The sequence below is a fragment of the Sphingobium sp. FG11 genome (assembly GCF_057809915.1).
On the sequence record NZ_JBMDKW010000004.1, the window covers coordinates 1 to 218,544 of the forward strand.

Annotated in this window: 236 protein-coding genes and 3 tRNA genes (1 of these 239 only partly in view); 94 read left to right on the forward strand and 145 right to left on the reverse strand. The window is 64.4% G+C overall.

The window, feature by feature from the left end; genetic code table 11:
- Positions 1–183: 183 nt before the first annotated feature.
- From sdhA to sdhC, 3 genes are read right to left on the reverse strand one after another with little or no spacing between them, the layout of a single operon-like run.
- Positions 184–1,989, reverse strand: a complete 1,806-nt coding sequence (sdhA, locus tag ACODSN_RS04275) for a succinate dehydrogenase flavoprotein subunit (protein WP_489053418.1) — start codon at positions 1,987–1,989, stop codon at positions 184–186.
- Positions 1,989–2,378, reverse strand: a complete 390-nt coding sequence (sdhD, locus tag ACODSN_RS04280) for a succinate dehydrogenase, hydrophobic membrane anchor protein (protein WP_489053419.1) — start codon at positions 2,376–2,378, stop codon at positions 1,989–1,991. The genes sdhA and sdhD overlap by 1 nt, the downstream gene beginning before the upstream one ends.
- A complete protein-coding gene (sdhC, locus tag ACODSN_RS04285; RefSeq protein WP_489053420.1) occupies positions 2,378–2,773 on the reverse strand; it encodes a succinate dehydrogenase, cytochrome b556 subunit in 396 nt (131 codons plus the stop codon). Before sdhC ends, sdhD begins: the two co-directional genes overlap by 1 nt.
- A gap of 172 nt (positions 2,774–2,945) precedes the next feature.
- Here sdhC and ACODSN_RS04290 point away from each other — a divergent pair, with 172 nt between their 5' ends.
- The 3 genes from ACODSN_RS04290 to ACODSN_RS04300 all read left to right on the forward strand — a co-directional run bounded on the left by ACODSN_RS04290 (position 2,946) and on the right by ACODSN_RS04300 (position 6,114).
- Positions 2,946–4,280: a methyl-accepting chemotaxis protein gene (locus ACODSN_RS04290; RefSeq protein WP_489053421.1), complete on the forward strand. Its 1,335-nt coding sequence runs from the start codon at positions 2,946–2,948 to the stop codon at positions 4,278–4,280.
- A 61-nt stretch (positions 4,281–4,341) separates the two neighbouring features.
- Positions 4,342–5,376 (forward strand): 50S ribosomal protein L11 methyltransferase, encoded by a 1,035-nt coding sequence (locus tag ACODSN_RS04295; protein ID WP_489053422.1) that lies wholly within the window; start codon positions 4,342–4,344, stop codon positions 5,374–5,376.
- 18 nt (positions 5,377–5,394) lie between these two features.
- Positions 5,395–6,114: a dienelactone hydrolase family protein gene (locus ACODSN_RS04300; protein ID WP_489053753.1), complete on the forward strand. Its 720-nt coding sequence runs from the start codon at positions 5,395–5,397 to the stop codon at positions 6,112–6,114.
- 11 nt (positions 6,115–6,125) lie between these two features.
- Here the strand turns inward: ACODSN_RS04300 and ACODSN_RS04305 are convergent, their stop codons facing one another.
- Both ACODSN_RS04305 and ACODSN_RS04310 read right to left on the reverse strand, forming a co-directional pair.
- A complete protein-coding gene (locus tag ACODSN_RS04305; RefSeq protein ID WP_489053423.1) occupies positions 6,126–7,256 on the reverse strand; it encodes a M14 family metallopeptidase in 1,131 nt (376 codons plus the stop codon).
- A complete protein-coding gene (locus ACODSN_RS04310; RefSeq protein WP_489053425.1) occupies positions 7,253–7,846 on the reverse strand; it encodes a hypothetical protein in 594 nt (197 codons plus the stop codon). The genes ACODSN_RS04305 and ACODSN_RS04310 overlap by 4 nt, the downstream gene beginning before the upstream one ends.
- 202 nt (positions 7,847–8,048) lie before the next feature.
- Here ACODSN_RS04310 and ykgO point away from each other — a divergent pair, with 202 nt between their 5' ends.
- The gene (ykgO, locus tag ACODSN_RS04315) at positions 8,049–8,174 is read left to right on the forward strand and encodes a type B 50S ribosomal protein L36 (RefSeq protein ID WP_003046794.1); all 126 of its coding nucleotides are present in this window, start codon (positions 8,049–8,051) and stop codon (positions 8,172–8,174) included.
- A 233-nt stretch (positions 8,175–8,407) separates the two neighbouring features.
- Here ykgO and pyk read toward each other — a convergent pair whose 3' ends face one another.
- Positions 8,408–9,859, reverse strand: coding sequence for a pyruvate kinase (pyk, locus tag ACODSN_RS04320; RefSeq protein ID WP_489053427.1), 1,452 nt, complete (start codon positions 9,857–9,859; stop codon positions 8,408–8,410).
- A gap of 82 nt (positions 9,860–9,941) precedes the next feature.
- Between pyk and ACODSN_RS04325 the strand changes: the two genes are divergently transcribed.
- The 6 genes from ACODSN_RS04325 (at position 9,942) to ruvC (ending at position 12,630) form a co-directional block, all read left to right on the forward strand.
- Positions 9,942–10,259, forward strand: coding sequence for a DUF1244 domain-containing protein (locus ACODSN_RS04325; RefSeq protein ID WP_489053754.1), 318 nt, complete (start codon positions 9,942–9,944; stop codon positions 10,257–10,259).
- Positions 10,260–10,299: 40 nt separating this feature from the next.
- Positions 10,300–10,542, forward strand: coding sequence for a DUF2312 domain-containing protein (locus ACODSN_RS04330; RefSeq protein WP_340232637.1), 243 nt, complete (start codon positions 10,300–10,302; stop codon positions 10,540–10,542).
- Positions 10,543–10,564: 22 nt separating this feature from the next.
- Positions 10,565–10,891 carry a heavy metal-binding domain-containing protein gene (locus tag ACODSN_RS04335; RefSeq protein ID WP_489053429.1) on the forward strand — a complete coding sequence of 109 codons (327 nt, stop codon included), beginning with the start codon at positions 10,565–10,567 and terminating at the stop codon, positions 10,889–10,891.
- Positions 10,892–10,961: 70 nt separating this feature from the next.
- The gene (locus ACODSN_RS04340) at positions 10,962–11,705 is read left to right on the forward strand and encodes a YebC/PmpR family DNA-binding transcriptional regulator (protein ID WP_489053430.1); all 744 of its coding nucleotides are present in this window, start codon (positions 10,962–10,964) and stop codon (positions 11,703–11,705) included.
- Positions 11,706–11,794: 89 nt separating this feature from the next.
- Positions 11,795–12,130: a TM2 domain-containing protein gene (locus ACODSN_RS04345; protein ID WP_489053431.1), complete on the forward strand. Its 336-nt coding sequence runs from the start codon at positions 11,795–11,797 to the stop codon at positions 12,128–12,130.
- 8 nt (positions 12,131–12,138) lie between these two features.
- Positions 12,139–12,630 (forward strand): crossover junction endodeoxyribonuclease RuvC, encoded by a 492-nt coding sequence (gene ruvC / locus ACODSN_RS04350; RefSeq protein WP_489053432.1) that lies wholly within the window; start codon positions 12,139–12,141, stop codon positions 12,628–12,630.
- A gap of 45 nt (positions 12,631–12,675) precedes the next feature.
- Here the strand turns inward: ruvC and grpE are convergent, their stop codons facing one another.
- From grpE to ACODSN_RS04370, 4 genes are read right to left on the reverse strand one after another with little or no spacing between them, the layout of a single operon-like run.
- Complete coding sequence (grpE, locus tag ACODSN_RS04355; RefSeq protein ID WP_489053434.1) at positions 12,676–13,227, reverse strand: nucleotide exchange factor GrpE; 552 nt, start codon at positions 13,225–13,227, stop codon at positions 12,676–12,678.
- Positions 13,224–14,279 carry a heat-inducible transcriptional repressor HrcA gene (gene hrcA, locus ACODSN_RS04360; RefSeq protein WP_489053756.1) on the reverse strand — a complete coding sequence of 352 codons (1,056 nt, stop codon included), beginning with the start codon at positions 14,277–14,279 and terminating at the stop codon, positions 13,224–13,226. The genes grpE and hrcA overlap by 4 nt, the downstream gene beginning before the upstream one ends.
- Before the next feature lie 34 nt (positions 14,280–14,313).
- Positions 14,314–14,508 carry a hypothetical protein gene (locus ACODSN_RS04365; protein WP_489053436.1) on the reverse strand — a complete coding sequence of 65 codons (195 nt, stop codon included), beginning with the start codon at positions 14,506–14,508 and terminating at the stop codon, positions 14,314–14,316.
- A 16-nt stretch (positions 14,509–14,524) separates the two neighbouring features.
- Positions 14,525–15,031, reverse strand: a complete 507-nt coding sequence (locus ACODSN_RS04370; protein ID WP_489053437.1) for a DUF6438 domain-containing protein — start codon at positions 15,029–15,031, stop codon at positions 14,525–14,527.
- Between the two features lie 108 nt (positions 15,032–15,139).
- Here ACODSN_RS04370 and rph point away from each other — a divergent pair, with 108 nt between their 5' ends.
- From rph to hemW, 3 genes are all read left to right on the forward strand, one after another.
- Complete coding sequence (gene rph / locus ACODSN_RS04375; RefSeq protein WP_489053439.1) at positions 15,140–15,856, forward strand: ribonuclease PH; 717 nt, start codon at positions 15,140–15,142, stop codon at positions 15,854–15,856.
- 90 nt (positions 15,857–15,946) lie between these two features.
- A complete protein-coding gene (gene rdgB / locus ACODSN_RS04380; protein WP_489053440.1) occupies positions 15,947–16,576 on the forward strand; it encodes an RdgB/HAM1 family non-canonical purine NTP pyrophosphatase in 630 nt (209 codons plus the stop codon).
- A gap of 7 nt (positions 16,577–16,583) precedes the next feature.
- A complete protein-coding gene (gene hemW / locus ACODSN_RS04385) occupies positions 16,584–17,732 on the forward strand; it encodes a radical SAM family heme chaperone HemW (RefSeq protein WP_489053441.1) in 1,149 nt (382 codons plus the stop codon).
- A 254-nt stretch (positions 17,733–17,986) separates the two neighbouring features.
- Here the strand turns inward: hemW and grxD are convergent, their stop codons facing one another.
- The 9 genes from grxD to ACODSN_RS04430 form a co-directional block, all read right to left on the reverse strand.
- On the reverse strand, positions 17,987–18,316 hold the full coding sequence (gene grxD / locus ACODSN_RS04390) for a Grx4 family monothiol glutaredoxin (RefSeq protein ID WP_489053443.1): 330 nt from the start codon (positions 18,314–18,316) through the stop codon (positions 17,987–17,989).
- A gap of 47 nt (positions 18,317–18,363) precedes the next feature.
- Entirely contained in the window at positions 18,364–18,597 is a 234-nt protein-coding gene (locus ACODSN_RS04395) for a BolA/IbaG family iron-sulfur metabolism protein (RefSeq protein ID WP_489053444.1), read from the reverse strand.
- 19 nt (positions 18,598–18,616) lie between these two features.
- Positions 18,617–18,940, reverse strand: a complete 324-nt coding sequence (locus tag ACODSN_RS04400; RefSeq protein WP_489053446.1) for a DUF1476 domain-containing protein — start codon at positions 18,938–18,940, stop codon at positions 18,617–18,619.
- Between the two features lie 57 nt (positions 18,941–18,997).
- On the reverse strand, positions 18,998–19,591 hold the full coding sequence (leuD, locus tag ACODSN_RS04405; protein ID WP_489053448.1) for a 3-isopropylmalate dehydratase small subunit: 594 nt from the start codon (positions 19,589–19,591) through the stop codon (positions 18,998–19,000).
- Positions 19,591–19,719 carry a hypothetical protein gene (locus tag ACODSN_RS04410; protein WP_489053449.1) on the reverse strand — a complete coding sequence of 43 codons (129 nt, stop codon included), beginning with the start codon at positions 19,717–19,719 and terminating at the stop codon, positions 19,591–19,593. The genes leuD and ACODSN_RS04410 overlap by 1 nt, the downstream gene beginning before the upstream one ends.
- Entirely contained in the window at positions 19,716–21,167 is a 1,452-nt protein-coding gene (gene leuC / locus ACODSN_RS04415) for a 3-isopropylmalate dehydratase large subunit (protein ID WP_489053451.1), read from the reverse strand. The genes ACODSN_RS04410 and leuC overlap by 4 nt, the downstream gene beginning before the upstream one ends.
- 74 nt (positions 21,168–21,241) lie before the next feature.
- Complete coding sequence (locus ACODSN_RS04420; protein WP_489053453.1) at positions 21,242–21,928, reverse strand: glutathione S-transferase family protein; 687 nt, start codon at positions 21,926–21,928, stop codon at positions 21,242–21,244.
- Positions 21,929–22,081: 153 nt separating this feature from the next.
- Entirely contained in the window at positions 22,082–22,234 is a 153-nt protein-coding gene (locus ACODSN_RS04425) for a hypothetical protein (protein ID WP_489053455.1), read from the reverse strand.
- A 26-nt stretch (positions 22,235–22,260) separates the two neighbouring features.
- A complete protein-coding gene (locus tag ACODSN_RS04430; RefSeq protein WP_489053457.1) occupies positions 22,261–23,853 on the reverse strand; it encodes an isocitrate lyase in 1,593 nt (530 codons plus the stop codon).
- A gap of 134 nt (positions 23,854–23,987) precedes the next feature.
- Between ACODSN_RS04430 and ACODSN_RS04435 the strand changes: the two genes are divergently transcribed.
- Positions 23,988–25,385, forward strand: a complete 1,398-nt coding sequence (locus tag ACODSN_RS04435; RefSeq protein WP_489053459.1) for a helix-turn-helix domain-containing protein — start codon at positions 23,988–23,990, stop codon at positions 25,383–25,385.
- Here ACODSN_RS04435 and ACODSN_RS04440 read toward each other — a convergent pair.
- The 7 genes from ACODSN_RS04440 to ACODSN_RS04470 all read right to left on the reverse strand — a co-directional run bounded on the left by ACODSN_RS04440 (position 25,382) and on the right by ACODSN_RS04470 (position 33,586).
- Complete coding sequence (locus tag ACODSN_RS04440; RefSeq protein ID WP_489053758.1) at positions 25,382–25,585, reverse strand: hypothetical protein; 204 nt, start codon at positions 25,583–25,585, stop codon at positions 25,382–25,384. The genes ACODSN_RS04435 and ACODSN_RS04440 overlap by 4 nt on opposite strands.
- 40 nt (positions 25,586–25,625) lie before the next feature.
- A complete protein-coding gene (locus ACODSN_RS04445) occupies positions 25,626–26,564 on the reverse strand; it encodes a right-handed parallel beta-helix repeat-containing protein (RefSeq protein ID WP_489053460.1) in 939 nt (312 codons plus the stop codon).
- A 245-nt stretch (positions 26,565–26,809) separates the two neighbouring features.
- Positions 26,810–27,787 carry a hypothetical protein gene (locus ACODSN_RS04450; protein ID WP_489053462.1) on the reverse strand — a complete coding sequence of 326 codons (978 nt, stop codon included), beginning with the start codon at positions 27,785–27,787 and terminating at the stop codon, positions 26,810–26,812.
- A 100-nt stretch (positions 27,788–27,887) separates the two neighbouring features.
- Positions 27,888–30,488 carry a methionine synthase gene (gene metH / locus ACODSN_RS04455; RefSeq protein ID WP_489053464.1) on the reverse strand — a complete coding sequence of 867 codons (2,601 nt, stop codon included), beginning with the start codon at positions 30,486–30,488 and terminating at the stop codon, positions 27,888–27,890.
- 139 nt (positions 30,489–30,627) lie between these two features.
- Positions 30,628–31,674, reverse strand: coding sequence for a homocysteine S-methyltransferase family protein (locus ACODSN_RS04460; RefSeq protein WP_489053466.1), 1,047 nt, complete (start codon positions 31,672–31,674; stop codon positions 30,628–30,630).
- On the reverse strand, positions 31,671–32,618 hold the full coding sequence (gene metF, locus ACODSN_RS04465; protein ID WP_489053467.1) for a methylenetetrahydrofolate reductase: 948 nt from the start codon (positions 32,616–32,618) through the stop codon (positions 31,671–31,673). Before metF ends, ACODSN_RS04460 begins: the two co-directional genes overlap by 4 nt.
- Positions 32,615–33,586, reverse strand: coding sequence for an ArsR/SmtB family transcription factor (locus tag ACODSN_RS04470; protein WP_489053469.1), 972 nt, complete (start codon positions 33,584–33,586; stop codon positions 32,615–32,617). Before ACODSN_RS04470 ends, metF begins: the two co-directional genes overlap by 4 nt.
- 215 nt (positions 33,587–33,801) lie before the next feature.
- Here ACODSN_RS04470 and ACODSN_RS04475 point away from each other — a divergent pair, with 215 nt between their 5' ends.
- Positions 33,802–34,017: a circumsporozoite protein gene (locus tag ACODSN_RS04475; protein ID WP_489053470.1), complete on the forward strand. Its 216-nt coding sequence runs from the start codon at positions 33,802–33,804 to the stop codon at positions 34,015–34,017.
- A gap of 78 nt (positions 34,018–34,095) precedes the next feature.
- On the forward strand, positions 34,096–34,353 hold the full coding sequence (locus ACODSN_RS04480) for a hypothetical protein (RefSeq protein WP_489053472.1): 258 nt from the start codon (positions 34,096–34,098) through the stop codon (positions 34,351–34,353).
- A gap of 56 nt (positions 34,354–34,409) precedes the next feature.
- Here the strand turns inward: ACODSN_RS04480 and ACODSN_RS04485 are convergent, their stop codons facing one another.
- Positions 34,410–34,832, reverse strand: coding sequence for a hypothetical protein (locus tag ACODSN_RS04485; protein WP_489053473.1), 423 nt, complete (start codon positions 34,830–34,832; stop codon positions 34,410–34,412).
- Between the two features lie 187 nt (positions 34,833–35,019).
- On the opposite strand from ACODSN_RS04485, the gene ACODSN_RS04490 reads away from it, so the two are divergent.
- A complete protein-coding gene (locus tag ACODSN_RS04490) occupies positions 35,020–36,027 on the forward strand; it encodes an esterase-like activity of phytase family protein (protein ID WP_489053474.1) in 1,008 nt (335 codons plus the stop codon).
- Positions 36,028–36,228: 201 nt separating this feature from the next.
- Here ACODSN_RS04490 and rpmB read toward each other — a convergent pair whose 3' ends face one another.
- Positions 36,229–36,522 (reverse strand): 50S ribosomal protein L28, encoded by a 294-nt coding sequence (rpmB, locus tag ACODSN_RS04495; RefSeq protein WP_489053475.1) that lies wholly within the window; start codon positions 36,520–36,522, stop codon positions 36,229–36,231.
- Positions 36,523–36,678: 156 nt separating this feature from the next.
- Here rpmB and ACODSN_RS04500 point away from each other — a divergent pair, with 156 nt between their 5' ends.
- On the forward strand, positions 36,679–36,900 hold the full coding sequence (locus ACODSN_RS04500; RefSeq protein WP_489053476.1) for a hypothetical protein: 222 nt from the start codon (positions 36,679–36,681) through the stop codon (positions 36,898–36,900).
- A 37-nt stretch (positions 36,901–36,937) separates the two neighbouring features.
- Positions 36,938–37,396, forward strand: a complete 459-nt coding sequence (locus ACODSN_RS04505; protein ID WP_489053478.1) for a nucleoside deaminase — start codon at positions 36,938–36,940, stop codon at positions 37,394–37,396.
- Here ACODSN_RS04505 and ACODSN_RS04510 read toward each other — a convergent pair.
- Entirely contained in the window at positions 37,358–39,286 is a 1,929-nt protein-coding gene (locus ACODSN_RS04510) for a hypothetical protein (protein ID WP_489053480.1), read from the reverse strand. The genes ACODSN_RS04505 and ACODSN_RS04510 overlap by 39 nt on opposite strands.
- 47 nt (positions 39,287–39,333) lie before the next feature.
- Here ACODSN_RS04510 and ACODSN_RS04515 point away from each other — a divergent pair, with 47 nt between their 5' ends.
- Positions 39,334–39,750: a GtrA family protein gene (locus ACODSN_RS04515; RefSeq protein ID WP_489053481.1), complete on the forward strand. Its 417-nt coding sequence runs from the start codon at positions 39,334–39,336 to the stop codon at positions 39,748–39,750.
- Positions 39,751–39,753: 3 nt separating this feature from the next.
- On the opposite strand, the gene ACODSN_RS04520 is transcribed toward ACODSN_RS04515, so the two are convergent.
- The 3 genes from ACODSN_RS04520 to ACODSN_RS04530 form a co-directional block, all read right to left on the reverse strand.
- The gene (locus ACODSN_RS04520; RefSeq protein ID WP_489053482.1) at positions 39,754–40,557 is read right to left on the reverse strand and encodes a LytR/AlgR family response regulator transcription factor; all 804 of its coding nucleotides are present in this window, start codon (positions 40,555–40,557) and stop codon (positions 39,754–39,756) included.
- Positions 40,554–41,657, reverse strand: coding sequence for a sensor histidine kinase (locus tag ACODSN_RS04525; protein WP_489053760.1), 1,104 nt, complete (start codon positions 41,655–41,657; stop codon positions 40,554–40,556). The genes ACODSN_RS04520 and ACODSN_RS04525 overlap by 4 nt, the downstream gene beginning before the upstream one ends.
- Before the next feature lie 79 nt (positions 41,658–41,736).
- Positions 41,737–42,216 carry a winged helix-turn-helix transcriptional regulator gene (locus ACODSN_RS04530; RefSeq protein ID WP_489053484.1) on the reverse strand — a complete coding sequence of 160 codons (480 nt, stop codon included), beginning with the start codon at positions 42,214–42,216 and terminating at the stop codon, positions 41,737–41,739.
- Positions 42,217–42,351: 135 nt separating this feature from the next.
- Here ACODSN_RS04530 and ACODSN_RS04535 point away from each other — a divergent pair, with 135 nt between their 5' ends.
- The 4 genes from ACODSN_RS04535 (at position 42,352) to rplL (ending at position 46,978) form a co-directional block, all read left to right on the forward strand.
- A complete protein-coding gene (locus ACODSN_RS04535; RefSeq protein ID WP_489053485.1) occupies positions 42,352–44,457 on the forward strand; it encodes a RelA/SpoT family protein in 2,106 nt (701 codons plus the stop codon).
- 118 nt (positions 44,458–44,575) lie between these two features.
- Positions 44,576–45,370 (forward strand): hypothetical protein, encoded by a 795-nt coding sequence (locus ACODSN_RS04540; protein ID WP_489053487.1) that lies wholly within the window; start codon positions 44,576–44,578, stop codon positions 45,368–45,370.
- 646 nt (positions 45,371–46,016) lie between these two features.
- Positions 46,017–46,532, forward strand: a complete 516-nt coding sequence (gene rplJ / locus ACODSN_RS04545) for a 50S ribosomal protein L10 (RefSeq protein WP_489053489.1) — start codon at positions 46,017–46,019, stop codon at positions 46,530–46,532.
- 71 nt (positions 46,533–46,603) lie between these two features.
- Positions 46,604–46,978: a 50S ribosomal protein L7/L12 gene (gene rplL, locus ACODSN_RS04550; RefSeq protein WP_340232597.1), complete on the forward strand. Its 375-nt coding sequence runs from the start codon at positions 46,604–46,606 to the stop codon at positions 46,976–46,978.
- Between the two features lie 90 nt (positions 46,979–47,068).
- Here rplL and ACODSN_RS04555 read toward each other — a convergent pair whose 3' ends face one another.
- On the reverse strand, positions 47,069–47,542 hold the full coding sequence (locus ACODSN_RS04555) for a hypothetical protein (protein ID WP_489053490.1): 474 nt from the start codon (positions 47,540–47,542) through the stop codon (positions 47,069–47,071).
- A gap of 132 nt (positions 47,543–47,674) precedes the next feature.
- Between ACODSN_RS04555 and ACODSN_RS04560 the strand changes: the two genes are divergently transcribed.
- Positions 47,675–49,162 (forward strand): ABC transporter substrate-binding protein, encoded by a 1,488-nt coding sequence (locus ACODSN_RS04560; protein WP_489053491.1) that lies wholly within the window; start codon positions 47,675–47,677, stop codon positions 49,160–49,162.
- Between the two features lie 68 nt (positions 49,163–49,230).
- Positions 49,231–49,653 carry a DUF4112 domain-containing protein gene (locus ACODSN_RS04565; RefSeq protein ID WP_489053493.1) on the forward strand — a complete coding sequence of 141 codons (423 nt, stop codon included), beginning with the start codon at positions 49,231–49,233 and terminating at the stop codon, positions 49,651–49,653.
- On the opposite strand, the gene ACODSN_RS04570 is transcribed toward ACODSN_RS04565, so the two are convergent.
- From ACODSN_RS04570 to ppc, 6 genes are read right to left on the reverse strand one after another with little or no spacing between them, the layout of a single operon-like run.
- The gene (locus ACODSN_RS04570; RefSeq protein ID WP_489053494.1) at positions 49,654–50,559 is read right to left on the reverse strand and encodes a ribonuclease T2 family protein; all 906 of its coding nucleotides are present in this window, start codon (positions 50,557–50,559) and stop codon (positions 49,654–49,656) included.
- A complete protein-coding gene (nadC, locus tag ACODSN_RS04575) occupies positions 50,552–51,400 on the reverse strand; it encodes a carboxylating nicotinate-nucleotide diphosphorylase (protein WP_489053495.1) in 849 nt (282 codons plus the stop codon). Before nadC ends, ACODSN_RS04570 begins: the two co-directional genes overlap by 8 nt.
- 4 nt (positions 51,401–51,404) lie before the next feature.
- Positions 51,405–52,391, reverse strand: a complete 987-nt coding sequence (gene nadA / locus ACODSN_RS04580) for a quinolinate synthase NadA (RefSeq protein WP_489053497.1) — start codon at positions 52,389–52,391, stop codon at positions 51,405–51,407.
- Between the two features lie 26 nt (positions 52,392–52,417).
- Positions 52,418–53,137, reverse strand: coding sequence for a DUF4230 domain-containing protein (locus ACODSN_RS04585; RefSeq protein WP_489053498.1), 720 nt, complete (start codon positions 53,135–53,137; stop codon positions 52,418–52,420).
- Positions 53,122–54,000, reverse strand: coding sequence for an MBL fold metallo-hydrolase (locus tag ACODSN_RS04590; protein WP_489053499.1), 879 nt, complete (start codon positions 53,998–54,000; stop codon positions 53,122–53,124). The genes ACODSN_RS04585 and ACODSN_RS04590 overlap by 16 nt, the downstream gene beginning before the upstream one ends.
- 54 nt (positions 54,001–54,054) lie before the next feature.
- A complete protein-coding gene (ppc, locus tag ACODSN_RS04595) occupies positions 54,055–56,748 on the reverse strand; it encodes a phosphoenolpyruvate carboxylase (protein ID WP_489053501.1) in 2,694 nt (897 codons plus the stop codon).
- Between the two features lie 111 nt (positions 56,749–56,859).
- Here ppc and ACODSN_RS04600 point away from each other — a divergent pair, with 111 nt between their 5' ends.
- On the forward strand, positions 56,860–57,750 hold the full coding sequence (locus ACODSN_RS04600; RefSeq protein ID WP_489053503.1) for a tyrosine recombinase XerC: 891 nt from the start codon (positions 56,860–56,862) through the stop codon (positions 57,748–57,750).
- A 13-nt stretch (positions 57,751–57,763) separates the two neighbouring features.
- Here the strand turns inward: ACODSN_RS04600 and ACODSN_RS04605 are convergent, their stop codons facing one another.
- Genes ACODSN_RS04605 through rsmI form a run of 4 tightly spaced genes read right to left on the reverse strand, consistent with a single transcriptional unit; the run spans position 57,764 to position 60,606 of the window.
- The gene (locus tag ACODSN_RS04605; protein WP_489053504.1) at positions 57,764–58,369 is read right to left on the reverse strand and encodes a DedA family protein; all 606 of its coding nucleotides are present in this window, start codon (positions 58,367–58,369) and stop codon (positions 57,764–57,766) included.
- A gap of 15 nt (positions 58,370–58,384) precedes the next feature.
- Positions 58,385–59,359, reverse strand: coding sequence for a glutathione synthase (gene gshB / locus ACODSN_RS04610; protein ID WP_489053506.1), 975 nt, complete (start codon positions 59,357–59,359; stop codon positions 58,385–58,387).
- A gap of 42 nt (positions 59,360–59,401) precedes the next feature.
- On the reverse strand, positions 59,402–59,770 hold the full coding sequence (locus tag ACODSN_RS04615) for a YraN family protein (RefSeq protein WP_489053508.1): 369 nt from the start codon (positions 59,768–59,770) through the stop codon (positions 59,402–59,404).
- Positions 59,767–60,606, reverse strand: coding sequence for a 16S rRNA (cytidine(1402)-2'-O)-methyltransferase (gene rsmI, locus ACODSN_RS04620; protein ID WP_489053509.1), 840 nt, complete (start codon positions 60,604–60,606; stop codon positions 59,767–59,769). The genes ACODSN_RS04615 and rsmI overlap by 4 nt, the downstream gene beginning before the upstream one ends.
- An 11-nt stretch (positions 60,607–60,617) precedes the next feature.
- Between rsmI and ACODSN_RS04625 the strand changes: the two genes are divergently transcribed.
- Positions 60,618–61,823 carry a penicillin-binding protein activator gene (locus tag ACODSN_RS04625; RefSeq protein WP_489053511.1) on the forward strand — a complete coding sequence of 402 codons (1,206 nt, stop codon included), beginning with the start codon at positions 60,618–60,620 and terminating at the stop codon, positions 61,821–61,823.
- Between the two features lie 8 nt (positions 61,824–61,831).
- Positions 61,832–62,368 (forward strand): molybdenum cofactor guanylyltransferase, encoded by a 537-nt coding sequence (mobA, locus tag ACODSN_RS04630; protein WP_489053513.1) that lies wholly within the window; start codon positions 61,832–61,834, stop codon positions 62,366–62,368.
- Between the two features lie 23 nt (positions 62,369–62,391).
- On the opposite strand, the gene ACODSN_RS04635 is transcribed toward mobA, so the two are convergent.
- The 3 genes from ACODSN_RS04635 to ACODSN_RS04645 are packed head-to-tail and all read right to left on the reverse strand — an operon-like array spanning position 62,392 to position 66,552.
- Entirely contained in the window at positions 62,392–63,924 is a 1,533-nt protein-coding gene (locus ACODSN_RS04635; protein WP_489053514.1) for a DHA2 family efflux MFS transporter permease subunit, read from the reverse strand.
- A gap of 2 nt (positions 63,925–63,926) precedes the next feature.
- A complete protein-coding gene (locus tag ACODSN_RS04640) occupies positions 63,927–65,087 on the reverse strand; it encodes an EmrA/EmrK family multidrug efflux transporter periplasmic adaptor subunit (protein ID WP_489053516.1) in 1,161 nt (386 codons plus the stop codon).
- On the reverse strand, positions 65,080–66,552 hold the full coding sequence (locus ACODSN_RS04645; RefSeq protein ID WP_489053518.1) for an efflux transporter outer membrane subunit: 1,473 nt from the start codon (positions 66,550–66,552) through the stop codon (positions 65,080–65,082). The genes ACODSN_RS04640 and ACODSN_RS04645 overlap by 8 nt, the downstream gene beginning before the upstream one ends.
- A gap of 89 nt (positions 66,553–66,641) precedes the next feature.
- On the opposite strand from ACODSN_RS04645, the gene ACODSN_RS04650 reads away from it, so the two are divergent.
- Positions 66,642–67,277: a TetR/AcrR family transcriptional regulator gene (locus ACODSN_RS04650; protein ID WP_489053520.1), complete on the forward strand. Its 636-nt coding sequence runs from the start codon at positions 66,642–66,644 to the stop codon at positions 67,275–67,277.
- Positions 67,278–67,348: 71 nt separating this feature from the next.
- A complete protein-coding gene (locus ACODSN_RS04655) occupies positions 67,349–67,960 on the forward strand; it encodes a response regulator (protein ID WP_489053522.1) in 612 nt (203 codons plus the stop codon).
- 21 nt (positions 67,961–67,981) lie between these two features.
- Here the strand turns inward: ACODSN_RS04655 and ACODSN_RS04660 are convergent, their stop codons facing one another.
- From ACODSN_RS04660 to argH, 5 genes are read right to left on the reverse strand one after another with little or no spacing between them, the layout of a single operon-like run.
- On the reverse strand, positions 67,982–68,938 hold the full coding sequence (locus tag ACODSN_RS04660; protein ID WP_489053523.1) for a zinc transporter ZntB: 957 nt from the start codon (positions 68,936–68,938) through the stop codon (positions 67,982–67,984).
- Positions 68,935–69,690: a precorrin-2 dehydrogenase/sirohydrochlorin ferrochelatase family protein gene (locus ACODSN_RS04665; protein WP_489053524.1), complete on the reverse strand. Its 756-nt coding sequence runs from the start codon at positions 69,688–69,690 to the stop codon at positions 68,935–68,937. The genes ACODSN_RS04660 and ACODSN_RS04665 overlap by 4 nt, the downstream gene beginning before the upstream one ends.
- Complete coding sequence (gene lysA, locus ACODSN_RS04670) at positions 69,690–70,958, reverse strand: diaminopimelate decarboxylase (protein ID WP_489053525.1); 1,269 nt, start codon at positions 70,956–70,958, stop codon at positions 69,690–69,692. Before lysA ends, ACODSN_RS04665 begins: the two co-directional genes overlap by 1 nt.
- Before the next feature lie 22 nt (positions 70,959–70,980).
- Positions 70,981–71,235 carry a hypothetical protein gene (locus tag ACODSN_RS04675; protein WP_489053526.1) on the reverse strand — a complete coding sequence of 85 codons (255 nt, stop codon included), beginning with the start codon at positions 71,233–71,235 and terminating at the stop codon, positions 70,981–70,983.
- A complete protein-coding gene (gene argH, locus ACODSN_RS04680) occupies positions 71,232–72,608 on the reverse strand; it encodes an argininosuccinate lyase (protein WP_489053527.1) in 1,377 nt (458 codons plus the stop codon). The genes ACODSN_RS04675 and argH overlap by 4 nt, the downstream gene beginning before the upstream one ends.
- A 43-nt stretch (positions 72,609–72,651) precedes the next feature.
- Here argH and ACODSN_RS04685 point away from each other — a divergent pair, with 43 nt between their 5' ends.
- From ACODSN_RS04685 to ACODSN_RS04695, 3 genes are all read left to right on the forward strand, one after another.
- On the forward strand, positions 72,652–73,248 hold the full coding sequence (locus ACODSN_RS04685) for a TlpA family protein disulfide reductase (protein WP_489053529.1): 597 nt from the start codon (positions 72,652–72,654) through the stop codon (positions 73,246–73,248).
- 132 nt (positions 73,249–73,380) lie between these two features.
- Positions 73,381–75,948, forward strand: a complete 2,568-nt coding sequence (locus ACODSN_RS04690; RefSeq protein WP_489053530.1) for a TonB-dependent receptor plug domain-containing protein — start codon at positions 73,381–73,383, stop codon at positions 75,946–75,948.
- Between the two features lie 91 nt (positions 75,949–76,039).
- On the forward strand, positions 76,040–76,471 hold the full coding sequence (locus ACODSN_RS04695; protein WP_489053532.1) for a RidA family protein: 432 nt from the start codon (positions 76,040–76,042) through the stop codon (positions 76,469–76,471).
- On the opposite strand, the gene ACODSN_RS04700 is transcribed toward ACODSN_RS04695, so the two are convergent.
- The 7 genes from ACODSN_RS04700 to ACODSN_RS04730 form a co-directional block, all read right to left on the reverse strand.
- On the reverse strand, positions 76,464–76,637 hold the full coding sequence (locus tag ACODSN_RS04700; RefSeq protein WP_489053533.1) for a Trm112 family protein: 174 nt from the start codon (positions 76,635–76,637) through the stop codon (positions 76,464–76,466). The two genes, ACODSN_RS04695 and ACODSN_RS04700, sit on opposite strands and share 8 nt — an antisense overlap.
- The gene (locus ACODSN_RS04705; RefSeq protein ID WP_489053535.1) at positions 76,634–77,245 is read right to left on the reverse strand and encodes an LON peptidase substrate-binding domain-containing protein; all 612 of its coding nucleotides are present in this window, start codon (positions 77,243–77,245) and stop codon (positions 76,634–76,636) included. The genes ACODSN_RS04700 and ACODSN_RS04705 overlap by 4 nt, the downstream gene beginning before the upstream one ends.
- Before the next feature lie 10 nt (positions 77,246–77,255).
- The gene (locus ACODSN_RS04710; protein WP_489053537.1) at positions 77,256–78,167 is read right to left on the reverse strand and encodes a tetratricopeptide repeat protein; all 912 of its coding nucleotides are present in this window, start codon (positions 78,165–78,167) and stop codon (positions 77,256–77,258) included.
- Between the two features lie 94 nt (positions 78,168–78,261).
- Positions 78,262–79,110 (reverse strand): MipA/OmpV family protein, encoded by an 849-nt coding sequence (locus ACODSN_RS04715; RefSeq protein WP_489053539.1) that lies wholly within the window; start codon positions 79,108–79,110, stop codon positions 78,262–78,264.
- A 75-nt stretch (positions 79,111–79,185) separates the two neighbouring features.
- Positions 79,186–79,623: a DUF2141 domain-containing protein gene (locus tag ACODSN_RS04720; protein WP_489053541.1), complete on the reverse strand. Its 438-nt coding sequence runs from the start codon at positions 79,621–79,623 to the stop codon at positions 79,186–79,188.
- The gene (locus tag ACODSN_RS04725; protein ID WP_489053543.1) at positions 79,620–80,348 is read right to left on the reverse strand and encodes a sterol desaturase family protein; all 729 of its coding nucleotides are present in this window, start codon (positions 80,346–80,348) and stop codon (positions 79,620–79,622) included. The genes ACODSN_RS04720 and ACODSN_RS04725 overlap by 4 nt, the downstream gene beginning before the upstream one ends.
- A gap of 49 nt (positions 80,349–80,397) precedes the next feature.
- Positions 80,398–81,288 (reverse strand): prephenate dehydratase, encoded by an 891-nt coding sequence (locus tag ACODSN_RS04730; protein ID WP_489053545.1) that lies wholly within the window; start codon positions 81,286–81,288, stop codon positions 80,398–80,400.
- 195 nt (positions 81,289–81,483) lie between these two features.
- Between ACODSN_RS04730 and ACODSN_RS04735 the strand changes: the two genes are divergently transcribed.
- A complete protein-coding gene (locus ACODSN_RS04735; RefSeq protein WP_489053546.1) occupies positions 81,484–82,110 on the forward strand; it encodes a c-type cytochrome in 627 nt (208 codons plus the stop codon).
- Positions 82,111–82,212: 102 nt separating this feature from the next.
- Here ACODSN_RS04735 and ACODSN_RS04740 read toward each other — a convergent pair whose 3' ends face one another.
- Both ACODSN_RS04740 and ACODSN_RS04745 read right to left on the reverse strand, forming a co-directional pair.
- Positions 82,213–83,007, reverse strand: coding sequence for a COG4705 family protein (locus ACODSN_RS04740; RefSeq protein ID WP_489053547.1), 795 nt, complete (start codon positions 83,005–83,007; stop codon positions 82,213–82,215).
- Positions 83,008–83,085: 78 nt separating this feature from the next.
- Positions 83,086–84,402 (reverse strand): hemolysin family protein, encoded by a 1,317-nt coding sequence (locus ACODSN_RS04745; RefSeq protein ID WP_489053548.1) that lies wholly within the window; start codon positions 84,400–84,402, stop codon positions 83,086–83,088.
- Positions 84,403–84,551: 149 nt separating this feature from the next.
- Here ACODSN_RS04745 and ACODSN_RS04750 point away from each other — a divergent pair, with 149 nt between their 5' ends.
- Positions 84,552–85,229: a YiaD family glycine zipper/OmpA-like lipoprotein gene (locus ACODSN_RS04750; RefSeq protein ID WP_489053550.1), complete on the forward strand. Its 678-nt coding sequence runs from the start codon at positions 84,552–84,554 to the stop codon at positions 85,227–85,229.
- Positions 85,230–85,277: 48 nt separating this feature from the next.
- Here ACODSN_RS04750 and ACODSN_RS04755 read toward each other — a convergent pair whose 3' ends face one another.
- The 10 genes from ACODSN_RS04755 to ACODSN_RS04800 form a co-directional block, all read right to left on the reverse strand.
- Positions 85,278–85,895, reverse strand: a complete 618-nt coding sequence (locus tag ACODSN_RS04755; protein WP_489053551.1) for a MarC family protein — start codon at positions 85,893–85,895, stop codon at positions 85,278–85,280.
- Positions 85,892–86,467 carry a Cif family virulence factor gene (locus ACODSN_RS04760; protein ID WP_489053762.1) on the reverse strand — a complete coding sequence of 192 codons (576 nt, stop codon included), beginning with the start codon at positions 86,465–86,467 and terminating at the stop codon, positions 85,892–85,894. The genes ACODSN_RS04755 and ACODSN_RS04760 overlap by 4 nt, the downstream gene beginning before the upstream one ends.
- A 26-nt stretch (positions 86,468–86,493) precedes the next feature.
- Positions 86,494–87,387 (reverse strand): bifunctional methylenetetrahydrofolate dehydrogenase/methenyltetrahydrofolate cyclohydrolase FolD, encoded by an 894-nt coding sequence (folD, locus tag ACODSN_RS04765; protein WP_489053552.1) that lies wholly within the window; start codon positions 87,385–87,387, stop codon positions 86,494–86,496.
- A 3-nt stretch (positions 87,388–87,390) separates the two neighbouring features.
- A complete protein-coding gene (locus tag ACODSN_RS04770) occupies positions 87,391–87,717 on the reverse strand; it encodes a DUF167 domain-containing protein (protein ID WP_489053553.1) in 327 nt (108 codons plus the stop codon).
- Entirely contained in the window at positions 87,714–88,004 is a 291-nt protein-coding gene (locus ACODSN_RS04775) for a YggT family protein (protein ID WP_489053555.1), read from the reverse strand. Before ACODSN_RS04775 ends, ACODSN_RS04770 begins: the two co-directional genes overlap by 4 nt.
- A gap of 86 nt (positions 88,005–88,090) precedes the next feature.
- Positions 88,091–89,008, reverse strand: a complete 918-nt coding sequence (gene argB / locus ACODSN_RS04780; protein ID WP_489053556.1) for an acetylglutamate kinase — start codon at positions 89,006–89,008, stop codon at positions 88,091–88,093.
- Between the two features lie 123 nt (positions 89,009–89,131).
- Positions 89,132–90,643, reverse strand: a complete 1,512-nt coding sequence (locus tag ACODSN_RS04785) for a Ppx/GppA phosphatase family protein (RefSeq protein WP_489053557.1) — start codon at positions 90,641–90,643, stop codon at positions 89,132–89,134.
- 7 nt (positions 90,644–90,650) lie between these two features.
- On the reverse strand, positions 90,651–92,792 hold the full coding sequence (locus tag ACODSN_RS04790) for an RNA degradosome polyphosphate kinase (protein WP_489053559.1): 2,142 nt from the start codon (positions 92,790–92,792) through the stop codon (positions 90,651–90,653).
- A gap of 16 nt (positions 92,793–92,808) precedes the next feature.
- Positions 92,809–93,432 (reverse strand): HdaA/DnaA family protein, encoded by a 624-nt coding sequence (locus ACODSN_RS04795; protein WP_489053560.1) that lies wholly within the window; start codon positions 93,430–93,432, stop codon positions 92,809–92,811.
- Complete coding sequence (locus tag ACODSN_RS04800; protein ID WP_489053764.1) at positions 93,429–94,631, reverse strand: heavy-metal-associated domain-containing protein; 1,203 nt, start codon at positions 94,629–94,631, stop codon at positions 93,429–93,431. Before ACODSN_RS04800 ends, ACODSN_RS04795 begins: the two co-directional genes overlap by 4 nt.
- A gap of 255 nt (positions 94,632–94,886) precedes the next feature.
- Here ACODSN_RS04800 and purM point away from each other — a divergent pair, with 255 nt between their 5' ends.
- The 4 genes from purM (at position 94,887) to nadB (ending at position 99,721) form a co-directional block, all read left to right on the forward strand.
- Positions 94,887–95,981 carry a phosphoribosylformylglycinamidine cyclo-ligase gene (gene purM / locus ACODSN_RS04805; protein WP_489053561.1) on the forward strand — a complete coding sequence of 365 codons (1,095 nt, stop codon included), beginning with the start codon at positions 94,887–94,889 and terminating at the stop codon, positions 95,979–95,981.
- A 19-nt stretch (positions 95,982–96,000) separates the two neighbouring features.
- A complete protein-coding gene (purN, locus tag ACODSN_RS04810; RefSeq protein ID WP_489053562.1) occupies positions 96,001–96,951 on the forward strand; it encodes a phosphoribosylglycinamide formyltransferase in 951 nt (316 codons plus the stop codon).
- A 67-nt stretch (positions 96,952–97,018) separates the two neighbouring features.
- Complete coding sequence (locus ACODSN_RS04815) at positions 97,019–97,951, forward strand: ABC transporter ATP-binding protein (RefSeq protein ID WP_489053563.1); 933 nt, start codon at positions 97,019–97,021, stop codon at positions 97,949–97,951.
- A gap of 153 nt (positions 97,952–98,104) precedes the next feature.
- Positions 98,105–99,721, forward strand: a complete 1,617-nt coding sequence (nadB, locus tag ACODSN_RS04820; RefSeq protein WP_489053564.1) for an L-aspartate oxidase — start codon at positions 98,105–98,107, stop codon at positions 99,719–99,721.
- Positions 99,722–99,820: 99 nt separating this feature from the next.
- Here the strand turns inward: nadB and ACODSN_RS04825 are convergent, their stop codons facing one another.
- Positions 99,821–101,110 carry a GGDEF domain-containing protein gene (locus ACODSN_RS04825; RefSeq protein WP_489053566.1) on the reverse strand — a complete coding sequence of 430 codons (1,290 nt, stop codon included), beginning with the start codon at positions 101,108–101,110 and terminating at the stop codon, positions 99,821–99,823.
- Between the two features lie 64 nt (positions 101,111–101,174).
- Positions 101,175–102,023: an alpha/beta fold hydrolase gene (locus tag ACODSN_RS04830; protein ID WP_489053567.1), complete on the reverse strand. Its 849-nt coding sequence runs from the start codon at positions 102,021–102,023 to the stop codon at positions 101,175–101,177.
- A 158-nt stretch (positions 102,024–102,181) separates the two neighbouring features.
- Here ACODSN_RS04830 and ACODSN_RS04835 point away from each other — a divergent pair, with 158 nt between their 5' ends.
- Entirely contained in the window at positions 102,182–103,330 is a 1,149-nt protein-coding gene (locus ACODSN_RS04835; RefSeq protein ID WP_489053568.1) for a serine hydrolase, read from the forward strand.
- Positions 103,331–103,353: 23 nt separating this feature from the next.
- Here ACODSN_RS04835 and ACODSN_RS04840 read toward each other — a convergent pair whose 3' ends face one another.
- From ACODSN_RS04840 to ACODSN_RS04850, 3 genes are all read right to left on the reverse strand, one after another.
- On the reverse strand, positions 103,354–104,163 hold the full coding sequence (locus ACODSN_RS04840) for a transporter (RefSeq protein ID WP_489053569.1): 810 nt from the start codon (positions 104,161–104,163) through the stop codon (positions 103,354–103,356).
- Positions 104,164–104,228: 65 nt separating this feature from the next.
- Positions 104,229–104,699, reverse strand: coding sequence for an SRPBCC domain-containing protein (locus tag ACODSN_RS04845; protein WP_489053570.1), 471 nt, complete (start codon positions 104,697–104,699; stop codon positions 104,229–104,231).
- Positions 104,696–105,031 (reverse strand): ArsR/SmtB family transcription factor, encoded by a 336-nt coding sequence (locus ACODSN_RS04850; protein ID WP_489053571.1) that lies wholly within the window; start codon positions 105,029–105,031, stop codon positions 104,696–104,698. Before ACODSN_RS04850 ends, ACODSN_RS04845 begins: the two co-directional genes overlap by 4 nt.
- A gap of 83 nt (positions 105,032–105,114) precedes the next feature.
- Between ACODSN_RS04850 and polA the strand changes: the two genes are divergently transcribed.
- Positions 105,115–107,916, forward strand: coding sequence for a DNA polymerase I (polA, locus tag ACODSN_RS04855; protein WP_489053572.1), 2,802 nt, complete (start codon positions 105,115–105,117; stop codon positions 107,914–107,916).
- Between the two features lie 31 nt (positions 107,917–107,947).
- On the opposite strand, the gene ACODSN_RS04860 is transcribed toward polA, so the two are convergent.
- Positions 107,948–108,256: a TFIIB-type zinc ribbon-containing protein gene (locus ACODSN_RS04860; RefSeq protein ID WP_489053573.1), complete on the reverse strand. Its 309-nt coding sequence runs from the start codon at positions 108,254–108,256 to the stop codon at positions 107,948–107,950.
- 4 nt (positions 108,257–108,260) lie between these two features.
- Complete coding sequence (locus ACODSN_RS04865) at positions 108,261–108,953, reverse strand: Bax inhibitor-1/YccA family protein (RefSeq protein ID WP_489053766.1); 693 nt, start codon at positions 108,951–108,953, stop codon at positions 108,261–108,263.
- A 303-nt stretch (positions 108,954–109,256) separates the two neighbouring features.
- On the opposite strand from ACODSN_RS04865, the gene cysS reads away from it, so the two are divergent.
- Positions 109,257–110,759 (forward strand): cysteine--tRNA ligase, encoded by a 1,503-nt coding sequence (gene cysS / locus ACODSN_RS04870; protein ID WP_489053768.1) that lies wholly within the window; start codon positions 109,257–109,259, stop codon positions 110,757–110,759.
- An 81-nt stretch (positions 110,760–110,840) separates the two neighbouring features.
- A complete protein-coding gene (locus ACODSN_RS04875; protein WP_489053574.1) occupies positions 110,841–112,211 on the forward strand; it encodes a class II 3-deoxy-7-phosphoheptulonate synthase in 1,371 nt (456 codons plus the stop codon).
- 54 nt (positions 112,212–112,265) lie between these two features.
- On the opposite strand, the gene ACODSN_RS04880 is transcribed toward ACODSN_RS04875, so the two are convergent.
- From ACODSN_RS04880 to ACODSN_RS04895, 4 genes are all read right to left on the reverse strand, one after another.
- Positions 112,266–112,592: a DUF6481 family protein gene (locus tag ACODSN_RS04880; protein WP_489053575.1), complete on the reverse strand. Its 327-nt coding sequence runs from the start codon at positions 112,590–112,592 to the stop codon at positions 112,266–112,268.
- A 104-nt stretch (positions 112,593–112,696) separates the two neighbouring features.
- Positions 112,697–114,337, reverse strand: a complete 1,641-nt coding sequence (locus tag ACODSN_RS04885; RefSeq protein ID WP_489053576.1) for an FMN-binding glutamate synthase family protein — start codon at positions 114,335–114,337, stop codon at positions 112,697–112,699.
- A 71-nt stretch (positions 114,338–114,408) separates the two neighbouring features.
- Positions 114,409–116,454, reverse strand: coding sequence for a hybrid sensor histidine kinase/response regulator (locus ACODSN_RS04890; protein ID WP_489053577.1), 2,046 nt, complete (start codon positions 116,452–116,454; stop codon positions 114,409–114,411).
- Positions 116,451–117,929, reverse strand: a complete 1,479-nt coding sequence (locus ACODSN_RS04895) for an ATPase domain-containing protein (RefSeq protein WP_489053578.1) — start codon at positions 117,927–117,929, stop codon at positions 116,451–116,453. The genes ACODSN_RS04890 and ACODSN_RS04895 overlap by 4 nt, the downstream gene beginning before the upstream one ends.
- Before the next feature lie 158 nt (positions 117,930–118,087).
- Here ACODSN_RS04895 and ACODSN_RS04900 point away from each other — a divergent pair, with 158 nt between their 5' ends.
- Complete coding sequence (locus ACODSN_RS04900) at positions 118,088–119,995, forward strand: acyltransferase family protein (RefSeq protein ID WP_489053579.1); 1,908 nt, start codon at positions 118,088–118,090, stop codon at positions 119,993–119,995.
- A gap of 4 nt (positions 119,996–119,999) precedes the next feature.
- Here ACODSN_RS04900 and ACODSN_RS04905 read toward each other — a convergent pair whose 3' ends face one another.
- Positions 120,000–120,893 (reverse strand): N-formylglutamate amidohydrolase, encoded by an 894-nt coding sequence (locus ACODSN_RS04905; RefSeq protein ID WP_489053580.1) that lies wholly within the window; start codon positions 120,891–120,893, stop codon positions 120,000–120,002.
- A gap of 172 nt (positions 120,894–121,065) precedes the next feature.
- Here ACODSN_RS04905 and cpdR point away from each other — a divergent pair, with 172 nt between their 5' ends.
- A complete protein-coding gene (cpdR, locus tag ACODSN_RS04910; RefSeq protein WP_489053581.1) occupies positions 121,066–121,437 on the forward strand; it encodes a cell cycle two-component system response regulator CpdR in 372 nt (123 codons plus the stop codon).
- Positions 121,438–121,449: 12 nt separating this feature from the next.
- Here cpdR and ACODSN_RS04915 read toward each other — a convergent pair whose 3' ends face one another.
- Positions 121,450–122,778 carry a dicarboxylate/amino acid:cation symporter gene (locus tag ACODSN_RS04915; protein ID WP_489053582.1) on the reverse strand — a complete coding sequence of 443 codons (1,329 nt, stop codon included), beginning with the start codon at positions 122,776–122,778 and terminating at the stop codon, positions 121,450–121,452.
- Positions 122,779–122,907: 129 nt separating this feature from the next.
- Between ACODSN_RS04915 and ACODSN_RS04920 the strand changes: the two genes are divergently transcribed.
- The 3 genes from ACODSN_RS04920 (at position 122,908) to ACODSN_RS04930 (ending at position 124,813) form a co-directional block, all read left to right on the forward strand.
- Positions 122,908–122,982 (forward strand) — tRNA-Val (locus tag ACODSN_RS04920).
- Positions 122,983–123,130: 148 nt separating this feature from the next.
- Positions 123,131–124,105 (forward strand): NADPH:quinone oxidoreductase family protein, encoded by a 975-nt coding sequence (locus tag ACODSN_RS04925; protein ID WP_489053584.1) that lies wholly within the window; start codon positions 123,131–123,133, stop codon positions 124,103–124,105.
- Positions 124,106–124,180: 75 nt separating this feature from the next.
- The gene (locus ACODSN_RS04930; protein ID WP_489053585.1) at positions 124,181–124,813 is read left to right on the forward strand and encodes a 5'-methylthioadenosine/S-adenosylhomocysteine nucleosidase; all 633 of its coding nucleotides are present in this window, start codon (positions 124,181–124,183) and stop codon (positions 124,811–124,813) included.
- 56 nt (positions 124,814–124,869) lie between these two features.
- On the opposite strand, the gene ACODSN_RS04935 is transcribed toward ACODSN_RS04930, so the two are convergent.
- The 4 genes from ACODSN_RS04935 to petA all read right to left on the reverse strand — a co-directional run bounded on the left by ACODSN_RS04935 (position 124,870) and on the right by petA (position 128,281).
- Complete coding sequence (locus tag ACODSN_RS04935) at positions 124,870–125,406, reverse strand: adenine phosphoribosyltransferase (RefSeq protein WP_489053587.1); 537 nt, start codon at positions 125,404–125,406, stop codon at positions 124,870–124,872.
- A gap of 76 nt (positions 125,407–125,482) precedes the next feature.
- A complete protein-coding gene (locus tag ACODSN_RS04940; protein ID WP_489053589.1) occupies positions 125,483–126,355 on the reverse strand; it encodes a cytochrome c1 in 873 nt (290 codons plus the stop codon).
- Between the two features lie 16 nt (positions 126,356–126,371).
- On the reverse strand, positions 126,372–127,691 hold the full coding sequence (locus ACODSN_RS04945; protein ID WP_489053591.1) for a cytochrome b: 1,320 nt from the start codon (positions 127,689–127,691) through the stop codon (positions 126,372–126,374).
- An 11-nt stretch (positions 127,692–127,702) separates the two neighbouring features.
- Entirely contained in the window at positions 127,703–128,281 is a 579-nt protein-coding gene (gene petA / locus ACODSN_RS04950; protein ID WP_489053592.1) for a ubiquinol-cytochrome c reductase iron-sulfur subunit, read from the reverse strand.
- Between the two features lie 211 nt (positions 128,282–128,492).
- Between petA and ACODSN_RS04955 the strand changes: the two genes are divergently transcribed.
- Genes ACODSN_RS04955 through ACODSN_RS04965 form a run of 3 tightly spaced genes read left to right on the forward strand, consistent with a single transcriptional unit; the run spans position 128,493 to position 130,398 of the window.
- The gene (locus ACODSN_RS04955) at positions 128,493–128,951 is read left to right on the forward strand and encodes a tRNA (cytidine(34)-2'-O)-methyltransferase (protein ID WP_489053593.1); all 459 of its coding nucleotides are present in this window, start codon (positions 128,493–128,495) and stop codon (positions 128,949–128,951) included.
- Positions 128,948–129,799, forward strand: a complete 852-nt coding sequence (gene hemF / locus ACODSN_RS04960; protein ID WP_489053594.1) for an oxygen-dependent coproporphyrinogen oxidase — start codon at positions 128,948–128,950, stop codon at positions 129,797–129,799. Before ACODSN_RS04955 ends, hemF begins: the two co-directional genes overlap by 4 nt.
- Positions 129,799–130,398, forward strand: a complete 600-nt coding sequence (locus ACODSN_RS04965; protein ID WP_489053596.1) for a GNAT family N-acetyltransferase — start codon at positions 129,799–129,801, stop codon at positions 130,396–130,398. The genes hemF and ACODSN_RS04965 overlap by 1 nt, the downstream gene beginning before the upstream one ends.
- On the opposite strand, the gene ACODSN_RS04970 is transcribed toward ACODSN_RS04965, so the two are convergent.
- Positions 130,380–131,147 (reverse strand): hypothetical protein, encoded by a 768-nt coding sequence (locus ACODSN_RS04970; protein ID WP_489053597.1) that lies wholly within the window; start codon positions 131,145–131,147, stop codon positions 130,380–130,382. The two genes, ACODSN_RS04965 and ACODSN_RS04970, sit on opposite strands and share 19 nt — an antisense overlap.
- Before the next feature lie 74 nt (positions 131,148–131,221).
- Here ACODSN_RS04970 and lipB point away from each other — a divergent pair, with 74 nt between their 5' ends.
- The 3 genes from lipB (at position 131,222) to ACODSN_RS04985 (ending at position 133,070) form a co-directional block, all read left to right on the forward strand.
- Positions 131,222–131,935, forward strand: a complete 714-nt coding sequence (lipB, locus tag ACODSN_RS04975; RefSeq protein WP_489053598.1) for a lipoyl(octanoyl) transferase LipB — start codon at positions 131,222–131,224, stop codon at positions 131,933–131,935.
- Positions 131,936–131,992: 57 nt separating this feature from the next.
- Positions 131,993–132,289: a hypothetical protein gene (locus ACODSN_RS04980; protein WP_489053600.1), complete on the forward strand. Its 297-nt coding sequence runs from the start codon at positions 131,993–131,995 to the stop codon at positions 132,287–132,289.
- An 88-nt stretch (positions 132,290–132,377) separates the two neighbouring features.
- The gene (locus tag ACODSN_RS04985; protein ID WP_489053602.1) at positions 132,378–133,070 is read left to right on the forward strand and encodes a hypothetical protein; all 693 of its coding nucleotides are present in this window, start codon (positions 132,378–132,380) and stop codon (positions 133,068–133,070) included.
- 51 nt (positions 133,071–133,121) lie between these two features.
- On the opposite strand, the gene queE is transcribed toward ACODSN_RS04985, so the two are convergent.
- The 25 genes from queE to ACODSN_RS05110 form a co-directional block, all read right to left on the reverse strand.
- Complete coding sequence (queE, locus tag ACODSN_RS04990) at positions 133,122–133,769, reverse strand: 7-carboxy-7-deazaguanine synthase (protein ID WP_489053603.1); 648 nt, start codon at positions 133,767–133,769, stop codon at positions 133,122–133,124.
- Positions 133,770–133,779: 10 nt separating this feature from the next.
- A complete protein-coding gene (gene queC, locus ACODSN_RS04995; RefSeq protein ID WP_489053604.1) occupies positions 133,780–134,472 on the reverse strand; it encodes a 7-cyano-7-deazaguanine synthase QueC in 693 nt (230 codons plus the stop codon).
- Positions 134,473–134,562: 90 nt separating this feature from the next.
- Positions 134,563–134,979 (reverse strand): DUF3617 domain-containing protein, encoded by a 417-nt coding sequence (locus ACODSN_RS05000; protein ID WP_489053606.1) that lies wholly within the window; start codon positions 134,977–134,979, stop codon positions 134,563–134,565.
- Between the two features lie 154 nt (positions 134,980–135,133).
- Positions 135,134–136,042 carry an Hsp33 family molecular chaperone HslO gene (gene hslO / locus ACODSN_RS05005; RefSeq protein ID WP_489053607.1) on the reverse strand — a complete coding sequence of 303 codons (909 nt, stop codon included), beginning with the start codon at positions 136,040–136,042 and terminating at the stop codon, positions 135,134–135,136.
- Positions 136,043–136,106: 64 nt separating this feature from the next.
- Entirely contained in the window at positions 136,107–137,033 is a 927-nt protein-coding gene (argF, locus tag ACODSN_RS05010; RefSeq protein ID WP_489053608.1) for an ornithine carbamoyltransferase, read from the reverse strand.
- Between the two features lie 114 nt (positions 137,034–137,147).
- The gene (locus ACODSN_RS05015; RefSeq protein ID WP_489053609.1) at positions 137,148–138,344 is read right to left on the reverse strand and encodes an aspartate aminotransferase family protein; all 1,197 of its coding nucleotides are present in this window, start codon (positions 138,342–138,344) and stop codon (positions 137,148–137,150) included.
- A gap of 132 nt (positions 138,345–138,476) precedes the next feature.
- Positions 138,477–138,872 carry a flagellar export chaperone FliS gene (locus ACODSN_RS05020; protein WP_489053610.1) on the reverse strand — a complete coding sequence of 132 codons (396 nt, stop codon included), beginning with the start codon at positions 138,870–138,872 and terminating at the stop codon, positions 138,477–138,479.
- Positions 138,873–138,884: 12 nt separating this feature from the next.
- Complete coding sequence (fliD, locus tag ACODSN_RS05025) at positions 138,885–140,303, reverse strand: flagellar filament capping protein FliD (RefSeq protein ID WP_489053611.1); 1,419 nt, start codon at positions 140,301–140,303, stop codon at positions 138,885–138,887.
- An 86-nt stretch (positions 140,304–140,389) separates the two neighbouring features.
- Positions 140,390–140,842 carry a hypothetical protein gene (locus tag ACODSN_RS05030; protein WP_489053613.1) on the reverse strand — a complete coding sequence of 151 codons (453 nt, stop codon included), beginning with the start codon at positions 140,840–140,842 and terminating at the stop codon, positions 140,390–140,392.
- A 67-nt stretch (positions 140,843–140,909) separates the two neighbouring features.
- Positions 140,910–142,049 (reverse strand): EscU/YscU/HrcU family type III secretion system export apparatus switch protein, encoded by a 1,140-nt coding sequence (locus ACODSN_RS05035; protein WP_489053615.1) that lies wholly within the window; start codon positions 142,047–142,049, stop codon positions 140,910–140,912.
- A gap of 3 nt (positions 142,050–142,052) precedes the next feature.
- Positions 142,053–142,835, reverse strand: a complete 783-nt coding sequence (gene fliR, locus ACODSN_RS05040) for a flagellar biosynthetic protein FliR (RefSeq protein WP_489053616.1) — start codon at positions 142,833–142,835, stop codon at positions 142,053–142,055.
- A 10-nt stretch (positions 142,836–142,845) separates the two neighbouring features.
- Positions 142,846–143,118, reverse strand: coding sequence for a flagellar biosynthesis protein FliQ (fliQ, locus tag ACODSN_RS05045; protein ID WP_489053617.1), 273 nt, complete (start codon positions 143,116–143,118; stop codon positions 142,846–142,848).
- A gap of 10 nt (positions 143,119–143,128) precedes the next feature.
- Positions 143,129–143,893 carry a flagellar type III secretion system pore protein FliP gene (fliP, locus tag ACODSN_RS05050; protein ID WP_489053770.1) on the reverse strand — a complete coding sequence of 255 codons (765 nt, stop codon included), beginning with the start codon at positions 143,891–143,893 and terminating at the stop codon, positions 143,129–143,131.
- Between the two features lie 73 nt (positions 143,894–143,966).
- Positions 143,967–144,236, reverse strand: a complete 270-nt coding sequence (locus ACODSN_RS05055) for a FliO/MopB family protein (RefSeq protein ID WP_489053619.1) — start codon at positions 144,234–144,236, stop codon at positions 143,967–143,969.
- An 89-nt stretch (positions 144,237–144,325) separates the two neighbouring features.
- Positions 144,326–144,664, reverse strand: coding sequence for a flagellar motor switch protein FliN (fliN, locus tag ACODSN_RS05060; RefSeq protein ID WP_340231230.1), 339 nt, complete (start codon positions 144,662–144,664; stop codon positions 144,326–144,328).
- 12 nt (positions 144,665–144,676) lie between these two features.
- Positions 144,677–145,561, reverse strand: a complete 885-nt coding sequence (locus ACODSN_RS05065) for a flagellar motor switch protein FliM (protein WP_489053621.1) — start codon at positions 145,559–145,561, stop codon at positions 144,677–144,679.
- Between the two features lie 148 nt (positions 145,562–145,709).
- The gene (locus ACODSN_RS05070) at positions 145,710–146,339 is read right to left on the reverse strand and encodes a flagellar basal body-associated FliL family protein (RefSeq protein WP_489053623.1); all 630 of its coding nucleotides are present in this window, start codon (positions 146,337–146,339) and stop codon (positions 145,710–145,712) included.
- Positions 146,340–146,366: 27 nt separating this feature from the next.
- Positions 146,367–148,874, reverse strand: coding sequence for a hypothetical protein (locus ACODSN_RS05075; RefSeq protein WP_489053624.1), 2,508 nt, complete (start codon positions 148,872–148,874; stop codon positions 146,367–146,369).
- On the reverse strand, positions 148,792–149,217 hold the full coding sequence (locus tag ACODSN_RS05080; RefSeq protein WP_489053625.1) for a hypothetical protein: 426 nt from the start codon (positions 149,215–149,217) through the stop codon (positions 148,792–148,794). The genes ACODSN_RS05075 and ACODSN_RS05080 overlap by 83 nt, the downstream gene beginning before the upstream one ends.
- Complete coding sequence (locus tag ACODSN_RS05085; protein ID WP_489053626.1) at positions 149,214–150,542, reverse strand: FliI/YscN family ATPase; 1,329 nt, start codon at positions 150,540–150,542, stop codon at positions 149,214–149,216. The genes ACODSN_RS05080 and ACODSN_RS05085 overlap by 4 nt, the downstream gene beginning before the upstream one ends.
- A complete protein-coding gene (locus ACODSN_RS05090; protein WP_489053627.1) occupies positions 150,539–151,189 on the reverse strand; it encodes a FliH/SctL family protein in 651 nt (216 codons plus the stop codon). Before ACODSN_RS05090 ends, ACODSN_RS05085 begins: the two co-directional genes overlap by 4 nt.
- Positions 151,176–152,192: a flagellar motor switch protein FliG gene (gene fliG, locus ACODSN_RS05095; protein WP_489053630.1), complete on the reverse strand. Its 1,017-nt coding sequence runs from the start codon at positions 152,190–152,192 to the stop codon at positions 151,176–151,178. The genes ACODSN_RS05090 and fliG overlap by 14 nt, the downstream gene beginning before the upstream one ends.
- Positions 152,185–153,936: a flagellar basal-body MS-ring/collar protein FliF gene (gene fliF / locus ACODSN_RS05100; protein WP_489053633.1), complete on the reverse strand. Its 1,752-nt coding sequence runs from the start codon at positions 153,934–153,936 to the stop codon at positions 152,185–152,187. The genes fliG and fliF overlap by 8 nt, the downstream gene beginning before the upstream one ends.
- Before the next feature lie 3 nt (positions 153,937–153,939).
- Positions 153,940–154,293, reverse strand: coding sequence for a flagellar hook-basal body complex protein FliE (gene fliE / locus ACODSN_RS05105; RefSeq protein ID WP_489053634.1), 354 nt, complete (start codon positions 154,291–154,293; stop codon positions 153,940–153,942).
- 13 nt (positions 154,294–154,306) lie between these two features.
- The gene (locus tag ACODSN_RS05110; RefSeq protein ID WP_489053635.1) at positions 154,307–155,563 is read right to left on the reverse strand and encodes a sigma-54 interaction domain-containing protein; all 1,257 of its coding nucleotides are present in this window, start codon (positions 155,561–155,563) and stop codon (positions 154,307–154,309) included.
- A gap of 316 nt (positions 155,564–155,879) precedes the next feature.
- On the opposite strand from ACODSN_RS05110, the gene ACODSN_RS05115 reads away from it, so the two are divergent.
- The 3 genes from ACODSN_RS05115 to mdoH all read left to right on the forward strand — a co-directional run bounded on the left by ACODSN_RS05115 (position 155,880) and on the right by mdoH (position 160,502).
- Complete coding sequence (locus ACODSN_RS05115) at positions 155,880–156,698, forward strand: flagellin N-terminal helical domain-containing protein (protein ID WP_489053636.1); 819 nt, start codon at positions 155,880–155,882, stop codon at positions 156,696–156,698.
- Positions 156,699–157,034: 336 nt separating this feature from the next.
- On the forward strand, positions 157,035–158,528 hold the full coding sequence (locus tag ACODSN_RS05120; RefSeq protein WP_489053638.1) for a glucan biosynthesis protein: 1,494 nt from the start codon (positions 157,035–157,037) through the stop codon (positions 158,526–158,528).
- A 72-nt stretch (positions 158,529–158,600) separates the two neighbouring features.
- A complete protein-coding gene (mdoH, locus tag ACODSN_RS05125) occupies positions 158,601–160,502 on the forward strand; it encodes a glucans biosynthesis glucosyltransferase MdoH (protein WP_489053639.1) in 1,902 nt (633 codons plus the stop codon).
- 13 nt (positions 160,503–160,515) lie between these two features.
- Here mdoH and ACODSN_RS05130 read toward each other — a convergent pair whose 3' ends face one another.
- From ACODSN_RS05130 to ACODSN_RS05170, 9 genes are all read right to left on the reverse strand, one after another.
- A complete protein-coding gene (locus ACODSN_RS05130) occupies positions 160,516–161,439 on the reverse strand; it encodes an LLM class flavin-dependent oxidoreductase (RefSeq protein ID WP_489053640.1) in 924 nt (307 codons plus the stop codon).
- 118 nt (positions 161,440–161,557) lie between these two features.
- Positions 161,558–162,286: a FliA/WhiG family RNA polymerase sigma factor gene (locus tag ACODSN_RS05135; protein ID WP_489053642.1), complete on the reverse strand. Its 729-nt coding sequence runs from the start codon at positions 162,284–162,286 to the stop codon at positions 161,558–161,560.
- A 14-nt stretch (positions 162,287–162,300) separates the two neighbouring features.
- Positions 162,301–164,421, reverse strand: coding sequence for a flagellar biosynthesis protein FlhA (gene flhA / locus ACODSN_RS05140; protein ID WP_489053643.1), 2,121 nt, complete (start codon positions 164,419–164,421; stop codon positions 162,301–162,303).
- Positions 164,422–164,430: 9 nt separating this feature from the next.
- Entirely contained in the window at positions 164,431–165,252 is an 822-nt protein-coding gene (locus tag ACODSN_RS05145; protein WP_489053644.1) for a lytic transglycosylase domain-containing protein, read from the reverse strand.
- Positions 165,253–165,548: 296 nt separating this feature from the next.
- On the reverse strand, positions 165,549–165,857 hold the full coding sequence (locus ACODSN_RS05150; RefSeq protein ID WP_489053645.1) for a hypothetical protein: 309 nt from the start codon (positions 165,855–165,857) through the stop codon (positions 165,549–165,551).
- Positions 165,858–165,861: 4 nt separating this feature from the next.
- Positions 165,862–166,140, reverse strand: a complete 279-nt coding sequence (gene flgM, locus ACODSN_RS05155) for a flagellar biosynthesis anti-sigma factor FlgM (RefSeq protein ID WP_489053646.1) — start codon at positions 166,138–166,140, stop codon at positions 165,862–165,864.
- A 45-nt stretch (positions 166,141–166,185) separates the two neighbouring features.
- Complete coding sequence (locus ACODSN_RS05160) at positions 166,186–166,674, reverse strand: flagella basal body P-ring formation protein FlgA (RefSeq protein ID WP_489053772.1); 489 nt, start codon at positions 166,672–166,674, stop codon at positions 166,186–166,188.
- A gap of 119 nt (positions 166,675–166,793) precedes the next feature.
- Entirely contained in the window at positions 166,794–167,285 is a 492-nt protein-coding gene (locus tag ACODSN_RS05165) for a flagellar motor protein MotB (protein WP_489053648.1), read from the reverse strand.
- Positions 167,282–167,950 (reverse strand): motility protein A, encoded by a 669-nt coding sequence (locus ACODSN_RS05170; RefSeq protein ID WP_489053774.1) that lies wholly within the window; start codon positions 167,948–167,950, stop codon positions 167,282–167,284. Before ACODSN_RS05170 ends, ACODSN_RS05165 begins: the two co-directional genes overlap by 4 nt.
- 263 nt (positions 167,951–168,213) lie before the next feature.
- On the opposite strand from ACODSN_RS05170, the gene flgB reads away from it, so the two are divergent.
- The 14 genes from flgB to ACODSN_RS05240 all read left to right on the forward strand — a co-directional run bounded on the left by flgB (position 168,214) and on the right by ACODSN_RS05240 (position 179,092).
- Complete coding sequence (gene flgB, locus ACODSN_RS05175; RefSeq protein ID WP_489053649.1) at positions 168,214–168,582, forward strand: flagellar basal body rod protein FlgB; 369 nt, start codon at positions 168,214–168,216, stop codon at positions 168,580–168,582.
- A gap of 20 nt (positions 168,583–168,602) precedes the next feature.
- The gene (gene flgC, locus ACODSN_RS05180) at positions 168,603–168,995 is read left to right on the forward strand and encodes a flagellar basal body rod protein FlgC (protein ID WP_489053650.1); all 393 of its coding nucleotides are present in this window, start codon (positions 168,603–168,605) and stop codon (positions 168,993–168,995) included.
- Complete coding sequence (locus ACODSN_RS05185; RefSeq protein ID WP_489053652.1) at positions 168,992–169,651, forward strand: flagellar hook assembly protein FlgD; 660 nt, start codon at positions 168,992–168,994, stop codon at positions 169,649–169,651. The genes flgC and ACODSN_RS05185 overlap by 4 nt, the downstream gene beginning before the upstream one ends.
- A gap of 30 nt (positions 169,652–169,681) precedes the next feature.
- On the forward strand, positions 169,682–170,524 hold the full coding sequence (locus ACODSN_RS05190) for a flagellar hook-basal body complex protein (RefSeq protein WP_489053653.1): 843 nt from the start codon (positions 169,682–169,684) through the stop codon (positions 170,522–170,524).
- A 25-nt stretch (positions 170,525–170,549) separates the two neighbouring features.
- On the forward strand, positions 170,550–171,293 hold the full coding sequence (locus tag ACODSN_RS05195) for a flagellar basal body rod protein FlgF (protein ID WP_489053655.1): 744 nt from the start codon (positions 170,550–170,552) through the stop codon (positions 171,291–171,293).
- 12 nt (positions 171,294–171,305) lie between these two features.
- Positions 171,306–172,094 carry a flagellar basal-body rod protein FlgG gene (gene flgG / locus ACODSN_RS05200; RefSeq protein ID WP_489053656.1) on the forward strand — a complete coding sequence of 263 codons (789 nt, stop codon included), beginning with the start codon at positions 171,306–171,308 and terminating at the stop codon, positions 172,092–172,094.
- Positions 172,091–172,783: a flagellar basal body L-ring protein FlgH gene (locus ACODSN_RS05205; protein ID WP_489053658.1), complete on the forward strand. Its 693-nt coding sequence runs from the start codon at positions 172,091–172,093 to the stop codon at positions 172,781–172,783. The genes flgG and ACODSN_RS05205 overlap by 4 nt, the downstream gene beginning before the upstream one ends.
- A 146-nt stretch (positions 172,784–172,929) precedes the next feature.
- Positions 172,930–174,018 carry a flagellar basal body P-ring protein FlgI gene (locus tag ACODSN_RS05210; RefSeq protein WP_489053776.1) on the forward strand — a complete coding sequence of 363 codons (1,089 nt, stop codon included), beginning with the start codon at positions 172,930–172,932 and terminating at the stop codon, positions 174,016–174,018.
- The gene (locus tag ACODSN_RS05215; RefSeq protein WP_489053660.1) at positions 174,018–174,326 is read left to right on the forward strand and encodes a rod-binding protein; all 309 of its coding nucleotides are present in this window, start codon (positions 174,018–174,020) and stop codon (positions 174,324–174,326) included. The genes ACODSN_RS05210 and ACODSN_RS05215 overlap by 1 nt, the downstream gene beginning before the upstream one ends.
- On the forward strand, positions 174,323–175,663 hold the full coding sequence (flgK, locus tag ACODSN_RS05220) for a flagellar hook-associated protein FlgK (RefSeq protein WP_489053661.1): 1,341 nt from the start codon (positions 174,323–174,325) through the stop codon (positions 175,661–175,663). The genes ACODSN_RS05215 and flgK overlap by 4 nt, the downstream gene beginning before the upstream one ends.
- 13 nt (positions 175,664–175,676) lie before the next feature.
- Positions 175,677–176,522, forward strand: a complete 846-nt coding sequence (locus ACODSN_RS05225) for a flagellin (protein ID WP_489053663.1) — start codon at positions 175,677–175,679, stop codon at positions 176,520–176,522.
- Between the two features lie 120 nt (positions 176,523–176,642).
- Complete coding sequence (gene motA / locus ACODSN_RS05230) at positions 176,643–177,506, forward strand: flagellar motor stator protein MotA (protein ID WP_489053665.1); 864 nt, start codon at positions 176,643–176,645, stop codon at positions 177,504–177,506.
- A 3-nt stretch (positions 177,507–177,509) separates the two neighbouring features.
- Positions 177,510–178,568, forward strand: a complete 1,059-nt coding sequence (locus ACODSN_RS05235) for a flagellar motor protein MotB (RefSeq protein ID WP_489053666.1) — start codon at positions 177,510–177,512, stop codon at positions 178,566–178,568.
- Between the two features lie 155 nt (positions 178,569–178,723).
- A complete protein-coding gene (locus tag ACODSN_RS05240) occupies positions 178,724–179,092 on the forward strand; it encodes an energy transducer TonB (protein WP_489053668.1) in 369 nt (122 codons plus the stop codon).
- Between the two features lie 329 nt (positions 179,093–179,421).
- On the opposite strand, the gene ACODSN_RS05245 is transcribed toward ACODSN_RS05240, so the two are convergent.
- From ACODSN_RS05245 to ACODSN_RS05275, 7 genes are all read right to left on the reverse strand, one after another.
- Entirely contained in the window at positions 179,422–180,774 is a 1,353-nt protein-coding gene (locus tag ACODSN_RS05245; RefSeq protein ID WP_489053669.1) for a sensor histidine kinase, read from the reverse strand.
- Positions 180,771–181,490, reverse strand: a complete 720-nt coding sequence (locus ACODSN_RS05250; RefSeq protein WP_489053670.1) for a response regulator — start codon at positions 181,488–181,490, stop codon at positions 180,771–180,773. Before ACODSN_RS05250 ends, ACODSN_RS05245 begins: the two co-directional genes overlap by 4 nt.
- A 133-nt stretch (positions 181,491–181,623) precedes the next feature.
- Entirely contained in the window at positions 181,624–182,289 is a 666-nt protein-coding gene (locus ACODSN_RS05255; protein WP_489053672.1) for an EF-hand domain-containing protein, read from the reverse strand.
- Between the two features lie 133 nt (positions 182,290–182,422).
- Positions 182,423–183,640 carry an argininosuccinate synthase gene (locus tag ACODSN_RS05260; RefSeq protein ID WP_489053674.1) on the reverse strand — a complete coding sequence of 406 codons (1,218 nt, stop codon included), beginning with the start codon at positions 183,638–183,640 and terminating at the stop codon, positions 182,423–182,425.
- Between the two features lie 145 nt (positions 183,641–183,785).
- Entirely contained in the window at positions 183,786–184,706 is a 921-nt protein-coding gene (locus ACODSN_RS05265; protein WP_489053675.1) for a hypothetical protein, read from the reverse strand.
- A 218-nt stretch (positions 184,707–184,924) separates the two neighbouring features.
- Positions 184,925–185,119 (reverse strand): DUF4169 family protein, encoded by a 195-nt coding sequence (locus ACODSN_RS05270; protein WP_489053677.1) that lies wholly within the window; start codon positions 185,117–185,119, stop codon positions 184,925–184,927.
- A gap of 26 nt (positions 185,120–185,145) precedes the next feature.
- Positions 185,146–185,219: transfer RNA gene (locus ACODSN_RS05275), tRNA-Gly, on the reverse strand.
- A 113-nt stretch (positions 185,220–185,332) separates the two neighbouring features.
- Between ACODSN_RS05275 and ACODSN_RS05280 the strand changes: the two genes are divergently transcribed.
- The 3 genes from ACODSN_RS05280 (at position 185,333) to ACODSN_RS05290 (ending at position 188,492) form a co-directional block, all read left to right on the forward strand.
- Complete coding sequence (locus ACODSN_RS05280) at positions 185,333–186,259, forward strand: LysR substrate-binding domain-containing protein (protein WP_489053678.1); 927 nt, start codon at positions 185,333–185,335, stop codon at positions 186,257–186,259.
- Positions 186,260–186,362: 103 nt separating this feature from the next.
- Positions 186,363–187,478 carry a DUF47 family protein gene (locus ACODSN_RS05285; RefSeq protein ID WP_489053680.1) on the forward strand — a complete coding sequence of 372 codons (1,116 nt, stop codon included), beginning with the start codon at positions 186,363–186,365 and terminating at the stop codon, positions 187,476–187,478.
- 12 nt (positions 187,479–187,490) lie between these two features.
- Positions 187,491–188,492 carry an inorganic phosphate transporter gene (locus tag ACODSN_RS05290; RefSeq protein WP_489053682.1) on the forward strand — a complete coding sequence of 334 codons (1,002 nt, stop codon included), beginning with the start codon at positions 187,491–187,493 and terminating at the stop codon, positions 188,490–188,492.
- A gap of 317 nt (positions 188,493–188,809) precedes the next feature.
- Here the strand turns inward: ACODSN_RS05290 and ACODSN_RS05295 are convergent, their stop codons facing one another.
- Positions 188,810–189,631 carry a cold-shock protein gene (locus ACODSN_RS05295; protein WP_489053684.1) on the reverse strand — a complete coding sequence of 274 codons (822 nt, stop codon included), beginning with the start codon at positions 189,629–189,631 and terminating at the stop codon, positions 188,810–188,812.
- A 228-nt stretch (positions 189,632–189,859) separates the two neighbouring features.
- Here ACODSN_RS05295 and ACODSN_RS05300 point away from each other — a divergent pair, with 228 nt between their 5' ends.
- The 3 genes from ACODSN_RS05300 to ACODSN_RS05310 all read left to right on the forward strand — a co-directional run bounded on the left by ACODSN_RS05300 (position 189,860) and on the right by ACODSN_RS05310 (position 191,742).
- A complete protein-coding gene (locus tag ACODSN_RS05300) occupies positions 189,860–190,477 on the forward strand; it encodes a ribonuclease D (RefSeq protein WP_489053685.1) in 618 nt (205 codons plus the stop codon).
- 18 nt (positions 190,478–190,495) lie between these two features.
- Positions 190,496–191,146, forward strand: coding sequence for an LPS export ABC transporter periplasmic protein LptC (locus ACODSN_RS05305; RefSeq protein ID WP_489053686.1), 651 nt, complete (start codon positions 190,496–190,498; stop codon positions 191,144–191,146).
- Between the two features lie 77 nt (positions 191,147–191,223).
- Positions 191,224–191,742, forward strand: a complete 519-nt coding sequence (locus ACODSN_RS05310; RefSeq protein ID WP_489053778.1) for an LptA/OstA family protein — start codon at positions 191,224–191,226, stop codon at positions 191,740–191,742.
- Here the strand turns inward: ACODSN_RS05310 and ACODSN_RS05315 are convergent.
- The 4 genes from ACODSN_RS05315 to ACODSN_RS05330 form a co-directional block, all read right to left on the reverse strand.
- Positions 191,739–192,338, reverse strand: a complete 600-nt coding sequence (locus ACODSN_RS05315) for a histidine phosphatase family protein (protein ID WP_489053687.1) — start codon at positions 192,336–192,338, stop codon at positions 191,739–191,741. The genes ACODSN_RS05310 and ACODSN_RS05315 overlap by 4 nt on opposite strands.
- A complete protein-coding gene (gene kdsB / locus ACODSN_RS05320; RefSeq protein ID WP_489053780.1) occupies positions 192,335–193,138 on the reverse strand; it encodes a 3-deoxy-manno-octulosonate cytidylyltransferase in 804 nt (267 codons plus the stop codon). Before kdsB ends, ACODSN_RS05315 begins: the two co-directional genes overlap by 4 nt.
- Before the next feature lie 5 nt (positions 193,139–193,143).
- Positions 193,144–194,151, reverse strand: a complete 1,008-nt coding sequence (locus ACODSN_RS05325) for a KpsF/GutQ family sugar-phosphate isomerase (RefSeq protein WP_489053688.1) — start codon at positions 194,149–194,151, stop codon at positions 193,144–193,146.
- 295 nt (positions 194,152–194,446) lie between these two features.
- Entirely contained in the window at positions 194,447–195,445 is a 999-nt protein-coding gene (locus ACODSN_RS05330) for an NAD-dependent epimerase/dehydratase family protein (RefSeq protein ID WP_489053689.1), read from the reverse strand.
- A gap of 198 nt (positions 195,446–195,643) precedes the next feature.
- On the opposite strand from ACODSN_RS05330, the gene ACODSN_RS05335 reads away from it, so the two are divergent.
- A complete protein-coding gene (locus tag ACODSN_RS05335; RefSeq protein ID WP_489053690.1) occupies positions 195,644–196,771 on the forward strand; it encodes a GNAT family N-acetyltransferase in 1,128 nt (375 codons plus the stop codon).
- Positions 196,768–197,637: a cupin-like domain-containing protein gene (locus ACODSN_RS05340; protein ID WP_489053691.1), complete on the forward strand. Its 870-nt coding sequence runs from the start codon at positions 196,768–196,770 to the stop codon at positions 197,635–197,637. The genes ACODSN_RS05335 and ACODSN_RS05340 overlap by 4 nt, the downstream gene beginning before the upstream one ends.
- On the opposite strand, the gene ACODSN_RS05345 is transcribed toward ACODSN_RS05340, so the two are convergent.
- Together ACODSN_RS05345 and ACODSN_RS05350 are read right to left on the reverse strand one after the other, a co-directional pair.
- On the reverse strand, positions 197,615–198,688 hold the full coding sequence (locus ACODSN_RS05345) for a GNAT family N-acetyltransferase (protein ID WP_489053692.1): 1,074 nt from the start codon (positions 198,686–198,688) through the stop codon (positions 197,615–197,617). The two genes, ACODSN_RS05340 and ACODSN_RS05345, sit on opposite strands and share 23 nt — an antisense overlap.
- Before the next feature lie 55 nt (positions 198,689–198,743).
- Positions 198,744–199,193: an acyl-CoA thioesterase gene (locus tag ACODSN_RS05350; protein ID WP_489053782.1), complete on the reverse strand. Its 450-nt coding sequence runs from the start codon at positions 199,191–199,193 to the stop codon at positions 198,744–198,746.
- Between the two features lie 207 nt (positions 199,194–199,400).
- Here ACODSN_RS05350 and ACODSN_RS05355 point away from each other — a divergent pair, with 207 nt between their 5' ends.
- Entirely contained in the window at positions 199,401–200,636 is a 1,236-nt protein-coding gene (locus tag ACODSN_RS05355) for a YceI family protein (protein ID WP_489053693.1), read from the forward strand.
- Between the two features lie 18 nt (positions 200,637–200,654).
- The gene (locus ACODSN_RS05360; RefSeq protein ID WP_489053784.1) at positions 200,655–200,936 is read left to right on the forward strand and encodes a DUF427 domain-containing protein; all 282 of its coding nucleotides are present in this window, start codon (positions 200,655–200,657) and stop codon (positions 200,934–200,936) included.
- A gap of 3 nt (positions 200,937–200,939) precedes the next feature.
- Here the strand turns inward: ACODSN_RS05360 and ACODSN_RS05365 are convergent, their stop codons facing one another.
- The 4 genes from ACODSN_RS05365 to ACODSN_RS05380 form a co-directional block, all read right to left on the reverse strand.
- Positions 200,940–202,811: an ABC-F family ATP-binding cassette domain-containing protein gene (locus ACODSN_RS05365; RefSeq protein ID WP_489053694.1), complete on the reverse strand. Its 1,872-nt coding sequence runs from the start codon at positions 202,809–202,811 to the stop codon at positions 200,940–200,942.
- 273 nt (positions 202,812–203,084) lie between these two features.
- Entirely contained in the window at positions 203,085–204,230 is a 1,146-nt protein-coding gene (locus ACODSN_RS05370) for a Fic family protein (RefSeq protein ID WP_489053695.1), read from the reverse strand.
- Positions 204,231–204,356: 126 nt separating this feature from the next.
- Entirely contained in the window at positions 204,357–204,998 is a 642-nt protein-coding gene (locus tag ACODSN_RS05375; RefSeq protein ID WP_489053786.1) for a fibronectin type III-like domain-contianing protein, read from the reverse strand.
- Positions 204,999–205,112: 114 nt separating this feature from the next.
- A tRNA-Tyr gene (locus tag ACODSN_RS05380) sits at positions 205,113–205,199 on the reverse strand.
- A gap of 101 nt (positions 205,200–205,300) precedes the next feature.
- Here ACODSN_RS05380 and ACODSN_RS05385 point away from each other — a divergent pair.
- A complete protein-coding gene (locus ACODSN_RS05385) occupies positions 205,301–206,041 on the forward strand; it encodes a TrmH family RNA methyltransferase (RefSeq protein WP_489053696.1) in 741 nt (246 codons plus the stop codon).
- Positions 206,042–206,079: 38 nt separating this feature from the next.
- On the forward strand, positions 206,080–206,859 hold the full coding sequence (locus ACODSN_RS05390) for a hypothetical protein (protein ID WP_489053697.1): 780 nt from the start codon (positions 206,080–206,082) through the stop codon (positions 206,857–206,859).
- 14 nt (positions 206,860–206,873) lie between these two features.
- Here ACODSN_RS05390 and ACODSN_RS05395 read toward each other — a convergent pair whose 3' ends face one another.
- Complete coding sequence (locus ACODSN_RS05395) at positions 206,874–207,191, reverse strand: 2Fe-2S iron-sulfur cluster-binding protein (protein ID WP_489053698.1); 318 nt, start codon at positions 207,189–207,191, stop codon at positions 206,874–206,876.
- A gap of 76 nt (positions 207,192–207,267) precedes the next feature.
- On the opposite strand from ACODSN_RS05395, the gene ACODSN_RS05400 reads away from it, so the two are divergent.
- From ACODSN_RS05400 to ACODSN_RS05410, 3 genes are all read left to right on the forward strand, one after another.
- Positions 207,268–207,885 (forward strand): DNA-3-methyladenine glycosylase family protein, encoded by a 618-nt coding sequence (locus tag ACODSN_RS05400; protein WP_489053699.1) that lies wholly within the window; start codon positions 207,268–207,270, stop codon positions 207,883–207,885.
- Positions 207,886–207,890: 5 nt separating this feature from the next.
- Positions 207,891–208,133 (forward strand): DUF2188 domain-containing protein, encoded by a 243-nt coding sequence (locus tag ACODSN_RS05405; RefSeq protein WP_489053700.1) that lies wholly within the window; start codon positions 207,891–207,893, stop codon positions 208,131–208,133.
- 69 nt (positions 208,134–208,202) lie between these two features.
- Positions 208,203–208,640, forward strand: a complete 438-nt coding sequence (locus tag ACODSN_RS05410) for a response regulator (protein ID WP_489053701.1) — start codon at positions 208,203–208,205, stop codon at positions 208,638–208,640.
- On the opposite strand, the gene ACODSN_RS05415 is transcribed toward ACODSN_RS05410, so the two are convergent.
- Positions 208,585–210,108 (reverse strand): sensor histidine kinase, encoded by a 1,524-nt coding sequence (locus ACODSN_RS05415; RefSeq protein ID WP_489053702.1) that lies wholly within the window; start codon positions 210,106–210,108, stop codon positions 208,585–208,587. The genes ACODSN_RS05410 and ACODSN_RS05415 overlap by 56 nt on opposite strands.
- Positions 210,101–211,384, reverse strand: coding sequence for a UDP-N-acetylglucosamine 1-carboxyvinyltransferase (gene murA, locus ACODSN_RS05420; protein WP_489053703.1), 1,284 nt, complete (start codon positions 211,382–211,384; stop codon positions 210,101–210,103). The genes ACODSN_RS05415 and murA overlap by 8 nt, the downstream gene beginning before the upstream one ends.
- Before the next feature lie 360 nt (positions 211,385–211,744).
- Between murA and ACODSN_RS05425 the strand changes: the two genes are divergently transcribed.
- On the forward strand, positions 211,745–212,479 hold the full coding sequence (locus ACODSN_RS05425; RefSeq protein WP_489053704.1) for a Crp/Fnr family transcriptional regulator: 735 nt from the start codon (positions 211,745–211,747) through the stop codon (positions 212,477–212,479).
- A 44-nt stretch (positions 212,480–212,523) separates the two neighbouring features.
- Here ACODSN_RS05425 and ACODSN_RS05430 read toward each other — a convergent pair whose 3' ends face one another.
- Complete coding sequence (locus ACODSN_RS05430) at positions 212,524–213,090, reverse strand: HNH endonuclease (protein WP_489053788.1); 567 nt, start codon at positions 213,088–213,090, stop codon at positions 212,524–212,526.
- Positions 213,091–213,182: 92 nt separating this feature from the next.
- Between ACODSN_RS05430 and gluQRS the strand changes: the two genes are divergently transcribed.
- The 6 genes from gluQRS to egtD all read left to right on the forward strand — a co-directional run bounded on the left by gluQRS (position 213,183) and on the right by egtD (position 218,189).
- Positions 213,183–214,079: a tRNA glutamyl-Q(34) synthetase GluQRS gene (gene gluQRS / locus ACODSN_RS05435; protein ID WP_489053705.1), complete on the forward strand. Its 897-nt coding sequence runs from the start codon at positions 213,183–213,185 to the stop codon at positions 214,077–214,079.
- 9 nt (positions 214,080–214,088) lie between these two features.
- Complete coding sequence (locus ACODSN_RS05440) at positions 214,089–214,325, forward strand: twin transmembrane helix small protein (protein ID WP_489053707.1); 237 nt, start codon at positions 214,089–214,091, stop codon at positions 214,323–214,325.
- Between the two features lies 1 nt (position 214,326).
- Complete coding sequence (locus ACODSN_RS05445) at positions 214,327–214,896, forward strand: cob(I)yrinic acid a,c-diamide adenosyltransferase (RefSeq protein WP_489053708.1); 570 nt, start codon at positions 214,327–214,329, stop codon at positions 214,894–214,896.
- A 130-nt stretch (positions 214,897–215,026) separates the two neighbouring features.
- Positions 215,027–215,899 (forward strand): GGDEF domain-containing protein, encoded by an 873-nt coding sequence (locus ACODSN_RS05450; protein ID WP_489053710.1) that lies wholly within the window; start codon positions 215,027–215,029, stop codon positions 215,897–215,899.
- Positions 215,900–215,958: 59 nt separating this feature from the next.
- A complete protein-coding gene (gene egtB / locus ACODSN_RS05455; protein ID WP_489053711.1) occupies positions 215,959–217,227 on the forward strand; it encodes an ergothioneine biosynthesis protein EgtB in 1,269 nt (422 codons plus the stop codon).
- 2 nt (positions 217,228–217,229) lie between these two features.
- A complete protein-coding gene (gene egtD / locus ACODSN_RS05460) occupies positions 217,230–218,189 on the forward strand; it encodes an L-histidine N(alpha)-methyltransferase (protein ID WP_489053713.1) in 960 nt (319 codons plus the stop codon).
- A 131-nt stretch (positions 218,190–218,320) separates the two neighbouring features.
- Here the strand turns inward: egtD and ACODSN_RS05465 are convergent, their stop codons facing one another.
- Positions 218,321–218,544: the end of a DUF1176 domain-containing protein gene (locus tag ACODSN_RS05465; protein WP_489053714.1), read on the reverse strand. It continues 835 nt past the right edge of the window; 224 of the gene's 1,059 nt are visible here — the last part of the coding sequence; its start codon lies beyond the right edge, outside the window; the stop codon is at positions 218,321–218,323.

The following is a 218,544-nucleotide window of genomic DNA, read 5'->3' on the forward strand; positions in this document are numbered from 1 at the left end:
AAGGTGGGTCACTTCTCGATGAAAACCCCGGGTCACTTCTCAGCAGCAATCAACAGGCCTATAATAAATCGACCTCAATGCCTGCCTCTTGTCGTTCCCAGTCACAGTCCAAAACCCGCCCCAACAAAAAAAGGGCGGACCTTTCGGCCCGCCCCCTTCTAATCTCAACCAGTCAGCGACGGATCAATACACCCGTGCCTTCGGCTTGATATATTCGGCCTCGTCGGTCATCGTGTAATCATGCACCGGCCGGTAATCGAGTGTCACCTTGCCGCCCGATCCGCCCCAGCCTTCGAACCAGCTGATTGTGTGCTTCATCCAGTTTTCGTCGTCGCGGTTCGGGAAATCCTCATGCGCATGCGCCCCGCGCGATTCCTTGCGGGCATCGGCGCCTTCCATCGTGCAGACGGCCTGGCTCATGAGATTGTCGAGTTCCAGCGTCTCGATCAGGTCGGTGTTCCAGATCAGCGAACGGTCGCTGACCTTGACATCCTGCAACCGCTTGTTGACCGCCTGCATCTGCGTGACACCTTCGGCCAGCAGCGCGCTGTCGCGGAACACGGCGGCGTGCTTCTGCATCGTGCGCTGCATGTCCATGCGGATATCCGCCGTCGACGTGCCGCCTTTCGCATTGCGATAATGGTCGAGCCGGCCGAGCGCCAGATCGGCCGAGTCCGTGGGCAGCGCCTTGTGCGGGCTGTTGGGCTTGATATTGTCCTTGAGGAACAGGCCCGTGGCCCGGCCGAACACGACAAGGTCGATCAGCGAGTTGGAGCCGAGGCGGTTCGCGCCATGCACCGACACGCACGCCGCTTCGCCGACCGCGAACAGGCCCGGCACGATGACTTCGGGATCGTCGCCGACCTTCGTCACGACCTGGCCGTGATAGTTGCAGGGGATGCCGCCCATATTATAATGGACCGTCGGCGTCACCGGCAGCGGCTGGCGCGTCAGGTCGACGCCCGCGAAAATCTTGCCGCTTTCGGTAATGCCCGGCAGCCGCTCCGCCAGTACCTTGGGATCGATATGATCGAGGTGGAGGAAGATATGATCCTTATGCTCGCCGACACCGCGCCCTTCGCGCATTTCCATCGCCATCGACCGGGACACGACGTCACGCGACGCCAGATCCTTCGCCGACGGGGCATAGCGCTCCATGAAGCGCTCGCCTTCGGAGTTGGTGAGATAGCCGCCCTCGCCACGCGCGCCTTCGGTGATGAGCACGCCCGCGCCGTAAATGCCGGTCGGGTGGAACTGCACGAACTCCAGATCCTGGAGCGGCAGGCCAGCGCGCAGCACCATGCCGCCGCCGTCGCCGGTGCAGCTATGCGCCGAGGTGGCGGAGAAATAGGCGCGGCCATAACCGCCCGTCGCCAGCACGACCGCATGACTGCGGAAGCGGTGGATCGACCCGTCCTCCATGCAGATGGCGATCACGCCCCGGCACTCGCCATTTTCCATGATGAGGTCGATGGCGAAATATTCGATATAGAAGTCCGCGTCATATTTCAGCGACTGCTGATACAGCGCATGCAGCATCGCATGGCCGGTGCGATCGGCGGCGGCGCAGGTGCGCTGCACCGGCGGGCCGGCGCCCATATTCTGCATGTGGCCGCCGAAGGGCCGCTGGTAGATCGTGCCTTCCGCATTGCGGCTGAACGGCACACCCGCATGCTCCAGCTCGTAGACGGCGGCAGGCGCTTCACGCACCATATATTCGATCGCGTCCTGATCGCCCAGCCAGTCGGACCCCTTGACGGTGTCGTACATGTGCCAGGTCCAGTGATCGGGCGAATTGTTGCCCAGGCTCGCCGCGATACCGCCCTGCGCCGCAACCGTGTGGCTGCGGGTCGGGAACAGCTTGGTGATGCACGCGGTCTTGAGGCCCGCCTCGGCGCTGCCCATGGTGGCGCGCAGGCCCGACCCACCAGCACCCACGACCACCGTGTCATAGGTGTGGTCGATGATCTTGTAGCTTTCGTTCGACATCAGGAAGCGGCCCCCGTGAATGCGATCTTCGCGATGGCGAAGAGTCCGGCGGCCGCGCCGCCAATGGCGTAGAAGTTCAGAAGCAGGATCGACAGGAAAGCCAGACCCTTGTCGTGGACATAATCCTCCAGCATCACCTGCATGCCCAAGCGCAGATGCCAGAAGATGCTGACGATCATCAGCATCAGCGGCACGGCGACCAGCGGACGGCCGATCCAGCTCACGACGCTCTGATAATCAAGCCCCGGCAGTGTCAGCAGGCTGACAATCAGCCACAGGACGAGCAGCAAATTGCCGACGGCGGTGTAGCGCTGCGCCAGCCAGTGATGCGCGCCATGCTTTGCCGAACCCAGGCCACGGACGCGGCCGATACCAGTACCGTTGCCCATCAGAAACCCTTTCCAAGGATATAAAGCCAGACGAAGCCGGTCACGATGATCGCAGCGGCCGGAACCGCCAGCGACCAGCTCTTGTTGCTCTTCAGTTCATAGCCCGCGCCGATATCCAGCACGAAATGGCGCAGCCCCGAAAACATATGCTGGAAAAACACCCAGGTCAGGCCAACCATGACCAGATAGCCGATCGGCGACGTCGCGCAGGCGATGAAGTTCGCATAAGCGTCAGGCCCGATCGCGGCGGCGGTCAGCCACCACACCAGACCCATCGCCCCTACCGTTGCCAATCCATTGCCGGTGACGCGATGCAGGATGGAGATGGCCATGGCCGGACCCCATTTCCAGATCGTCAGATGCGGCGAGAGCGGCCGGCTGTTGGTTCGCGCCATATTTACTCCGTCCCTGAAGCTATTTCCTGATTCCGCTCCCCTTAAGTGCGAACGCGGCCAAGGGCAAGCTGCCCGCGCATCGACGGGGCGGGTTGCGGGGCTAAGGATCGCTTAACCAAATTCAACTATGCCGCAAGATACGCTTTGCATTATATCGAGAGGCCGCAAGAGCATGTCATCCGCCGACGCAAGCAAGACCGTCGAGGCCGATTTCCTCCGGAAAATCGACCCCATGAACAGCATCGCGCAGGGCGCGCTGGAAATTCATGGCCTCGTTCAGGATTCGATCGCGGAAGTGGCGGACGCTTTCTTCCAGCGATACACGCAGAGCAGCGATCTGCGCAGTCTGGTCGGCACCGAGGCGCTGGCGCGCATTGAAGCGCGAACGCATGATTATATCCGCGAGAAACTTGCGCATTACGACGCCGGACGCTGGATCGACATGCAGACGGCCTGCATCCGACATGCCCGTGAAAAGGGCATCCCGGTGGACAGCGTGATGGCGGCCATTGCGCGGTCCAACGAAAAGCTTTCCGAACTGATCTGGGACCGCACCGAAAATGATCGGGCGCGATGCCAGCGGATGCTGATCACCATCAATCGAATTTCCATGATGGACACGGGCGTGATGGGCAAGGTTCTGGCCCGCGATACAACGGAGACGCAGCGTGCCGAGCGGCAACGCTACAGCGCGCTGTTCGAACAGCGGATCGTCACGGAAATCGGCGGCGCTTCCCAGCTTGGCGAATCACTGCGCGAACAGGCCAGGGATGCGTCCGCCGCGACGCGCGGCATGCTGGGCAAGGCGTCCGAAGTCGCCGCCGCCGCCGAGCAGTCGGCACTCGCCATGCGCGAGGCCGCGCGCACCTCCGCCGGCCTGATCCGCGCGATCGAGGACGCCCGCACCGAAGTTGAGGCCGCGGCCGAGATCGCGCAGCGCGCGGCGTCTCAATCGGGCGATGCCGTATCCATGTCGGCCACCCTGTCGGACCATGCCAAGTCGATCGAATCGATCCTGGGCCTGATTCGTGACATTGCGGGGCAGACCAATCTGCTCGCACTCAACGCGACGATCGAGGCCGCCCGTGCTGGCGATGCCGGACGCGGCTTTGCCGTGGTGGCGCAGGAGGTCAAGAGCCTCGCCAACCAGACCGCGCGGGCGACGGACGAGATTGCGGGCAAGATCGCCGATATTCAGGCATCGACCCGGCAATCGGTAGACACCAACCAGCGCATTCGCGAAACGGTGGGCGAGGTGCAGTCGAGCGCCGAACGCATCCGTCACGCCATGGACGCGCAGGCGCAGACCGTCACCATGATTACCGCCGCCGTCGATGAAACCGCGCTGGCCGCCGATTCCATGTCGACCACCATTTCCGCCATCCGCCAGGATACCGAAGTCGTCGCATCGGAAATCGACCAGCTTGAACGCGGCTTTGTGAGCGTGGAAGGAAAGCTCAGCAGCCTGCGCAACGCCGCATCGGATTTCGGTCGACAGGTCGCCTGACCCCTTCCCACGCATCGCCCCGGCCCTTCCCCCTCGCGGCGGGCTGGGCTATGGGCGGCCGATGAACGATATCGCTGCATCGGCCCCGCAAAGCCTGCCTCAAAGCTTGGCCCAAAGTTTGGCCCAAAGCTGGAAAGTCACCCTGCCCTGTACCCGCGCCGAAGCCGAAGCGCTGGACGGCGAGATCGCGGCGTTTGCGGCGATGGAGCAGCCCCCGGTGCTGATGACCAGCGAAGCCGAACCCGACAATGAGGACGCCTGGCGGCTCGACGCCTATTTCGAAGGCAAGCCCGCTCCCGCCGCGATCAAGTTGCTGCGCTCGCTCGTACCGAGCGCCAGGGCGATAAAGCCGGTGATCGAAGCCTTGCCCGACGAGGATTGGGTGACGCTCAGCCAGCAGGGGCTGGAGCCGGTCAGCGCGGGCCGCTTCCATGTCCGCAATATCGCCACCGACCCCGAACAGCCGGGCCAGATCAACTTTCTGATCGAGGCGGGCCGCGCCTTCGGCACCGGGCAGCATGAAACGACGGCGGGATGCCTTGCCATGCTCGACCGGATGCGCCGGGTCGGCATGCGCTTTGGCAATATCGCCGATATCGGCACCGGCACCGGCCTGCTCGCCTTCGCCGCGCTGCATCTGTGGCCGCGCGCCTATGCGACGGCATCGGATATCGATCCGGTCGCAGTCGAGATCAGCGAACAAAATGCCCGCGCGAACGGTGTGCTGACTGGTGCTGGCCGGGGCCAATTGGCGCTTTTCACTGCGGCGGGGGCGGATCATGCCACCATCGGCGGACGCGCGCCCTATGATCTGTTGATCGCCAATATCCTCGCCGGGCCGCTGATCGAACTCGCGCCCTCGCTCTGCGCGCTGGTGGAGGATGGCGGCTCGATCATCCTCGCCGGGTTGCTGAACGGTCAGGCGCCCGCCGTGCTGGCGGCCTATCGCGCGCAGGGCATGCGGCTGGCCGAACGCGCCGACAATGGCGACTGGCCGACGCTGCGCCTGCGCAAGCGCCCGCGCATCGGATGGAAGCGCCCTTCGCGCATCGATCGCGCGGCGCGCGGCGAAGCGCCCGGCCATGGCAGCATCTGAAAAAGGCGACCGATCATGATGACCCGCGAACCCATCCTGCATGAAGGTCCCGACCGGCCGCTGGAAAGCATGGCGGTGTTCGCGGACGCCGCCGGTCCCCAGCGCCCCGGTATATTGTTGTTCCCCAATGTGCTCGGCACCCAGGAGAGCGATTTCGCCTATGCCGAAAAGGTCGCGGCACTGGGCTATGCGGTGCTCGTCGCCGACATCTTTGGTCAGGGTCGGCGGTCGGCTCGCACCGATGCCGATCCTGGCCGCTATATGAACGAACTGAACGCCGACCGCGCCCTGATGCTGGCGCGGCTTCGGGCCTGCCACGCGACGCTCAAGGCCATGCCGCAGGTGGATGCGGCGCGCACGGCGGCGATCGGATTCTGCTTCGGCGGCAAATGCGTGCTCGATCTGGTGCGCGGCGGCGCGGACATTGCCGGCGGCGTCAGCTTTCATGGCGTCTATGACGCCCCGCCCTTCCCCAACGCCGCGATCACCGCGAAGCTGCTCATCTGCCATGGCTGGGACGATCCGCTGGCCCCGCCCGCAGCCGTCACCGCGCTGGCGACGGAGTTGAGCGCGGCGCGGTGCGACTGGCAGATTCACGCCTATGGCGGCACCGGCCACGCTTTCACCGACGAAAGCGTCCATATGCCCGAAAAGGGCATGGCCTATCAGCCAGACGCCGACCGGCGCAGCTTCAAGGCGATGACCGACTTTCTGGGCGAACTGTTTCCGGCGGCATAAGCGCGCGCGTCTCAGATTTCGTCGATCATCTCCGTCAGCACGGCCAGACAATCCTTGCCAAGCTGCATCGACCGCGCCGGCGACCAGCCGAAATCGGCGTCCGGCAAATCGTCATTATCCTTGAACGGCATTTCCAGCGTCATCGCTACCGCGCCGAAACGCTCCGCGATCTGGTTGGTGGACATGGTGAGATTGGCTTTCCCCTCGCCCGCCACCGGATAGCCGCGCTTCGTCTGGAAATCGGGCGTGCGCGTCGCCAGCGTGTCGCGATAGCGACGATAGAGGCCAAGCTGGCGCTCGGTGATCGACGGGATGCCCTCGAACCCTGCCAGAAACACCGCCGGGATCGCCTCGTCGCCATGCACGTCGATCGCGAAATCGACGCCGGTCTCGTCCATGGCGGCGCGCACGGCGAACACTTCCGGGCTATGTTCGGGCGACGGCGAATGCCATTCGCGGTTCAGGTTCACGCCCGCCGCATTGGTGCGCAGATGGCCACGCCGGCTGCCGTCCGGGTTCATATTGGGCACGATATGGAAGGTCGCCCGCGCGCGCAGCAGCCGGGCAACCGCATCCTCTTCATCGCATAGCCGCTCCAGCGCGCCTTCCATCCACCATTCCGCCATGGTCTCGCCGGGGTGCTGGCGGGCATAGAGCCACACCTGCTTCGCGCCTTCGCCGATGGTCAGCAGGTCGAGCGGCTGGCCATCCAGCGTCACCCCCAGTTCACGCTGCACCACGCCCGGCTGGCACGCCGCCCAGGCGATCAGATCATGATGCCGCTCCATCGAATAGGGCGCGAAATAGGCGATCCACAGCGCGCCATTGTCGGGCGTGACGCGGATGGTCAGCACGCCATCGGCATAGCTGGTGTCGGCGAGCAACCAGGTCTCGCGATCCTCGCTCATCCGCGCCTTGTAGCCCTGCCAGCCGTCGGGATAGGCCGAATCGCCGCAATTGACGATCTTCAGTTCGACCTCGCGCCCCGCCGCCCCCGCGACGCGGAAGTGGAACCATTGATAAAAATCGCTCTGATGATCGCGCACGATTTCCAGCTCGGCGCGGACGCCGTCCGGGTGGTCATGGATGGAAAGAACGCGAATATTGCCGCTGTCGAAAGCGCTGGTGATGGAGATCGTCATTTGACGCTTATAGTGCGCCCGGATTCCCCCGGATAGCCCCCGATCAGCGCGGCGGCGAGCTTGGCCGCCGCGATGCCGGGCTGCGCGGCGGGCGTGCCCTCGCGCGCCTGTGTCATGGCGCGCCCTTCCCAGATCGCGTCCACATCACCCCGGCGGCGAATCTGCACCTGAAGCTCGGTGGTCACGATATCCTTGGGCTTGCCCGACAGATTGATGCCGATCCCGACCCCCAGCCCCGAATAGCCGCCGCTACCCACCGCGCCGCCCACGCCCACGCTCACCGGCTTTTCCGTGCCGTAGCCGGTTGGGCGGAAGGCGCGGCGCAACGCCACGCGCGCGACATAGGCGCTGGGCGCGCCCGGCTGCACCGCGGTAAATCCGACGCCCTGCAACTCCCGCTCCACCGCGGTCGCATAGGTGCGGAATTCCAGGCTGACGTCGGGATTGCCGGGCATTTCCTCGACTGCGATCGTGCCGGATCGCGCCGGATCACCCACATGAAAGCGCGTGACCTCGACCGGCGGGACAGCGGTGGCGCACCCCGTCAGCGAAGCGACGAGGCAGGCGGATGCGAGAATAGGCTTCAACATGGACCCAACTCCAAAAGGGGTGCGTGACCCATACACGACGCCAGCGCTCCATTTCCATCCCAACGCGCCTGCCTCCGCTTCGCTGCGCTCGGGACGATCATCAGGCAAAAGAGCGTGCCCCACCCTTGACTTTGCCCCGCCCCGCCCATAGGGGCAGCGCTTCGATTTTCGGCACCATCGCAATACTCAAGGGCAGACTTCCATGAAGATCCGCAATTCACTCAAGTCGCTCAAGGACCGGCACCGGGACAACCGCGTGATCCGCCGCCGTGGCCGCACCTATGTGATCAACAAGACCAACCGCCGTTTCAAAGCCCGCCAGGGCTGATCCGGGTCGCCGCCGCTTCGTCGGCGGAACCCTGGTGAAACTGCCATATTCCGCGAGCGCCCGATCCTGATGGACCGGGCGCTCGCTGCGTTTGAGTGCCTGTTTGGAAATGCGCCTCAGGTGCAACCGCACCGGCCTTCATCCCCACCCGGCTGCCCAGACATGATATTCTGGTGGGCGGCCGGGTGGGGATGAAGGCCGGTGCGGTCTACAAATACTGCGCCCCGCCCGCGCTATTCCCGCCCCTTCAGCTCATCACCGCGAATCGTCGCGACATGCAGGACGTTGGTCGATCCCGGCGTGCCGAAGGGCACCCCCGCAAGCACGACGATCTTCTGCCCCTTGGCGGTCATATGATGGCGCAGGCTCATGCGCCGCGCCTTGCCGATCATTTCCTCGAACGTGCCGATATCCTTGGTCCGCACCGCATGAACGCCCCAGGTCAGGCCGAGTTTGCGCGCGGTGTCCTGGCGCGGCGTCAGCGCGAGGATCGGCGCGGACGGACGCTCGCGCGCGAGCCGGCGCACCGTGCTGCCCGATGAGGTGAAGCAGGCGATAGCGCTCGCCCCCACCACCGGCACGATCCCCGCCGCCGCTTCCGCCAATGCGTCCGCCGTGGTCGAATCGGGCTGGGTCTCGGTGAAATGCAGCCGCGCGAAATAGCCCGGATCGCGCTCTACGCTGTGGGCGATGCTGTCCATCATCCGCACAGCCTCGACCGGCCAGGCCCCCGCCGCCGTCTCGGCCGAAAGCATGATGGCGTCGGCCCCGTCATAAACGGCGGTGGCGACATCGGACACTTCGGCGCGCGTCGGCGTCGGCGCGGTAATCATCGATTCGAGCATCTGCGTCGCCACGACCACCGGACGGCCCATCCGGCGCGCGGTGGCGACGATCTGCTTCTGAAGCGGCGGCACGGCCTGCGGCGGCAGTTCGACGCCCAGATCGCCGCGCGCGACCATGACGCCATCGGCGACCTCCAATATCTCCTCCAGCCGCTGCACGGCGGAGGGCTTTTCGATCTTGGCCATCAACGCGCCATAGCCACCCATCAGCTTGCGCGCTTCCGCCAGATCCTCTGGCCGCTGGACGAAGCTCAGCGCGATCCAGTCCAGCCCCTGCTGCATGGCGAAGCTCAGGTCCCGCCGGTCCTTGTCCGTCAGCGCGGGCACCGGCACCACCACATCGGGCACGTTCACACCCTTGCGATCGGACAGCATCCCGCCGACCTCGACAATCGTCTCGATCCGGTCCTCGTCCACGGACTTGACCCGCAGCACCAGCTTGCCATCGTCCAGCAGCAGCCGGGTCTCCGGGACCAGCGCGGCATAGATTTCGGGATGGGGCAGATTGACGCGCCGTACGTCGCCCGGCGTCAGGTCGCGGTCGAGCACGAACGCCGCGCCGGTCTGCAACATCACCGGCCCCGCCGCGAAGGTGCCGACCCGCAGCTTTGGCCCTTGCAGATCGCCCAGGATCGTCGTGGGTCGCCCATATTCCTTTTCCAGCGCGCGGATGGTCGCGATGCGCGCGGCGTGATCTTCCTGCGCGCCATGGCTCATATTGATGCGGAAGGCGTCCGCCCCGGCGACGAACAGCGCGCGGATCATCTCCGCCGAATCGCTCGATGGCCCCAAAGTGACAAGGATGCGGACCTTGCGCGTCCGGGGCTGCAATCTCGTCATAGGCATTCGCTCCTGCTCGTCATGGCGCCCCGGCTTGCCAGGACGCTCTTTTCATTTATCCGTGCTGCACGACAGGATGATGATGGAAAGGATAGTGTCGGTGCCCGACAGCATAATCAACGACAGCGTCGCCGCAACCGCCTTCCGCAGGCTGGTCGCGCATCTTCAACATCGCAGCGACGTCCAGAATATCGATCTGATGGGCGCGGCCGGCTTCTGCCGCAACTGCCTTGCCGACTGGATCGCGGAAGCCGATGGCGGCCTGAGCCGCGACGAGGCGCGCGAACTCATCCACGGCATGCCCTTTGCGGAATGGAAGGATCGCTATCAGGGCGAGGCCACGCCCGATCAGATCGCCCGGATGAAAGAGAGTGTGGCGAAGAACGCCGACAACCACTAGGACCCCGGCAACCGATTCACATCCATTGGAGATAAGACCCATGAGCGAAGGCAATGTCGCCGCCGACCAGCTACGCCTTTTGATCGAGCGCATCGAGCGTCTCGAAGAAGAGAAGAAGGGCATCGGCGACGATATCAAGGATGTGTATCTGGAAGCCAAGGCGACCGGCTATGACCCCAAGATCATCCGCCAGATCGTGCGCCTGCGCAAAATGCCGCCGCATGACCGGCAGGAAATGGAAGCCATCCTCCAGACCTATCTCGCCGCGCTGGGTATGGAATAACCCGATCGAAGGAGAAGAAACGATGTCCGAGATGATCGTCAGCACCACCAACACGCTGGAAGGCCGCCCGGCCAAGGAATATCTCGGCATCGTCACCGGCGAGGTGATCGTGGGCGCCAACCTGTTCCGCGACCTTTTCGCCAGCGTGCGCGACATCGTCGGCGGCCGGTCGGGCGCTTATGAGGATGTGCTGCAACGCGCGCGGGAACAGGCGATCGGCGAAATGCGGATGCGCGCCGGTACGCTCGGCGCCAATGCGGTCGTCGGCGTCGATCTCGACTATGAAGTGCTGGGGTCGAACGGGTCGATGCTGATGGTCTCCGCCTCGGGCACCGCGATCATCATCTGAGATTGCCGGATTGGCCCGCGCTCGCTAGAGAGCGCGCTTCGGTTTCACAGATATTATCGGGAGAAAGGCCTTGGCCGGCCATTCCAAATTCAAGAATATCATGCATCGCAAGGGCGCGCAGGACAAGAAGCGCTCCTCGATGTTCTCCAAGCTCAGCCGCGAAATCACCGTCGCGGCAAAGATGGGCATGCCCGATCCGGACATGAACCCGCGTCTGCGCCTCGCCGTCAACGCCGCCAAGGCGCAGTCGATGCCTAAGGACAATATCCAGCGCGCGATCGACAAGGCCAATGCGGCCGGCGGGGAGAATTACGAGGAAGTGCGCTACGAGGGCTATGGCCCCGCCGGCATCGCCATCATCGTCGAGGCGCTGACCGACAATCGCAATCGCACCGCGACCAACATCCGCACCGCCTTTTCCAAAAATGGCGGCAATCTCGGCGCGTCCGGCGCGGTGAGTCACGGTTTCGACCGCGTGGGCCTCATCACCTATCCCGCCAGCGCGGGCGATGCCGATGCGATCTTCGAAGCCGCGCTGGAAGCGGGCGCGGAGGATGTGTCGTCCAACGAGGACGAACATGAAATCTGGACCGCGATGGACGCGCTCCACGAAGTCGCCAAGGCGCTTGAAGCCAAGCTCGGTCCGGCGGAAGGCGCAAAGCTCGCCTGGAAGCCGCAAACCACGACCGAAGTCGACGAAGCCAACGCCGCGACCCTGCTCAAGCTGGTCGACACGCTGGAAGATGATGACGATGTCCAGACCGTCTGGGGCAATTATGAAGTGTCAGACGCGGTGCTGGAGAAGCTCGGATAAGAATTGGACGTGACGGATCTCGATTTGTCATAAATTCGTTCGCAAAAAGCCATGCCTGTCTTATAAACCCGACTCTAGCGGGGGAATTTATGACAGATATGGCTTTGAGGGGCGCGGCTGCTACAGGGCAAAAATATTGCTCCGGCTGTGGGATCCTAATACATAAAGAAGCATTTGCTTGCCCCAAATGTGGATCACCTCAGGCCGATGTGCGCAATCGCGAGCATAAAAGCAGAGGTGTCGCGATCATCTTAGCACTTTTGCTGGGCGGATTAGGAATTCACAAATTCTATCTTGGCCGCGCTGGTTGGGGCTTTCTTTATCTCATATTTTTCTGGACGTTCATACCAGCCTTCGCTGCTTTGGTTGAAGCGATTATTTATGCCGTTATGGGCGAGGATGCGTTCCACCAAAAATATGGCTGACGCCTACCATGATCCTGCTCGGCCTTGATCCGGGTCTCGGCACGACGGGCTGGGGCCTGATCGCCGTCGATGGCAACCGGCTGACCCATGTCGGCAATGGCCAGATCAAGACCGACAGCGCACTGCCGCTCGCGACGCGGCTGCTGGCGCTCGATCTGGCGCTCACCGACCTCATCCTTGAACATCGGCCCGATGGCGCGGCGGTCGAGGAGGTGTTCGTCAACGTGAATCCGCAATCGACGCTCAAGCTCGGGCAAGCGCGCGGCGTCATCCTGCTGGGCGCGGCGCGATCGGGGATGGAAGTCGGCGAATATGCCGCCCGCCTCGTCAAGAAATCGGTCGTGGGCGTAGGCAACGCATCAAAGGATCAGGTGCACGCGATGGTCTCGCGGCTGCTGCCCGGCGCGAAGATAGCCGGGCCGGACGCGGCGGACGCGCTGGCTGTCGCCATCACCCACGCGCACCATCTGGCGAGCGCCCGGCGAATACCGACGAAATAGGCTCGCCCCGACCGCTACCAACGGCCGGGGAAGACACAGCCTTGCTTATTCCGGCGCCTTCGCCACGCTGACCATCGCGGGCCGCAACAGCCGGTCCTTGATCATATAGCCCGCCTGCATCTCCACCAGGATCGTGCCCGGCTGGGCATCGGCGGAGGGCACTTCCATCATCGCCTGATGCTTGTTGGGATCGAGCGGCTGGCCGACCGATTCGATTTTCTGAATGCCGTTGCGCCCGAACACGCTGTCCAGTTCGCGGCCGGTCGCTTCGAGGCCGACGACCAGCCCCTTGAACTTGTCGTCCTCCCGCAACTCGGCGGGGATGGCCGCCAGCGCGCGGGACAGATTGTCCGCGATCGACAGCATGTCGCGGGCGAAGCTCGTCGCGGCATAGGCACGGGCGTCGGCCAGTTCCTTTTCCAGCCGGCGGCGCACATTCTGCGTATCGGCATGGGCGTAGAGAATGTCCTGCTTCGCCGTCGCCAGCTCGGCTTCCAGCGCCGTGATCCGCTCGCCGGGGCCATCGGCCGCAGGCGCCGTATCCTCCGGCAATTCATCCACGATTTCGGTGTTTTCGATATTCTTGTCTTCGCTCATCTCATCAATCTCGATAGCGTCTGGGCGGTGAAATCCACCATGGGGATCACGCGGGCATAGTTCAAGCGGGTCGGGCCGATCACGCCGACGACGCCGACCACCTGCCCGTCCCCGCCACGGTAGGGCGCGGCTATGACCGAAGAACCCGACAGGGAAAAGAGCTTGTTTTCCGAGCCGATGAAGATTTTGGTCGCACTGCCCGCCAGCGCGCTTTCCAGCAGCCGGGCGATTTCCTGCTTGCCCTCCAGTTGTTCCAGCAATTGCCGCACCCGCTCCAGATCGGCGACAGTGCCATCATCGATCAGATTGGCCTGCCCCCGCACGATCAGGACGGCGCGGTCGTCGGCGTCGCGCGACCAGATCGCGATGCCCCGCTCCACCAGTTCGCGCGCCGCGCCCTGCAATGCGCTCTGCTCCGCCTCAAGTTCGCGCCGCAAAAACTCGCCCGCCTGCCCCAGCGTCAGCCCGGCAAAGCGCGCCGACATGAAGTTGGCCGCTTCGGTCAGCATCGACATCGTGACGCCCTGCGGCAGATCGATCACCCGATTTTCGACCGAGCCATCCTGCCCAACCAGCACCGCCAGCGCCTGCGCCCCGTTCAGCGGCACGAAGCCGAATTGCCGCAACAACGGCTCGCGCTTGGGCACCATGACGATCCCGGCGCAGGCCGACAAACCCGATAGCGCGGCGGTCGCGGCTGACAGCGCTTCCTCGATCGGCCCGCCGCCCTCGCCCGCCGTGCCGATACCCGCCTCGATCGCGCGGCGTTCTTCGGCGGAGGGCTGCGCCGCCTGCATCATGCCGTCCACGAACAGGCGCAGCCCCGTTTCGGTCGGCATCCGCCCGGCCGATGTATGCGGCGCGGCGAGCAGGCCCAGCTCCTCCAGATCCTGCATCACATTGCGGATCGACGCGGGCGACAGGCTGAGCGCCGCGATCTTGCTGATCGTGCGCGACCCCACCGGCTGCCCGGTGCCGAGATAATTCTCCACGACGACGCGAAAAACGTCCCGCGCGCGATCGTTGAGTTCGGATATCGGTGTGGTCGGCATCATCGCTGGAATGTAGGCAGCTTCACGCGCCCGCTCAACGCCTTGCGCGCCTTGCGACGAAGACCATCGCCAAGCCCAGACCGCAAAGCAGCGCTCCGCGCCAGGTCCACGGGCGCTGATCGATCATGAAGCTCGATTGCGGCCAGTGGATCACGCCGGCCCCCTGACCGACCCACAGCAATCCCATAAGAACCGAAAGCACCCCGACCGCCTGCATGGTGAACCGCATCGATCCCTCCCCTGATTCAGCTTGCCGCCTTGGGCTTGAGCATCGCCTCGATGCCAAGCATGGCGGGCAACGCTCGAATCGTCGAGCGCAATCGCGCGTGGCGCGTATCCATGCAGCCCGACTGATAATCGAGCCGCGCCGGTTTTTGCGCGCCCCGGCTCCATTCGATCGAATAGCCCGGCATATCGGTCGCGAAACGCTGGCAATCCGCTTGCCCCTGCGTGATCGTTTTCGTGACCCCGGCGGCTGGCCGATAGGGTGCCAGTGCCGCGCGCAGCCGCTGATATTGCGCGCGCGTGATGGTGAAGCGCGTCGGCCCCGGCACGGCGGTAAAACGCTCCGGCTCCAGCAGGCCGGACCCGTCGGGCGTCACCCGCAGCGTATAGGCGGGACAGGCGCCGAAACAGCGCCCGGCGGTGAAGCGGATTACATCGCCTGCCGCGCGCGGCGCTTCCAGTTCGGTCTCCCCGGTCGCGCATCCCGCGAGCAGCACGGCCATGCCAAGACTGATTATTGCTTTCATTCGTCCCCCTTAGCGGAACTTTTCGCCGCTGGCACTGGCAAGACGGCGCACCCGGCGCTAAGCCCCACCGCCATATCGCTTTTTTCATTCGCTTCGGAGTAACAATTTATGCGTCCTTCCGGCCGCGCGCCCGACCAGATGCGCGACATCACCATGGAGCCTGGCTTCACCATCCATGCCGAAGGCAGCTGCCTCGTCAGCTTCGGCGATACCCGTGTGCTGTGCACCGCTTCGGTCGAGGAAAAAGTGCCGCCTTTCCTGCGCGGCAAGGGTTCGGGCTGGGTCACGGCCGAATATGGCATGCTGCCCCGCGCCACCCACACGCGCGGATCGCGCGAAGCGGCGAAGGGCAAACAATCCGGCCGCACGCAGGAAATCCAGCGTCTGATCGGCCGCTCGCTGCGCACCGTGGTCGACATGAAGAAGCTCGGCGAGCGCCAGATCGTCGTCGATTGCGACGTGATTCAGGCCGATGGCGGCACCCGCACCGCGGCGATTTCGGGTAGCTGGGTCGCGCTGCGCATCGCGATCGACAAGCTGCTGGCGTCCGGCGCGCTCAAGGAAGACCCGATCATTCAGAAGGTCGCGGCGATCAGCTGCGGCATTTATGAAGACACGCCGGTCCTCGACCTCGACTATGCCGAGGACAGCAATGCGCAAACCGACGCGAACCTGATCCTGACCGGCGACGGCAAATTCGCCGAAGTTCAGGCGACCGCCGAAGGCGCCGCCTATGACGAGGAAGAACTGCTCCGCCTGCTGCGGCTCGCCCGCATCGGCTGCGCGAAGATCTTCGCCGCGCAGGACAAGGCGACAGGCCGGTAACAACTTTTTCGTTCGGTTCGAGCCTGTCGAGAAACTTTTCCTTGAAACCGCGTCTCGACAAGCTCGAAGTGAACGGAGATAGTTGCCAATATGAGCGACGATTTTGGACAGGAACAGGCGATCCGCAAGCTCGCCCCCGGCAAGCTGGTGATTGCGAGCCATAATCCGGGCAAGGTGCGCGAAATCGCCGCCTTGCTCGGCCCTTATGGCATCGAGCCGATCTCTGCCGCCGCGCTCGACCTGCCCGAGCCGGAGGAAACCGGCACGACCTTCATCGCCAATGCCGAATTAAAGGCGTTGCAGGCGGCCGATCTGTCCGGTCTCCCCGCGCTCGCCGACGATAGCGGCCTCAGCGTCGAGGCGCTGCGCGGCGACCCCGGCCTGTTTTCCGCGCGCTGGGCTGGCCCGACCAAGGATTTCGGCCTCGCCATGCAGCTGGTGCATGACCGGATGCAGGAACAAGGCCCTGATGCGGGCCACGACGCGCATTTCGTCTGCGCCCTCGCCCTCGCCTGGCCCGATGGCCATGTCGAGGCGTTCGAGGGCCGGGTCGACGGCATCATCACCTGGCCGCCACGCGGCACCCAGGGCTTTGGCTATGATCCGATCTTCCAGCCGCTCGGTCACGCCATCAGCTTCGGCGAGATGGACCCGGATGCCAAGCACGCGATGAGCCATCGCGCCGACGCCTTCGCCAAGCTGGTCGCGGCGGTTTTCTAAAGGATCGATGGCGCTGGCCGATCCTGTCGCCCTCTATGTGCACTGGCCGTTCTGCGTCAGCAAATGCCCCTATTGCGATTTCAACAGCCATGTCCGGGCCGAAATCGACATGGCGGCATGGCGCGACGCGCTGCTGGCCGACCTCGCCCATGAAGCCGCGCTGACGGGCGGACGGCCGCTCGGCTCAATCTTCTTTGGCGGCGGCACCCCTTCGCTGATGCCGCCCGCCATCGTCGCCGCGCTGATAGAGGCAGCCACCCGCTACTGGCTACCCGTCGCCGACATGGAAATCACGCTGGAGGCCAATCCCAGCTCGGTCGAGGCGGCGCGCTTCGCCGATCTTGCCGCAGCCGGGGTGAATCGCGTGTCACTCGGGCTACAAGCTCTGGACGATCAGGCCTTGCACTTCCTTGGCCGCGCCCATGACGTGCGCGAAGGACTGGCCGCACTCGATATCGCCCAGTCGGTGTTCGCGCGGGTCAATTTCGATTTGATCTACGCCCTGCCAGGGCAGAACGAAGCCGACTGGGAAGCGGAACTAACGCGCGGCCTGTCGTTCGGCACCGATCATCTCTCCCTCTATCAACTGACGATCGAGCCGGGCACCCGCTTCGCAACGCTGGCGGCGCAGGGCCAGTTCGTTCCCGCCGATCCCGATCATGGCGCGACGCTCTATGAACTGACGCAGGCGATGACCGACGCGGCGGGCATCCCGGCCTATGAGATCAGCAATCACGCCCGGCCGGGGCAGCAAAGCCGCCATAACCTCACCTATTGGCGCTATGGCGACTATATGGGCGTGGGTCCGGGCGCGCATGGCAGGCGTCATGGCGTGGCGACGCTGCGCCACAAAAAGCCGGAAAACTGGATGGGCGCGGTCGCCCGCAATGGCCATGGCCTCCAGAGCGAGGACGTCCTGCCGGGTGCAGATCGGGCGCGGGAGGCCCTGCTGATGGGACTGCGGCTAGCCGAGGGCGTGGACCTCGACCGGATTGCCGCCCTGTCCGCTTTGCCTGTGGCCACGCTGGTCGACGCGGCGGAGATCGACAAGCTGGCCGCACATGGCCTGCTGGCAAAACAGGACCAGCACCTGACCATCTCGCCAGCGGGCATGCTGCTCCTCGACGCGATCCTGCCCCGGATCGTAGTGGTCTAACCGGCCCGCACCGTCGGAATTTCTTACAATTAACTCCCGCCGACGCGACGCATTAACCACCAGACCCGCGCAATCCCGTCACCTCTAACAACTGGCACGCTGATTGCATCCTGTCTTTTATTCCCGACGCTTAACTATCGGGGGATGCAGACAGTCTCCGTCACGCATCCCCCACCCGGGATTTCTCCGATCCGACGCAAGAAAAAAGCGGCCCGAAACCGGACCGCTTTCATTCATGGCAACCGAAACGGGGTTCAGTTCGCCGCGACGCCCTGATCCGTCATCAGTTGGTGCAGTTCGCCCGCTTCATACATTTCCATCATGATGTCGCTGCCGCCGACGAATTCGCCCTTCACATAGAGCTGCGGGATCGTCGGCCAGTCGGAATAGGCCTTGATCCCCTGCCGCACGCCCTGATCCTGCAAGACATCGACCGTCTCATAGGCAACGCCCAGATGCTCCAGGATCGCAATGGCGCGGCTGGAAAAGCCGCATTGCGGAAAGAGCGGCGTGCCCTTCATGAACAGCACGACATCATGGCCGTTGACGATTTCGGCGATCCGCTGCTGCACGGCGTCGGTCATGGTCTTTCATCCTCGAACGGGCGCCGGCATGGCGCGAAATTATCTGCTTAGTTGGGAACGGCCGTGGTCAGTTGCAAGGCATGGAGCACCCCGCCCATCCGCCCGCCCAGCGCCGCGTATACCGCGCGCTGCTGCGCGACCCGGCTCTGCCCGCGAAAGCTTTCGGCGGTCACGCGCGCGGCATAATGATCGCCGTCACCGGCCAGATCGGTAATCTCGACCACCGCATCGGGGATGGCGGCGCGGATCATGTCAGCGATATCATCGGCGGCCATCGGCATGGTGACTGGCTCCCCGCCCTTATTGGGCTTCGATGAACATGCGGCGGGCGATCACCGCCTGCTCGTCCAGCGCCACGCGCACGCCCGCTTCGTCGATGTCGAGACCGGCCGAGGTCATGTCGCCCACCAGCTTGCGGATGACGTCCTCGTCGCCCGATTCCTCGAAATCGGCCTGCACGACTGCCTTGGCATAGGCGTCGGTTTCCTCGGGCGTCAGACCCATCTTGCCCGCGGCCCATTCGCCCAGCAGGCGGTTGCGCCGCGCCTGGATGCGGAACTGCATTTCCTGATCGTGCGCGAACATATTCTCGAAAGCGCGCTCGCGGTCGTCAAATGTCGTCATGCGTCTAACCCTGTTGGAAGCCGAACTTCATGTTCGAAGATAAGAGAATCGGTGCGCTTACGCAACGGCCGGGACAAGCCACGGCTGTTCCCGCCCCGCACGCGCCTCATAGACGTCGATGTCGCCCGCCTGATCCAGCGTCAGGCCGATTTCGTCCAGTCCGCCCAACAGGCAATGTTTGCGAAAAGGGTCGATCTCGAAGCTGAAACGATCCTGAAACTGCGTCGTCACCGTCTGCTGTTCCAGATCGATATGGAGCGGATCGCTCTTCGCGACCTCCATCAGCCGGTCGATCGCCTCCTGCGGCAGCACGACCGTCAATATGCCGTTCTTGAACGCGTTACCGGAGAAAATATCCGAAAAGCTCGGCGCGATCACCACCTTGATGCCAAGGTCGAGCAGCGCCCAGGCGGCATGTTCCCGGCTCGACCCGCAGCCGAAATTATCGCCCGCGATCAGGATCGGGCTACCGGCATAGGCGGGATCGTCAAAGACGTTGCCCGGCTCCTTGCGCAGCACCTCGAACGCGCCCTTGCCAAGGCCGGAACGCGAAATGGTCTTGAGCCAGTGCGACGGGATGACGATGTCGGTGTCGACATTCTTCATCCCGAACGGATAGGCCGGGCCGTCGATTGTTGTCAGTCTGTCCATCAATGAGTCCGCTTCGTCTCCGGGCGGGTGGAATCGGCGCGGGCCGTGTCGGCCGCACGGCCCAGCCCCGCCGCCATCGCCGCGCTCGCCAGCGCGCCCAGCGCCAGCACCCAGAACACCTTCTTCATGCGAGCAGTCCCTCTTGCCGGCTCATCAGTTCACGCACATCGGTCAGTCGTCCGGTCAGCGCCGCTGCCGCAGCCATCGCGGGCGACACCAGATGGGTGCGCGATCCGGGGCCTTGCCGCCCCATGAAATTGCGGTTGCTGGTCGATGCGCAGCGCTCGCCCGCCGGCACCTTGTCCGGGTTCATGCCAAGACAGGCCGAACAGCCCGGCTCGCGCCATTCGAAACCGGCGTCGGTAAAGACCCGGTCCAGTCCCTCGGCTTCGGCCTGTCGCTTGACGAGGCCCGATCCCGGCACGACCATCGCCTGCTTGATCCCGGCCGCGACATGGTGGCCGCGCAGCACGGCGGCGGCGGCGCGCAAATCCTCGATCCGGCTGTTGGTGCAACTGCCGATGAAAATATGTTCGACCGCCACATCCTGCATCCGCTGTCCGGCGGTCAGGCCCATATAGTCGAGCGACTTGGCCGCGGCGGCGCGCTTGGACGCGTCGGCGAAACTGTCGGGATCGGGAACGATGCCGGTCACGGGCACGACATCCTCGGGGCTGGTGCCCCAGGTGACGTTGGGCACGATGGTGGCGGCGTCGATGAACACGCTCTTGTCGAACGCCGCGCCCTCGTCGGTCGTCAGCGTCCGCCAATAGGCGACCGCCGCGTCCCATTCCGCACCCTTGGGCGCCATCGGCCGGCCCTTGAGATAGGCGAAGGTCGTCTCGTCGGGGGCGAACAGGCCGGAACGCGCGCCCGCTTCGATCGACATGTTGGCGACGGTCAGCCGCCCCTCGATCGACATCGCCTCGAAAGTCGATCCCCGATATTCCATGACATAGCCGGTGCCGCCCGCCGTGCCGATCAGGCCGCAGATCGCCAGCGCCACATCCTTGGCCGTCACGCCGAAGCCGAGTTCGCCCTCGACCCGCACTTCCATCGTTTTGGATTGTTTGAGCAGCAGCGTCTGCGTCGCCAGCACATGCTCGACCTCGCTGGTGCCGATGCCGAACGCCAGCGACCCCAGCGCGCCGTGCGAGCTGGTATGACTATCGCCGCACACCAAAGTCGTGCCCGGCAGGGTGAAGCCCTGTTCCGGCCCGACGACATGGACGATGCCCTGTTCCGGGTCGGCATCACCGATCAGGCGCACGCCGAATTCGGGCGCGTTGCGCTCCAGCGCGGCAAGCTGCTGCGCGCTTTCCCTGTCGGCGATGGGGATGCGCTGGCCCGCACTGTCGCGGCGCGGCGTCGTCGGCAGATTATGATCCGGCACCGCCAGCGTCAGGTCGGGCCGGCGCACCTTGCGCCCCGCAAGCCTAAGCCCCTCGAACGCTTGCGGACTCGTCACCTCATGCACGAGATGGCGGTCGATATAGATGAGGCAGGTGCCGTCCGGGCGGCGCTCGACGATGTGCGCGTCCCAGATTTTTTCGTAAAGGGTGCGGGGCTTGGTCATGATCCTTTCCCCCTAGCCCCAGTCAGCCCGGCGCGAAAGGGGCAATGACCCCAAATTTTGCGCTGCCCCGCCTGTCAGACGGCGCGATGATCCGCGACGATCCGCCCGGCCGCGCCGACATCCGCCTCGTGGCTTTCCTCGCGCCAGGTCTCGGCGAGCGCGGCGGCCTCCCACTCCAGCATCGCGGGCAGCGCCAGCATGTGATCCACCCATTGCCGCGCCACCGGCCCGACATCGAGACCATAGGTCCGCACGCGGAACGCCACCGGCGCGAAAAAGGCATCAACGGCAGTGAAGGCATCCCCGGCGAGAAACGCCCCGCCGAACCGGCTCAACCCCTCGCCCCACAGTTCGGCAAGCCGCGCAATGTCACGCCCCAGCGCCGCCGATGGCAGATGCGTTTCTACCCGCACGCCCACATTCATCGGGCAATCGTTGCGCAACGTCGCAAAGCCGCTGTGCATTTCCGCCGCCGCGCACTGGGCAAAGGCGCGAGCGGTCTCGTCCCTGGGCCAGACGCCGTCATGCCGATCGGCGAGATACAGGACGATCCCCAGCGAATCCCACAGCGTCCGCTCGCCGTCGATCAGCACCGGCACCTGCCCGGTCGGCGAAAAAGCGCGGAAGGCGGCATAGTTGGTCGCCCGCGCAAACGGCTCGATCCGGTCGGTAAAGGGAATACCGAGCGCCTTCATCAGCACCCATGGGCGCAACGACCAGCTCGAATAATTGCGGTTCGCGGTGACGAGCGTGTAGGCCATGGCGTTTCCCCTGATCGGTCGCTCGCCTTTAACCGTCAACGCCGCGCGGCCAAAGGCGAAACCCGCACCGCATCATAAGTCCAGCTTATGAAAATGACGAAGCCCGCCGCATCGAGATCGAGCGACGGGCTTCTTATCAACGGATCGGACGAATTAGCGCAGGCGTCCAAGCCGGTGATAAAGGTTGGCGTACTTCACCGATTCCGGCGAGTCCTTCACCTTTTGCAGATAGTCGCCGACCGCGGTGCGGATCAGGGTGAAATCCTCGGTCGAAAAGACCGCGCGACTGCGAGTAGGTTCGGTCATCTTGTCTTCCTTTCTCGATCGAAGGTTCAGGCCGCGAACTGGTTCATCGTGTTGTGCGCGCCGCCAGCCTTGAGCGCGGCTTCCTTGGCGAAATATTCCTTATGGTCATCGCCAATGTCGCTTCCGCTCATGTTCTGATGCTTGACGCAAGCGATACCCTGGCGGATTTCCTTGCGCTGCACGCCCTCGACATAGCCCAGCATACCGGCGTCGCCGAAATATTCTTTGGCGAGATTGTCGGTGCTCAGCGCCGCCGTGTGATAGGTCGGCAGCGTGATGAGGTGATGGAAGATGCCCGCCCGCGCAGCGGCGTCGCGCTGGAAGGTGCGGATCTTTTCATCGGCCTCTGCGCCAAGGTCGGTCGCGTCATAATCGGCGCTCATCAGCTTCGCCCGGTCATAGGCGCTGACATCCTTGCCCGCGGCGGCCCAGGCGTCGAACACCTGCTGACGGAAGTTCAGCGTCCAGTTGAAGCTCGGCGAATTATTATAGACGAGCTTGGCGTTTGGCACGACTTCGCGGATGCGATCGACCATCGACGCGATCTGTTCGATATGCGGCTTCTCGGTCTCGATCCACAGCAGGTCCGCGCCGTTCTGGAGCGAGGTGATGCAGTCGAGGACGCAGCGGTCCGCGCCGGTTTCCGGGCGGAACTGGAACAGGTTGCTGGGCAGGCGCTTGGGACGCAGCAGCTTGCCCTCACGGCTGATGACGACGTCGCCATTGCCGATCTGGGTGAGGTCGATCTCGTCGCAATCGAGAAAGCTGTTATACTGGTCGCCGATGTCGCCCGCTTCCTTGGAGAAAGCGATCTGCTTGGTCAGGCCAGCGCCCAGCGAGTCGGTGCGGCTGACGATGATGCCGTCATCGACGCCCATTTCGAGGAAGGCGTAACGGCAGGCGCGGATCTTCGCGAGGAAGTCCTCATGCGGCACCGTGACCTTGCCGTCCTGATGGCCGCACTGCTTTTCGTCCGAAACCTGATTTTCGATCTGGAGCGCGCAGGCGCCAGCCTCGATCATCTTCTTGGCGAGCAGATAGGTCGCTTCGGCATTGCCGAAACCGGCGTCGATGTCGGCGATGATCGGAACGACATGCGTCTCATAATTGTCGATCGCATGCGTCAGCCGCGCGATTTCCATCTCGTTGCCGGTTTCGCGCGCATGGTCCAGATCGCGGAACATCATGCCCAGTTCGCGGGCGTCAGCCTGCTTGAGGAAGGTGTAGAGTTCCTCGATCAGCGCGGGAACGCTGGTCTTTTCGTGCATCGACTGGTCGGGCAGCGGGCCGAAGTCGCTGCGCAGCGCCGCAACCATCCAGCCCGACAGGTACAGATATTTGCCCTTGGTCGTGCCGAAATGCTTCTTGATGCTGATCAGCTTCTGCTGACCGATGAAGCCGTGCCAGCAGCCGAGCGACTGCGTGTAATCGGCGGGGTTCGCGTCATAAGCGGCCATGTCGCGGCGCATGATGCCAGCGGTGTAGCGGGCAATGTCTAGGCCGGTGTGGAAACGGTTCTGCAAGCGCATACGCGCGACCGCTTCGGCTTCGATCCCGCCCCAGCTGGTCTGGCCACCGATCAGGCTGCCGGCTTTCGCGATTTCATTCTGGTACGTCATGGTGATTCCCCGGAAAGGATGGATGCCCCGTCCTAAGCGGCCTTTGTGCGGTGCGGCAGGCCCGATGAAGTTCAGTTGTCGATCTTTACAAAATTCTGCTGTAAAGTTGTAAAGTCTGCACAGGAGTCGCGTTGATGGCCAAGGATCGCCCGGTTTATATGGGGCCGCGCTTGCGGCGGCTGCGGCGCGAGCTGGGCCTCACTCAATCGGACATGGCGGTCGATCTCGAAATCTCCGCCTCCTATGTCGCGCTACTCGAACGGAACCAGCGGCCGCTGACCGCCGACATGCTGCTGCGGCTCGCGCGCACCTACAAGCTCGACATGGCGGAGGTCGCGGGCGATGGCGGCGCGGAACAGACCGCGCGGTTGCAGGCGGTGCTGAAGGACCCGATGTTCGCGGATATCGACCTCCCCACGCTCGCCACCGGCGACGTGGCGGTCAATTATCCCGGCATCACCGAGGCGCTGTTGCGGCTGTACACCAGCTATCATGAGGAGCATCTGGCCCTCGCCGACAAAGGCGTCGGGCGGGAGGTCGAAGCGCAGGACGTCGCCGATCCGGTCGCCGAATCGCGCCGCTTTCTCGCCGCCCGGCGCAACAGCTTTCCGATGCTGGATGATGAGGCGGAAAAGCTCGCGGCGGAAGCCGACCAGCTTGGCGGCCTCGCCGCGTGGCTCAAGGCCCGGCATAATCTGCGCGTCCGCCGCTTGCCCACCGACGTCATGGGCGGGTCGATGCGGCGGCTCGACCGCCATCGCGACGCGGTGCTGCTGGACGACACGCTCGACAGCGCCAGCGCGCAATTCCAGCTCGCGCTCCAGATCGCCTATCTCGACATGCGCAAGAGCGTCGATGCGATCCTGAAGGACGGGCAATTCAGCGAAAGCGGCCGCCGCCTAGCCCGACGCGCGCTCGCCAGCTACGCCGCCGCCGCGATCCTGATGCCCTACACCGCCTTCGCCAAGGCCGTGGAAGCACGCCGCTACGATGTCGAAGCGCTCGCCCGCCAGTTCGGCACCAGTTTCGAACAGACCGCCCATCGCCTCACCACCCTTCAAAAGCCGGGGCAGGAACGGGTGCCCTTCTTCTTCCTGCGCGTCGATCCCGCCGGCAATGTCAGCAAACGGCTGGACGGCGCGGGCTTCCCGTTCGCCCGTCATGGCGGATCCTGCCCGCTCTGGTCGGTGCATCGCGTGTTCGAAACCCCGCGTGAGGTCGTGACCCAGTGGCTCGAACTGCCCGATGGCGAGCGCTTCTTCTCGATCGCGCGCACCGTCACGGCGGGCGGGGGCGGCTGGGGGGCGCCGAGAGTGGATCGCGCCGTCGCGCTATGCTGTGCGGCCGAGCATGCCCATCGCCTCGTCTATGCGCAGGACGCCGCGCCCTCGACCCCCACGCCGATCGGCGTCACCTGCCGCCTGTGCCACCGCAGCGCCTGTCTCGCCCGCTCCGCCCCCCCGATCGGCCGCGAAATGCTGCCCGACGACAACCGCCGCACCCGCGCGCCGTTCGGCTTTACCGACAGTTAGCTTTCGAGCAGATCGATATAGGCCACGACGTCATTGTCGGTCGCGAGGAACAGCCCGTCCTGCACATCCTCCGGCTGCTGCGCGGCAATCCGCATCGCTTCGTCCAGCGATCCGTAAAAGATCGTCGTCGCCGCCCCGCCGCCATCGGCATCGCTCAGATGATACAGGCGGACGGTCGCGTCATGATAGGTCGTGCGCATCGCGCGTTTATCGGCCAATCCGCCCGATCGGGCAAGGCTGTCAGCGCCGGTCCGTAACCTTGATCCCCGACGCCAGCCTGTTCTGGCCGATCCGCACCGCATCGTCGGTGAAATTCGCGACGAAGCTGCTGTTGCGCTCCAGCCCCGGCACGAAGCCCGCGCTATTGCCATCGATCGCGAGGCCGGCGCTGTCATTCTCGCGGCCTTCCGGCGCGACGGTGATGAAGGCGCTCCAATTATCTTTGTTCTTGCCCTGCACCATCTCGTTGCCGCGAATGACGCCGCTCGCGCCGTTGGACAGGTCGATCATATAGTTGGTGAGCGTCCCGGCGCTGTCATCGAAACTATTGTCGGCGATGGTCACGCGGGGCGTGCGGGTCTTGAGATAATGGCCGCCATCGCCCTGGTCGAAGCGCGACCGCGTCACCGTCAGGCTGCCATAACGGCCGATATAGACGCCATGGGCGCAATCCAGATCACGGTCGCAGCGCCCCAGATGCCGGAAGGTCGATTTGTCGATCGTCACCGCGCCGCCCGGATTGTCGCCGCTCAATATCCCTTCCTCGCTGTTGCGGAACAGGCTGTTGACTACGGCCAGATTGCCGCCCTCCAGCCGGATGCCCGCGCCATTGCCGTCGGGCACGCGCAGATTCTGGAAGATGATCCCGTCGATCCTGCTCCACCGGCCACGCAGCACCAGCGCCGCCTTGCCCTCGCATACCACGCCGTCGAGGATCACGGTGCCGGGCGTGGCCGCCTTCACAGTCACGTCGCCCTCGCCCTGCACCGCGCATTGGCGATAGGTGCCGGGCGCGATGACGACCGTGCCCTTCCCGCCGCCGATCGCGCCGATGGCGTCGCTCAGCGAACCATAGGCCTTATCCGTTTCCGCGACCGTAAATGGCGCGGGACGGCTCTGCGCCAGCGCCGTGGCGGTGACGGCGGCGGACAGCAGGAGAAGGGTGGATAATAAGCGCATGGCGGTAAACTAGGCGCTTTGAATGCAAGCGCCAATGACAGGAAATGGTTAACGACAGCATGCCCCAGCATGGGACATAATGGAGACCAAAGTTAACGCGGCCAGCCCTCGCATCCGGGCCGAATATTGTCCCAATATTGTCGGCTAGAGCATGATCCGATCGGATTGAGTCGGATCATGCTCTGTTTGTCTTTTGTTTTCCGCATTTCCGAGCCAGCAGATGATCCATCTGCTTCGAAAATGCCCTAGGGTATCATATTAGGGGCGGCCGGTGCGGCCGGCATGGAAAATCCCCCGAAACGACGGGCCGGCTGGAATTTAAGGGAAAGGCACAGATTGCGCCTGTTCGTCAGTATCGTCGTGCCGTCTGCCTTGTTCGTGCCATCGAGCGTCAGGTCCATCGGCAACAAGCCGCAGGATATGCGCATCATGCCGAACAGGGCGTCGAACGCGTTCGCGGGAACGCTCTTGGGCCAATTCGTGACCTCGCCGGGATTCTTGAAAATATTGGTCGGCGAAAGACCCAGACAGGATACCGCGTCTTCCACGGTATTGATCGAATCGGGCCTGGCGTTGTTTTTGCACTTGCTGTTGCCCGCGGCGTCCTGGTCGTTGGCAAGGACAAGCGCGAGGATTTCCTGCGTCGAGCGATAGGCTGCCGCGCCGCGATGCGCGCCGTCGAGCGACGCGCTGACAAGACGGAGAAATTTCCAGGCCGCGCTTAACATGTCACCGCTGCTGGCGGCTTTGAGGAAGTCGGCCGCCTGCCGTTGGGGCAGTGCCGCAACGACCAGCCGGACGATCTTATATTCCATCTGAGGGACATCGGCCTCAAATAGCGCGGCATGGGCATTGCATGTCTGCGCCGCAGTGGGAATGGTCGTGCAGCGATCCGTCAGCACCTGTCCATTGCTGTCTTTGACATCATATATGTGGGCGGCGAGATAATTGACCTCGCGCGTCGCGCTGACGATATAATCCAGGAAAGCATCCGCTTCTTTGCCATCTTTGACCGTTGCCAGTCCGACGCGTGAAGCCAATGCGATAATTATGGTGCTTCGCAGCAACTGCAACTGCTTCGATCCCGACGCATCGAACAGCCGCTTGTCCATGAGCTTGCCCGGATAACCGCCGCTATGGCGCAATTCATTCAACGGAACGGCACAGCCTGACAAAAGCGCCAGCATCGCCAAGCAACCCGCCAACTTGTTCAATCCGGACATGCAAATTCCCCCTTATTTCAGGGGGTCATATTGAAGATGATTGTTTTTTACATCCGTTATTTCTTATCCGGAATGAATATATATCCAGATATCGTATCGCTTAATCCAAATTCGGCCGCAAATAGCGCTCCGCCGTGTCGAGATCGATGCCGCGCCGCTGCGCATAATCTGCAAGCTGGTCACGCCCGACCCGCGCCACGCCGAAATATTCGGCCTGGGGATGGCCGAAATAGAAACCGCTGACCGCCGCCGTCGGCAGCATGGCGAAGCTTTCGGTCAGCGTCGCGCCGGTGGCGTGATGCGCGTCGAGCATGTCGAACAGGATCGGCTTGAGGCTATGCTCCGGGCAGGCCGGATAGCCCGGCGCCGGGCGGATGCCGCGATATTGTTCCTTGATGAGCGCCTCGTTGGTCAGCTGCTCCCCTTCGGCATAGCCCCACAGCGCGGTGCGGACATAATGGTGCAGCCGCTCGGCAAAGGCCTCCGCGAGACGATCGGCGAGCGCTTTGAGAAGTATGTCCGAATAGTCATCGATCGCCGCCTTGAACTTCGCCAGATGCGGTTCGATGCCGTGGATCGACACGGCGAACCCGCCCATCCAGTCGCCATCATGGCTGATGAAGTCGGCGAGGCACATATTGGCCCGTCCCTCCCGCTTGGCGATCTGCTGGCGCAGCATCGGCAGGCGGACATGCTTTTCATCCTCGACATGGACGATGATGTCATCATCCTCGCGACGACACGGCCACAGCCCTGCCACGCCGCGCGCGGTCAGCCATTTTTCGTCAATGATACGGTCCAGCATCGCCTGCGCATCGCCGAACAGGCTGCGCGCGCTTTCGCCGACGACCGGGTCCTCCAGGATCGCGGGATAATTGCCCGCCAGCTCCCATGCGCGGAAGAAGGGCGTCCAGTCGATATACTCCCGCAGGTCCTTCAGATCCCAGTCGGGAAAACGATGCACGCCGGGCAAGCGCGGCCTTGGCGCCTTCAGGCTCTCGTCGATCTCGAACGCATTGGCGCGCGCATCCTCGATGCTGACCAGCGCGCTCTGTCCCTTGTTGGCGCGGGCGACGCGGACATGCTCATAATCATCCTTCGTTTTTTGCACGAAGTCGGTTTTCTGCGTCTCGGAGACCAGCGCCGTCGCCACGCCCACGGCGCGGCTGGCGTCGAGCACATGCACGACCGGCCCGGTAAAGGCCGGGTCGATGCGCAATGCCGTATGCACGCGCGATGTCGTCGCCCCGCCGATCAGCAGCGGCATCGTCATATTGGCCCGCTGCATTTCGACCGCGACCGTCACCATCTCGTCCAGCGAGGGGGTGATGAGGCCGCTCAGGCCGATCATGTCCGCGTCATTCTCGTTCGCGACCTTGATGATGTCCTGCCAGGGCACCATCACGCCCATGTCGATCACTTCGAAGCCGTTGCACTGGAGCACGACGCCGACGATATTCTTGCCGATATCATGGACATCGCCCTTGACCGTCGCCATGACGATCCGGCCCTTGCCCTTCGCGCCCGGTTCCTTTGCCGCCTCGATATAGGGCAGCAGATGCGCGACCGCCTTCTTCATGACCCGCGCGGATTTGACGACTTGGGGCAGGAACATCTTGCCTGCGCCGAACAGGTCGCCGACCACGTTCATGCCATCCATCAGCGGCCCTTCGATCACCTCGATCGGCTTGACGGCGGCGAGGCGCGCTTCCTCGGTATCGTCGACCACATACATGTCGATGCCCTTGACCAGCGCATGTTCCAGCCGCTTGGCGACCGGCCAGCTACGCCATTCCTGCGCCGCCTTTTCCGTCGCCGCATCGGTGCCCTTGAAGCTTTCGGCCAGCGCGACGAGCCGGTCGCCGGCTTCCGGATCGCTGTTCAGCAGCACATCCTCGCACGCCTTGCGCAGCGCCGGATCGATCGCGTCATAGACGTCGAGTTGCCCCGCATTGACGATCGCCATGTCCAGCCCCGCCGGGATGGCATGATAGAGAAAGACGCTGTGCATCGCCCGGCGCACCGGCTCGTTGCCCCGGAACGAGAAGCTGAAATTGGAAAGGCCGCCCGAAATATGGACATGCGGGCAGCGCGCCTTGATCTCGCGGCATGCCTCGATGAAGTCCATGCCGTAATTATTATGCTCTTCGATCCCGGTGGCGACGGCAAAGATATTGGGGTCGAAGATGATGTCCTCGGGCGGAAAGCCGATCGTCATCAGCAGCTTGTAGGCGCGCTCGCAAATCTCGACCTTGCGCTCTTTCGTATCGGCCTGGCCGGTCTCATCGAACGCCATGATGACCGCCGCCGCGCCATAGGCCATGCATTTGCGGGCATGGAACAGAAAGGCTTCCTCGCCTTCCTTCATGCTGATCGAATTGACGATCGGCTTGCCCGACACGCATTTGAGGCCCGCCTCGATCACCTCCCATTTCGAGGAGTCGATCATTACCGGCACGCGGCTGATGTCCGGTTCGGCGGTCATCAGCTTGAGGAAGGTCGTCATCGCCTCGACCGCGTCGAGCAGCCCTTCGTCCATGTTGACGTCGACGATCTGCGCGCCATTTTCGACCTGTTCGCGCGCGATGTCGATCGCGGTGGCATAGTCGCCCGCCATGATGAGCTTCTTGAACTTGGCGGAGCCGGTGACGTTGGTGCGCTCGCCGATATTGACGAAGGTGGCGGTCGAGGTCTTGGTCATTCCCTATTTCTCTTCTTTTCGTCATCCCCGCGCAGGCGGGGATCCATCTCCCAACATAGCACCGGGGGGAGAAGGCCGGGGATGGATTGGCTTCGCCGTACTGCGTTTCCCGCCTTCGCGGGAATGACGGATGTATGATTCACGCCGCGATGTGCATCGGCTCCAGCCCCGCCAGCCGCGTCACCACAGGCAGTTCCGGCACAATGCGCGGCTTATGCCCCGCCAGCGCCTTCGCCACCGCGCCGATATGCGCAGGGGTCGTGCCGCAACAGCCGCCGACCATATTGACCAGCCCCTCGTCCACCCACTGCCGGATCAGGCTCGCGGTGGTTTCGGGCAGCTCGTCATATTGGCCCAGTTCGTTGGGCAGCCCGGCATTGGGATAGGCCAGGATCAGCGTATCGGCATTTTTCGACAATTCGCTGAGATAGGGCCGCAGCAAATCCGCCCCGAACGCGCAGTTCACGCCGATCGTCAGCGGCTTCAAATGCCGCAGCGAATACCAAAAGGCGTTGATCGTGTGACCCGACAGGTTGCGACCCGACATATCGGTGATGGTAAAGCTCAGCATCAGCGGCACGGGTCGTCCCGCCGCCGCCTCGGCCTCGCGCGCGGCCATGCCTGCCGCCTTGGCGTTCAGCGTGTCGAAGCAGGTTTCGACCAGCAGGAAATCCACCCCGCCCTCGATCAGCGCGTCGCATTGCTCGCGATAATCGGCCTTGAGCGCATCATAATCGACCTCGCGAAAGGCCGGATCGTTGACGTCGGGCGAAATGCTGAGCGTCTTGTTCGTCGGCCCGATCGACCCGGCGACGAAGCGCGGCTGGCCGTCTTTCGCGGTGGCCGCATCACAGCATTTGCGCGCGATATGCGCGGCGGCGATGTTCAGCTCACGCACCAGATGCTCCGCGCCATAATCGGCCATCGCGATTTTGGTCGAGGAGAAGCTGTTGGTCTCGATCATGTCCGCGCCCGCATCCAGATAGGCGGTGTGGATCGCCTCCACGATATCCGGGCGGGTCAGGCACAGCAGGTCGTTATTGCCCTTCTGATCCTTCGCCAGATCGAGCGAGCCGCGATAATCGGCCTCGGTCAGCCCATATTTCTGGATCGACGTGCCATAGCCGCCGTCGAACACCATGATCTTTTCGGCGGCGATTTTGCGGAACTGTTCTTCGGCGGTCATGCGATTATCTCCAGTTCGGGCGCGCTCACCGGCGGCCGCAGCCCCAGCAGATGGCATATCGCATAGCTCAGCTCGGCCCGGTTGAGCGTGTAGAAATGAAAGTCGCGCACACCGCCCGCATAGAGCCTGCGGCACAGTTCGGCCGCCAGCGTCGCCGACACGAGCTGGCGCGCGGCGGGCTTTTCGTCCAGCCCTTCGAACAGCCGGCCCATCCAGCTTGGCACCTGCGTATTGCACATCGCCGACATGCGCTGGACCGCGGCGAAATTGCTGACCGGCATGATGCCGGGGATGATGTCCGCATCGATCCCCGCCGCCGCGACCGTATCGCGGAAGCGGAAAAAGGCGTCGGGCGTGAAGAAGAATTGCGTGATCGCCCGCGTCGCGCCCGCATCGATCTTGCGCTTGAGATTATCGATGTCGCTCTGCGCACTCAGCGCGTCGGGATGGGTTTCGGGATAGGCCGCGACCGAAATCTCGAACGGGTGCCGCTTGAGCAACCCGCCCACCAGTTCGGCCGCGCCCTGATAGCCTTGCGGATGCGGCTCGAACTTCGCGCCCGCCACCGGCGGGTCGCCGCGCAGGGCGACGATATGGCGTACGCCCGCCTCCCAATAGGCGTCGGCCACCTCATCGATCTCCGCCTTGCTCGCCGCGACGCAGGTCAGGTGCGCGGCCGCCGCCAGCGGCGTTTCCTTGGCGATCCGCGCCACCGTATTATGCGTGCGCTCGCGCGTCGTCCCGCCCGCGCCATAGGTGACGGACACGAATTTGGGGGCCAGCGGGCTGAGCGTCTCGATCGCGGACCACAGCTGCTCCTCCATCTTCTCCGTCTTGGGCGGGAAAAATTCAAAGCTGACGTTCAGGTCACCGGCCAGATCGGCATAGAGCGGCGCATCGAGGGCGCACCGCGCTTCATCGGCGGAAAAACTGGTCGAAGTCATGCTGAAATCCGTTCTTCATGTCGCAATATCCGCGCGCCGCGCCGACGCCCGAGCCATAATTGCACCGTCAATTCCTGTCCGGGCAGGGATTCCACCCGTTCCAGATCCAGCCCCGCCCGCGCGAACCAGCCCTGTATCTGATCGTCGGAAAAGCCAAGCCGCGAATGCTGGTCGCGCACCCGCAATTCCTCCCGCTCATGCGGTGCGAAGTCGGCGATCAGCACGCGACCGCCGATCCGCGCCACGCGCGCAGCCTCCGCGATCACCAGCTCGGGCGCCTGCGCATAATGGAGCACCTGATGCAGCAGGATCGTGTCGCTGCTCTCCGTCTCCAGTGGCAGATCGCTGAAATCGCCGAGCGTCAGCGCATATTTGCCGGTCGCATCCTCGGGCAGCTTTGCACGCGCCAGCCGCAGCATGTCGGGGCTGCGATCGAGCGCCGTCACATGATCGGCGGCCGGGCCGAACAATTCGATCATCCGCCCGGTGCCGGTGCCGATATCCAGCATCTGGCCGATCGGTTCACTGGTCAGCAGCGCGGTCATGGCCGCTTCGACATCGGCTTCGGCAACGTGCAGCGAGCGGATCGCGTCCCATTCCTCCGCATGTTCGGCGAAATAGCTTTCGGCCGCCCGCGCGCGATCGGCGCGCACCGCCGCCAGTCGCGCCAGATCGGCCTCCTGCCATAATCTTTCGCTGGGACTGGGGCGCAACTGGTCGAGCAGCGCGAGGAACGGCGCAACCCCGGCGGTGCGCGCCAGACGCAGGAACACCCAGTTCCCTTCCTTGCGGCGCTCCACCAGTCCCGCTTCGGCCAGAATGCGCACATGGCGCGACACGCGCGGCTGACTTTGCCCCGCCACCTGCGCGATTTCGCCCACGGCCAGCTCCATCGCCCGCAAAAGATGGACGATGCGCAGCCGGGTCGGGTCGGCCAATGCCCTGAAAATATCGATCGCCGCGTTCATGCCCAATCATATAAAGAAATCTTTATATGCGTCAATGGCCCAGGCGATCGGGTCCCTAAATCCCGCCTCGTGGGGGTTTGCATCCGGCTTGCGCATGAATGGGATTGCCTTGCCGAGTCCAAAGCATTAGGAATCATACCGCAGGCGCAATGGGGGGTGAACTTTTTCTCCGAGAGTTGTCTGCACCATTTTATTCTCAGAGAGGGGTTTTGCCCATGACCAAATCGATTGCTCTTTCGCTCGTTCTCGCCGCTTCGCTCGGCCTCGCCGCTTGCTCGGGTGGCCATGAAAATGCTGCGAACAACGCTGCCAACGCCGCTGAAAATGCGTCGAACGCTGCCGACAACGCCATGAACGCTGCGGTCAACGCCGCTTCGAACGCCGGCAATGCGGCCGCCAACGCGACGAACAACGCCGCGAACGCGATGTAATTTCCGGCAGCGGAAATGAATTTAGGAAAAGGGTCGCGCCGGTCACGGAGCGGCCCTTTTTTATTGGACGGAACATCCATGGCCTTCACGCGCCGCTCAGCCGCAATCGCCGCCCTGATGAGCCTTGCCGCCTGCGGTTCGGCCCCCGATGATGGCGTCGGCGGAGTCAGCGCCAGCGAGGCGAGCGCGCTGAACGACGCCGCCGCCATGCTCGATGCGCGCTCCGGCGAGGCGCGCAGCACCGACGCGGGGAGCCTCAATCCGGCCGCCGCTGCCGCCGCGCGCGCCGACCGCCGCCGCACTGCCGCGCCGTCAGAGCCGACATCGCACCCTTAAGCCACAAAAAAGGCCGCCCCTCGCGGAGCGGCCTCCCTTGTTTGCAACCTGTCTCTTCAGCAGTCGCGATCGATCGCCCGCCCGGCCAGGGCGCCCACGCCAGCGCCGACGATCGCGCCTGTGGTGCCGTCACCGCGACGGCCATAGCGTCCGCTGCCCTTGCCGATCTCGTTACCCAGCAGGCCACCGGCGATCGCGCCGATGATGGTGCCGCCCGTGCCATTATCGCGGCAGCGATAACCGCCCCGATAATTGTTGCGATAGCCGCGATAGCCGTCGCCACGATAATAATCGCCGCGATAGCCGCGATACCCACGGTCGCCCCGATAATCGCCACGGTCATAGCCGCGATAATAATCGCCACGGTCATAACCGCGATAATAGCCGTCGCGCGCCATGGCGGGGGTCGCCGTCGCGGCCAGCGATGCAACGCCCATGGCCAGCGCCGCGCCCATATTGATCAGAAACTTGGTCTTCATGGCGATGCTCCTCCTTGCCATTTCACGGGCGTATCCAGACAGGGATTCGCCGTCGATGGTCCCGTTATGCGGCACGGGCCTTGAGCGGAGCCTGAATGGCCATGACAGCGCGCGTTCAGCTTTGCGGGCCTGATATCTGCCTGATATCAGGCTGTGCCGGGGCACCATTTGCCCTATGGCGGATCGAATGCGCCGAATCCTGACCGTCCTCGCGCTTGCGATCCTGCTGCTGCCGGCACCTCCGATGGGCAAGCCCCTGATCGTTCGCATGGGCACGCTGCTGGTGTCGGCGCGCGCGCTGCCGCTCAGCAATAGCGACCCGCATCTACGCCGGGCCGGCCTGCTGCCCTATCTGGGAGGCTGGGAACTGACGAGCGCCAATCCCGGCTTTGGCGGCATTTCGGCCATGTTGATCGATCCGGCGGGCGACATATTGGGCCTGAGCGACAGCGGCACGCTGATGGGCTTTCATGTGGGGGCGGGAGCGGCCCAGCGACGACCTTTTGTCGCGCCGCTGCCGGTCCGGCCGCAGGACCGGGACGAGCCATGGTGGGTCTGGGATTCCGAAGCGCTCACCCATGATCCGGCGACCGACCGCTATTGGGTGGGGTTCGAACTGCGCCAGCAGATCTGCCGTTACGCCCCCGGATTCGCGCGGGTCGAGGCATGCCGGACCTGGCCCGACATCATGGCCTGGCCCAAGACCGGATCGATCGAATCGCTCGCCCGGCTGCCCGACGGGCGCTTCCTCGCCATATCGGAAATGGGGATGACGGCGGATGGCCGGCACGACGCGCTGCTGTTCGCGGGCGACCCCGCCGACGACCGCACCGCAGCGCCCATCCATCTGCGTTATGCCCCGCCGCGCGGCTATCGCCCCACCGATGCGGTGGCGCTCGACGCGCGGCACATCCTCGTCCTCAACCGGCGAGTCACGCTCCAGGAGCTGTTCACGGCCACCATCGCGATCGTCGAACTGCCCGATCGTATCGAACCCGGCGCGCTGTTGCAGGCGCGCGCCCTCGCCCGGCTCGCGCCGCCGCTACAGGCCGATAATTTCGAAGGGATCGCCGTGACGCACGAGCGCGGCCAGACGGCGATCTGGATCATCTCGGACGACAATCACGAATTTTTCCAGCGCAGCCTGCTGCTGAAATTCGCGCTGCCGCCGTCGCTCTTGCGCCAAGATCGCTAAGAGCCTGTTCGAGAATGCGCTAACGGCACATCGGCACCAGCCCTCACCCCCACCCGACCGCCCAGACATGGTATCCTGATGGGCGGTCGGGTGGGGTGAGGGCTGGTGCGGCCTATGAAATGCGCTCTTTCGCGCATTTCCAAACGCAGAAAAGCGGCCCGTCGCCGGACCGCCCTTTACCTCTGCACCCAACCGGGCGAATCAGGCGGCGACAGCCGCCTGCTTCTTGACGATGTCGCGCTTGAGGCGACGCGCCTTGAGCGACAGTTTGTCGTCGCTGGTCTTGACCAGCCAGTTGTCGAGACCGCCATTATGTTCGACCGAACGCAGCCCGTGGGTCGACACGCGCAGCTTGACGCTGGTTTCCAGCGTCTCGGAAATCAGCGAGACATTCTGGAGGTTGGGCAGGAACACCCGCTTCGTCTTGTTGTTGGCGTGGGACACATTGTGACCCACCTGGCGGCCCTTGCCGGTCAGTTCGCAGATGCGCGACATAGTCAATCAACCTTGTATTCGGGTTCGTTCGGAAAGCGGCGCGGATAGCGGCATATCCCGCCCCCGTCAACCCGCCCGCAGCGCGAGATCATGTCGCTTTCGCAACCTTTCCCTCGCTCCGGGCGTTGCCGCTCCTGTATCCCAAAGGAGGTGACGATGCGAGTCTTGGGTGGATTATTGCTGATCGCGCTGCTGCTGGTCGGCGCGGGTATCGCGCTTGGCTTCATCGACGTGCAAAAGACGCGCGACGGGCAATTGCCGCAGGTCGCCGTCAAACAGGGCGCTCTGCCGAAATACGAGGCGAGCGTCGCCAGGGTGGAGGTCGGCACCCGCAACGAAACGGTCGAGGTGCCGACGGTCGCGGTCAGGAAACCATAATATTCCCAATCGGGCCAATCGTGTATGGTCTCGCTTCATGCCTTCGCCCTTTCCCTTGCCCGATCCGATGCATCGCGCGCTCGATCTTGCCCGTGCTGCGGGGAAAGCGGGCGAAGTGCCGATCGGCGCGGTGGTGACGCGGGACGGCCGAATCATCGGCGAGGGGGAAAATCGCAACCGGCGCGACAATGATCCCACCGCCCATGCCGAAATCGTCGCCCTGCGCGCCGCCGCCGCCCAACTCGGGGACTTCCGCCTCACCGGCTGCGATCTGTGGGTCACGCTGGAACCATGCCCGATGTGCGCCGGGGCCATTTCCCACGCGCGAATCGCGCGACTCTACTATGCGGTGTCCGATCCCAAGGGCGGGGCGATCGAACAGGGACCGCGGCTTTTTTCCCAGCCACAATGCCTGCACCGTCCCGAAGTCTATGGCGGCCTCGCCGAAGCAGAGGGATCAGCGCTGCTGCGCGACTTCTTCGCCGCCCGCCGCTAAGTCCGGCGCGGCATAATCGATCCGGTAGAGCGTATAAGGCAGCGTCAGCCCGGTGCGCAGTGACACCGGATGCAGCCAGCCCGGCACCTGTCCGCGCATCAACCCGGCATAAAAGCCGCCAGGGCTGCGCGCGGCATAGATCGTGCCTTCGGGGAAATTGGGGCAGATCAGCAGATAGGTCGCATGATGCTGCGCCGCGATTCGCCGGAAGCCTGCCGCTGGCCCGTCAAAACTGTGGTGGATGGCCAGTATCGCTGCCCCATTACGATGATAAGGCCCGGCGATCGCGCTATGATGCGTCGTCGCGATCAGGCGCGGCCCCAGATCGACCATGGTGAAGATCGTCGCGGGCGGCAGCTGGTTCAGCACCTCCAGCGCGGGCAGCGTGCGGCACCGCCCGTTCGCCTTGTCGATCGCCTTGGTCCGCGCGATCGCCGATGGCCGCCACGGCTTCGTCTTTGTCCCGGTCACCTGCGCCCAGAGCGCATTGGCCTGCGGATAGAGCGGATAGGCGAATATCACCGCCACCAGCAGCGTTACCCCCGCCACGCCGAGCCACCGCACCAGCGGCCGTCCGGTCACGATGCCGCGCACCAGCCGATGTCCCGCCCAGGCCGCCGGGGGAATCGCCAGCAACTGCGCCGCTGGCCCCGCTCGCAACGCCCAGAACAGCAAGGCGGTGGAAAAGACCATCATCAGCCCCACCGTCGCCCACGCCCACAGCCGATCCGCGTCGCGCCGCGCCGACCACAGGGCAAAACCAAGCCCGACCAGCCCCGCCACCGGGATCGCCATCAACGGCACGACCACGCTGCGCGCCTGCGCCGTCAGCGGCTTGGCCTCACGGATATTGGCGAGCCACAGCCGCTGCAATTCGGGCGATATCTGATACGCGCCGCTCAGGCATTGCGGCCAGTTCATCCACGCGAACGCGGCGACGCACCCGCCCACGACCATCCCCGCCCCCAGCCGCGCGGGCCAGTGGCGCAGCGGCAGCAGCGCGAGCAGCGTCATGCCGGCGCCGACCGCCGCGAAGATCGCGACCCAGATCGGCGACAGGGCGTCGCACACCATCTGCCGGTTGGCATAGCTCGCGGTTGTCACGAACAGCAGCGATACCGATCCCGTCAGGCTGAGCGCATAGGGCAGCATCCGCCGCCCGGCCCCCTCCCTGAACACCCAGCGCAGCGCGATCAGCGCGCCGCCCGCCGCGAGATAGACGGTCATCTCCATGCCGATCGCCAGCGACAGCGCACTGCTGATCCCCGCGACGATCCCCCCGCGCAGCCAGTCGCGATCGACCAGCCCGGCCAGCATGGTGAGGGCCAGCGCCAGTTGCCAGCCATGATGATCGATGCGCATCGGCGCATACATGCCCATGCTCATCTGCGCCGCCAGCGGGGCGAGGACGGCGAAGAACCACGCCCCCGTCCGGTCCGCGCCATCGCCCGCCAGCCGCCGTGCGATGAACCCCAGGCTCAGCATCAGCGGCAGCAACGGCAGCAGCGGCGCGATCCCGCAGGCAAGCCGGTCGGCCAGCCCCTGATCCACGAACGCGCGGAAGAACAGCATCAGCGCTGCAATCGGCAGGTCCACCAGCCGCGACCAGTGGATGTTGGCGCCACCCGGCGGATCGAGCCGATATTGCCGCAGGTCGAACCAGCCCTGCCCCGCCAGCCAGTCCTTCACCTGCACATAGCGGATATTATCGTCGGTATCGCCGAGCGTCAGCCAGTGGATGGCGGCCCAGCGATTGACCAGAAAACCGGCGACGATGGCGATCCAGATCAGGAAGGTCAGCCATTTCCAGTGGCGTTCGCCCCAGACGGCGATCTGCCGTCCCCGATATCCAACGCGTTCGCGAAGGCTTTGCCCGCTTTGCAAGATCATGGCATTCGCTTAGACGCTCCGCACCAAAGCGCAACGGGGCTTGAGCCATGAAAATCATCGACCGGCTCTCGCCGCAGCATCAGGCCCTCTTCTGGCAGGTGTTCCGCTATGGCGTCACCGGACTGTTCATCACCGCCTGTCAGGCGGCGGTATACTGGACCCTCGCGGCGCTGGCGGGATGGCACCCGCAACTGGCCAACGGCATCGGCTATGTCACCGCGGTCGTGATCGGCTATGTCCTGCACAACGCCTTCACCTTTCGCGGCCATGGCGCGGAGGGGAGCCACGCCGCGCGCAGCGTCCGTTTCGTCGCGGTATCGCTCGTCAGCTACGCACTGAACGCTTTCTGGGTCTGGATCGGCGTCACGCTCATGCGATGGCCGGAATGGTCGCCCATCCCGGCCATGATTTTCGTGACCCCGGCCGTCGTGTTCGGCCTCAACCGGCAATGGGTGTTCAAATGACCCTTAGTGAACGAACCGCGCCACCACGTCGCGATAGGATCGGCTGACCTTCACCTGCGCGCCCGATTCCAGCACCAGGAAACATTCGCCATTGGTATGCGGCTTGACCTGTTTCACCTGGCTCAGATTGACGATGGTCGAACGATGCACCCGCTGGAAATTGCGCGGGTCGAGCCGCTTTTCCAAATCCTTCATCGTCTCGCGCAGGATCAGGCTGTTGTCGGCGGTATAGATGCACATATAGTCGCCCGCCGCGTCGATCCGTTCGATCGAATCGACATCCACCCGGAAAATCTGGCCGCGATCCTTGATGTTGATGAGCTTTTCGAAGCGGTTCGACGCCGGTCCCTCTTCGTCGGCGGCGTCGAAATCGCTCATCGCCTGCGGTGCGACCTCGGCCAGCACCTCGCGCAGCTTTTCCGCTTCCTGCACCTGCCGCTTTTCCGACAGGCGCAGCCGTACCCGATCGAGCGCGTCGGCCAGCCGCCCGTCCTCGACCGGCTTCATCAGATAATCGACCGCCTGCGCCTCGAACGCGCGGATCGCATGATCGCTATAGGCGGTGCAGAAGATGACCAGCGGCGGCTCCACCTCCATCAGCCCCTGGACGACGGAAAAGCCGTCGAACCCCGGCATCTGGATATCGAGGAACACAAGGTCGGGTTTATGCGTCTTGATGGCGCGGATGGCTTCGCGGCCATTGCTGCAGGTTTCGATGATTTCGACATCCTCATGCGCTTCGAGACGCAGCTTGAGGCCCTGAATGGCCAGGCTTTCGTCATCGACGAGGATTGTTCTGATGGTCATGCGGCCACTTTCGTTGAATCTTCCATGTTCAGCGGCATTTCGATGATGACCGAAAAACCGCCCGGCGTGGAACGCGTGTCAAAGCTCTGTCGTTCCCCAAAGGCCTGGATGAGCCGGTCGCGAATATTGGCGAGGCCCACCCCTGTACCCGTGGTTTCGGGGATGTTCGGCCTCACTGGCCCTTCGTTCAATCCCGGTCCGGTATCCGATACGATGATCTGGACATTTTCACCGGCAGGCTGCGCGGTGACGGTGATCTCCGCGCCTTCCTCCCTCGGCGTGACCGCATATTTGATCGCATTTTCCACCAGCGGCTGAAGCAGGAGCGAGGGCAGCCTTGCGCTCGCGACGGCCGGATCGATGTGGAACACCGGGCGCAGCCGGTCCTCGAACCGCATCTTCTCAATCTCCAGATAGAGTTTGAGCGTCTCGACTTCCTGCTCGATCGTCACCTGCGCGGTCGGCTCGTTGATGAGCGTATAGCGCAGGAAGGAGGACAGCCGTGACAGCATCTGGTTCGCCCGGTCGGTTTCCTTAAGCAGCACCAGCGTCGAAATGCTGTTGAGCGTGTTGAACAGGAAATGCGGGTTCAACTGATAGCGCAGCATCGCCAGTTGCGCGCTCGACGCCTGCACTTCGAGGCGCACCAGTTGATCCGCCTGCTCCTCCACCGTCAGGTAGAAATTGATCGCATAATAGAGCGCGGACCATGCCCCCAGCAGCGTCATCGACAGGTAGAATGCACCCAGAAACAGCTGAAGCCCCGCCGTATCGCTCCCCTGATTCTGCGTCGAAAATACCCAGGCGTCGATAAACGCGACGAACCCCGCCGCCAAAACGACCGTCACGATCGACACGCCCCAGGTGACGATCGGCCGCTGCTTCAGCAGAAAGCGAAAGATCACCGCGATCAGCAGCGTCACCGAATAGCCGGTGACGGTGGAAATCAGCACCGGCACCAGGCTGGACAGCGATTGCCCGTTGGCGATCGTGGACGATCCGCGCAGCAGGAAAGCGCCCGCCCAGCCGAGCGATTGAAGGTTCCAGAAAGCGCGGTTCTTGTCCGCGAAAAAGGGTTGAGGCTGAAAATGCACCGACATGGGCACGAACTTAGGCGATTTGAGCGCCGTGGTGAAGCGGCGTGGGGCCATAGGATCGGTCACTCCCGCAGCACCGGCATCAGGCGGCGGCTGATTCCTGAGTCGCGGCGGTCGCTTCCTCCACGCACAGCCACATCAGATCCTCGATCCCCAGCGTGCGTCCGTCATGCGCCTGCATCGTGATCCGGCGGATCGGCAGGCCGTCCCGCTTGTCCGCCAGAATCTGGCACGTCGTGGGGGCGCAACCCCAGCGCTCGCCCCATTGCCGCAACGCGATCATCACCGGGGCGAGTTCCTGTCCCTTGTCGGTCAGCAGATATTCGACCTTGCGCCGGTCGCACTGCATCGGCTGGCGCAACATGATGCCGTTTTCCACCAGCCGGGTGAGTCTGTTGGCGAGAATGTTGCGGGCGATGCCCAGCGTCGACTGAAACTCCTCGAAATGGCGGATACCCGACATTCCGGCGCGCAGAATGAGGAAGGACCAGCGTTCGCCCATCACCTCCAGCGCCGCCGGCAGCGCGCATTGTTCCAGATCCTGCGCCCAATTTTGAGTCATCGTTCGACCTTGATAGCGTAAAGCGGCGTCTGTTGCAAAAAGGCCGCGCTCCCGCCTCTCCATCTCCGTTAATTTATCGCAACATGGGATTTTTTTGTTGCGCCGCAAGGCACTTCCCACACAATCGGTCTCATAATGTTACGTCAGTATGAACTTGTCGAGCGCGTCAAACGCTATGATCCGAACGCGGACGAAGCGATGATCAATCGCGCCTATGTGTTTTCGGTCCAGAAACATGGCGGCCAGAAGCGCGCCAGCGGCGACCCCTATTTCAGCCACCCGATCGAGGTGGCCGGCATCCTCACCGATTTCTATCTCGACGACCAGACGATCGTGACCGCGCTGCTGCACGACACGATCGAGGATACGCTCGTCACCCATGAGGAGATCGAGGCGGCCTTCGGCAAGGATGTCGCCCGCATGGTCGACGGCGTCACCAAGCTGTCGAAGATCGAGGCGATGAGCGAGAATGAGCGCGCGGCGGAAAATCTGCGCAAATTCCTGCTCGCCATGTCCGACGATATCCGCGTGCTGCTGGTCAAGCTCGCCGACCGGCTGCACAATATGCGCACGCTGCATTTCATCAAGAATGACGCCAAGCGCCGCCGCATCGCGAAGGAGACAATGGACATCTATGCCCCGCTGGCGGAGCGGATCGGCATGTATGATTTCATGCGCGAGATGCAGTTGCTCGCCTTCCGCGAACTCGAACCCGAAGCCTATGTCAGCATCACCCGGCGGCTGGAGCAGTTGAAGGAAGGCGGCCATGACAAGGTCGACCGGATCGGCGCGGAACTGCAATTGCTGCTGGGCGGACAGGGTCTGTCGGTCACGGTCTCGGGCCGCGAAAAACACCCCTATTCGATCTGGCGCAAGATGCAGGAGCGTCACATCAGCTTCGAACAGCTGACCGACGTCATGGCCTTCCGCGTCATCACCGACAGCACGGAAGATTGCTATCGCGCGCTCGGCGTCATCCACCAGACCTATAAAATGGTGCCCGGCCGCTTCAAGGATTACATCTCCACCCCCAAGCGCAACGGCTATTGTTCGCTGCACACCACCGTCATCCATCAGGACAATGCCCGGATTGAGGTGCAGATTCGCAGCCGCGACATGCACAGCAACGCCGAACTGGGCCTCGCGGCGCACTGGGCCTACAAGCAGCAGGGCGACGCCGGCGATCATCACGCCGCTTGGCTGCGCGACCTCGTCGAGATTCTGGAGCAGAGCCAGGACGCCGACGAACTGCTCGAACATACCCGCATGGCGATGTATCAGGATCGCATCTTCGCTTTCTCTCCCAAGGGCGAGCTGCACCAGTTGCCCAAGGGATCGACGCCGGTCGATTTCGCCTATGCCGTCCACACCTCGCTCGGCAACCAGACGGTTGGGGCGAAGGTCAACGGCCGGGTCGTGCCGCTGCGCACCAGCCTCGAAAATGGCGATCAGGTCGAAATCCTCAAATCCGGCGGGCAGGAGCCGCAGCCCGGCTGGCTGACCTTCGCCGTCACGGGCAAGGCGCGCGCCGCGATCCGCCGCTATATCCGCCAGAAGCAGCGCGGCGAGGAAATCGCGCTCGGCGAGAAGCTTTATGCCGAAATAGTCGGCCGCTTCCCCGCCGAACTGGTGCCAGAGCTTGGCGACAAGGCGCTCAAGGCCGCGCTCAAGCGGTTGAAGCTCGAAGATCGCGCCGCGCTGATGATCGCCATCGCCACGCACCGCCTGCTCGATTCAGAGGTAATGGAGGCGCTGATGCCCGGATCGACCTCCGCCAGCGGCATGGAGGAATCGCACCCGCGCCAGCACGCCCCCGTCTCGATCCGCGGCCTGACGCCCGGCATCGCCTATAATCTCGGCGATTGCTGCCATCCGGTGCCCGGCGACCGCATCGTCGGCGTCCGCCGCACCGGCGAGCCGATCGAGGTCCACACCATCGACTGCCGCACGCTGGAGGCGGGGCAGGATGACGACTGGGTCGACCTGTCATGGGACAGCAAGTCGAAGGGCGGCACCGCGCGCCTCTCCGTCATCGTCCAGAACCAGCCCGGCGCGCTCGCCGCCGTCGCCAACGTCTTCGGCGCGACCAAGGCGAACATCCTCAACCTGCAACTCGTCAACCGCGAAGGCCCGTTCCACACCGACATCATCGATCTGGAAGTGGCGGACGCGCAGCACCTGATGCGGATTTTGTCGGCGCTAAGGGCCATCGACGTCGTGGTGCAGGCGGATCGGGTTTGAGGGGGGGGGTGACGGCTGGAATGCGCCAATTGTGGTCGTTGGCGCCCGACATTTGTCGATCCTATTGCGGACGCCCGATGAAACTGCAACGATCGTTTGTCATCGAGAGGGGCGAACGATGCCGGTTAGCAAACCATTTTACCGCAATGTTCGTGGCATGAAGGATGGGCCCAATTCCGGCTATAGCGGTTGGGCCTATATCGAAGATCAAAAATATGCTGAGAGCCCTGGACACTACACCCGCGCGCTTCTGCTCATCCTAAACGATCTTCGTGCGATCTTTGAGTTTGTTGAGCCATCCGACGAGGGACGGGATGCATTTTCTTATCGTATTCACGCGCTCTTAATGCGGACTTGCATCGAAATTGAGGCCAATTTCAAGGCTATCCTAGATGCAAACATTTTCACACAACCTACGAGGCGCGCCCTCTCCATCCGTGATTTTCGCAAGATTGACGCGACACATCATCTTTCATCGTACGAAGCAATGTTACCGATGTGGAACGGTGTGTCGCCCGCGATCAAACCATTTGAACCATGGCGCTCATTCCGAGGACAAGAAACGCCTCAACAGGGCGTTCCGCTTCCTTGGTACCAAGCCTATAATGCAAGTAAGCATAGCCGCCAACAAACCTTCAAGCTGGCAAATCTCTGGACATTGATCGAAGCCGTAACAGCATTATTAATCGTAGTAACGGCCCAATTTAAGACATCGACATTCGACGCTGGCCCAGATCATTTGATCATGAGTGGGGGCTCTTACTATCCCCATAGCGAGTCGATTGGATCGTTGTTCCGAATCAAATATCCAGACGATTGGAGTGACGAAGAGATATATGATTTCGATTGGGCATCCCTGACGATCGTAAATGATCGTTTTGGCAAGATTGATTACGATTCGTTCCCTGATTAGTAAACTTGCCTTCTGTCAACCAGATTAAAGCTGCGCTCGGCAATGGCAGCTTAAAACGCCCTAACGATCTTAAACCTGACAGTCCGAAATCGGCCAGCCACCCCTCGCCCACCCTGTAGCACCACCGCCACAGGCAGCCAAAAAACCATCCTATTTCCCGCCCGCGCCGCACCCAAACCCTGTCCTATCGCCATGCCCTGCGCCTATGCCGTCCCCTGTCTTTGAACTGTCAGCCTGCCTCCGCCTCGCGCGCGCTTGCCCCCGCGCGCGATCGCGCGGACGGTGTATACTTCGCCGCTAAAGCGCCCGGAACGAGCCGCGACGCGCCTGCCACGCGCCGCCTCCGCGCAAAATCGCGTGACATCGCTCCCCTAAGCCGCTAGGGCGCGCGGCAGCGGACCTGTGGCAGCGATGCCGTAGGTTCACCGTCCGAGACAGTTGGTGAAGGGAATATGCCCTTCTTAATCTCCAGCCTAGACGGGGAAAAGTTCTTTGCCGGGCGCGCCGAATGGCGCCGTTCCGGGTCTGCCTGTCCTTTGGGCCATGGCTGTCGATCTCTCCCCTTCGGACCATATCCCCGTGCGGAAACGCCACGGGTTTTTGCCGTCCGCCGGGTCGTCCGGCGGGCATGAAGTGGAGTAATGGCATGGATCGTAATCAGAAATCTGAGGTCGTTTCCGCGCTGAACGCAGAGCTGGCAGAAGTTGGCGTGGTCGTCGTGACCCGCAACCTTGGCATGACGGTCGCCCAGTCGACTGTCCTGCGCCAGAAGATGCGTGAAGCGGGCGCGACCTACAAGGTTACGAAGAACCGCCTCGCCAGGATCGCCCTTGAAGGCACCAGCTACACCGGCCTCAGCGATCTGCTGACCGGCCCGGTTGGCCTCGCCTCCTCGGTCGATCCGGTCGCCGCCGCCAAGGTTGCGATCGATTTCGCCAAGACCAACGACAAGCTTGAGATCGTTGGCGGCGCAATGGGCGAAGTGCTGCTCGATGCAGAGGGCGTCAAGGCGCTCGCATCGATGCCGTCGCTGGATGAACTGCGTGCAAAGCTGGTCGGCCTTCTGGTCGCCCCGGCTACCAAGCTCGCCATCGTCACCCAGGCACCGGCTGCGCAGCTCGCGCGGGTCTTCAACGCCTATGCGGAGAAGGAAGCAGCCTGATCGGCTGCAACCAACTTCCTGTAATCGTTACAACATATCGCGGGGCTGGCCCCGTTTAGAAGGAAATAATCATGGCAGACATCAACGCACTGGTCGATCAGCTTTCGGCCCTCACCGTCCTCGAAGCCGCCGAGCTGTCGAAGGCTCTGGAAGAAAAGTGGGGCGTTAGCGCCGCTGCTGCCGTCGCCGTCGCCGGCCCGGCCGCTGCCGCCGCTGCTCCGGCTGCTGAAGAGCAGACCGAATTCGACGTCATCCTCACCGGCGACGGTGGCAAGAAGATCAACGTCATCAAGGAAGTCCGCGCCATCACCGGCCTGGGTCTGACCGAAGCCAAGACGCTGGTGGAGTCCGCTCCCAAGGCGATCAAGGAAGGCGTGAACAAGGACGAGGCCGAGAAGGTCAAGAAGCAGCTTGAAGACGCCGGCGCGACCGTCGAACTCAAGTAAGCTGGTTTTCCAGCCCGTTCGCGAGGACGGGCCGGACCGGAACAGGGGCGTCACCGCATATGCGGCGGCGCCCTTTTTCCTGAGACCGCTTCAAGGCAGCACGTTCTTGAAGTCCTCCTTCTTGAGATATTGGGCATAAGCGCCGAGCGCCGCATTCGCCTCCGGATTGCTCAGCAGTTCGCTGATGGCCACCCGACCCAGCGCTTCGCCCGCGACACGAAAGCTTTCCCCCGCATTTTGCGCGGCGAACAAAGGCCGCGCCTCCCTGGCGCAGTCGACCGCCATCAGGCGCGTGAACAGGGCCGCCATACCCTTGTCCAGTTCCACTTTCCGCCCCGGCAGCAGCGTCGCCACGCCCGCAACCTGCGGCGCGGACGCGATCGCCGAAAGGAACCAGCGCGCAACAGTCAGCCGATCCGCCCCGGTCGATTTCAGCACCATGCACTGCCCGAGCGCCCGCGCCTGCGCGGCCTGATCCGCGCCCTTGCCCGTGCTCTGCTCCTGCGCGCCGGCAGTCCCCATCATCACCGTCATGGCCAACGCCGCCCCTGCCATAAGCGTCATGCCGATCCTCCCTCGCCTCGTAGCAATGGTCGCAGAATGTCCGCCCGCGCGAGTGCAGGCAATAGGCGCTCCATCTATTCTCGCCCGGCGGGTTGGCGGGGCCGCCGCGCCGCGCTACTCCTCACAACCATCATGCCGTCTCTTCCCATCCTGCGATCCGGCATCGCCCGCGCGTTGTTCGCAAGTCTAGCGCTGTACGCCTCCGGCTGCTCCGACCGCAGCGACAAGGGACCGATCGTCGTCAGCGTGATCGGCGACCGCGACGATTTCACCCGCCCGCTGCCCAACCTGCCCGATCCGGGCGCGAAACTGTTCCTCGAAGCGACCGCGCAGGGCCTCGTCGCGTTCGATGCCGCCGGTGAAATCCTGCCCGCCCTCGCCCAGCGCTGGATCGTCGAGGAGGATGGACGCAGCTATATATTCCGCCTGCGCCGCGCCGTGTGGGGTAACGGCGCGCGTGTGACCGCCACCGATGTCGCCCGCATCCTGACCGCGCGGATCGCCGCGCTGCGCCGGATCGACCCGGCGGGTCCGCTGGACGCGGTGGAGGCCGTCGTGCCGATGACCGGCGAGGTGATCGAAATCCGGCTGGCCGCGCCGCGCCCCTTCCTGCTCCAGATGCTGGCGCAGCCGCAGATGGCGCTGCTGTCGCGCGATAGCGGCGCCGGACCCTTTCGCCCCGTGCGGCGACCCGGCGGCCTGCTCCTCAAACCCGCCGAGGCGCAGCCCGGCGACGGGACCGACCCCGAAAGCGGATCGGCGGGACAGACTCTCATTCTCCGCGCCGAACGCGCAGCGCTCGCCATCGCGCGCTTCAGCAACGGCTATTCCGCCCTGTTGCTGGGCGGCCACCTGACCGATCTGCCGCTGCTGGCCGCCGCCGGGGTCGATCGCGACGCCGTCCGCTTCGATCCGGTTCAGGGCCTGCTCGGCCTCACGGTGGCGCAGGACAGTGCGCTCCTCAAAGACGATCGTCTGCGCGAGGCGATCAACATGGCGATCGACCGGGACCAGCTCGCCACGCTCTTTCCCATGGGCGGCTGGACCGTGACCAGCCAGATCCTGCCGCAGCAGCTTGACCTGCCACGCGCGCCATCTGCTCCACCATGGGCTGGCCTGGCGATGCCCGACCGCCAGATCCAGGCCCGCGCCACGGTCGATCGGTGGCGATCGGCGCATGGCGACCCGCCGGTGCTGCGCATCGCGCTGCCCTCCGGTGCGGGATCGCGGCTGCTGTTCGCATCAATCAACCGCGACCTGCGCGCCGTCGGCCTGACAGTCCGCCGGGTAGCCATGCAAGATGACGCCGATCTGCGCCTGATCGACGAAGTCGCTGCCTATGACAGCGCGCTCTGGTATCTGGGCCGGGTCGGCTGCGCGCGGCGCATCTCTTGCAGCCCGGAGGCGGAGGCTGCGATGCGGGAGGCCAGCAGGACCGGCGCGATCGCGCAGCGCATGGCCGGGGTCGCCGCTGCCGAGGCGCTGATTCAGGCGCATAATGGCTATATCCCGCTGGGTGCGCCCGTCCGATGGTCGCTCGTTTCGCGCCGCCTGGACGGTTTCACCCCTTCGCCGCGCGCGCGCCACCCATTGAACCACTTGCTGCGCGGCACCAATTAGGGCGTCGATCGGGCACTTTTAGCCCAGGGGAACGTTTCTTCCCAACACGCTCAAAGGATCATGCGCTCATGGCGATCTCGCCGAACCAGTTTGATCGCGCCGTCCGGGACATGCCCGGTTTCGGGCGCGATCCTGCCTCCATTCGCCGCCGGATCGAGGCGATGGAAGCGGTGCTGGAAGGATTGTTCGTCATTCCCGGCACCAACCGCCGCGTCGGTCTCGACAGCCTCGTGGGGCTGGTGCCGGTGGTCGGAGACATCGCGACGGCGGCGATGGGCGCCTGGATCGTCTGGGAAGCCCGCAACCTTGGCATGTCGAAATGGCAGCTCACGCGCATGGCCGCGAATGTGGGGGTCGATACGCTGGTCGGCGCAATCCCCTTTGCCGGAGACATTTTCGACTTTCTGTTCAAGTCCAATTCGAAGAATCTGCGGATCATCCGCCGCCATCTCGACCGCCATCATCCTTCGACCGTGACGATCGACGCCTAATCAGGGTACGGCGCTATTGGTCAGCGGCTGAACCTTGGGATCGAGATTCAGAATCAAGGCCGGACGTCGGGGTGGCAGCGCATTTTGCGGGGCTTTTTTCGCGGCTTGAGCATCGCGCTTCGGTTTCGGCGGCGCAGGGCGTGCTGCCGTCATTCCATCCGGCCGCACCATCGGGCGGTTCAGGATGATCGGGCCGGGGGCGATTTTCAGCAGCGCGTTTGGAGACGCGGCACCTGCCCGCGTCGGACAGCGCGCATATTCCATCGCCTTGTCCATGCAAAGCCACACCTCGCTCAGCCAGTTATCGCGCGTCGTCGTCACCCGGATCATATTCGCCTTCATCCCCTTATTGGCGCGGGCGAAAGCTTCGGCGAACGCACCGACAGTCAGCGCGGACTGGCGCGCCCGCCAGGCCATGTCGGGAAAGCGGAGCGTTTGGAACAAGGTGCGCGACAGGTTGAAATAGAGATCGGGCTGGCTCGCCATGCACGAACCATGCTTGGCCCATTCATGCTGGAGCAATTGTGCCGACGGGGTGGAACATAGATTGTCGCGGATCACGCTACGCGGCAAAAGATCGACCGCGCGGCAATATTGGGGCCAAGCCCTCCCTACGCCATCTGGCCACAGGCCATGCAGGGTAAAAGCGAACTGGCCATTGCGCCCGCCGCACTGAAAGGCGTCGCGACCGCCCCTCGGCGCAGTTGCGCAATATTGCGGCGACCATGTGAGCGCCAGCGTATAACCGCCGATGGCCGTTATGCGTTGCGGCTCCGCTTTGCTGGGTCGCTCGATCGTCGGCCGGTCGATCTGTCCAGGCAGGCGACACATCGCCGCCTGCGCCATAGCCATGCCGGGCATCGCGATCAGGCCCCATGTGGCAAGCGCGAGCAGCGCCCTAGCCATAAGCGAAGTCCAGCCCGACATCGGCGGCCGGGGCGGACTGGGTCAGTCGACCGACGCTGATGTATGTGACGCCGGTTTCCGCCTTCGCCCGGATCGTTTCCAGCGTGACCCCGCCGGATGCTTCGGTCGGCACGCGCCCGCCGACCAGCGTTACCGCGCCGCGCAGCGTCGGCGCATCCATATTGTCGAGCAGCAGATGAGTGGCCCCAGCGGCCAGCGCCGGTTCGATCTGGTCGACGCGATCGACCTCCACGATGATGCTGGCGATGCCGGCGGCAGCGGCGCGGCGCACCGCTTCCTCGACCGATCCGGCGACGGCGACATGATTGTCCTTAATCATCGCCGCATCCCACAGACCCATGCGATGATTGGTCGCGCCGCCCATGCGCGTCGCATATTTCTCCAGCACCCGCAGCCCCGGAATGGTCTTGCGCGTGTCCAGCAACGTCGCGCCAGTCCCCGATATCGCATCAACATAGGCGCGCGTCATCGTGGCGATGCCGGTAAGATGCTGCACCGTGTTGAGCGCCGACCGCTCGGCGGTGAGCATCGCCCGCGCCTTGCCGCGCAGGCGCATGATGTCGGTCCCCGCCGCCACCCGATCGCCGTCCCGCGCCAGCAGTTCGATCTCCACCTGCGGATCGAGCGCGCGGAAAAATGCGACGGCAATGGGAAGCCCCGCCAGCGTCACCGCATCGCGCGAATCCATCACGCCGTCGAAAATCGCATCGGCCGGGATCACGGCCTCGCTCGTCACGTCGCGGCCATCGGGACCAAGATCCTCGGCCAGCGTCGCGACGACGAAGGCGTCGAGGTCGAAACCGGGCAGGGAAAAGCTCATACCCTCACCGCGCGCCCAGATCGCCCTGCCCGACCGTCGCGCTCGCCATCTCCAGCATGCGGTCGAGGCTCTTCTTCGCGGCGAGGCGCAGCCCTTCGTCCATCTCGATACGGGGCGTCAGATCGCGGAGCGAGAGATACAGCTTCTCCATCGTGTTGAGCGCCATATAGGGGCAGATATTGCAGTTGCAGTTGCCGTCCGCGCCCGGCGCGCCGATGAAATGCTTGTCCGGCACCGCCTTTTCCATCTGGTGGATGATATGCGGTTCGGTCGCGACGATCAGCGTGTCGCCGGGCATCGTCTTGGCGAAATCCAATATGCCGCTGGTCGATCCGACATAATCGGCATGATCGACGATATAGGGCGGGCATTCGGGATGCGCGGCGATCGGCGCGTCGGGATGCTGTGCTTTCAGCTTGAGCAATTCGGTTTCGCTGAACGCTTCGTGCACGATGCACACGCCCGGCCACAACAGCATGTCGCGGCCCAGCTTGCGCTTGAGATACCCGCCCAGATGCTTGTCCGGGCCGAAGATGATCTTCTGATCCTTGGGGATCTGCGCCAGAATCTTTTCGGCGGACGATGATGTCACGATGATGTCGGACAACGCCTTCACCTCGGCCGAACAATTGATGTAGCTCAATGCGATATGGTCGGGATGGGCCTCGCGGAACGCCTTGAACTGCGCGGGCGGACAACTATCCTCCAGCGAACAGCCCGCGTCCATATCGGGCAGCACCACGATCTTTTGCGGCGACAATATCTTGGCCGTCTCCGCCATGAAGCGCACGCCGCAAAAGGCGATGACGTCCGCATCGGTCTCCGCCGCCTTGCGCGACAGTTCGAGGGAATCGCCGACGAAATCGGACAGGTCCTGAATTTCCGGGCTTTGATAATAATGGCCCAGGATGACGGCGTTGCGCTCCTTGCGCAGCCGGTCGATCTCGGCGCGCAGGTCCAGCCCCTGCGGGATGCCGGTCAATGCGTTCATGTCCCAATACTCCTCGATCTCGCGCCCTAGCCGCCCTGCCGCCGGTTGGCCAGCACCTCGTTCACCGGCGTCGTCACGTCCCACCGCTCGCGGTCGTGGCTGCCTCGTTCGGGCGGGAAGGTCACGATCACGCGCACATCGCCAAATCCCGCCGCCGCGAGCGGCGCGGCCATCAGTCTGACCAGCGCCGCGCGGCCATGGTCGCGCGCCTGCGCCAGCCGCTCGGGCGATCGCGCCGCCGCTTCCGCCCGCGCCTGCGCATGGGCCGATGCACGGCGGCTCAGTTCCTCGCCCGCCTGCCGCGTCACGAACAGGCCGTTGGTGCGCACCAGCGAGCGGCGGCTTTCGTCGATATTGGCGCGCCCCGGTTTCACGTCCGGCGCATTGACGATCAGCGTCCGGGTCGCCCGGTTCCATTCCAGCGCGCCTGCCCCAATGCCGCCCGCATCGATGAAATAATCGACCGAGAAGGGCATTTTGGCGACCTGACCGGATTTGAGCAGGCCAAAGCCGCGCACATCCTGCGCCGTCGACTGGATCGTGCCGCTCAGGTCAGCGACTTTCAGGCTGGAAACGCCCGCAATCTTCGCCGCGATGACCTTCGTCACCGCCGAACCGTCATCCTCGACGCTCACCACATAGTCGCGATCATAGCGCTGCCAGCCGATCAGCATCGCTGCGCCCATAAACAGGATCAACAGCGCGCCGGCGATCGGTGCGCCATAGCGCTTCAGCGCGTCTGCCATCGGCCGTCGTCCAGCGGCGCGGCGATTCCCCGCCCGTCGAGATCGATGAGGTGCGCGAGCACCGAGCGCCCGGCCGCGCCATAAAGCCGGGGATCGACGCCCTTGTACATCTCCGCCACCATGTCCGGAATGCGGCTCGCGCCATGGCGGCCAAGAAAGCGCAATATCTGGCCCTCGCGCTGCTTGCGATGCCCTATCATGCCGCGCACCAGCCGCTGCGGCGTTTCGATGGGATCGCCATGGGCCGGATAGTAGACGCGGTCGGTCCGGTCGAGCAGCCGCTGCATGGAGCGCATATAGGCGGCCATGTCGCCATCGGGCGGCGAGATCACGCTGGTCGACCAGCCCATCACATGATCGCCGGTGAACAATGCCTGCTCCTGCGACAGCGCGAGGCAGAGATGGTTGGATGTATGCCCCGGCGTCGCCACCGCCTCAATGGCCCAGCCCGGCCCATCGACCCGCTCGCCATCCGCCAGCACGCGATCGGGCGCGTAGTCGGGATCGAAGGCGGCGTCGGCGCGCGGCCCGTCATCGTCCAGCGTCAGTGGCGCGCACCCGATCACCGGCGCGCCCGTCCTCTCGCGCAACGGCCGCGCCGCCGGGCTATGGTCGCGATGCGTGTGGGTGCACAGGATCGCCGTCACCGGCCGCCCGGCGATCGCCGCGACCAGCGCATCCAGATGCGCCGGCTCGTCCGGACCCGGATCGATCACCGCAACGTCGACACCGCCCACCAGATAGGTCTGCGTGCCGCTATAGGTGAACGGCGAGGGATTGGGCGCCAGCACCCGCCCCACCAGCGGGGTCAGTTGCATCAGGACGCCTGTCGGCAGATCGGCCGGATCGAAAGGGGTTGCCATGCGATCTCATGTGCCCATTCACCGGCGAAATACAAGGGCGGGCTGGCCTACCCCTTACCCGCTGTTGCGCAGGGCCGTCGCGATCGCGTTAATCGACAATTCGATCCCTTCCTTGATCCGGGGATCGTCCTCGCCACCGCGATGGCGTTTCATCAGTTCGACCTGCAACAGATTGAGCGGCTCGATATAGGGCAGGCGCAGCCGGATCGATTCATCCAGCGCGGGATTCTTCTCCAGCAGCCGTGACTGGCCGGTGGCGGCGAGCAGCCCGTCATGGGTCTGCGCCCAGCCGTCGCGGATCCGCGCGAACATCTCCGCGCCGCGCGCCTGATCCTCGACCAACGGCAGATAGCGCGCGGCGATGCCAAGGTCCGATTTCGCCAGCACCATCTCCAGATTGGCGAGCGCGGATTTGAGGAATGACCAGTTCTGCGCCATGTCGGCCAGCAGCGCCTTGTCCTCGAACGTCGACAGGGCGTGGCCGACCCCGTACCATCCCGGCAGCATCACCCGCGCCTGCGCCCAGCTGAACACCCACGGGATCGCACGCAAATCCTCGATTCGAGTACTCTTGGTGCGGCTGGCGGGACGCGATCCGATCTTGAGGCCGGAAATCTCCTGTATCGGGGTCAACTGGCGGAAAAACTCCTTGAACCCTTCCGTGCCGTAGACAAGGTCGCGATAGGCGGCGAAGGCCCGCTTGGACAGCGAGTCCATCGCGGCGGCGAAGCGCGCGGCGTCCCGGTCGCTGATCCCCTCCGGCTCCAGACTGGCGAGGATGGTCGCGCTGGTCGTCGCCTCCAGATTGGCCATCGCCGCATCGCGCGTGCCGAATTTCGCCGCGATCACCTCGCCCTGTTCGGTGATGCGGATGCGACCCTGCACCGTGCCCCTGGGTTGCGCCTGGATAGCGGCAAAGCTGGAGCCGCCGCCGCGCCCCACCGCGCCGCCCCGACCGTGGAACAACTGCATCCGCGTTCCCGCCGCCTCGAACACCGGGGCAAGCGCCCGGCTCGCCTGAAACAGGCTCCAGGTCGATGTGATGTAGCCGCCATCCTTGTTGCTGTCGGAATAGCCGATCATCACTTCCTGATGGCCGCGCGCCTTCACGATGCCGCCAATCTCCGGCAGCCCGAAATAGGCGGTCATGATCTGCGGCGCGGCCTCCAGATCGCCGATCGTCTCGAACAGCGGCACCGCCATGATCGCGGCGCTCGGGCCATGATCGCCGCTCGCCGCGCGCCACAGCCCCGCTTCCTTGAGCAGCAGGTTGACCTCCAGCAGGTCGGACACGCTTTCCGCCTTGGAGATGATATAATGGGTGATGCACTGCGGCCCGTAGAGCCGGTGCGCCTCCGCCGCCGCATGAACGATCGCGAGTTCGCTCGCCGTTTCTTCGGAATAATCCGAATAGGGCGCGCCCAGCGGCCGGTTGTTCGCCAGTTCCCGCCGCAACAGCGCGATCCGCGCATATTCGTCGAGGCTGGCATAATCCGCCTCGACCCCGGCGACCTTGAGCAATTCCGCCACGACGCGTTGATGCACATCGCTATTCTGCCGCATGTCGAGCGTGGCGAGGTGGAATCCGAACGTCTCCACCCCCCGGATCAGCCGCCCTAGCGCCCCGCCGGTCGCGAGCGCGCCATCGCCCTCGCTCGCCAGCCCCTGCGCGACGACCACGAGATCGCGGCGGAAATCGGCCGGGCCGTCATAGGGTTCGCCTTTCAGCGCGGAGGGGCGCATCGGCGGCTTACCGACCCGCGACTGATAGCTGGCCGCGAGCCGGGCATAGATGCCGCTGATCGCCCGGCGATAGGGTTCATCCACGCGACTGGCCGATGCGTCGCCGCTGGCGTTCGCCAGGTCCAGCACCGCCTGCGGCACCGACGCCAGTTCAGTGGACAGCGACAGTTCCGCCCCCAGCGCATGCAGCGCGTCGAGATAATGGCCGAGCGCCGCCTCGCACCCCTTGCCCAGCGCCGCGCGCAATTGCGGCGCTTGCACGAACGGATTGCCGTCGCGATCGCCGCCGATCCAGTTGCCCGCGCGCAGGAAGCTTGGCGGCCGCGCGCCCAGATCCCGCTCCCAGCGGGCGTAAAGCGCCGGCATCACCGGCAGGAAGATGTCGCGGAAATAGGTGAGGACATTGTCGATTTCGTCGCTCACGACCAGTTTTTCGCGGCGCAGCGGGCGGGTCTGCCACAACAGCGCGATCTGACGGCAGATCGCCTCGTCCAGATCCTCGCCATCCTCGGTCTCAAGACGGCCCGCATCTCGCAACGCCATCAGCGCGGCGATGCGATTGCGATGGTCGATCATGCTCTTGCGCCGCACCTCGGTCGGGTGCGCGGTCAGCACCGGCACGATCAGCGCGTGGGACAGCAGCTCCAGCACCTTGTCCCTGCCGATGCCGTGGCTGTCGAGCCGCGCCAGCGCCGACGCGACATCCGCCCCCGGCTCCGCCGCAACGCCCTGCCGGTCCTCCGCCAGATTGGCGAGCATCGAAAACAGCATGAACCCGCGCACGAAACTCAGCGTATCGTCCAGGCTCAGCGCATCCAGCCCGGTATCCGCAAAGTCCGCGCCCTGCACCCCGCGCGCCCGGTCGACCGAAGCGGCACGGATATATTCGGTCTGCTTGAACAGCTTGTCGCCGCCATAGGCGCGAATGACATTGCCCAGCAGCCGCCCGAGATAACGGATGTCGGGATTTTGCGTGATTGCGGTTGCGGAGGAAGGAGTCGCCATGGACGGATGCTGCGCCGCAACGGGGGAATGGTCAAGGGGGTTGACCTAATTCCCTTGCTCCGTTGCACGATCCGTTCCCATCCCGCGCGGATTGCCCTATCGTCCCGCGCCATGTCTGTTCCGCTTCCCGAACAATGGCGGCGCCATCTCGCGCTCGATCGCAGGCGTTCGGTCCATACCGTGCGCGCCTATATGGCCACGGCCGAACGGCTGATCGCCTTCCTTCAGGAGCATCGGGGGGAGGAAGTGACACCGACACTGCTCGCCCGGCTCGATCAGGCCGATCTGCGCGCCTTTCTCACCGCGCGCCGCATGGACGGGATCGGCAACCTGTCCGCCGCGCGCGAGCTTTCCGCCGTGCGCGGCTTCCTTCGATTCATCGGCGGCGAAGATGCGCGCGTGCCACAACTGAAAGGCCCCCGCGTCAAGCGCGGCCTGCCCCGCCCCATCTCCCCCGACGAAGCGGTCGCGCTAGCGGGGGATATCGCCGAAACCGCCCGCCTGCCGTGGATCGGCGCGCGCGACTGGGCGGTGCTGTTGCTGCTTTACGGCGCGGGCTTGCGCATCGGCGAGGCGACCGGGCTGACCGGCGCGGTGCTGCCGCTTGGCGACACGCTACGCGTCACCGGCAAGCGCGCCAAGACACGGCAAGTGCCATTACTCCCACAGGTCGCGCGGGCGATCGACGCCTATGTCGCGCTCTGCCCCTTCCCGGTCGAGCGCGACGCCGCGTTGTTCCGTGGCGCACGCGGCGGGCCGTTGTCACCCGCTCTCATCCGCCGCGCCGTGCAGGGCGCGCGCGGGCGGCTCGGCCTGTCGGATCGCACCACGCCCCACGCGCTGCGCCACAGTTTCGCGACCCATCTGCTCGGGCGCGGCGCGGACCTGCGATCGTTGCAGGAACTGCTCGGCCACGCCAGCCTGTCCTCGACCCAAATCTATACCGAGGTCGATGCCGCGCATCTGCTCGACGTCTATCGCAACGCCCATCCCCGCGCCTGAGCGATCGGACCGCTCACTGCCCGGCGCGGGGCTTCCAGGTCGCCAGCCGCCACAGATAGAGCAGCACCGCGCCGACGATGCAGACCGTCGCGGCAGGCCCCACATATTTGTCGATATCGTGAAAATTCCGCCCCAGCACCACCCCGGCATAAGCAAGGATGACGTTCCAGATCAGCGCCCCCGCCGCCGTCCATAGCAGGAAGCGCACATGTCCCATGCGAAACAGCCCCGCGGGGAGCGACACCATCGTGCGGAAGGCGGGCAGAAAGCGGAACACGAACACGACGATCTGGCCATATTTGCCGAACAGCCGGTCGAGCGCCTCGACATCCTTCCATTCCAGCGTCGCCCAGCGGCCATAGCGATCGACAAGCGGCTTCAACCGAGCGAAGCCCAATATATGCCCGACCAGATACCAGAAATAATTGCCCACCGTCGTGCCGAGCGTCCCGGCCAGCAGCAGCCATTCCATCGCCATCCGCCCCTGACCGACGCGAATGCCGCCAATGCCCATGATGAGTTCGGACGGGACCGGCGGAAAGACGTTTTCCAGCACCATCAGCAGGAAAATACCCCAATATCCGCCAGCATCGATCAGCCGCAGCACCCAGTCGGTCATGATGGCGTCAAGGCGTCAGGTCGCCGCACGTACGGCAAGCCGGGCGTCGATCGCATCCCAGATCATGCCGCCGGTGTCCGTGCCGTTGAACGCATCGATCGACACGATCCCGGTGGGCGAGGTCACGTTGATCTCCGTCAGCCATTGCCCGCCGATCACGTCAATGCCCACGAACAGCAACCCGCGTCGCTTGAGTTCAGGCCCCATCGCCGCGCAGATTTCCCATTCCTGCTCGGTCAATTCGGTCTTGGCCGCCGATCCGCCGACCGCCAGGTTCGACCGGATTTCGCCCGCGCCGGGAATGCGATTGACCGCGCCCGCGACCTCGCCATCGACCAGCACGATGCGCTTGTCGCCTTCCGCGACGCCGGGAATGAAGGCCTGCACCATGAACGGCTCGACCCATGAAGCCTTGAAGAGTTCCACCAGCGCCGACAGGTTCTTGCCCTTGGCATCGACATGGAACACCGCCGTCCCGGCATTGCCGTAGAGCGGCTTGACCACGATCTCGCCATGCTCCTTGAGGAAACTCTTCACCTCGTCCAGTTCGCGCGTAATCATCGTCGGCGGCATGAAGCGCGCATAATCGAGCACGAACAGCTTTTCGGGCGCATCGCGCACCGCCGCCGGATCGTTCACCACCAGCGTTTCGGCCTGCACCCGCTCCAGCAGATGCGTCGCGGTGATATAGGACAGGTCGAACGGCGGGTCCTGGCGCATCAGCACGACATCGACGTCGCGGCCAAGGTCGATCGTCTCGACCGGGCCGAACGCAAAATGATCGCCCTCGACTTTTTGCACCTTCACCGGCCGCGCCTTCGCCACCACCCGGCCCTCGCGATAGGTGAGGTCAGTCGCGAGATAATGATAAAGCCGGTGCCCCCGCTTCTGCGCCGCCAGCATGATGTGGAAGGTCGAATCGCCGCCGATCTTGATGCCTTCCATCGGGTCCATCTGCACGGCGACGGTCAGCGGGTTCAGTTGCGTCATTTCAGGCCCTTCCAATCATGATCCGTTCGAAGGGCAGGTCTGCTACCCCCCATGCCAGACATTGGCCAGATGGCGCGGGCGATGGCCCGGCGCAAGGAGGATGACGTCGATTCGCATATCGTCGCCCGGTTTCGCCAGTTCGTGCCACAGGATTTCAGCCGCCGCCGCAACCCGTGCCAGCCGCCGCTCGTCGATGGCGAGAGCGAGGTCCGCCCCGCTCGCCCGCGCCTTCACCTCGACGAATGCCAGCATCGCGCCCCTGCGCGCGACGAGATCGACCTCGCCCGCCGCCGTGCGCATTCGCCGCCCGACGATCTGCCAGCCCTTGAGGCGCAGCCACCATCCGGCGATCCGTTCCGCCTGCCGCCCGCGCCGTTCCGCCGCCAGCCGCGCGGGGACGGCGCGCTTCATCCTTTGAGTTCCATTGCCCGGTCGTACAGCGCGCGCCGATCCAGCCCCAGCTTCTTCGCAACCTCGCCCGCCGCCTTCGACACCGGCAAGCGGGTCAGCGCCTCGCGCAGCGCCGCGTCGGCATCCTCCGCGCTCGCGGGCGGCGCGTCGCCCGGCGGTCCCACGACGACGACGATCTCGCCCTTGGGTGGCGCATCGGCATAGCGGGCGGACAATATACTCAGGCTGCCCGTCACCGTCTCCTCGAAGGTCTTGCTGATCTCGCGCGACACCGCCGCCTCGCGGTCGCCCAGATGCGCGGCCATAGCCGACAGGCTTTCCGACAGGCGCGGCCCGCTTTCGTAAAAGACCAGCGTCGCGCGCAATGCCGCCACCTCGTCCAGCGCATCGCCCCGCGCTTTCGCCTTGGACGCCAAAAATCCCATGAACAGGAAACGGTCGGTCGGCAGGCCCGACAGCGTCAGCGCGGCGATCACGGCGCTGGGACCGGGCAGCGTCGTCACCCTGCGCCCTGCCGCCCGCGCGTCGCGCACCAGCTTGTAACCCGGATCGGAGATCAGCGGCGTGCCCGCGTCCGACAGCAGCGCCACCGATTCGCCCGCCATCCGGTCGACCAGCCTCGCGCGGACATGGTCGGCGCTATGGTCATGATAGGGCAGCATCGGCCGGTCGGACCCGGCGGCGCGCAGCAATCGCGCGCTCACCCGTGTATCTTCCACGGCGATCACATCGGCCAGCCGCAGGATTTCCGCCGCGCGCGGCGTTAGGTCTCCAAGGTTGCCGATCGGCCCCGCGACGATGTAAAGGCCAGGTTCAAGCGCAGAAGCAGTTTCCATAAGGACGCCAGATGACAGAGACGGATGCCCCCCGGCAAGCAGGCATGTTTGCGGTCATCAAACAGGGCGCGCGGATTTTGCTCGCTGCGGGCGCGCTGATGGTCGCGGGTTGCCAGACGATCGTGCCCAAGGGACCTACCACAACCACCCCGTCCGGTCCCACGCGCCCCACCGGGCCTGATACGACGCAGGGCCTGCCGACCGACACCGCGCGGCATCGGATCGCGCTGCTGGTGCCGATGAGCGGCGCCAATGCCGGGGTCGGCCAGTCCATTGCCAACGCGACCACGCTCGCGCTGATGGATACGAAGGCGGAAAAGATCCGCATCACCACCTATGACACGAATCTCGGCGCGGCCGCCGCCGTCAACCGGGCGCTGGCCGAAGGCAATCGCCTGATCCTCGGCCCGCTGATGGCGGAGGACGCCCGAATCATCGGTCCGATCGCCGCGCGCGCCGGCGTGCCCGTCATCAGCTTTTCCAACGATGTCAGCATTGCGGGCAACGGCGTCTATCTGATGGGCTACAACCCCAATCAGTCGATCGAGCGCGTCGTCGGCTTCGCCCGCGCCAGGGGCTTGTCGAACTTCGCCGCGCTGGTCCCGCACGGCACCTATGGCGAGCGGTCCGGCACCGCCCTCTTGCGCGCCGTCGAGCAGGCGGGTGGCACGGTCGTGTCGATGCAGAGCTTCGATCGCTCACCCGCGTCGATCACGGCGGCGGTCAAAAAACTTCAGTCCTCCTCCAGCTATGACGCGCTGCTGATCGCCGATTCGGGCCGCGTCGCGCTTCAGATCGCGCCGATCGTGCGCAAGAATGGCGGCGCGAGCGCTCAACTGCTGGGCACCGAATTATGGAATACGGATAACGCCATCGCCGCCAGCCCGGCGCTGCGCGGGGCATGGTTCGCCAGCGTGTCCGACGGGCTGTATCGCCAGCTTGCCAGCAAATATCGCGCCCGTTTCGGCGGTGCGCCGTTCCGCCTGTCCTCGCTCGGCTATGACGCCGTGCTGCTGACGGTGCGGATCGCGCGCGACTGGCAGCCCGGCTCGCCTTTCCCTGCCGCGCGCCTGCGCGACGGCGGTGGCTTTTCCGGCATCGACGGTGCATTCCGCTTCACCCGCAACGGCGTGGCCGAACGCGCGCTCGAAGTGTCCCAGGTCAATGCGGGCGGCATCAGCGTGATCGACGCCGCGCCCCGCGCCTTCGGCGAATAAGCGGGCCGGTGCGCCTGCTCGGCGCCATTCTGGCCGGGGGTCGTTCCAGCCGGTTCGGCAGTGACAAGGCGCTCGCCCGCCTGCCCGACGGTCGCACCCTGATCGACCATGCGATCGCGTCGCTATCCCCGCATGTCGAGGCGATCGTCATCTGCGGCCGCAGCCATGACGGCATGGAAAGTCTGGCCGATCGTCCGGCCCCCGATATGGGACCATTGGGTGGCCTCAACGCCGCGCTTCATCATGCGCAGGAACAGGGTTTCGAAGCGATCCTGACCACGGGTTGCGACATGCCGGTCTATCCCGCCACGCTGGCCCCGGCGCTGATCGGCGCTGGTCCCGCGATCCTGCTAGGCCAGCCCCTGCTCGGCTACTGGCCCGCCGCATTGGCGCCCCTGCTCGACGCGCATCTCGCGGCCGACAATAATCGCTCGATCTTCGGCTGGATCGACCAGGTGCAGGCGCGGATCGTCGCTCTGCCCGGTCTCGTCCTGCCCAATATCAACCGGCCCGAGGATCTGGCGGCGTTCGAACAAAGCCCCTGACGGCGCGGGCACATCACCCTGTATCAATGACCGCCCATGCTGACCCCGCCGCCCTTTTTGGGCTTGGGCAACATCCAGATGATGACGAACACGATCACCAGTACGACCGCGCAAAGCTGAAACGTATGGTCGAGCGCGACGATGGTCGCTTGCTGATCGACGAGATTGCCGATCATCTCGCGACTCTGTTCGGCTGACATGCCCAGCGAGCCGAGCTGCGCCTGAACGTCGCCGGGCTGCAACGTCGCCGCCAGCTCATTATGCGACACGCGCTGCGAATTGCCCCACGATGTCAGCACCAGCGAAGTGGATATGGCGATGGCGAAGGTGCGCAGGAAGTTCTGAAGCCCCGCCGCCGACGCGGTCTCGTGCGGTTCGACCGCGCTCAGCGTCAGGCCGGTCAGCGGGATCATGATGAACGACATGCCGAAGCCCTGGATGAATTGCGGCAGCGACAGCGTGAAGAAGTCGGAGGATGTCGACCACCCGGATCGCAGCATCGCCATGGCGCACAACAGGGCGACGCCGCCCGACACCATGATCCGTACATCCACCTTGCCCATCATCCGCGCGGCCACCGGCGCCATGACGACAGACGTCATCGCGGTAAAGGCGGTCACAAGTCCCGACATCGTGGCGGGATAGCCCATCGACAGCTGCAACCACTGGGGGATCGCCACGATGGTCGCGAAATAGGCGCCAAAGGTCAGCGCAAAAGCGAACACGCCAAAGGTGAAGCCGGGATGGCGGAACACTCGCAAGTCCACGATCGGATGCTTGTGGGTCAGTTCCCAGATCAGGAACACGCAAAAGCCGATCCCCGCGAAAATCGCGAGCGCCACGATCAGAGGATCGCCGAACCAGTCGCGGTCACGACCGATGTCGAGCATCACCTGAAGGCAGCCGATCCAGAATATCAGCAGTCCCAGGCCGACAAGGTCGATGGGATTTTTCTGCGTCGGCGTATCGACAGGACGCAGCATCGCGTAGCCGCCCAGCACGCACCCGACCGCGATCGGGATATTGATGAAGAAGATCCAGTGCCAGCTCCAGTTGTCGCTGATGAAGCCGCCCAGAATCGGCCCCAGCGCGGGTGCCAGCATCGTCGTCATCGCCCACAGGCCCATAGCGCGCCCGCGCTGTTCGGGCGGGAACACCCGCATCAGCAAGGTCTGCGTCACCGGCATCAGCGGACCGCCGCACAGCCCCTGTCCGACGCGGCAGACGACGATCATGCCCAGCGTCACCGACAGACCGCACAGCAGGGAGAATATGCCGAAGCCGATCATCCCGAACAGATAGACTTTCAGCACGCCGAACCGCTGCGACAGCCAGCCGGTCAGCGGAACCGAAATTGCCTCCGCCACCGCATAGGATGTGATGATCCAGGTGCCCTGATCCGGCGAGATGCCCATATTGCCGGCGATATGCGGCACGGAAACATTCGCGATCGTCAGGTCCAGCACGACCATGAAATTGGTCAGCGCCAGAACGAATCCCGCTATCATCCGCTGGCGCGGGGACAGCCGGTCCCAGGGCGTGAGCGAATCGGTCATGCTCAGCCGCCCGACAGGTCGATCTCGACCTCGGTCGAAAGACCGACGCGCAGCGGGTGCGCCGCCAGTTCCTTGGGATCGAGCGCGATGCGCACCGCCAGGCGCTGCACCACCTTGATCCAGTTGCCTGTCGCGTTCTGCGCCGGGATCAGCGACAGCGACGATCCCGTGCCGCCCGAAAAGCCAACGACCCGGCCATGATAGACCACGTCCCCGCCATAGATATCGGCGGTCACGCGCGCGGGCATGCCGATTTTCACCCGGCGCAGCTGACGCTCCTTGAAATTGGCGTCGATATAGACCTTGTCGATCGGCACGATGGTCATGATCGCCACGCCCTGCGCGACGCGCTGGCCGACCTGCACCTGACGCTTCGTGACGATGCCGTCGATCGGCGCGCGGATGACCGACCGATCCAGATCGAGCCTGGCGCTGTCAAGCCGCGCCCGCGCCGCCTGCACCGCCGGATCGGTGTCGATCGTCGAACCCTGGACCAATGCATCGTTCGCGGCCAGTTCGCCGCTTGCCGCGCCCCGGCTGGCCTGTGCCTGCGCCACGCCCGCTTGCGCCACGGCCAGCGCGGCCCGCGCCGCGATGAAGGATTTACGCGCGCTCGTCAGTTCATCGCCCGACACCGCGCCGGCCGGCGCCAGCGCCTCACGCCGCTGAAAATCGACCTGCGCCTTGTCGAAATCGGCCTGCGCCGCCGCGACCTGCGATTGCGCGCGGGCAATGTCCGCGCCGCGCGCCGTCACCTGCGCCGACAGGGCCGTGCTGGTGGCCGACGACTGCCGGAACCGGCGACGCGCTTCGGCGAGGTCGGCCTGCGCCTGCGCGATCGCGATCCGCGCATTGGTGGGGTCCAGCCGCACGAGCACGTCGCCGCGCCTGACCGTCTGCGTGTCGGTCACAGCGACCTCGATCGCCTGCGCGGAAATGAGCGGCGTCACCTGCGCCATTTCAGCGTTTACATAGGCGTTGTCGGTGTCGACATGATTGCGGCCGATCAACAGATACCAAAGCCCGTAGACCAGCGCCACGACGGCCACCGCCAGCGCCAGCCGGATCAGCCAGGTCTTGCGCGTCTGCGCCCGGTCCTGGGCAGCCACGCGCTCCTCGGCATCCTTGTCGGCAGCGGTAAATTCAGGCGCGGCGTCAGCCATGGGGTCGATCCTTGGGCAGTGCGTCGCCGGCGGCGAAACCGCCACCCAGCGCGCGAATGAGAGCGATGTCGAGCGTAAAAGCCCGCGTATCCAGTTGCGCGACGGCCTGACGCGCCTGAAGCAGCCTTTCCTCGATCAGCAGAACGTCGAGATAGGTGGACAGGCCGCCCTTGAAGCGAAGTTGCGCGACATTGTAGGAATCCTGCGACGCCTTCAGCGCGGCGCGGGCGTCGGCCAGCCGATGATCGAGCGACTTCTGGCTGGTGACGGCGTCGGCCACCTCCCGATAGGCATCCAGTACCGTACGGTCATAATTGGCAACCGCCTCGTCATAGGCGCCCCGCGCGCCGCGATATTCACCGGACAACGCGCCGCCATGGAAAATCGGCAGGCTGATCGCCGGTCCGGCACTGCCATAAATGGAATCATTTTTGGTGATGAGGTCCAGCCCCAACGCCTGCACCCCGACCAGCGCGGAAAGGTTGATCGCCGGGAAAAAGGCGGCGCGCGCCTGTTTGATCCGGCTGGCGGCTGCCTGCGCCCGCGCGCGCGCGGCGGCAACGTCGGAGCGTCGGCCTACCAGATCGGTCGTGACGTCGGCGGGCAAGCCGCGCGGGACGAGATTGGCGAGCGCCGGACGCGTAATCTCCAGCCCCCGGTCCGGTCCCGCGCCGACCAGCGCCGCGAGCTGATTGCGACGCAGCCCTATGGCCTCGTCGGCGGCGGCGAGATCGGCCCGCGCCGACAGCACGCCCGCTTCCGCCTGCCGCTGGTCGCCGCGCGTATCGAGGCCGCTTCTGACCCGATTGACGACCAGATCGCGCGTCGCGCTTCGAATGTCGAACGCACCCTGGACGATGTCGCGCTCCGCATACAGCCGCGCCAGATCGGCATAGGCTTCGGCGATGCCGGTCGCCAGCATCAGCCGCGCCTGCGCCACGTCGATCTCCGCCGCCCGCCGCTCGGACGTCGCCGCCGCCAGCGCGGCCCGGTTCCTTCCCCAAAGGTCGAGATCGAAGTCGAGCGAAAGGGCGGCCATCCCATGGTCGTTCCATCCCTGCGGCAGGAACCCCTTGAAATTATCGGGAAAACCGTTGTTCAGGCTCTGCCGTTCCTCGGTCACGCTGCCGCGCGCATCGATGCTGGGCAACAAGGCTGCACCGGCCTGCCGGGCCAGTCCCTGCGCGCGGCGCAAGCGTCCTGCGGCCGCCGCGACATCGGGCGATCCCGTCAACCCGTCGGCGATAAGACGATCCAGTTGCGGATCGCCATAGGCGCTCCACCAGCCGTCGCCCGGCCAGGCCGCGGCGCTCGCCGGCAGACTGCGCATGGCGGCAACGCTCTGGGCGGAACGCAGCTCAGGCCGGGGACCAAGATCGGGGATGGAAGCACACCCCGCCAGCAGTGCGAGGGTCGCGCCAAGCGCACTGGTACGGACCATATTAGGGATTCGACTCACCGACATATCAAACCGTACCATTGAGTATGAAATCGGGCTTTGCCGCGCACCCCATCCCTTGTCAACCACATTATCGTACTATATAGTACGCTTTTATGACACCGCCTGTCCTTTCCTCCATCAGCCGCCGGGAAGCGCGCCGACTCGAACGGCGCGAGGCTATAGTGGCGGTCGCCGCGCGGTCCTTCATGGACAGTGGCTATGCGGGTACGACCATGTCGGGCATCGCCGCGACCCTGGGCGGGTCCAAGGGGACGCTGTGGAATCATTTTCCCTCCAAGGAAGCGCTGTTCGCCGCCGTGCTGGACCGGATGACCAATGATTATCGCCAGCGCCTGCAACAGATTCTCGATCCGGGGGAGGAGGTGGCGGATACTCTGCGCCATTTCTGCGTCAGCCTGCTGGAAAAGGTGACGTCGCCCGACGCGATCGCCCTGCACCGGCTGGTTTCGTCCGAAGCGGGACGGTTTCCGGAAATGGGCAATATCTTTTATCAGCATGCCCCGCTTCAGACCCGCAGTCACCTTGCCGCCTACATCGCCGGAGCGACCGATCGCGGCCAGTTGAGCGCGCCCGATCCTGGGATGGCGGCACGCGCGCTCATGACGCTGGCGATGTCGGGCTGTCACCAGCAACTGGTATGGGGGGTGATCGATGTAGCACCGGCCGATCTGATCCTCGCCGATGCGGTGTTCGCGACCGACATGTTCATGCGCGCCCACGCGCGCTGACCCCGCGCGTTCACGTTAACCATTTCTTTGCCGGGCCTTCCTAGATTGACCCGATGCAATGAGGGGTCCCCATGCCGATTTTCAAGCGGAGCCGGCTTCGCCGCCCGGCTGATCTGGAATCACAGGATTATCAGCGTCGCCTGCGCATCCTCCTGATCGACGAAAGTCCCACGGCGCGCAGCCTGATCGGCCGACGGCTGTCGCAGCTCGACCATGATGTGGCCCTCGCCGAAAATGGCTTCGTCTCGCTCAATATTCTGGTCACACGTCCCGCCGACATCATCCTGATCGACATGGGGATGACGATGCTGTCCGGGGTGGCGACGATGCAGAAGATCCGCACCTCCGGCCTCGCCGACAATGCCAGTTTCGTCATGATCGCCGGGCGTCTGGACGCCACATCCGCCGTGGCGGCGCTGGAGGCGGGCGCGGACGATCATATCGTCAAGCCTTTCGACTTCGACCTGCTCGACGCGCGCCTGCGGCATCAATTTGCGAAAGCGGAAAAGCTGCGGGCGCTCAAACGCCACAATGCGGAACTCGACGCCCGCATCGCCCGCCGCGCGGTGGAGCTGGGCGAAACCCGCGACGCATTGCTCGCGATGCAGGCGGATCGATCGCGCCTCGTCAGCTCGATCCAGGCCCTGCACGATCAGATCGAACGGCTGAGCGCCGCCGCCTGAACCCGGCCGCCTGAACCAGCGTCAGCGCCGCAGCCAGTTGGTCGCGGCGAACCAGCCGCCAATGCCCAATGCCATCACGACGCACATGCCGACGACCCCGGCGAAGGCCCAGGATTCATGGGCAAAGGGGATGCCGTCGACATTCATGCCGAGCAGGCCGGTCAGGAAGGTGAGCGGCAGGAACACCAGGGCCACCACCGCCAGCACCAGCGCCTGCCGGTTCATCTGCTCCGCCCGCAAATCGGTCAATTCCTCATGCGCCAGCGCCGATCGTTCGCGCACGGCCTCCAGTTCCTCCGCCATGCGCGCGCACCTGTCCGCCGCTTCCTGCAAATGCAGCCGGTCGTCGGGGTGCAGCCATGGCGCATCGGCCAGCGAGAGCCGCTCCAGCGCCTGCCGCTGCGGCGCGATGAAGCGGCGATAGCCGATCGCGGTCGCCCGGATATCCGACACCCGGCGGCGCGCTTCGGGCGCGCCATGTTCGGTCAGGGCGCTTTCGATCTCGTCCAGATGATCGCCCAGTTCGGCGATTTCGGGATCGAGCGCCTCGGTAATCTCCTGCGCGAAGGCCGCGATCAGGTCGCCCGGATCGCGAATCGCCCCGGCGCGCATTTGCGCGGCCACCGGCTCCAGCGCGGCGAGCGGACGCAGGCTGACCGTCAGCACCCTTGCATGTTCCGCCCACATGCGGATCGACACCAGCGGATCGCCCTCATCTTCCTCGACCGTGCCCAGCCCGCGCAGGTTGACGAGCGCGCCATGCCCCATGATCGTGCAGCGCGGCCGCGTTTCATAGGCGAGCAGCGCGGACAGCGCCGCCTGCGGCATATCGCCGCAGCGCTCCGCCACCTCGCGCGCATCCTCATGCGTGCCGTCGATATGAATCCAGCTGAACGGCGCCTGCTCGGGCCGTTGCCGCATCGCTTCGATCGACATCTCCTGCCCTTGATGGCCGTCGAACACGAACACCCGGCTCATAAAGGCATCTCCAGCCACAGCGACAGGCCCGCCCCCGGCTCCGCGGGTGGCTGATCCACACCGATGCGCGCGGCGTCGGCCCGCGCCCGGTCCAGTATCGCATCCGGCACATCCGGCGCATGATAGACCCGGTCCGCCTCCCCCAGCAGCCGCGCCATCCGCAGCGTCAGGTCATCGGGATCGCCCGAATGCAACCGCACCGGGACCAGTCCGCCCTGCCCCGCATCACTCGTGCCAGCAAGCCAGCGCTCCACGCCCTCCACGCCCGCGCCCAACGGGTCGATCGCCCCGCCAGCCGCCAGTCCGGCGTCGATCGCCCGCCGCCGCGCGCCCGCATCGGGCCATCGCGCCCGGATCGCGTCCCGCGCCGCATAAAGCGCCGTCGCCAGCGCCCCCAGCCGCGCGGGCAACAGCGCCTCGATCCGCTGCCGCAACGCCTTGGCCAGCCCGGCCGACGCGCCGCCCGTGCCGATCGCGATCAGCACCGGATCGCGATCCACGATCGCCGGCAGCGTGAAATCGCAAAGTTCCGGCCGGTCGGTCGCGTTCACCAGCACGCCCCGCGCGCGCAACCGCGCCACCACCGCCTCGTCTCCATCAGCGACGATCGCCAGCGATGCCGCCCCTTCCTCGCCCACCACCAGCGCACCCGCGCGCTCCAGCAGACGGCGCTTGGCCTCCGCCGCCTCGCCCGCGCCGGTCAGGATCACCGGCCGACCCGTCAGCCGCAGAAAGACGGGCAGGCTGTGCATCAGTCCGCCGCGATCCAGTCGGGAATGCTATCGCCCTCGATCAGCGCCTCGACCGGCGGGCGGGCGCGCACCACCGCCCATTTGTTGCCCGACACCAGCACTTCGGGCGTCAGGGGGCGGCTATTATAGGTCCCGGCCATCGTCGCGCCATAGGCCCCTGCAGTCATGAAGGCGACCAGATCGCCCGCCGCCACCCGATCCATGTCGCGTCCCATCGCAAAGGTATCGCCGGTCTCGCACACCGGGCCGACGACATTGGACGCCAGCCGCGCGCCGACGGGCCGCACCGCGCGGATATCGTGCCAGGCGTCATAAAGGCTCGGCCGCAACAGGTCGTTCATCGCCGCATCGACGATCACGAACGGCGCCTTGGCCCCCTCCTTCACGCGGATGACGCGCGAGAGCAGCGCCCCGGCATTGCCAACGATCACCCGCCCCGGCTCGAACATCAGGCGGACATTCCACCCTTGCGTCACCCGCGTCACCATCTCGCCATAGGCCGCCGGGCTTGGCGGCACCGGCAGGGCGGGATCATAGGGCACGCCAAGGCCCCCGCCCAGATCGGCGGTGCGGATATCATGCCCCGCCGCGCGCAACTGGCGGATCAGCGCGCCGACCTTGGTGAAGGCGGCTTCCAGCGGGGCCAGATCGGTCAACTGGCTACCGATATGCACCGCGACGCCCTGCACATCGAGGCCGGGCAGGTCGCGCGCCGCCGCATAGGAGGCGAGCGCCCGGTCATAGGGAATGCCGAACTTGTTTTCCGACTTGCCGGTCGAAATCTTGGCGTGGGTGCCCGCATCGACATCCGGGTTGATGCGATAGGCCACCGCCGCGCTCAGGCCCATGGACAGCGCGACCTGCGACAGCATCTCGGCTTCCGGTTCGCTTTCCAGATTGAACTGAAAAATCCCCTGTTCCAGCGCGATGCGCATTTCCGCTTCCGTCTTGCCGACGCCCGAAAAGACGATGCGGTTCGCCGGAATGCCCGCCGCGACGGCGCGCAGCAACTCGCCGCCCGACACCACATCGGCCCCCAGCCCCAGCTTCGCCAGCGTCGCCAGCACCGCCGCATTGGGATTGGCCTTGACCGCGAAGGCGATCAGCGGATCGTCGAGCCGCCCCAGCGCCTCGCGAAACACGCCGACATGACGCGCAAGCGTCGCGGTGCTGTAGACATAGACCGGCGTGCCGACCGCTGCCGCGATCGCTTCCATCGGCACCTGCTCGACCAGCATGACGCCGTCGCTATATTCGAAATGATCCAACTTTTGGTCCTCAGGAGGCGGTTCAGGGCGTTTTTTCAGGCGGCAGATCGAAATAATCGTCCGCCCGCTTGCGCGACTGGGTCAGCAATTCGACATTGCGCTGCGGTCGCGCCTGCACCGACGGCTCGGTCAGTTGCGCGGCGGTCGGCGGCGATTCCGCGCCGACCGGGATGGCGGGCGAAGGCTGCCCCGGCACCGGCTTCAAAGGCTGGCGTCCGCCACAGGCCGCCAGCCCAGCCAGCAATCCCGCCGCCATCGCCAGTTTCGCGATCCTCATGCCTCGCCCTCCAGTTCGCCGCGCGCCTGCGCGATCCGTGCGCGCACCTGATCGGGCGCGGTGCCGCCATGGCTGCGGCGGCTGGCGACCGAAGCATCGACGGTCAGCACCGCATAAACCCGCGCGTCGATCCGCGCGTCGATCGCGGTCAGCGCGGCAATCGGCAGGTCGGCGAGTTGCACCCCGGCCTGCTCCGCCGCCGCCACGGCGCGCCCTGTAATATGATGCGCCTCGCGGAACGGCACATTGCCTTCCCGCACCAGCCAGTCGGCGAGATCGGTCGCGGTCGCAAAGCCGCTTTCGGCCAGCGCCCGCATCCGGTCGGTGCGGAACGTCACCGATCCGATCATCCCGGTCATCGCCGCGATCGACAGGCCGATCAGGTCATGCGCCTCGAACACCGGCGGCTTGTCGTCCTGCATATCCTTGGAATAGGCGAGCGGCAGGCCCTTCATCGTCACGCACAGCGCGTTCATGCACCCCATGATCCGCCCGGCATGGCCGCGCACCAGTTCGGCGGCGTCGGGATTGCGCTTTTGCGGCATGATCGAACTGCCGGTCGAATAAGCGTCGGGCAGCTTGATGAAGCCGAAGGGCTGGCTCGCCCAGATGATGAACTCCTCCGCCAGCCGCGACAGATGCAACGCCAGTTGCGTGGCTGCCATCAGATAATCGAGCGCGAAATCGCGATCGCTCACGCTGTCCAGACTATTGTCGGTCGGCCGCGCGAAGCCCAGCGTCGCCGCCGTCGCGTGGCGATCGATCGGAAAGCCGGTCCCGGCCAGCGCCGCCGCGCCCAGCGGACATTCGTCCAGCCGCGCGCGCGCATCGGCAAAGCGGCTGCGGTCGCGCCGGATCATCTCATAATAGGCCATCAGATGATGACCCAGCGTCACCGGCTGCGCCGATTGCAGATGGGTAAAGCCCGGCATCACCGCATCGGCATGCTCCGCCGCCCGGTCGAGCAACGCGCGCTGCAACCCGGTCAGCCCCGCTTCGACCTCCTCGATGGCGTCGCGCACCCACAGGCGGAAATCGGTCGCGACCTGATCGTTGCGCGATCGCGCCGTGTGCAGCCGCCCCGCCGCCGGGCCGATCAGTTCGGCTAGCCGCGATTCCGTCGCCATATGGATGTCTTCAAGGTCGAGGTCGACCGGCACGCCGCGCGCTTCATATTCGGCCGCGACCGCGTCCAGCCCGTTCGCAATCGCCGTCGCATCCTCGCCCGAAACGATGCCCTGCTTCGCCAGCATCGCGACATGCGCCTTCGACCCGGCGATGTCCTGCCGCCACAATCGCTTGTCGAACGGGATGGAGGCATTTATCTCCCGCATGACAGCAGCCGGCCCGGCCGCGAACCGACCGCCCCACATGCTATTGGAGCCAGCTCCCGTGAAACCTTCCTTACGCTCGGTAATGACACTGCTCCTGGCTGTCGGGCTTGGCGGCTGCGATAGGCAATCACCGGCTCCAGGGCAAGCGGACGCACAAGCCAATACATCCCTTACCAGCGGCGAAGCGACCGGCGGCGAAGCGACTGGCGGCAAGGCAGGCGAGGCGAGCTACCGGCTGGACCGCAGCAAGGCGGGAACCCCCGCCCCCGATTTCAGCTTTGGCGATCCGGCGGGCGGCGACGCCCGTTTGCAGGATGCGGCCGGGCGGCCGATGCTCGTCAACCTGTGGGCGACCTGGTGCGCGCCCTGCGTCGCGGAAATGCCCACGCTCGATGCTATCGCCGCCGAATATGGTCCCAGGGGGCTGGCCGTTTTCACCATATCGCAGGACACGCAGGGCAAGAGCGTCGCCGCCCCCTTCTTCGCCAAACATGCCTGGCCGCATCTCAAGGCGTGGACCGACCCGGACAACCAATTCGGCTTTCACTATGCCACGGGCCTGCTGCCCACCACCGTGATCTATGACGCCCATGGCAAGGAAATGGTGCGCGTGATCGGCTCGCTGGACTGGCAGGGCAAGGAAGCGCGCGCCCTCATCGATGCCGCGCTTGCGAGCTGAATATAGTCAGCAATCGTGTGGAAATGCGGTGTAATATTTAGCATTTTTCGACTATTTTGTGCATTGCGGTAGAGGTTCGCCGCAGCCGCTTCGTTCATCTCCCCTGTCATCATAATGTTACAGGGGACATCTATGACGCGCCTATCCGCATTGAAACTATCGTTCATTCTCGCTTCGTCCTGGTCGTGCGCCGCCATCGCTCAGGAGGCGCCGCAAGAGCCACAGGCCGATGAAGGCGCCGCGATCATCGTCACCGGCACACGCGCCGTTGGCATGCAGGCCGCAGACAGCGCCGCGCCGGTTCAGGTGTTCAGCCAGGAAGCGCTGAGCCATGTCGGCCAGCCCAATCTCAACCAGGCGCTGACCCAGATGGTCCCGTCCTTCACCGCCCAGACGCAGGGCACCGACATGTCGAACTTCGCGCTGTCGGCCCGCCTGCGCGGCCTCAGCCCCAATCACACGCTGGTCATGGTCAATGGCAAGCGCCGCCACGGCTCCGCCATCCTTCAGGTGATCGCCGGGCCGTTTCAGGGGTCCGCCGCCCCCAGCATCGACCTCATCCCGCCCGACGCCGTGTCGCGCATCGAAGTGTTGCAGGACGGCGCGGCCGCGGTCTACGGCACCGATGCGATCGCGGGCGCCATCAATCTCATCCTCAAGGACCAGACCGACGGCGGCACTTTCAAGGTCACGGGCGGGCAATATTATAACAGCGAGGGCGAGCTTTTTTCCGCTTCGGGGAATGTCGGCTTCAAACTGGGCGAGGACGGCTATTTCAACCTGACCGGCTTTCATCGGCGCCAGAATTACACCTCGATCGGCACCGGCCAGGTCACGATGTCCACGATCGACGGCAAACCCTATGTCGGCGCGGCGGGCGTCTATGCGGGGCAGTTCGCATCGACCAGCAATTATTACAACCCCGCATGGGCCGGCCTGGACTTGAACGGCATCAATGGCGGCCAGGCCAAGTCTCAGCTCAACATCCTGTTTTACAATATGGGTTATGATTTCGGCGGCATCGAACTGTACAGCTTCGGCGACCTGTCCCGCCGGGTCGGCTATGCCAAACAGGGCTATCGCCCCCCCAACCGCATCTGCGCCAGCCCGACCAACCTTGGCACCTGTTTCGCGGACACCGGCACGTTCGGCATGGTGCCCCAGCAAAAGGTGCAGCAGACCGAATATAGCTTCACCATCGGCGTGAAGGGCGAAGTGTCCGGCTGGAACTACGACCTCAGCACCACCTATGGCCATGACCAGAACAAGATCTGGACGATAGATTCGGCCCACCGCGCGCTGTGGATCGAATCGTATCAGGCCTCGCAAACGCCCGGATCGACCGTCACGCCCAACACACCGAGCACCGCCTATGATGGCGGGTTCCGGCTCAGCCAGCTGACGAACACGCTCGACATCCGCAAGGAATTCGAGATCGGCATGGCCGCGCCGCTAACGCTCGCCTTCGGTGGCGAATATCGCCGCGACACCTATGAAATCATGGCCGGCGACTTCGCGTCCACCTACAAGGAAGGCGTGCAGTCCTTCCCCGGCTACAAGGACATCGACGCCGGCAACCATTCGCGCAGTTCCAAGGCCGCCTATATCAACCTGATCGCCACGCCCGTCGAAGGATGGACCGTCGATCTCGCCGGCCGCTACGAGGATTATAGCGATTTTGGCGATACCAAGATCGGCAAGATCACGACGCGCTATGACTTTTCGGATGCGTTCGCGATCCGTGGCACCGCCAGCACCGGCTTCCGCGCTCCGACATTGGCGGAATCTTTCTATTCGACTGTCAATGTCGGCCCGACCAGCGCCGTGCTTCAGCTTCCGGCCGGTTCGCCCGCCGCGACGCTGCTCGGTTTCAACGCGCTGCGTCCGGAAAAATCGACCAACTTCTCCGCAGGCATCGTCCTGCGGCCGGTTCCCCGGCTGGCGATCACCATCGATGGCTATTATATCAAGATCAAGGACCGGATTTCCGCCACCGCATCGCTGCCCGCGATCCAGGGCGGGCTGCCGGTGGCGGGCGCGGAAAACATCCTTGCCGCCATCGCATCGACCGGCCTCGTGCTCGATACCGGGCTTCAGACGCTCGGCGTGGCGAGCTTCACTAACCTGATCGATACCGAAACAAAGGGCATCGACTTCGCCGCCCGTTATGCCGTGCCGCTCGACTTCGGCAAGCTCGACCTGTCGCTGACGGCGAATTACAACAAGACCAAGATCACCAACAACAAGAATAGCGCCCTCTTCAGCGCCCAGTCCGAAAGCTATATCGAGGACGCATCACCGGAATATAAGGTGGTTGCGGGCGTGAACTTCACCACCGGACGTTTTTCGGCCAATCTGCGCCAGACCTTCTACGGCAAGACCAGCATCCTCGTTCGCTCCGCGCTTTCGGCGGCGGCGATGAACGGTCAGTCGCTGGAGCGGGACGGCGTAGTCAAGGCGACCGGGATCACCGATCTGGAACTGGGCTATGATTTCACCGATTATATCAGCTTCTCGGTCGGCGCGAACAACCTGTTCGACAAGCGGCCGGAAATGCCCAAGCTGCTGAACGGCGTCACCGTGCTTCCCGGTCAGTCGCCGTATGAGAATGGCACGACGAGCTGGAACGCCTATTATGGCCACGGCGCTTATGGGTCGGCGGGCGGCTATTATTACGCCCGCATCGACTTCAAATTCTGAGCGAGGTCATAGCAAGGGGGCCGGTTCGAGAGGACCGGCCCCTTTTCTGCGGAGCGGTAGCGAAGGAAAGTGATGGGGGAGAGGGAATATCATGAAGACTCTGCTCGCCGCCCTTCTGGGTTTCGCCGCCACATCTGCCCTGGCCGAACCGCCTTCCCCGCCTCCGCCCCTCCCTGCCCAACTCCCCTACTCGCCCGCCGTGCGCGCGGGCGACCTGCTGTTCCTGTCCGGCCAGATCGGTCGGATTCCTGAAGGCATGGACAGGCATGGCGCGGGATTCGATGCGGCGGTCAGGAGCGCGATGGATTCGATCGGCAAGATCCTAGCCGGCAATGATCTCGACTTCGGCGATGTGGTCAAATGCACGGTGATGCTGGACGACATGGCGGACTGGCCGCGGTTCAATGGCGTCTATCTCGCCTATTTCGCGGGAAAGCGCCTTCCCGCCCGCAGCGCGTTCGGCGCCAATGGCCTGGCTTTGGGCACACCAGTCGAGGTTGAATGCATCGCTGCGTTCAAATAGATCGCGCCTGCGCCGCGATCAGCACCGGAACACCATCCCGCACCGGATAGGCCAGCCCTGCGGCGTCGGATATCAATTCCTGCCGCTCCGCATCCCAGCGCAACGGCGTGCGCGTCAGCGGGCAAACCAATAGCGCGAGCAGTTGCGGGTCAATCGCCCCGCTCATTGCATCGTCGCCCCGCCGTCGCGCTCGATCCGGCCGAATATCTGCATCAGCTGGATCGTCAGTTCGGACCGCTCACGCAGCGAATCCGCTTCCAGCAGCGTCTGTTTGGCGGCGGCGTCGAACGGGGCGATCTGGGCTATGCCATTGACCAGCGACGCGTCGTCCAGCCGCGACACCGCCGACCAGTCGACCACATAGCCGAGCGCGGCCGCAAAGCGTCGCGATTCCTGCTCCAGCGCCGCCCGCTCGACCGCCGCCAATATGTCGTCGGGATCGTCCAGCACTTGCTCGACATCCGCCTCGATCTGCCGGAACTGGGTGGCCACCGGCAGTTCGCGCACGACCCGAAACCGCGCCAGTCCGTGCAGCACGATATTGAAGCGGCCATCGTTCAGCGCCTCGATCTGGGCGATATGGCCGAGGCACCCGACATCGAACAGGGACGGCACCGGGCCGCCGTCACGCGGCTGGATCATGCCGATACGCCGATCCCGCGCCATCGCATCGTGGATCAACGCCCGGTAGCGCGGCTCGAATATGTGCAGCGGCAGGTCCGTGCCCGGCAATAGTAGCACGCCCGAAAGGGGAAATATCGAAACCCGCGCCATCGCCGGGCCTTCAGGCGAACAAGATCTGCGACAGCCGCCGGCGCTGCGCCGACACCCATGGATCTTCAAGGCCCACCGCTTCGAACAGGGTCAGCAGTTGCGCCCGCGCCGCGCCTTCATTCCATGCGCGGTCGCGCCGTACGATTTCCAGCAAAGCCTCCGCCGCAGCGTCCCGATCGCCATTGGCCATCAGCCCACCCGCCAGTTCGAATCGTGCCTCATGATCGTCGGGATCGGCGGCGACCTTCGCCGCCACCGCCGACAGATCCGCCACCGGACGGGCATCGCGTGCCAGTGCAAGGGCCGCGCGCGCGCGATCCACGATAGCATCCTTGGCGACATCGGCGGGCAGAGCCTCCAGCACGGCCTCTGCTTCATCCAGCCGTCCGAGCGCCGTCAGCGCCCGCGCCCGGCCCGATGCGACCTCCGCATGATCGGGAACCATGGCATCGATCTGATCGAAGATCGACAGCGCCCGCTCCACATCCCCTGCGGCCAGCGTCTCTTCGCCCATCGCGATCAGGGGCGCGATTTCCTGCGCCTGCGACTTTTCCTCGGACTCGATCGGCAACTGCGCGAGCAACTGGTCCAGCATCTGCTTGAGCTGCCCCTCGGTCCGCGCCTGGCTGAGATCGGCGACCGGCTGTCCCTGAAAAACGGCGTAGACGGTCGGGATCGACTGGACCCGGAACTGGCTGGCGATGAAGCCATTCTGATCGACATCGACCTTGACCAGCTTGACGCCCTTAGGTGCGTAATCGGCACAGACTTTTTCGATCACCGGGCCAAGCTGCTTGCACGGCCCGCACCATTCGGCCCAGAAATCGACGATCACCAGCTGGGTGCGCGAAGGGTCCACCACGTCGCGGCGAAAATCTTCGATCTGCGCCTTTTCAGTGTCGCTCAGTCCCAGGGTCGCCACGCTTTTCATCTCCTGCCATGCGGATTGCCGCCGCTTCCATACAGCGCAATATGGGAAGCGTCACCCTCCCGCCACAAGTCCGGATGGGCGCGGCCTAGAAAGTGTAACCGACACCGATCGCGCCGACCCACTGGTTGCGCGATCCGGCGATATCGACGATCGGCGAGTCGGCATAACGGCCGAGCACCCGCGAATAGCCGCCCAGCGCGAAGATCGCCCAGCCGTGCCGTAAATCGCCCGACAGGGATTTACCGGCGGTAAGATTGGCCGAGACTTTCTTGAATCCGGATTTATCCCCGGCGCGGCTATAGGCCGGCAGGCCGCTGGCCAGTGACCCCGCAGGCGTGACATCATAATAATAGCCGCCGAACTTCTTGCCGACATATTCGGCCGACACGCCGATACCGACGAAGGTGGTCATCGACAGCGGGGTCACATATTCGATCGCCGGAGTGACGACATAGCTTTTATGCGCCCCGCCGACATCCTTGGTGACCGCGACCCGCGCCGACAGATTGTCGTAAGCGCTGGTGAACACGCCGGTCTTGCCGATGCCGACGAAACCGCCGACCTCGATCCCGGTGTCCAGCTTGCCGAGCGCGCGGACGGCATTATCCTTGATGCTCTTGCGGCTGGTACGGTCGAGACGGACATTGACCACCGGACCCAACTCGAAATCGACGCCGTTATCGTCGGTATTGGGGATGGCGTCGACATACAGGCTGGTGCCGCGCGTCCAGAAGGCGAAATCATGCACCTTGCCGCGCGCCTGCGCGATCGGGATGGCGCGATAATCGTCCGACCCCTCATAGCTCGGGACATAGGCGCCGCCGACGCCGATGGTCAGGGTGCTGTGCTGCGGATCATCCTGCGCGAGCGCTGGAACTGCGCAGGACAGCGCCGAAAGCATCAATGCCCCGGTGAGTGAACGAATTGGATTCATACTGGCCCCTGTTACCCTGTATATCGACTGAACTTCAGAATGTTTCGCCGGGGTTACGGTTCCGCCCACCCCGGATCACAGGAAATATTTGACGCGGATATCCTGCCTCACCGGCGCGCCGCCGAGCGAAAAGCGCGCGGATTCAAAACGCGGCGCACCAAATCGCAGTACGGGATTGCGCGAAAAGCCGACGCCCTCTCGCGGAATGCCGGCGAAGGTGTCGAGCCGGCCATTACCATTTTCGTCATGGATGATGGAAATGGCGTAATCCCCTGGTTCGGTGAGGCCAAGGGCCAGCACATCGCCGGTCGCGGGCAGATTGAAATGCCGGCTCGTGGAGTCGCCTGAACAATCCGGAAAATGATCCGGCGATCGCGTGAGACAGACGAGGATTCGCCCTTTGGTCGATCGCAGCCCCGCGACGGTCATCGTCAACGGCTGCGCCTGATCGCCCGGCGCGGCCCCCGCGAGCGTCACCATCAGGGCGCAGACCAGCAACTTGCGCGCCATCATGCGCCCGACGCTCCGAATGCGCCAAGCCCACGATCGGTCCCGCACGCCCGGTCCCATAGCCGGAAATACAGGCCGTAATTGCAGGCATAAAGGTCATGATGCCGCTGATGATGCGTGGCGGTAATCAGCCAGCCACCCAATGGCCCGCGCACCAGCCAGCGCGGAAACATCTCCCATCCCATATGATTGCTCACTCCCATCACCGTCATGATCGTCAACACCGCGCCCAGCGCGCCCACATGGATCGGGATCATAAAAACAAGGGCGGGAATGACCACCGCGCCGGTCAGCGCCTCCCATGGGTGGAAGCTCATCGCCGCCCAGGCCGTGGGCGGACGGCTGGCATGATGCACGGCATGGGCGACGCGAAAAGGCCGGGGCCGGTGCATCCAGCGATGCGTCCAGTAAAACCATGCATCATGCGCCAGCAGGTAGAGCAGGATCGACACCGGCAGATACCAGAGCGGCCAATCCTGCACATCGGAATAGATCTGCGTCCATCCCCGCGCCTGCCATCCCCACGCCACGATCCCTGCCGGAATGCCGTAAATGAAGGCCGACGCCAGCGACCAGGCGATTTCACGCCTAATCTGCCGGTCCAGCCCGCGATACAGGCCCGGTTGCCGCAGTCTGGTCGCCAGCGCAAAGCCCCCGCTTATCAGGAGATAGCGCACGCCGACGATGACGCTCATGGCCAGTGCGGAAATCAGGATAGCGCCGATCATGACCGGCCTATAGCCGCTGCACGCGTTCGGGTCACGGCCCGCATCGCCCTTATGTACGAGCGCGCGCCTGCCGGTAGCTGCCCAGCAGGCGCACCGATTTGGTGTGAAATTCCAGTTCTGCCAGCGCGCGATCGATCGCGGGGTCGCCCGGCATCCCCTCGATATCGCAGTAAAATTCGGTCGCCGCAAAGCTCGCGCCGCGCTGATAGCTTTCCAGCTTGGTCATGTTGACGCCGTTCGTGGCGAAGCCGCCCATCGCCTTGTACAGCGCGGCGGGCACATTCTTCACCTCGAACAGGAACGTCGTCATCACCGGGCCGGCACCGGCACGCGGCGATTGCGGCTCCTTCGCCAGCACCAGAAAGCGCGTCATATTATCGTCGCTATCCTCGATATTTTCGGCGACGAGACGAAGCCCATAGAGTTCCGCCGCAAGGTATGGCGCGATCGCTCCATCGCCGGGCGTGCCTGCCTCCGCGACCAGCGCGGCCGCGCCCGCCGTGTCGGCATAGGATACCGGCTGGATACCACGCTCGCGCAGATAGTGGCGACACTGGCCCAGCGCCTGCGGATGGCTGATCGCCTTCTTCACGGGCGTCGTGTCGACCGCCATCAGACAGTGGCGGATGGGCAGGAAATATTCGTCGACGATCGCCAGACCCGATTCGGGCAGCAGGAAATGCATGTCGGCGACGCGCCCGTGCAGGCTGTTCTCGATCGGGATGATCGCGCGCGCGGCCAGCCCCGATCGCACGGCGTCGATCGCATCCTCGAACGAAAAGCAGGGTAGCGGCACGCAATCGGGCGCATAGCCAAGGGCGGCGAGATGAGAATTGGCGCCCGGCGCACCCTGATAGGCAACGGCGCGGCTGGGATCGAGGGCGGCCTCGCGCGCCATGTCGGCGACCAGTACGCGGGCAGGAGCAGGATAGTTTTCCATGAGGCTTGCGCGCTTAGGCACTCGGGCGTTCATGTGCAAGCACACGTCGGGAAAGCCGGTTGCAAACGCATGAGTAAAAGCGGGCGCATCTGTGTCGTCCGTGCTTGCGCGTTCGCACTTGCGCCATTATGGCAGCGCGCTAGAGGGGGCGCGAAAACAAGCCGCCGGAACAGAAATTCAAGGGAAATCGAGCGAATGGGCGATCGTTTCAACACCATTGCGGGCTGGACGTTGTTCGCGGGCATCGTCGCCCTGGGCGGCGCGATCGTCAGCTCGAAATATTTCCATGACGAGCGTCCCGAAGAAATGGGTTACGCCATTCAGGGCGTGGAAGCCGAAGGCGCCGGTGGCGCCGCTGCTGGCCCCGGTCTCAACACGCTGCTGGCCAAGGCCGACGTCGCGGCGGGCGAGAAAGTCTTCGCGAAGTGCGCGGCATGCCACACCGTCAATCAGGGCGGCGCCAATGGCATTGGTCCTAATCTGTTCGGTACGGTCGGTGAGGAAGTCGGCGCGGGCAAGGGCGGCTTCGCCTTTTCCGACGCGCTCAAGAAGAAGGGCGGCAAGTGGACCTTCGAAAATCTCGACCACTGGCTGACTTCGCCGCGTGATTTCGCGCCCGGCACGAAGATGACCTTCGCCGGTCTCGGCAACCCGGTCGATCGCGCCAACATCATCGCCTGGCTCAATACGCAAGGATCCAACCTTCCGCTGCCCGCCGCCGACGCCGCGCCAGCCGCAGGAGGCGACAATGCCGCCGCTGGCAATGCGACCGCCAACAGCGCAAACGCAGCGGCTCCTGCGGATAACGCCGCCAGCAAATAAGATTTGGCCGGGAACCCGGTCAGCGGAGAATGAAAAAGGGCGCGGCATCGATTGCCGCGCCCTTTTTGTCTGCGCGCTCGGGTATGGCGGTCGCGTAGCCACTCAATGACTATGCCGTCCCGCCCGTTGCGGAATGACCAGGATCAGCAGGATGATAGCGATCGCCAGTACGCAGGACGCCCACGCGCGACTGAGATCGAGGCCGCCTTTGGCGACAGGCTTATCCAGAAAATCCCCTACCGTCGCGCCGAGCGGCCGGGTCAGGATGAAGGCTGCCCAGAACAGCAGCACATGCGAGACCGAGGTCCAGAAATAGAGCGCAGTCACCACGGCGAGCACCGCCCCGAACACCAGCGCTCCGCCTGAATAGCCGAGGCCCGAGTCAGCGATCCAGTCGCCCAACGCCGTGCCCAGCGTCTGAGATAATGTAATCGTGATCCAGTAAAAGGATTCAGCCTTCGGTCCCGCCACGCTGTTGACCGATATGCTGCCTTCGCTGCGATACCAAAGGGCCAGCGATGACAGGACACAGGCCAGCAAAAGAAGCGACCCTCCCATGTAGCCGATACCCAACGATCGATCGGCGAAATCCGCGAGCGTCGTACCGGCCATGGTCGATGCGATGATGGTCGCCCAATAGAGCCAGGGATGGAAAGTCCTGCTGCGAATTTGCGCCCACACCAGCCCGAGCAGAAGGAATCCGAAAATCGCCGTGCCCACCAGATAGCCGCTGAGCCAGGATTGCGCTGCGTTAGGCGTGGTTTCACCCAGCCAGCTCATCGTCACACTGTCGCCCCCGGTCTCGCCCAGGGTGGTAGCCAGTATCTTGATGACCCAGAAGCCCAATGTGACGGCAGGAACCTTCGTCAGGGCGCCGCGCACCTCTTCGTCGCTCAATGCCGCTCTCCACGGAATACCTGATCCGGTTAGCATGAAACGCGGGCCACCTTAAAGGTTCCAGCCCGAGCCGCGCGCTTAGCGTTCCGCGATCAGCAGCTTGTCGATCTTGCGCCCGTCCATATCGACGATCTCAAATCGCCAGCCCTGATCCTCGGCATAGTCGCCGACCTCGGGCAGCCGTTTGAGCAGCCACAGGACATGACCGGCAACGGTCGCATAATCGCGATCCTCGGGCAGCGCGATATCGATCCGCTCGGCGAGCAGGTCGACCGGCATCTGCCCCGATACGAGCAGGCTGCCATCCTCACGCTCGACCAGATCCGGCTCGTCATAGGCATCGCGATCAGACGCGAAATGTCCCGCGATCGCCGACAACAGGTCGGCCGGCGTCGCGATCCCTTCGAAATGACCATATTCGTCATGGACCATCACCATGGGCACATCGGCGCGCCGCAGCACCTCCAGCGCGTCCATCGCATCGACCTGATCGGGCACGACTTCGCCCTTGCGCATCAACGCTTCCAGATTCAACGGTTCGCCGCGGAAAAGCGCCGTCATAATATCGCGCGCCTGGACGATGCCGACGATATCCTCCACCGAACCGCGCCCCACCGGCAGCCGGGTATGCGGCGTTTCCAGCAGCCGCGCGCGGATGGTCGCATCATCGGCGTGGAGGTCGATCCAGTCCACGTCCATCCGCTGCGTCATCACTTCCCGCACGGGACGATCGGCCAGCCGCACGACGCCGGAAATGATGGCGCGCTCGCTTTCCTCAATCACGCCCGACCGGCTCGCCTCGGCCACGATCAGGTGCAGTTCTTCCGCCGTCACATGGCTTTCGGATTCGCGCTGGAGCCGCAACAGCTTGAAGATCAGCGCGCTCGATCCGTCGAGAATCCACACGATGGGCGCCGTGACCTTCGACAGCCACAGCAGCGGCGCGGCGACCAGCACAGCGATCGGCTCGGGCGCGCGCAACGCGAATTGCTTGGGAACCAGTTCGCCGATGATGAGAGAGGCGTAGGTGGTCAGGCCGATGACCACCGCAAAGCCCATCGAATCGGCCATATTCGCCGGCACGCCCAGCGCCTGTAACCGCTGGCCGGTCGGTCCGCCCAGGCTCGCGCCGGAATAGGCGCCGGCGATGATGCCGATCAGGGTGATGCCGATCTGGACCGTGGACAGGAACTTGCCCGGATCGGACGCGAGCATCAACGCGGTCTGTGCCCCGCGCCGCCCCGCCTTCTCCATCGCCTGCAATCGCGGCCGGCGCGCGGACACGATCGCGAGTTCGGACATGGCGAACAGGCCGTTCAGTCCCACGAGCGCAAGGATGATGACGAGGTCCATCCAGGGAAAGGGCGTCAGCGATGGGGTGGAGTTCGTGGCCATGGTGGTCCCCTCCCCTATAACCGCAAATCTTTCATTTCCACAACCATGGCCTCATCGCCAGTTCAGTTCGGCTGTGGAACAAAGCCCGTTGCTCGACCATTTGGAGAGGCATCCGTTCGCGGCGGGTCAACAAGAAGAGGGACTATATCATGCGCATTTCTCACAGGATCATGGGCGCGGCCGGACTGGCGGCGATGCTCGCCACCACGGCTTGCACGACCGATCCGAACACAGGCCAGCGGTCAATTTCCAAAGCGGCGATCGGCGGCATCGGCGGCGCGCTGGGCGGTTATCTGCTCGGCGATCTGGTAGGCGGGCGGCATGACCGCACCGAAAAGATTCTGGGTGCGGGCATTGGCGCGGTCGCTGGCGCGGGCATCGGCGCCTATATGGACGGGCAGGAACGCAAGCTGCGCGAACAGACCGCAGGGACAGGCGTGGATGTGATTCGCGATGGCGACAATCTGGTCCTGCGCATGCCGTCCGGCATCACCTTCGCTTATAATGACGCGGCGGTGCAGCCGCAGTTTCAGCCGACGCTGAACAATGTCTCGTCCGTGCTGGCGCAATATCCCAAAACCTATATCGACGTATATGGCCACACCGATAGCGACGGTTCGGACGCCTATAACCAGACGCTGTCGGAGCGCCGTGCCCAGTCGGTCGCCGGCTATCTGGTGAGCCACGGCGTCCAGTCCGCCCGCATCGCGACGCGCGGCTTTGGCGAGACCCAGCCGATCGCGTCCAACGCGACGGAAGAGGGCAAGGCCGCCAACCGTCGCGTCGAAATCAAGATCGCTCCCGTCACCGAAGGCGATATGCGGTAAGGAACGCTCCGTTTGATCTGAGCCTGTCGGCCAAGCTGGCTGGCAGGCTCAAAAGCTCGCCTTTAGCCCGTCGATCACGAATTGGGCCGCCAGCGCGGACAGCAACACCCCCAGCAACCGGGTGATGACCGCCTCGATCTTGCTGCCGAGCAGCGCCATCAACGGCCCCGCCGCCAGCAGCGATCCCAGCATGAGCGCCAGCGTCACCGCCACCGCGCCCATCACCACCACCCGCTCCATCATGCCGTTGGCGCGCGACATCAACAGCATGACCGTGGCGATGGATCCCGGACCGGCGATCATCGGCATCGCCATCGGGAATACAGAGACATCCTCGACTTCCGGCGTTTCGGCGACCTTCTGCGCCCGATCCTCGCGCCGCTGGGTGCGCTTTTCGAACACCATGTCCATCGCGATCATGAACAGCATGAGACCGCCTGCGATACGGAAGCTGCCAAGCGCGATCCCCAGCGTGCCCAGCAACTGCTTGCCCCACAACGCAAAGACCAGCAGAATCGCCGCCGCGATGCCGACCGCCCGGATCGCCATCGCGCGCCTCTGCGCCCCGTTCGCGCCCGTGGTCAGGCTGGCGTAGATCGGCGCGCAGCCGAGCGGATCGATCACCACGAACAAGGTGATGAAGGCGGAAACGAACAGCGCGCTCATGACCCCGCGCCTACCTTGTCGTCGATCACGGTGTCATAGGTTTCGCCGGTCCACATCTTCACCATGACGCGACGGCTGCCATCGGGGGCGACTTCCGCCGACCATGTCAGGCTGTCATCGGGGGGCGACGTGCCTCGCTTGCAGGTCGCGACCCGACCCGTCAGTTCGTCGGCCGTATCGCGCAGGGTCGCTAGCGTATCGCCATGGTCGGCAATCCATTTCCACGCGCCTTTTTTGTCGCGTCGCCAGATCGTCGTGAAATAACCGACTTTGCCGTCAGCGCGCTTCCAGTTGCCAGTGCTCGCGGCCAGATTGCCGTCGCACGAGACATAGACGATCGAGGGCGACCAGGCCATCGACGCGGGCGGATCGGCCCGGCCCTTGAGCCAGGTCTGCGCGGGCACGCGCTGCGGCATGAACAGGACCGCATCCTTGTCCGCCGTCGCGCGGAAGGCGGTCCATTGCCCCTCCTGCTGCGCCAGCCGGTTGAACGCGATCTCGGCGGCGATCACGGAACTTGGGTCAGGCTGATAGCGCATCGGCGGCCGCGCACCTGTCAACGCGAGGCCCATGAGAAGGATGGCGACGCCCTTGCGGGTCACAGGCCCGCCGGTTTCGGCAATCCCGCGCGCGCATGGGCCGCGACCAGCGTATTGCGCAGCAGCACCGCGATCGTCATCGGGCCGACGCCGCCGGGCACGGGCGTAATCGCGCGGACATGCGCCAGCGCCTCGGCGGTGGCGACGTCGCCCACCAGCCGGGTCTTGCCCTCATCCCCATCGGCGATCCGGTTGATGCCGACGTCGATCACGGTCGCGCCGGGCCTGATCCATTCGCCCTTCACCATTTCGGCGCGGCCCACTGCGGCCACCACGATATCAGCGCGATGGACCACGCTGGCGAGGTCGCGGGTGCGGCTATGCGCGATGGTGACGGTGCAATTTTCCGCCAGCAGCAATTGCGCCATCGGCTTGCCAACGATGTTGGAGCGGCCGACGACCACCGCCTCCAGCCCCGACAGATCGCCCAGTTCGTCTTTCAGCAGCATGATGCAACCGAGCGGCGTACAGGGCACGAACGCGTCCTGCCCGGTCGCCAGCTTGCCCGCATTGATGACGTGGAAGCCATCGACATCCTTGGCCGGATCGATGGCGGTGATGACGTCCGCCTCGTTGATATGCTCGGGCAAGGGCAGTTGGACGAGGATGCCGTCGACCCGTTCGTCGGCGTTCAACTCCTCGATCACGTCGAGCAGTTCCTCTTCGCCGATGCTGGCGGGCAGCTTGAATTCAAAGCTTTCCATGCCGGCGGCGAGCGTCATCTTGCCCTTGCTACGAACATAGACGGCGCTGGCCGGGTCTTCCCCCACCAACACGACCGCGAGGCCGGGCTTGCGCCCCGCCTGCGCGACGAAGGCGACGACGCCATCGGCCACCTTGTCGCGCACCGTGGCGGCGAACGCCTTGCCGTCGATAATCTTGCCGATGGTCATCCCTTACGTCCCCTGATCGGTCATGGCGTCAATGAGAGCGACCAGAGCGGCCGATGCCGCGCCGCCGCCCCTGATCCGCAGCCGCTTTAGCCGGTTGGTGTCGCCCGATTCCAGCGAAATCGTGGCGCGCGGCCAATCGAGTACCCGCGCGATCAAGGCGATTAGCGCGATATTGGCCTTGCCCTTTTCCGGCACCGCGCGAACGCGGGCGGAAAGCCATTGTGCGTCCTGCGCATCCGTCCAGCACCCGCCGACCGCGTCAGCCCTCGCGCCGGGGGTCAGGCGGACGGAGAGCAGCAGATCGTCGCCGTCGCTGCTCCAGACCGTCAAACCAGCCCGAACAAGGGCGGCAATACCGCCTGCCGGATAATCAGGATGGCAAGCAGCACGACCATTGGCGTCAGGTCGAGCGCGCCCAGATCAGGCAGAATTCTGCGGATCGGATTATAAATGGGCGCGGTCATCCGGTCGAGCGCGACCATGATCATGCGCACGAAATCATTATGGGTATTGATGACGTTGAAGGCGATCAGCCAGCTCATGATCGCCTGAATGATGATGATCCACCACAGCACGTCGAGCAGGATGATGATGATCTGATAGAGCGCGTAGGCCATGCCGTCTCCAAATTGAATGCGCTGCTTCTAACCGAGGGCGCCCCCGGCCCACAAGCCGCGACCGACCAACGCCATATGGGCGGCGATCAGCGCCGCACCAGCGTTCCCGCGCCGCGATCGGTGAATATTTCCAGCAGCATCGCATGGGGCACCCGGCCATCCAGGATGACCGCCGCCTCCACGCCGCCCTCGACTGCCCGCACGCAGGTTTCGAGTTTGGGGATCATGCCGCCGGTGATCGTGCCGTCCGACTGGAGTTCATGGATCGCCGCCGGATCGAGATCGGTCAGCAACTGCCCCTGTTTGTCCAGCACCCCCGCGACATCGGTCAGCAGGAAGAAGCGCGCCGCCTTGAGGTCCGCCGCGATCGCACCCGCCATCGTATCGGCATTGACGTTGTAGGTGTGGCCGTCCGCGCCGATACCCACCGGCGCGACGACGGGGATGATGCCGTCCTGCGTCAGCGTGTCGAGGATGCGACGATCGACGGACACCGGATCGCCCACGAACCCCAGATCGACATTGCGCTCGATGCCCGAATTGGGATCGGCCTCCCGACGGCCCGCAACCTTTTCGCACAGGACCAGCCCGCCGTCCTTGCCCGAAATGCCGACTGCCCGGCCGCCCGCGCCCGCGATCCAGCCGACAATTTCCTTGTTGATCGAACCGGCCAGCACCATTTCGGCAATCTGCGCGGTTTCGGCGTCAGTGACGCGCAGGCCGCCGACGAATTTCGATTCGACCCCCAGCTTTTTCAGCATCGCGCCGATCTGCGGCCCGCCGCCATGAACGACGACGACATTGATGCCGACCGCCTTCATCAGCACGACATCTTCGGCAAAATCGCGCGCGGCTTCCGGATCGCCCATCGCATGGCCGCCATATTTGACCACGAAGGTTCGGCCCGCATAGCGCTGCATATAGGGCAGCGCCTCGACAAGGGTTTCGGCCTTGGCAAGCAGCGCGGGATCGGGATCATATTTGCTGGTCATGCGCGGGCGCATAGGACCAATGACGCGCCGCCGCAAGTTGGCGGGGGCCTAAGAGTCTGTTTGGCAATGCGCCTTGCGGCCCATCCGCACCGGCCGAAATGCGCTTGCTCGCGCATTTCCAAACAAACTCTTAGATCAGGGAGTCATCTCGTAACTTTTGCCCATGGCCTGCGCCACATGACGCAGGCGGCGCTCCACCGCCTCGCCATAGAGGTCGATATCGGCCCCTCCCAACCTCAGCCTCAGCATGTCCCCGTCCAGCTCTAGACGCGACGCGGCGAGCGGTCCTTCGACCCCGCCCGACAGCCGCTGACCCAACCGGATGGCGAGGCCCCACAGCGCACCGCGGCGCAGAATGTCAGGCGTCGCGAGCTGCTCCAGTCCCGCAGGCGGGGTCAGCCCACCGCCGAAATTGCTGTGCAGCGCCTGTGCCAGCACCGCGCGCTCCGCCGCATTGATCCCGACCCAGTTGCCGTGCAGCGCGATTTCCACCCCGCGTTCGGCGCGGAAGTCGGGATTGGCCCGCCAGCCGACATCCGCGAGCAGGCAGGCGGCCCTGCGGATTCGCCGCCAGCCATGATCCTCGTCCTGAAACAGCGGAGCGATCCAACGCTCGATCATGTCGCCATGCCCACGGAAACGCGCCTGCGCCTCTCCCTCCGCCTCGGCCGCCACCAGCAGCGGATCTGCCCGGCGGACATCGGCGGGCAAATCTTCATAGAGCAGCCCCTCGCGCAGACCGTAGGCCGAAACCACGAGGGAGGAGGATGCGAGTTGCCGCACCATGACGGACAGCAGGGCCGCCGCGTCGGGCAGGGTCGGCACGCGCGAGCCGGTCATTGCGGGAATGCCCTTCAACCGCGCCCGGCCGACATGGGACACGATGCGGGTCAGTTGCTCGGCACGGCTTGCGGGCATTTCATATTGATGGACCACCGGCAGCGGGAAATTGGTCAATTGCATGTCGAAGCGAGCAAGCGCGCGCCACGATCCGCCGACAAGGTAAAAGGGCAAGCCCGGTTCGGGCGCCCAGCCCGCCTTCGCCAGCATCTTATGCACCATCCGCTCCAGTACGGCGGCGCCCTTGGCCCGGATCTGCGGCAGGCGCAGCACGCCGAGCGGCAACGATATGGTTTGATGCACCGTCCCGTCCCGCACGCGCGCCAGTTCCAGACTGCCGCCGCCGAGATCGCCGACAATGCCGTCCGCGCCGGGAATGCCGGACAGGACGCCATGTGCCGCCGCCACCGCTTCCTGACTGCCGGAAAGCAGTTCTACGGTGAGGCCCATCGCTTCCGTCCGGGCGATGAATTCCGCGCCATTGGCGGCGTCACGCACCGCGGCCGTGGCGACGCAGCGCAGTTCCTCTACCTCCATTTCACGGCACAGATGCGCGAATCGGCCGATGGCGCGCAGCCCCCGCTCCATCGCTTCCGGCTCGATCCGGCCCGTGCGGCCAAGCGAGGCGCCAAGGCCCGCCATCACCTTTTCATTGAACAGGATGAAGGGGATACGGCGTGGCCCGTCATAGACGACGAGCCGCACGCTGTTCGACCCGATGTCGATGATCGCCATGCGGGCGGTCGCAGGCACTGGCGATGAGGCGGTCTCGGCCAGCGCGCGGACCCGGCTCAGCATGGAGTTCATGCGCGGGTCAGCCCCGCCCGCGCAGGCGAAGCGTGGGCACCGCCGCCGCCGTGCCCAGCGCCGCGCCACGACCCGACAGCGACGGGTTCGTCATGAAATAGCGATGCAGGTTGAACGGCTTGTCCCCCGATTCCACGCGCTGATAATGACCATCGGCCTCCAGCACCCAGCTTTGTTCGGTGTCGATGAGATTGGCGACCATCACCTGATCGAGAATCTGGTCATGCACGGTCGGATTGCCGACCGGCAGCAGAAATTCGACTCGCCGGTCGAAATTGCGCGGCATCCAGTCGGCCGAACTGATGAACACCAGCGCGCCATTATTGGGCAGCGCCTTGCCATTGCCGAACACGGCGATGCGGCTATGTTCCAGAAAGCGGCCGACGACCGACCGGACCCGGATATTGTCCGACATGCCCGCAACGCCCGGCCGCAAACAACAGATGCCGCGCACGATCAGGTCGATTTCGACCCCCGCATTGCTGGCGGCATAGAGTTTCTCGATCAGCGCCGGATCGACCAGCGAATTCATCTTGGCCCAGATCGTGCCCGGCCGCCCGGCGCGCACATGGTCGATTTCCGCGTCGATCAGGCTGCATAGCCGGTCGCGCAAGTCGCGCGGCGACATCACCAGCTTTTCCAGCCGCTGCGGCTCGACATAGCCCGTGATGTAATTGAACAGCGCCGCCGCGTCCCGGCCATAGCGCGGATCGGCAGTGAAGAAGCTGAGGTCTGTGTAAATCCGCGCGGTCACGGGATGATAATTGCCGGTGCCGAAATGGCAGTAGCTACGGAAATGCTCGCCTTCGCGCCGCACGACCATCGAAATCTTGGCATGGGTCTTCCAGTCGATGAAACCATAGACGACCTGCACGCCCGCCCGTTCCAGCGCGTTCGCCCAGAACAGATTCTGCTCCTCGTCGAAGCGAGCTTTCAGTTCGACCACCGCCGTCACCGACTTGCCCGCTTCCGCCGCATCGATCAGCGCGCGGATGACCGCAGATTGCTTGCCCGCACGATACAGCGTCTGCTTGATCGCAACGACATCGGGGTCGAGCGCCGCCTGTTTCAGAAAGGCGACGACGACGTCGAAACTTTCATACGGGTGATGGACGACGATGTCCTTCGCCCGGATCGCCGCGAAACAATCGCCACCATATTCGCGGATTCGCTCGGGAAAGCGCGGCGCATAGGGTTCGAATTTGAGGTCGGGGCGATCGGCGTCGACGATGCCCGCCAGATCGCCGATGCCGACGAAACCCTCCACCTCGGTGACGATCGCCTCATGGCCCTGCGTCATGTCCTGGAGCATTTCCTCGACCGGCTCGGGAATGCGCGCCTCGATTTCCATGCGGATCACACGGCCTCGCCGGCGGCGCTTGATGGCGCTGCGGAAATAGCGGACCAGATCCTCCGCCTCTTCCTCGATTTCGATGTCGCTGTCGCGGATGATGCGGAATACGCCGCTGTTGCGGACGCGATAGCCGGGGAACAGCTCGCCCGACATGCGGCGGATCACCGCTTCGAGCGCCATGAAGCGCGCCGGGTCGCCGGGCATGCGCACGAAGCGGGCGAGTGAGGACGGGATCATCACCAGTTCGCGGATCGGCTGTTTGTCCGACAGCCGTTCCAGATCGAAGACGATCGACAGCCCCTGATTGGGAATGAAGGGAAAGGGGTGCGCCGGGTCGAGCGCCTGCGGCGTGAGGATCGGGAAAATCTGCGTCAGAAAATGCTCGCGCAGCCAGCTTTCGCAATCCGGGCTTAGCTCGCTCGCCGGGCCGATCACGTCGATGCCTACTTCGCGCAGTTCACTATGGAGCGCGCCCCATACCTTCTGCTGCGCCTCCATCAGCCGGGTGCTTTCATCGGTAATGGCGGCCAGTTGCTGCGCCGGGGTCAGCCCATCGGCCGAGCGCATGTCGAGATCCTGCAATTGCTGCCCCTTGAGGCCTGCGACGCGGACGCTGAAAAATTCGTCGAGATTGGCCCCCGAAATCGACAGGAAGCGCAACCGCTCCAGCAGTGGATGCGCGCGGTTCATCGCCTCTTCCAGCACGCGCTGGTTGAATGCCAGCCAGGACAGTTCCCGGTTGAAATAGCGGTCGCCGGGCTGGGGCAGGCTGGGGGAGATGTCGGCTTGGGCCACTGGGGTCTCGCTGGGTTCAGGACGCGGGATCGGTCGAAACTATAGGCAAAAAGCCCGCCGCTTGCAGGGCTTCTTTCGCCAGTGGGACAGAAATCTTGCGTCCCGATGACAAAGCGGCGTCATCGAGCGCCCGCGTGACCGCCGCGATCATACCATAGCTACGCTCGATTCGGTGCAGCAGCCAGTCGGGCAAATCAGCCGAATAGCGCGCGCCGGCCCGGCCCAGTGCCCGCTCGATCAGCGCGCGGGCGAGCATTTCGTCGGGCTCGCCAATCGTCACATGCGGCACGGCGGCGAGCCGCGATCTCAGGTCGGGCAGCGCTACAGTCCATTGGGCAGGCGCATCGTCGCCGATCAACAGCAGCGGGCGGTGATCGGTCTTGGCTTCGTTCCAGGCATGAAACAGAGCGCGGTCATCCTGCCCCTGCGCGTCGTCGATGACCCTGCCCCCGCTCATCGCCGCAAAGTGGCGGCCTAGCGTCGAACGGCCCGACCGGCCCGGCCCGGTCAGTACGCTGATCGGCAAGGGCCAATCCTGCCACCCTTCCAGATGCCGCACGGCGACCCGGTTTGCCTCGCTCACCAGGAAATCCCCGGCCCCATGTTCCGGCCGATCGAACGGCAGGCTGATCTGGCTCATTGGCCCCCGATGGTCGCGCCAGACGCGGCGGCTGGCGCGGCGCGGCGGGCGATGCGCAGCGTCGTGCCGTTGACGGTGACGGTATAGCCCCGCGCCGCAAGCCCGGTGCGCAGCATATCCACCGTGCCATCGAAGCTGACCTGCATGACCGACGTACCGCCCAGCGCCAGACTGCGCGTCGCCGCCAAGCGGACGCCGGGGATCGACCGCACGACCGCCTCGCCGGCGCTCACAGATCCGACGTCGGGCGTATCGAACTGAACCGAGAAGCTGCCACCCGATGTAGCCGCGGCCGGATCGATCGTCTCGACCGGCAGGTCGGCGGCATTTTCGATTGCCAAGGCGTCAGGGTCCACCGGCTCCTCGATGATGAGCGACGGGTCGGGGCGCAAGCGGCCATCATTGAGCGCGCGGATATATAGTTCGTCCACCCGGCGCGCGGCCTCATCCATCATCGCCGGGATCGCGCTGTCGCTGGTCGCGCGCAGGGCGAAGCTGCCGATCAGCATATTGTCCGGGCCATAGCGCGCGGTGAAGGTGCCCGTCACCGGACCACCGGGCCATTGCCGGTTGAGCCGGGCGATCGGGATGACGACATCGGCCGCGCCATATTGGTCGAGCAGAACCCGCCACCACAGGCGGCTGCGACGGCCGGCCTGCCCCGCATTCAGCAGGATGGGATCGGCGACCGACCCGGCGACGCGGACATAGTCGATCGCGCTGTCGCCGGTGCGATAGCGTGCCCAGGCTTTTTGCCATTCATTGGTGCGTTCATAGGAGACCGCCGAACCGCCATCCCACAGGATCGGCAGCACCAGCAATGGCGGCGAGCGCATCACATTGCCGGACACACCCAGCAACTGCCCCGTGCGCGCGCGATCGAACAATATGCCGAGCGTCGCGACATAACGGCTAGGCCCGGCCTGCTCATATTCGATCTCGATGCCGGAGATCATCGCTTCCAGCTGCGAATCGGACAGGCCGGGTGCGCCGGTTCCGCCGTGGGCGCGAGTCCACAACATTTGCCAGGCGCGACGCTGCGCCAGCTGCCAGCCGGCATGGCGAGCGCTGTCCGCATCCTTGGCAACGACATCCACCTTGACGCCCTGCACTTCGAAATCGCCGCCGCTGGCGATCGGCGGCACGCCGCGTTCGCCCTCCATCTGCGCAAACAGCGCCGCGGCGACGAGGCCGAGCATGATCGCGCCGATGATCTGCGCCGGCCTGCCAAGCAGACGCAGAATCTGGCGAAGGGATGCGCCGGACGGCAAGGATGGACGACGAAGGGTCGTAAGGACGGATCGGACTGGGTTCACGCGCGCCCTTTTGGCGAGATTTGCCCGCCATGCCAAGCGCCATCGACAGCCCTTGCCCGACATTGGCCCAACCCCGGAACACTGCCGCCCACCGCCCCGCCCTTGATAAAATCCGTCAAGCCTCTAGGGCGCTGAGCCATGAACGAGACCGAATCCTATAGCTACGCCAAGGCTGGCGTCGACATCGCGGCGGGTAATGCGCTGGTGCGCGCCATCGCCCCCCTGGCCAAAGCGACACGCCGCCCCGGCGCCGATGCGGAGCTTGGCGGCTTCGGTGGCTTTTTCGATCTGAAGGCGGCGGGCTATGACGATCCGCTGCTGGTCGCGGCCAATGACGGCGTGGGCACGAAACTCAAGCTGGCGATCGATCATGGCCGGCATGACGGTGTCGGCATCGATCTGGTCGCGATGTGCGTCAACGATCTGATCGTTCAAGGCGCCGAGCCGCTGTTCTTCCTCGACTATTACGCCACCGGCAAGCTGGAAAGCGGCGTCGCCGAGCGCGTGATCGCTGGCATCGCGGAAGGGTGCCGGATGGCCGGATGCGCGCTGATCGGGGGCGAAACCGCCGAAATGCCGGGCATGTACGGCCCTGGCGATTACGATCTCGCCGGCTTTTGCGTCGGTGCGGTGGAGCGATCGGGCGCGCTGACGGGATCGCGGGTGAAGGCGGGCGACGTGCTGATCGGCCTCGCATCTTCGGGTGTGCACAGCAACGGCTTCTCGCTGGTCCGCCGTCTCGCCGCCGACAAGGGCTGGAAGCTCGACCGCCCGGCGATTTTCGACAATGAAGTGCTGCTGATCGACGCGCTGATGGCGCCGACCCGCATCTATGTGAAAAGCCTGTTGCCGCTGGTGCGCGCGGGCATGATCAACGCGCTCGCCCATATTACCGGCGGCGGGCTGCTGGAAAATATCCCCCGCGTGCTGCCCGAAGGCTGTCATGCCGTGGTCGACGCCGATGGCTGGGAACAACCGCGCCTGATGGCCTTCCTCCAGGCGCAGGGCCATATCGAGCCGGAAGAAATGGCGCGCACCTTCAACTGTGGCGTCGGCATGGTGATGAGCATCGATGAAAAGCATGTGGCGGGCGTCACCACCGCGCTGGAAGCGGCCGGTGAAACCGTCGTGCGGATCGGGTCGGTCGAAGCGGGCGACAAGGGCTGCACCGTGCGGGGCAGCGCCGAGACATGGAGCGCGCGGGCCGACTGGAGCGCCACGCATCTGGGTTGAGCCGAAGGGGCGTTGAGGGATGACCAAGGCCAAAGTCGCAGTCCTCATTTCGGGTCGCGGGTCGAATATGGCGGCGCTGCTCTACGCCGCGAAGGCAGCCGATTGTCCTTATGAGATCGTGCTGGTCGCCGCGAACGATCCAGATGCCGCCGGGCTGACGCTGGCCGCCGCCGAGGGGATCGCGACCTTTGCGCACAGCCACAAGGGGCTAAAGCGCGCCGAATTCGATGCGATCATCGACGCCCGGCTGCGCGAGGCGGGCGCGCACTATGTCGCGCTGGCGGGCTATATGCGCCTGTTGTCACCGGAATTCGTCGCGAACTGGGAAGGGCGGATGCTCAACATTCATCCGAGCCTGCTGCCCAAATATAAGGGACTGAACACCCATGCGCAGGCGATCGCGGCGGGCGACAGCCATGCCGGATGCTCGGTCCATATCGTCACCGCCGAACTGGATGACGGGCCGGTGCTGGGCCAGACGCCGGTCGCGATCCTGCCGGGCGATTCGGAAGACAGCCTGGCCGCGCGCATCCTGATCGCCGAGCATCAGCTTTATGCGCGCACGCTGGCGGCATTCGTGATGCGCGATCGGTCGCCGGATTATCTGCTGGGCAAGCTGCGCGAACGCGCGCTGGCGCTGCCGCAGGTGGATGAGGTCACATCGCACGGCATGCCGTGCTTTGGCATCATCAAAGGCAAGAAATTCGCTTATCTTTCGCAAAATCATCATGGCGACGGCGTCATCGCTCTGCTGGTCAAGACGACCGCGCCCGACGAACAGGCGATGCTGATCGAAAGCGACCCGGTCCGCTATTATCGCCCGCCTTATTTCGGCGACGGCTGGATCGGGATCAGGCTCGACCTTGGCGATACGGACTGGGACCAGATCTGCGAACGGCTGCATGAAGGCTGGCGGCAGGTCGCGCCGAGAAAGCTGCTCGGACTGATGGACATCGCGGACGAATTCTGACCCCAGGTTCGTCGCTTGCGCGGCGGCCCCTTTCTTTCCCCGCCCCCGATCCCCATAGAGATCAGCCATGACCGACAGCGACCCGCACCCGCCAGCCATCGAGATCGCCAACCTGACGAAGATGTATGCGGGGGGCAAGCTTGCGCTGGACGACCTGACGCTTTCCATCCCGCGCGGGCAGATCTACGGGCTGCTGGGGCCGAATGGCGCGGGCAAATCGACGACGATCAATATCCTTGCCGGTCTGGTCAACAAGACATCGGGCACGGCGCGCATCTGGGGCTTCGATATCGACGCGAACCCGCGCAACGCCAAAAATTCCATCGGCATCGTGCCGCAGGAGATCGTGTTCGATCCCTTCTTCACGCCGCTCGAAACACTGGAGAATCAGGCGGGCTATTATGGCGTGCCAAAGAGTCGGCGACGCTCGATGGAATTGCTGCGCGCGGTCCATCTGGAGGACAAGGCTAACGCCTTCGCCCGCACGCTGTCGGGTGGCATGAAGCGGCGGCTGCTGGTGGCCAAGGCGATGGTGCACAGTCCGCCGATCCTCGTGCTGGACGAACCGACCGCAGGCGTGGATGTGCAGTTGCGCCAGCAGCTCTGGGCCTATGTCCGCGAACTGAACGCGCTCGGCGTCACCATCGTCCTGACGACGCATTATCTGGAGGAAGCCGAAGAGCTTTGCGACCGGATCGGCATCATCAATCATGGCAAGCTCATCACCGACAAGCCGACCCGCGAACTCATCGCGATGGCGCAGGAAAAGGTCGTGCAGGTGACGGTGGATCGCGACATCGTCACCCCGCCTTCCGACCCCTGTTTCGAAAAAGTCGAGCGGAACGGGGATCGCACGCTCACCATCACTTATATGAAGGACCGCGCCAATGCCGGGCAGGTGTTGAGCGCGGTGCAGGCAAGCGGCCTCGCCATCGTCGATGTGGTGACGCGCGACCCCGATCTGGAAGATGTGTTCCTCAATCTGACATCGGCCGCCTAAGAGTGTGTTTGAAAATGCGCGAAAGGGCGTATTTTGGAGGCCGTGAGGGCCGGTGCGGATGCGCTAACGGCGCATTCCCAAACAAACTATAACAGCCTGTTTGCTCCCACCGTCTTTCGGGATAGGGGATGATCGATAAGTCCCGGAGAGACGATGCCTACCACCACCTATGATGTCGTCATAATCGGCTCCGGCGCGGCGGGTCTGACCGCCGCCATCAACCTGGCGCAGGACCGCAAGATACTGGTGCTGGCCAAGGGTGCGCTGGACAGCGGCTCCACCAACTGGGCGCAGGGCGGCATCGCTGCTGTACTCGACGCCGGTGACAGTTTCGAGGCGCATGTCCACGACACCATGGTCGCGGGCGCCGGCCTCAACAATATCGAGACGGTCGAATTCGTCGTCTCCCACGCCCCCGCCGCCATTGAACGGCTCGCCGAACTGGGCGTGCCGTTCAATCTGGATGAAGAAAGCGGCGAGAATTTCGGCGACCGCTGGCACCTGACGCGCGAGGGCGGACACAGCCACCGCCGTATCGTCCATGTCGATGACGCCACGGGCGCGGCGGTGCAACAGGCGCTGGTCAAGGCAGCGCGCGCCAATCCCAATATCACGCTATGCGAGGATATGGTCGCCATCGACCTCATCACCAGCCGCCATGGCGAACGCTATTCGGGCGACGGCCATGTCTGGGGCGTCTACGCGTTCAATAAGCAGAGCAAGCGTGTCGATGCTTTTCTGGCGCGCGCGACCATATTGTGCACCGGCGGGGCGGGCCGGACCTATCTTTTCTCCACCGCGCCGCGCGGCGCGACCGGCGACGGCATCGCCATGGCGTGGCGGGCGGGCTGCCGCGTTTCCAACATGGAGATGAACCAGTTCCACCCGACCTGCCTCTATAATCTGGAGGTCAAGAATTTCCTGATTACTGAAGCGGTGCGCGGCGAAGGCGGGCATCTGAAACTGCCCCCCGGCGTGCCGGGCGGTGGCGAGCGCTTCATGGACCGATTCGATCACCGCGCCGAACTCGCGCCGCGCGATGTGGTGGCGCGCGCGATCGATCATGAGATCAAGCGGCTCGGCCTCGACTATGTCCATCTGGACATCAGTCACAAGGACCCTGCGTTCGTGCGGCAGCATTTCCCCACCATCTACAGCCGCCTGCTCGACCTTGATATCGACATCACAAAGGAGCCGATCCCCGTCGTCCCGGCGCAACATTATACCTGCGGCGGCGTCATCATCGATCTCGACGGTCGCACCGACCTGCCCGGCCTCTATGCGGCGGGCGAAGTCACCGAAAGCGGCCTGCACGGCGCCAACCGGCTTGCGTCCAACTCGCTGCTCGAATGTTTCGTGTTCGGCGAAGCGGCGGCCAAGCATATCCGCGCCAACTGGGACGCGCTGCCACCACCGCCGCCCATTCGCCCGTGGGACGAAAGCCGCGTCACCAACAGCGATGAAGAAGTGATCGTCCAGCATAACTGGAAAGAAATTCGCCGCTTCATGTGGGATTATGTCGGCATCGTCCGCACGACCAAGCGGCTGGAGCGGGCGCAGCACCGCGTCGCCCTGCTGGCGCAGGAGGTGGACGATTATTATGGCAATTTCCGCGTGACGCCCGACCTGATCGAATTGCGCAACCTGCTGGAAGTGGCGCGACTGGTGGTGCGCTCCGCCCTCAAGCGCAAGGAAAGCCGGGGTCTGCACTATACGCTCGATTATCCCGCCATGTTGCCCCAAGCGGTCGATACGGTGCTGACGCCCTAGAGCATGATCCGATCAGATTGAGCCGGATCATGCTCTATTTATCTTTTGTTTTCCGCATTTTCCGAGCCAGCACATAATCCCATCCGCTTCGAAAATGCTCTAAGTGATGATGTCGGTCGGCCGTTTGCGATCGGCCGGATCATTGCCGACGACGCGGTTGCGACCGCCCTTCTTCGCCTCGTAGAGATGGAAGTCGGCATGGCGCACCAGTTCCATCAGGTCGCCGCCATCGCCGGGCGCGGTCGCGACCCCGATGCTGACCGTCGGCACGATCGCAAGCGTTCCCGCGAATGCCGCCGGCACCGCCGCCCGCAACCGTTCGGCATGGGTCAGCGCCGTTTCATGCGACATGCCCTCGCACAGCACGATGAACTCCTCGCCGCCATAGCGGAATATCCGGTCCCCGGCGCGCACGCTGCCGCGCAACGCCTGCGCCACCTGCCGCAACACATCATCGCCCATGACATGCCCATAGCGGTCGTTGATCTGCTTGAAATGATCGACATCGACGATGGCAAGGCTAATGGGCCGATGCTCGCTCATCGATCGCGCGACGCTCGACTGGGCCATCGCTTCGAACCGGCCCCGGTCGAGCAATCCCGTAAGCGCGTCGATCCCGGATTTTTCCAGCAGCGCCTTGTAGCGATGGCGATAGGTCAGCTTGGCGAAGATATCGGCCAGCGTCCGCCCCTCAGGATGGGAGTCGCTGTCACCGGACTGCTCGTAGAAATGAATATAGATGCTGATGAGGCCCGCATACAGCAACGCCGCCGCCATCTTCGCGACCCATCCCCCGATGAGCGCCGCCGCCGGCGTACCCGCGATCACATGCAATCCTGCGAAAAACGCCAGCTGATCGAAGGTCAGGATGATCGTCAGCGACACGGCCGCGCGCCACATCAGCGACCCGCTGAACATCCGTTCCAGCCGTTCGTAGAGCAGGATGATCGCGATACTGTCGATGAACAGGACCAGCGTGCCCCAGATCATCAGCGCACCCAGCTGGTCCAGCAGGCCAAGGTCCGGCTGATCCCCGCCGGGCAGCGCCATCGGCGTATAGAAACGCAGGACCGCCGCTAGCCCGACCATCAGGCAGTTGCCGACCAGCAGGCCATATATGGGCTGCCGCACCGTTTCCGCATCCTCGCGGATATACAGCATCAGGATCATCGCCAGCTTGCCGGCGAACATCACGGTCGAACCCGGCGAAATCAGCCCGAACGGTAGTTGAATGAAGAAAACAGCCGCGAGATAAGTCTCAAGGAAGTGCATGACCCCCAGCGCGCAGACGAATACGCCCAGCCCCATGGCGTGCCGCGCCCTGAACAATGCAGCCATGACGGCGAAATACAGTATCGCTTGCGCGATCAGCAATAAACTTCCCGTCATAACGCCCCACTTTCCTGGAGCGATCTAAAGTCCATTGACGCCGAAATTTCAAGTAAAGCCGCTATTATTCGGCCAGAAAGGCACGCAACGTGGCGGTAAACCGTGACGGCTGGTCCGCCATGATCATATGGCCGCTCGGTCCGATCGGCAGCAACGTTGCGCGCCGCGCGGCCGCATAGGCCGTTCGAAAGCGGCGCATGATATCCGCCGCCTGCGCCTTGTCCGCACCCACGGCATAGACCACCTCCAGCGGCGCATCGATCCTTGCAAGCCGGGGCGTGAGGTCGATATTCGCGAGATCGCGCAGCGCATTGGCGATGACCGCCGGATTGCTGCCCCTGGCGCCCGGCGCTTGCGCCACGATCTGCGCGAGATAGGCGCGCCCGGCCTGCGTCCCTGTGAAATATTGGCCAAGCTGATCGGCGATAAAGCCCATGCCGCTCGCCGTCCCGCCCAGCATCGCCGCACCGGCGGGCAGCATATCGACCACCATCAGCCGCCCCGCAGTGCCGCGCGCGCCCAGCATCATGGCGAGCGTCCCGCCCATCGAATGGCCGACGATCGCGGGGCGAACGAGCGCCTTCTCCCTGACATAGCGCGCAATCTCATCCGCCAGCGGCTGGATCAGGGGGCCTTCGGCATTGGCTTGTGGCGCGAGGTCGGCAAAGCCGCGCACATGAATGCGGTGCCAGCGGAACCCGGATAATGCCGCGACCTGCCGGTTCCAGACGTCCGGTCCGCTGGCCAGCCCCGGAATCAACAGCACGTCGCGCCCCCGGCCCGTGACGCTGACCGCGATACGGGACGACTGGAACGGCGCGGTCATGGCGGCAAGCGCGGGTAACATCCGCCCGCCCGTTACGGCTGCGGCGGCCATCAGTAACGCTCGCCGAGTCAGGTCTTTGTCGATCATCGTCCCCGTGTCGCAGCGCTGCCGCCTAACGGCAAGTCGCCCTCGCACCCCTGTTCGTTCAGGCTCCTTACATCGCAAAAGGGGAATCATTCGTCGCATCGCCCCTGTCCAAAAGGGAACCATTGGCTCTATCTGGAATGGAATATGCGGGGACTTCGATGAAGCGAATGGAATTTGGGCGCGGCAAACGCCCTGAAGGCGGCAGTTCGGCCCGTCTTATTTTGTTGATCGCGGCGCTTTCCGCCTGCGTCAGCGCTCCCGAGCCGCCGCGCGCGCAGGCGCGGGACAGTGGCACGGTTCAGCCAAAAACGGCTACGTTCCCGATCCGGACCGTCGCCAATCCGCCCCTCCCCTTCGAGGATATCGACCAGCGCGAAACGCCTTCGCCCGCGCTGGTCAGCGTCATCCGCAATCTCGGTCAAAGCTTTAGCGGTCATGTCGGCATCGCGGTCAAACGCGTGGGCAGCGACTGGACCGTCGCCTATAATGGCAACCAGCTTTTCCCGCAGCAGAGCGTATCGAAATTATGGGTGTCGATGACGTTTCTCGACGCGGTGGATCGCGGCAAGATCCGCCTCGCCGACAGCGCCACCATCACCCGCAGCGACCTGACCCTGTTCCATCAGCCAAGCGCGGCTTTGGTCGGCAACAGGGGATGGACCACCACCTATGCCGATCTGATGCGCCGCGCGATGACGCAGAGCGACAATACCGCCAATGACACGCTGCTTCGCGCTGCAGGAGGCCCCGATGCGGTGCGCGCCTTTCTCGCGCGGCGGATGATCCGGGACATCCGCTTCGGTCCCGGCGAGCGGCTGCTTCAGGCGACGACGGCCGGCCTCGAATGGCGGCAGGATTATGCGATCGGCCGCAATTTCTACGCCGCGCGCGACCGTCTGCCGATGGCGGCGCGGCAGCGTGCGCTCGACAATTATCTCGCCAGCCCGCCAGATGGCGCCGCGCCCGCCTCGATCGTGCAGGCGCTCGCCAAGCTGAAACAGAATGACATGCTGTCGAGCGCGTCGAGCAGCCTGCTCATGTCGATCATGGAAGAAGCCAAGACCGGCCCGCAGCGGATCAAGGGCGGGGTGCCGCACAGCTGGCGCTATATGCACAAGACCGGCACGGGGCAGGAACTGGGTGGCCGCTCCACCGGCTTCAACGATGTTGGCATCATGACCGCGCCCGATGGCACCAGCTATGCTGTGGCGGTGATGATCGGCAGTACCAGAGTCCCGATTCCGACCCGCTGGGCGTTGATGCAGGCGGTGGCGCAGGCGGTGGCGGCGAACCACGAAGCGCGCTGAGGATGCGGGCGAGGTAGACGCGTCTAAAACCGGCGCACGACGCCCAGATAGATTTCCCGGTCCGGGCTATCGTGATTCAGGCCGATATTGGCGCCGATGTCGAACTGCATGGTCTTCGACGGCTGCCAGGCGAACGAAAGCCCCGCCAGCGCCTCGGTCGAATGGCCGTCCGGGTCATCGTCCCGCATCGCCGATGCTTCCAGCGTGGCGGAGACCGCCTTGCTTATTGCGACGTCGAGACCGACGACATTGCCATAGGCCAAATGCCGCCCCTTGCGGTCGCCATCGACAGCGGCGTCGATCTCTGGCGTGAAAGCGAGCGACAGGCCCTTGCCCAGTTCGAACGATAGCGGGATCAGGATTCCAGCGCCCCAATCGCCCGCGCCGATGGCCGACCCGCCCACGGGCAGCGTGGCATAGGGCATGACCGCAATGGAAAAGCCGGAACCGTCCGGATTGTGCAGGTTTTGCCGCAAGGCCAGCGTGAAGTCTCCGACGCCGTCCTGCTTCACGATCTCCCCGGTCATCCGGTCCCGCTCGCGTACATGACCGTAAGCGGCCCAGCCGATCTGACCTTCCAGACTGTCGGTCAGGCCGAAACGCAATAGGGCATCGCCCGTCGTCACCATGTCGGTCCGGGTCGAAGCATCTCTATCATGCGTCCAGTCGCCAAGGCCGAGTTCGATCTGGAACCGGCCAGGATCGAGCGTGCAGGCAGGCGTGCCGAGGCCGGGGCGATCGGCGCACAGATCGCGCTCATCCTGCGCCTGCGCGGCAGGAGCCAGCAGCATGGCGAGCGTGACCGCGCCCGCATAACGCAAATGACGAATCATGAAGCCCCCTTCATGGCAATTTTGCACCGATGCGTCAGAAACATCACGGACATAAATGGTTCCGCTCAGCGCCCCTTCAGTTCGGCAACGACCATCCCCAACTGATCGAATGCCGAATTAGTGCCGGATTCAAACCCTGCCCCGATATGCGTCGCATGCATGGCGAGGTTGGCGAAGATCGTATGATGGACCAGCCGCGTCCTCCCGCCCGGCAGCGGCTCCAGCAGCGTGGACATAATCATCGTTTCCGCCCCCGGAAGCTCGAAAGCATTGTCCAGCACGATCTTGCGGTTCGGCTCGATCTCCAGATAAGTGCCGCCAAAGGCCGGATTCTGCTTCCCATCCGGCCCCGTCATGGCGAAGCGCCATTTGCCGCCGATGCGGAAATCCATCTCGCACAAAGTCAGCGGCCAGCCCTTCGGCCCGAACCAGCGCTTCACATGCTCAGGCTTGCTGTGCGCCAGAAAGACGATCTCCGGCGGCGCGTCCAGTTCGCGGACGATGGTGATGGACCGCGCATCCTGTTCCGCGCTCATTCTCGTTCCTCCTTCAGGGTCTGCACATAATCGGCAAGCTGGTCGTAGCTGGCCTCCCAAAACGCGCGATACTGTTCGATCCAGGCGGCCACTTCGGCGAGCGGCGCGGCGTTAAGCCGTACCGGCCGACGCTGTTTGTCGCGCCCGCGCGATACAAGTCCGGCGGCCTCCAGCACTTTCAAATGCCGGGAAATGGTCGGCTGGGCCAGATCGAACGGCGCGACGAGATCATTGACCGTCGCTTCCCCCTGCGCCAGCCGCGCCAATATCGCGCGGCGGGTCGGATCGGCCAGCGCGGCAAAGACGGCATCGGGATCAACGGGACGACTCATATATAGTTATATAGCTATATGACTATATTAAAGCAATCCGCGTTGGGCTGGCTCCCGCTCGTCCCAGCCGCTATTCCCCCCTAATGGCTCAGAATCAGCAGACCAATCATCTCTATCTCGTCGATGGCAGCGGCTATATTTTCCGCGCCTATCATCAGTTGCCGCCGCTCACGAACCGCCACGGCCAGCCGGTCGGCGCGGTCTATGGCTATACGACGATGCTGTGGAAACTCGCCGAAGAACTGGGCGCGGCGGAAGGCCCGACCCATATGGCGGTGGTGCTCGACAAGGGCAGTCATACGTTCCGCAACGACATGTACGATCAATATAAGGCAAACCGCCCGCCCGCGCCCGAGGATCTGGTGCCCCAGTTCCCGATGATCCGCGACGCGACCCGCGCCTTTTCCCTGCCCTGCATCGAGGAAGGCGGGTTCGAGGCGGACGACATCATCGCCACTTATACGAAAGCGGCGGTCGCGGCGGGCTGGCATGTCACGATCGTCAGTTCCGACAAGGATCTGATGCAACTGATCCAGCCCGGCGTCGACATGTACGACACGATGAAGAATGAGCGGCGCGGCGCGGACTATGTCATGGGCAAGTTCGGCGTACGGCCGGACCAGCTTGGCGACGTGCTGGCGCTGATGGGCGACAGCGTCGACAATGTGCCGGGCGTGCCGGGCATCGGTCCCAAGACCGCGTCGAAGCTCATCACCGAATATGGCGATCTCGAATCCGTGCTGGCCGCCGCGCCGGGCATGAAGAAATCGAAGATGCAGGAAAACCTCATCGAGCATGAGGAGATGGCGCGCCTGTCCCGCCGTCTCGTCGCGCTGCACGACGCGATGGACCTGCCCGAGCCGCTGGAGGATCTGACGCTCAAGGGCATTCCCAAAGAGCCGTTGCAGCAATTTCTCGAACATCATGGCTTCCGCACGCTGCTGACGCGCCTTGGCGCACCGGCAGTCGCCGTGGCGATCGCCACCGCTGCTGCCGCCGTCAGCGAGACGACCCCGCCGCCCGCACCCGAGCAGGAGGTTTTGCCGCCGATCGATTGCGCGCTCTACGAAACCGTGACGACACAGGCGCAGCTCGAAGCCTGGATCGCGGAGGCCTATGCGGAGGGTGTGGTTGCCGTCGATACCGAAACCGACAGGCTCGACAGCATGGAATCGGGGCTTGTCGGCATCAGCCTCTCCACCGGCCCCGGCCGCGCCTGCTATATCCCGCTCGCCCATCGTTCGACCGACGACATGTTCGGCGAAGTGCCGCCGCAGCTACCTCTCGACACCGCTATTCGCCTGCTGCGGCCGCTGCTCGCCGACGATAGCGTGCTCAAGGTCGGCCATAATCTCAAATATGATCTCAACGTCCTCGCCCGCGTCGGGCTGGAAGTGACGCCGATCGATGACTCGATGGTCATGAGTTTCAATCTGGACGCGGGCAAGTCGCTGGGCGGCCACGGCATGGACGAGGCGGCAAGCGTCCATCTCCAGCACACCTGCATCAGCTTCAAGGAGGTCGCGGGCACCGGCAAGAAAGCGATCAGCTTCGCGCAGGTGCCGATCGACAAGGCGACCGCCTACGCCGCCGAGGATGCCGAAGTGACCTGGCGGCTATGGCGCGCCTTATCCCGCCGCTTGCCGCAGGAGGGCGTCACCCGCGTCTATCAGCTGGTAGACCGCCCGCTGATCCCCGTGGTCGCCGGCATGGAACGGCACGGCATCAAGGTCGATCGCAACGAACTGTCCCGCCTGTCGGGCAGCTTTTCGCAATCGATCGCGGGGCTTGAGGCGGAGATTTTCGAACTGGCCGGGCATAGCTTCACCATCGGATCACCGCAGCAGCTCGGCGTCGTGCTGTTCGACGAAATGGGGCTGAAGGGCGGCAAGAAGGGCAAGAGCGGCACTTATTCCACCGACGTCACCGTGCTGGAAAAGCTGAAAGCGGAAGGCTCCGCCATATGCGGGCTGGTGCTCGAATGGCGCCAGCTTTCCAAGCTCAAATCCACCTATACCGACGCGCTACAGGCGCAGATCAACCCCGACACCGGCCGCGTCCACACCAGCTACAGCCTGACCGGCGCGCAGACCGGGCGGCTGTCCTCGACCGATCCCAACCTTCAGAATATCCCGATCCGCACCGAAATCGGCCGCCAGATCCGCCACGCCTTCGTCGCCGAGCCGGGCAATGTCATCCTCGCCGCCGACTATAGCCAGATCGAACTGCGCCTCGCCGCCCATATGGCCGATGTGCCGGCGCTGAAGGAAGCGTTCGCGGCGGGCGAGGATATTCACAACCGCACCGCGCAGGAGCTATGGGGCGAGGTCAATCGCGACACCCGCGGCCGCGCCAAGACGATCAACTTCGCGATCCTCTACGGCATCAGCCGCTGGGGCCTCGCCGGTCGGCTGGAAATCACTGCCGACGAAGCGCAGGACATGATCTCCAAATATTATGAGCGCTTCCCCGGCATCAGCATCTACATCACCGAAACGCTGGAAAAAGCGCGCGCCAACGGCTTCACCGAGACCCTGTTCGGCCGCAAGACCTGGTTTCCCCGCATCAGGGCGCCGATTCAGCACGAACGGCAGGGCGCCGAGCGTGCCGCTATCAACGCACCGATCCAGGGCACCAGCGCGGACATCATCAAGCGCGCGATGGTGCGCATGGGACCGGCGCTGGCACGGGCGGGGCTAAACCGCGTGCGAATGCTGCTTCAGGTGCATGACGAACTGGTGTTCGAACTGCCCGAGGCGGATGTGGAGGCCGCCAGCGCCGTCATCCGCAGCGTCATGGAAAGTGCCGCCGAACCGATCGTGACGCTAAGCGTCCCGCTGGGCGTGGAGATCGGCACAGGACCTAGCTGGGGCGCGGCGCATTAAAAAAGGCGGCCCCGCCAAGGACCGCCCTTTCTCAATCGAACAATTCTTCCAGAAAGCTCTTCTTGCGCTTCTTCTGATAATAACGCCCGTCATCGCCCCCATAATGACCAGAGGTGCCGCGATCCGGCCGATACATCGGCTGCGGCACGGCTGGCTGGGCCGCGACCGGAGCGTTTTGCCCCGCCGACCGCTCGATGATCTTGTCCAGTTCGCCCCGGTCCAGCCAGACGCCCCGGCATTGCGGGCAATAGTCGATCTCCACCCCCTGCCGGTCGGTCATGGAAAGGCCCACATGACAGACCGGGCAGAGCATGGCCGACATCGCGGCCTGATCGCGCATCCGCTTACTCCCGCTCGCCGGTCAGGCTGAGCAGCATCTGGAACAGATTGACGAAATTGAGGTAAAGCGACAGCGCGCCCATCACCTGCATCTTTTCGGCGACCTCATGCCCTGCAAAAGCGAAATAGTCCGACTTGATGCGCTGCGTATCCCACGCGGTCAGGCCGGTGAAGATCACGACGCCGAGGATAGACACCACCATCTGCATCGCGGACGAACCGATGAAGATGTTGATGAGGCTGGCGACGAGGATGCCGATCAGGCCCATCATCAGGAAGCTGCCCATCTTTGTCAGGTCGCGCTTGGTCGTGTAGCCCCACAGCGCCATGGCGAGGAACATCACGGCGGCGGAGAAGAACGCCTGCGCGATGCTGCCGCCGGTGAACACGAGGAACACGCTGGCGAGCGAGACGCCCATCACCGCCGAAAAAGCCCAGAAGGCCATGCGCGCGGTCGCCGTCGTCATCTTGTCGATGCGGAAGCTGAAGAAAAAGACAAAGGCGAGCGGCGCAAAGATCGCCACCCATTTGAGCGGCGTGCCAAAGATCGCGGCGGCCAGCGCTGGCGTATTGCCGATAAACGCGGCGACCAGGCCGGTAATAACCAGACCCAGCCCCATGTTACGGAAAACGCCGAGCATATGCGCGCGCAGCCCGGCATCGGTATCGACCGACCGGCTGGCGCCATAGCCCGGCATGCGTACGGGATTATTCACGAGGTAACTCCATCCATTCATAGCAGTGGATCGAGCGGCCCGGCGCGGTCTTCGGGGGTTTCTAGGGGGGAGCGAAATCCCCGAACCTGCACCGAGCACACTCGATGCGGTCCGACATCACGGCTGGCCTTCACCAACCGCCAGAGGGGCCCGGCCCGCCCCAGCAATATCGGCAGTCCAACAGGGCGGCGCAAGGGGCGTGCCGGACGGGAAACATTTTGTTACAATCGGGTCGGCACGCAGGAAGGATTGACCCCCGCCGCGCTTGGCGTCATCGCTCCGGTCATGTCCGACGCCCAGCATATCGCCGCGCCCCTGCGCCTGTTCAACAGCCTGACCCGCACGATCGAACCCTTCGCGCCGATCGAGGGAACCCATGCGCGCGTCTATAGCTGCGGGCCAACCGTCTATAACTACGCCCATATCGGCAATCTGCGCGCCTATATCTTCGTCGATACGCTGCGCCGCGCGCTGCTGTGGAAAGGGCTGGACGTCACGCAGATCATCAACATCACCGATGTCGGCCACCTCACGTCGGATGCCGATGCGGGCGACGACAAGATGGAAGCGGCGGCGCGCGCCAGCGCGAAAAGCATCTGGGATATCGCCGCCCATTATACCGAAGCGTTCAAATCCAACATCGCCGCGCTCAACATCATGGAGCCGACCGAGTGGACGGTCGCGACCGATTATGTGCCGCAGATGATCGCCTTTGCCCAGAAGATCGCGCCCGCGCACTGCTACGAACTCGACAGCGGCCTCTATTTCGACAGCAGCAGCGTGCCCGATTATGGCGCGCTCGCCGGTGGACGGGACGATGCGGCCCACGCCCGGATCGATCCCGTCGCGGGCAAGCGCAATCCGTCCGACTTCGCAATCTGGCGCAAGTCGCCGCCCGGCGAGCAGCGCCAGATGGAATGGGACAGCCCGTGGGGCAAGGGCGCGCCGGGCTGGCACCTCGAATGTTCGGTGATGAGTCAGGCGCGGCTGGGCCATCCGTTCGACATCCACACGGGCGGCATCGACCATCGCGAAATCCATCATCCCAATGAGATCGCCCAGAATCAAGCCTATTGCGGATGCACCGATGCGCAACCCGGCTTCACCGGCGCGCGCTGGTGGATGCACAATAATTTCCTCGTGGATCGACAGGGGAAAATGTCGAAGTCGAAGGGCGGCTTCACCACATTGTTTTCGCTGATCGATGCGGGGGTGCATCCGCTCGCCTACCGGCTGCTCTGCCTTGGCGCCCATTATCGCAGCGAGCTGGAATTTAGCGCCGACGGGCTGGCTGGTGCGCTCACGCGGCTCAAGCGGCTCGTCATGGGAGTCGAGGGCCTCAAGGCGCGGGCCGAAGGCGTGACCTGGCAATCGCCGCGCCTTGAATATCTGCGCGCCAATCTTCACCCCAAACTCTCGCCGCTGCTGGAGCAGTTCGACGCCGCCATCAGCGACGACCTGATGACGCCGCGCGCGCTCCCGCTGCTGGAAGAGGCGATCGCGCTCAAGAAGGTGCCGGTCGAGGAAAAACTGTGCCTGATCGCCGCATTCGACCGGGCGCTCGGCCTCAACCTGCTCACCCTGACCCGCGCCGACCTGCGGATCGCGCCCAGGGATGCGCAGATCGCCCCGGAGGAGATCGAGGCCGAACTGGATCGCCGGACGAGCGCGCGCGCCGACAAGGATTTCGCCGCATCCGATGCGATCCGCGACGCCCTGATCGCGCGCGGGGTCGAGGTGATGGATGGCGATCCGCTACGCTGGGACTGGCGGCTGACGCTCGGCTGACGCGGTTGCGCCCCGCCCTTGCCTTTGCACGGGTCAACGCTTAGGTGCGTCTCCTATTTTTAATCCGCAGGAGTGAATGACGTGGCGGCGAAATGGACGCCAGCGAGCTGGCGCGAGCATAAGGGCATTCAGATGCCCGCCTATCGGAACGCGGATGCCTTGGCATCGGTGGAAGCCCAACTCGGCCGCTTTCCGCCGCTGGTGTTCGCGGGCGAGGCGCGCAACCTGAAGGCCGAACTCGGCAAGGCGGCGGCGGGCGAAGCCTTCCTGCTGCAAGGTGGCGATTGCGCCGAAAGCTTCGCTGAATTTCACCCGAACAATATCCGCGACACGTTCCGCGTGCTGTTGCAGATGGCGGTGGTGCTGACCTTCGCGTCGAAGCTACCGGTGGTGAAGGTAGGCCGGCTGGCGGGCCAGTTCGCCAAGCCGCGTTCGGCCGATACCGAAGTGATCGGCGGCGTCGAGCTGCCCAGCTATCGCGGCGACAATGTCAACGACATGGCGTTCACCGCCGAAGCGCGCGAGCCGGATCCGGAACGGATGGTGCGCGCCTATAATCAGTCGGCGGCCACGCTCAACCTCGTCCGCGCCTTTTCGACCGGCGGCTATGCCAGCCTCGATCAGGTCCATGGCTGGATGCTCGATTTCATGGGCCGCAGCCCGTGGGCGAGCAAGTTCGAGGCGATGGCCGACCGTATCGGCGAGGCGCTGGCGTTCATGCGCGCCTGCGGTCTCAACCCCGAAACCGTGCCGCAGTTGGGCGGGACGAGCTTCTATACCAGCCACGAAGCGTTGCTGCTCCCGTTCGAACAGGCGCTGACGCGGCAGGATTCGCTGACCGGCGACTGGTACGACACCAGCGCGCATATGCTGTGGATCGGCGACCGTACCCGCTTTGAGGGGTCGGCCCATGTCGAATATCTGCGCGGCATCGGCAATCCGATCGGCATGAAATGCGGCCCGAGCCTTGAGCCGGACGCGCTGCTGCGCCTGCTCGACCTGCTCAATCCGGGCCGCGAGGCGGGGCGCATCACGCTCATCACCCGCTATGGCCATGACAAGATCGAGGCGGGCCTGCCCAAGCTGGTCCGCGCGGTGCTGCGTGAAGGTCATCCGGTGGTGTGGTCGTGCGATCCCATGCACGGCAATGTCATCAAGGCCGCCAATGGCTACAAGACGCGGCCGTTCGATCGCATTCTCGCCGAAGTGCGCGGTTTCTTCGCCGTGCATCGCGCCGAGGGCAGCTTCGGCGGCGGCATCCATGCCGAAATGACGGGGCAGAATGTCACGGAATGCACCGGCGGTGCGATCGCGATCACCGATGAAGGGCTGGCGGACCGCTACCATACCCATTGCGATCCGCGCCTCAACGCGGCGCAGAGCCTGGAACTCGCATTCCTGCTGGCGGAAATGCTGAACGAGGAACTGAAGGAACGCCGCGCCGCGGCCTGACAGGTTCGGGAGGAAGTAGCCAAGCGCCACTTCCTCCCGGCCAGTTTCTCAATCTTATTTCTTGCGTGCCTTGCGCGCGGCGTATCGCGCGTCGCGTTCGGCCTTCTTCTCGGCGTCGGTTTTTTCAATCTTCACCGGCGTGGCCGCGATGGCCGCTGCCTTTTCGGCGGCGATCCGTTCCTTCTCCGCTTCGCGCGCTGCTTTCTTCTCATGCGCCGCTGCGATCTTGGCCGCTTCCTTAGCCTCTGCGGCGCGCTTGCGCTCTTCCACGATGGCGGGGTCGAGCGGCACCTTGGCTTTCAGTGCTTCAAGCGCCTTCTGCTTGGCTTGCGCGGCGAGCGCCGTGCGTTCATTGAAATTCGGCGCCTTATAGGAGGCCATGTTTCGAAAAATCCTTGGCAGTGAGTCAAATGGGAAGCGCGCCGCCTAGCAGTATCGGGGCCAAAAGACCAGACAGCTTGCCTTTGGGTGTAACGGTGCGGAGGTCAGGCCAGATCGCGGCGGCGAAAACTGTCCGCATCCGCCGCATCCCACCAGCGGCGCAGCGTCTTATGTTCGGTCCCTCCCAGCAGTTCGCCAGGCGCCACGAACGGATAAATCTCGTCCATCTGCCGCATTTCGGCGACGTTGATCCGCTGGCGCAAATGGCCGGGCCGGAAATCGTCGGGCGAGTTCAAGCCTGCGGCGACGACGATGTCATGCAGCGCATGCAGCGTCGATTCGTGAAAGCGCGCGACCCGCTCCGCCTTGTCGGGGACGACGAGGCCGCGCTGCCGCGCCGGCGATTGGGTGGCGACTCCGGTGGGACAGGTATCGGTATGACAGCGCATCGACTGCACGCAGCCCAACGAGAACATGAAGGCGCGCGCCGCGTTGCACCAGTCCGCCCCCAACGCCGCATTCATCGCCACTGCCGCGCCCGACGCCACCTTGCCGGAGGCCGCGAGCCTCACCTGACCCTTGATGTTAGCACCGACCAGCGCGTTGCGGGCGATGATCAGCCCTTCGCGCAGCGGCATGCCGACCCGGTCGGACAATTCCTGCGGCGCGGCCCCCGTGCCGCCTTCCGCCCCATCGATGACGATGAAGTCGAGCCAGATGCCGGTCGCCACCATCGCCTTCACGATCGCGAACAGTTCGTGCGGAAAGCCGACGCACAGCTTGATGCCGACCGGCTTGCCGCCCGACAGGTCGCGCATCCGCGCGGCGAACTCGACCAGTTCCTTCGGCGTGGAAAAGGCGCTGTGCCCCGGCGGCGACAGGCAATCCTCGCCCTGTGGCACGTTGCGCGTCGCCGCGATCTCCGCCGTCACCTTCGCGCCGGGGAGCAGACCGCCATGACCGGGCTTGGCACCCTGGCTCAGCTTGATCTCCGTCATCCGCACGCAATCATGGCTCGCGCGATCGCGAAACAGCGCCGGGTCGAACCGTCCCTCCGCATCGCGGCATCCGAAATAGCCCGACCCGATTTCCCACACGATGTCGCCGCCATGCTTGAGGTGGTAGGGCGACATGCCGCCTTCGCCGGTATCATGGTAGAAGCCGCCGATCTTCGCCCCCAGATTGAGCGCCTCGATCGCGTTCTGCCCAAGCGATCCAAAGCTCATCGCGGAGATATTGAGGCGCGACGCCGAATAGGGACGCGCGCACTGATCCGACCCGACCATGACGCGCATGTCGCGCGGCGCTTGCGGGTTGGGCGTGATCGAATGGGCGAGCCATTCATATTCGCCGGAATAGACATCCAGTTCGGTGCCGAAGGGATGCGCGTCCACATCCCCCTTCGCGCGCGCATAAACGAGCGCCCGCTCGTCATGGCTGAACGGGCGACCGTCCAGATCGCTTTCCACGATATAGGCGCGCAGGAACGGCCGCAGCCATTCGAACAACCAGCGGAAGCGGGCGGTGCCGGGGAAGTTGCGCCGCAGGCTATGTTCGCTTTGCGTGAGATCGATGAGCGCTATCGCCAGCATCGGCAAAACGAGCGCGAGCGCCCAGTAGAGCGCAGGATGATGCCGGGCGGCAAGCAGGATCACCGCCGTCAGCCCCAGTCCGAGCCATAACAGGCTGTTGCGGCTCACCGGCCGGTCGGTGAAAAGCGCCGCGGCGATACTGGCCTTCCGCATCCTGCTTCCTTTTCGCGATTCGTTGGGTCAGGTCCACCCCGGACGGGATGGCGATGATATGGGGCAGCGGCTCAGCTTTCGAATGCCGGATGGGGTTCCTGGCGGTCGAGCAACGCGATGCTCGCGGCAAGATCATTCTGCTTGAAGGGCTTGGTCAGGCGCGGCACGTCGGGCGCGATCCCCATGGCTTCGGCATAGCCGGAAATGACCAGCACCCGCATGTCGGGATGGCCATCGCGCACGCGCCGGGCGAGGTCCGTGCCGGACAGGCCGGGCATCATATGATCGGTCACGAGCAAGTCCACATGGGCGCCGCCATGCAGCAGGGCCAGCGCGGCTTCGGCCGATGCCGCCTCGATCACGTCATAGCCAAGTTCCCCCAGCATGTGCATCGTGCTCGCGCGGACCAGATCCTCGTCATCCACGACCAGCGCCGTGCCGCGATCGGTCCCGTCGGCCGGGACATCGGGAATTATGGCGAGCGATGCGGGCTGTTGACGGCTGACCGGCAGCCACAGGCGAACGCTGGTGCCCTGTCCCGGCGCGCTTTCGATGTCGAGCGCACCACCAAGCTGCGCGGCCAGGCCATGGACCATCGACAGGCCCAGTCCCGTCCCCTGACCAATGCCTTTCGTCGTGAAGAACGGCTCGATCGCCTTGGTCATCGTCGCATCATCCATGCCCACCCCGGTATCGGCGACGCACATGCGGATATAGGCACCGGAGGCCAGCCCTATCGCGTTGTCCGCCAGCACATCGTCCTTCGACAGGCTGATGGTCAGCGTGCCGCCATCGGGCATCGCGTCGCGGGCGTTCACCGCGAGGTTGAGCAGCGCCATTTCGATCTGGTTGGCGTCCGCCAGCGCGGGGGGAATATCGTCATCGATCAAAAGATCGATCCGGACACGCGGGCCGCAGGTCGACGCGATCAGATCGGTCAGATCGCGCACCAGCGCCGCCGTATCGACCGCCGTGGCCTGAAGCGGTTGCCGGCGGGCGAAGGCCAGCAGCCGCTGAACCAGCGTCTTGGCGCGATCCGCCGACAGCATTGCGCCCTCGATCAGCTTGCGTTCGCGCTCATTGCCGATGCCGCGACGATGGAGCAGGTCGAGACTGCCGACGATCGGCGTCAGCAGATTGTTGAAATCATGCGCCACGCCGCCGGTGAGCTGGCCCATCGATTCCAGCTTCTGCGACTGGCGAAGCGCATCCTGCGTACTCTCCAGCGCGCGCGTCCGTTCGGCGACCCGCTCCTCCAGCGTCTCGTTCAGGCCGCGCAACCGCTCCTCGCTCTCGCGCAGGGCTGCTTCCATGCGGCGGCGATCGGAAATATCGTTGAACAGGACCGCGACCTGGGGCCGGGCCGGGTCGCCGGCGGGAAAGGCATAGACTTCGTACCAGATATTGCCGAGCGCGCCGGCCAGTTCCTCGAACCGGATATGCTCGCCGCTGCGCGCGACCTTTCCATAGATGTCGAACCAATATTGTTCATGATCGGGCGCCATAGCCCGCATCGACCGCCCGACCGCATCGATCAGGCCGGTCTGGCGGTCGAAAGCGGGATTGGTTTCCAGAAACACATAATCGACCGGCTGACCCTGATCGTCATACTGCATTTCGATAAGGCAAAAGCCCGAATCGATAGAGTCGAACAGCGACCGATATTTGGCCGCGCCGAGATGCAGGTCGATGAGCCGCGAGCGCGCCTCATATTGCCGCCGCCGTCCCCGCAGCGCGGACTGGGCCAGGCTGATGAGCGTGGTCGGGTGAAACGGCCGCTCCATGAAGGTCACATTGCCGAGCGTGTCGAGAAAGCGCCGCGCCGCCGGATTGCGCTCTAGATCACCGCCCTTGTGGGTCAGCAGAATGAAGGGGAAATCGGACCATTCGGGCTGCCCACGCAGCCATTGTGCGAGCGGGTTCAGGTCCGCCGTGCGCAACCCTTCTTCCGCCAGCAGGGCAAAGCCCGCGCCCTGTTCAAGCCCCTGGACCAGATCGGACAGGGACGCACAAATGTCCGAACGCATCGATCCTTCAGCCAGAATCGCCGCCGCAACGCTGCTGTCGCGTCCACGCGGCGCGAGGACCAGCGCCCGTTCGGACGAAGCGGGAATCACGGCGCCTGATCCTCCAGCAGTACGGGTGTTTCGCCGATGAATGTCGGTATGCCCCGCAATACGCCCTGGAACCCGGTCAGCGGCTCGCCAAGGACGACGCCGTTGGCGCCGATCCGATATTCGCGGATCGTGTCTTCATGGGCGCCCATCCGCTTCTTGATGATCGATATGGCGCGGCGGACCCGCCTCAACGCCTCGAAATAGCGCAACAATATCACGGTGTCGGCGAGATAGGTTATGTCCACCGGCGATTTCATGTCACCGACCAGCCCTTGCTGCGCGACCGTCAGGAACGTCGTCGCACCCTGTCGATTCAGATATTGCAGCAGTTCATGCATATGCAGCACCAGCGCATGTTCTTCCGGCATCGCCGCCTGATAGCCGTTGAGGCTGTCGAGGATGATCGTGCGCACCGCATGTTCTTCGACACAGGTGCGCACGCGATGGGAAAATTCGCCCGGCGACAGTTCGGCCGCGTCCACCTGCTCCACGATCATCTGGCCGCTATCGACCAACGCCTGCATGTCGATGCCAAGCCCTTTGGCGCGGGCAAACAACAGGCCGATCTCCTCATCGAATATGAAGAGGGCGGCTCGCTCCCCGCGCGCAATCGCCGCCACGGCAAAATGCAACGTCAGCAAGGACTTGCCGGTGCCGGCAGGGCCAAGCACGAGGACGCTCGATCCCCGTTCGACACCCCCGCCCAGCAGGGCATCCAGCTCGGCGATATCGCTGCCCAATATGTCGCGGGCGAAATCGCCCTTATGTTCCGCCGACACCAGTCGCGGGAAGACCCGCACCCCGCCCGTGTCGATGACGAAGTCGTGAAAGCCGCCGCGAAAGCGCCGTCCGCGATATTTGATCACCCGCGAGCGCCGCCGTTCCGGGCCGTAATTGGGCGCCAGTTCTTCCAGTCGCACGACGCCATGGGCAACGCTGTGTACGGTCCCGTCGCCATCGTCGGCGGTCAGATCGTCCAGCATCAGCACGGTCGCCTTGTCCGTGGCGAAAAAATGCTTGAGCGCCAGGATTTGCCGCCGATAGCGCAGCGAACTTTGCGCGAGGAGGCGGATTTCGGAAAGACTGTCCAGAACGACGCGATCGGGCTTCACGCGGGCAAAGGCTTCGAAAATCCGTTTGGTCGTCTCCCCCAGCTCCAGATCGGACGAATAAAGCAGGCTCTGCTGCTGCTCCTCGTCCAGCAGGCTTTCGGGCGGCACCAGTTCGAAAAGGTCGATACCGGCCAGATCCCAGCCATGGGACCGCGCGCTCTCGCGCAATTCCTCCTCATTTTCCGAAAGCGTTATATAGAGACAGCGTTCGCCCCGACGGACACCCTCCAGCAAAAACTGGGTCGCGATCGTGGTCTTGCCGGTGCCCGGCTTGCCTTCTAGCAGGAACAGCCGCCCACGCGTCAGCCCTCCCGAAAGTATTTGATCCAGCCCCGCGACGCCCGTTTCCGCCTGATCGTTCATGTCCTGCCGCACCTGCATACCCTGTATAACGCCCGAAACGACATTAGGTATCACAGCGAAATAAACTCCCAAACACAAGGCAATTTGATCGAGATCAAGACCGCCACAAAGCGCGCGGAATAAAGGGTTTTGCAGGGCTTTTGCGTTAGTCCGGCGCCATGCACGCACCGTCCCCGACCGCCGCCGCAACATCGAATCTGCCACAGCGCGGCCGTTATCGCCCCGACATCGACGGGTTGCGCGCGATCGCAATCCTGCCGGTGTTGCTGTTCCACGCCCATGTGGGCGGCTTTTCGGGCGGCTATGTCGGTGTCGATATCTTCTTCGTGATATCGGGCTTCCTCATCACCGGCATCATCGCGCGCGAAGTCGATGACGGGCGTTTTTCCCTCATTCGCTTTTACGAGCGGCGATTCCGGCGGATCATGCCGGCGCTGGGCCTCATGATACTGGCGGTGCTGGGCGCGGCGGCATGGCTCTATCTGCCCGGCGATATCGAAAGCGTACCGAAATCCGCGCTCGCCGCGACGCTGTTTTCATCCAACCTCTGGTTCTTCACCGACACCGGCTATTTTGCGGGCGGGGCCGATACCAAGCCGCTGCTCCACACCTGGTCGCTGGCGGTGGAGGAACAGTTTTACATCGGCTTTCCCATCCTGCTCATGCTGGTGGCGCGCTTCGCCCCGCGCTGGCGGAGGGCGGCGGTGGGCGCGATCGCGGCGGTGTCGCTGGCGCTGGCGATCCTCATGCAGAGGGACACCAGCGGCTTTACCTTCTATCTGCTACCGACGCGCGCGTGGGAGCTGTTCGCCGGCGCGCTGCTGGCAGTGGGCGCGATCCCCGCCATCCATGCCCGCTGGTTGCGCGAAGCGGTCGCGCTCGCTGGCCTTGCGGCCATCGTCTTTGCGGTCGCCTGCTATGATCGCGATACGATCTTCCCCGGCGTGACCGCGCTCGCGCCAGTGCTGGGCGCGGCGGCACTGCTCCATTGCGCACCGGGAACATTAGCCGGACGCCTGCTGACATTGCCCCCACTGATCGGCATCGGACTGATCTCCTATTCGCTGTATCTGTGGCACTGGCCGCTGATCGTGCTGACCGAATATGCGACCGACTTGCCACTAACGGGCGGCGTCAGGGCGGCGGTGATCGCGACCGCGCTGGGTGCGGCGATCCTGTCATGGCGCTTCGTCGAGCGCCCCTTTCGCGATGCACAGCGCATGCCGGCCCGGCGCATCTTTCAGTTCACGGGCGGCGCAATGCTGCTGCTGAGCGCGCTTTCGGCCGCGCTGATCTTTGCCGGGCCATGGCCATCGCGCTTTTCGCCCGAAGTGCTGCGGCTGATCGCCGGGCGCGAGGACATCAGCCCGCTGCGCAAGCGCTGCCATGATTCGTTCATGCGCGGCGCGCAGCCATGCGTGCTGGGCGCGGCGGTGCGGCCGGACGCGATGCTATGGGGCGACAGCCATGGCGTGGAAATGGCCTATGCGCTGGGCGAGGCAGCCAGGGCGCGCGGTCGTGCCCTGATCGAACGCACCACCTCAAGCTGCCCGCCGGTGCTGGACTATGACGCGCCCAAGGACCCGCGTTGCGCGCGCGCCAACAAGGCGGCGTTCGATGCGATCCTTGCGGATGCGCATCTGCGCCGCATCTATCTCGCCGCTTTCTGGGCGAATGGCCAGTTCGACGATCCGGCTTTCGTGGCCGCGCTCGACCGCACCATCTTCGCGCTGCGGCGATCGGGCCGCGAGGTCGTGTTGATCGGTCCCGTGCCACCCCAGCCGTTCGATGTGCCTCGCCGCCTCGCCCACCTCGCCCGCGCCGGGCAGCTGGCGCAGGCCAGCGGTGTGGACCGGGCAGTGATCGAAGCGAAAACCGTGCATCTGCGAGCGCTCTTTGCGCGCTGGCGCCAGCAGGGCATCCGCGTGATCCTGCCGATGGACACGCTATGCCCGAAAAAATCCTGCGATATCATCAGGGACGGCAAGCCGCTCTATTTCGATTCGCATCATCCGAGCCTCGCCGCCGCTCGCATGATCGTGGCACAGTCGTCGGCGATCGACTGACGGGCTATTCGGCGGCCAGCGCGATCGAAGCGCGGGGCAATTCCTGCGCCAGCGCTTCGGCGATCGCCGACACAATCGCCTGCGCGCCGGGCAGTCCCGGCCCCGGACCATCGAGCGCCGCATCCAGATAAAGCGAGCGGTCCACTTCAAGCTGCAACGCATGCATCGCATGCGCCGGGCGGCCATGGCGTTCGATCATATGATCGCCGGCATAGGGATGGTTGAGCGCGGTGACGATGCCATGACCGGCCGCCACATCCGCCGCCAGCGTCATCAACCGCGTCGAGGCGCTGCGCCCGAACCTGTCGCCCAGCACGATGCCGGGGGCAGCCTTTCCCGCACTCGCCGGGGGCAGCGGCGGCATCGAGTGCAGATCGATCAGGATGGCATGGCCATGTTCTTCGCGCGCCGACTGCATCAATCGCGCCAGCGCCACATGATAGGGGCGATGGATCGACACAATCCTGCGCTGCACTTCCGCCCAGGGCAGCAATGTCCGCCATAATTCATTCGCGCCCGGCATGCGGCGGGGAATGAGGCCGAGGCCGCCGCGAAGCTTGAGGCTGGCCTGAAGCGACGCGCCGGGCGGGATGCCCGTCACCATCACCGGGTCGATCTCCCGCTCATGCCGGTTGAGGTCGATGCAGGCGCGCGGCGTCTGCGCGACCAGCACGCTGAAACCCCGGTCGATCAGATCATGGGCAAGGCAATCGGCCCAGCGATCCTCCAGCCGCCGCAGCACGTCCAGCCCGACGCGGGCGGTCGCAAGCAGGGCGCCGGTATAGGCGCGGCCCGCATGCGGGATCGACAGGATCACCGGGTTTTGCGGAATATCCGGCCCATAACGGTGGAAGGCAGGCGTCGTTTCGACCGGAGGGCGCGGTGCGGGATTCGCCAAACGGGGTCCTTTCAACGCCTCGGTCAAAAATGGTTACCTGGCTGGAAAATAATTAAACCTTGTCGCATATAACCGCAGGGGGTGCCAGCCCGATGCGTCGACAGGCGGCGGAGGAATCGGCACGGAACGGCCACGCAACGGCTACAGGACGAATAACGGGATAATCGGGGCGATGGTGCGAATCCTGCTGGCGGAAGATGATGAAAGCATGCGCACCTATCTGGCGCGTGCGCTGGAACGTTCGGGCTATGAGGTCGTCGCCGTGGCCACCGGCGCGCAGGCGGTGCCGCATATCGAAGCCGAGCGTTTCGACCTGTTGCTGACCGACATCGTCATGCCCGAAATGGACGGCATCGAACTGGCCCAGCATGCGGCCTCGGTCGCGCCCGATATGCGCATCATGTTCATCACGGGCTTCGCCGCCGTCTCGCTTAAGGCCGGGAAAGCGGTGCCCCAGGCCAAGGTCTTGTCCAAGCCCTTCCACCTGCGCGATCTGGTGCTGGAGGTCGAGCGTATGTTCGGCAGCGAAAGCCTGACCGGCTAAAATACCGGCGTTTCAATCGGGGATAACCTCCTCGATATCGGGTGTAGGGTCGAGCGGGATGCCCGCCATCGCCGCGCGAAACCTGTCCCGGTCCAGCCCGTTTTCCCACGCCGACACGACGACCGTCGCCACCGCATTGCCGATGAAGTTGGTCAGGCTGCGGCATTCGCTCATGAAGCGATCGACCCCCAGAATCAGCGTCATGCCCGCGACCGGCACCGACGGCACGATCGACAGCGTCGCGGCGAGCGTGATGAACCCCGCGCCCGTCACGCCAGCCGCGCCCTTGCTGGATATCATCGCCACCAGCAGCAGCAAAATTTGCTGCTCCAGGCTCAGATGCACGTTGCACGCCTGCGCGATGAACAGCGCGGCCAGCGTCATATAGATGTTGGTGCCGTCCAGGTTGAAGCTGTAGCCGGTCGGCACGACCAGCCCCACCACCGACTTGCGGCAACCGGCGCGCTCCATCTTTTCGATGAGGCTCGGCAGCGCCGCTTCCGATGAGGACGTGCCCAGCACCAGCAGCAGTTCGGCCTTCAGATAGCGGATGAGGTGGAGGATGTTGAACCCCGCAAACCGGGCTACCGTCCCCAATACGACTAGCACGAACAGCGCGGCGGTCAGGTAAAAAGTCGCGACCAGCCCGGCGAGATTGGCCAGCGTGTCGATGCCATATTTGCCGATGGTGAAGGCCATCGCCCCGAACGCGCCGATCGGCGCCGCCTTCATCAGGATCGCCACCAGCCGGAAGATCGCATGACTGGCCGATTCAAAGACGATCATCAGCGGCCTGCCGCGCTCCCCGATCAGCACCATAGTGATGCCGAACAGGATCGCGACGAACAAAGTCTGAAGGATATTATCCTCCGCGACCGCCGATATCAGGGTGCTGGGGATGATGTTGAGCAGGAAGCCCGTCAGGGTGCTGTCATGCGCCTTATGCGCGAAATCGGCGACCTTGCCCGCGTCGAGCGTCGCGGGGTCGATATTGAGACCTTCGCCGGGGCGGATGACATTGGCGACGATCAGGCCGACGACCAGCGCCAGGGTCGAGAAGGTCAGGAAATAAGCGAACGCCTTGGCCGCGACCCGGCCGATCGAACCCAGTTCCTTCATCCCCGCGATGCCGGTGACGATCGTCAGGAAGATGACGGGCGCGATAATCATCTTCACCAGTTTGATGAACGCTTCGCCGAGCGGCTTGAGCGCCACGCCCGTGTCCGGCCAGATATGGCCGATGGTGACGCCCAGCGCGATCGCAACAAGCACCTGAATATAGAGTTGCCGGTAGAAAGGCAGGCGCGGCCCGGCCTGAATCGGTGGCGAAGTCGGCAGCATGAAAATCGTGTCCCCCAGTTCGCATCGAAGCATATGCCCTGCCCCCGCCCTGTCCAGCGGATTAGACGACGATAGTTCAGATTCCCGCTTGCACACCCCCCACCCCCCCGCTATGGGCTGCCTTCCCGTGGGCGTGTAGCTCAGTGGTAGAGCACTGTGTTGACATCGCAGGGGTCGCAAGTTCAATCCTTGCCACGCCCACCATGGAAAACCCGGCAGATCGCAAGATCTGGCCGGGTTTTTCTATGGTCGCAGCCATGCGGCTGCCGCCGACATGAAAAAGGCCGATGAATCCGTTTGACGCGCAACGGCTCGCGCCCCTAGCGCCATCGGAATAACGACCGGAGCCTCTATGCGCGCCCTCCAAGTAACCGCCCTTTCACCGGATTTTGCCGGATGCCAGCTGGCGGACATCCCTGTCCCCGAGATCGGCCCCGGCCAGGTGCTGGTGCGGGTAGAGGCCGCGTCCCTGAATTTTCCCGACCTGCTGATGGCGCAGGGCCTTTATCAGTTCAAACCGCCCTTGCCGTTCACCCTCGGCATGGAAGTGTCGGGCATAGTCGAGCGCGTCGGTCCCGATTGCCCGTTCCAGATCGGCGATGCCGTCGCGGGCACGACAAGAGTGGGCGGTTTTGCCCGCTATGTCGCGGTCGACGCGCATGTGTTGCGTCCCAAGCCAACCCATTTCAGCCATGCGCAGGCGGCGGCGTTCGGCATCGCCTATCTCACCGCCTATGTCGCGCTGGTCCGCCTTGGCGATCTGCGGCCCGGTCAGTGGCTGCTCGTGCATGGCGCAAGCGGCGGGGTGGGCCTAGCCGCGGTCGATCTGGGGAAGGCGCTTGGCGCATGCGTCATCGCCGCGTCCGGCTCCCCCGAAAAGCTCGCGACGATCGCCGATCTTTATGCGCCGGATGCGGTGGTCGACACCAGCAAGCCCTTCCGCGAGGAGGTAAAAGCCATCACCCATGGCGGCGCGGACTGCATCTACGACCCCGTGGGCGGCGATATCTTCGACGAAAGCACGCGCTGCATCGCCTTTGGCGGCAAATTGCTGGTGGTCGGCTTCACATCGGGCCGCATTCCCACGATTTCCGCGAACATGCCGCTCATCAAGGGATTTTCGGTCGTGGGCGTTCGCGCCGGAGAGTTTGGACGCCGCTTTCCCGAACTGGGCAGCGAAAATCTGGATGCGATCTGGCAGATGGCGGCGACGGGGCGATTGTCGCCCCATGTCCACTGCGAACTGCCGCTCGCCCAATGGCGGCAGGCGCTGACCCTGATGGCCGATCGCAAGGTGACGGGCAAGGTCGTCCTCTTGCCCGATTAGGACAGGCATTCCCTTTGGATTGCCGGAGCCGGCTGGCTATAGGCGATGATCCGCCCCCCGATATGAAGTGACGATATGCCCGATTGCGAAATGATAGCCGGTCAACGCGTCCTGTTCGTCATGGCGGCGGATGCGGAATATGGTCCTGCGCTGTCGCGCCGGTTCAAGCCGCTGATGACAGGCGTCGGCCCGGTAGAAGCGGCCCTCGGCACGGGGATCGCCTTGCGCGACCTCAACCAGTCCACCGGCCTGCCCGATCTGGTCGTGAGCCTGGGGTCGGCCGGGTCGCGCAGTTGCACCTTGGGCGAGGTCTATCAGGTCGCGAGCGTATCGTGGCGGGATATGGACGCATCGCGGCTGGGATTCACCAAAGGAGTGACGCCCTTTATCGATCATCCGGTCGATTTGCCACTGCGCACCCCGCTGGAGCTGCGGGCGATGCGCCTGTCCACCGGCGCCGATATCGTGGGCGGGGACGAGTATGCCGCGATCAATGCCGACATGGTGGATATGGAAACTTTCGCGGTCGCGCGCGCCTGTCAGCGTTTCGATGTGCCGTTGATGGGCCTGCGCGGCATATCCGATGGTCCGGGGGAACTGGCCGACATGCTGGGGTGGACCCAGTTGCTCGCCCTGCTCGACGAGCGGCTCGCGGTCGCCGTCGATCAGTTGGCCGACGCGCTCGGAGCTTTTCAAACTCGCGGCTGACGATCAGTGGCACGGTAGAAGCAACGAAGTCGGGCGCTCATCCCTCCTTAATAAGTCTAGTCGCCCTCGAACGCGATGATCGCCGCGGACGCGACTCCATCCGCCTCCAGCGCCTTCATGCCTCCAAGATCGGGCAGATCGATCGCGAACAGCGCCATCAGCACGCTCGCACCCTGTTCCCGCAATAGCTGCGCCGCCGCGAGCGCCGTACCGCCGGTCGCGATCAGATCGTCAACAAGGATCACGCGAGCGCCCGGCGCGATCTGGCCCTCGTGCAGCTCCAGTCGATCCGTGCCATATTCCAGCATATAGTCGATGCCGACCGTCTTGCCCGGCAGCTTGCCCGCCTTGCGAACGGGTACGAAGCCTGTGCCAAGCGCCAGCGCGAGGGCCGCGCCCAGAATGAAGCCGCGCGCTTCGATGCCCACAATCATATCGGCCCCCAGCGGCCGGGCGATCGCCGCCATCCGTTCGAGCAGTTCCGCCAGCCCGCCGCCATCGGCGAGCAGCGTGGTGATGTCACGAAACTGAATGCCGGGCTTGGGAAAGTCGGGAATGGTGCGGACCAGCGCGGATAGACTGTCGGTGCTCATCACTGCCTCATAAAAAAAGGGGCGCGACCCTTACGGACCGCGCCCCATTTACTCGTCAATTTTACACGCCGGACCGTCAGGCCGCCTTCTTCTTGTCCGCCCAGATATTCTGGTAGGACAGATAGGCGAGGCCCGTCGCGATCAGCAGGAAGATGATGGTCGCAAGACCCGCGCTGCGGCGGTTTTCCAGCTTCGGTTCCGCCGTCCAGGTCAGGAATGCCGCGACATCCTTCGCCATCTGGTCGACGGTCGGCTTGGGCTGACCCTCGCCATAAGTGACCTGGCCTTCAGCCGTCAGCGGCGGCGCCATCGCGAGGTTGAGGTTCGCGAAATAAGGGTTGAAGTGCAGCCCGGTCGGGGTTTTGGCGTCCGGGAATTCCTTCAGGATTTCCTGACCCTTTTCATTCTTGAAGCCTTCCTGGCTCGTGAATCCGGTCAGCAGCGAATAGACATAATCCGTGCCGTCATGCCGCGCCTTGGTCATCAGCGACAGATCTGGCGGGATCGCATTATTGTTCGCCGCCGCCGCCGCGACATTGTTCGCGAAGGGATGCGGGAAATAGTCCGCCGGGATCGGCGCACGGGTTGATGCTTCGCCGGTCTTGGGATCGACGTCCGGCGTCTTGATCTTCCAGTTCTTGGCGATCGCCTTGATCTCGGCCTCATTATAGCCAATGCCCTTGAGATCGCGGAACGCCACGAACTTCAGGCTGTGGCAGGCAGAGCAGACCTCGCTGAACACCTGAAAACCGCGCTGCAACTGCTGCCGGTCATATTTACCGAACGGGCCGTTGAAGGAATAATCTACTTCCTTGGGGTGAAGGTGGAACTCGTGCTCCGCCGTTGCGGCCGGCGGCTCGGTGACGAAAGCCACCGCGCCCACCAGAGCCGAGATCACCAGCCAGCCAGCGAAAAAGAGGCCGACCAAAAATGCGCCGATGCGAACCATGATAGTCTTGTCCCCTTTAACCGGCGTTCGAAGGCTGCGGATCGCTGCCCATGCCGGGAAGCGCGTCCTGTTCGCCCTGAATATTGTAGCGATTGAGCACCGATTCCGTGATCGAACCCGGCAGCGGCAGGGGCTTTTCGAAGCGCGAGATCAGCGGCAGAATGATCAGGAAGTGCGCGAAATAATATGCGCCGGCGATCTGGCTGATCATCACATAGGGTTCCGCCGCCGGTGCGCCGCCGCAATAGCCCAGGATCACCACATCGACGATGAGGATCCAGAAGAACTTCTTGAAGGTCGGGCGATAATTGCCCGAGCGCACGGGCGAAGTGTCGAGCCATGGCAGCAGGAACAGCAGCAGGATCGAGCTGAACATCGCCAGCACACCCAGCAGCTTGGCCGGCACGAAGAAGAAATCGACGGTGAAGGCGCGCAGGATCGCGTAGAAGGGCCAGAAATACCATTCGGGCACGATGTGCGCAGGCGTCGAAAGCGGGTTCGCCTCGATATAATTATCCGGGTGACCCAGATAGTTCGGGGCATAGAACAACAGGATCGAGAAGAGGATCAGGAACACGCCGGCTCCGAAGCCATCCTTCGCGGTGTAATAGGGATGGAAGGGCACAGTGTCCTGCGGCCCCTTCACTTCCACGCCGGTCGGGTTCGAGGAACCCGGAATATGCAGCGCCCAGATATGCAGGATGATGACCGCCGCGATGACGAAGGGCAGCAGGAAGTGGAGCGAGAAGAAGCGATTGAGCGAGGCGTTGCCGGGAGCGAAGCCGCCCAGCAGCCAGGTCTGGATCGGCTCGCCCACCACGGGGATCGCGCCGAACAGGCCGGTGATGACCTTCGCGCCCCAATAGCTCATCTGCCCCCAGGGAAGCACATAGCCCATGAACGCCGTCGCCATCATCAGCAGGAAGATGACGAGGCCAAGCAGCCACACCATTTCACGCGGCGCCTTGTACGATCCGTAGAAAAGGCCGCGGAAGATATGGAGATAGACGACGATGAAGAAGAAGCTTGCGCCGTTCGCATGCGCGTAACGCATCAGCCAGCCCGAATTGACGTCGCGCATCGTCTGTTCGACGGTGCTGAACGCGACGAGCGTGTTCGCGCCATAATGCATCGCCATGATGACGCCGGTCACGATCTGGATGACCAGCGCAAGACCGGCCAACACGCCGAAATTCCAGAAATAGTTGAGATTGCGCGGCACCGGATAGCCGGCGCCGATCGCATTGTAGACGAGGCGCGGCAGCGGCAGCTTCTCGTCCACCCACTGCATCAGCGGATGTTTCGGCGAATAATGCTCAGCCCAGGGAAAGCTCATGGTTTCTTACCTCAGCCTACGAGAATGGCGGTGTCGGAAGTGAAGCTGTACTTCGGCACTTCCAGGTTCTTGGGCGCAGGTCCCTTACGAATGCGGGCAGCGGTATCGTAGGTCGACCCGTGGCAGGGGCAGAAATAGCCGCCAAATTCGCCGCGATTCTCGCCTTCGCCCGCGCCCAGCGGCACGCAGCCCAGATGGGTGCACACGCCCATGGTGATCAGCCACTGCTTTTTACCGGCGACAGTGCGCTGCTCCAGCGTCTGCGGATCGCGCAGGGTCGACGGATCGACCTTGTCGGCTTCGGCGATTTCCTTGGGCGTCAGCTGACGCACGAAAAGCGGCTGGGCGCGGAACGTCGTCTTGATCGCCTGACCGGGCTTGATCGCCGACAGGTCGACTTCGGTCGACGCCAGCGCCAGCACGTCCGCGCTGGGGTTCATCTGATTGACGAGCGGCAGCACTACGGCCACCGCGCCCACGCCGGCGAAACTCACCGCGGCGATATTGATGAAATCGCGGCGACGTACGCCATCTTCGCCGACACCACCACTGGACAGAGTACCGCTGTCCGTATGTTCAACGCTCGCCATGCATCTTAACCCTTGCAAGAACGTCCCTGATCCCCCGCCGCATTGCCTTGATCGGCCCTGTTTATCAAGAGAATCAGGGCGGCCCGTGCAAACGGTGCCCCGCCTTCCCCCTGGCGTGGTTCGCGGGCCTGATAGCCGCAGGATGCGTGCTTTGCCAACAGCAATTTGGCCAAGGCTATGACAATTTGACGCAGTGCATTATGCGCGGGCCATGCGTATCGCTCTTTATCAGCCCGAGATCCCGGGCAATGTCGGCGCCATTCTGCGCCTCGCGGCCTGTTTCAGCGTGCCTGTGGACATTATCATGCCGACCGGATTCGCCTTTTCCGACTCCCGCCTCAAGCGCGCCGCGATGGATTATGGCGCGGTGGCCGATGTCACCCAACACGCGAATTTCCCCGCCTTTGACGCCGCGCGTCGCGCGCAGGGGCGCCGACTGCTGCTGATGAGCAGCCACGCCTCGCAACGCCTGCCGGACGTCAGCTTCCGCGAGGATGACGTGCTGTTGATGGGGTCCGAAAGCGCGGGCGTGCCCGATGCGGTCCGCGACATTGCCGATATCCGCGTGCGCATTCCGATGGCGCCGGGTTTTCGATCCTTGAACATCGCGGTGTCCACGGGCATCGCCATCGCCGAAGCACTGCGCCAGACCGGAAAGTTCCCGCAATGAGTTTGACCCTGAATCCCCAGCAACAGGCCGCGCGCGACTGGTTCGAATCGCTTCGTACACGCATCTGCGCCGCATTCGAGGCGATCGAGCGCGAGGCCGGGTCGGACGCGGCGTTCGTCTACACGCCCTGGGATCGCGAGGCGGACGGGCTGGCCCCCGGCGAAGGCGGCGGCGGCGTGCGCGGGGTGATGAAGGGCAAGATATTCGAAAAGGTCGGCGTCAACGTTTCGACGGTCAGCGGCGCGTTCGCGCCGGAATTCGCCAGGACCATGCATGGCGCGCAGGACGACCCGGCTTTCTTTGCGACCGGCATCAGCCTCGTAGCGCATATGGCCAATCCCCATGTGCCCGCCGTGCATATGAATACGCGCTATCTGGTGACGACGAAAAGCTGGTTCGGCGGCGGTGCGGATCTCAATCCGCCCTTGCCGCGCGACGAAGATACCATCGATTTTCACGCGGTTCTGAAAGCTGCCTGCGACGCGCATGATCCGGCCTATTATCCGCGCTTCCAGGCATGGGCCGACGAGTATTTCTTCATCCCCCATCGCGGCGTCCATCGCGGCGTGGGCGGCATCTTCTACGATCATCTGGAGGGCGATTTCGACGCCAATTTCGCCTTCACCCGCGCGGTGGGCGAAGCGTTCCTGGCGGCGTTTCCGCCCATCGTGCGCCGGCGCATGGGCGAAAGCTGGTCGCCGGAAGACTATGCGCAGATGCTGGAATGGCGCGGGCGCTATGCCGAATTCAACCTCGTGCATGATCGCGGCACCTTGTTCGGCCTCAAGACCGGCGGCAATATCGACGCGATCCTGATGAGCCTGCCGCCGATGGCGAGCTGGAGCTGATGAGCCTGACACCCGTCCCCGGTCATCAGATCGCGGCGATCGTCACCCATCTGGAAATGCGCGTCCGGCCCCGGCCCGCGCCCTTGCCGGATTCGCCGCTGCGACTCGTGCCATGGAAATCCCCGTCCCTCGCCGCCTATCGCGCGCTGTTCCGTCGCGTTGGCGAGCCATGGTTATGGTTTTCGCGGCTGGTCATGCCGGATGAGGAACTGGCCGCGATCATTCACGATCCCGCCGTGGCGATCTACGCCGTGATCGATCCGCGCGGGATAGAAGTCGGCCTGCTCGAACTGGATTTCCGAATCGCGCCCGATTGCGAATTGTCCTTCTTCGGACTGGTCTCCGAACTGACAGGTCAGGGCCATGGCCGATGGCTGCTCGCGCAGGCCAGGTCGCTGGCATGGCGCAAGGGCGTGGAGCGCTTCTGGGTCCATACCTGCACGCTCGACAGCCCGGCAGCGCTCGGATTCTACATCAGGGGCGGGTTCGCGCCGTTCGCGCGAGAGGTGGAAATTTTCGCCGATCCGCGCCTGTCGGGCCATCTGCCCCGCACCGCCGCCCCGCATGTGCCTTTGCTGGATCAGCCCGCCTCGGCCTGACGATAGAGTCGCGCCAGCATGACCAGCATATAGACCTGAATGACGGTCGACGCGGCGGCGGCGGCAAGCCCGCCGACGAATTTCGCTGCTGCCGCGCCCCCGATCAGTCCGGCGACGACGCCGAACACCGCCTGCGCCGCCGACGCCGCGATGGCCGAAAGCAGGGTCAGGATGACGATCAGGCCGAACAGCCGCCAGCCATGGCCCTTCGTCAGCATCCATGCATGCCGGATCGATCCCTTCACCCCGTCCGTGCCGTCGATGACGACCAGATTGAGCAGGATGAGCCGCGTCCCCACAATGCCCGCGATCAGGATGATGACGACCAGCGGCGCGGCAGGGCCAAGGACGAACATCAGCGGGACGGCCAGCAGCAGGATCGCCAGCAGCACGACCCCGCCCACGACCAGCGACGCCCCCAGCAGAACCGGCAGACGCGCGAGACTGAGCCGCAATGCTTCCCCCACGCTGATCCCCGGCCGCGAGGCGAGCGCGAACAGGGCGAGCGAACCGAACCACATGAGGATGATGGTGAGCAACATCCCGACCGCATAGCTAGGCGGCACATGGGGCATCGTTTCAGCCTTGGGCGCGAGCGACCAGGCGGCGAGTTCGGGCGGCGTCATTTCCTGAAGGATGAGGCCGGGCAGCCCCACGAACAGCAGGGCGACGGGAAATAGCAGCGCGGCTTCACGGGAAACGAAGGCGATCGTTTCCTCCCATGCCTTGCCGATCGACATCGTCGCCATATCTTCGTCTTGCCTCATGTCCGGGAATGGGCATGAGACTTGATCGCTCGCCCCGCCCAAGTCAAGGAAGCGCCATGCCCGTTTCTCCCCACCCCGCCCCAGCGGCGCTGAATGCCGATGCGGTCGAATGGCGCACGCAGGACGCGCTGGTCGACTATCCCGCCGCCCTGGCCGATATGGAAGCGCGCGCCGCCGCCATCGTCGATGGCGATGCGCGCGAACGGGTCTGGCTGCTCGAACATCCGCCGCTTTACACCGCCGGCACCAGCGCGGCCCCGGACGAACTGCTCGACCGCCGCTTCCCCGTTTTCGAGGCGGGACGCGGCGGGCGCTATACCTATCATGGGCCAGGCCAGCGGATCGGCTATCTCAACATCGACCTGCGGGCGCGGGGCAAGGATGTGCGCAATTTCGTCCACCATCTCGAAGGCTGGATGATCGCCGCGCTCGCCGATCTGGGCATCGCCGCGCGGCGGGCGGAGGGGCGCATCGGCATCTGGACGGACGATCTCGCCGGGCGCGAGGCCAAGATCGGCGCGCTCGGCATCCGCGTCCGGCGCTGGGTCACGCTGCATGGCTTTTCGATCAACGTCGATCCCGATCTGTCCCATTTTGGCGGCATCGTGCCGTGCGGCATCGCGGAATATCCCGTCACCAGCATCGCCGCTTTGGGCGGGAACGCCTCCATGGCCGTGCTCGACGCGGCGCTGCTCGCCCATTTTCCCTCATTTCTCGGACAGTTAAGGCGCTGTGGCACGGGGGTTGAGCAATGCGGGACGGACGGCTAGGGTCGCGCCTTCGCCGGGCGGATCGCCGGCATGCCAAACCTTGTGAGGGATAGCGGAATGCGCCTTGATATCAGGACGATTATCACTGTCGCCGCATTGGCCGCAATCCCGCTGATTTCCGGATGCGGCGGCAAGGACAAGGCCAGCGGCACTATCCAGATGAAGGATATGGAGGTGGTCGATGGCACCGCCACCGACGCGATGACCGATCTGGACGGGGTGAAGAGCGAGGGCGCGGACATCGCAACCCCAGCGGGCAATGCGAGCAATGCGGCGGAAGCGAAGGCTCCGCCAAAGGATAAAGCCGCGAAGGCCGAGGCAGGCGGCGACGCTGAAGTCCTGGCGGACCAATAGGCATCGTGCCGCGTTATAGCGCGGTTACGGGAATGGCAGGTCGATGGGCGATGCCGTGCCCGCTTCGTTCGGAGAGGAATAGGTGAATATGGTTGGTCCAATGATGCGTCGCGCGATCACCGGCATGGCGGCTCTCGCCCTGCCCCTGCTGGCGCAGCCTGCCGCGGCGCAATTTTTCTGGTCCCCGCCCGATCTTTCCGCCCCGGCGCTGACCGACAGCGCCGCCGCCACCGCGCTCGGCCTCCCCGGCGCGACCGCTGCGGAGATTCGCGCGGGGCTGGTGTGGAATCTGCGCGCCGCGCTCAATGTCGCGGCGCTGCAATGCCAGTTCGAACCGACCCTGCTCGCAATCAGCAACTATAATGCGATGATCGCCCATCATGATGCCGAACTGGACGCGGCGCAGACCGTGCTGCTCGGTTATTTCCAGCGCACGGTCGGCAAGGGCAAGCCCGGCCAGACCGCATCCGACCAATATGGCACGCGCATCTACTCGGGCTATTCGACGGTGCAGGCGCAGCGCGGCTTCTGCCAGGCGGCGGCGGAAGTCGGACGCAAGGCGATTTTCGCCGATCGCGGTTCGCTGCACGAGGTCGCACGCGCGGGATTGGGTTCGATCAAAAAGTCCCTCGTCCTGATGGGCGAGCAATATTATGGCGAGCCGGGGCGCTATTATACGCTGGCTTTGCCGCCGCTCGACAAGAAATGCTGGAAGAAGGGCCGGTTGACCGACGCCTGCCAGCAGGCCTGGGATCAAAAGACCGGCGTCACCATACCCTGAGAGTCTGTTTGGAAATGCGCTAAAGCGCGCATTTCACAAGACCGCACCCGCTCAGCGCAGGCCAAGATATTTATGCGCCTGAAGCGTCAGGCGCCAGCGGGGCCGCGCCATGACGAGATCGATCGCAGCCGCCTGATTGTCGGCGGCATGGGTATCATCGAGCGGCTGGACCAGCAGATGGTCGAACGCCCAGCCTTCCATGATCCCCACATCGGCCAAGCTATGGCCAGCGCCAGGTTGCGGCCAGACCAGCTTCAATTCATGGCCGCTCGTCTGGGCAATCTCGCTGCCCGCCTTCGGGCTGACGCACACCCAGTCGATGCCGGGGTGCACGGGCAAGGTGCCATTGGTCTCGATGGCGATGGTAAAGCCCCCCCGGTGCAGCGCATCGACCAGCGCGTCATCGACCTGGAGCATCGGCTCCCCGCCGGTCAGGACGATGTAGCGCCCCTCCGCCCCCTCGCCCCAATGCGCAAGCACCGCATCCGCCACCGCGTCGGCATCGGCGAATTTGCCACCGCCAAGCCCATCGGTGCCGACGAAATCGGTATCGCAAAAGCGGCAGACCGCGCTCGCCCGGTCCTGTTCCCGCCCGCTCCACAAATTGCAGCCGGCAAAGCGCAGGAACACGGCGCGGCGTCCCGCCTGCACACCCTCGCCCTGCAACGTCAGGAACATTTCTTTCACCGCATAGCTCATCGCCAATCCCTCAGGGCCGGGTCGCGTAGACGGTAGGATCGGGCAGGCCCGCATCGTCGAAGCCCTTGGCGCGCAGCCGGCAACTGTCGCACAGGCCGCAATGGCGGTCGTCGGGCGTCGGATCGTAACAGGACCAGCTCATCCCGGCGTCCAGCCCCAGCCGGTTCGCCTCGCGCACGATATCGGCCTTGCTCATGAACTGGAGCGGCGCGTTGATACGCAGCGGATTGCCCTCGACCCCCGCCTTGGTCGCGAGCGTCGCCATTTTCTGAAAGGCATCGATAAATTCGGGGCGGCAGTCCGGATAGCCCGAATAGTCCAGCGCATTGACGCCGATGAAAATGTCCTGCGCGCCGGCCACTTCGGCCAGTCCCAGCGTCAGCGACAGGAAAATGGTGTTACGCGCGGGCACATAGGTCACGGGAATCTCGCTGCCCACGCCGCTTTTGGGCACAGCGATATCGGCCGTGAGCGCCGATCCGCCAAAAGCCGAAAGATCGAGCGGCAGAACGATGTGCGACATGGCGTTGAGCGCCTGCGCCACGCGGGCGGCAGCGCGCAATTCGACCCGATGCCGCTGATTATAATCGATCGAAAGCGCCAGCACGCGATAACCCGCTTCGCGCGCCAGCCCGCCTGCGACCATCGAATCCAGCCCGCCCGAAAGCAGGACGACAGCGAATTTGCCATTTTGTGCGACCATGGCGATGCGCTAACCGTCCCACCCCGGCAACGCAAGGGCGGGCCTTGGTGTCTGTTTGGAAATGGGCCTTTGGCACATCCGCACCGGCCCTCACCGGCACTCACCGACCCGCCGCCCTTCCAGGGCGAAGGAAAAGGGCGCGCCGCGCGCCACCCCCTGCGAATGAAGCTGAACTAGGCGCGGGGTTTCCGTCCGCAATTCGGTGCGCCCCCCGCCTGCCGAGCCGCAATCATAGGTGGCGACCAGCATCGTCGGGCTTTCGCTGATGACGAAGGTCTTGCAACTGGTGCGGGGATGCTGGATCTGCAAAAGCTGCCGCCGGTCCATGATGCACAGCCGGCGCGAACCGCCCGCATCCTCGCCGCGCCCGCGCAATTCCCATTCGCCCGGTTCCAGCAGGCCAGCCGCCTTGGGGGGCGCCGTTTTGGGGGACAGGGCCGCCGCATGGCCAGCCGCCCATAATATCGCCGTTCCCGCGCCCAATGCGCGCAGCCACGCCGTCGTCATGATATCAAGACCCCGCTCAAAATGGGCGTGCCCGGCTTCCGTTGGCACGAAATGATGCAGACCCTAGCGCAAATCATGCCGCGTAATTGCGGCAAATTCATAGCCTGATCCGCCAGCCGTGCCTCAATTCTGAACGTGCGATACCGGAGCGCTCTCAGTTTTCGGCGAAACTGTCGAGCGCGAGCGGGAAGAGTCGCGAGCAAAAGGCGCAATCGACGCCGATAATGCCGCTTTCGTCCGCCATCTCCACCCGCTCGCTGGCGGGAAAACGGCCGATCACGTCGCGGATATGCCCCAGATCGCAGCGGCATCCCTTCGCCAGCGAAGTCGGCTCCGTGACGCGAATCTCCTCTTCCTCATGGAAAAGACGCCAGATGATGTCGGGAAGCGACAGACTGTCATCGGTCAGTTCCGTGTCGCCGAGCGTCCCCGCCAGCGCCTGCACATGCTCCCATTCCGGATGATCGTGCCGGACATGAAGCCGCTCGCGGCCCACCTCTCCCTCCGGCAGATGCTGGAGCAGCATACCGGCGGCCACGCACCCTTTTCCGGCATCGTGCCGGGTCGCGATCTGGATGACGCTGGGGATTTGTTCGGACTGGAAGAAATAATGCTCCGCCGCCTGCGCCAGCGATTCCCCGTCGAGCGGCACGATCCCCTGATAGCGTTCGCCGGTCAGCGCCTGATCGAAGGTGATCGCGAGATACCCCTTGCCGAACAGGCCGAACAGCGTCGGGTCCCGTCCCAGTTCGGCGAGGCGATCCGCGTCGAACTTGGCATAGCCGCGCACCTCGCCATCCTTATAGTCCGCCACCAGCAGGCTGACGACGCCATGTTCGGTCTGCGCCTGAAGCGTCAGCTGTCCGCCCGCCCCCTTCAGCGTGCTGCCGAGCAAGGCCGCGAGCACCAGCGCCGAGCCAAGCAGCCGCTCGATCACCGGCGGATAGGCATGGGCCGCCAGCACGGCGTCGAGCAGCGGCCCGATCCGCACCACCCGGCCACGCACATGGCGGGCGGGAATGGTGAAGCCCAGGGCCTCATCGAGAGCGACAGGCGCGTTCAAATCACAGTTCCTCTGGTCGTTCCGCCATGGCGAAGGTACGTTCGGACAAGCATGGTGCGCCCTGTCAAAGCTTGCCAAGCGCCCAGAGCAGCACCGATTTCTGCGCGTGGATGCGATTTTCCGCCTCGTCCCAGATCAGCGATTGCGGCCCGTCGATGACCTCCGCCACCATCTCCTCGCCGCGATGCGCCGGCAGGCAATGCAGGAATTTCGCTTGCCGCTTCGCCCGCGCCATCAGCGCTTGCGTCACCTGATAGGGCATCATCGCCGCGAGCTTTTCGTCCGCATGATCCTGACCCATCGAAATCCAGGTGTCGGTGACGACGATGTCGGCGTCCGCCACGGCCGCGACCGGATCGCGCGTCAGTGTGATGCGCGCACCCTGCGCCTGCGCGGCGGCGGCGAAAGCGGGGTCCGGCTCATAGCCCTGCGGCACGGCGATGCGCACATCGAACCGCATCAGCCCTGCCGCCTCGACGATCGAATGCAGCACATTATTGCCGTCACCCAGCCACGCCCACTGGCTGCCGGGCAGCGCCACGCCATGTTCGACCACGGTCAGCAGGTCGGCGACGATCTGGCAGGGATGCGACAGGTCGGTCAGCCCGTTGATGACGGGAACGGTCGCATAATGCGCCATTTCCTCGATCTTGGCATGATCGTCGGTGCGGATCATGATCGCGTCGCTCATGCGGCTCAGCACCCGCGCGGTGTCGGCGATGCTTTCGCCGCGCCCGAGCTGGCTCGTGCCGCCATCGAGGATCAGCGACGATCCGCCCAGTTGCCGGATCGCCATATCGAAGCTCACGCGCGTGCGGGTGGAATTTTTCTCGAAGATCATCGCGAGCACATGGCCCGCGAGCGGCGCATCGCCATCGACGCGCCCCTTGGGCCAGGCCGCGCGCGCCGCCTTGCGATCGATCGCATCGGCTATCATCGCGGCGATGGCATCGCCGCCGGCATCGGTCAGGTTCAGAAAATGTCTGGTCATTTACTCCCCTTCTCCTCCCTTTGCCGTTCGGTTCAAGCCACTTCGAGCGAAGCCGGAAAGCGGTTGTCGAAAATGGTTCTTCGACACGCTCGAACCGAACGGATTGGGCTGGATTTAGGCCGCCTCCACCGAGGCAAAACTCCGCGCACCAGCGGAAATCCGCTCGATACATTCGGCGATATGGCTTTCCTCGATCACCAGCGGCGGCAGGATGCGCACGACATTCTGTCCGGCGGAGACCGTCAGCAACCCATGATGATCGCGCAGATGCGCCACGAAGCCGCGCGCGTCATGCGCGTCCTTCATCTTGAGTCCAAGCATCAGCCCCATGCCGCGCACATCCTCGAACATGCCGTCATGATTGGGGATCAGCTGCTCCAGCGCCGACCGCAGCCGCGCGCCCATGGACCTGACATGATCCATGAAACCTTCGCTCTCGATCTCGTCCAGCACCGCCATGCCCGCCGCCATGGCGAGCGGATTGCCGCCATAGGTGGAGCCATGCGTGCCCGCGACCATGCCCCTGGCCGCTTCCTCCGTCGCGAGGCAGGCGCCGAGCGGGAAGCCCGCTCCGATGCCCTTGGCCACCGCCATGATATCGGGCTTCAAGCCATATTGTTCATGCGCGAAGAAAGTGCCCGAACGGGCATAGCCGCACTGCACTTCATCGAGAATGAGCAGCAGGCCGCGCTCGTCGCACAGCGCGCGCAGGCCGGTCAGAAACGCCTCCGTCGCGGGCGTGACCCCGCCCTCCCCCTGCACCGGCTCCAGCAGGAAGCCTGCGGTATTGTCGTCCACCGCCGCGGTCGCCGCCGCCAGATCGTTGAACGGCACCACGGCAAAGCCGGGCAGCAACGGTTCGAACCCGTCGCGCATCTTGGGCTGACTGGTCGCGGAGATCGTACCCAGCGTCCGGCCATGAAAGGCATTGTCGAAGCTGATGATCTTGTGCCGGTGCGGCTGCCCATTGGCATAATGATAGCGGCGCGCGGTCTTGATCGCGCATTCGACCGCTTCTGCGCCCGAATTGGTGAAGAACACGGTGTCGGCGAACGTGCTGTCGACCAGCCGCTGCGCAAACTTCTCTCCCAGCGGCATACCGTAAAGATTGGACGTATGCATCAGCGTCGCCGCCTGATCCGCGATCGCCTTGACCAGCCGGGGGTGGGCATGGCCCAACAGGTTGACCGCGATGCCGCTGGCGAAGTCGAGATAACGCTCGCCGCGCTCGCCGATCAGGTAGCAGCCTTCGCCTCGCACCGGACGCACATCGCACCTGGGGTATACGGGCATGAGCGGCGTGATCGACATGGGCCTTCCCTTCCTTGGGTTGATTGCAATGCGTCCAAAACGCAAAAAGGCGGCCCCCGCCGGGCCGCCCTGATGCGAACAGTGGCTATAGTGAGGGGACGAAACCGGCGCAACCCCGGCCGTGGGGCCAGTTCAGCCGATCTGGCTCCACGCTTCGGCGATTTCGGCGATCATGATGCGCGCCTGATCGACCGGCTGCGCCGACCGCTCCTTCGCGCCGACCAGCAGCAGCCGGCGCGCCTCACGATAAATCTGGGCGAGGCCCATGGCGATGTCGCCGCCCTTGTCGAAATCCAGGCTCGATTCGAGCGCGAACAGGATCGACATGGCGCGCGCCTGCTTGTCGGACACTTTCATGCGATCGCCATTCTGTTCGGCGAGCGATGCGGCGTCGAGCGCGATCTGCAATTCGTCGAACAGGATCTTGACCAGCGCGTGCGGCGTCGCGCCCTCGGTGCGGCTGCCCGAATGTATCGCCGCATAGCGCCGCGCCGCCGTAGATCCTGCATAACCCTGATTATAGAACATGATCCGTCCCGCTTAATTGTTGTTGTTGCTGTTGTTCCAGACCGCCATCTGCTGGGTCAGATAGCTTTGCGTCGCCTTGAGCGCCGACAGGCGCGTGCTCATCGCCGAATAGAGGGATTTGAGATGGTCCTCGTAACTGGCCATCTGATCGTCGAGGTCGGTCAGCTGCTTGGCGAGATCGGCCGTCACCGTGTCATACCGTTTCTGCGCCAGCTTGAGCGGCCCATCGTCCTTTTCGATATTGTCGCGTACCGAATCCATCAGCTTGGACAGGCCGGGGTTGGTCGCGGTGGATGCTGTAGGGTTCAGCATCGCGGTGATCCCGGCGGGGTCTGCCGCCATCGCCTTGTCGAGCAATTTGCTGTCCAGCGTCAGCGTGCCATCGCGATTGGTGCCGATGCCGATGTCGGCCAGCGTCTTATAGGCGCCGGTGGAGGCCAGCGGGGTCGATGTGAGCTGCCCCAGTTGTCGCTTCATGTCGCGCACGCTCGAAACGCCGTTCAGCACGCCGGAATTGGACTGGTCGGTGCCGAGCGAAGTGGCCGCGTTCAGCCCCTTCATCAACGTGTTGTAGGCGTCGACATATTCCTTGAGCAGATCCTTCATCGTGCCGGTCGGCTGGGTCATCGACAGGGTGATGCTACTATTCTCGTCCGCCTGGTTCAGGTCGATGCGCAGATAGGGGATCGCATTGTCGACCGTGTTGCCCGCATATTCATGCTCGACCCCGTCGAGCAGGATCTTCGCATTTTTCGGATCGGATGAGGATGCGATCGTGCCGCTGTCCGTTCCGCTCCAACCAAGGCCGCCAAGGACGCTCGAACCATCGTCGGCGCTGACGCTCAACGAAAAGTCGCTGGCCGCGCCGGTCTGCCCCTTGAACATCAGCCGCGAGCCATTGGCGTCGGTCACGACCGTCGCGGTCACGCCCATATTTGCCGCGTTCACCGCCGCCGCCAGCCCGGCATAGCTGTTGTTGGTGCCATCGATGGTGATCGGCTTGCTGCCCGAGGCGGTCGTGATCGTCAGCGTGCCCGTGCCGACCGGCGAACTGCCGGTCGCGCCGCTGGCGGAGGATGAGGCCAGGACCCGCGCGGACGCCAGCGACTTGACGGTCAACTGGGCGGGCAGGCCGGTGGGCGTGCCGCCGCTCAACAGGCTGACCGACGCCATGGCGCTGTTGTTGGAGAGCGGCGTTGCGGCGTAGCTGTCCCCCGAAAGCACGTTGGACAGGGCGTCCGCGAACGTGTCGAGCGAACCGACGGCGGAGGCCAGCGCGGAAACGCGCGCCGTGTTGAGCGACTGCTGATTGGTGATGACCTGCGCCTTGGGGTCGCGGGTCGCGCTCACCAGACTGGTCACGAGCGAGGCCGTGTCGATCGATCCGGCGCCCAGCGCTGTCAGAATGCTGCTGCCAACAGAGGTAGTCATGGACCGTCCTTTCAGGATGAGAGAACGGCGATAGCGACCAGACCTTTAGGAATGATTTTCGCGCGATGTGGCGGGGCGGATTTCCGTCAATGCGCCGGCGACAGCAACTGATCGACGGTGCCGCGCTTCACATGCGCCTGCGCCGCATGGGCATAGAAGGATTGCTGGACCAGCCGCCTGGCAAGGCTTGCCGCCTGCTCCACCGCTTCCTTGGAGGCAGGCGGCAGCGGCACGATGACCGACCGCTCGGGCAGCATCGACTGCACCGCCTGCGACGCGGCGTCGACCGAAGGCGGGGTGTCCGATCGCATGTCGGCAAGGATCATCGTGATGCGGGCATGAACCTTCGCATATTCGGCTGCGCCCGCGACATTATCGTCGATCGCGGCGACATCCTGTTCGGCGACGGGCGGCACCTGGCCTGCGCGCGTGACCTTGTCAGCGGCTTTGGCCAGCGCCGACACGGGCTGAACGGCAGTCGGCCGGACCCCGGTCCGCTCGATCGGCATTCCCTCGTTTCGTGAAGCATAGTCGCTCATGACGCACCATCATAATGCGTCCCCATAAAGACATTACGGACAGATGCGGCTAAACTTTAATTCACCATCACAGTTTTTTACCCTCGGCGTCGAAGCGAAGCTCCTCGGGCACCTTGATGAACGGACGGTCCATTTCGCTCGCCATGCGGTTTTCCACCCGGAACACGAAGGCGAGCACCGTCGCCACCGCCATATACAGGCCTTCGTTGACGATCTGCCCCGCGCGCGACGTGAAATAAACCGCGCGGGCGAGTTCGGGATATTGCAGCACCGGCACGCCATGGCTGTCGGCCAGTTCGCGGATCGCGGCGGCGATCGCGTCGCAGCCGCGCGCCACCACGACCGGCGCGGCGTCCACGCCGGGCTTGTAGCGCAGCGCGACCGCGAAATGGATCGGGTTGGTGATGATAACGCTGGCTTCGGCCACCGCCTTGCGGCTCGATCCGCTCAGCACCTCGAACTGGCGGCGGCGGATATGCCCCTTCAGCTCGGGTGATCCTTCGCTTTCCTTATGCTCGTCCTTTACTTCCTGTTTCGACATGCCGAGCCGCTTGGAACGCTGCATGATCTGCGCCGGGACGTCGATGCCCGCGATCACCAGCAGGCCGCCCGCCATGATGAGGCACACCATGATGAACATGTCGCCCAGCCCCGCCAGCGCGGACGCGTCGCCGGTCTTGCCGAGATTGACGATGGCGGTCAGCCGGTCCCAGATCACCCAGATGCCGACCGCGCCGAGCAGCCCGACCTTGGCGACCGACTTCAATAGTTCGATCAGCCCCTGCATGCCGAACATGCGCTTGAGGCCCGACGCCGGGTTCATCTTCGACGCCTTGGGCGCGAAGGCGCCCGGACGGAAGCCGAGCGAACCCAGCACGGCGGGGGCGGCGATCGCGGCGAGCAGCGTCGCCAGCATCACCCCCGCCACCGGAAAGGCGACGCCCGACAGCAGGTGAAGCCCGCGATCGACGGGTGAAAAGTCGACGATATCCTCGCGTCGGAAACGCAGACCCTGCACCAGCATATTCGACATCGCCCGCACCAGCGACGGGCCGGTGACGGCGATCATGCCGATGCCCGCCAGCACGACGAGCGCCGTGGCGAGATCGCGCGATTGCAGGATATCGCCATTCCTGGCGGCCTCCTGCAATTTCTTGGCTGTCGGTTTTTCGGTCTTTTCGCCGCCGCCGGTGGAGCCGCCTGCCATCGCTCAGCGCCCCTCCGAAATCAGTTGGGCCTGCTCCAGCCCGGCCTTGAGCGAGGCGGTGATCCCCTCGCCCATGACCGGCGCTGCAATGGCCAGCAGGATCAGGCCCGCCATCAGCGCGACCGGCATGCCGACCGCAAACAGGTTGAGCGACGGCGCGGTGCGCGCCAGCATGCCCATGACGATCTGCACCAGCACCAGCGCGAAGGCGACCGGCAGCGCGATCGTCACCCCCGCCCCCAGCAGCGATCCGCCGAAGGTGATAAGGTGCCACACCGCGTCATTGCCGATCAGCGACCCGCCCGGCGGCATCGACTGGTAACTTTGCACGACGAAGCTGACGAGCAGCAGATGCCCGTCCATGCCGAGAAACAGGAAGGTCGCGAGGATCGACAGGAATTGCCCCACCGCCTGCGTCGCCGTGCCCGATTGCGGATCGACCATCGCGGCGAACCCCAGCCCCATGGCGTTGGCGACCGCTTCGCCCGCGACGAAGGCCGCGCCATAGCCGATCTGCACCGCAAACCCCATGGCGAGACCGGCCAGCACCTCGCCCGCGACCAGCATCACGCCCTGAAAACTGGCGATGCCATCCTGCGGCAGTTGAAACGTCACGCTGTTGAGCGCCGCCATGCCAAGCGCGAGGCTCAGGATCAGGCGTAGCTGGAGCGGCACCGCCGGCGCGCTGAAGATCGGCGCGGCGAGGAAGGCGGCGCCGGGCCGGATCATCGCGATCAGCAATATCCATAATTGCGTCTCGACGCCCGAAAAGCCCGGCGCGATCATCGGCCAGCGCTCATCGCAGCAGGTCCGGTATGCGTTCGAAAATCTCGCGGGTGAAATCGGCGACCAGCACCATGATCGACCCGCCGAACAACACGAGCATGCCGCCGACGACGAGGATCTTCGGGATGAAACTCAGCGTCTGTTCGTTGATCGAGGTCGCGGCCTGCACCATGCCGATCAGCACGCCCGCGATCAGCGCGGGGATGAGGATGGGCGCGGCGGCGAGCGCGGTGATCCACAGCGCCTGCTGCGCGAGACCCATGAAGAAATCGGCGTTTTCCATGTCGTGCCACTCAAGTCGCGAAGGAGCCGGCGAGCGACCCCATCGTCAGCGCCCAGCCATCGACCAGCACGAACAGCAGCAGCTTGAACGGCATCGAGATGATCGTCGGCGACAACATCATCATGCCGAGCGCCATCAGGGTGGAGGCGACAACCAGATCGATGATGAGGAACGGCAGAAATATCATGAAGCCGATCTGAAACGCGGTTTTGAGTTCGCTGGTGACGAAAGCGGGCAACAGGATCGAAAAAGGCACATCGGCGGGCGAACGGAAGGCGGGCGCCTTGGCCATGTTGGCGAACAGCTTGAGGTCGCTTTCGCGCGTCTGCTTGGTCATGAAGCCGTGCAGCACCTTGCCCGACCGTCCGACCGCTTCCTCGATGCTGATCTGGCCCTTGCCATAGGGATCGAAGGCCTGACCGTTGATCTGGTCGATCGCCGGCCGCATCACGAACAGCGAGAGGAACAGGGTGAGGCCGACCAGCACCTGATTGGGCGGCGTCTGTTGCAGGCCGAGCGCCTGACGCAACAGCGACAGGACGATGATGATGCGGGTGAAGCTGGTCATCATGAGGATCAGCGACGGCAACACCGTCAGCAGGCTCATCAGGACGAGAATTTGCAGGCTGAGCGACAGCGGCGCGCCATTGCCCGACAGTGCGCCCATGGCGCGGGTCAGCGCTCCGCCATTGTCGACCGGCGCGGTGGGCGGAGTCAGCGCCGGGGCGGCCTGCGCGAAGGCGGGCTGCGCGATGATGACCAGGCCGATCAGCATGACCAGCGCCGGGAACAGCCAGCGACCGCCCTTACCTGCCATATTCAAAAGCCGTGCCACGGAGCTGGAACGATCAGAAACCGCGCGCACGATGGTCGCCTTCCGCGATCTTTTCGATCCGGCCGCGCGTGATCGACAGCAATATCTTCTTGCCCTCGAAATCCACCACCGCGAGCTTGCCCGACGTGCCCATGGGCAGGGCTTCGACGATCTTGAGAATGCGGTCGCCCTGCCCCGCGCCGATCATGCCGGGCTGATATTTCCGCCACAGCCACAGCGCGGCGAACGCCATGCCGCCGATCATCGGCAGCAGGATGATGAGTTTGAGGAAATACCAGAACATTCAGTTCTTCCCGGAAAAGTGGGAGCCGGTTTTCCGGTCAGGAAGAACGGCAACCAAGGCGAGGACAGGGCCGCAGGTCATGTCCTGATTCACCCGCGCCGTTCGATGCCGGCGAGCCGGGTTTCGGTGGCGGCGATATCGACGATGCGGATGCCGTAGCGGCCGTTGACGGTCACGACTTCGCCCTTGGCGATCAGCGCGCCGTTGACCATGATGTCGAGCAGGTCGTCGGCCTGACGATCCAGTTCCACAATGCTGCCTTCGGCCAGGTCCATGACTTCGGCGAGGCGCAGGGATGTCGATCCCACCTCCACCGACATGCGGACCGGAATGTCGGCGAGCAGCCGGAATTGCCGGTTGCCGGCCATGCGGCTCGCCCCATCCTCGCCCTTGCCGTCGATCTGCGGCGCTTCGCTCATATCGCTCATTGGTCTGATCCCTTATTGGTCCGGTGCTTGTGCAAGCTTTTCAATCTGGAAGGCGGCGCGGCCATCCTGTTCGCCGATGGTGCCATGGGCGACGATGCGGTCGCCGACGATCAGCGGCAGGCTGCGGCCGATGGTGACGGGAATGACGTCGCCGGTCTTGAGCGCCATCAATTCGGCCAGCGAGAGATTGGGCCGCGCCAGCACGGTGCGGGCGGGCAGGCGGATGTCGCGCATCCGCCGCGCGATCCGGGTGCGCCAGACCGGATCGACCCGGTCCTCGTCGGTAGGCAATTTTGTGCCGGTCAGCCCCTCGACCGCGCGCAGGGCGGACAGCGGAAAGACGATGTCGATCGGCCAGGACTGGTCGCGGGTCAGCGTGACGGAAAAGCGTTGCAGCACCATCTGGTCGCCGGGTTGCGCCGATGCGGTGAAACCGACGCCGGCCTCGCGGGCGATCAGCGCGGGGTCCAGCGCCAGCACTTCGCCCCAGCATTCGATCAGGCGGGCGATGATGGTTTCGGACAGGCGAGCGATCAGCCGGTCCTCGGTCGGCGTAAACTCGCCGCGCGCGGGCAACGGACGATTGCCGATGCCGCCATAGAAACAATCGACCAGCGTCGAGATCATCGACGCGTCGAGACGCAGCAGAACCTGCCCCTTGAGCGGCAGCAGGCGATAGATGCTGATGCTGGCGACGGACGGCACCTGCGCCGCCCATGCGCCGAATTCGACGAGTTGCGCGTCCTCGCTGGTCACATGCGGACGGACGCCGGAAATCGGTTCGACGATCGCGCGAATGCGGCGGCCCAGCTTGTTGCCAAGCCGGTCGATCCCCGACAGCATCACCGGCGCTTGCGGTTCCCCACGACCAAAGGCGTAGGTCTGAACGTCGTCCATGATAGTCCCCTGCCTGCGCGTCAGGGGATTTCCCGGCGTTCAGACAGGGCTATAAAATAACGAAATTGGTAAAAGATCGATTAACGATAGCATTCAGGGCCACGCTGGCAGGCGCGACGGCGAAGCCTGCCATGGCCGCTCTCACCCGTCACTGGATCACGAAATTGGTGAAATAGACATTGTCCACGCCGCCATAGCCGGTCTTTTGTTTCAGGATATCGTTGATGATCGTCCTGATCCTGCCCTGAAGTTTACGCTTGCCCTCGGGGGTTGCGAGCATCTCTTCGGGCTGCTGCGCCAGCATCATCAGCACCTGACTGCGGATCGCCATTTCATGCGTCTTGATCGCATCGATAACCCGCATGTCATAATAGGTCGAAACGGCGATGGAAATCTGCGCGAAGGCGTCGGTATCCGACATGTTCGAGGTGAATGGCGCCCCCAGCTGGAAATAGGTGGCCTGATAATTGGCGGGATTGTCGGGCGCGGGCAGATCAATGCCCTTGCCGGGCGTGTGACCGCTCACGACGCCACCGCCGCCCTCATGCCCTTCGCCGCCGCCATGCGCCTTGGCGACATCCTCCGCCTTTTCGCCCGTCAGAACGAGCACGGGGCGGTTGGGATCGGGCTTTGGCCCTTCTTCCTTATGACCAAAGAAACCGGCGGCATACAGCCCCCCTGCCGCACCGGCGCCGCCGATCAGCATGGCGATGACGATCAGGAGAATCGTCTTGATGCCTCCGCCCTTCTTTTTTTTGGCCTTGGCGTCGTCGCTCATGAATCATGTCCCCTGATGGCCCCGGCGTCACGCATAGCGCGGCCCGCCGGCTGCGCGGCGCACGCCATCGGCAACCGATTCGCGTGCGTCCGCCTGCTGAAGAACGGCCATGTCGGCCGCGATTTTATGGGGCGGCGCAAAATTTTCGCGCGCCTGCCAGCGCCCCTGCCCGGCCGACTGGCCCATACCCTGCCCCGCCGTTTGCCAGTCGCCGCCCGTTTGGGGCGTCGCTGGCTGATCGCCCTGCCTGCGCGGCGCGTCGGCGGAGGCGGCCGGTTCCACCACCGGCGCGCGCTCGATCTTCAATTCGGTGATGCGAACAGCCGAAAGCCCCGTGCCCGTTTCCAGCCGGTCGCGATCCTTGCGCAACGCCATTTCAGCAGCCTCCGTCGCTACGGTCAGGCTGACGGCGGCACCGCCGATACCGGGGCGGATATCGACCTGCACCTGGCCCAGCTGTTCCGTATTGATCTGGAACCGGCCCTGCGCGCCATCGGCGCTAAGTCCCGCAATATCGCGGGCGAGACCGTCGATCCATTGGCCCGATACGCCCATATCGACGAGCTGCGCGCCGATGCTGGCGGACAGGTCGACCACGGGCGGCGCGGCCTGCAACGGCGTCATCACTGTCGGCGTGGGCGGCGCGGCCTGAATGACTGGCGCAAGCGGAGTGTCGGGCGCGATGATTGCGGCGGTGCTGGCAACAGGTTTCGGCGCAATCTTGCCCCGATCGTCCTTCTCGCCACCCACACGCGCCCTGAACTGGTCGCGAACCAAAGTTAAAAGAGATAGCGCCTCAAATTTAACCGGCTTGGCAATTTCAGTAGGCGCGGCGAGGGGTAGCTTCGCATCCGGGGACGCTGCTTTCATTTCGACCGTAGCGGGCGCGATCGGGACCCCGGCATTGTCGAGCCGCACCGATGGCTTGGCCGCATCGCCCTTCGGCAAGGGGGAGATGGACGGACTATCGAGAGCCGCCGCAGCCGGATGCATCGGAAGAGGTGAAGGGATCGCCGGGTCCATATCACCGATTTCCGGCGTTATAGTGGCTCGTAGTTCGGCGCGCATGGGGGCGGTTGGTGCATGCGCTGGCGGCGCATCGGTCTGCACAATGGCATCGGGCGCAGACGACGCGACGGGACCGGATGCATCCATGTCGGCGGAGGATGGAGCCTCGCCAGCAACGACGCTTCGCCCGACCTGAGAGGGTTGTGTTGCAAGCGGAGTCGTCACCGGGACGCCCGCTGATACGGGCATGGCGGGCGTCGGGGCGACGGCGCTTCCGGCAGGCGCGTCATTCGCAGGCTCGGGCAGCGAAACGATCGCGGACGGCAACGGCAATCCTTCGACCGCCGGTGACGGCTCGCTCAGGCTCATCGCAACCTTGTCCGTCGTGACCGGAATTGAGATCTCGACGCGAGCCTCGTCTGCGGGCGCAGGCGGCGCGGGGACAGCCGCAGCAGCCGGGGAAGGAGGCGATGCCGTCACCATAGCGGCGCGGGGAGATGTCTCATCGGGCATCGCCACGTTGACCGGCGCAAAGTCGCCTTCCTGAGCGATGCCCGCAGGGTGACTTTCGTGCCGGGTCGGGGCGGTCGCGAGGTGCGGCCGTGTTGGTAGCGTGTTCACCCCCCTGGCCTTGTCCGTGATCGACACAGTGCTGCCGGACGATGCTTCGGATCGCGCTTCCGCATGGACCGAAGCGGCTGATGCGGTGACAGGCGTTGACGCAAAAGGAGGGGTCGGCTGGCGAGGCGCATCGGAGCCAGCAAGCACCGACAGCTGTTCAGTTGGCTCGCGATCCGTCTCGTCGGAGGCTTCCACTGCCTCCGCGATACGCGGAGCATGCGCGGCTGTTACGCGCGGGCCCTTATCCACCGCACCAATGTCGGACGAGACTCGAGCCGCCGACCTGGCGCGTATATTTTCCACGGGCGCGGGCGCGGCCTCCTCGGCTGCGGGTGGGACCGGCACGGCGATAGCGGCCCCGCTTGGCAACGGGACGGGCGCGGCCACAACAGGCGCGGGCTGCGCATCGATCTGCGGCGGCACGGCCGAAACCGCCTCCGGACCGGCGCTGACCGGGGGGGCGCTATCCGGTGCCGACTGCACTGGCCGGGAAGCGAGAATATGGGTCGCGGAGGGGACGGCTGACGGCAAGGGAGCAGCCACATTATCAATGACCACATGAGGGCGCGCAGACGATCCGGCTGGTATCGCATTCAGGAAATTCGGTGTCGCAACCGGCTCATCGCCGCTCGCTTTATCGATCACCGGCAAAGCCGGAGCCGCGTCGATCGCCGCATCCGGCGACGGCACGCCCACGGCCGCCATCGTCCCGCGCAACAGGGTCGCGAAATTCGCCGCATCCGCCGCAGGCAGCGCCGTGAGGCTCGTCGCGGTTGGGGCAGCGGGAAAGAGCAGCGCCTTGAGGCTGGTCAGCATATTCACGTCAGGCGTCCCCCGTCCGCTGCATCCGGCGATAGCGCGGCAGCGCGGCCAGCCGGTTTTCGCGCCATTCTTCCAGCGCCGCATGGGCGCGATCCTTCAGGCGCACGGCGATTTCCTTTTCGCGATTGGTGGCGAGACCGATCGCTTCCCTGGCCTCGACCTTTCGCCGGGCGTCATAGAGCGCGCCGTCGAGCTGGCGTCCCGCCTGTTCGAGACGGCTGGCCAGTTCCTGCATCGCGGCGAAGGATGCGCCCGTCGCCGCGCCCCGCGTGCCGAACAGGTCGCTGCGCACCCGCGCCAGACGTTCGCTGTTTCGCGCGATGCCGTCGGCCTCGTCGCGCGCGCGCGCCGTTTCCGCCGTCGCCATCGCATGTTGCACATGGCGCACGCGCAAGACGCGCTGCCGCCGCCCGAGCAGGCCCTTCACGCGCCGAACTCGGCGATGAGAGCGTCGGCGCTGGTGGCCAGGTCGATGCGGCTTTTCTGATCCTGGCGGATGAAATCGAGAATCTCCTGCCGCCGTTGCACCGCTTCATCGATCACCGGATCATTGCCGGGGCGATAGGCGCCCATCAGGATGAGATCGCGATTTTCCTCATAAGCGGCCCACAGGCGGCGATAGGACGCGGCGGCGGCTTTATGTTCGTCACTCACAACATCGGCCATCACGCGCGACAGGGACTTGCCGACATCGATCGCGGGAAAGATCGCCTGTTCGGACAGATGCCGCGACAGCACGAAATGCCCGTCCACGATCGCGCGGGCGGCGTCCACGATCGGATCGTCGGTATCGTCGCCATCGGCGAGCACAGTATAGAGCGCGGTGATCGAACCGCCGCTGCGGCTGTCCACCCCGGCCCGCTCCACGAGACGCGGAATCAGCGCGAGGGCGGAAGGCGGATAGCCCTTCATCGCGGGTGGTTCACCCAAAGCCAGCCCGATTTCGCGCTGCGCATGGGCGCAGCGCGTCAGGCTGTCGAGCAGCAGCAGGACCTTCTTGCCCCGCGCGCGGAAATATTCGGCGATCGCGGTCGCGCGCGCGGCGGCGCGCAGGCGCAGCACCGGCGGATGATCGGCCGGCACGGCGACGACGATCGATTTGTGCATCGATCCCTTGAGCTTGGTTTCCAGGAAGTCGCTGACCTCGCGCCCGCGCTCGCCGATCAGGCCCGCGACGACGATATCGGCTTCCGCCCCGGCGATCATCTGGCCCATCAGCACCGATTTGCCGACGCCCGAACCAGCGATGATGGCGATGCGCTGACCGCGCCCGGCGGTGAGCAGCGCATTGACGGCACGTACCCCCAGATCGAACGGCTCGGTCACGCGGCCCCGGTCCAGCACATTGCCCCGAACGCCGTTGAGCGGCCAGCTTCCGCCCGCGATGATGGGTCCCTTGCGGTCGAGCGGCTGGCCCATCGCGTCGATGACCCGGCCGATCAGGCCGTCGCCGACCTGCACCATGTTCGCCTGACTGTCGGGTTCGACCCGCGCGCCATTTTCGAGCGGCGCGTCGCTGTCGAGCGGCACCAGAATCGTGCGCCCGCCGCGAAAGCCCGCTACTTCGGCCCGCGCCACCGTGCCGTCGCTGGCGATCACGCGCGCGCCCGCACCGATCGGGCGGCGAAAGCCGGTGACTTCCAGCATGCCCGCATCATGGCTGACCAGACGCCCGACATGGCGGGGCTGACGGTTCTGAACCTGAAGATGATCGAACAGGCTTTCGGCCTGCGCAAGCGCCGCGCGGATCATGGCTTGCCCTCCATCTCGTCGAGCAGGGCGCGTAACCTGGCAAGGCGGACATCGGGACCGTCCTCCACCCAGCCATCGCCGGTTTCGAGCCGCACGCAGCCCCGGCGCATGGCGGCGTCGGGCACCAGTTTCACGGCGATATCCTCGCCCTCCAGCAAGACGATGTCGTCCGGGTGGAGGTGCAAGGCCCCCTTCCCTTCGCTATCCTCGATAAAGGCGGACACGGTGTCGCATCGCTGCACCAGCCGCTCGATGTCGATCTCGACCTCGCCGACGATCTGTTCGACCAGCCGCACGACTGTGGCCGACAACATGGTGGACAACATGCCGCTCGGCGCGGGCGCGAGCATCGCCAGCGCATCGGCCAGTTGCGCGCGCGCCATATCGTCGGCGGTCGCCGCTTCCTGCGTCACGCGACAGCCTTCGTCGAAACCCATGGTGAAGGCTTCGACCTGCGCCTGTTCGATCGGGTCCTGCGCGGGTTCGGCCTCATGCAGGCCCAGCCCCCGCATCGCCGCCGTCTGAGCGCCCGGGGGCGCGGTATACAGGCTGCGGAAACCGTTCCCTACACCCTGACCCGCTCCAATGACCGAAACGCTGTCGAATGCGGGCAGGCTCGCGGCGTTCCAGACCCTAGACAAAGTCATTCCCCTTGCCCCCGAGCATGATGGTGCCAGCGTCGGCCATGCGGCGGGCGGTCGCGATAATCAGCTTTTGCGAATCCATGACCTCGGCCAAGCGGATCGGTCCACGCTCCTCGATCTCGTCGGCGATCGCCTGCGCCGCGCGGGCGGACATGCAGCTGAAAATCTTGGCCTTGAGCATGTCGTTGACGCCCTTGAGCGCGACGACCAGCACCGCGCTGTCGACCGTGCGCATCAACGTGCCCAGATTCTTGTCATCCATGTCGATCAGGTTATCGAACACGAACATCTCTTCCTCGATGGTCTGCGCGATCATCTTGTCGCGCTTGGCCACCGCCTTCATGATCCGCTGCTCATTATCCTTGCGGACATTGTTCATGATCGCCGCCGCCTCGATCGTGCCGCCGCGCTGCGACGCCGCGCCCTGTTTCTTGACCGGGCCGCGCAGCAGCAACTGCTCCAGATCGTCCAGCGCCTCGTTCGACACCGGGCCGAGCGTGGCGATGCGATAGACGATCTCTTCCTGATATTCGGCCGGCAGCAATTGCAGCACATCGGCCGCGACCGGCGCTTCCAGATGGGCGAGCACGATCGCCATGATCTGCGGATGCTCCATTTCAATGAGCGCCGCGATCTCCTTGGCGTCCATCCATTTGAGCATTTCGAGCTGGGTCGAGCGCGTCGGCGGGGTGATGCGCGCCAGGATCGTCTCCGCCCGCTCCTCGCCCAGCGCCTTGGTCATCGCGCCGCGAATGTGCCGGGTCGCGCCATAGCCGATGGTCGTGCGCTTCTTCGCCTTGGTCACGAAATGGTCGAGCGCCTCATTCACCTCTTCGGGATCGACATCGGCGACATCGTACATGGCATAGCCAAGCTGGCGCACTTCCTCCGGTTCCAGACGCGACAGGATTTGCGCGGCCTCATCCTCATGGAACAGCATCAGCAGGACGGCGGCGGCGGCGCTGCCTTTCAGCGCTTCGGGTCGGCCGGGAACGATCTCAGGCATTTTCCTTCTTTCCCTCCTTCAGGAGGTCCCGGACGACGAGCGCGGCGCGATCGGGGTCCTGCTTGACGAAGTTACGGATCAGGTCGGCGCGCTGGGCATAATCATACGTGCTGGAGATCATGTCGAGCGTGACCGGTCGGGCCGGATCAGGGTTCTGCGTCACCTGCTTGTGCAGTTCGCCGGAGATTTCGCGGCCGATCTTCTGCCCCTGCACCGCAACGTCGGCGACCTGTGCCTCCTGCGCGGCGGCGCGGCGCTTGAGCAGCGGGCGGCCGATGCCGAAGATCAGCAGCAGCGCGACGATCAGCGCCGATCCGTTGCGCGCCAGCGGCGACACCCAATCGGCTTCATACCAGGGCGCCTTCACCTCCACGGCCTTGGCGAAGCCGCGCGAGGACAGGGCCACCACGTCGCCCCGGCTCTGGTCGAAGCCGACCGCGCCCTTCACCAGCGCTTCCAATGCAGCGATTTCCTGCGGGCTGCGCGGCTTGCCGTCCGCGCCGCTATCGAGAGCGACCGCGACCGACAGGCGACGGACGGTGCCGACCGCATCCTTGGTGACGGAGACTTCACGGCCCAGCTCGAAGCTGCGGTTGAACGTCTCCTGCGTTTTCATCAGCGGGTTGGGCGGGGTGCCGGGCGTCGCGCCGTCCGCGGCGGTCTGGCCCTGGCTCACCGCCTGCCCATTGGGGTTGGTCTGGCTGACGGTCGGGTTGACCGGCGCCTGATTGCTGAGCGCGCCGGGAACGCCGGAGGCTTCGCCGCCCTTCTGGCCGCGCTCGTCGGACGCCCATGTGCCCTGTTCGGTGCGCAGCCGCGCCTCATCCTGCGGATAGGTTTCGCGCGTCGCCTGGCGCTCGGCGAAACTCAGCTCGGCGTGGACCTCGGCGGAAAATTTCTCCGTGCCAAGGATCGGCGTCAGCAGCGCGACGACCGACTGGCGATAACGATCCTCGATCCGCGTCTGGATCGCGAGCTGGCGGTCGTCGGCAGCGTTACCGTCATTATGGCTGAGCAGCCGGCCATTCTGGTCGACCACCGAAATATCGTCGGGATTGAGTTCGGGCACCGACGACGCGACGAGATGGACGACGGCGCTCACCTGCGCATCAGTCAGTGTCCGGCCACTGGCAAGCCGCAGCATCACCGAGGCGGACGGTTTGGACCGATCGCGCAGGAACACGCTCGGCGGTTCGACGGCGAGGTGGACCTTCGCGGTCTCGACGCTGTCGATCGCCTCGATCGTGCGGGCGAGGTCCATCTCGCGGGCGGAGCGCAGCTTTTCGCCCTCCACCGCGCGCGAGGCGCCCATCGGCAGGCTGTCGATCATGCTGTTGCCGTCGGGCGCGCTCTTGGGCAGGCCCTGCGCGGCGAGCATCATCTTCGCCTTGAAATAATCGCTGTCGGAAACGGTCATGCCGCCCGCGCTGCTGAAATCATAGGCGATGCCATTCTGGTCCAGCACCTGCGCCACCGCCGACTTGTCGCTGTCGGGCAGGCCCCGGAACAGGTCGCGCTGCGGCGGTTCGCGCAGCGCCAGCCAGGCAAGCCCGGCGAGCGCCACGACCCCTAAAAGGCCGAGCAGCGGCAGGCTTTTCGCGACGGCGGGCTGCCGGAGCAGACCCGTGAAGCGCGCCTTGACCGCGTCGAACCCCTTGGGACCGCCAAAGGAGGGTGAGGACATGGCCGGGAGGCCGGTCGAGGCGGTCGAACCGCCATCCAGGGTGAGTGCGTTCTCGCTCATCGATTATACCGGCATGCTCATAATGTCCTTATAGGCGGACAGGAGTTTGTTGCGGACCTGAAGGGTCGCTTCGAAGCTGACCGACGCCTGCTGCTTGGCCAGCATCACCGCGGCGATATCCGTGGTTTCGCCCCGCTCGAACGAGGCGGCGGCTTCGCCTGCCTGATTCTGGAGGCCGTTGACCGATTGCAGCGCCGAATTGAGCGCCTGGGTGAAGCCACCGGGCTGGGTGCCGCCGCTGACGCCTGCCGGGCCGGACGCGCCGCCGGTCGAGGCGACATCGCGCAATGCCGCGTTTTTTTGCAGGATGGCGTTGCGGATCGCCATCACGCTGTCGGTCGGGGAAATGCCACTCATGTCCTATCTCCCCTCAGGCCGCAGCCAGCTCGCGCATTTCGGCGAGCCGATAGCGCAGCGTGCGTTCCGAAATGCCCAGCTTGCGCGCGGCGGCGGCGCGATGGCCGTCGGTCTCGCGCAGGGCGAGGCGGATGGCGTCGAGCTTGGAATGATGGGCCACGTCGCGCAACCGGACGGGTTCGGGCGCGGCCGGGGCGGGCGAAACCATCGCAAGGCGCGGCTTGGCGCTGATGTGCAGGTCGTCCGCATCGATCCGGTCGCCGTCGCGCAGCACCAGCGCGCGCTGGAGCACATTGCCCAGCTCGCGGGCGTTGCCCGGCCAGGCGTGATCCATCAGCTTGGCGATTGCGGCGGCGGTCGGCCAGATGAAGGGGCCTTTCGCATTGTCATGGTGACGCAGCAGGATCGCGGCAGCGATCGCGCTGATGTCGCCCGGACGCTCCGTCAGCGGCCGCATTTCCAGCGGCATGACGTTGAGACGCCAGTAAAGATCTTCGCGGAACCGGCCTGCCGCGCATTCATCCGACAGGTTGCGGTTGCAGGCGGCGATGACGCGGACGTTGACCGGAACCGGATGGCTCGCGCCGACGGGCAGCACTTCGCCTTCCTGAAGCGCGCGCAGCAGCTTGGCCTGAAGCGCGAGCGGCAGCTCGGCGATTTCGTCGAGGAACAGCGTGCCGCCATCCGCCGCGAGGAACAACCCTTCCGATGCGGCGGCCGCGCCGGTGAAGCTGCCCTTGCGATGGCCGAACAGCATCGCTTCCATCATCGTTTCCGGGAGCGCCGCGCAATTGACCGCGATGAAGTCGCCGCTGGTGCGGCCCGACTGCGCGTGGAGAAAGCGCGCCATGCCTTCCTTGCCGGTGCCGGTGTCGCCCTGGATCAAGACAGTGGCGTCGCTGCGCGCGAGCCGGCTGGCCAGCGTCATCAGCCGCGCACTGGCGCTGTCGCCCACTGCCGGAACGCCGGTGGAGCGGGCCAGTTCGGCGATCAGCGCGAAGGCGAAGCCCATATCCTCCAGCGCAAAGGCGATGCGGGCCGGCAGGCCGTTCGCGGCGGGCACGAAGGAGGGCGCGCCCTCGACGATGTGGATCAAGATGTCGCGATGGGTGGCGTGACCGATTTCGGTCGCCAGCAGGATACGCCGGTCATCCCGCTCACGCGGGGCGGCGGCATCGACTGAGCGTACCGCGAAAAAGACATTTTCGAGCCAGTGCTGCAAGCCCGGAACGAGCGCGCAGACCCCACGGCTCACGTCAACAGATGACATGGCAGTCCCCAAATGATCTGGCCGGTGAGTGCCCCCGCACGTTCCAGCCCCCTTCGATAAGGGTCAATCTGCCGTCTCGTGGTTATCATATGGTTAACAGCGCGTTTTCCATTGCCGGTCAGCGGCAATTTTTTTCCGCCCGGCGGCAAGCAGGGCATGCTCCTGTTCTACGCGCGCGCGTAGAACCGCCCTTTTGCCGGGGCGGGAACATAAAATGCGATTTCTCCCTAAAGCCCTCCGCCAGCCTGTCGTTATCCCCCCTGAGGCCGCAAGCGCCGCGTGGCAGCGACCTGATATTGAATGGAAAGGGAAACCCATGACTGTTATCGGAACGAACACTGCAGCGCTGCGCTCGGCCAACGCTTCCTCGATGGCTTCGAAGTCGCTGCAAACCGCAATGGAACGCCTGTCGACCGGCAAGCGCATCAACAGCGCGAAGGACGACGCCGCCGGCCTCGCCATCGCCTCCACCATGACCGCCTCGATCAAGGGCATGACCCAGGGCATCCGCAACGCCAATGACGGCATCAGCCTGGCGCAGACGGCGGAAGGTTCGCTGAACGAAGTGTCCAACATGCTCCAGCGCATGCGGGAACTGACCGTCCAGGCGCTGAACGGCACCAACGACACCAACGCCAAGTCGAACATCACGTCGGAACTCGACCAGCTGTCGACGCAGATCAGCACCACGATGACGAACTCCAAGTTCAACGGCATCTCGCTGTTCCCCGCATCGGCCGCCACCGTCACGATCCAGGCCGGCGCGACCGCAAACGATACGGTCAGCCTGTCGCTCGGCGGCGTGGACCTCTCGGCCGTCGTCGGCGCCTCCACCGCGACCGTCAGCGCCGCGTCGGCGACCACCAGCACGCTCGCTCTGTATGATACGGCCCTGTCGGCAGTCTCGACGGCGCAGGCCAAGCTCGGCGCCTCGCAGAACCGCCTGGAATCGACGGTCAACAACCTGACCACGAACGTCACCAACCTGACCGACGCCCGCAGCCGCATCGAGGACGCCGACTTCTCGGCCGAAACGACGGCGCTCGCCAAGCAGCAGATCCTGAGCCAGGCATCCACCGCGATGCTCGCCCAGGCGAACCAGAGCCAGCAGGGCGTGCTCAAGCTGATCGGCTAATCCGCCGACCTGAATTGACGGGCTGAGGATTTGACCACCGCCAGCCCGTCACGTCGCCCCCGGTCCACCAACAGTCCCCACCGGGCCGGGTGCGACATCTTCGATCGAACGGTCAAATCGGAAGCCTCCGTCCCCCCGGACGGAGGCTTCATCGCGTTAAAGATGTTCGAAATGCGCCTTTGGCGCATCCGCACCGGCCCTCACCCCCACCCGGCCTCCCATCAGGATACCATGTCTGGGAGGCCGGGTGGGGGTGAGGGCCGGTGCGGCTTAAGAAACACACTCTTCCCCGCCCCGATGGCTTGCAAAGCGGGCGCGAACACCCATGATGAGGGCATGACCCTGATCGACCGACGCGCCATGATCGCCGCCACGGGCGCGGCGCTGATCCTGCCCGCCCATCTTTCGGCGCAGACCCGGCCCGAACCTTTTTCATGGGACAGGCTGGTCGCGCGCGCGCAACGTCTGTCGCGAACGCCGTTCGTGGATGTGCCGCCACATCCGCGCGCGGCCAATGTGGATTATGATGCGATCAACCAGGCCCGTTTCCGCGAGGCACGCACGATCTGGGGCGATCTGCCCGGCGACACCGGCATCCGGCTGTTTCCGCTGAGCGCCAACGCGCCGCAGCCGGTGACGATCGCGCTGGTGGCCGGAGGCCGCGCGACGCCGCTGCGCTACGATCCGGCCATGTTCGAAACGCCCGGCGGCAATGCGGTGGCGGCGCTCGGTCCCGATGCGGGCTTTGCAGGGTTCCGCATCATGAACGCGGCGCGCGACGCCGACTGGCTGGCCTTCCTTGGCGCAAGCTATTTCCGCGCGGCGGGCGCGCAGAAGCAGTTCGGCCTGTCCGCGCGCGGGATCGCGATCAACACCAGCCTGCCGGGCAAGGAGGAATTTCCCCGCTTCACCCATTTCTGGCTGGAGCGAACGGGGCGCAGCAGCGTCACCGTCCATGCCCTGCTCGACGGCGCATCGATTACGGGTGCGTTCCGCTTCGTCAACAGCCTCGCGCCGGACGGGGTGCGGCAGGATGTGACCGCCGCGCTTTTCCCCCGCCGCGCGATCGAGGAACTCGGCCTGATGCCGATGACCAGCATGTTTTGGTACGATCAGGGCAATCGCGCGCAGGGCGTGTCCGACTGGCGACCCGAGGTCCATGATTCCGACATGCTGGCGATCCGCTCGACGGACGGCACCGCGCATGCGCGCCCCCTGGTCAATCCCACGGCTCCCCGCGCGAGCATCTTCGTCGAGCCATCCATCCCCGGCTTCGGCCTGCTCCAGCGCGATCGCGATTTCGATCATTATCAGGATGACGGGGTATTTTACGATCGCCGCCCCTCGCTCTGGGCGACGCCGACAGCGCCCTCGGGCGGCGGTCAGGTCCGCCTGTACGAGTTTTCCACCGACAGCGAATATACCGACAATGTCGCGGCCTACTGGACGCCCGCCGTCCCGCCGCGCGCCAGAACGCGGATCGACGCCCGCTATCGGCTCGACTGGTCGTCGGCCACCGCTTCGCCCGGACCGATGGTGGCGACGATCGATGCCGTCCGCCGCGCCGCCGCCGACGCGCAGGGCATCGAGCGGCTGGTGGTCGATTTTTCCGGGGTGCCGGTTGGCGCAAAGCCCGACATCTGGACCGATGTTGCGGGCGGCGCGCTCGTCAAACGCGCGGGCTATCCGATATTGGGCCAGCCCGGCTTCTATCGCGTCGTGCTGGACCTGCGCCGGTCACGGGGGGGCGGGACGACCGATATCCGGCTGCAACTGCGCAATGGACAGGCTCCGTTCAGCGAATATGTGCATTATCCGCTGGGCGCCTAAGTCGGGCGTAGCGGGGAACATCTGCCGGGATCGCCGGGTTCCGGTTACGGGTCAGTCACGAACGGAGCGATAATGACGGCAGTTGAGGGCTATAGCCCGCCCCATATCGCGACAGGTGATGGCGCCCTTTCCGGCGCGTTCGAAGCCGTGCCCGCCGAAACGCCGATCGCGATGCCGGTGCAGGATTTTTCGGCCTTGCCCCCCTCCGCTCCCGCCCGCCCGGTCAATATCGACCTGTGGGCGCGGCGGATGCTGGTCGTGCTGCTCGCCCTGCTGCCCGCTTCCATGGCCGCGCATGAGATGCGCCGCTCGATCGGCCTCGACGGCATTTCTGTGTGGGAGGGCATTTATCTCGCTTTGTTTATCCCGCTCTTCGCGTGGATCGCCTTCGGCTTCGCCACCAGCCTGATCGGCTTTCTGCTGCTCACCATCGGCAAGGGCCGTGGCGTGCGCCCCTATACCCCTCGCGCCACGACGCCGCTTGGCGGCAGGACGGCGATCCTGTTGCCGGTCTGCAACGAGGATTTTCTGGGCGTACTCGGCCGCCTGTCGATCATGGAGCGATCGCTGACGCAGGTGATGGGCGGCGAGCGGTTCGAATTTTTCATCCTGTCCGATTCCAATCCCGTCAATGGCGAGGTCGAGCGCAAGGCCTATGAGGAAATGCGGTCCTCTTTCGCCCGTCCTGTCTATTATCGCCGCCGCGCGCTGAATGTCGGGCGCAAGCCCGGCAACATTGCCGAATGGGTGCAGCGCTTCGGCGGCGGTTACGATCATATGATCGTGCTGGATGCCGACAGCGTGATGAGCGGGCAGACGATGGCCCGCCTCGCCGTCGATATGGAGCGGCATCCGCATGTCGGCCTGATCCAGACCGTACCCACCGTCATGGGCGCGGCCACGCTGTTCGCCCGCTGGCAGCAATTTGCGAGCCGCCTCTATGGCCCCACCTCCGCCGCCGGGATGATCTGGTGGGCGGGCAGCGAAGGCATGTTCTGGGGCCATAATGCGATCGTGCGCGTCCGTGCCTTCGCCGAGAGCTGCGGCCTGCCCGAACTGCCGGGCCGCGCGCCGTTCGGCGGCCATATCATGAGCCACGACATGCTGGAGGCGGCGCTGCTGCGGCGGCGCGGTTGGGACGTACATATGGTCAGCGCGGACGACAGTTTCGAGGAATTTCCGCCCGCCATGCCCGACCTGTTCACCCGCGACCGCCGCTGGTGTCAGGGGAATATTCAGCATGTTCCGCTCATCGGCAAGATCGCCGGGCTGCATCCGGTCAGCCGGTTCCAGTTGCTGGTGGGGGCGTCCGCCTATTGCACCTCGCCGCTCTGGCTGGCGCTGATGCTGGTGGTTCTGGGCGGCGCGGTCGCCGGCATGTGGCCGGCCGCTGCCGTGCTGCCTTCGGGCGGACTGCTGGGATTGACCGCGATCCTGCTCTTCGGTCCCAAAATCTTCGCGATGGTCTGGGCTGTCACCGATCCGGCGCGCCGGATCGGCTTTGGCGGCGCGGCGCGGATGACGCGGGGGGTGATCGTCGATGTCATCCTGTCCATCTTGATGGCCCCGGTCGCGATGTTGACGCAGACGATCAATCTCTTTGGCATATTGATGGGCCGCAAGAGTAGCTGGAATGGCCAGACCCGCGACCGCGACGGCATGGCGATCACCAGCGCGATATGGCTGTTCAAATGGCATCTGCTGCTGGGCGCGGGCCTGTTGCTGCTGGCGATCCGCGCGGACTCGGTCGGCTGGATCATGCCGGTCGTGGCCGGGCTGTTCGCCGCGCCCGTGCTGGCGGCGGTGACGGCGCGCAAGGATCTGGGCAATTGGGCGGAACGGAGCGGACTGTTCCAGGTCGCCGATCCATGGTGGCGGACGCAGGGCTATCGTCCGCTGCGGCACCGCTGGACCCTGGCCCGCCGCATATTCGCACGGGTCAGGGGCGCCACCACCCCCGCCAATGATGGTTAGGCCAAGGCCGATATTACGCCGTTAGCGGGTCCTCGACCGCAGGCAATATCTCGCTGGCCAGCAGGCGCGTCTGCTCCAGCAGATCGTCGGGACCACTTGCAATCGGCAAAGCGACGAATTTAGAAATGCCCGCGGCGACAAACCGGCGAAACAGGGCGGCGACCTGCTCGGCATTCCCGGTAGCGAACAAATCCCCATCCGGAACCTGCTCTGGAATTTTCAGACGCGCGCGCAACGACGCGATGAGCGCAGGGTCCTGCTCCCCGCCGATGCGCACCGGCACCGTTACGCCATAATGATCCGCGTCGATGCTGCGCCCCGTTTCCGGCAACGCCGCCTTGATCCGGCTAACGATCTCCCCGGCTTGCGCGGGCGTGGTGAAGCCGCCGAGCCAGCCGTCGCCCATGGCCGCGCTTCGCTTGATCGCGGCAGCGGAATCGCCGCCGATCCACAGGGGCAATGCCTTGGCCGGTCGGGGAGAGACCCCTGCGCCTTCATACCGGAAATGCGCGCCTGAAAACGACACCTGCGCCTGTTCCAGCAGCGCGCGGATCAGGGCAATCGCTTCATTCGCGCGCTGGCCGCGCGCGCTCGGCGGCATGCCGGTCGCGGCCCAATAGGGATCGAACCCCGTGCCGACGCCAAACACCGGCAAGAGGCGGCCGGGCGCGATGAAGTCGATGGTCGCGAACTGCTTGGCGACGACGATCGGGTCGCGATAGGGCACGACGAGGGCGTTGGTGCCAAAGCGCAGCCGCTGCGTCCGCGCCGCGAGTGCGGCCAGCATCGCGATCGGCTCAACGCCCGGTCCCAAAAGCTGGTCCGAATGCCAGATGCTGTCGATGCCCGCCTCTTCGCACAGATCAACCCATTTCCAGTAGGCGTCCGGGGAATGCGGCGCCGTCAATCCGCCGCTAATGCCGATCCTGATGCTCATCTGCTGCCATCCCGCTCGCTAACCCGGCAACAATATGGCCTTCACCCGCGCGGGATGAAGGGCAGCGGCGCACTTATTTTTGCACGGCGGCAAATCCGTACCGGGAACGGCGAAGCGCTCAATCCCAGTCGCGCAGTTTCTCGCGCAGCTTGTCGAGCGCCGCCTTCTTGATCTGGCACACCCGCGCCGCGCCGATATCCAGCGTCCGGCCGATCTCGTCGAGGTTCAGTTCCTCCACGAAATAGAGTTGCAACACCAGCGCCTCGCGTTGCGGCAATTCGCCGATACAGGCGGCAAGCGCTTTCTTGAGCGACTCGCGTTCCATGATGTCGTCGGCGCGGTCTTCGACATCGGCGAACCACATCGACTGGTCGGAATAGACCTCGTCCATGCTCGTGTGCTGGACCATCTCGGCGCCATCGGCCATTTCGCGATAGTCGGCCGGTTCCAGCCCCATGGCGGCGGACATTTCCGCTTCGGTGGGCAGACGTCCGAGTTTCTGCTCCAGCCCGTTGCGCGCGGACGCCAGCTGCTTGCGCTGCGCCATGGCGGAACGGCTGAGCGTCGCCTGCCGGCGCAAATGGTCAATCATCGCCCCGCGCACGCGCAACTGCGCATAGGCGGCGAAGCCCAGACCCCGATCCTCGAAGCTGTTGGCGGCCTCGACCAGCGCGACCATGCCGATCTGGAGCAAATCCTCGATCTCGATCGCGCTCGAAACCCGGCCATGGACATGCCAGGCGATCTTGCGGACCAGCGGCATATATTGGCGCGCCAGCCGCTCCGGGCTATTCTCGCCCGGCTTGCCATAAGTGTGGGCGCCAGCCGAAATCTTGTTCAAATACATCAGGCGGCTCCTCTTCAGGCCACGCGTTCGCGGGTCGGCAGCGGATCGTGGCGCGGCGCGGGGCGCTGCTCCCCCCCGACCACGGCGACCACTTCGACGCCCTTGCCATCGGGAATCTCAAGGAAGGACAGCACCGGCGTTTCGGGCAGATGCGGCTTGAATAGGCGAGCCAGCGCGCGGCGCGCGAGCGGCGAGGTGACGATGGCGAAATTGCGCGCCTGCCCCAATATCGGCCGCGCCGCCGTGATGACAGCTTCGATGATGCGGTTGGCGAGCGCCGGTTCGATCGGATGTTTGGCATCGCCCGCAACCCGCATCGCCTGCGCCAGCAGCGCTTCGAGATCGCCGTCGAGCGTGATGACCGGCAGCGGCATCTTCACCGGCACGAGGCCCTGAATGATGAGCGCGCCGATCCGCTGGCGCACCGCTTCGACCAGCTGATCCATGTTCATGTCGGGCCGTGCGGCATCGACCATCGCCTCGCAGATGCGGCGGAAATCCTTGAGCGCGATCCCCTCCGCCAGCAAGGCGCGGCACAGCGCGCTGATCTGCGCGAGGCTGAGGATCGCGGGCGTCAGCCCCTCGACCAGTTGCGGCGCGGCGTCCTTGAGATTGTCGAGCAGCTTGCGCGTTTCATCAAGGCCGAACATTTCGGCCGCGTTCATCGCGATCAGCTGGTTGAGATGGGTCGCGACCACCGTCGGCGGATCGACCACGGTATAGCCCGCGATCACCGCTTCGCTGCGCTTGGCCTGCGAAATCCACACGGCGTCGAGGCCGAAGGTCGGGTCCTTGGCGGCGCGGCCGGAGACCGTGCCGTCCAGCGCGCCGCTGTCGAGCGCGAGCAGATCTTCGGGCCAGATCTCATCCTCGCCGACGACGACACCAGCGATGGTGATGCGATATTGATTGGGTTCGAGCGCGAGATTGTCCTTCACCCGCACCATCGGCACGACGAAGCCCAGCTCCTTCGACAATTGGCGACGGATGCCGGTGATGCGCGCCATCAGCGGCGCGCCCTTGCGTTCATCGACCAGAGCGATGAGACCATAGCCGATCTCAAGCCCCAAGATCGCGCCGTCCGACACATCATTCCATTCGATCAGCGCCGGATTTTCAGCGGGCGGCGCCGGTGCGGGTGCGTTCGCCTTGGCCTTGGCCGATTTACGCAACTGCCAGGCGATGAAACCGGCAAAAGCGGCGGCGGGCAGGATAATCATGTGCGGCATGCCCGGCAGCACGCCCAGACATCCCATGATCGCGGCGACGGGAATCCAGGCGCGGCTGGAGCCGAACTGGCCCGCCACCTGCCCCGACAAATCCTGTTCGCTCTTGACGCGGGTGACGATGGAGGCGGCGGCGATCGACAGCAAAAGCGCCGGAATCTGCGCGACGAGGCCATCGCCGATCGCGAGCAATATATAGGTTTGCGCCGCTTCGCCCATCGACAGGCCGTGGCTGACCACGCCCAGGATGATGCCGCCCAATATGTTGATCGCCAGGATCAGGATGCCCGCGACCGCGTCGCCCTTCACGAACTTGCTGGCGCCGTCCATCGAACCATAGAAATCCGCTTCGGTCGCGACTTCCTGCCGGCGCTGCTTGGCTTCCTCCGGGGTCATCAGGCCGGCGTTCAGATCGGCGTCGATCGCCATCTGCTTGCCCGGCAAGGCGTCGAGGGTGAAGCGCGCGCTGACTTCGGACACGCGGCCCGCGCCCTTGGTGATGACGACCAGATTGATAATCATCAGGATCGCGAACACGAAAATGCCGACGACATAATCGCCGCCGATCAGGAAATGGCCGAACGCCTCGATCACATGCCCGGCGGCGTCGGAGCCTTCATGCCCCGACACCAGCACGACGCGGGTAGAGGCGACGTTGAGCGCAAGGCGCAGCAGCGTCGCGAACAGCAATACTGTCGGAAAACTGGAAAAATCGAGCGGCTTGGCGGCGTTCAGCGCGACCATCAGCACAGCGAGCGAGATCATGATGTTGGTGATGAAGCCGATATCCAGCATGATCGCGGGCACCGGCACCATCATGAACAGCACGACCATGAGCGTCGCGATCGGCAGCACCGCACCCTTGGCGGCGCTCATCCATATCTTCGCTTTGACTTGGGCAGGCGTCATATCGGGCCGTTACCTTCCGAGGGTGGCGAGCATGAGATAGGCGAGCCGCGCGGTGTGCGGCTGGGGCACCGGCGCAACGTCAGCGGCGCTGGCGAGCCGCTGGGTTTCGATGCGGACATAATCGGCGGGCTGCACCGTTTTCGCGCCATTGGGCAGCGAGGCATCGGCATATTGCACCGCGCCGCCGCCGATCGAATCGACGCCCTTTTGCAGCTTGGCGGCGAAACGGTCGCGAATCTCGGCGAAGCTGCGCGGGTTCCCGGCGCGGTCGTAAAAGATCGAGCGGTTGGCGCGGGCGGCCGCCGGGAAGGTCGCGGCGGCGGTCGCGCCTGGCGAGCGGTCATTGGCCGACAGGAATTTGGATGCGCCGCCCACGCCCAGGAAATGGGCGAGATACAGATCGACCGGCTGCGCCTCGCGGCCAAGGCGCGCTTCGAGATAATCCTTATTGTCGGCGGCGTGCTGCGCCGCCATCACCGAAGCGGTCTCGGGATGTTTGCGCAGGTCGAGGATCTGCTGACGCAATTCGGGGTCGGCGACATAATAGCGGCCATTGGGACCCCGACTGATCGCGTCGGCGGCCCAGCCAAGGCCATATTCGCTGCCATGCTTGTCGATGACCGCGAGCCAGCTCTGGTCCACGAACTGATACAGGCCGGTGGCGGAGGATGTCGTGGCGCGTGCGCTGGGGTTAAGGCTGCTTTCGAGCTTCGCCTGTCCCAGCAGATAGGAAAAGTCGACGCCGGTACGGCGCGACGCCATGGCGATCGCATTCGTCACGCGATTGCCGGCCGAAGCCCCCGATACAGCCATGTCTGCAAATGCCGACAAATGAACAACCCCCATTGATATGAGGATCATTAGAGCAAGGCTTGTGCCAATATTTGGTTAACGCGCGCTTAGAAATATAAATACGGCATGAAGCGCGCACGGCAACAGCACGCGTTTCAGCGGTTAGACTCTGTTTGAAAAATGCGCGGAAGAGCACATTTCGGTTGCCGCACCAGCCCGCACCCCACCCGACCGCCCATTCAGGATACACTCTGTGGGTGGTCGGGTGGGGGTGCGGGCTGGTGCGGATGCGCCAAGGGCGCATTCCCGAATAAACGGTAGCAGGACAGGAAGATTTAGCGGCGGTAGACGAGCGGCGCGGATTTCGCGCCATGGGCCGCGAGCAGGGCCAGACGCTGGCTGGCATGATCGGCCAACAGACTGGTGCGCATGCGCGCCGATTCGAGCAGCGGAACGAGCATGCTCAATCTTTCGAGGATAGCGGGGTCCGCCCGCCATGCGCCGATCGCGCGGACCTTGGCGGCGGCTTGCGCCACGCGCGCGCTGGCGGCGTCGATTTCCGCCGCGTCGAAACCGTCGAGCACATCGCGCAACTCGTCGAAAGCGCGAAACAGGTCGTCAAGGGCGGCGAGGCCGAGCGGCATGAGATTAGCCGGCGACCGGCAGATCGAGCGCCAGCATGCGGTCGGCGATGGCCGATGCATTGACCGGATAATTGCCCGAGGCGATCGCGGCCTTGATCGCGGCGATGCGGTCGAGGTCCACGGGCGCGCCCTCCGCTGCCATGCGGGCGGCGGGGCTGGTCGATTCGGTCGAGGAGGACGCGGTCGCCGATCCGGTCGATGCGGACGCGCGGGTCTTGCCGCTCTCGCGCAGGCGGCTCGCCTCGATGGCGGCGCTGATGCCCTGGCCCACTGACTTGATCATGCGTCTATCCTTTGCTCGTCTCATACAGACTATATACGGATATCTTCAAAAATCATTAAACCCCGGAATGCGGACAAGGCCGGCGTCGATGACCTGCGCGGCAATCGGCGCGGATTTCTTGTCCTCGCGCACGCGGATCGTGTCACCGATCGCGCCATCCTCGTCGGCCAGCATCACGCGCGACACGCTGAAGCTGCTGTTCCCGGCGGTCAGTTGCACGGGATCGCCGCGCCGGATGACCGCCTGTTTCTGCATGGGCCGCGCGGCCTGGCCATAGCGCCCCACCGGCCCTGTCATGCCAGCCGCGCCGCCCGCCACGAGCGGCACGCGGATGCGCCAGCCCAGCGCGTCGCATTTGACGATCGCCGCGCCGAATATCGGCCCGTCGACCGCTGGCGTGGTCGGACAAGCGGCGAGGCGCAGGCGGCGATCGACGGGCGCCACGGGACCGCCCGGCTCACCCATATTCGCGCCCACCGTCATCGCGACGAGGCCGTCTACGCGGTCGAGATTTTCGAATTTCTGTTGCGCCATCGCCGGTTGCGCGGCGATACCGGCAAGCGTCAGGGCAAGAAGGACGGTCAATCTGGTCACGGTGCGGCTCCCATGATGGGCAGGATATTCCCATTGTTCTGCAATATTCATGCCAAAATCTACCGCCGCTTGCCGCCCGGCGCGATGCGGATGATCTGGCCCTCGCCCGCGCGCCCGTCACCCTGATCCAGCCCCCGGATCAACAGACGGCTGCCCGCAATCCCGTCGCTCTTGAGCGCGCGCGCCACCGCGCCCAGTCGCGCGGCGGCCAGATCCCAATCGTCGAACCGCTGGTGCGCGGCGTCGGTGCCGTGGCTGCGCACCTCCAGCCCGCCTGGTTCCCGCACGAACTGGCGCGCCACCTGTCTCAACCGCGCCTGACCGGCGGCGGTGAGAAACGCTTCGCCGGGCGTAAACAGTTCGGCGGCGCGCAGGTCCACGCCTGCCCGCATCGCCGGGCCGCCAAATTGCCGGCTGAGGCCCGCAAGCATGGTGTCGCGCCGCTGACCACTCGCCTGCAACAGCACGAAAAAAGCGAGCAGCAGCAGGGTCAGGTCGGCAAAGCTGATCGCCCAGCGATTACGCCGGGCGAGAGAGGAATTGGGGGTCATGCGACTTCGCGGATCGCGGCGCGGCGCACCGGCGCATGTTCGCGGCGGGCGATCGACAGCATGCCCGCGATCACTTCCTGCTGCCAGGCCAGCTCGCGCTCCGACAGGTCGGCCAGCCGCGCGGCGACCGGCGCGGCGAGGACATTGGCGATGACGACGCCATAGAATGTGGTGAGCAGCGCCAGCGCCATGGCGGGGCCAAGCGTCGCGGGATCGTCCATCGCCGCGAACATGCCGACCAGGCCGATGATCGTGCCCGCCATGCCGAGCGCGGGGGCGGCGTCGGCGATCGACAACCACGCGTTGCGCGCGCTCGCATGACGCTGCGCCCGGTCGCCCAGCGATTGCGCCGCCCAGCGTTCGAAATGGTCGATGCGCTCGCTATTGGCGAGTTTGCGCGCGGCTTGCGTCAGGAAGGGATTGGCGGTCTTGACCCGGTCGGTGCAGGACAGGCCGCGCAGCTGCGCCACCTGATCGATTTTCAGCATCGCCGCGCGCGCCGCGTCACGATCCCGCGCGGGATCGGCCATGCAGAGCGGGCCAAGCGCAACGAAGGCGCGCGCCAGCGCTGCCGGGCCGTTCTGGAACAGCGCCACCAGCCCGATGCCCGCCACCATCACCGCCAGCGTCAGCGGATCGAACAGATGGCCCATGGTTTCGATCATCGAAAATTCACCCCGCTGCGATCGGCTCGGCATGGCGGCAAAGCGCTGCCGCCGACCGGCAATTTTTTGCCGTCCTTGCCGCTGGCCGCCATGAAAGCCGCAGATCTGCGCGACATTCATCTTGCCGGGCCGGGCCAAAGCGAAATTGGCACGGCTCTTGCGGATATCAGGCTGGAACGCCCTCGCCGGACGCCCTTGAGGATCAGAACGGCGGCGGGACGGGAAGATTTAGCGCCTGCGGGCAAAAGAGGACGGAAGTCGCAATGTCGTTGGAAGACAGCTTGTTCGGGATCCATGGAAAGGCGCTGGCGCTTCGCTCGCAACGCCTGTCCCTGCTCGCGTCCAACATCGCCAACGCCTCGACCCCCGGCTACAAGGCGCGCGACATCGATTTCGACGCCGCGCTCAAGGAAGCCACCAGCGCCGCCAACGGCAGCGCGGCCAGCCTGTCCAAAGCGGTCGATGACTCCATGGGCTATCGCGTGCCGCTTCAGCCGAGCCTCGACGGCAATACCGTGGAACTCAGCACCGAACAGACATTGTTTGCGGAAAACGCCGTCAAATATCGCACGACCCTCTCCTTTCTCGAAGGTCGCCTCAACACCATCACGCGCGCGCTGAAGGGAGAATGAGCATGAGTGGCTCTGGACCCATGAATGTTTTCGACATCGCCGGCCGGGCCATGAGCGCCCAGTTGCTGCGGCTCAACACCACGGCGTCGAACATGGCGAACGCGGGCAACGTCACCGGCAGCGCGGCCACCGCCTATCGCGCGATCAAGCCGGTGTTCGAATCCGTCACCGACAGCCCCGGCGTGTCGACCGTCAAGGTCGCCAATGTCGTCACCACCAGCGCGCAACCGACCAAGCGCCACGACCCCAATCACCCGCTCGCCGACAAGAATGGCGATGTCTGGGAAGCGGCCGTGGACAGCAATGCGGAGCTGATCGACATGGTCGAGACCGCACGCATGTATCAAAATAATGTGCAGGTGCTGAACACCGCCAAATCCCTGATGATGGAAACCATAAGGATCGGCAAATGACGACGACCTCCACCGTCACCGACAGCGCGGGCCTGAACGTCTATAACGGCAACAAGACCGTGGGCACCGGCAAGTCCGAAATGGGCCAGGCCGATTTCCTGCGCCTGTTGACCACGCAGATGCAGACGCAGGACCCGTTCCAGCCGGTCGATAACGCCCAGATGGTGTCCCAGATGGCGACCATCACCAATTCGAGCGGCATCGCCGAAATGAACGCGAACCTCGCCGCGATCAAGTCGCAGCTTGGCGGCTCGCGCATCGGCGACGCGGCAAGCTGGATCGGCCGCTCGATGCTGGTGCAGAGCAATATCGCCGCGCCCGACGCCAGCGGCCTGTATGCGGGGCAAATCACCCTGCCCGCCGCCACCAGCGGCGCGAGCGTCGATCTGGTCGACGCCGGCGGCAATGTCGTCAAGTCGATCGCGCTGGGCGACCGCCCCGCCGGCGACGCATCCTTCTATTGGGATGGCAAGGACGACAGCGGCCAGACCGTCGCGTCCTCCGCCCTGCGGGTGCAGGTCAACGGCGCGACGCCCAGCCGGGTCGCGACCTGGGCGACCGTCGCCGCGGTGCAATCCCCGGCGGACGGTTCCGCCTCCAAGCTCATCACCGCGCTCGGCACCTACAGCCCGTCCGACGCGCTCAGCCTCAGCTAATCCCAGCCATTTCACCTAAGGAGCAACGCCATGTCCTTCTACATCTCGCTTTCCGGTCTCAAGGGTGCGCAGGCCGACCTGTCCACCATCTCCAACAACGTCGCCAACGTGAATTCGACCGCGTTCAAGAAGAGCAAGGCGCAGTTCGGCGACATCTTCGCCGCCGCGCCGATGCAGACCACCAATCAGGTGTCGGGCCAGGGCGTGCGCGTGCAGGGCATCACCCAGCAGTTCACGCAGGGCACGCTGGAAACCACCGACAAGACGCTGGACCTCGCCATCACCGGCGAGGGCTATTTCACCGTCAAGGGTGAAGATGGCACGATCAGCTATACCCGCAACGGCGCATTCGCCGTGGACGATGACCGCTATGTCGTCGACACGACCGGCTCGCGCATTCAGGTGCTGGCGGTCAACCCCGATACCGGCGCGCTGAGCACCGCACCGACCAACACGACCACCCCGGCCAATCTGACCGACCTTCAGGTGCCCACCACCTACAAGGGTCTGGGCAATGTCCAGTTGACCAGTGTCGGCGTGTCGAAGGAAGGCCTTGTTTCGGCCATCTACGCCGATGGCAGCACCGCCTATCTGGGTCAGGTCGCCATGGCCTCTTTCAACAGCCAGGAAGGGCTGCGGCAGGAAGGCGACGCGCACTGGTCCTCGACCGTGGCGAGCGGCAATCCGATCATCGGCACGGCCAACACCGGCATGTTCGGCGCGGTCAATTCGGGTTCGCTCGAACGCTCCAACGTCGACATCACCGACGAACTGGTCTCGCTGATCTCCGCCCAGCGGAATTTCCAAGCCAATGCGAAGGCGATCGAGGCGGCGAACACGCTGACCACGACCATCGTCAATATCCGCGGTTAAGGCGGACGGGACAAGAGGATAGCCCATGGACCGGCTCGTCAACACGGCACTTACGGCAATGCGCGGCGCGATGGCGCGGCAGGCGTCGATCGCGAACAATCTCGCGAACGCCAACACCATCGGCTTTCGCGCCGAAATCGCCAATGCCGAGACGCGCTGGATCAAGGGCGACACCTTCGACACGCGGGCGCAAGCCTCCGAACAGGTGATCGCGGCCGACATGGCGCAGGGCGCGATCACCCAGACGGGCAACCCGCTCGACGTCGCCATGAACGGCGACGCCCTGCTGGGCGTGCAGGGCGCGGACGGCAGCGAAGCCTATACGCGCCGGGGCGACCTCAAAGTCTCCGACAGCGGCCTGTTGACCACCGGCGACGGCCTGCCCGTGCTGGGCGAAGGCGGTCCCATCACCCTGCCCGAACTCAGCAGCGTATCGATCGCACAGGATGGCAGCATCTGGGGCGTGCCGCAGGGCGGCGACCCGGCCAGCCCGCAGCAGATCGACAAGCTCAAGCTGGTCAGCCCGGTCGGTTCCTCCATCGCCAAGGGAAAGGACGGGCTGTTCCGCGAGGTGAATGGCGGCGCACTGCCGGACGATCCGCTCGCCACCGTCACCGCCGGATCGGTCGAAGGATCGAACGTCAACGCCACCACGGCGCTGGTGCAGATGATCGAGGCGAGCCGCGCCTACGAAACCCAGGTCAAGATGATCGACACCGCCAAACAGCTCGATGACGGCGGCGCATCGCTGATGCGCCTCGATTCCTAAGGGAGACAACAGATGAGCAACGCAGCCCTTCAGGTCGCCCGCACCGGGCTTGACGCACAGAATACCAAGATGCGCGTGATCGCCAACAACCTGGCGAACGTGAACACCACCGGCTTCAAGCGCGACCGCGCCGATTTCGAAACGCTGGCCTATCAGCAGATCGTGGCGGCGGGCGCCAACAGCGACAGCGAAAACAAGTTCGCGACCGGTCTCAATCTCGGATCGGGTGTGGCGCTTCAGGGCACCAGCAAGATCAACACGCAAGGGACGCTTCAGGAAACCGGCAACGCGCTCGACATGGCGATCGAGGGCGCTGGCTATTTTCAGGTGCAGCGGCCCGACGGGTCGACCGCCTATACCCGCGCCGGCAATTTCAGCGTCACGGCGGAGGGAACGGTCGTCACCAGCGACGGCCTGCCGCTGATCCCCGCAATCACCGTGCCGCAGGGCGCGACGTCGGTGACGGTCGGCAATGACGGCACCGTGTCCGCGACGCTGCAAGGCCAGGCCGAACCGACCCAGCTCGGCCAGATCGAACTGGCGAGCTTCATGAATTCGGCGGGCCTGCAATCGATCGGCGGCAATCTGCTGACTGAAACCGCCGCCAGCGGCACGCCGCAGGTCGGCGCAGCGGGTCTCGACGGGCGCGGCAACATCCGCTCGGGCAACCTTGAAACCTCGAACGTCAATGTCGTCGAGGAACTGGTCGACATGATCGAAACGCAGCGCGCCTATGAGGTCAACAGCAAGATGATCAAGGCGACCGACGAAATGCTGCAATTTGTGAACCAGAATATATGAGCCGCCTGATCCGCATCGCCTTCCACACCGTGTCCGCGCTGTCGCTGATCGCGCTGGCCGCGTCGCCCGCGATCGCCGGCCGCAAGAAGCGCGACATCGAACGCGATTTCTACGCGCCGTCCGTGATGGCCCAGCCGCCCGCCCCCGTGGCGAACGGATCGATCTTTCAGGCGTCGATGGGCTACACTCCGCTCACCAGCGGCGCACGCGCCACCAGCGTCGGCGACATCATCACCATCGTCCTCGTTGAAAAGACGCAGGCGACCAAGAGCAACAGCGCCGATACCAGCCGCAACGGCAGCATCGGCCTGACCCCGCCGACGACCGGCGTGCTGTCCAAACTGTTTTCGGCCAGCGATGTCGCGATGGGCGGCCAGAACGCCTTCAGCGGCAAGGGCGCGGCGACCCAGTCGAACGCGCTGTCGGGCGAAATCACCGTCACAATCGCACAGGTCTTTCCGAACGGCACCATGATGGTGAAGGGCGAAAAGGCGCTGACGCTCAACCGCGGCGACGAATTCATCCAGATCAGCGGCCTCGTCCGCCAGGCCGATATCGGCGCGGACAACCGCATCGCATCGACCCGCGTGGCCGACGCCAAGATCATATACAAGGGCAAGGGCGAGATCGCCAATGCCAGCCGCCAGGGCTGGTTGCAGCGCTTCTTCTCCGCGATCAGCCCGTTCTGATGGAAATGAGAGTCCCGATGAGCCGTCTCGCGTCCGCCTCCTACTCCGTCATCCCCGCGCAGGCGGGGACCCATCTCCGGGCCGCGCGCCCCGCGATAACGCCGGAGATGGGTTCCCGCCTGCGCGGGAAAGACAGGAACGGATGGATGGCCATCCTGCTTCTCGCCCTGTTCGCCCTGTTCACTTCGCCGGCCCATGCCGAACGCATCAAGGATCTGGGCACGTTTCAGGGCGTGCGCCCCAATCAGCTCACCGGCTATGGCATCGTCGTCGGGCTTGCGGGCACGGGCGACGACAGCCTCGATTATGCGACGCAGGGCATGAAGGGCGTCGTCTCGCGCTTCGGCCTGTCGCTGCCGCAGGGGGTCAATCCCGCGCTCAAGAACGCGGCGGCGGTACTCGTCACCGCCGATCTGCCCGCCTTCGCCAAGCCCGGCCAGCGGCTCGACGTCACCGTGTCCGCATTGGGCAAGGCCAAGTCGCTGCGTGGCGGCACGCTCATCATGACCGCGCTGCGCGGCGCGGATAACGAGATTTACGGCATGGCGCAGGGCAATCTCGCGGTCGGCGGCCTCGGCGTGTCCGGCGCGGACGGCAGCCAGGTGTCGGTCAACATTCCTTCGGCCGGGCGCATTCCCGGCGGGGCCACGGTCGAACGCGCGGTCGCCACCGGCTTCGACACCGCGCCGACGCTGATCTTCAACCTCGCCGAAGCCGATCTCACCACCGCGCTGCGCGTCGCCGATGGCGTCAACCGCACCTTCGGCGATCGCCGCGCCCGCGCCACCGACGCCGTGTCGGTCGCGATCGACGCGGCGCCCGGCGCGGAGGACCGCATCATGATGATGGGGATGATCGAGAATATCGAGGTCAATCCCGCCGAAGCCCCCGCCAAGGTGATTGTCAATGCCCGCACCGGCACGGTCGTCATCAACGGCGCGGTCAAGATCCATCCCGCCGCCGTCGCCCACGGCAAATTGACCGTCAGCGTCAGCGAATCGCCCCAGATCATCCAGCCCGCCCCCTTCAGCCAGGGCCAGACCGCAGTGCAGCAATCGAGCAGCATCGCGATCGACGAACAGAAAAGGCCGATGATAAACTTTAAAGGCGGCGCGTCGCTGACTGATATCGTCAAGGCGGTGAACGCCATCGGCGCATCGCCGGCGGACATGGTCGCGATTTTGGAAGCGCTCAAGCAAGCCGGCGCGATGAAGGCCGAACTGGTGGTGTTGTGATGCAGGTATCGACGGTTTCGACAGGCGCGGCCCAACCGGCCACCGCGAACAAGGCGAGTCTGGAAAAGACGGCGCAGCAGTTCGAGGCGATCTTCCTGCGCCAGATGATCGGCGCGATGCGATCGTCCAGCATGGGCGAGGGCATCACGGATTCGAGCGCGACCGATCAGTTTCGCGACATGGCCGACGCCCGCACCGCCGATTCCATGGCGACAAAGGGCAGCCTCGGCATCGCCGAACTGCTGCTGAAGCAATTTGGCGGGAGGACCCCCAACCCCCTGACCCCAAAACCCGCTGGCGCCAAATGAGCGATCTGTTCATCATCGGCGCGTCCGGCACCAAAGCCTATCGCACGGCGATGGCGGCGATTTCGGAGAATATCGCCAACGCCAGCACCGACGGCTATGCCCGCCGCTCGGTCACGACCACGGAATCGGGATCGTCCACCGCGACGATGGCGAGCTACACCAGCAAGGGCAATTTCGGCGGTACGCAGGTATCGAGCATCAATCGGGCGACCGACCCCTATCTCGACGCCACCGTGCGCATGACCGGCATGGCGCTCGGCAGCGCGACGGCGCGGCTGCGGTGGCTGGGCGACACGGAAACCGCGCTCAACGATACCGACACCGGCGTCGGCAAGCTGATGACCGGCATGTTCCAGAATATCGACAAGCTGGCCGCCAGCCCCAACGACACGTCGCTGCGGGTGACGACGCTGGACAGCGTGGCCCGCGTCGCCGAATCCTTTCGCCAGACCGCCGCCGACCTCGCCAATGTGTCGAGCGGCATCAATACCGAAGCGCAGTCGGCCGTCCAGACCGCCAATCGTGCGCTCAACAACCTCGCCGATATCAACAACAGCCTGCTGCGCGCGCAACCCGGCACATCGGCCTATGCGCAACTGCTCGACAGCCGCGATGCGGCGCTGGGCGACCTCACCGACAATCTCAACGTCACGGTCAGCTTCGGCGCGCATGATTCCGCGCAGGTCAGCTATAATGGCCAGCCGCTGGTGGCGGGCATCACCGCCACGCCGATCGCGGTGACGGCCAATGCGGACGGCTCACTCGCGCTGGCGACCAGCGACGGGACGGCATTGGCCGCGCCCGCCAACGGCGCGCTGGGCGGGCTGTTTTCATCCGCCGCCACCGCAACGCAGCGCCGCGCGAGTCTGGATGCGCTCGCCAATCAATTCGCCAGCAACGTCAACGCCTGGCATGCGCAGGGTGTGACGGATGCGGGCATAGCGGGCAAACCGTTGCTGTCCGTGGGCGGCGGCGCTGCCGGCATCGCCGCGCTCGTCACCGATCCCAGAGAACTGGCCACCAAATCGGCGGACGGCACGCTCAACGGCAATCTGCTGACCGCCGGATCGACCCTGCGCGGCGCGGGCAGCGTCGAACAGGGCTGGACCGCGCTGATCGCCACGCACGCCAATCTGCTCGCCGCGACCAAGGCCGAACAGACCACGGCGCAAGGACGCAGCGATCAGGCCATATCCTCGCGCGAGGCGGTGAGCGGCGTCGATCTCGACATGGAAGCGGCCGACCTGCTGCGCATTCAGCAGGCCTATTCGGGCTGCGCCAAGATTTTACAGATCGCCAAGCAGGCGGTCGATTCAATCCTCCAGATCATGAATTGAGAGGGCTGACGCCATGGTAGGAATCACGGCCAAGACGGCGATCGCGGAAATCCGGCGGCAACAGGCGCTGTCGCAAAGCATCATCGAAGGGCAGACCGCCATTTCCAGCGGCATCACCCTCAACAAGCCGTCGGACAATGCGCTCGCCTGGGTTCAGGTGTCGGACATCGGCCGCGCGCAGGCGCAACAGGCCGCCTGGCAGACCAATGTCAGCTATGGCAGCGGGCGCGCCGCCAATGCCGAAGCCAATCTGGAAGAAATCAACAATCTGATGACGCGCGCGCAGGAGCTTATGACGTCGGCCCGCAACGGCGCGCTCAACGATACCAGCGGCGTCGCCATCGGCGAGGAGCTGAAGACGATCCGCACCACGGTCGGCGAATTGCTGAACCAGAAGGATTATCAGGGCGTGCCGGTGTTCGATGACGGCCAGAGCGTGCTCGTGCCGGTCAGCCGGGGCCTCAACCTCGCCGTGGTGGGCACACGCCAGTCGGTATCGGAAGGGATCAACGTGAGCGGTTCGCCGAAGTCGCTGGACGATATTCTCGCGCAGGGCATCGCCGCGCTCAACGGCGGATCGGACGCCGATCTCGCCGCCTCGCTCAACGCCATCCAGGCCGGGCAGAATCATCTGGCGGTGGAACAGGCGAAACAGGGTGTCAGGGGCGACCGGCTGGACGTCATCGGCACGCGCCTGACCAGCGTCGATCTCGACCTCACCGATCGCCGGTCCGGCCTTGAATCGACCGACCTGACCGATGTGATCTCGTCGGTTAAAGCCAAGCTGCTGCAACTCGACGCCGCCCAGTCCGCCTTCGCGCGGATCAATCAAAAGACGCTGTTCGATCTCATCAGTTGATCGCGTAAAATCGGTTCGTCCTAAAGCGTGGCCTGATCGGGCCGTATTAACCATCTGGCAGCGTCCTCATGCGATGCTGATGGAATTGGCGCCCCAGGGGCAGAATATCGGGGATTTTTCATGTTCGCAGTCATCGGACTGGTCGTCCTCATCGGCATGGTGTTCGGCGGGTTCATCTTCACCGGCGGCGACATCGGCCCGGTTCTGCACGCGCTGCCCCATGAAATGCTCATCATCGGCGGCGCGGCGGTGGGTGCGCTCATCATCGGCAATTCGGGCGCGGATCTCAAAGCGCTCGGCGGTGGCCTTGGCAAAGTGTTCAAGGGGCCGAAATATAAGAAGCAGGATTTTCTCGACTGCATCTTCCTCGTGTCCAAGCTGATGAAAACGCTGCGGGTCGAAGGGCCGGTAGCGCTGGAACCGCATATCGAGGACCCGGCCAGCTCGACCATCTTCACCGAATATCCCCGGCTGATGACCGACAAGACGCTGATCCACCTCATCAGCGACACGTTGCGGCTGGTGGTCGTGTCGTCCGGCACGCTCGATCCGCATGCGGTCGAGGAGGTGATGGACAACAGCCTCAAGACCCATCACCATGAAGCGATCAAGCCGGCGGACAATCTGCAGGGGCTGGCCGACGCCCTCCCCGCGCTCGGCATCGTCGCGGCGGTGCTCGGCGTGGTCAAGACCATGGGATCGATCGACCAGCCGCCCGCCATTCTGGGCGCGATGATCGGATCGGCGCTGGTCGGCACCTTCCTGGGCGTGCTGCTCGCTTACGGCATGGTCAACCCCTTCGCCAACCGCTGTCGCAGCGTGATCGAGGCGGACGGCGCGATGTATCATGTCGTCAAGCAGATCATCGTCGCATCGCTGCACGGCCACCCGCAACCGCTGGTGATCGAGGCCGCCCGCTCCAGCCTGACCCACGCCAACCAGCCCGGCTTTGCCGAAGTGTTCGACGGCATGCGGGGCAAATAAGCCATGGCGGGGGACAAGAAGCGCGGCGCGAACGAGCCTGAACCCAGGCCGATCATCGTCAAGAAGATCATCGTCGAAGGGCATGGCGGCCATCATGGCGGCGCGTGGAAGGTCGCCTATGCCGATTTCGTGACGGCGATGATGGCGTTTTTCCTGCTCATGTGGCTGCTCGGCGCGACCACCGAAAAGCAGCGCAAGGCGCTGGCCGACTATTTCACGCCGACGCTGGTGGAACTCAAGATGGCGTCCGCCGGATCGACCGGGCTGATGGGCGGCGACAGCATCATGGGCAAGGAAAATTACCCCACCACCGGCGGTCAGGGCAACCTGTCCATCACCATCCCGCGCGACGCCACCGGCACCAAGGATGAAGGTGGCAAGGCGATGCGCGCCGCCGACCGGCAGAAATTCGAATCGGTGAAGAAGGAACTGGAAGCCCGCATGGCGCGACGCCAGGGCATCAACAAGCTGCGCAAGAATGTACGCTTCACCGAAACGCGCGAAGGACTGCGCATCGACCTGATCGACGAAGCCGATTTCGCGATGTTCGCGATGGGCACCGACGTTCTGGTGCCACAGGCGCGCGCGCTGATCGGCGAGGTCGCGGGCGTGCTGCGGACCATGCCCAATCCGCTGATCGTGCGCGGTCATACCGATGGCCTGCCCTATGCGGCGGGGCGGTCGATGAACAACTGGATGCTCTCCTCCTCCCGCGCCGAAGCGACCCGCAAGGCGCTGTCGGACAATGGCATCGGCAATGACCGCTTCGCCCGGATCGAAGGGGTCGCCGACCGCGAACCTTTCGCCAAGGGCAATGCCTATGACCCGCGCAACCGCCGCATGTCGATCATCCTGGGCTGGACGCGCGGCGGCGGCGATGGCGGCGATGATGCCGATCAGAACGCCGAAACGAAGGCGGCGATCAAGGAACGCGACGACCCCGCCAACGTCGCCCGGCACGAAGTGCAGCGGATCGACATGGGGGGGACGGCGATGCCGGCGGGGGCGACGTTCATCAACCCCACCGCACCGGGAACGTCGAACAAGCCGGGTAAGCATTAGGCGGCGAGAAGGGGTGGAAAGCGGACTGTCGGTTTTCGCAGAGATGGCCAGCGAAGCTAACGTCGCGAGGTCGAAAATCATTCGGCCACGATCAACCCAATTGCGGACGCCCAAACGATAGCGCACAAAGACTCAGCTACGAGACAGGAGCTTCTATGCGCTGGTTGCCGACTCTTCTGCTTTTCGCAAGTTCCGTTGCGGCGGCAGAACCGCCCGCACCCGAAGCAAGCTATGCCGTAACGCCTCCTAAAGGCATCCCCGGCACCTTCTTGTCAGATATGGATTATCCAAAGGAAGCAGTTGATCAGCGGCTGGAAGGCACGAGCTTCGTGCAACTTCACGTCAATGCAAAGGGTAAGGTCGAAGGATGTTCCGTTGAACAGAGCAGTGGATATCCCAGCCTTGACGATGCGACCTGCGCTGTCGCTCGCAAGCGACGCTTCAAACCTGCCCGAAATGCAAAAGGCGAGCCCGTTGAAGGCGTCGCACCGATGCGAATGAACTGGCGCTTGCCACCTCGCTGATCGTTCGACCAACGATCGCTTCTATCATATCTGACCGTTTAGACTTCGAGTTGCCACCTAACGAATTACCGCTTCAAGGATGCGTATGACGACGGCCAAGTGACTGAGATTGGTAGTTAGCTACATACCCTCGTCATGCCAAGCGTGACTCCACAACCACACCCCATCCAAAAACCATCCTATTTCGCGCGTCGGACTGTCCTACAGCCCGCCGCGCCGCTATCCGGAAATGGTCTTTGAAATGTCCAGCCCCTTCCGCCTTCGCCCGCGCCGGTACGCGCGCGCATATGGTGTATACTTCGGCGGAAAAGCGTGTGTTTTGCGTGCCCCTATCCCACCGGGATAACCAAACTCGCCTCCAGCCCGCCACCCGCGCGGTTCGCCAGCCGCAGCGACCCGCCATGTTCGGCCATGATCGCACGGACCAGCGCCAGCCCCAGCCCGGCCCCGCCCGTTTCCCGATTGCGCGAGCCTTCCAGCCGCGTGAACGGTTCCATCATTTCCTCCATCCGCTCCTCGGCGATGCCGGGACCGTTGTCGGCGACGATCAGGCGGATGACGCCCTCCTCCCGCGCCACGCTGACATGCGCGTGGTCGCCATAGACGATGGCGTTTTCGATGAGGTTGCGCAGCGCGCGGCGGATCTGGCGCGGGCGGACATGAGCGACGGCGCGCTCGCTCTCCGCCAGATCGACGGGCGATCCGAGTTCGATAAAGTCCTCCACCACCGCATCGGCCAGCGCGGACAGATCGACCTTCTGCGGCTCCTCCGCCCCACGCCCGGCGCGGGCGAGCGAGAGGATATCCTCCAGCATCCGGTTCATTTCCTCGATGGTTTCGGACATGCGGGCGCGCTCGCCCTCATCCTCGACCGATTCGGTGCGCACCCTGAGCGAGGCGAGCGGCGTGCGCAGGTCATGGCCGATCGCGCCCAGCATCCGGTCCTTTTCCCCCAGCATCGCAAAGATGCGGCCGCGCATCGCGTTGAACGCCATGGTCAGGTCGCGCACATCGCCCGGCCCGCGCTCGTCGACCGGATCGGCCGCGCCCGTCCGCGCGAACTGCTCGGCCGACAAAGTAAGCTGCCGCAAGGGGCGCGCCAGCCGCCGGCCGATCCACAGCAGGGGCGCAAGGACGATGACATAGAGGATCAGCGTCTGGAGCGCGAGCCAGCCGCCGAAACGCGGCGGGCGATCGCCGACGCGCGATTGCGTCACCACCCATTTTCCCGGCGCATATTGCGCCGCCATGACGAGCCGGCGGCGCGGCGCGGCATCGTTTTCATGGCCCGGCCCCTGCGCCCGCTGGCGGATTTGCGCCCAGCGCCGGTCGGGCCTGCGATCCTCATCCTCGACCACGCGAACGGTGAGGATGGACAGCCCGATATCCTGAAACATCGTCTCGGCGCGCCGCTCGATGTCGGGACGCGCCTGCCCGGCGAGATCGGGTACGCCGGTGACGAACTGCGCGCGCGGTCTGTCCCCGCCGCGCCGGTCGGGGCGATTGTCGAGCGCATCGACGATCCGATAGACGGCAGGCGCTGTCTGCCCCGTCAGTTGCAGCCGGTTGCGTTCCTGCAACAGCAGGACGAAGTTGATCGCCTGCGCCACGAACAGCGCGATGGCGACGAGGATGATGATCTGGCCGACCAGACTGCGCGGCCAGAGGCGAACGGCCCTCACAATTTGCGCACCTCGGCCGACAGCGTGTAGCCGCCGCCCCAGACGGTCTTGATGAGAGTCGGGTTTTTCGCGTCAGGCTCGATCTTCTTGCGCAGGCGGCTGATCTGATTGTCGATCGCCCGGTCGAAAGCGTTCGCCTCCCGCCCCTGCGTGATGTCGAGCAACTGATCGCGGCTCAGCACCTGATTGGGCCGGGTGGCAAAGGCCAGCATCAGATTATATTCGGCGGTCGACAGCGGCAACGACACGCCCTCCGCATCGACCAGCACCCGCTCCTGCGACTTCAGCAGCCAGCCCGCAAAGGCATAGGTCGCCCCGTCCGGCGCGGTGACGCGCTGGCCACCTGTGGCGACGCGACGAAAGATCACCTTGATCCGCGCGACCAGTTCGCGCGGCGAAAAGGGTTTGAGCACATAATCGTCCGCGCCCATTTCCAGGCCGACGATCCGGTCGGTTTCCTCCGACTTGGCGGTCAGCAGGATCACCGGAATCTCGCTGGTCTCGCGGATATGGCGGCACAGCGACAGCCCGTCCTCCCCCGGCATCATGATGTCGAGGATGACGAGATCGATCGCGCTGGCGTTGAGCCGCAACCGCGCTTCCGCCGCGCTTTCCACGGCGGTCACGCGAAAGCCGTTGCGGCCGAGATATTGGGCCAGCGGTTCGCGGATCGATCGCTCGTCATCGACGAGCAGGAGATGGGGGCGTTCGGTCATGTCCATCTGTCTGTCACGGGTTGGGAAAGGTTGGAAGGGCGAAGGCGAAGGGGGGAAGCCTTCGCCCTTCCCGCCAGCGGCGCGGGTTCAGGGACAAGGGGGGATGTCCGGACGCGCCACCGGCAAGGGCGTTTCAGTCGTCCGCGGGCGTGGGCGGCCCCTTACGGTCATGCCCCTGACCGCGCATATGATCCCGCATCCCGCCCCGCATGGCTTCCCGAGCCGCTTTCAGCTCGTCGGCGCTCACCGTGCCGTCATGATTGGCGTCGGCCTTGTCGAACATGGCGAGCGGGCGGGCCATGAACTCCGCCCTGGTCACGACGCCGTCCTTGTCCGCATCGCGGCCACCCATGCCGCCGCCCATCATGCCGCCATGATGCCGGCCGCCCCAGCGATGCCCTTGCGGGCCACCGGGCTTGCCGTCCGCACCCTGCCGGTCATGGCGGGCCTGCGCACCGGCGACGAACTCCGCCTTGCTGATCTGGCCATTACGATCTGTATCGAGCGCCGCGAAACGCGCATCGAGACGCTGCGTGCGGAGCAGATCGCGATCTTCCTTCGTCAGCTTTCCGTCATGATTGGCGTCGAGTTTGGCAAAGCGGGCTTCCAGCGCGGCGGTCAGTTCCGCTTTCGTGATCGCGCCATCCTTGTTCGCATCGACCAGCGCCATCAGCCCGCCGCCGCGCGGCCCGCGCGCGCCATCGCGGCCATCGGGCTGCGCAAAGGCCATATGCGAAGCGGCGAGGCCGCCCACGAACAGCGAACCGAGCGCCACCGTCCCGAAAAATCTGCGGATCATAACAGTCATCCTTTCAAGCCTTGTCATGGACGGCCACTGCCATCCTTGACGACGCTTATCGGAGGAGAATGTCCGCAAACTTTGTCATATCGCGCATATTAGTGTCGCAATTTGTAACGGCGACGCCCCCGCGTCACTGATCGCGCCGTCCCAGCAACCGCAACCGCAGCGCGTTCAATTTGATGAAGCCCGCCGCGTCGCGCTGGTCATAGGCGCCCGCATCATCCTCGAAAGTCACGACCTTTTCGCTATAGAGCGAATAGGGCGATTTACGGCCGACGACATGCACGCTGCCCTTGTACAGCTTGAGACGGACCGTGCCCGTCACCTTGTCCTGGCTATAGTCGATCGCGGCCTGAAGCATCTCGCGCTCCGGGCTGAACCAGAAGCCATTGTAGATGAGTTCGGCATATTTGGGCGCGAGTTCATCCTTGAGGTGCGCCGCGCCGCGATCCAGCGTGATCTGTTCGATACCGCGATGAGCGAGATGATAGATGGTGCCGCCCGGCGTTTCATACATGCCGCGCGACTTCATGCCGACGAAGCGGTTCTCGACCAGATCGAGTCGGCCGATGCCATGTTTGCGGCCATATTCGTTCAGCGTTTCGAGCAATGTCGCGGGCGACATGCCGACGCCGTTGATGGCCACGCCATCGCCCCGTTCGAAATCGACCGTGATATATTCGGGCGTATCGGGCGCGTCCTCCGGGTTGACCGTGCGCGAATAGACATAGTCGGGCACTTCCTCCCACGGGTCCTCCAGCACCTTGCCCTCAGACGAGGTGTGCAGCATATTCGCGTCGGTCGAAAACGGGCTTTCGCCGCGCTTGTCGCGCGGGATGGGGATCTGGTGGGTTTCGGCGAACTCGATCAGCTTCGTGCGGCTCGCCAGATCCCATTCGCGCCAGGGCGCGATCACCTTGATATCGGGCTGGAGCGCATAATAGCCCAGTTCGAAACGGACCTGGTCGTTGCCCTTGCCGGTCGCGCCATGGGATACGGCGTCCGCGCCCACCATTTGCGCGATCTCGATCTGGCGCTTGGCGATCAGCGGCCGGGCGATCGAGGTGCCGAGCAGGTACAGCCCCTCATACAACGCGTTGGAGCGCATCATCGGAAAGACATAGTCCTTCACGAATTCCTCGCGCAGATCGTCGATGAAGATATGCTCTTCCTTGACCCCCATCAGCCGCGCCTTGGCGCGCGCGGGTTCCAGCTCCTCGCCCTGCCCAAGATCGGCGGTAAAGGTCACGACCTCGCACTTATAGGTCTGTTGCAGCCATTTGAGGATCACGCTGGTGTCGAGACCGCCCGAAAAGGCGAGGACGATACGGTTGACGGACTCGGACATGCGGCGGCGACCCTTTTCATGATGCGCAAATAACCGGCGCGCCGGTATCAGGCGCGACGCGCCAGCGCAACTATCGCGGGGGTCTTGCACGAGAAAGGGCGACGCTGACGCGCCGCCCTTCCCGCCTTCGTGCTGATGAATCAGGTTATCCGATACCGGGGACCCAATCCTTGCGCCGACCGCCGACCTTGCCGAAGCTGTAGATGGTCTGCGAACGATCCACCTGATTCTGCGCCGTAGCGGCCACGGGCGTCGACGAAGCGGGCAGCGTGTCCGCCACACCTTCTTCGCGCTCACGCAACAGCGCCATGGCCCGTCTTTTGCGCTTGGCGTGGGTCAAGAACGGATTTTCCGGACTTGGCGGCGCAGCGATCATGGCGTCGAGATCGGTCAACGGCGCGCCCTGTGGCTGCGCCATAACAGGAGCGGCAGGCGGCATCGCAACGGGTTGCGTATAGACCGGCGCGGCCGCAGCGACAGCGGGCGTCACCGGAACGACTTCGTCATATACCACCGTCTCGCGCACCTGACGCCTGCGACGCATGGCCAATGCGGTGCCCGCAAAACCGGCGAGCAGCAAGGCCGCGCCGCCTAGCCCCAGCACGATGCCTCTGTTGTCGCTATCCGATGCAGCAGTTGCTGGCGTCGGTGCGGGAGCGGGCGCGGGCGCGGGCCGGGCGGCGGGTGCGGTTTCCACGCTGCTGATCGGCGCGGTCAGCGCCGGGGTCGGCTGCGGCACAGGGGCGTCCGCGATGTTGGCGGCGGGCGCGGCTACTGGCGCGACGAGGCGTGGGGCCGCAGGTTGACGCGCAGCCGGGTTCGCCTGTGCGACGCGGCGCGGAGCCGGGGCCGCCGCCTTCTCGGCCTCAGCCTTGGCCACGGCGTCGGCAATCCGCGCCTCGACCGATGCGGTCTGCTGTACGACAGGCGAAGCGGGCGCCATCACCGGCGCGGCGGTGGTGGCAGGCGCCGGTTCGGCTGCGGCCGGTGGCGGCGCGACGACAGTGCCTGCAACCGGAGGCGCAACAACCTCCTGCGCGAGAACAGCGGTGGAACTAAGGGCCAAAACAGCGGCAATCGCGGCTTTGGCGGGGCGATTTGAGCGAAGATATATAGTCATAGCAAATGGACCAACGACGATCCGAACAATTCGGCTCACTAAATCGGTCACATTTGGGATGAATGGTTCAACCGCGTCGTTGAACCGATCGGCATGTTCTCACAATGAACCTGTGTTCATCTACATGAACATCTATTCATGAAAAAACATCGCCCGATACCAAACTATTCTTCCGAACTACGCACATCCTCGCGGCGCGCACCATCGAGCTGCCTGTCTAGCCGCAATGCTTCCGCACTCTCCACCAGCTTCTGTGTTTTCGTCCTGCCAAACTTCACGCGATTGGCATCCGCCGCCACCGCCTTGTCCCGCCGCGCTTTATCCTTACGCGCCTGCCGCAAATTCACGAGGTCGCCCATATCAGCGCCTTCCAAAGATCGGAATATGGAGCGGGTAGCGGGGATCGAACCCGCATCACAAGCTTGGAAGGCTAGTGCTCTACCATTGAGCTATACCCGCGCGACAGGTCAGCGCCCTGCCATCAATCGGGTCCGCCCGTCAATATCGCATTGCAAGAATGCGCGCCAATATCGCGCTTAACCCGGTGCGGCATTTCCTCTATCTGAATGGTCATGGTTTCTCCTTCCCTGCGCCAGCTCGAGATATTCGCCCAGATGGTGGCGTCAGGCAGCGTCGGCGACTGCGCTCAGATGCTCGGCCTGCCCGTCGTCGAGGTCGAACGCGACATGGCGTCGCTGGAGATGCGCCTTGGCTATCGACTATTCGAGCGAACGGGCGGGCAGGCCCGCCTCACGCCTGCCGGCCACAAGACCGCGCAGGCAATGGCGCTGCTATCGCAGGGCGAAGCGCAGGCCCCTACGCCGGCGGCACTGTCGCTCGATGCCCCCTCACCCGACACCTCGCGGGCTGACCCAGCCTCATTGCGACAAGCAATCAGGCTGGCCGCGCCCGCGCCTGTTTTCGGTCATTTTCAGGATGCCCTTGCCGCGTTCGAGGAGGCGAATGAGGATATCGCCATCACCCTTGACCTCAACATCCAGCTCGCGCCCGATGCCGCGGCGGCGCTCGCTGCGGGCCAGATCGACATCGCCTATTTTTATGCCCTTACCGAATCCGACGACTTGCCATCGCGCTATGGCTGGTCCGAACAACTCAATCTCTACGCTGGTGAGGATCATATACTGGCACGCGCGGAGGCCATATCGCGTGAGGCCCTTGCCGCCATTCCCATCCTTGCGATGGACCGGCACAACGGCCTGCGGCATGTGATAGAGGATGCGCTGGCACGAGACCGCGTGACCCTGGGGCCACCATTGCTGGAAACGGACAATATGTTCGAGATCATATCCGGTCTGCGGGAAGGCCTTGGCTGTTTCATCGCCTTCGGTCCGATGGCGCGGGATTTGGGGCGAATGAGCGGCATTCGACGCCTGCCGCTGGAAGTGCCGCTGCCGGCGATCGAGGTGCGCCAGGCTGTGAGCGCGCGTTCGACGCAACGGGCCGGGGTTCAGGCGCTGGCCGACTTCCTGTTCTTGTAAACGGGTGTGGGACGGCGCGGATTGCGATATGTGACAATTTCGTTACAAGGCCCGCCATGCAACATGCGGCGCCAGAGACGGATCGGACGGGCAGGCCCCGATAATGCGTCAGATCGCCGCCCTGCCCTATGCGACCGATCCTGACGGATCGATGCGCATCCTGCTCATTACGTCGCGCGATACGCGGCGCTGGGTGATCCCCAAGGGCAACCGGATCAAGGGATTGGCGGGCCATCGCGCCGCCGAAATCGAAGCCTATGAGGAAGCCGGCATCCATGGCATCGCCTGCCCCGCCCCGCTCGGCCGCTATCGATATGAGAAGCGACGGCGCAACGGCGACGCGCGCGAAGCGACGGTAGAGGTTTTTCCGCTGGCGGTGACAGGCCAGCTGCGGCAATGGCCCGAACAGGGCCAGCGCGAGTTGCGCTGGTTCCCGGTGGCGGAGGCGGCGCGCGTCGTCGACGAACCCGACCTGCAATCGATCATCGCGGCCTTCCGCGAACCGCCGACCGATCCCGGATGGTTTTTCCGCATGTTGCTGTGGATCCGGGACAAACGAACCGAAAGGACTGGAATGCTGCGCTGGTTTCAGGCGTTGATGCCCAAGCAGGGGCGCTTCTTCGATCAGTTCGAAGATCATGCGGCGATGCTGGTCGCTGGCGCCGATGCGCTCGCCCGCCTGCTCAAGGGCGGCCAGGACATGGAACGCCACATTAAAGAGATTTCAGACCGCGAGCATGAGGCGGATGATATTATCCGCGACGTGCTCCAGGACGTGCGCCGCATTTTCGTGACGCCGTTCGATCGCAGCGCCATCACCGGCCTGATCGGAGTGATGGACGACGCCATCGACCAGATGAACCAGACCGCCAAGGCGATTGCACTGTTCGAGGTGAAGGATTTCGCGCCGCAGATGCAGGATATGAGCGCGCTGATCGTTGAATGTGCGCGGATTACGTCGGAGGCGATGCCGCTGCTGCGCTCGCTGAACATCAATTCGGCCCGGCTGCATGAACTGACCGAACGGCTGGTCAAATTGGAAGGTCATGCCGACACGCTGCACGAGGCGGGCCTCAAGGCGCTGTACCAGCAGGCGCGCAGGGGCGACACGCTCGATTTCGTCGTCGGTAACGAGATTTATTCCCATCTCGAAAAAGTGACCGACAGGTTCGAGGATGTCGCCAACGAGATTTCCGGCCTCGTCATCGATCACGCCTGAGCCGGATCGGTCATGGACGCTCATCTCGCTTTTCCGCTTCTCGTCGCGCTGATCGGGGTCGCGCTCGCCTTTGATTTCCTCAATGGCCTGCATGACGCCGCCAACTCGATCGCGACCATCGTCTCGACACGGGTGCTCAAGCCGCAATATGCGGTCGCCTGGGCGGCATTCTTCAACTTCATCGCCTTTCTGTTTTTCGGCCTGCATGTTGCGGAAACGGTCGGCAAGGGCATCGTCGACGCCAGCATCATCGATCCGTCGGTGATCTTCGGCGCGCTGATGGGGGCGATCGCCTGGAACCTCATCACCTGGGCGCTCGGCATTCCGTCGAGCAGCAGCCATGCGCTGATCGGCGGCTTGCTGGGCGCGGGCACAGCCAAGGCGGGCGTTTCGGCGATCGTATGGACCGGCGTGTTCAAGACCAGCGCCGCGATCATATTGTCACCCGCTGTCGGGCTGCTTCTTGCGCTGCTGCTGGTGCTGATCATCAGTTGGGTGTTCCGGCGATTTACCCCTCAGGGCGCCGACCGTGTGTTCCGCAAGCTGCAACTTGTCTCCGCATCGCTCTATTCGCTGGGGCATGGCGGCAATGATGCGCAGAAAACCATGGGGATCATCGCGGTGCTCCTCTATTCGCAAGGGATGCTGACCGGCGGCTTTCACGTGCCGCTCTGGGTCGTGCTGTCCTGTCAGGCGGCGATGGGGATGGGCACGCTGCTGGGCGGATGGAAGATCGTGCATACGATGGGATCGAAGATCACGCGACTGACGCCGGCGCAGGGATTTTGCGCGGAAACCGGCGGGGCGATTACCCTGTTCCTCGCGACGCATCTGGGCGTTCCTGTATCCACTACCCACACAATCACGGGCGCGATCGTTGGCGTGGGCGCATCCCGGCGGCTGTCGGCGGTGCGGTGGAACGTGGCATCGAGCATCATCGTCGCCTGGGTCGTCACCCTGCCCGCCGCCGCCCTGATTGGGGCGGGCTTTTACGGGCTGACCCGGCTGTTCTGAGTCGCGCCTCGGGCGTGCGAACCGCAGGGATTCGGTCAGGCCGCAGCCTGCCTCAACTTCGCGCATGTCCTGCGTGGGCGGCCTATCGCTGATCTGAAACTACGGGACCACCGAGCGGGCAATACAACCGAGCGGCAGCGGCGTCTCTCACAGGGACAACATACTATAAGGCTGGCTTTGGCCGTACCGCCGGTCAGATCATCGGCCACCATTTGCTCCCGCGTTCCGCACCTCTCCGCCTCGCTTTCTCCAAAACAAAACGCCCGCCGGTTTCCCGACGGGCGTTTCGCTAGTTCAGGGCTGTCCGTCCAAGGTCGTCAGTCGGCCTTGGGCTGAAGATTGACGGCCGCATACTTGCCGCGCCGATCGACTTCCAGCTCGAAATCAAGCCGGTCGCCTTCGTTCAGAGCACCCATGCCAGCACGCTCGACGGCGCTGATGTGCACAAACGCGTCAGGCTGTCCGTCATCGCGCTGAATGAAGCCGAAGCCCTTCATCGCGTTGAAGAATTTGACCGTGCCGCTGGAGCGTTCGCCTGTGAGCTGGCGCTGTGGGCCGCGATCGCCACCCGGCGCGGCGCCAAAGCCACCCGCGCGAGGTTCGCGCGGTTCACGCGGCGGACCACGATCGGTCACGGGAAGCGGTTCGCCCTCGATCTTGAGGTCCGTCGCTGACACCTTGCCACCGCGATCCACGAGCGTGAAGCCGAGCTGCTGTCCTTCAGCAAGGCCGGTCAGGCCAGCCTGCTCGACCGCGCTGATGTGTACGAACACGTCCTCGGCGCCGTCATCGCGAACGATGAAGCCGAAGCCCTTTTGACCGTTGAAGAACTTAACGACACCCGTGCCTTCGCCAACGACCTGGGCTGGCATACCGCGGCCACCACCGCCGCCGCCGCCGCCGCCGAAACCACCGCCGCCGCCGCTGCGGAATCCACCACCGCCGAAGCCACCACGATCGCCGCCGCCGCCGAAGCGATCACCACCGCCGCCGCCGAAACCACCGCGATCGCCACCGAAGCCACCGCCACCAAAGCGGTCGCCGCCGCCGGCATTGCCGCCGCCGTAAAAATTATCCTCGCCGAAACCGTCGCGCTTGTCCTTGCCGCGACCGCCGCGGCGCCCTCTATCAAAACTCATGCCCTGTTAGTCACTTTCGCTTCGCCCAAGACAAAACCGGACAGGCATGTCGGGCGAATGACATGCAGAATCCACCGCGAACGTGCGGTTTGGGAGTCACTATATCAACTTTTCCCGGCAGCGCGAACGATTTTAGCCCGATTGTCGCCATATTTGTCTCCCGCCCTTCGTGCGGTCCGCATGAAAGCCTTCATTGAGTTGCGACGCTTTTCGCCATAGAGGGAAGCCATGACCGTATATTTTCATGAAGAAGATCTGCCCGAAGGCGTCCTCGCCCCCGGCCCTATCGCCATCGATACCGAAACCATGGGTCTCATCACCCCCCGCGACCGACTGTGCGTCGTCCAGATCAGCGATGGCAAGGGGGACGAGCATCTGGTGCGATTCGGCCCCGCGAGCGGTTATGCCGCGCCGAACCTGAAAGCCGTGCTGGCCGATCCCGAGCGACTCAAGCTCTATCATTTCGGGCGATTCGATATTGCCGCCATTCGCCATTATATGGGTGTGGTGGCGGCCCCCGCTTATTGCACCAAGATCGCGTCCCGCCTGATCCGCACCTATACGGATCGCCATGGCCTTAAGGAGCTGGTGCGCGAGCTGCTGGGACAGGAACTGAGCAAGCAGCAGCAAAGCTCCGATTGGGGCGGCCCGGTCCTGTCCGACGCGCAGAAGGAATATGCCGCGTCTGACGTGCGCTATCTCCATGCGCTGCGCGAAGAACTGAACCGGCGGCTGATTCGCGAAGGTCGCATGGAACTGGCCCAGGCCTGTTTCGATTTCCTGCCGCACCGTGCCGAACTGGATCTGGCGGGATGGCCAGAGGTCGACATTTTCGCGCATATGTAAGGGGGACGAGCGCCGCCCATGTCCATTCAGGCCGATCAGCAACGCCATGTGCGACGTCATTGGGCGCGGCCGGGCGGCAGCCATGACCGACTGGTCAAGGCGCTCAAAAATTATCTGCCGATGGCCGTCGGCGTGCTGACGGCGCTGCTCGCTACCGCACCTTTCACGGGCGGTGACAAGGTCAGCTTCGTCCTCGACAAGAACAAGGTCGAGGTCGCTAAGGAACGGATGCGCGTATCGGAAGCGCTGTATCGCGGGCAGGACAGCAAAGGGCAGCCCTTTTCCCTGCGCGCCAGTTCCGCCGTACAGAAAAGCTCGCGCGAGCCGTTCGTGGACCTGAACGACATGACCGCCCGCATCCTGCTGAGCGATGGACCGGCGGTGCTCAATGCGCAAAAAGGCCGCTACGCCATGGAAACGCAGCGCATGGCGATCGTCGGGCCGGTGCAGTTCGAATCAGCTGGCGGCTATCGGCTGACCACGCGGGACGTCGGCATCGACCTCCAGTCGCGGCGGATGCGCAGCGCGGGCCGGGTGGACGGACGCATGCCCATCGGCACCTTTAGCAGCGATCATCTGGAAGCCGATATGAACAACCGCGTCGTGACGCTGAATGGCCGCGCCAGCTTGCGTATCGAACAAAATGGCCTCAAAGGGCAGACACGATGAAAAGCCCGCGCCGCCTGCCCAATCACCTGATCGCCGCCGCCTCGCTGGCTGCCGGCAGCCTCGCCACCGCTGCGGCCATGATGAGCGTAGCGGGCGCGCAGGTTTTCAAGAATCACGACAGCAATGCGCCGGTGAATTTCACTGCCGACCGCATCGAGGTGCAGGATCGTGCCGACCGTGTGGTCGTATCGGGCAATGTCGTCGTCAATCAGGCCGGCATGACATTGACCGCGGCGCGCATGACCGTGGCTTATCGGCAGCAGCGCGCGACCAGTCCCAGCAGCGCCAATCCTGGCGCGAGCAATGTGGAGATCGACCGGATCGATGCTTCAGGCAATGTGATCGTGACCAAGGCCGATCAACGGGCACGGGGCAATGTCGGTATCTACGATCTGAACAGCCGCATCATCACCATGCTCGGCAATGTCGCGCTCGATCAGGGGGCCAACCATCTGACCGGAGGCCGGTTGATCATGGACCTGAATAGCGGGCGGTCGACGGTGGATGGCCGGTCATCAGGCGGCGGCAGCGGCGTATCGACTGGCGCGGGTGGCCGCGTGTCGGGCACTTTCTCGGTGCCCCAGCGCAACAATTAAGACAGCGGGCGTTCGTCCCAGCGGATAAGGCGAACCGCACCACCGCGCTCCACCGCCATCTCGCCAAACGCCCCGGTCCGCAATTTAAGCGACGCGAGCGGCAGGCCCAGCGCCAGCAAGGCAAAGCGCGCCGCTCCGTTACTCGTTACGAGCAGGTCAGCCCCCTCGCCCGGCTCAGCAAAGAAGCTGCGCCATGCGGCGATGCGCTGATCAGCATCGACGCGCCATCCGGGCGGGGCAATGCCCCGATCATCCCATGCCGCCAGTGCCGATGCGCCGACGCGTACCGTCACCTCCGCCTCGGGTCGCCCCTCATCGGGACCGTGATCGACCTCGTTCAGCCAGGACGCGACGCCATCACGAGGATGGGCGATGGCTGTGCCGATCCTGTCCGCCGTTTCGCGCGCGCGCAGCAGCGGACCGCAAAGCAGGCGAGCCACGGGAAGTCCTTCCGCCGCGAACCAGCGCCCGAGCCGGTCGGCTTGCTCCCGCCCGCTCGCCACCAGGGGAATGTCCGTACCGGCGCCGATCCGGCGCGCGCTAGCGCTGTTTTCGAAGGTGTTGCCATGCCTGATGATGAAGATGCGCCGGGTCATGGCAGCGCCGGGGTGGGGTCGCCATGCGTCGCGATCAGCGCCTCGACACGGGCGATGTCGGCCTGGGTATCGATGCCGGAACTGTCGAACAGCGGCGGATCGACACGCACCGTCATGAGGGGGATCCCGAGTTCGAGCAGGCGCAATTGCTCCAGCCCCTCCAATTGCTCCAATGCGGTCGGAGCCGCTGCCTCGAACCGCTCCAGCGCGTCCAGTCGATAGCCATACAGGCCAACATGACGCAGCACCGGGGAAAGTGGCTGACTGGCCCGCAAGACGGATTCCCCCCGGATGGCGGGGATGATCGACTTGGAAAACCATAGCGCCCGCCCGTCAGGGGCGGTGGCGCAGGTCGTCCCGCTGAATGGCGAGCGCTGCTTGTGATCGCGCAGCGCGTCAAGCGCTGCCCAGTCCAGCGCGATCACCGGCGTGACGACCTCCGCACCCTGTTCCAGCGCAGCGACGACCGCACCCAGCGCACCTTCGGGCTGGAAGGGAGAATCACCCTGCAAGTTGACAATGAAACGCGGGAGGCGCGCACGGTGTCGCGCCGCAGCAAGGGCGCGGCCCGATCCGGTGGCGATCGCGCTGTCGGTCATGACCGCATCGCAGCCCGCGGCGCGGGCATGATCCGCTATCTCGTCATCGTCGGTAGCCACGACCAGATCGATCGCAGGCAGATTATGCGTTGCTACGCGGGCCATGGCGATCGTCCGGTGCAACAGGCTGCGTCCCGCGATCATCGCCAGCGGCTTGCGCGGAAGTCGGGAGGACCCCGCCCGCGCGGGGATGACGACCAGCGTGTTCAGGCGACGCCAGCGTGCAACAGATCATGCATGTGTACCGCGCCAACGACCTCTTCTTTTTCGCACACGAAAAGCAGGGTGATGTTGCGCTCATGCATAAGCCGCAAGGCTTCAGAAGCGAGTTCTTGCGGGTCGACCGCCAGCGGCGTGAGCGTCATGAACTGCTCGATAGGCTCATTGAGGTTACGCTTGCCCGTGACGGTGCGGCGAAGATCACCATCGGTAAACGCGCCCAGCAGCCTGTTCTTATGATCCACGACCGCCGTACCGCCAAGCCGGGCACGCGTCATTTCGATGGTGGCGTCGAGCAGCGAGGCGTCGCCGCGCACCATCGGCACTGCGTCACCGCTGGCCATCAGTTCGCTCACCTTGATGAGTTGCGCGCCCAGCCTGCCATTGGGATGGAATTTATGGAAATCATCGGCGGAAAAACCCCGCATTTCCATCAGCGATATGGCGACCGCATCGCCAAACGCCATTTGCACCGTGGTGGAGGTGGTGGGAGCCAGCAGATTGAGGCACGCCTCTCGCACGGCGGGCAGGCGAATGCAGATATCCGCCGCAGTCGCCACGGTGCTGCGCGATTGCGCCGTCATCGCCAGCAACGGGATGGCGAAGCGCTTGCAATAATGGATGATCGGCCCAAGTTCGGTCGATTCCCCCGAATGCGACAGCATCAGCACGACATCCTCGGGCGTAATCATGCCCAGATCGCCATGGCCGGCATCGGCGGGATGGAGGAAGATAGCGGGCGTCCCCGTGGAGGTCAGCGTCGCGGTCATCTTGCGCGCGACAATGCCACTCTTGCCGATCCCAGTGACGATAACGCGACCGCGCGTCTTCATGATCACGCCGATAAGCCGAACAAAGGTGGCGGCGAATTCGCTGTCGGCGAACTGCGCTTCCAACGCATTCAGCCCGCTGGCGGCAATCGACAGACTGCGGCACGCTGTTTCCACTATGCGCCCCCCGGACCCGAATGGCACGATCTTCGTTGCTGTCGACACGCGTTTGCCCTTTTTTCCGCGCCACCTCTGGCCGTTGCCAACGATGGACACGGGAACGGATGACCGCATTCGGCCTGCCATTCCTTCCCTTGTTCCGCGACCCGTCATTCATCTACGCGAATGCTGTGGGGTGCTTACGCCGTTTCAGATACTTATGGCAATCTATTTCGCAGTTGCGAACATTCGTGACAAGCCCATTTCCGGCGGTAAATCGACCAGATTTATCGATAGACCGTATAGTTTTTGAGACAAATCGCGAAACTTTTTGCACTGACAAGCGTGTGGTACATTCGCCTTATTTACCGTGATAATCGCGATACCAAGAAACGAATCGCGGAACGCCAGTTTCTATGGCTGTTCCCGGTGCGAAGCCGATGTCTCGTGCAATGGCGCTGATATCGGCGAATGTCGCCGGCACATCGCCAGGCTGCATCGGCTGGAAATCGATCTGGGCCTTGCGGCCGCAGGCCTCCTCCAGCACGGCAATCAAGTGCATCAGTTCCTCGGGCTGATTATGGCCGATATTATAGAGTCGGTGCGGCGCGCGGCTGCCGCCAGCCTTTACCGCGCCGTCATCGGCGGGAGCATGATCGAGGCAATCGACAACCCCGCGCACGATATCGTCGATATAGGTGAAGTCGCGCTGCATCCGCCCATGGTTGAACACCGGGATCGGATCCCCCGCCAGGATCTTCGCCGTGAAGATCCACATCGCCATGTCAGGGCGGCCCCAGGGGCCATAGACGGTGAAGAAGCGCAGGCCGGTCATCGGAATGCGAAAGAGATGGGCGTAGGTTTCGCTCATCAATTCATCGGCACGCTTGGTAGCGGCATAAAGCGAGACCGGATGATCCGCCCGGTCCTCGACCCGGAAGGGTAAACTGTCATTGCCGCCATAAACCGAGGAGGACGACGCATAGACGAGATGCCGCACACGTCGTTCCCGCGCCAGTTCCAGCATGTTGACATGACCGGCGAGATTAGACCGCACATAGGCGTGCGGATTTTCCAGCGAATAGCGCACACCCGCCTGCGCGCCGAGATGGACGATTGCCTCCACGGTATGGGGGGCGAGTGCGGCGTGAAGCGCACCCATATCAGCAAAGTCCAGTTCCACGAAGGTGAACAGCTTACCGTGCCGTTCCTGAAGCATGGCGACCCGGTCCCGTTTGAGCGACACCTGATAATAGTCGTTCATATTGTCGATGCCGATGACGGCACGCCCCTCCGCCAGCAATCGGTCGGCAACATGCATGCCGATGAACCCAGCCACGCCGGTAACCAAAATGGTCATGCGGGAGTCCTGACGCCAATTACGATCAGCCGCTTCATAATCGCCATGCCATACCCCTAAAATTCGACCCGCGATGCGCGAACGGAGACGTTATGGCGCACAGACAATCCTGCGCGCAAGATAAAGGAATAGCGCCCGGCCGCTCCATGCGGGCGGCCGCTTAGGCTTTCTCTAATCTTTCGGGGCTAAGGCGGGGCGATGGACATGGCATCCCACCCGTCGGCCGGGGCCGCGCCGCCCGCGATCGCCCGGCTCGCGCGCTGGACCGATCTGGCGGCCAATGCAGCCGAACCCAACGCCTTTTACGCGCCCGATATGCTGGATGCGGCCCTCGAGAATCTCGCAGCGCAAGGGGCGGTTCGCCTGATCGAGGTGCAGGCGGACGGGCGGACGATCGGACTGCTGCCCGTGACGGTCTCGCCGCGCCATGGCCGGCTGCCATTGGCCTGCGTTACCAACTGGATGCACGATCATTGTTTTTTCGGCGCACCGCTCATCCGCGTTGGGCATGAGATCGCCGCATGGCGCGGCTTTCTCGCCCAACTGGACGCCGCCCCCTGGGCGTCCGGATTTCTGCATATGAAAGGGCTGGATGCGGCTGGCGCCAGCGCTGCCGCGCTCGAAGCGCTGTGCGTCGAACAGCATCGGTTACGCCGCGAAATTCATCGATATGACCGGGCGATGCTGCGATCGGATCTGAGCGCGGACGCCTATTGGGAAACCCATGTTCGCGCCAAGAAGCGCAAGGAAATCCGGCGGCTGGAGAAGCGGCTCGCGGAGCTTGGCGTGGTAGAGAGCCGGCGGCTGGAAGACCGATCGGAACTGACGTTATGGTGCGCGGCGTTCCTTGCGCTGGAAGCATCGGGATGGAAAGGACGAGAGGGCAGCGCGCTCGATTGCAAGCCTGCAGATGCCGCCTTCTTTCGCGCAGCATGCGCCGCTGCCTTCGATGCCGGACGACTGCATTTTCTGCGAATGGATATCAATGACCAACCAATCGCGATGCTGGTCAATTTCCGCCATGGTGCAGGCGCTTTCTCCTTCAAGATCGCCTTTGACGAGCAATATGGCCGGTTTTCGCCGGGCGTACTGATCGAGATCGCCAATCTTCAGGCAGTGCAGGACGACGCCGCAATCGACTGGATGGACAGTTGCGCCGCGCCGGACCATCCGATGATAGACAGCCTATGGGCGGAACGGCGCTCAATCGTGCAATATCGCATCGCTTTGCATGGCGGCGGGACGAGTCGTCTGCGCCGTGCCGCGGCCTATACGCTGGCTAACAGTGTCGAAGGACTTGCCGCCCGCATGAAAGGATTGGGATGACCGCCCACAGCCCCATCACACCTGCCTCCGGCGCCCTGTTCTCCGACGGCGCCCGAGCCGCTTTTCGCGCGGCTTATCCCGACCGCTCGACGCGGCTCACGCACGGGCTAGTCGATCATCCATTGCTGACCGTCACGAGCCTCGCAGATCTGGTCGAGCGGATGCCGGCGTCTCGGGTCGAATATAATCTGGGCAAGCTGCCCCTCGGCGTGCGCGCCGAAGATACGCCGTCGAACGGTCTCAGCCTGCGCGACACAATCCTGACAATCGAAACCAACGGCAGTTGGGCGGTCCTCAAGAATGTCGAGCAGGATCCGGCTTATGCTGCGCTGCTCGACGCCGCGCTCGCCGAACTGGAGCCGATCGTTCGCGCCAGCACGGGACCGATGCTGAACCGGGAGGCATTCATCTTCCTGTCCTCGCCCGGCAGCGTTACGCCGTTTCACATGGACCCGGAGCATAATATCCTGCTCCAGATCATGGGACAAAAGATCATGACCGTCTTTCCCGCCCGCGACGAAAGGCTGGTCCCGCCGCAGCAGAGCGAATCCTTCCACAATGGCGGGCATCGCAACCTGACATGGCGCGACGATTTCCGGGCGCGCGGTGAGGCGGTGACGCTGGAGCCGGGCGACGCCGTGCATGTGCCGGTCAAAGCCCCCCATTTTGTCGAAAATGGTCCGGCGGTGTCGATCAGCCTGTCGGTGACATGGCGTTCGGAACGGAGCGTCGCGGAAGGGGAATTGCATAGTTTCAACGCGCTATTGCGCCGTCGCGGCCTGCCCACCGGGCGGATCGGCGCGACGCCGGAGACGCAAAGGCTGCGCCGTCTTGCCTATCGCATCATGCGGAAGCTGGGCGCCTGAAGAGGCGACGGAGGATCGCTTCCACCTCAAGCCGGGGCGAAAATCGTTCGATCACCCACCATTCGAGCGATTCTTCACTGGTGGCGAGGCTCTGCTTGTAGCGGTCCTTGCCGGCCAGCAGCGAGTAAAGCGACAGCCCCCTGCCCGCATAATGACTGACGGCGGCGGCATGGCATAGCAGGCCGGGTTTGTCCTTGGACGAAAGCGGCGTCGCGAAGGCGGACTGATAATTCATCGCCCGGCCGCGATAGACGAAATTGACGAGCAGGCCGATCGTGCCACCGGGATCGGCAAAGCGCAGCAACTCGACCTCGCCATTGGCCAGCCCCCGCAGGCACAGCGCGGTGACGAAGCGGCAAAAAGCGTCATCCTCCCACGCATTGTCGGCATGGCGACCGACGTTGAGCGCCCGCATCTCCTCGATCCCCGCTTCGACCTCGGGCAACGTGGCGGCGCGCGTGACGGTGGGTAACTCCCCCCCATGATCCTTCATCGATCGCCGGATCTGGCTACGCGTATTAGCGCTGAGCAGCGCCAGATAATCACCCCTCTCCGCGCGCAGCCGATCGAGATCGACCTGATAGACGGGCGACTGATCGACGCGCGTCCGGCGGCGGCCGGGCAACGCGAGCAGCGGGGATGAGGGCGCAACCCCGCTCAGGCGAAAGGCGCGCCAGTCGCGCCGCGCCGCGATCGCGGCAAGGGCAGCGCGTGCGCCCTCCTCCTCACGACCCTTCGCCACCAGCAGGCCGTTATATTCCACGAAAGGCCGATCCGCCGCCGCAATGCCCGACTGATTGAGGCACAGCGTCGCGACCGGCCCCAGCACGCGCGGCGTCATTGCATGGCTGACCAGCGCGAGCGCGATATCCTGCCCCGCCCCGTCCACCACGGCCAGCAGTTCGGGCGTTACGGCATAGCTGTCGAGCCAGGCGTCGGTCCACGTCCAGCCGAGGAAAAAAGAGGCGTCGGCACGGGCTTCCAACACCTGCCAGCGTCCGGCGAGCGCGACCCGGTCAGGGATCAGGGAAAAATGCGCGTCGGGAAGCATCGCGTCCTTGTGGCAGAGGCATCGGCGCGGTCAAGCGCCATGCAGCACCGACCGACTAGGTGACGCGCTCAGCAGGCTGACGCAGGAAGTTCAGCTCCATCGCCTCACGCAGACTGGGATCGATGAGGCGGCGGCCTTCCGCGCCATGGGTGACGACGGTCGTGTCGCAGGTCGCGACGCACAGCCCTTTCTGAAAGGCGGCAGAACTCACGGTCCAGCTCGTGCGCCCGATATGGCCGATCCCGCAGCGTATCTCGAACGGATAGGGGAAATGCGATTCCTCGACGAAGTTCAGCGCAAGCCCGGCCACCAGCCAGCGTACGCCCTGTTCCTGCGGATGACGGCCCAGATGATGATGGAAGCGAATACGTGCGGTTTCGAAGATACCCGAAATCGCCACATTATTAATGTGGCCCATCGTATCGATATCCTGGAAGCGCGTATCCATGCTGGTGACGAAGCTGTACGCGTCCGGATCCAGCCGCCAGGCGTCGGGTTTGGCCATCATCATTCTCCCATGCCTAATGGCTTCAATCTCTTACCCATCATGACCGGGGATGCAATCGCGCACGCAGAATTGCACCTGTTGAGACCTTTTTAGCACAGTCTGCGGCAGACTTCCCGAACCGCGCCCATGGATCGACCAGTAGCGTGCCATGGACTTCGCCCGCATCCCGCCCTAGCGTCTGCGCACCATAGCCGGGGACTGCCCATGCCACAACGCTACAGCCTTGCCGCAATCACCCTCCACTGGCTGATCGCCGCGCTGCTGGCGTTCCAGATCAGCGTCGGGTGGGCGCTGGAGGATCTGGGTGCGCGCGGGTTCGCCATGTTCCAGCTGCACAAATCCGTCGGCATTACGATCCTCATCCTCACGCTGCTGCGCGTCGCGATCCGCGCCTGGAAACCGCGCCCGGCGAAGCTGGAGGGCGGATGGCAAGGCGCGTTGGCGAGCGGCGTGCATGCCGGCCTCTACATCTTCATGATCGGCGCGCCGCTCACCGGCTGGGCGCTGGTCTCGACCGCCAAGGTCAAGGTGCCGACGCTGATCTTCGGCATCCTGCCCCTACCCCATCTGCCGCTGCCGATGGCCAGCCATGGCGCGGCGGCCGACGCGCACGGACTGCTCGCCTGGCTCGGAATCGCGCTGTTTCTGCTGCATGTCGCGGGGGCGCTGCGGCATCATATCCTGATGCGCGACGGGCTGATCTGGCGGATGATGCCGACGCGCTCGCCTGTGCTGCTGTTCGTGCTGCCTGCGCTGATTCTGGTCGGGCTGATCGGCGGCAAGGCGATTCTGCCCGGACCAGCCCCTGCGAAAGCGCAAGCAGCGACCGCCGCCGCCCCGACCAACGCATCGGAGCCTGCGCCGGGCGGGAATGCGATGGAGGAAGAAGCAGCCAACGCCGCCGTCCCGGCTGACAACGCCCTCGCCGCGAAAGAAGAACCGGCCGGACCGCCACCAACATGGGCCGTGCAGCCGGGCGGGAAAATCGGCTTTTCGGTCGGCAATGGCGGCGAGACGATCAATGGCTCGTTCGGCAAATGGACCGCCGCTATCGTGATGGACCCGGACCGTCCCGAGAGCGCGGATATCAAGGTGACGATCGACCTTGCGAGCGCGACCGTCGGCGACGCCTATCAGGACGGGATGCTGCCGGGCGACGAGTTTTTCGCCGTGGCCGCGCACCCGAGCGCAACCTTCATCGCCAAAAGCGCGGAAAAGACCGGGCCAAACAGCTATCGCGCTGCGGGCACGCTGAGCCTTAAAGGCGTCACCAAACCGCAGACAATCCGCTTCACCCTGTCGGGCAGTGGCAAGACGCGCAAGGTCAGCGGATCGGCCACGATCGCGCGCGCGGCCTTTGGTGTCGGCAATGGCGACAGCAGCACCGGGCTGAGCGCCACCGTGGCGGTGCGTTTCAATTTCAACGCCAAAGCCGAATGACCGGCAGGAGCAGCTATGATGGTCGAGGCGCGATGGAATGGCGCGGTGATCGCCCGTAGCGACGATACGGTCGTCGTCGAGGGCAATCATTATTTCCCTGCGGCTTCGGTCGATCAGGCGGTGCTGCGCCCGAGCGCCACGACGAGCGTCTGTCCGTGGAAAGGGACCGCGCATTATTATTCACTGTCGGTCGCGGGCGCGGATAACAAGGACGCCGCTTGGTATTATCCCGAACCCAAAGTCGCCGCCGAGGCGATCAGGGGCCGGATCGCCTTCTGGAAGGGTGTCGAAATCGGCTAGACCTTAGCCCGCTTCCAGCGCCGCGCCCGCTTCCATCCAGACCTGTTCGGCGGTGTCGAGCTTCTTTTCCACGCTCGCGCGCTTCACCATCAGTTCGCTTGTCGTCATCTTCGCTTCCGCGCCGCTCACCGATTTGGGATCGAACAAAGCCGCGTCGATGCGGCTGCGTTCCGCCGCCAGCGCCGCCATGTCCTTTTCGGCGCGGGACACGGCGTTCTTGAGCGCCTTTTGCTTTTCTCGCCATTCCGCCGCGTTGCGCTTTTCGGCCTTGCGATCGACCTTGGGCGCGTCGCCGCCGCCACCACCCGGACCATCGGTCTTGCGCAGGACGATGTCGGTATAATCTTCCAGGCTGCCGTCGAAGGGCTGCGCCGTGCCGCCATCGACCAGCACCAGCCGATCGGCGACCAGTTCGATCATGTGGCGATCATGGCTGACGATCACCACCGCGCCGGAATAATCGTTCAGCGCCTGCACCAGCGCCTCGCGACTGTCGACGTCGAGATGGTTGGTCGGTTCGTCGAGGATCAGCAAATGCGGCGCGTCGCGGGTAATGAGCGCCAGCGCCAGCCGCGCCCGCTCGCCGCCCGACATGCTGCCGACCTTTTGCACCGCGCGCTCGCCCGAAAAGCCAAAGCGGCCGAGCTGCGCCCGCACCGCGCCCGGCGTCGCGCCCCTCATGACGCGGGTCATATGTTCGAGCGGAGTATCGGTGACGTCGAGTTCCTCCACCTGATATTGGGTGAAATAGCCGACATTCATCTTGGACGAACTTTGCATCTCGCCCTCCATGGGAGCGAGTTGCGCCGCGATCAGCCGGGCCAGCGTCGTCTTGCCGTTGCCGTTGCGGCCGAGCAGCGCCACCCGGTCGTCGGGATCGATGCGCAGGTTGACGCGGCGCAGGATCGGCACGTCGCCATAGCCGACTGCCGCCATATCCATGGTGATGAGCGGCGGGCGCAGCTCGGGCGGGCTGGGGAAGCCGAAATGCAGCGTCGGATCTTCGATGGCGGCGGCGATGGGCTGCATCCGGGCCAGCGCCTTGGCACGGGACTGGGCCTGTTTCGCAGTCGAGGCGCGGGCCGAGTTGCGGGCGACATAATCCTGGAGCTTCTCGCGCTCCGCCTGCTGCTTGACGCGGGCGGATTCGAGCTGGGCGAGCCGTTCGGCGCGCTGCCGCTCGAACGCGTCATAGCCGCCGGGATAGAGCGTCACCTTCCCGCCCTCCAGATGCAGGATATAGTCGACGACATTGTTGAGCAGGTCGCGTTCATGGCTGATGACGACCACGGTGCCGCGATAGCTTTTCAGGAAATTTTCCAGCCACATCGTCGCTTCGAGATCGAGATGGTTGGACGGTTCGTCGAGCAGCAGCAGGTCGGGATTGGAAAAGAGCAAGGCGGCCAGCGCCACCCGCATCTTCCAGCCGCCCGAATAGCTGTCGAGCGGGCGGCCCTGCATTTCCTCGTCGAAACCCAGCCCCACGAGGATGCGGGCGGCGCGGGCCGGTGCGGTATAGGCGTCGATCGCGGTCAGCCGCTCATAGATATGGCCAAGGCGATCGGGGTCCTCGGTATGTTCAGCTTCGGCGGTCAGCGCGGCGCGCTCCTTGTCCGCTTCCAGCACGGTTTCGAACGGGGTGGCGGTGCCTGAAGGGGCTTCCTGCGCGATATAGCCAAGACGCGTGTCGCGCGGCATGTCGCAACTGCCGTCATCTGGATCGAGCTGGCCGATCATTACCTTCATCAGCGTCGATTTGCCAGCGCCATTGCGGCCGATCAGGCCAACCCGGCTGCGCGGCGGCAGCGCGGCGCTGGCGCGGTCAAGAATGGTGCGGCCGCCCAGGCGCACGGTGATGGCATTGAGATTGAGCATGCGCGCGCCCCTAGCATGGCCGCACGGGCGAGTGAAGCGGCTCGCGCGGGTTTGGCAAAGCGGCGGCGCGTTGCGAAGTATACAGCGTCGTGAGCGACGCAAAAGTGCGGGATACGGACGCATGGTGCGGATTTCGCAAAACGCGATTTTTGCGAAGTGAGCGCGCGCGGCTGTGCGGCGCGCGGGAGGGGGAGGCAAGCGGACGGTGGAAAGAGCCGGTGGGGGTTATGGCATGGAGGAGCGGGTGTAGGACAGTCAGGCTTACAACGAAAATTATGGCATTTCATTTGGTATAGATTGAGCGTCGGGAACTTTCCACGGCATGAAGGCCATAATGCGCTCCATATTTGCCCTAACCTTACCCTTTTCTCTTACTATTAAATTCATTTTGATTAATTCATTAACATCTCTAGCCAAAGTTTTTGGCGTTTTCTGGAAATATTCTCTCGCTATATCTGCATTGATATCGGATAACTTAGAAATAACAATTCCATCATCACCACATTTATCTGTAAGAGTGATTATCAACTTTCTACGACGAACATCAGCGGCACTATTTTTGTCATGAAATCTATCGTGAATGTAATTAATCCAAGTAACATAAACTTGCTGATCTCGTATATATTCAATTTGTTCTACAAGACCTTCAATAAAACCTTCCACAGAGTATTTTATAAAAGATATCACACCCTCTTGGCCATTGATAGCACCATTCAGCTTTTCATAGTAAGTAGATCGAGTTTTATTATAATGATTACTTAACAAATGCCCGACAGGCTGAGGAAAACCACCAGAAAGCAAAATATAGAGTTCTAAAAGACGGGCGGTTCTCCCATTACCATCACCAAATGGGTGTATCCAAACAAGATATAGATGAGCAAAAACGGCTTTTACAATGCAAAATGCCATTGGCCTATCTTCCGCTGAGGGAAAACGATTTAGCTCATCGCAAAGTTTTTCAAGAAGAAAATCGCAATCCTCCACAGGCGCGCAGCGATACTTTCCCACTGAAACCCGGTGGTTTCTACGTTCCCCCGGTACAACCCCTTCTTCCAGATTAAGATCTTTCAGAACCATTTCATTCATTGACTTAATAAGATCTACAGAAACACCATTTCCGCGCCCATTTTCTGATAGTCTTCCCGTTAAGAATCCTAACGCTTCAATAATATTATTTAATTCATCAGCCAAATACTGCTGGGTTGGAGGAAGACGGAGCTTTCCTTCAATTATCTTCTCTGCCTCCTCTTCGGATAAAGTGTTCCCCTCGATAGCAGTTGTCGCAACAGCCCCTTTAACGAGATAGACCTTGTGCATTTCTGCCGCCAACGTGGGCGCAAGAGGCACGCCGGCTATGTGATTGCATTTGGAAGCAGCCTCACCCAGCGCCATCCAAAGTCGAAAATCGAACTTCGCCATATCCAAGGTAAAATTTATCCAAGGATGTGTCTGTTCATATGTCCGACTCATTGTCCACCATTTATGAGGAATTATCAGCAGCTTAAGTATAATTACTGCAAGCAGGTGTCCCTCTTATCAGGCGACCTACAGTGTCAGCACTGTGCCGTCCATCGATAAATGGGTTAACCAATAGTGGCCAACGTACGAGCAAGCAGACGATGAACTTTTGCCGCAGGGGGCTGAGCTACTCCCCCCTAAATAACGTGAACACGCCATGCAGCCCCCCCCTTCCGAACTCTGGCCCAGCCAGAGGTCGAAGTCGCCGGGTTCGCCGAGGCGCTGGTTGTGGGCGCCGATGAATTCCAGGTCGGTGCGGCTGAGCAAGAAGCGGACGGTGCGGCTTTCGCCGGGGCTTAGCGTCACGCGTTCTATGCGCTTGAGTTCGCGTAGCGGGCGGGTGCGGCTGGCTACCCTGTCGCGGATATAGAGCTGGACGGTTTCGCTGCCGGGCCGCGCGCCGTTGTTCGTGACTTTGGCGCTGATCGCGATCGCGCGGTCCCAGCGAAGCGCGGTGTCGGACAGTTTGAGATCCGACAGGGCGAAGTCGGTGTAGCTGAAGCCGTGGCCGAAGGGATAGCGGGCGCTGTTGCCTGTGCTGGCGAAGCGCGCCTTATTCGGACTGGTGCGCGTCGGTGACGGGGCGGCGGATCGATTACGCAGCAGCGGAATGCCGAGGCGGCTGTCCTTCGCCGCGATCTCGCCGAGACAGCGTGAGAGCGCCGCCAGGGGCTGCGGTCAGGATGGTGCGGCGGTTAAAAGCCATCGGCGGACGCATAACTCCGTGCGGATGAACCGCTGTTGCCCGGCCAATCTCCGCAGCGTGGCTTGCGATGCAAGGGATGGTGGACAGGGTTGGGTTCGAACCAACGTAGGGCGTAGCCCGGCAGATTTACAGTCTGCTGCCTTTAACCACTCGGCCACCTGTCCAGCCCCTACGCGATAGAGGCAAGCCCTTTACCGCGCTGGAGGGGCGCTCAATGACGAAAGGAGGCTTGCCTGTCAATGCTTCCCGTGAAATGAGCGCTTCCATGAAAAGAGGCCATCGCACCAGCAAGCTCAAGGGCGCATTCCCCCGTTTTTACGGGCGGCACGCCGTGACCGCCGCACTCGCCAACGAACAACGGGTCGTGCGCAAGATCTGGGGGACGCGCGAAGCCATCGGCGCGCTCGAATTGCCCCCGGTTTTGCCCATCGTCTATGCCGATGTCGCGGACCTTGGCCGGATGGTGCCATCGGATGCGCCGCATCAGGGAATCGTGGCGGAGGTCGAGCCGCTCGACGATGTGTGGCTGGGCGACGTGCTGGAGGACGGGCGCGACGACAAGCGGCCGATACTGGTGCTCGATCAGGTGACGGACCCGCATAATGTCGGCGCGATCCTGCGTTCCGCCGCCGCCTTCGACGCGCTGTGCATCGTGACGCAGGACCGGCACGCGCCGCCCGAATCGGGGGTGCTGGCGCGCGCGGCTTCGGGCGCGCTGGAGATCATGCCATGGGTGCGGGTCGTGAACCTCGCCCGCGCGCTCGACGAGATTGCGGAGGCGGGTTACTGGCGCATCGGCCTCGACGGTGAAGCGGACACCCATTTGGCGACCGCGATCGGCGAATCGCGCGTGGCGCTCGTGCTGGGCGCGGAGGGCGACGGGCTGCGCCACAACAGCATGGCGCATTGCGATATATTGGCTAAACTGCCGATCAGCGCGCGGATGGAGAGCCTGAACGTCTCCAATGCCGCGGCGATTGCGCTGTACGCCGCCGCCAGCCGGTAGCGAGCCGCCGGCGCGAAGGGTAAGAACGGGGGTTCTGCATGGCGGGTTTCTGGCGGGCGCGGTTGCGCGCGGGGGGTGCGCTCGCGGCGGCTATGCTGCTCTCGGGCTGTCTGGTGACGCCGGGCAAGTTCGAATCGACGCTCGACATCCGCGCCGACCGCAGCTTTGCCTTCACCTATAAGGGCGAGATCATCGCGTCGGACGTCGGCAAGGATGCGATGCCCGGTGCAGGCGCGCCGGCAGCGACCGACGGGGCCGCCGAGCAACTGGACAGCGCCTATGACGATGCGCAAATCTTCAAGATCGCCACAGCGCCCGCTCAAGAGAAATTCGGCGACGCCAAGGGGCAGGATGATTCGGCGCAGATGCAGGCGATCGCCGCCGCGCTGACAAAGGAAAAGGGCTTTCGTTCGGCGCGCTATCTGGGCCAGCACAAGTTTGCCATCGACTATGCGATCGCCGGTCGGCTGACCCACGCCTTTCTGTTTCCGTTCAATATCGATGCGCAGATCGTCCTGCCCTTCGTCGCGGTGGAATTGCGCGGCGAGGACAGGGTGCGGGTGAAAGCGCCCGGCTTTTCCAACGGGTTCGACAAGAGCCAGGGGCCCGCCATGGGGACCGGCGGTCCCGGCGAGGATGCGGCCAAGGCGCTGGACGGGACGTTCACCCTGACGACCGACGCGGACATCATCAGCCAGAATCAAGAGGATGGCGCGACGCCGGTGCCCGCTGGCCAATCGCCGGCGGGCAAGCAGATTCGCTGGCGGATCACGCCGCTGACGAGCGACGCCCCGACCGCGACCTTACGTCTGCGGTAGGGGCATGCGGTCGATCAGTCTTCCGGGGCGATGGTGACGCGCAGGCCGTCCATCCCGTCGCCCAGCACCAGCTGGCACGACAGGCGGCTGGTTTCGTTGCGATGGTCGGAACTGTCGAGCAGGTCGTTTTCATCCGCGCTGATCTCCGGCAGCGCGCCAGCGAACGCCGGATCGACATAGACATGGCAGGTCGCGCAGGAGCAGCAACCGCCGCACAGCGCCAGCAGTTCGTCGAAGCCATTGTCGCGAATCACTTCCATCACCGACAGGCCGTTATCGCCATCGACGGTTTTCTCTTCACCGGAACGGTTGACCACAATCAGTTTAGGCATGTACCCAAATTCCTTATACTTTGTGAGCCGCTCATACGGACGGTCACGGGGAAATCAAGGCCGGGCGGAATATGAAATGGTGAGCACGGCAACGGAATTGCGCGAAAGCCTGGATGCGATCGCCGCCCTGGAACCCGGTTTCGCCGCCGCGATCGCGCGCGCCGGCTACCCTGAACCGCGCGTGCGGGCGCCGGGATATGAAACCCTGCTGCGGACCATCGTCGGCCAGCAAGTGAGCGTGGCGGCGGCGGCGGCGGTATGGCGCAAGCTGGAGGCGGAACTGGGCGCAGGCTGCGCGCCCGAAGTGCTGCTGACGCGCGATTATGACGCGTTGCGCGCCTGCGGCCTGTCGCGCCAGAAACAGGGTTATGCCCGCAGCCTCGCCGAACTGGTGACGACGGGCCAGCTCGATCTGCATGCGTTGCCCAGGGACGATGAAGAAGCGATCGCGCAACTGGTGCGGATCAAGGGGGTCGGCCGCTGGTCGGCGGAAATCTACCTGCTGTTTGCCGAAGGCCGGCCCGACGTCTGGCCCGCCGGCGACCTGGCTGTGCAGATCGAGGTCGGACGCTTGCTGGGCCTGCCCGAGCGGCCGAGCGAAAAGGCGACACGCGCGCTGGCGGAACGCTGGCGGCCGCATCGCGGCGCGGCCGCGATCATGGCGTGGCACCATTATAATAGCGAGGTTCTATAAAGCTCATGTCCCCACCCCAGACGCCCCTGCCCCATGCCCGTTACATCGTCGTTCCGCATGAGGGCGTGTGGAAAATCAATCTCGACAATCGCTATTATGGCCCGTTCGCGACACAGGCGCTGGCGCAGGCCAGTGCGATCGAGACCGCGCGCAAAGCCAGCGAGGGGGGCTATCCCGCCAGTGTGCTGCTGATGCAGGGCACAGCGTTCGAAACCCTGTGGACCAGCGTTCCGGAAAATACAGACTGAAGTTTCGCGCTCCGAAAGGAACCTAGGTTAAGTTCGAGCATTATCGGATCGGACTGGATAGAGCGTGGGATGAGCAAGAAAGTTCTGATCGTCGAGGACGAAATTTTCGTCGCCCTGGAAATCGAGGATATCGTTCAGGATGCCGGCTTTGGCGTCCGGGCGATTGCCGCCGATCGCGAGGCCGCACTGGAAGTCGCCGCCGACTGCGATATCGCGCTGGTCGACCTTAATCTGCGCGACGGATTTACCGGGCCGGGCATCGGCATGGAACTGGCCATGCGCCACGGCATCCGCGTCATCTACGTCACCGCCAATCCCGCGCAGATCGGCGAGGCGGCGGTCGCTGCGCTGGGCGTCATCACCAAACCGTTTCGCGCCAACAGCATCGCGGCGGCGCTGCATCTGGCGGCTGCCGATCAGCCCGCGATCGATTCCGTCGAGATCGCCGGCTTCATCCCGTTTCTGCCTGTCCCCGGCGCATCGAGCGGAGCGGAATCCAGAGGCTGAGGCGCAGTCCTTCCGCCTCCCAGTGCCGCTCTATCCGGCCGCCAAGCTGCCGTTCCACACTCAGCGTCATGAGCTGGCTGCCAAAGCCCGTATTTTCGGGCGCAGTGACCGGCGGGCCACCTTCTTCGCGCCAGTCGAGGCGGATATCGTCGCCATCGGCCCCGATGTGAAGCTGCACCTTGCCCCCGGCCGTCGAGAGCGCGCCATATTTCGCCGCATTGGTCGCCAGTTCGTGGAACAGCAGCGCCAGCGGCGTGGCCGAACGATCATCGACGGGCGGATTTTCTCCGGAAATATGCACGCGCGGGCCATCCGGGCCGTGATAGGGCGCGAAAATCTGGCTCAGCACACCCCATAGAGTCGCCAGCCCTTCGGGGGCGACGGAATCGGCGCTGTGCGGGCGGACGAAATCATGGGCGCGGCCAAGCGACAGGATGCGGTCGCGCAACTCGTCGGCGGCGTCGCGCATTTCCGGCCGGGTGCGCGCCGACAGGCCGATCAGCCCGGCGATGACCGAGAAGATGTTCTTGATCCGGTGCGACAGTTCATGCGCGATCATCTCGCGCTCTTCGATCATCAGCTTTTGTTCGTGAATGTCGGTGCAGGTGCCGATCCAGCGCGTGATCGCCCCCGACGCATCACGGATCGGGAGCGCGCGGCCCAGCGTCCAGCGATAGTCGCCGCTATGATGGCGCAACCGATACTCCACCTCATAAGGCGCGCCGGTTTCCAGACTGCGCCGCCAGCGCCCCCAGGCCCGTTGCTGATCGTCGGGATGAAACATTTCGTTCCACCCCTCGCCATCGGTCGAGCCGACCGGCACGCCGGTATATTCATACCAGCGGGCGTTATAATAATCATGATAGCCGTCGGGCAGGGTCGACCAGACCATCTGCGGCATCGTGTCCGCCAGCGTGCGGAACATCAGGTCGCTGTTCGCCACCGCCATCGCGTCTTCCCGCTGTCGGGCAAGTATGTCGCGGTCGCGGCGGCGTGATTCGAGCGTCGTCATCACCTGCCGCGCGAGCAGGGACAGGCCCTGCCGCTGTAGCGGGGTGAGATCGTTGCGCGGCGCGGCGTCGATGACGCAGAGCGCGCCCAGCGGCACGCCATCGGAATCGATCAGCGGCGCGCCGGCATAGAAGCGGATATGGGGAGGGCCTGTCACCAGGCCGTTCTCCGCAAAGCGCGGGTCCTGCCGCGCATCGGCAATCACGAAAATCTCGGACCCCAGCATCGCATGGGCGCAAAAAGACACGTCGCGCGGCGTTTCGGTGGCGTCGAGGCCGGTGCGCGCGAGGAAACGCTGCCGCGTGCTTTCAACGATGCTGACAAGCGCGATGGGCGCATCGCACAGGGCGGCGGCGAAGGCGGTGATCTCGTCGAGCGCGCTGAAACCGCCGGCATCCAGATCATAGAGGGCGAGCACGGCGGCGCGATCCGTTTCCAGCCCGCACCAGTCAGCCATCGCTGACGCGCTCGATATCCGCGCCCACGGCGGAGAGCTTCTCCTCCAGCCGCTCATAGCCGCGATCGAGATGGTAGACGCGATTGACCTGCGTTTCCCCCTGCGCGGCAAGCCCGGCGAGGATCAGGCTCATCGAGGCGCGCAGATCGGTCGCCATCACCGGCGCGCCGACCAGCCCCGTGACGCCGCGCACCACGGCGGTCCGGCCATTGACCGCGATATCCGCGCCCATACGCGCCAGTTCGGGCACATGCATGTAGCGGTTCTCGAAGATCGTTTCGGTCAGCACCGACGCGCCGTCCGCCAGCGTCAGCATCGCCATGAACTGCGCCTGCATGTCGGTGGGGAAAGCGGGGAACGGCGCGGTCGACAGGGTCAGCGGCTTCAGCTTGCCGTCCGACGAGACGCGGATGCCGTTCTTATGCTCGTCCACCTGAACGCCTGCGTCGCGCAAGGCGGCGAGGATGGCGTGCATGTCCTGCGCATTGGCCCCCGCAAGATCGAGCGAACCGCCCGTGATCGCCACCGCGCAGGCATAGCTGCCCGCCTCGATGCGGTCGGGCATGACGCTGTAGGTCGCGCCGTGCAGCCGTTCGCGCCCGTGGATGACGAGCCGGTCGGTGCCGACGCCCTCAATATCCGCACCCATCGCCAGCAGCAGGCGGCACAGATCGACGATTTCCGGTTCACGCGCGGCATTTTCCAGGATGCATGTCCCCTTGGCCAGCACCGCCGCCATCAGCGCATTTTCCGTCGCGCCGACCGATACCACCGGGAAAGTGTAAAGCCCGCCCGGCAGCCCGCCATCAGGCAGGCTGGCGCGGACATAACCCGCTGTAATCTCGATGACCGCACCAAAGGCTTCCAATACCTTCAGATGAAGGTCGATGGGCCGGTTGCCAATCGCGCATCCGCCCGGCAGCGACACCCGCGCCTCCCCGGCGCGCGCGAGCAGCGGACCCAGTACCAGGATCGACGCCCGCATCTTGCGCACGATGTCATAGGGTGCTTCGGTCGATGTGACGCGGCCCGCGCGCATGGTCATGACCCGGCCGAAATCCTCCGGCCGCGCGCCTTCGATCATGGTCGATACGCCAAGCTGGTTCAGCAGATGGCCGAAACTGTCGACATCGGCGAGGCGCGGCAAATTGCGCAACGTCACCGGCTCATCGGTCAGCAATGCGCAGGGCAGCAGCGTCAAGGCCGCATTCTTGGCACCGGAGATGGGAAGGCGGCCGTTGAGCGCTTTGCCGCCGCGAATATGAATGCGGTCCATCGCGCCGTTTCATAACGTTTAATACGGCTTAAGCAAGGCGATCCGGCGTTAGAGCCTGTTTCGAAATGCGCCTTTGGCGCATCCGCACCGGCCCTCACCCCCACCCGACCGCCCAGACATGGTATCCTGATGGGCGGTCGGGTGGGGGTGAAGGCTGGTGCGGCCTCGGAATGCGCTCTTTCGCGCATTTCGAAACAGCTAGTCGCGATGACTTTGCCGCAACAGGAAGCGGTCATCGCAAACCGCATTAATTTAACTGCCACAATTGATCGAGTTTAGTGCGCCGTCCGCAGATGCAGCCAAAAGGCGTATCAGGCGTTTTGCCATCGTAACGACAATGGAAAATAAAAGGTGCGTTGAGTGGCAACAAGCTGTTTTTCGGACAGACTGGAAAAGCACGTGCCTTTGTCCGAGGCCGAGAAGAAGGCCCTTGCGAGGCTGGAAGAGAATCCCCGCAAGATCAAGCGTGGCGCGGTCATCCAGCGGGTCAACGATCTGGTGACGGAATTGTTCGTGTTGCGCGAAGGGCGCGTGATGAGCTTCGTCATTCTGCCCGACGGCAGTCGCCAGATATTGCGGGTCTACTTTCCCGGCGATTTCATCGGATCGGCCAGCACCATCTACAGCAAGGCGCCCGAATCGCTGGTCGCTTTGTCCGACGCGGTGGTGTGCCCGTTCGACAAACATGCGCTGCGCCGGCTGCTGGAGGAATATCCGCGCGTCGCCGCTTTACTGTTCCTGCTGTCCAATGCCGAACGGGTGGCGCTGACGGACCGTCTCGCATCGCTGGGCCGCACATCGGCGAAGGCGCGCGTCGCATCCTTCCTGCTCGATATGTTCGACCGGCTGCGCGTGACCGACGACGCGATTACGGACAGTTTCGACCTCAAGCTGACGCAGGAGGAAATCGGCGACGCGATCGGCCTGACGTCGGTGCATGTGAACCGGATGATCCGGCAGATGGAGCAGGAGAAACTCATCAGCCGCGCCAATGGCCGCATCACGCTGATCGACCTTCCCCGGCTGGAGGAGATCGGCCACTATACCAACCGGCACAAGGATATGGATCTGGACTGGCTACCCGCCATGTCCTGAGACATTGTCTGGAAATGCGCGGAAGAGCGCATTTCCAACATATTTCAAGCCAGCAGTTCGACGTCCCAATAGAGCCAGTCGTGCCAGCTTTCGTGGAGATAGCCCGGCGGAAACGCCCGGCCATGTTCCTGCAACTGCCAGGTGGTCGGCCGGATCGGCTGGACATACAGCCGCATCCCGGCTTCGCGCGGATTTCGTCCGCCTTTCTTCAGGTTGCAGGGCGAACAGGCGGTCGCGACATTTTCCCAGGTGGTGCGCCCGCCCGCGCGGCGGGGGATGACATGGTCGAACGTCAGGTCGCTTTGCGAGCCGCAATATTGGCAGGCGAACTTGTCGCGCAGGAACAGGTTGAACCGGGTGAAGGCGGGATGTTCGGACGGGCGCACATATTGTTTGAGCGCAATCACCGAAGGGATGTTCATCTGGCGGCTGGGGCTGTGCACTTCGCGCGCATAGCTGGCGACGATGTCGACCCGGTCGAGAAACACCGCCTTGATCGCGGTCTGCCACGGCCACAGGCTGAGCGGATAATAGCTCAACGGCGTATAATCGGCATTCAGGACGAGCGCCGGGCAATTTTCCGGGTGCCGTATCAGGTCGGGATGGTACATAAAAACCTCTAACCCCTTGCCATCATCCTGATTGACCAGAAACGTGACGCTCACATGACAGCATTAACCGGCACGGGCCGTCAAGGGGCAGTGTGAGTTCGCCCGTCGCACCGCAGCATATAGTGACGCGCTTCGCGCCCAGTCCGACCGGGCGATTGCATATCGGCCATGGCTGGTCCGCGCTGATGGCGATGGATTTCGCGCATGAGCAGGGCGGATCGTTGCGCCTGCGGATCGAGGACATTGACGGCGCGCGCAGCCGAGCAGAGCATGTGGACGGCATCATCGAGGATTTGCGCTGGCTGGGCGTGCGATGGGAGGGCGAGGTCGTCTTTCAGTCGCAGCGGCTGGAGACCTATGCCGCCGCGCTGGACCGGCTGCGCGCGATGGGCCTGCTTTACCCCTGTTTCTGCACGCGGGCCGACATAGCGGCCAGCGCGAGCGCGCCGCATGGACCGGAGGGGCCGGTCTATCCCGGCACCTGCCGGACCCTTTCCGACGCCGAACGCACGCGGCGGATCGCGGCGGGCGAGGCCCATGCCTGGCGGATCGACATGGGCGCGGCGGCGCGGCGGGCAGGCGCGCTGCATTGGCTGTCCCTGCCCTGCCCCGCCGCCGAGCCTGTGCCGGTAGCGGCCAGTCCCCTCGTCCATGGCGATGTCGTGCTGGCGCGCAAGGACGCGCCCGCCAGCTATCATCTGTCCTGCACGCTGGACGATGCCGCGATGGGCGTCACCCATGTTCTGCGCGGGGACGATCTGCGCGGGGCGACCGACATTCACCGTCTGTTGCAGGCGCTGCTAGCCCTCCCCGCCCCGGTCTATCGCCACCATCCGCTGTTGCTGGGGCCGGACGGCAAGCGGCTGGCCAAGCGCGCGGGATCGATCGCCCTCGCCGATCTGCGCAGCCAGGGCATCGACCCCGGCACGCTAGCGGCACAGCTTCGCGCCGGGGTCTTTCCGGTTGGCATTGCGCTGGCACAGGCTTAGAGTGGCGTTATGAACGTCATCCTCGTCATCGCCCTCGTCCTTGCCATGGCCGCGACCCTGTTCGCGCTGATCCGGGGCATCATCGCCTTCCTGCAAACGACCAAGGAAGAACTGAACCTGCCCGAAGGCGCGATTCGTCCGTCCAGCCTCAAGCAGAACAAGATGATGTTCAACCGCATCCTGTTTCAGGCGGTGGCGGTCATCATCGTCGCGATCCTGCTGCTCATGAAGGGCAGCGGCAACTAGCGTGGTCAAGCTCAACAAAATCTATACCCGCACCGGCGACGGCGGGACGACCGGCCTTGTCGACGGATCCCGCCTGCCCAAATATGCGCCGCGCATGCAGGCCGTGGGCGATGTCGATGAAGCGAACAGCGCCATCGGCCTCGCCGTGCTGGCGCTGGGCGACGCGCCCGAAGCCCAATGGCTGACGGTGATCCAGAACGATATGTTCGATCTGGGCGCAGACCTCGCCACCCCGGTCCCCGATGGTGCGGACGAGCCATGGGCATTGCGCATCATCGCGGGCCAGGTCGATCGGCTGGAAACGCAGATCGATGCGATGAACGCCGATCTCAGTCCGCTCGACAGCTTCATCCTGCCCGGCGGATCGCCTGCCGCCGCCGCGGTCCATCTGGCCCGCGCGATCACGCGCCGCGCCGAACGGAGCGCGACCGCCGCCGCCGCCGAAGTCGTGCTCAACCCGCAGGCGCTGGCCTATCTCAACCGCCTGTCCGACCTGTTGTTCGTGCTCGCCCGGCGGCTGAACGGCAATGGCGCGGGCGATATCAAATGGGTGCCGGGCGCGTCGCGCTGACCGCCTTGCGGGCAGTTTGACACGCGCCGGGCGCCTGGCCCGTTCCGCTCGCTGGCGTTAACCCTGTTCCTTCGAAGTCCGTTCATCCCTCGCCGACAATCTGCGCCTCCACCGCCAGACGGGACCGCGTATGCAATTTTATCTCCTGACATCCTTCCTCTTTCCGCGCAGCCTGCGCATGCGGCTGTTCGCGCTGTGTTTTGTTTCCACGCACCTGCCATTGTTGATCTACATCGCCTGGGGCATGGCGACCGGCCGGATCGCGCTCGCCGAATTCATCCTGCTGACGCTCGCCACGGTGGGGGGAACGGCGTTGGCGTTGCTGGGGATCGGCGCGCTGCTGCGGCCGATCCAGACGCTCGCCGAAACGCTGCATCCCGATCAGGCGCCGGCGCTGCCCGATGTGGGCGATGTCATCCACAGCCTGTATGCCGGCGTCCATCATGCCGCCCGCGCCACCCGGACACAGATCGACGGCCTGCGCGCTGCCGCGCATGAGGACCAGCTGACCGGCATCGCCAACCGGCGCGGTTTCCTGGCGCATCTCGACGCGCTGCCCGAGGCGCGGCGCAAGGGGAGCCTGGCGATCGTCGACATCGATCATTTCAAGCAGGTCAACGATCAGCTCGGCCATGATGCGGGCGATCGCCTGCTGGTGGATTTCGCGTCACGGCTTTCCGCGCAGGTCCGGCGCATCGACATGGTCGCGCGATGGGGCGGCGAGGAATTCGCGATCTTCTTCGAAGATTGCATAGAGGATGAGGCGTGCTGGTCGCTCGCCCGCATCGCGGGCCGCATGCGGGGGCAGCCAAACGAGGCGGCGGGCGGACGCCTCGTCACCTTTTCGGCGGGCGTCGTGCGCTGGAGCGGCGGCCCTGTCGATGATGCGCTACGCCTGGCCGATGAAGCGCTGTATGAGGCGAAGGGGGCCGGTCGCGATCAGGTGCGGCGTGCCGGAAACGGCGCGCCGATTGCGCCATATCGCCGATCCGTGGGAACCTAAATCACGGTCCAAGCGATTCTCCCCGACGAGAGCGGCGCAACCGTATCGAAGGGGGACCTATGGCCAAGAGCCGAACCGTCGCGCGGCAGGATGATCTGGCGACACGCTATCAGGACATACGGGGTCTGAGCGAAGCGCTGGCCGCGCCCCTTTCCGATGCCGACGCAACCGTGCAGTCGATGGCGGATGCGTCGCCCGCCAAATGGCATCTCGCCCATATCAGCTGGTTTTTCGAGACGTTCGTGCTGCGCGATCATGTCGCGGAGTATCAGGCGTTCGATCCCCGCTTCGCCTATCTGTTCAACAGCTATTATGAGGCCGAGGGCGCGCGGCAACCGCGATCGCGGCGCGGGATGCTGACGCGGCCGTCGCTCAACGACATCATCGCCTATCGCGCCCATGTCGACCGGGCGATGCAGCGGGCCATGCCGTCCTTCGACGAGGCGACGCGGGCGCTGGTGACGCTGGGCCTGCATCATGAGCAGCAGCATCAGGAATTGCTGCTGACCGACCTGCTGCATCTGTTTTCGCTCAACCCGCTGGAGCCGGCGCTGTTCGCCGCGCCGGCGGAAATGCCGGCGCCAGCGCCCGGAGCGTTGCACTGGATCGAGGGGCGCGAAGGGCTGGTCGAGATCGGCGATGAGGGCAAAGGCGAGTTCGCGTTCGATTGCGAGGGGCCGCGCCACAAAGTGTGGCTGCGTCCGCATGCGCTGGCCCATCGGCCGGTCACGAACGGCGAGTGGATCGCCTTCATGGAGGATGGCGGCTATCGCGAAGCAGCGCACTGGCTGTCGGAGGGCTGGAGCTGGGTGCAGGCGGAGGATATCGACGCGCCGCTCTACTGGCGGCGGGAGGAGAAGGGCTGGAGCCGGTTCGGGCTGGATGGTCGCCAGCCGGTGAACCCCGCCGCGCCCGTGACCCATATCAGCCTGTATGAAGCAGACGCCTATGCCAGTTGGGCGGGCGCGCGCCTGCCGACGGAAGCGGAATGGGAAAGCGCGGCGCAGAATATCTCGCCCGTGGGCGGCGTTCAGCTCGACGGCGCGTCATGCCCGCGACCGCGCGCAGCCGAACAGGCGGACACGCTGACGCAGATGTTCGGCGATGTGTGGGAATGGACCGGCAGCGCCTATCGCCCCCATCCCGGCTTTCAACCGGCGCAGGGCGCGGTCGGCGAATATAATGGCAAGTTCATGGCCGGGCAGTTCGTGCTGAAGGGCGGCAGTTGCGCCACCCCGCGCGGCCATATGCGACCCAGCTACCGCAACTTTTTCTACCCCCATCAGCGCTGGCAGTTCACCGGGCTGCGGCTGGCCAAGGATTTGTGACGATGCTGATGACACAGGACTGCGCACTGGCCACGCCATCGGCGGATCCCGCCTTCCGCCATGACATAGTTGCGGGCCTGTCTCGGCGGCAGAAGGCGACGCCGCCGGTCTGGCTATACGACCGGCATGGTTCGGAATTGTTCGAGGCGATCACGCAACTGCCCGAATATTACCCGACCCGCACCGAGACCGCGCTGCTCGCGCGGCATGGCGCCGATTTCGCCGCAGCCGCCGGACGGGACCGGGCGGTCGTGGAATTCGGCGCGGGCAGCGCCCGCAAGACGCCGCATCTGCTGCGCGCGATCGATCCCGCCGCTTATGTGCCGATCGACATTAGCGACGAGTATCTGATGGCGAGCAGCGCGACGCTGTCCATCGCCTTCCCCGGCCTGCCGGTGCTGCCGGTGGTGGGCGATTTCAATCGCGCATTGACCCTGCCCCCCGCGATTGAGGGCATGGCGCGGCTCGGCTTTTTCCCCGGTTCGACCATCGGCAATATGGAGCCGGATGCGGCGGTAGACCTGCTGCGGGCGATGCGCCGCCTGCTGGGCGACGGGGCGATGCTGTTGATCGGTATGGACAGGGTGAAGCCGCGCGAGAGACTGGTCGCTGCCTATGACGACGCGGCGGGGATCACCGCCGCCTTCAACCGCAATCTGCTGGTGCGGATCAATCGCGAGCTGGGCGGCGACATTCCGGTCGACGCCTTCGTCCATCGGGCGGTGTGGAACGATGACAAGGCGCGGATCGAGATGCATCTGGAAGCGACGCAGGCCGTCGCGTTTCGTGTGGCGGGTCAGGACTTTGCCATGGCGGCGGGCGAGACTATTCATACCGAGAGCAGCCATAAATATGGGCCGCGCGACAGCCGCTTGCTGTTGCGATCGGGCCAGTGGGAGCCGGTGCGCGAATGGACGGACGAGGAAGGCCTGTTCTCGCTGATTTTGGCGGAGGCGGCGTAAGAGTCTGTCCCGAAATGCGCGGAAAGAGCGCATTTCTGTTGCCGCACCGGCCCTTCAAACGAGGCACGTGACTCGTTTGAAGGGCCGGTGCGGATGCGCCACAAGGCGCATTTCCAAACAGACGCTAAAATCTATTCGATGACCTGCGCCGACCAGGTGGTGATCCAGCGCCATGCGCCGCGGCATTCACCCATCGCGGTTGCCTCGACCAGCCGGAAGCGCGCGCCGTCCCAGACATAGGCTTCGCTGCCGCCGCAATCGCCGATGCCGCGCCCCTTCGCAAAGCTTTCGAGCCGCGACTTGTCCGGCGTGAAGCCCGCATTGACCAGCATAGGATGCTGCGGGTCCTCGCTCC

Excerpts from the sequence above, each read along its gene's own strand:
- sdhA (WP_489053418.1), bottom strand. The coding sequence starts at position 1,989 with ATGTCGAACGAAAGCTACAAGATCATCGACCACACCTATGACACGGTG.
- sdhD (WP_489053419.1), bottom strand. The coding sequence starts at position 2,378 with ATGGGCAACGGTACTGGTATCGGCCGCGTCCGTGGCCTGGGTTCGGCA.
- sdhC (WP_489053420.1), bottom strand. The coding sequence starts at position 2,773 with ATGGCGCGAACCAACAGCCGGCCGCTCTCGCCGCATCTGACGATCTGG.
- ACODSN_RS04290 (WP_489053421.1), top strand. The coding sequence starts at position 2,946 with ATGTCATCCGCCGACGCAAGCAAGACCGTCGAGGCCGATTTCCTCCGG.
- ACODSN_RS04295 (WP_489053422.1), top strand. The coding sequence starts at position 4,342 with ATGAACGATATCGCTGCATCGGCCCCGCAAAGCCTGCCTCAAAGCTTG.
- ACODSN_RS04300 (WP_489053753.1), top strand. The coding sequence starts at position 5,395 with ATGACCCGCGAACCCATCCTGCATGAAGGTCCCGACCGGCCGCTGGAA.
- ACODSN_RS04305 (WP_489053423.1), bottom strand. The coding sequence starts at position 7,256 with ATGACGATCTCCATCACCAGCGCTTTCGACAGCGGCAATATTCGCGTT.
- ACODSN_RS04310 (WP_489053425.1), bottom strand. The coding sequence starts at position 7,846 with ATGTTGAAGCCTATTCTCGCATCCGCCTGCCTCGTCGCTTCGCTGACG.
- ykgO (WP_003046794.1), top strand. The coding sequence starts at position 8,049 with ATGAAGATCCGCAATTCACTCAAGTCGCTCAAGGACCGGCACCGGGAC.
- pyk (WP_489053427.1), bottom strand. The coding sequence starts at position 9,859 with ATGACGAGATTGCAGCCCCGGACGCGCAAGGTCCGCATCCTTGTCACT.
- ACODSN_RS04325 (WP_489053754.1), top strand. The coding sequence starts at position 9,942 with ATGGAAAGGATAGTGTCGGTGCCCGACAGCATAATCAACGACAGCGTC.
- ACODSN_RS04330 (WP_340232637.1), top strand. The coding sequence starts at position 10,300 with ATGAGCGAAGGCAATGTCGCCGCCGACCAGCTACGCCTTTTGATCGAG.
- ACODSN_RS04335 (WP_489053429.1), top strand. The coding sequence starts at position 10,565 with ATGTCCGAGATGATCGTCAGCACCACCAACACGCTGGAAGGCCGCCCG.
- ACODSN_RS04345 (WP_489053431.1), top strand. The coding sequence starts at position 11,795 with ATGACAGATATGGCTTTGAGGGGCGCGGCTGCTACAGGGCAAAAATAT.
- ruvC (WP_489053432.1), top strand. The coding sequence starts at position 12,139 with ATGATCCTGCTCGGCCTTGATCCGGGTCTCGGCACGACGGGCTGGGGC.
- grpE (WP_489053434.1), bottom strand. The coding sequence starts at position 13,227 with ATGAGCGAAGACAAGAATATCGAAAACACCGAAATCGTGGATGAATTG.
- hrcA (WP_489053756.1), bottom strand. The coding sequence starts at position 14,279 with ATGCCGACCACACCGATATCCGAACTCAACGATCGCGCGCGGGACGTT.
- ACODSN_RS04365 (WP_489053436.1), bottom strand. The coding sequence starts at position 14,508 with ATGCGGTTCACCATGCAGGCGGTCGGGGTGCTTTCGGTTCTTATGGGA.
- ACODSN_RS04370 (WP_489053437.1), bottom strand. The coding sequence starts at position 15,031 with ATGAAAGCAATAATCAGTCTTGGCATGGCCGTGCTGCTCGCGGGATGC.
- rph (WP_489053439.1), top strand. The coding sequence starts at position 15,140 with ATGCGTCCTTCCGGCCGCGCGCCCGACCAGATGCGCGACATCACCATG.
- rdgB (WP_489053440.1), top strand. The coding sequence starts at position 15,947 with ATGAGCGACGATTTTGGACAGGAACAGGCGATCCGCAAGCTCGCCCCC.
- hemW (WP_489053441.1), top strand. The coding sequence starts at position 16,584 with ATGGCGCTGGCCGATCCTGTCGCCCTCTATGTGCACTGGCCGTTCTGC.
- grxD (WP_489053443.1), bottom strand. The coding sequence starts at position 18,316 with ATGACCGACGCCGTGCAGCAGCGGATCGCCGAAATCGTCAACGGCCAT.
- ACODSN_RS04395 (WP_489053444.1), bottom strand. The coding sequence starts at position 18,597 with ATGCCGATGGCCGCCGATGATATCGCTGACATGATCCGCGCCGCCATC.
- ACODSN_RS04400 (WP_489053446.1), bottom strand. The coding sequence starts at position 18,940 with ATGACGACATTTGACGACCGCGAGCGCGCTTTCGAGAATATGTTCGCG.
- leuD (WP_489053448.1), bottom strand. The coding sequence starts at position 19,591 with ATGGACAGACTGACAACAATCGACGGCCCGGCCTATCCGTTCGGGATG.
- ACODSN_RS04410 (WP_489053449.1), bottom strand. The coding sequence starts at position 19,719 with ATGAAGAAGGTGTTCTGGGTGCTGGCGCTGGGCGCGCTGGCGAGCGCG.
- leuC (WP_489053451.1), bottom strand. The coding sequence starts at position 21,167 with ATGACCAAGCCCCGCACCCTTTACGAAAAAATCTGGGACGCGCACATC.
- ACODSN_RS04420 (WP_489053453.1), bottom strand. The coding sequence starts at position 21,928 with ATGGCCTACACGCTCGTCACCGCGAACCGCAATTATTCGAGCTGGTCG.
- ACODSN_RS04425 (WP_489053455.1), bottom strand. The coding sequence starts at position 22,234 with ATGACCGAACCTACTCGCAGTCGCGCGGTCTTTTCGACCGAGGATTTC.
- ACODSN_RS04430 (WP_489053457.1), bottom strand. The coding sequence starts at position 23,853 with ATGACGTACCAGAATGAAATCGCGAAAGCCGGCAGCCTGATCGGTGGC.
- ACODSN_RS04435 (WP_489053459.1), top strand. The coding sequence starts at position 23,988 with ATGGCCAAGGATCGCCCGGTTTATATGGGGCCGCGCTTGCGGCGGCTG.
- ACODSN_RS04440 (WP_489053758.1), bottom strand. The coding sequence starts at position 25,585 with ATGCGCACGACCTATCATGACGCGACCGTCCGCCTGTATCATCTGAGC.
- ACODSN_RS04445 (WP_489053460.1), bottom strand. The coding sequence starts at position 26,564 with ATGCGCTTATTATCCACCCTTCTCCTGCTGTCCGCCGCCGTCACCGCC.
- ACODSN_RS04450 (WP_489053462.1), bottom strand. The coding sequence starts at position 27,787 with ATGTCCGGATTGAACAAGTTGGCGGGTTGCTTGGCGATGCTGGCGCTT.
- metH (WP_489053464.1), bottom strand. The coding sequence starts at position 30,488 with ATGACCAAGACCTCGACCGCCACCTTCGTCAATATCGGCGAGCGCACC.
- ACODSN_RS04460 (WP_489053466.1), bottom strand. The coding sequence starts at position 31,674 with ATGACCGCCGAAGAACAGTTCCGCAAAATCGCCGCCGAAAAGATCATG.
- metF (WP_489053467.1), bottom strand. The coding sequence starts at position 32,618 with ATGACTTCGACCAGTTTTTCCGCCGATGAAGCGCGGTGCGCCCTCGAT.
- ACODSN_RS04470 (WP_489053469.1), bottom strand. The coding sequence starts at position 33,586 with ATGAACGCGGCGATCGATATTTTCAGGGCATTGGCCGACCCGACCCGG.
- ACODSN_RS04475 (WP_489053470.1), top strand. The coding sequence starts at position 33,802 with ATGACCAAATCGATTGCTCTTTCGCTCGTTCTCGCCGCTTCGCTCGGC.
- ACODSN_RS04480 (WP_489053472.1), top strand. The coding sequence starts at position 34,096 with ATGGCCTTCACGCGCCGCTCAGCCGCAATCGCCGCCCTGATGAGCCTT.
- ACODSN_RS04485 (WP_489053473.1), bottom strand. The coding sequence starts at position 34,832 with ATGAAGACCAAGTTTCTGATCAATATGGGCGCGGCGCTGGCCATGGGC.
- ACODSN_RS04490 (WP_489053474.1), top strand. The coding sequence starts at position 35,020 with ATGCGCCGAATCCTGACCGTCCTCGCGCTTGCGATCCTGCTGCTGCCG.
- rpmB (WP_489053475.1), bottom strand. The coding sequence starts at position 36,522 with ATGTCGCGCATCTGCGAACTGACCGGCAAGGGCCGCCAGGTGGGTCAC.
- ACODSN_RS04500 (WP_489053476.1), top strand. The coding sequence starts at position 36,679 with ATGCGAGTCTTGGGTGGATTATTGCTGATCGCGCTGCTGCTGGTCGGC.
- ACODSN_RS04505 (WP_489053478.1), top strand. The coding sequence starts at position 36,938 with ATGCCTTCGCCCTTTCCCTTGCCCGATCCGATGCATCGCGCGCTCGAT.
- ACODSN_RS04510 (WP_489053480.1), bottom strand. The coding sequence starts at position 39,286 with ATGATCTTGCAAAGCGGGCAAAGCCTTCGCGAACGCGTTGGATATCGG.
- ACODSN_RS04515 (WP_489053481.1), top strand. The coding sequence starts at position 39,334 with ATGAAAATCATCGACCGGCTCTCGCCGCAGCATCAGGCCCTCTTCTGG.
- ACODSN_RS04520 (WP_489053482.1), bottom strand. The coding sequence starts at position 40,557 with ATGACCATCAGAACAATCCTCGTCGATGACGAAAGCCTGGCCATTCAG.
- ACODSN_RS04525 (WP_489053760.1), bottom strand. The coding sequence starts at position 41,657 with ATGTCGGTGCATTTTCAGCCTCAACCCTTTTTCGCGGACAAGAACCGC.
- ACODSN_RS04530 (WP_489053484.1), bottom strand. The coding sequence starts at position 42,216 with ATGACTCAAAATTGGGCGCAGGATCTGGAACAATGCGCGCTGCCGGCG.
- ACODSN_RS04535 (WP_489053485.1), top strand. The coding sequence starts at position 42,352 with ATGTTACGTCAGTATGAACTTGTCGAGCGCGTCAAACGCTATGATCCG.
- ACODSN_RS04540 (WP_489053487.1), top strand. The coding sequence starts at position 44,576 with ATGCCGGTTAGCAAACCATTTTACCGCAATGTTCGTGGCATGAAGGAT.
- rplJ (WP_489053489.1), top strand. The coding sequence starts at position 46,017 with ATGGATCGTAATCAGAAATCTGAGGTCGTTTCCGCGCTGAACGCAGAG.
- rplL (WP_340232597.1), top strand. The coding sequence starts at position 46,604 with ATGGCAGACATCAACGCACTGGTCGATCAGCTTTCGGCCCTCACCGTC.
- ACODSN_RS04555 (WP_489053490.1), bottom strand. The coding sequence starts at position 47,542 with ATGACGCTTATGGCAGGGGCGGCGTTGGCCATGACGGTGATGATGGGG.
- ACODSN_RS04560 (WP_489053491.1), top strand. The coding sequence starts at position 47,675 with ATGCCGTCTCTTCCCATCCTGCGATCCGGCATCGCCCGCGCGTTGTTC.
- ACODSN_RS04565 (WP_489053493.1), top strand. The coding sequence starts at position 49,231 with ATGGCGATCTCGCCGAACCAGTTTGATCGCGCCGTCCGGGACATGCCC.
- ACODSN_RS04570 (WP_489053494.1), bottom strand. The coding sequence starts at position 50,559 with ATGGCTAGGGCGCTGCTCGCGCTTGCCACATGGGGCCTGATCGCGATG.
- nadC (WP_489053495.1), bottom strand. The coding sequence starts at position 51,400 with ATGAGCTTTTCCCTGCCCGGTTTCGACCTCGACGCCTTCGTCGTCGCG.
- nadA (WP_489053497.1), bottom strand. The coding sequence starts at position 52,391 with ATGAACGCATTGACCGGCATCCCGCAGGGGCTGGACCTGCGCGCCGAG.
- ACODSN_RS04585 (WP_489053498.1), bottom strand. The coding sequence starts at position 53,137 with ATGGCAGACGCGCTGAAGCGCTATGGCGCACCGATCGCCGGCGCGCTG.
- ACODSN_RS04590 (WP_489053499.1), bottom strand. The coding sequence starts at position 54,000 with ATGGCAACCCCTTTCGATCCGGCCGATCTGCCGACAGGCGTCCTGATG.
- ppc (WP_489053501.1), bottom strand. The coding sequence starts at position 56,748 with ATGGCGACTCCTTCCTCCGCAACCGCAATCACGCAAAATCCCGACATC.
- ACODSN_RS04600 (WP_489053503.1), top strand. The coding sequence starts at position 56,860 with ATGTCTGTTCCGCTTCCCGAACAATGGCGGCGCCATCTCGCGCTCGAT.
- ACODSN_RS04605 (WP_489053504.1), bottom strand. The coding sequence starts at position 58,369 with ATGACCGACTGGGTGCTGCGGCTGATCGATGCTGGCGGATATTGGGGT.
- gshB (WP_489053506.1), bottom strand. The coding sequence starts at position 59,359 with ATGACGCAACTGAACCCGCTGACCGTCGCCGTGCAGATGGACCCGATG.
- ACODSN_RS04615 (WP_489053508.1), bottom strand. The coding sequence starts at position 59,770 with ATGAAGCGCGCCGTCCCCGCGCGGCTGGCGGCGGAACGGCGCGGGCGG.
- rsmI (WP_489053509.1), bottom strand. The coding sequence starts at position 60,606 with ATGGAAACTGCTTCTGCGCTTGAACCTGGCCTTTACATCGTCGCGGGG.
- ACODSN_RS04625 (WP_489053511.1), top strand. The coding sequence starts at position 60,618 with ATGACAGAGACGGATGCCCCCCGGCAAGCAGGCATGTTTGCGGTCATC.
- ACODSN_RS04635 (WP_489053514.1), bottom strand. The coding sequence starts at position 63,924 with ATGACCGATTCGCTCACGCCCTGGGACCGGCTGTCCCCGCGCCAGCGG.
- ACODSN_RS04640 (WP_489053516.1), bottom strand. The coding sequence starts at position 65,087 with ATGGCTGACGCCGCGCCTGAATTTACCGCTGCCGACAAGGATGCCGAG.
- ACODSN_RS04645 (WP_489053518.1), bottom strand. The coding sequence starts at position 66,552 with ATGTCGGTGAGTCGAATCCCTAATATGGTCCGTACCAGTGCGCTTGGC.
- ACODSN_RS04650 (WP_489053520.1), top strand. The coding sequence starts at position 66,642 with ATGACACCGCCTGTCCTTTCCTCCATCAGCCGCCGGGAAGCGCGCCGA.
- ACODSN_RS04655 (WP_489053522.1), top strand. The coding sequence starts at position 67,349 with ATGCCGATTTTCAAGCGGAGCCGGCTTCGCCGCCCGGCTGATCTGGAA.
- ACODSN_RS04660 (WP_489053523.1), bottom strand. The coding sequence starts at position 68,938 with ATGAGCCGGGTGTTCGTGTTCGACGGCCATCAAGGGCAGGAGATGTCG.
- ACODSN_RS04665 (WP_489053524.1), bottom strand. The coding sequence starts at position 69,690 with ATGCACAGCCTGCCCGTCTTTCTGCGGCTGACGGGTCGGCCGGTGATC.
- ACODSN_RS04675 (WP_489053526.1), bottom strand. The coding sequence starts at position 71,235 with ATGAGGATCGCGAAACTGGCGATGGCGGCGGGATTGCTGGCTGGGCTG.
- argH (WP_489053527.1), bottom strand. The coding sequence starts at position 72,608 with ATGTGGGGCGGTCGGTTCGCGGCCGGGCCGGCTGCTGTCATGCGGGAG.
- ACODSN_RS04685 (WP_489053529.1), top strand. The coding sequence starts at position 72,652 with ATGACACTGCTCCTGGCTGTCGGGCTTGGCGGCTGCGATAGGCAATCA.
- ACODSN_RS04690 (WP_489053530.1), top strand. The coding sequence starts at position 73,381 with ATGACGCGCCTATCCGCATTGAAACTATCGTTCATTCTCGCTTCGTCC.
- ACODSN_RS04695 (WP_489053532.1), top strand. The coding sequence starts at position 76,040 with ATGAAGACTCTGCTCGCCGCCCTTCTGGGTTTCGCCGCCACATCTGCC.
- ACODSN_RS04700 (WP_489053533.1), bottom strand. The coding sequence starts at position 76,637 with ATGAGCGGGGCGATTGACCCGCAACTGCTCGCGCTATTGGTTTGCCCG.
- ACODSN_RS04705 (WP_489053535.1), bottom strand. The coding sequence starts at position 77,245 with ATGGCGCGGGTTTCGATATTTCCCCTTTCGGGCGTGCTACTATTGCCG.
- ACODSN_RS04715 (WP_489053539.1), bottom strand. The coding sequence starts at position 79,110 with ATGAATCCAATTCGTTCACTCACCGGGGCATTGATGCTTTCGGCGCTG.
- ACODSN_RS04720 (WP_489053541.1), bottom strand. The coding sequence starts at position 79,623 with ATGATGGCGCGCAAGTTGCTGGTCTGCGCCCTGATGGTGACGCTCGCG.
- ACODSN_RS04725 (WP_489053543.1), bottom strand. The coding sequence starts at position 80,348 with ATGATCGGCGCTATCCTGATTTCCGCACTGGCCATGAGCGTCATCGTC.
- ACODSN_RS04730 (WP_489053545.1), bottom strand. The coding sequence starts at position 81,288 with ATGGAAAACTATCCTGCTCCTGCCCGCGTACTGGTCGCCGACATGGCG.
- ACODSN_RS04735 (WP_489053546.1), top strand. The coding sequence starts at position 81,484 with ATGGGCGATCGTTTCAACACCATTGCGGGCTGGACGTTGTTCGCGGGC.
- ACODSN_RS04745 (WP_489053548.1), bottom strand. The coding sequence starts at position 84,402 with ATGGCCACGAACTCCACCCCATCGCTGACGCCCTTTCCCTGGATGGAC.
- ACODSN_RS04750 (WP_489053550.1), top strand. The coding sequence starts at position 84,552 with ATGCGCATTTCTCACAGGATCATGGGCGCGGCCGGACTGGCGGCGATG.
- ACODSN_RS04755 (WP_489053551.1), bottom strand. The coding sequence starts at position 85,895 with ATGAGCGCGCTGTTCGTTTCCGCCTTCATCACCTTGTTCGTGGTGATC.
- ACODSN_RS04760 (WP_489053762.1), bottom strand. The coding sequence starts at position 86,467 with ATGGGCCTCGCGTTGACAGGTGCGCGGCCGCCGATGCGCTATCAGCCT.
- folD (WP_489053552.1), bottom strand. The coding sequence starts at position 87,387 with ATGACCATCGGCAAGATTATCGACGGCAAGGCGTTCGCCGCCACGGTG.
- ACODSN_RS04775 (WP_489053555.1), bottom strand. The coding sequence starts at position 88,004 with ATGGCCTACGCGCTCTATCAGATCATCATCATCCTGCTCGACGTGCTG.
- argB (WP_489053556.1), bottom strand. The coding sequence starts at position 89,008 with ATGCGCCCGCGCATGACCAGCAAATATGATCCCGATCCCGCGCTGCTT.
- ACODSN_RS04785 (WP_489053557.1), bottom strand. The coding sequence starts at position 90,643 with ATGAACTCCATGCTGAGCCGGGTCCGCGCGCTGGCCGAGACCGCCTCA.
- ACODSN_RS04795 (WP_489053560.1), bottom strand. The coding sequence starts at position 93,432 with ATGAGCCAGATCAGCCTGCCGTTCGATCGGCCGGAACATGGGGCCGGG.
- ACODSN_RS04800 (WP_489053764.1), bottom strand. The coding sequence starts at position 94,631 with ATGCTCGGCCTCGTCGCCGCGGCGCTGTTTGCGCAGATGGAGGGCGAA.
- purM (WP_489053561.1), top strand. The coding sequence starts at position 94,887 with ATGAACGAGACCGAATCCTATAGCTACGCCAAGGCTGGCGTCGACATC.
- purN (WP_489053562.1), top strand. The coding sequence starts at position 96,001 with ATGACCAAGGCCAAAGTCGCAGTCCTCATTTCGGGTCGCGGGTCGAAT.
- ACODSN_RS04815 (WP_489053563.1), top strand. The coding sequence starts at position 97,019 with ATGACCGACAGCGACCCGCACCCGCCAGCCATCGAGATCGCCAACCTG.
- nadB (WP_489053564.1), top strand. The coding sequence starts at position 98,105 with ATGCCTACCACCACCTATGATGTCGTCATAATCGGCTCCGGCGCGGCG.
- ACODSN_RS04825 (WP_489053566.1), bottom strand. The coding sequence starts at position 101,110 with ATGACGGGAAGTTTATTGCTGATCGCGCAAGCGATACTGTATTTCGCC.
- ACODSN_RS04830 (WP_489053567.1), bottom strand. The coding sequence starts at position 102,023 with ATGATCGACAAAGACCTGACTCGGCGAGCGTTACTGATGGCCGCCGCA.
- ACODSN_RS04835 (WP_489053568.1), top strand. The coding sequence starts at position 102,182 with ATGAAGCGAATGGAATTTGGGCGCGGCAAACGCCCTGAAGGCGGCAGT.
- ACODSN_RS04840 (WP_489053569.1), bottom strand. The coding sequence starts at position 104,163 with ATGATTCGTCATTTGCGTTATGCGGGCGCGGTCACGCTCGCCATGCTG.
- ACODSN_RS04845 (WP_489053570.1), bottom strand. The coding sequence starts at position 104,699 with ATGAGCGCGGAACAGGATGCGCGGTCCATCACCATCGTCCGCGAACTG.
- ACODSN_RS04850 (WP_489053571.1), bottom strand. The coding sequence starts at position 105,031 with ATGAGTCGTCCCGTTGATCCCGATGCCGTCTTTGCCGCGCTGGCCGAT.
- polA (WP_489053572.1), top strand. The coding sequence starts at position 105,115 with ATGGCTCAGAATCAGCAGACCAATCATCTCTATCTCGTCGATGGCAGC.
- ACODSN_RS04860 (WP_489053573.1), bottom strand. The coding sequence starts at position 108,256 with ATGCGCGATCAGGCCGCGATGTCGGCCATGCTCTGCCCGGTCTGTCAT.
- ACODSN_RS04865 (WP_489053766.1), bottom strand. The coding sequence starts at position 108,953 with ATGCCGGGCTATGGCGCCAGCCGGTCGGTCGATACCGATGCCGGGCTG.
- cysS (WP_489053768.1), top strand. The coding sequence starts at position 109,257 with ATGTCCGACGCCCAGCATATCGCCGCGCCCCTGCGCCTGTTCAACAGC.
- ACODSN_RS04880 (WP_489053575.1), bottom strand. The coding sequence starts at position 112,592 with ATGGCCTCCTATAAGGCGCCGAATTTCAATGAACGCACGGCGCTCGCC.
- ACODSN_RS04885 (WP_489053576.1), bottom strand. The coding sequence starts at position 114,337 with ATGCGGAAGGCCAGTATCGCCGCGGCGCTTTTCACCGACCGGCCGGTG.
- ACODSN_RS04895 (WP_489053578.1), bottom strand. The coding sequence starts at position 117,929 with ATGAACGATCAGGCGGAAACGGGCGTCGCGGGGCTGGATCAAATACTT.
- ACODSN_RS04900 (WP_489053579.1), top strand. The coding sequence starts at position 118,088 with ATGCACGCACCGTCCCCGACCGCCGCCGCAACATCGAATCTGCCACAG.
- cpdR (WP_489053581.1), top strand. The coding sequence starts at position 121,066 with ATGGTGCGAATCCTGCTGGCGGAAGATGATGAAAGCATGCGCACCTAT.
- ACODSN_RS04915 (WP_489053582.1), bottom strand. The coding sequence starts at position 122,778 with ATGCTGCCGACTTCGCCACCGATTCAGGCCGGGCCGCGCCTGCCTTTC.
- ACODSN_RS04925 (WP_489053584.1), top strand. The coding sequence starts at position 123,131 with ATGCGCGCCCTCCAAGTAACCGCCCTTTCACCGGATTTTGCCGGATGC.
- ACODSN_RS04930 (WP_489053585.1), top strand. The coding sequence starts at position 124,181 with ATGCCCGATTGCGAAATGATAGCCGGTCAACGCGTCCTGTTCGTCATG.
- ACODSN_RS04935 (WP_489053587.1), bottom strand. The coding sequence starts at position 125,406 with ATGAGCACCGACAGTCTATCCGCGCTGGTCCGCACCATTCCCGACTTT.
- ACODSN_RS04940 (WP_489053589.1), bottom strand. The coding sequence starts at position 126,355 with ATGGTTCGCATCGGCGCATTTTTGGTCGGCCTCTTTTTCGCTGGCTGG.
- ACODSN_RS04945 (WP_489053591.1), bottom strand. The coding sequence starts at position 127,691 with ATGAGCTTTCCCTGGGCTGAGCATTATTCGCCGAAACATCCGCTGATG.
- petA (WP_489053592.1), bottom strand. The coding sequence starts at position 128,281 with ATGGCGAGCGTTGAACATACGGACAGCGGTACTCTGTCCAGTGGTGGT.
- ACODSN_RS04955 (WP_489053593.1), top strand. The coding sequence starts at position 128,493 with ATGCGTATCGCTCTTTATCAGCCCGAGATCCCGGGCAATGTCGGCGCC.
- hemF (WP_489053594.1), top strand. The coding sequence starts at position 128,948 with ATGAGTTTGACCCTGAATCCCCAGCAACAGGCCGCGCGCGACTGGTTC.
- ACODSN_RS04965 (WP_489053596.1), top strand. The coding sequence starts at position 129,799 with ATGAGCCTGACACCCGTCCCCGGTCATCAGATCGCGGCGATCGTCACC.
- ACODSN_RS04970 (WP_489053597.1), bottom strand. The coding sequence starts at position 131,147 with ATGGCGACGATGTCGATCGGCAAGGCATGGGAGGAAACGATCGCCTTC.
- lipB (WP_489053598.1), top strand. The coding sequence starts at position 131,222 with ATGCCCGTTTCTCCCCACCCCGCCCCAGCGGCGCTGAATGCCGATGCG.
- ACODSN_RS04980 (WP_489053600.1), top strand. The coding sequence starts at position 131,993 with ATGCGCCTTGATATCAGGACGATTATCACTGTCGCCGCATTGGCCGCA.
- ACODSN_RS04985 (WP_489053602.1), top strand. The coding sequence starts at position 132,378 with ATGGTTGGTCCAATGATGCGTCGCGCGATCACCGGCATGGCGGCTCTC.
- queE (WP_489053603.1), bottom strand. The coding sequence starts at position 133,769 with ATGAGCTATGCGGTGAAAGAAATGTTCCTGACGTTGCAGGGCGAGGGT.
- queC (WP_489053604.1), bottom strand. The coding sequence starts at position 134,472 with ATGGTCGCACAAAATGGCAAATTCGCTGTCGTCCTGCTTTCGGGCGGG.
- ACODSN_RS05000 (WP_489053606.1), bottom strand. The coding sequence starts at position 134,979 with ATGACGACGGCGTGGCTGCGCGCATTGGGCGCGGGAACGGCGATATTA.
- argF (WP_489053608.1), bottom strand. The coding sequence starts at position 137,033 with ATGACCAGACATTTTCTGAACCTGACCGATGCCGGCGGCGATGCCATC.
- ACODSN_RS05015 (WP_489053609.1), bottom strand. The coding sequence starts at position 138,344 with ATGTCGATCACGCCGCTCATGCCCGTATACCCCAGGTGCGATGTGCGT.
- ACODSN_RS05020 (WP_489053610.1), bottom strand. The coding sequence starts at position 138,872 with ATGTTCTATAATCAGGGTTATGCAGGATCTACGGCGGCGCGGCGCTAT.
- fliD (WP_489053611.1), bottom strand. The coding sequence starts at position 140,303 with ATGACTACCTCTGTTGGCAGCAGCATTCTGACAGCGCTGGGCGCCGGA.
- ACODSN_RS05030 (WP_489053613.1), bottom strand. The coding sequence starts at position 140,842 with ATGAGCGACTATGCTTCACGAAACGAGGGAATGCCGATCGAGCGGACC.
- ACODSN_RS05035 (WP_489053615.1), bottom strand. The coding sequence starts at position 142,049 with ATGGCAGGCGGCTCCACCGGCGGCGGCGAAAAGACCGAAAAACCGACA.
- fliR (WP_489053616.1), bottom strand. The coding sequence starts at position 142,835 with ATGATCGCGCCGGGCTTTTCGGGCGTCGAGACGCAATTATGGATATTG.
- fliQ (WP_489053617.1), bottom strand. The coding sequence starts at position 143,118 with ATGGAAAACGCCGATTTCTTCATGGGTCTCGCGCAGCAGGCGCTGTGG.
- fliP (WP_489053770.1), bottom strand. The coding sequence starts at position 143,893 with ATGCTGATCGGCCTGGTCATCATCGCGCAGCCCGCCTTCGCGCAGGCC.
- ACODSN_RS05055 (WP_489053619.1), bottom strand. The coding sequence starts at position 144,236 with ATGTTCTGGTATTTCCTCAAACTCATCATCCTGCTGCCGATGATCGGC.
- fliN (WP_340231230.1), bottom strand. The coding sequence starts at position 144,664 with ATGAGCGATATGAGCGAAGCGCCGCAGATCGACGGCAAGGGCGAGGAT.
- ACODSN_RS05065 (WP_489053621.1), bottom strand. The coding sequence starts at position 145,561 with ATGGACGACGTTCAGACCTACGCCTTTGGTCGTGGGGAACCGCAAGCG.
- ACODSN_RS05070 (WP_489053623.1), bottom strand. The coding sequence starts at position 146,339 with ATGAGCGACGACGCCAAGGCCAAAAAAAAGAAGGGCGGAGGCATCAAG.
- ACODSN_RS05075 (WP_489053624.1), bottom strand. The coding sequence starts at position 148,874 with ATGCGGCGCTGGAAGAATGGCGCGAAAACCGGCTGGCCGCGCTGCCGC.
- ACODSN_RS05085 (WP_489053626.1), bottom strand. The coding sequence starts at position 150,542 with ATGATCCGCGCGGCGCTTGCGCAGGCCGAAAGCCTGTTCGATCATCTT.
- ACODSN_RS05090 (WP_489053627.1), bottom strand. The coding sequence starts at position 151,189 with ATGACTTTGTCTAGGGTCTGGAACGCCGCGAGCCTGCCCGCATTCGAC.
- fliG (WP_489053630.1), bottom strand. The coding sequence starts at position 152,192 with ATGCCTGAGATCGTTCCCGGCCGACCCGAAGCGCTGAAAGGCAGCGCC.
- fliF (WP_489053633.1), bottom strand. The coding sequence starts at position 153,936 with ATGAGCGAGAACGCACTCACCCTGGATGGCGGTTCGACCGCCTCGACC.
- fliE (WP_489053634.1), bottom strand. The coding sequence starts at position 154,293 with ATGAGTGGCATTTCCCCGACCGACAGCGTGATGGCGATCCGCAACGCC.
- ACODSN_RS05110 (WP_489053635.1), bottom strand. The coding sequence starts at position 155,563 with ATGTCATCTGTTGACGTGAGCCGTGGGGTCTGCGCGCTCGTTCCGGGC.
- ACODSN_RS05115 (WP_489053636.1), top strand. The coding sequence starts at position 155,880 with ATGACTGTTATCGGAACGAACACTGCAGCGCTGCGCTCGGCCAACGCT.
- ACODSN_RS05120 (WP_489053638.1), top strand. The coding sequence starts at position 157,035 with ATGACCCTGATCGACCGACGCGCCATGATCGCCGCCACGGGCGCGGCG.
- mdoH (WP_489053639.1), top strand. The coding sequence starts at position 158,601 with ATGACGGCAGTTGAGGGCTATAGCCCGCCCCATATCGCGACAGGTGAT.
- ACODSN_RS05130 (WP_489053640.1), bottom strand. The coding sequence starts at position 161,439 with ATGAGCATCAGGATCGGCATTAGCGGCGGATTGACGGCGCCGCATTCC.
- ACODSN_RS05135 (WP_489053642.1), bottom strand. The coding sequence starts at position 162,286 with ATGTATTTGAACAAGATTTCGGCTGGCGCCCACACTTATGGCAAGCCG.
- flhA (WP_489053643.1), bottom strand. The coding sequence starts at position 164,421 with ATGACGCCTGCCCAAGTCAAAGCGAAGATATGGATGAGCGCCGCCAAG.
- ACODSN_RS05150 (WP_489053645.1), bottom strand. The coding sequence starts at position 165,857 with ATGCCGCTCGGCCTCGCCGCCCTTGACGACCTGTTTCGCGCTTTCGAC.
- flgM (WP_489053646.1), bottom strand. The coding sequence starts at position 166,140 with ATGATCAAGTCAGTGGGCCAGGGCATCAGCGCCGCCATCGAGGCGAGC.
- ACODSN_RS05160 (WP_489053772.1), bottom strand. The coding sequence starts at position 166,674 with ATGGCGCAACAGAAATTCGAAAATCTCGACCGCGTAGACGGCCTCGTC.
- ACODSN_RS05165 (WP_489053648.1), bottom strand. The coding sequence starts at position 167,285 with ATGACCCCCAATTCCTCTCTCGCCCGGCGTAATCGCTGGGCGATCAGC.
- ACODSN_RS05170 (WP_489053774.1), bottom strand. The coding sequence starts at position 167,950 with ATGATCGAAACCATGGGCCATCTGTTCGATCCGCTGACGCTGGCGGTG.
- flgB (WP_489053649.1), top strand. The coding sequence starts at position 168,214 with ATGTCGTTGGAAGACAGCTTGTTCGGGATCCATGGAAAGGCGCTGGCG.
- flgC (WP_489053650.1), top strand. The coding sequence starts at position 168,603 with ATGAATGTTTTCGACATCGCCGGCCGGGCCATGAGCGCCCAGTTGCTG.
- ACODSN_RS05185 (WP_489053652.1), top strand. The coding sequence starts at position 168,992 with ATGACGACGACCTCCACCGTCACCGACAGCGCGGGCCTGAACGTCTAT.
- ACODSN_RS05190 (WP_489053653.1), top strand. The coding sequence starts at position 169,682 with ATGTCCTTCTACATCTCGCTTTCCGGTCTCAAGGGTGCGCAGGCCGAC.
- ACODSN_RS05195 (WP_489053655.1), top strand. The coding sequence starts at position 170,550 with ATGGACCGGCTCGTCAACACGGCACTTACGGCAATGCGCGGCGCGATG.
- flgG (WP_489053656.1), top strand. The coding sequence starts at position 171,306 with ATGAGCAACGCAGCCCTTCAGGTCGCCCGCACCGGGCTTGACGCACAG.
- ACODSN_RS05205 (WP_489053658.1), top strand. The coding sequence starts at position 172,091 with ATGAGCCGCCTGATCCGCATCGCCTTCCACACCGTGTCCGCGCTGTCG.
- ACODSN_RS05210 (WP_489053776.1), top strand. The coding sequence starts at position 172,930 with ATGGCCATCCTGCTTCTCGCCCTGTTCGCCCTGTTCACTTCGCCGGCC.
- ACODSN_RS05215 (WP_489053660.1), top strand. The coding sequence starts at position 174,018 with ATGCAGGTATCGACGGTTTCGACAGGCGCGGCCCAACCGGCCACCGCG.
- flgK (WP_489053661.1), top strand. The coding sequence starts at position 174,323 with ATGAGCGATCTGTTCATCATCGGCGCGTCCGGCACCAAAGCCTATCGC.
- ACODSN_RS05225 (WP_489053663.1), top strand. The coding sequence starts at position 175,677 with ATGGTAGGAATCACGGCCAAGACGGCGATCGCGGAAATCCGGCGGCAA.
- motA (WP_489053665.1), top strand. The coding sequence starts at position 176,643 with ATGTTCGCAGTCATCGGACTGGTCGTCCTCATCGGCATGGTGTTCGGC.
- ACODSN_RS05235 (WP_489053666.1), top strand. The coding sequence starts at position 177,510 with ATGGCGGGGGACAAGAAGCGCGGCGCGAACGAGCCTGAACCCAGGCCG.
- ACODSN_RS05240 (WP_489053668.1), top strand. The coding sequence starts at position 178,724 with ATGCGCTGGTTGCCGACTCTTCTGCTTTTCGCAAGTTCCGTTGCGGCG.
- ACODSN_RS05250 (WP_489053670.1), bottom strand. The coding sequence starts at position 181,490 with ATGACCGAACGCCCCCATCTCCTGCTCGTCGATGACGAGCGATCGATC.
- ACODSN_RS05255 (WP_489053672.1), bottom strand. The coding sequence starts at position 182,289 with ATGATCCGCAGATTTTTCGGGACGGTGGCGCTCGGTTCGCTGTTCGTG.
- ACODSN_RS05260 (WP_489053674.1), bottom strand. The coding sequence starts at position 183,640 with ATGTCCGAGTCCGTCAACCGTATCGTCCTCGCCTTTTCGGGCGGTCTC.
- ACODSN_RS05270 (WP_489053677.1), bottom strand. The coding sequence starts at position 185,119 with ATGGGCGACCTCGTGAATTTGCGGCAGGCGCGTAAGGATAAAGCGCGG.
- ACODSN_RS05280 (WP_489053678.1), top strand. The coding sequence starts at position 185,333 with ATGGTTTCTCCTTCCCTGCGCCAGCTCGAGATATTCGCCCAGATGGTG.
- ACODSN_RS05285 (WP_489053680.1), top strand. The coding sequence starts at position 186,363 with ATGCGTCAGATCGCCGCCCTGCCCTATGCGACCGATCCTGACGGATCG.
- ACODSN_RS05290 (WP_489053682.1), top strand. The coding sequence starts at position 187,491 with ATGGACGCTCATCTCGCTTTTCCGCTTCTCGTCGCGCTGATCGGGGTC.
- ACODSN_RS05295 (WP_489053684.1), bottom strand. The coding sequence starts at position 189,631 with ATGAGTTTTGATAGAGGGCGCCGCGGCGGTCGCGGCAAGGACAAGCGC.
- ACODSN_RS05300 (WP_489053685.1), top strand. The coding sequence starts at position 189,860 with ATGACCGTATATTTTCATGAAGAAGATCTGCCCGAAGGCGTCCTCGCC.
- ACODSN_RS05305 (WP_489053686.1), top strand. The coding sequence starts at position 190,496 with ATGTCCATTCAGGCCGATCAGCAACGCCATGTGCGACGTCATTGGGCG.
- ACODSN_RS05310 (WP_489053778.1), top strand. The coding sequence starts at position 191,224 with ATGATGAGCGTAGCGGGCGCGCAGGTTTTCAAGAATCACGACAGCAAT.
- ACODSN_RS05315 (WP_489053687.1), bottom strand. The coding sequence starts at position 192,338 with ATGACCCGGCGCATCTTCATCATCAGGCATGGCAACACCTTCGAAAAC.
- ACODSN_RS05330 (WP_489053689.1), bottom strand. The coding sequence starts at position 195,445 with ATGACCATTTTGGTTACCGGCGTGGCTGGGTTCATCGGCATGCATGTT.
- ACODSN_RS05335 (WP_489053690.1), top strand. The coding sequence starts at position 195,644 with ATGGACATGGCATCCCACCCGTCGGCCGGGGCCGCGCCGCCCGCGATC.
- ACODSN_RS05340 (WP_489053691.1), top strand. The coding sequence starts at position 196,768 with ATGACCGCCCACAGCCCCATCACACCTGCCTCCGGCGCCCTGTTCTCC.
- ACODSN_RS05345 (WP_489053692.1), bottom strand. The coding sequence starts at position 198,688 with ATGCTTCCCGACGCGCATTTTTCCCTGATCCCTGACCGGGTCGCGCTC.
- ACODSN_RS05350 (WP_489053782.1), bottom strand. The coding sequence starts at position 199,193 with ATGGCCAAACCCGACGCCTGGCGGCTGGATCCGGACGCGTACAGCTTC.
- ACODSN_RS05355 (WP_489053693.1), top strand. The coding sequence starts at position 199,401 with ATGCCACAACGCTACAGCCTTGCCGCAATCACCCTCCACTGGCTGATC.
- ACODSN_RS05360 (WP_489053784.1), top strand. The coding sequence starts at position 200,655 with ATGGTCGAGGCGCGATGGAATGGCGCGGTGATCGCCCGTAGCGACGAT.
- ACODSN_RS05365 (WP_489053694.1), bottom strand. The coding sequence starts at position 202,811 with ATGCTCAATCTCAATGCCATCACCGTGCGCCTGGGCGGCCGCACCATT.
- ACODSN_RS05370 (WP_489053695.1), bottom strand. The coding sequence starts at position 204,230 with ATGGCGAAGTTCGATTTTCGACTTTGGATGGCGCTGGGTGAGGCTGCT.
- ACODSN_RS05385 (WP_489053696.1), top strand. The coding sequence starts at position 205,301 with ATGAAAAGAGGCCATCGCACCAGCAAGCTCAAGGGCGCATTCCCCCGT.
- ACODSN_RS05390 (WP_489053697.1), top strand. The coding sequence starts at position 206,080 with ATGGCGGGTTTCTGGCGGGCGCGGTTGCGCGCGGGGGGTGCGCTCGCG.
- ACODSN_RS05395 (WP_489053698.1), bottom strand. The coding sequence starts at position 207,191 with ATGCCTAAACTGATTGTGGTCAACCGTTCCGGTGAAGAGAAAACCGTC.
- ACODSN_RS05400 (WP_489053699.1), top strand. The coding sequence starts at position 207,268 with ATGGTGAGCACGGCAACGGAATTGCGCGAAAGCCTGGATGCGATCGCC.
- ACODSN_RS05405 (WP_489053700.1), top strand. The coding sequence starts at position 207,891 with ATGTCCCCACCCCAGACGCCCCTGCCCCATGCCCGTTACATCGTCGTT.
- ACODSN_RS05410 (WP_489053701.1), top strand. The coding sequence starts at position 208,203 with ATGAGCAAGAAAGTTCTGATCGTCGAGGACGAAATTTTCGTCGCCCTG.
- ACODSN_RS05415 (WP_489053702.1), bottom strand. The coding sequence starts at position 210,108 with ATGGCTGACTGGTGCGGGCTGGAAACGGATCGCGCCGCCGTGCTCGCC.
- murA (WP_489053703.1), bottom strand. The coding sequence starts at position 211,384 with ATGGACCGCATTCATATTCGCGGCGGCAAAGCGCTCAACGGCCGCCTT.
- ACODSN_RS05430 (WP_489053788.1), bottom strand. The coding sequence starts at position 213,090 with ATGTACCATCCCGACCTGATACGGCACCCGGAAAATTGCCCGGCGCTC.
- ACODSN_RS05440 (WP_489053707.1), top strand. The coding sequence starts at position 214,089 with ATGAACGTCATCCTCGTCATCGCCCTCGTCCTTGCCATGGCCGCGACC.
- ACODSN_RS05450 (WP_489053710.1), top strand. The coding sequence starts at position 215,027 with ATGCAATTTTATCTCCTGACATCCTTCCTCTTTCCGCGCAGCCTGCGC.
- egtB (WP_489053711.1), top strand. The coding sequence starts at position 215,959 with ATGGCCAAGAGCCGAACCGTCGCGCGGCAGGATGATCTGGCGACACGC.
- egtD (WP_489053713.1), top strand. The coding sequence starts at position 217,230 with ATGCTGATGACACAGGACTGCGCACTGGCCACGCCATCGGCGGATCCC.